This window comes from Lapillicoccus jejuensis (assembly GCF_006715055.1).
Taxonomy (GTDB): Bacteria; Actinomycetota; Actinomycetes; order Actinomycetales; family Dermatophilaceae; genus Lapillicoccus; species Lapillicoccus jejuensis.
Genome location: NZ_VFMN01000001.1, coordinates 2,097,248 through 2,324,227 on the forward strand (window position 1 = coordinate 2,097,248; position 226,980 = coordinate 2,324,227).

At 74.4% G+C, this 226,980-nt stretch carries 205 protein-coding genes, 2 tRNA genes, 3 pseudogenes and 1 riboswitch (2 of these 211 only partly in view); of the genes and pseudogenes, 113 read left to right on the top strand and 97 right to left on the bottom strand.

Translation table 11 applies throughout. The annotated features are described in order from the left end of the window. The 4 genes from FB458_RS10005 to FB458_RS10020 all read right to left on the bottom strand — a co-directional run. Positions 1-1,413, bottom strand: the 5' portion of a protein-coding gene (locus FB458_RS10005) for a right-handed parallel beta-helix repeat-containing protein (RefSeq protein ID WP_141848364.1). It extends 60 nt beyond the left edge of the window; the window shows 1,413 of its 1,473 coding nt (coding positions 1-1,413); its start codon is at positions 1,411-1,413; its stop codon lies beyond the left edge, outside the window. A gap of 334 nt (positions 1,414-1,747) precedes the next feature. Continuing rightward, positions 1,748-2,989, bottom strand: coding sequence for an ATP-grasp domain-containing protein (locus tag FB458_RS10010; protein ID WP_141848365.1), 1,242 nt, complete (start codon positions 2,987-2,989; stop codon positions 1,748-1,750). A gap of 48 nt (positions 2,990-3,037) precedes the next feature. Continuing rightward, entirely contained in the window at positions 3,038-4,426 is a 1,389-nt protein-coding gene (locus FB458_RS10015) for an alpha-L-fucosidase (protein WP_141848366.1), read from the bottom strand. Positions 4,427-4,484: 58 nt separating this feature from the next. Further along, positions 4,485-5,354 (bottom strand): MOSC domain-containing protein, encoded by an 870-nt coding sequence (locus FB458_RS10020; protein ID WP_141848367.1) that lies wholly within the window; start codon positions 5,352-5,354, stop codon positions 4,485-4,487. Positions 5,355-5,580: 226 nt separating this feature from the next. Here FB458_RS10020 and FB458_RS10025 point away from each other — a divergent pair, with 226 nt between their 5' ends. Further along, the gene (locus FB458_RS10025; protein WP_246061148.1) at positions 5,581-6,498 is read left to right on the top strand and encodes a dioxygenase family protein; all 918 of its coding nucleotides are present in this window, start codon (positions 5,581-5,583) and stop codon (positions 6,496-6,498) included. Positions 6,499-6,526: 28 nt separating this feature from the next. Here the strand turns inward: FB458_RS10025 and FB458_RS10030 are convergent, their stop codons facing one another. Beyond that, positions 6,527-7,999, bottom strand: a complete 1,473-nt coding sequence (locus FB458_RS10030) for an MFS transporter (protein ID WP_141848368.1) — start codon at positions 7,997-7,999, stop codon at positions 6,527-6,529. A gap of 85 nt (positions 8,000-8,084) precedes the next feature. On the opposite strand from FB458_RS10030, the gene FB458_RS10035 reads away from it, so the two are divergent. Both FB458_RS10035 and FB458_RS10040 read left to right on the top strand, forming a co-directional pair. After that, the gene (locus tag FB458_RS10035; RefSeq protein ID WP_141848369.1) at positions 8,085-9,050 is read left to right on the top strand and encodes a helix-turn-helix transcriptional regulator; all 966 of its coding nucleotides are present in this window, start codon (positions 8,085-8,087) and stop codon (positions 9,048-9,050) included. A gap of 157 nt (positions 9,051-9,207) precedes the next feature. Continuing rightward, positions 9,208-10,734 (top strand): ATP-dependent DNA ligase, encoded by a 1,527-nt coding sequence (locus tag FB458_RS10040; protein ID WP_141848370.1) that lies wholly within the window; start codon positions 9,208-9,210, stop codon positions 10,732-10,734. Positions 10,735-10,755: 21 nt separating this feature from the next. Here the strand turns inward: FB458_RS10040 and FB458_RS10045 are convergent, their stop codons facing one another. Next, positions 10,756-11,268, bottom strand: a complete 513-nt coding sequence (locus FB458_RS10045; RefSeq protein ID WP_246061149.1) for an antitoxin — start codon at positions 11,266-11,268, stop codon at positions 10,756-10,758. 285 nt (positions 11,269-11,553) lie between these two features. Between FB458_RS10045 and FB458_RS10050 the strand changes: the two genes are divergently transcribed. Continuing rightward, on the top strand, positions 11,554-12,819 hold the full coding sequence (locus tag FB458_RS10050; RefSeq protein ID WP_141848371.1) for an ankyrin repeat domain-containing protein: 1,266 nt from the start codon (positions 11,554-11,556) through the stop codon (positions 12,817-12,819). Positions 12,820-12,982: 163 nt separating this feature from the next. Here the strand turns inward: FB458_RS10050 and FB458_RS10055 are convergent, their stop codons facing one another. Next, a complete protein-coding gene (locus tag FB458_RS10055; protein ID WP_281286090.1) occupies positions 12,983-13,825 on the bottom strand; it encodes an SGNH/GDSL hydrolase family protein in 843 nt (280 codons plus the stop codon). After that, positions 13,822-14,499, bottom strand: coding sequence for a uracil-DNA glycosylase (locus FB458_RS10060; protein WP_141848372.1), 678 nt, complete (start codon positions 14,497-14,499; stop codon positions 13,822-13,824). The genes FB458_RS10055 and FB458_RS10060 overlap by 4 nt, the downstream gene beginning before the upstream one ends. A gap of 71 nt (positions 14,500-14,570) precedes the next feature. Here FB458_RS10060 and FB458_RS10065 point away from each other — a divergent pair, with 71 nt between their 5' ends. The 5 genes from FB458_RS10065 (at position 14,571) to FB458_RS10085 (ending at position 18,712) form a co-directional block, all read left to right on the top strand. Continuing rightward, positions 14,571-15,263: an HAD family hydrolase gene (locus FB458_RS10065; protein ID WP_141848373.1), complete on the top strand. Its 693-nt coding sequence runs from the start codon at positions 14,571-14,573 to the stop codon at positions 15,261-15,263. A gap of 9 nt (positions 15,264-15,272) precedes the next feature. Then, positions 15,273-16,634, top strand: coding sequence for a pyridoxal phosphate-dependent decarboxylase family protein (locus FB458_RS10070; RefSeq protein ID WP_141848374.1), 1,362 nt, complete (start codon positions 15,273-15,275; stop codon positions 16,632-16,634). Positions 16,635-16,809: 175 nt separating this feature from the next. Next, positions 16,810-17,103, top strand: coding sequence for a nucleoid-associated protein NapA (gene napA, locus FB458_RS10075; protein WP_211356002.1), 294 nt, complete (start codon positions 16,810-16,812; stop codon positions 17,101-17,103). 73 nt (positions 17,104-17,176) lie between these two features. Beyond that, positions 17,177-17,566, top strand: coding sequence for a hypothetical protein (locus tag FB458_RS10080; protein ID WP_141848376.1), 390 nt, complete (start codon positions 17,177-17,179; stop codon positions 17,564-17,566). 102 nt (positions 17,567-17,668) lie between these two features. Beyond that, the gene (locus tag FB458_RS10085) at positions 17,669-18,712 is read left to right on the top strand and encodes a P1 family peptidase (RefSeq protein ID WP_141850458.1); all 1,044 of its coding nucleotides are present in this window, start codon (positions 17,669-17,671) and stop codon (positions 18,710-18,712) included. 70 nt (positions 18,713-18,782) lie between these two features. Here the strand turns inward: FB458_RS10085 and FB458_RS10090 are convergent, their stop codons facing one another. Next, positions 18,783-19,376 (bottom strand): TIGR03086 family metal-binding protein, encoded by a 594-nt coding sequence (locus tag FB458_RS10090; RefSeq protein ID WP_141848377.1) that lies wholly within the window; start codon positions 19,374-19,376, stop codon positions 18,783-18,785. Between the two features lie 61 nt (positions 19,377-19,437). On the opposite strand from FB458_RS10090, the gene FB458_RS10095 reads away from it, so the two are divergent. Both FB458_RS10095 and FB458_RS10100 read left to right on the top strand, forming a co-directional pair. Then, positions 19,438-20,421: a helix-turn-helix transcriptional regulator gene (locus tag FB458_RS10095; protein ID WP_141848378.1), complete on the top strand. Its 984-nt coding sequence runs from the start codon at positions 19,438-19,440 to the stop codon at positions 20,419-20,421. A 43-nt stretch (positions 20,422-20,464) separates the two neighbouring features. Then, positions 20,465-21,277 (top strand): methyltransferase domain-containing protein, encoded by an 813-nt coding sequence (locus tag FB458_RS10100; protein ID WP_141848379.1) that lies wholly within the window; start codon positions 20,465-20,467, stop codon positions 21,275-21,277. 108 nt (positions 21,278-21,385) lie between these two features. On the opposite strand, the gene FB458_RS10105 is transcribed toward FB458_RS10100, so the two are convergent. The 5 genes from FB458_RS10105 to FB458_RS10125 are packed head-to-tail and all read right to left on the bottom strand — an operon-like array spanning position 21,386 to position 26,683. After that, positions 21,386-21,892, bottom strand: coding sequence for an OsmC family protein (locus FB458_RS10105; RefSeq protein ID WP_141848380.1), 507 nt, complete (start codon positions 21,890-21,892; stop codon positions 21,386-21,388). Between the two features lie 34 nt (positions 21,893-21,926). Next, positions 21,927-22,478: an ATP-dependent endonuclease gene (locus FB458_RS10110; RefSeq protein WP_246061151.1), complete on the bottom strand. Its 552-nt coding sequence runs from the start codon at positions 22,476-22,478 to the stop codon at positions 21,927-21,929. Positions 22,479-22,507: 29 nt separating this feature from the next. Then, on the bottom strand, positions 22,508-24,466 hold the full coding sequence (locus tag FB458_RS10115; RefSeq protein ID WP_141848381.1) for a prolyl oligopeptidase family serine peptidase: 1,959 nt from the start codon (positions 24,464-24,466) through the stop codon (positions 22,508-22,510). A gap of 60 nt (positions 24,467-24,526) precedes the next feature. Next, positions 24,527-25,294: an endonuclease/exonuclease/phosphatase family protein gene (locus FB458_RS10120; RefSeq protein WP_141848382.1), complete on the bottom strand. Its 768-nt coding sequence runs from the start codon at positions 25,292-25,294 to the stop codon at positions 24,527-24,529. A gap of 39 nt (positions 25,295-25,333) precedes the next feature. After that, positions 25,334-26,683, bottom strand: a complete 1,350-nt coding sequence (locus tag FB458_RS10125; RefSeq protein ID WP_141848383.1) for a M48 family metallopeptidase — start codon at positions 26,681-26,683, stop codon at positions 25,334-25,336. Between the two features lie 81 nt (positions 26,684-26,764). On the opposite strand from FB458_RS10125, the gene FB458_RS10130 reads away from it, so the two are divergent. The 3 genes from FB458_RS10130 to groL all read left to right on the top strand — a co-directional run bounded on the left by FB458_RS10130 (position 26,765) and on the right by groL (position 29,509). Beyond that, the gene (locus FB458_RS10130; RefSeq protein ID WP_141848384.1) at positions 26,765-27,214 is read left to right on the top strand and encodes a hypothetical protein; all 450 of its coding nucleotides are present in this window, start codon (positions 26,765-26,767) and stop codon (positions 27,212-27,214) included. Between the two features lie 4 nt (positions 27,215-27,218). Beyond that, positions 27,219-27,644: an HIT family protein gene (locus FB458_RS10135; protein WP_141848385.1), complete on the top strand. Its 426-nt coding sequence runs from the start codon at positions 27,219-27,221 to the stop codon at positions 27,642-27,644. A 239-nt stretch (positions 27,645-27,883) separates the two neighbouring features. Next, positions 27,884-29,509, top strand: a complete 1,626-nt coding sequence (gene groL, locus FB458_RS10140) for a chaperonin GroEL (protein WP_141850460.1) — start codon at positions 27,884-27,886, stop codon at positions 29,507-29,509. Between the two features lie 320 nt (positions 29,510-29,829). On the opposite strand, the gene FB458_RS10145 is transcribed toward groL, so the two are convergent. Continuing rightward, positions 29,830-30,201 (bottom strand): hypothetical protein, encoded by a 372-nt coding sequence (locus FB458_RS10145; RefSeq protein ID WP_141848386.1) that lies wholly within the window; start codon positions 30,199-30,201, stop codon positions 29,830-29,832. A gap of 142 nt (positions 30,202-30,343) precedes the next feature. Here FB458_RS10145 and FB458_RS10150 point away from each other — a divergent pair, with 142 nt between their 5' ends. Next, on the top strand, positions 30,344-31,117 hold the full coding sequence (locus tag FB458_RS10150; RefSeq protein ID WP_141848387.1) for a DUF4031 domain-containing protein: 774 nt from the start codon (positions 30,344-30,346) through the stop codon (positions 31,115-31,117). A 4-nt stretch (positions 31,118-31,121) separates the two neighbouring features. Here FB458_RS10150 and FB458_RS10155 read toward each other — a convergent pair whose 3' ends face one another. From FB458_RS10155 to FB458_RS10175, 5 genes are all read right to left on the bottom strand, one after another. Next, the gene (locus FB458_RS10155; protein ID WP_141848388.1) at positions 31,122-31,778 is read right to left on the bottom strand and encodes an HD domain-containing protein; all 657 of its coding nucleotides are present in this window, start codon (positions 31,776-31,778) and stop codon (positions 31,122-31,124) included. Between the two features lie 14 nt (positions 31,779-31,792). Next, a complete protein-coding gene (locus FB458_RS10160; protein ID WP_246061152.1) occupies positions 31,793-33,880 on the bottom strand; it encodes a HelD family protein in 2,088 nt (695 codons plus the stop codon). A 377-nt stretch (positions 33,881-34,257) separates the two neighbouring features. Next, a complete protein-coding gene (locus FB458_RS10165; RefSeq protein ID WP_141848389.1) occupies positions 34,258-35,871 on the bottom strand; it encodes a S1C family serine protease in 1,614 nt (537 codons plus the stop codon). A 60-nt stretch (positions 35,872-35,931) separates the two neighbouring features. Next, on the bottom strand, positions 35,932-37,428 hold the full coding sequence (locus FB458_RS10170) for a sensor histidine kinase (protein WP_246061153.1): 1,497 nt from the start codon (positions 37,426-37,428) through the stop codon (positions 35,932-35,934). Next, the gene (locus tag FB458_RS10175) at positions 37,425-38,153 is read right to left on the bottom strand and encodes a response regulator transcription factor (protein ID WP_141850463.1); all 729 of its coding nucleotides are present in this window, start codon (positions 38,151-38,153) and stop codon (positions 37,425-37,427) included. Before FB458_RS10175 ends, FB458_RS10170 begins: the two co-directional genes overlap by 4 nt. Before the next feature lie 194 nt (positions 38,154-38,347). Between FB458_RS10175 and FB458_RS10180 the strand changes: the two genes are divergently transcribed. After that, on the top strand, positions 38,348-38,923 hold the full coding sequence (locus FB458_RS10180) for a hypothetical protein (RefSeq protein WP_141848390.1): 576 nt from the start codon (positions 38,348-38,350) through the stop codon (positions 38,921-38,923). Here FB458_RS10180 and FB458_RS10185 read toward each other — a convergent pair. The 3 genes from FB458_RS10185 to FB458_RS10195 all read right to left on the bottom strand — a co-directional run bounded on the left by FB458_RS10185 (position 38,904) and on the right by FB458_RS10195 (position 40,767). Then, entirely contained in the window at positions 38,904-39,368 is a 465-nt protein-coding gene (locus FB458_RS10185) for a group II truncated hemoglobin (protein ID WP_141848391.1), read from the bottom strand. The two genes, FB458_RS10180 and FB458_RS10185, sit on opposite strands and share 20 nt — an antisense overlap. An 81-nt stretch (positions 39,369-39,449) precedes the next feature. Beyond that, positions 39,450-40,295 (bottom strand): alpha/beta fold hydrolase, encoded by an 846-nt coding sequence (locus FB458_RS10190; RefSeq protein ID WP_141848392.1) that lies wholly within the window; start codon positions 40,293-40,295, stop codon positions 39,450-39,452. 19 nt (positions 40,296-40,314) lie between these two features. Beyond that, positions 40,315-40,767 (bottom strand): MarR family winged helix-turn-helix transcriptional regulator, encoded by a 453-nt coding sequence (locus tag FB458_RS10195; protein WP_141848393.1) that lies wholly within the window; start codon positions 40,765-40,767, stop codon positions 40,315-40,317. Positions 40,768-40,823: 56 nt separating this feature from the next. Between FB458_RS10195 and FB458_RS10200 the strand changes: the two genes are divergently transcribed. Next, positions 40,824-41,420, top strand: coding sequence for a maleylpyruvate isomerase family mycothiol-dependent enzyme (locus FB458_RS10200; protein WP_141848394.1), 597 nt, complete (start codon positions 40,824-40,826; stop codon positions 41,418-41,420). Beyond that, the gene (locus tag FB458_RS10205) at positions 41,417-41,866 is read left to right on the top strand and encodes a cupin domain-containing protein (protein ID WP_141848395.1); all 450 of its coding nucleotides are present in this window, start codon (positions 41,417-41,419) and stop codon (positions 41,864-41,866) included. Before FB458_RS10200 ends, FB458_RS10205 begins: the two co-directional genes overlap by 4 nt. Before the next feature lie 45 nt (positions 41,867-41,911). On the opposite strand, the gene FB458_RS10210 is transcribed toward FB458_RS10205, so the two are convergent. From FB458_RS10210 to FB458_RS10225, 4 genes are all read right to left on the bottom strand, one after another. Then, the gene (locus FB458_RS10210) at positions 41,912-42,574 is read right to left on the bottom strand and encodes a class I SAM-dependent methyltransferase (RefSeq protein WP_141848396.1); all 663 of its coding nucleotides are present in this window, start codon (positions 42,572-42,574) and stop codon (positions 41,912-41,914) included. Beyond that, on the bottom strand, positions 42,571-44,211 hold the full coding sequence (locus FB458_RS10215; RefSeq protein WP_141848397.1) for a DNA repair helicase XPB: 1,641 nt from the start codon (positions 44,209-44,211) through the stop codon (positions 42,571-42,573). Before FB458_RS10215 ends, FB458_RS10210 begins: the two co-directional genes overlap by 4 nt. 56 nt (positions 44,212-44,267) lie before the next feature. Further along, positions 44,268-44,798 carry a hypothetical protein gene (locus tag FB458_RS22060; protein ID WP_141848398.1) on the bottom strand — a complete coding sequence of 177 codons (531 nt, stop codon included), beginning with the start codon at positions 44,796-44,798 and terminating at the stop codon, positions 44,268-44,270. A gap of 96 nt (positions 44,799-44,894) precedes the next feature. Next, positions 44,895-47,243 carry a helicase-associated domain-containing protein gene (locus tag FB458_RS10225; protein ID WP_141848399.1) on the bottom strand — a complete coding sequence of 783 codons (2,349 nt, stop codon included), beginning with the start codon at positions 47,241-47,243 and terminating at the stop codon, positions 44,895-44,897. A 96-nt stretch (positions 47,244-47,339) separates the two neighbouring features. Here FB458_RS10225 and FB458_RS10230 point away from each other — a divergent pair, with 96 nt between their 5' ends. The 4 genes from FB458_RS10230 to FB458_RS10245 all read left to right on the top strand — a co-directional run bounded on the left by FB458_RS10230 (position 47,340) and on the right by FB458_RS10245 (position 50,690). Further along, positions 47,340-48,290 (top strand): aldose 1-epimerase family protein, encoded by a 951-nt coding sequence (locus FB458_RS10230; RefSeq protein ID WP_141848400.1) that lies wholly within the window; start codon positions 47,340-47,342, stop codon positions 48,288-48,290. A gap of 152 nt (positions 48,291-48,442) precedes the next feature. Next, positions 48,443-48,838 (top strand): cold-shock protein, encoded by a 396-nt coding sequence (locus FB458_RS10235; RefSeq protein ID WP_141848401.1) that lies wholly within the window; start codon positions 48,443-48,445, stop codon positions 48,836-48,838. A gap of 1 nt (position 48,839) precedes the next feature. Further along, positions 48,840-49,580: a DUF3027 domain-containing protein gene (locus tag FB458_RS10240; protein ID WP_141848402.1), complete on the top strand. Its 741-nt coding sequence runs from the start codon at positions 48,840-48,842 to the stop codon at positions 49,578-49,580. A 12-nt stretch (positions 49,581-49,592) separates the two neighbouring features. Then, complete coding sequence (locus FB458_RS10245) at positions 49,593-50,690, top strand: hypothetical protein (RefSeq protein WP_141848403.1); 1,098 nt, start codon at positions 49,593-49,595, stop codon at positions 50,688-50,690. 16 nt (positions 50,691-50,706) lie between these two features. On the opposite strand, the gene FB458_RS10250 is transcribed toward FB458_RS10245, so the two are convergent. Next, positions 50,707-50,967: a DUF2530 domain-containing protein gene (locus FB458_RS10250; RefSeq protein ID WP_246061154.1), complete on the bottom strand. Its 261-nt coding sequence runs from the start codon at positions 50,965-50,967 to the stop codon at positions 50,707-50,709. Positions 50,968-51,028: 61 nt separating this feature from the next. Between FB458_RS10250 and FB458_RS10255 the strand changes: the two genes are divergently transcribed. Then, entirely contained in the window at positions 51,029-52,552 is a 1,524-nt protein-coding gene (locus FB458_RS10255; protein WP_141848404.1) for an NCS2 family permease, read from the top strand. Between the two features lie 216 nt (positions 52,553-52,768). Here FB458_RS10255 and FB458_RS10260 read toward each other — a convergent pair whose 3' ends face one another. From FB458_RS10260 to serC, 4 genes are all read right to left on the bottom strand, one after another. Further along, positions 52,769-54,073, bottom strand: coding sequence for an MFS transporter (locus FB458_RS10260; RefSeq protein ID WP_141848405.1), 1,305 nt, complete (start codon positions 54,071-54,073; stop codon positions 52,769-52,771). Continuing rightward, positions 54,070-54,516 (bottom strand): MarR family winged helix-turn-helix transcriptional regulator, encoded by a 447-nt coding sequence (locus FB458_RS10265; protein WP_141848406.1) that lies wholly within the window; start codon positions 54,514-54,516, stop codon positions 54,070-54,072. The genes FB458_RS10260 and FB458_RS10265 overlap by 4 nt, the downstream gene beginning before the upstream one ends. 110 nt (positions 54,517-54,626) lie before the next feature. Then, complete coding sequence (locus FB458_RS10270; protein ID WP_141848407.1) at positions 54,627-56,078, bottom strand: lytic transglycosylase domain-containing protein; 1,452 nt, start codon at positions 56,076-56,078, stop codon at positions 54,627-54,629. A gap of 92 nt (positions 56,079-56,170) precedes the next feature. After that, positions 56,171-57,316, bottom strand: coding sequence for a phosphoserine transaminase (gene serC / locus FB458_RS10275; RefSeq protein WP_141848408.1), 1,146 nt, complete (start codon positions 57,314-57,316; stop codon positions 56,171-56,173). A 127-nt stretch (positions 57,317-57,443) separates the two neighbouring features. On the opposite strand from serC, the gene FB458_RS10280 reads away from it, so the two are divergent. The 6 genes from FB458_RS10280 to FB458_RS21305 all read left to right on the top strand — a co-directional run bounded on the left by FB458_RS10280 (position 57,444) and on the right by FB458_RS21305 (position 63,408). Beyond that, positions 57,444-58,145, top strand: coding sequence for a hypothetical protein (locus tag FB458_RS10280; RefSeq protein ID WP_281286091.1), 702 nt, complete (start codon positions 57,444-57,446; stop codon positions 58,143-58,145). A gap of 123 nt (positions 58,146-58,268) precedes the next feature. Further along, positions 58,269-58,973 carry a pentapeptide repeat-containing protein gene (locus tag FB458_RS10285; protein ID WP_211356003.1) on the top strand — a complete coding sequence of 235 codons (705 nt, stop codon included), beginning with the start codon at positions 58,269-58,271 and terminating at the stop codon, positions 58,971-58,973. 31 nt (positions 58,974-59,004) lie between these two features. Then, positions 59,005-59,739, top strand: a complete 735-nt coding sequence (pdxH, locus tag FB458_RS10290) for a pyridoxamine 5'-phosphate oxidase (protein WP_246061155.1) — start codon at positions 59,005-59,007, stop codon at positions 59,737-59,739. Positions 59,740-60,076: 337 nt separating this feature from the next. Further along, positions 60,077-61,318: an MFS transporter gene (locus tag FB458_RS10295; protein WP_141848410.1), complete on the top strand. Its 1,242-nt coding sequence runs from the start codon at positions 60,077-60,079 to the stop codon at positions 61,316-61,318. Positions 61,319-61,322: 4 nt separating this feature from the next. Further along, positions 61,323-62,021 carry an iron-dependent transcriptional repressor DtxR gene (locus FB458_RS10300; RefSeq protein ID WP_141848411.1) on the top strand — a complete coding sequence of 233 codons (699 nt, stop codon included), beginning with the start codon at positions 61,323-61,325 and terminating at the stop codon, positions 62,019-62,021. Positions 62,022-62,367: 346 nt separating this feature from the next. Next, positions 62,368-62,547: riboswitch (cyclic di-AMP (ydaO/yuaA leader) on the top strand. Then, positions 62,548-63,408, top strand: a complete 861-nt coding sequence (locus FB458_RS21305) for a C40 family peptidase (protein WP_170185630.1) — start codon at positions 62,548-62,550, stop codon at positions 63,406-63,408. It abuts the riboswitch before it with no gap. A gap of 92 nt (positions 63,409-63,500) precedes the next feature. Here FB458_RS21305 and FB458_RS10310 read toward each other — a convergent pair whose 3' ends face one another. Together FB458_RS10310 and FB458_RS10315 are read right to left on the bottom strand one after the other, a co-directional pair. Beyond that, positions 63,501-63,782, bottom strand: coding sequence for a hypothetical protein (locus FB458_RS10310; protein WP_246061156.1), 282 nt, complete (start codon positions 63,780-63,782; stop codon positions 63,501-63,503). Between the two features lie 121 nt (positions 63,783-63,903). Next, positions 63,904-64,713: a DeoR/GlpR family DNA-binding transcription regulator gene (locus FB458_RS10315; RefSeq protein WP_141848412.1), complete on the bottom strand. Its 810-nt coding sequence runs from the start codon at positions 64,711-64,713 to the stop codon at positions 63,904-63,906. Positions 64,714-65,043: 330 nt separating this feature from the next. On the opposite strand from FB458_RS10315, the gene FB458_RS10320 reads away from it, so the two are divergent. From FB458_RS10320 to FB458_RS10330, 3 genes are read left to right on the top strand one after another with little or no spacing between them, the layout of a single operon-like run. Then, positions 65,044-66,411 (top strand): ABC transporter substrate-binding protein, encoded by a 1,368-nt coding sequence (locus tag FB458_RS10320; RefSeq protein WP_141848413.1) that lies wholly within the window; start codon positions 65,044-65,046, stop codon positions 66,409-66,411. After that, positions 66,411-67,352, top strand: coding sequence for a carbohydrate ABC transporter permease (locus FB458_RS10325; RefSeq protein ID WP_141848414.1), 942 nt, complete (start codon positions 66,411-66,413; stop codon positions 67,350-67,352). The genes FB458_RS10320 and FB458_RS10325 overlap by 1 nt, the downstream gene beginning before the upstream one ends. Next, the gene (locus FB458_RS10330) at positions 67,349-68,263 is read left to right on the top strand and encodes a carbohydrate ABC transporter permease (protein ID WP_141848415.1); all 915 of its coding nucleotides are present in this window, start codon (positions 67,349-67,351) and stop codon (positions 68,261-68,263) included. The genes FB458_RS10325 and FB458_RS10330 overlap by 4 nt, the downstream gene beginning before the upstream one ends. 158 nt (positions 68,264-68,421) lie before the next feature. Here FB458_RS10330 and FB458_RS10335 read toward each other — a convergent pair whose 3' ends face one another. From FB458_RS10335 to FB458_RS10345, 3 genes are read right to left on the bottom strand one after another with little or no spacing between them, the layout of a single operon-like run. Continuing rightward, positions 68,422-69,633 carry an MFS transporter gene (locus FB458_RS10335; RefSeq protein ID WP_246061157.1) on the bottom strand — a complete coding sequence of 404 codons (1,212 nt, stop codon included), beginning with the start codon at positions 69,631-69,633 and terminating at the stop codon, positions 68,422-68,424. 22 nt (positions 69,634-69,655) lie between these two features. Further along, a complete protein-coding gene (locus FB458_RS10340; RefSeq protein WP_141848416.1) occupies positions 69,656-70,555 on the bottom strand; it encodes a DMT family transporter in 900 nt (299 codons plus the stop codon). Then, entirely contained in the window at positions 70,552-71,766 is a 1,215-nt protein-coding gene (locus tag FB458_RS10345) for a glycosyltransferase family 4 protein (RefSeq protein ID WP_170185631.1), read from the bottom strand. The genes FB458_RS10340 and FB458_RS10345 overlap by 4 nt, the downstream gene beginning before the upstream one ends. 152 nt (positions 71,767-71,918) lie before the next feature. On the opposite strand from FB458_RS10345, the gene FB458_RS10350 reads away from it, so the two are divergent. Together FB458_RS10350 and FB458_RS10355 are read left to right on the top strand one after the other, a co-directional pair. Continuing rightward, complete coding sequence (locus tag FB458_RS10350; protein WP_211356004.1) at positions 71,919-72,761, top strand: alpha/beta fold hydrolase; 843 nt, start codon at positions 71,919-71,921, stop codon at positions 72,759-72,761. A gap of 23 nt (positions 72,762-72,784) precedes the next feature. Continuing rightward, the gene (locus FB458_RS10355; protein WP_141848418.1) at positions 72,785-73,189 is read left to right on the top strand and encodes a secondary thiamine-phosphate synthase enzyme YjbQ; all 405 of its coding nucleotides are present in this window, start codon (positions 72,785-72,787) and stop codon (positions 73,187-73,189) included. A gap of 13 nt (positions 73,190-73,202) precedes the next feature. Here FB458_RS10355 and FB458_RS10360 read toward each other — a convergent pair whose 3' ends face one another. Beyond that, on the bottom strand, positions 73,203-74,744 hold the full coding sequence (locus FB458_RS10360) for a sulfatase family protein (protein ID WP_170185632.1): 1,542 nt from the start codon (positions 74,742-74,744) through the stop codon (positions 73,203-73,205). A gap of 193 nt (positions 74,745-74,937) precedes the next feature. Between FB458_RS10360 and FB458_RS10365 the strand changes: the two genes are divergently transcribed. The 3 genes from FB458_RS10365 (at position 74,938) to FB458_RS10375 (ending at position 80,041) form a co-directional block, all read left to right on the top strand. Next, a complete protein-coding gene (locus FB458_RS10365; protein WP_170185633.1) occupies positions 74,938-76,155 on the top strand; it encodes a putative glycoside hydrolase in 1,218 nt (405 codons plus the stop codon). Between the two features lie 242 nt (positions 76,156-76,397). Further along, positions 76,398-78,398 carry a glycoside hydrolase family 3 protein gene (locus FB458_RS10370; protein ID WP_141848421.1) on the top strand — a complete coding sequence of 667 codons (2,001 nt, stop codon included), beginning with the start codon at positions 76,398-76,400 and terminating at the stop codon, positions 78,396-78,398. Between the two features lie 89 nt (positions 78,399-78,487). Then, positions 78,488-80,041: an Hsp70 family protein gene (locus tag FB458_RS10375; protein WP_141848422.1), complete on the top strand. Its 1,554-nt coding sequence runs from the start codon at positions 78,488-78,490 to the stop codon at positions 80,039-80,041. Between the two features lie 3 nt (positions 80,042-80,044). Here the strand turns inward: FB458_RS10375 and FB458_RS10380 are convergent, their stop codons facing one another. Together FB458_RS10380 and FB458_RS10385 are read right to left on the bottom strand one after the other, a co-directional pair. After that, positions 80,045-80,569: an SRPBCC domain-containing protein gene (locus FB458_RS10380; protein ID WP_141848423.1), complete on the bottom strand. Its 525-nt coding sequence runs from the start codon at positions 80,567-80,569 to the stop codon at positions 80,045-80,047. Further along, entirely contained in the window at positions 80,566-80,931 is a 366-nt protein-coding gene (locus tag FB458_RS10385) for an ArsR/SmtB family transcription factor (RefSeq protein WP_141848424.1), read from the bottom strand. Before FB458_RS10385 ends, FB458_RS10380 begins: the two co-directional genes overlap by 4 nt. A gap of 78 nt (positions 80,932-81,009) precedes the next feature. Between FB458_RS10385 and FB458_RS10390 the strand changes: the two genes are divergently transcribed. The 8 genes from FB458_RS10390 to FB458_RS10425 all read left to right on the top strand — a co-directional run bounded on the left by FB458_RS10390 (position 81,010) and on the right by FB458_RS10425 (position 92,197). Beyond that, on the top strand, positions 81,010-81,858 hold the full coding sequence (locus FB458_RS10390; protein ID WP_141848425.1) for an NAD-dependent epimerase/dehydratase family protein: 849 nt from the start codon (positions 81,010-81,012) through the stop codon (positions 81,856-81,858). Positions 81,859-81,913: 55 nt separating this feature from the next. Beyond that, positions 81,914-82,945 carry a LacI family DNA-binding transcriptional regulator gene (locus FB458_RS10395; RefSeq protein WP_246061158.1) on the top strand — a complete coding sequence of 344 codons (1,032 nt, stop codon included), beginning with the start codon at positions 81,914-81,916 and terminating at the stop codon, positions 82,943-82,945. Between the two features lie 87 nt (positions 82,946-83,032). Beyond that, positions 83,033-84,349, top strand: a complete 1,317-nt coding sequence (locus FB458_RS10400; RefSeq protein WP_170185634.1) for an ABC transporter substrate-binding protein — start codon at positions 83,033-83,035, stop codon at positions 84,347-84,349. A 7-nt stretch (positions 84,350-84,356) separates the two neighbouring features. Beyond that, on the top strand, positions 84,357-85,265 hold the full coding sequence (locus tag FB458_RS10405) for a carbohydrate ABC transporter permease (protein WP_141848428.1): 909 nt from the start codon (positions 84,357-84,359) through the stop codon (positions 85,263-85,265). Continuing rightward, positions 85,262-86,197 (top strand): carbohydrate ABC transporter permease, encoded by a 936-nt coding sequence (locus FB458_RS10410; RefSeq protein WP_246061159.1) that lies wholly within the window; start codon positions 85,262-85,264, stop codon positions 86,195-86,197. The genes FB458_RS10405 and FB458_RS10410 overlap by 4 nt, the downstream gene beginning before the upstream one ends. Positions 86,198-86,235: 38 nt before the next feature. Next, on the top strand, positions 86,236-87,210 hold the full coding sequence (locus tag FB458_RS10415) for a glycoside hydrolase family 130 protein (protein ID WP_141848429.1): 975 nt from the start codon (positions 86,236-86,238) through the stop codon (positions 87,208-87,210). Continuing rightward, positions 87,207-89,255: a hypothetical protein gene (locus tag FB458_RS10420; RefSeq protein WP_141848430.1), complete on the top strand. Its 2,049-nt coding sequence runs from the start codon at positions 87,207-87,209 to the stop codon at positions 89,253-89,255. The genes FB458_RS10415 and FB458_RS10420 overlap by 4 nt, the downstream gene beginning before the upstream one ends. Positions 89,256-89,308: 53 nt before the next feature. Further along, positions 89,309-92,197: a glycoside hydrolase family 2 TIM barrel-domain containing protein gene (locus FB458_RS10425; protein WP_170185635.1), complete on the top strand. Its 2,889-nt coding sequence runs from the start codon at positions 89,309-89,311 to the stop codon at positions 92,195-92,197. 87 nt (positions 92,198-92,284) lie between these two features. On the opposite strand, the gene FB458_RS21310 is transcribed toward FB458_RS10425, so the two are convergent. Further along, a complete protein-coding gene (locus FB458_RS21310; RefSeq protein WP_170185636.1) occupies positions 92,285-93,673 on the bottom strand; it encodes a hypothetical protein in 1,389 nt (462 codons plus the stop codon). Positions 93,674-94,066: 393 nt separating this feature from the next. Here FB458_RS21310 and FB458_RS10430 point away from each other — a divergent pair, with 393 nt between their 5' ends. Then, positions 94,067-95,287, top strand: a complete 1,221-nt coding sequence (locus FB458_RS10430) for a S1C family serine protease (protein ID WP_141848431.1) — start codon at positions 94,067-94,069, stop codon at positions 95,285-95,287. Between the two features lie 4 nt (positions 95,288-95,291). Here FB458_RS10430 and FB458_RS21315 read toward each other — a convergent pair whose 3' ends face one another. Next, positions 95,292-95,429, bottom strand: coding sequence for a hypothetical protein (locus FB458_RS21315; protein WP_170185637.1), 138 nt, complete (start codon positions 95,427-95,429; stop codon positions 95,292-95,294). A gap of 147 nt (positions 95,430-95,576) precedes the next feature. Between FB458_RS21315 and FB458_RS10435 the strand changes: the two genes are divergently transcribed. Further along, positions 95,577-96,365: a DinB family protein gene (locus FB458_RS10435; protein WP_141848432.1), complete on the top strand. Its 789-nt coding sequence runs from the start codon at positions 95,577-95,579 to the stop codon at positions 96,363-96,365. A gap of 5 nt (positions 96,366-96,370) precedes the next feature. On the opposite strand, the gene FB458_RS10440 is transcribed toward FB458_RS10435, so the two are convergent. From FB458_RS10440 to FB458_RS10455, 4 genes are read right to left on the bottom strand one after another with little or no spacing between them, the layout of a single operon-like run. Then, positions 96,371-97,198 (bottom strand): ABC transporter ATP-binding protein, encoded by an 828-nt coding sequence (locus FB458_RS10440; RefSeq protein ID WP_141848433.1) that lies wholly within the window; start codon positions 97,196-97,198, stop codon positions 96,371-96,373. After that, on the bottom strand, positions 97,195-98,277 hold the full coding sequence (locus FB458_RS10445; RefSeq protein ID WP_141848434.1) for a FecCD family ABC transporter permease: 1,083 nt from the start codon (positions 98,275-98,277) through the stop codon (positions 97,195-97,197). Before FB458_RS10445 ends, FB458_RS10440 begins: the two co-directional genes overlap by 4 nt. Then, positions 98,274-99,320, bottom strand: coding sequence for a FecCD family ABC transporter permease (locus FB458_RS10450; RefSeq protein ID WP_141848435.1), 1,047 nt, complete (start codon positions 99,318-99,320; stop codon positions 98,274-98,276). Before FB458_RS10450 ends, FB458_RS10445 begins: the two co-directional genes overlap by 4 nt. Further along, a complete protein-coding gene (locus tag FB458_RS10455) occupies positions 99,317-100,360 on the bottom strand; it encodes an iron-siderophore ABC transporter substrate-binding protein (RefSeq protein WP_141848436.1) in 1,044 nt (347 codons plus the stop codon). The genes FB458_RS10450 and FB458_RS10455 overlap by 4 nt, the downstream gene beginning before the upstream one ends. Before the next feature lie 108 nt (positions 100,361-100,468). Here FB458_RS10455 and FB458_RS10460 point away from each other — a divergent pair, with 108 nt between their 5' ends. From FB458_RS10460 to FB458_RS10480, 5 genes are all read left to right on the top strand, one after another. Beyond that, complete coding sequence (locus FB458_RS10460; RefSeq protein WP_141848437.1) at positions 100,469-101,128, top strand: DUF2470 domain-containing protein; 660 nt, start codon at positions 100,469-100,471, stop codon at positions 101,126-101,128. A gap of 185 nt (positions 101,129-101,313) precedes the next feature. After that, a complete protein-coding gene (locus tag FB458_RS10465) occupies positions 101,314-101,481 on the top strand; it encodes a zinc transporter permease (RefSeq protein ID WP_141848438.1) in 168 nt (55 codons plus the stop codon). A 117-nt stretch (positions 101,482-101,598) separates the two neighbouring features. Further along, on the top strand, positions 101,599-104,178 hold the full coding sequence (locus FB458_RS10470) for a heavy metal translocating P-type ATPase (RefSeq protein WP_141848439.1): 2,580 nt from the start codon (positions 101,599-101,601) through the stop codon (positions 104,176-104,178). A gap of 180 nt (positions 104,179-104,358) precedes the next feature. Beyond that, entirely contained in the window at positions 104,359-104,802 is a 444-nt protein-coding gene (locus FB458_RS10475; RefSeq protein WP_170185638.1) for a MarR family winged helix-turn-helix transcriptional regulator, read from the top strand. Positions 104,803-105,058: 256 nt separating this feature from the next. Next, positions 105,059-105,331, top strand: coding sequence for a hypothetical protein (locus tag FB458_RS10480; protein ID WP_141848441.1), 273 nt, complete (start codon positions 105,059-105,061; stop codon positions 105,329-105,331). A gap of 81 nt (positions 105,332-105,412) precedes the next feature. Here the strand turns inward: FB458_RS10480 and FB458_RS10485 are convergent, their stop codons facing one another. Next, positions 105,413-106,912, bottom strand: a complete 1,500-nt coding sequence (locus tag FB458_RS10485; RefSeq protein ID WP_141848442.1) for a sensor histidine kinase — start codon at positions 106,910-106,912, stop codon at positions 105,413-105,415. Between the two features lie 71 nt (positions 106,913-106,983). On the opposite strand from FB458_RS10485, the gene FB458_RS10490 reads away from it, so the two are divergent. Further along, entirely contained in the window at positions 106,984-107,670 is a 687-nt protein-coding gene (locus FB458_RS10490) for a response regulator transcription factor (RefSeq protein ID WP_141848443.1), read from the top strand. Positions 107,671-107,851: 181 nt separating this feature from the next. On the opposite strand, the gene FB458_RS10495 is transcribed toward FB458_RS10490, so the two are convergent. Next, positions 107,852-108,199 carry an ArsR/SmtB family transcription factor gene (locus FB458_RS10495; RefSeq protein ID WP_141848444.1) on the bottom strand — a complete coding sequence of 116 codons (348 nt, stop codon included), beginning with the start codon at positions 108,197-108,199 and terminating at the stop codon, positions 107,852-107,854. A 344-nt stretch (positions 108,200-108,543) separates the two neighbouring features. Here FB458_RS10495 and FB458_RS22065 point away from each other — a divergent pair. From FB458_RS22065 to FB458_RS21320, 7 genes and pseudogenes are all read left to right on the top strand, one after another. Next, positions 108,544-109,329: pseudogene (locus FB458_RS22065) on the top strand (HAD-IC family P-type ATPase); the annotation flags it as partial. Positions 109,330-109,430: 101 nt separating this feature from the next. After that, a pseudogene (locus FB458_RS22070) lies at positions 109,431-110,241 on the top strand (HAD-IC family P-type ATPase). Positions 110,242-110,319: 78 nt separating this feature from the next. Continuing rightward, entirely contained in the window at positions 110,320-110,655 is a 336-nt protein-coding gene (locus FB458_RS10505) for a hypothetical protein (protein ID WP_141848445.1), read from the top strand. A 130-nt stretch (positions 110,656-110,785) separates the two neighbouring features. Next, entirely contained in the window at positions 110,786-111,148 is a 363-nt protein-coding gene (locus FB458_RS10510; protein ID WP_281286123.1) for a beta-galactosidase, read from the top strand. 553 nt (positions 111,149-111,701) lie between these two features. Next, positions 111,702-115,889 carry a beta-galactosidase gene (locus tag FB458_RS10515; protein ID WP_141848446.1) on the top strand — a complete coding sequence of 1,396 codons (4,188 nt, stop codon included), beginning with the start codon at positions 111,702-111,704 and terminating at the stop codon, positions 115,887-115,889. Positions 115,890-115,972: 83 nt separating this feature from the next. Continuing rightward, a complete protein-coding gene (locus tag FB458_RS10520) occupies positions 115,973-116,629 on the top strand; it encodes a DsbA family oxidoreductase (RefSeq protein WP_141848447.1) in 657 nt (218 codons plus the stop codon). Beyond that, positions 116,626-116,778, top strand: coding sequence for a hypothetical protein (locus FB458_RS21320; RefSeq protein WP_170185639.1), 153 nt, complete (start codon positions 116,626-116,628; stop codon positions 116,776-116,778). Before FB458_RS10520 ends, FB458_RS21320 begins: the two co-directional genes overlap by 4 nt. Here FB458_RS21320 and FB458_RS10525 read toward each other — a convergent pair. From FB458_RS10525 to FB458_RS10555, 7 genes are all read right to left on the bottom strand, one after another. Next, complete coding sequence (locus FB458_RS10525; protein ID WP_141848448.1) at positions 116,775-117,584, bottom strand: ATP-binding cassette domain-containing protein; 810 nt, start codon at positions 117,582-117,584, stop codon at positions 116,775-116,777. The genes FB458_RS21320 and FB458_RS10525 overlap by 4 nt on opposite strands. Continuing rightward, positions 117,581-118,612 carry a PfkB family carbohydrate kinase gene (locus FB458_RS10530; protein WP_170185640.1) on the bottom strand — a complete coding sequence of 344 codons (1,032 nt, stop codon included), beginning with the start codon at positions 118,610-118,612 and terminating at the stop codon, positions 117,581-117,583. Before FB458_RS10530 ends, FB458_RS10525 begins: the two co-directional genes overlap by 4 nt. Further along, on the bottom strand, positions 118,609-119,577 hold the full coding sequence (locus FB458_RS10535) for a sugar phosphate isomerase/epimerase family protein (RefSeq protein ID WP_141848450.1): 969 nt from the start codon (positions 119,575-119,577) through the stop codon (positions 118,609-118,611). The genes FB458_RS10530 and FB458_RS10535 overlap by 4 nt, the downstream gene beginning before the upstream one ends. After that, positions 119,574-120,536, bottom strand: coding sequence for an ABC transporter permease (locus tag FB458_RS10540; protein ID WP_170185641.1), 963 nt, complete (start codon positions 120,534-120,536; stop codon positions 119,574-119,576). The genes FB458_RS10535 and FB458_RS10540 overlap by 4 nt, the downstream gene beginning before the upstream one ends. A 68-nt stretch (positions 120,537-120,604) precedes the next feature. Continuing rightward, positions 120,605-121,708, bottom strand: a complete 1,104-nt coding sequence (locus FB458_RS10545; protein WP_141848452.1) for a sugar ABC transporter substrate-binding protein — start codon at positions 121,706-121,708, stop codon at positions 120,605-120,607. Positions 121,709-121,914: 206 nt separating this feature from the next. After that, entirely contained in the window at positions 121,915-122,463 is a 549-nt protein-coding gene (locus FB458_RS10550; protein ID WP_141848453.1) for a TetR/AcrR family transcriptional regulator, read from the bottom strand. Continuing rightward, positions 122,463-123,005: a sugar O-acetyltransferase gene (locus FB458_RS10555; protein ID WP_211356179.1), complete on the bottom strand. Its 543-nt coding sequence runs from the start codon at positions 123,003-123,005 to the stop codon at positions 122,463-122,465. The genes FB458_RS10550 and FB458_RS10555 overlap by 1 nt, the downstream gene beginning before the upstream one ends. A 102-nt stretch (positions 123,006-123,107) precedes the next feature. On the opposite strand from FB458_RS10555, the gene FB458_RS10560 reads away from it, so the two are divergent. After that, positions 123,108-124,373, top strand: a complete 1,266-nt coding sequence (locus FB458_RS10560) for an MFS transporter (RefSeq protein WP_141848455.1) — start codon at positions 123,108-123,110, stop codon at positions 124,371-124,373. Here the strand turns inward: FB458_RS10560 and FB458_RS10565 are convergent. Next, positions 124,360-124,779 (bottom strand): DUF5684 domain-containing protein, encoded by a 420-nt coding sequence (locus FB458_RS10565; protein WP_211356005.1) that lies wholly within the window; start codon positions 124,777-124,779, stop codon positions 124,360-124,362. The genes FB458_RS10560 and FB458_RS10565 overlap by 14 nt on opposite strands. Before the next feature lie 109 nt (positions 124,780-124,888). Then, the gene (locus tag FB458_RS10570) at positions 124,889-125,770 is read right to left on the bottom strand and encodes an SDR family oxidoreductase (protein WP_141848456.1); all 882 of its coding nucleotides are present in this window, start codon (positions 125,768-125,770) and stop codon (positions 124,889-124,891) included. Positions 125,771-125,879: 109 nt separating this feature from the next. Here FB458_RS10570 and FB458_RS10575 point away from each other — a divergent pair, with 109 nt between their 5' ends. Continuing rightward, on the top strand, positions 125,880-126,476 hold the full coding sequence (locus tag FB458_RS10575) for a TetR/AcrR family transcriptional regulator (protein ID WP_141848457.1): 597 nt from the start codon (positions 125,880-125,882) through the stop codon (positions 126,474-126,476). 42 nt (positions 126,477-126,518) lie between these two features. Here the strand turns inward: FB458_RS10575 and FB458_RS10580 are convergent, their stop codons facing one another. After that, positions 126,519-126,785, bottom strand: a complete 267-nt coding sequence (locus tag FB458_RS10580) for a hypothetical protein (RefSeq protein WP_141848458.1) — start codon at positions 126,783-126,785, stop codon at positions 126,519-126,521. 279 nt (positions 126,786-127,064) lie between these two features. On the opposite strand from FB458_RS10580, the gene FB458_RS10585 reads away from it, so the two are divergent. After that, positions 127,065-127,646, top strand: coding sequence for a hypothetical protein (locus FB458_RS10585; RefSeq protein WP_141848459.1), 582 nt, complete (start codon positions 127,065-127,067; stop codon positions 127,644-127,646). Positions 127,647-127,648: 2 nt separating this feature from the next. Beyond that, entirely contained in the window at positions 127,649-130,234 is a 2,586-nt protein-coding gene (locus FB458_RS10590; protein ID WP_141848460.1) for a putative bifunctional diguanylate cyclase/phosphodiesterase, read from the top strand. 27 nt (positions 130,235-130,261) lie between these two features. On the opposite strand, the gene FB458_RS10595 is transcribed toward FB458_RS10590, so the two are convergent. Continuing rightward, complete coding sequence (locus tag FB458_RS10595; RefSeq protein ID WP_141848461.1) at positions 130,262-130,678, bottom strand: MarR family winged helix-turn-helix transcriptional regulator; 417 nt, start codon at positions 130,676-130,678, stop codon at positions 130,262-130,264. Between the two features lie 101 nt (positions 130,679-130,779). Here FB458_RS10595 and FB458_RS10600 point away from each other — a divergent pair, with 101 nt between their 5' ends. Further along, a complete protein-coding gene (locus tag FB458_RS10600) occupies positions 130,780-131,595 on the top strand; it encodes an alpha/beta fold hydrolase (RefSeq protein WP_141848462.1) in 816 nt (271 codons plus the stop codon). A 24-nt stretch (positions 131,596-131,619) separates the two neighbouring features. On the opposite strand, the gene FB458_RS21870 is transcribed toward FB458_RS10600, so the two are convergent. Continuing rightward, positions 131,620-132,651, bottom strand: coding sequence for an Acg family FMN-binding oxidoreductase (locus FB458_RS21870; RefSeq protein ID WP_246061160.1), 1,032 nt, complete (start codon positions 132,649-132,651; stop codon positions 131,620-131,622). 169 nt (positions 132,652-132,820) lie between these two features. Between FB458_RS21870 and FB458_RS21875 the strand changes: the two genes are divergently transcribed. From FB458_RS21875 to FB458_RS10635, 6 genes are all read left to right on the top strand, one after another. Continuing rightward, positions 132,821-133,522, top strand: a complete 702-nt coding sequence (locus tag FB458_RS21875) for a response regulator (RefSeq protein WP_281286093.1) — start codon at positions 132,821-132,823, stop codon at positions 133,520-133,522. A 72-nt stretch (positions 133,523-133,594) separates the two neighbouring features. After that, the gene (locus FB458_RS10615) at positions 133,595-135,349 is read left to right on the top strand and encodes a sensor histidine kinase (protein ID WP_141848465.1); all 1,755 of its coding nucleotides are present in this window, start codon (positions 133,595-133,597) and stop codon (positions 135,347-135,349) included. A 104-nt stretch (positions 135,350-135,453) separates the two neighbouring features. Beyond that, complete coding sequence (locus FB458_RS10620; protein ID WP_141848466.1) at positions 135,454-137,148, top strand: S8 family serine peptidase; 1,695 nt, start codon at positions 135,454-135,456, stop codon at positions 137,146-137,148. A gap of 34 nt (positions 137,149-137,182) precedes the next feature. Further along, positions 137,183-138,340 (top strand): ArsO family NAD(P)H-dependent flavin-containing monooxygenase, encoded by a 1,158-nt coding sequence (locus FB458_RS10625; protein ID WP_141848467.1) that lies wholly within the window; start codon positions 137,183-137,185, stop codon positions 138,338-138,340. Positions 138,341-138,425: 85 nt separating this feature from the next. Next, the gene (locus FB458_RS10630; protein WP_141848468.1) at positions 138,426-138,821 is read left to right on the top strand and encodes a MerR family transcriptional regulator; all 396 of its coding nucleotides are present in this window, start codon (positions 138,426-138,428) and stop codon (positions 138,819-138,821) included. A 101-nt stretch (positions 138,822-138,922) separates the two neighbouring features. Next, entirely contained in the window at positions 138,923-140,425 is a 1,503-nt protein-coding gene (locus tag FB458_RS10635) for a SulP family inorganic anion transporter (RefSeq protein WP_141848469.1), read from the top strand. Positions 140,426-140,478: 53 nt separating this feature from the next. Here the strand turns inward: FB458_RS10635 and FB458_RS10640 are convergent, their stop codons facing one another. Genes FB458_RS10640 through arsM form a run of 3 tightly spaced genes read right to left on the bottom strand, consistent with a single transcriptional unit; the run spans position 140,479 to position 142,762 of the window. After that, positions 140,479-140,889, bottom strand: a complete 411-nt coding sequence (locus FB458_RS10640; RefSeq protein ID WP_141848470.1) for an arsenate reductase ArsC — start codon at positions 140,887-140,889, stop codon at positions 140,479-140,481. Next, positions 140,886-141,974 (bottom strand): ACR3 family arsenite efflux transporter, encoded by a 1,089-nt coding sequence (gene arsB / locus FB458_RS10645; RefSeq protein WP_141848471.1) that lies wholly within the window; start codon positions 141,972-141,974, stop codon positions 140,886-140,888. Before arsB ends, FB458_RS10640 begins: the two co-directional genes overlap by 4 nt. Further along, entirely contained in the window at positions 141,974-142,762 is a 789-nt protein-coding gene (arsM, locus tag FB458_RS10650) for an arsenite methyltransferase (RefSeq protein ID WP_141848472.1), read from the bottom strand. The genes arsB and arsM overlap by 1 nt, the downstream gene beginning before the upstream one ends. A gap of 85 nt (positions 142,763-142,847) precedes the next feature. Between arsM and FB458_RS10655 the strand changes: the two genes are divergently transcribed. Further along, complete coding sequence (locus FB458_RS10655; protein WP_141848473.1) at positions 142,848-143,213, top strand: ArsR/SmtB family transcription factor; 366 nt, start codon at positions 142,848-142,850, stop codon at positions 143,211-143,213. A gap of 9 nt (positions 143,214-143,222) precedes the next feature. Here FB458_RS10655 and FB458_RS10660 read toward each other — a convergent pair whose 3' ends face one another. Next, positions 143,223-143,489, bottom strand: coding sequence for a metal-sensitive transcriptional regulator (locus FB458_RS10660; protein ID WP_170185642.1), 267 nt, complete (start codon positions 143,487-143,489; stop codon positions 143,223-143,225). Between the two features lie 37 nt (positions 143,490-143,526). Beyond that, positions 143,527-143,919, bottom strand: a complete 393-nt coding sequence (locus FB458_RS10665) for a DUF302 domain-containing protein (protein ID WP_141848474.1) — start codon at positions 143,917-143,919, stop codon at positions 143,527-143,529. 98 nt (positions 143,920-144,017) lie between these two features. Between FB458_RS10665 and FB458_RS10670 the strand changes: the two genes are divergently transcribed. From FB458_RS10670 to FB458_RS10675, 3 genes are read left to right on the top strand one after another with little or no spacing between them, the layout of a single operon-like run. After that, positions 144,018-145,739, top strand: coding sequence for a rhodanese-like domain-containing protein (locus FB458_RS10670; protein WP_141848475.1), 1,722 nt, complete (start codon positions 144,018-144,020; stop codon positions 145,737-145,739). A 36-nt stretch (positions 145,740-145,775) separates the two neighbouring features. Next, entirely contained in the window at positions 145,776-145,952 is a 177-nt protein-coding gene (locus FB458_RS21325; protein WP_170185643.1) for a hypothetical protein, read from the top strand. A 15-nt stretch (positions 145,953-145,967) separates the two neighbouring features. Beyond that, positions 145,968-146,780 (top strand): sulfite exporter TauE/SafE family protein, encoded by an 813-nt coding sequence (locus FB458_RS10675; RefSeq protein WP_141848476.1) that lies wholly within the window; start codon positions 145,968-145,970, stop codon positions 146,778-146,780. 17 nt (positions 146,781-146,797) lie between these two features. On the opposite strand, the gene FB458_RS10680 is transcribed toward FB458_RS10675, so the two are convergent. Beyond that, positions 146,798-147,088: a hypothetical protein gene (locus FB458_RS10680; protein WP_141848477.1), complete on the bottom strand. Its 291-nt coding sequence runs from the start codon at positions 147,086-147,088 to the stop codon at positions 146,798-146,800. Between the two features lie 322 nt (positions 147,089-147,410). Here FB458_RS10680 and FB458_RS10685 point away from each other — a divergent pair, with 322 nt between their 5' ends. The 4 genes from FB458_RS10685 (at position 147,411) to FB458_RS10700 (ending at position 153,189) form a co-directional block, all read left to right on the top strand. Beyond that, a complete protein-coding gene (locus FB458_RS10685; protein ID WP_170185644.1) occupies positions 147,411-149,021 on the top strand; it encodes a pilus assembly protein TadG-related protein in 1,611 nt (536 codons plus the stop codon). Continuing rightward, positions 148,993-151,383, top strand: a complete 2,391-nt coding sequence (locus FB458_RS10690; RefSeq protein WP_141848479.1) for a putative bifunctional diguanylate cyclase/phosphodiesterase — start codon at positions 148,993-148,995, stop codon at positions 151,381-151,383. The genes FB458_RS10685 and FB458_RS10690 overlap by 29 nt, the downstream gene beginning before the upstream one ends. Beyond that, the gene (locus FB458_RS10695) at positions 151,380-152,039 is read left to right on the top strand and encodes a Type 1 glutamine amidotransferase-like domain-containing protein (protein WP_141848480.1); all 660 of its coding nucleotides are present in this window, start codon (positions 151,380-151,382) and stop codon (positions 152,037-152,039) included. The genes FB458_RS10690 and FB458_RS10695 overlap by 4 nt, the downstream gene beginning before the upstream one ends. Positions 152,040-152,142: 103 nt before the next feature. Then, a complete protein-coding gene (locus tag FB458_RS10700; RefSeq protein WP_141848481.1) occupies positions 152,143-153,189 on the top strand; it encodes a hypothetical protein in 1,047 nt (348 codons plus the stop codon). 51 nt (positions 153,190-153,240) lie between these two features. Here the strand turns inward: FB458_RS10700 and FB458_RS10705 are convergent, their stop codons facing one another. The 5 genes from FB458_RS10705 to FB458_RS10730 form a co-directional block, all read right to left on the bottom strand. Beyond that, a complete protein-coding gene (locus FB458_RS10705) occupies positions 153,241-154,806 on the bottom strand; it encodes a catalase (RefSeq protein ID WP_141848482.1) in 1,566 nt (521 codons plus the stop codon). 133 nt (positions 154,807-154,939) lie between these two features. Further along, positions 154,940-156,919: an oxidoreductase gene (locus FB458_RS22130; protein WP_342778049.1), complete on the bottom strand. Its 1,980-nt coding sequence runs from the start codon at positions 156,917-156,919 to the stop codon at positions 154,940-154,942. Between the two features lie 114 nt (positions 156,920-157,033). Beyond that, positions 157,034-157,657, bottom strand: a complete 624-nt coding sequence (locus FB458_RS10720) for a VOC family protein (RefSeq protein ID WP_141848483.1) — start codon at positions 157,655-157,657, stop codon at positions 157,034-157,036. Positions 157,658-157,680: 23 nt separating this feature from the next. Then, a tRNA-Arg gene (locus FB458_RS10725) sits at positions 157,681-157,753 on the bottom strand. 71 nt (positions 157,754-157,824) lie between these two features. Then, the gene (locus tag FB458_RS10730; protein WP_246061161.1) at positions 157,825-158,838 is read right to left on the bottom strand and encodes a LacI family DNA-binding transcriptional regulator; all 1,014 of its coding nucleotides are present in this window, start codon (positions 158,836-158,838) and stop codon (positions 157,825-157,827) included. 210 nt (positions 158,839-159,048) lie between these two features. Between FB458_RS10730 and FB458_RS10735 the strand changes: the two genes are divergently transcribed. Genes FB458_RS10735 through FB458_RS10750 form a run of 4 tightly spaced genes read left to right on the top strand, consistent with a single transcriptional unit; the run spans position 159,049 to position 163,914 of the window. Further along, the gene (locus FB458_RS10735; protein ID WP_141848484.1) at positions 159,049-160,407 is read left to right on the top strand and encodes an ABC transporter substrate-binding protein; all 1,359 of its coding nucleotides are present in this window, start codon (positions 159,049-159,051) and stop codon (positions 160,405-160,407) included. Then, the gene (locus FB458_RS10740) at positions 160,404-161,381 is read left to right on the top strand and encodes a carbohydrate ABC transporter permease (RefSeq protein ID WP_141848485.1); all 978 of its coding nucleotides are present in this window, start codon (positions 160,404-160,406) and stop codon (positions 161,379-161,381) included. Before FB458_RS10735 ends, FB458_RS10740 begins: the two co-directional genes overlap by 4 nt. 2 nt (positions 161,382-161,383) lie before the next feature. Next, on the top strand, positions 161,384-162,214 hold the full coding sequence (locus FB458_RS10745; RefSeq protein WP_141848486.1) for a carbohydrate ABC transporter permease: 831 nt from the start codon (positions 161,384-161,386) through the stop codon (positions 162,212-162,214). After that, entirely contained in the window at positions 162,211-163,914 is a 1,704-nt protein-coding gene (locus FB458_RS10750; RefSeq protein WP_425460839.1) for a glycoside hydrolase family 13 protein, read from the top strand. Before FB458_RS10745 ends, FB458_RS10750 begins: the two co-directional genes overlap by 4 nt. A 3-nt stretch (positions 163,915-163,917) precedes the next feature. On the opposite strand, the gene FB458_RS10755 is transcribed toward FB458_RS10750, so the two are convergent. The 4 genes from FB458_RS10755 to FB458_RS10770 form a co-directional block, all read right to left on the bottom strand. Further along, positions 163,918-164,289 carry a VOC family protein gene (locus FB458_RS10755; RefSeq protein WP_141848487.1) on the bottom strand — a complete coding sequence of 124 codons (372 nt, stop codon included), beginning with the start codon at positions 164,287-164,289 and terminating at the stop codon, positions 163,918-163,920. Positions 164,290-164,362: 73 nt separating this feature from the next. Next, positions 164,363-164,806 carry a ferritin-like domain-containing protein gene (locus FB458_RS10760; protein ID WP_141848488.1) on the bottom strand — a complete coding sequence of 148 codons (444 nt, stop codon included), beginning with the start codon at positions 164,804-164,806 and terminating at the stop codon, positions 164,363-164,365. Between the two features lie 77 nt (positions 164,807-164,883). After that, positions 164,884-165,771, bottom strand: coding sequence for a hypothetical protein (locus tag FB458_RS10765; RefSeq protein WP_141848489.1), 888 nt, complete (start codon positions 165,769-165,771; stop codon positions 164,884-164,886). Positions 165,772-165,847: 76 nt separating this feature from the next. After that, the gene (locus tag FB458_RS10770; protein WP_141848490.1) at positions 165,848-166,732 is read right to left on the bottom strand and encodes an aldo/keto reductase; all 885 of its coding nucleotides are present in this window, start codon (positions 166,730-166,732) and stop codon (positions 165,848-165,850) included. Between the two features lie 169 nt (positions 166,733-166,901). Here FB458_RS10770 and FB458_RS10775 point away from each other — a divergent pair, with 169 nt between their 5' ends. From FB458_RS10775 to FB458_RS10795, 5 genes are read left to right on the top strand one after another with little or no spacing between them, the layout of a single operon-like run. Then, entirely contained in the window at positions 166,902-168,227 is a 1,326-nt protein-coding gene (locus tag FB458_RS10775) for an ABC transporter substrate-binding protein (RefSeq protein WP_170185645.1), read from the top strand. Positions 168,228-168,230: 3 nt separating this feature from the next. Beyond that, positions 168,231-169,148 (top strand): carbohydrate ABC transporter permease, encoded by a 918-nt coding sequence (locus tag FB458_RS10780; protein ID WP_246061162.1) that lies wholly within the window; start codon positions 168,231-168,233, stop codon positions 169,146-169,148. Continuing rightward, on the top strand, positions 169,145-170,065 hold the full coding sequence (locus tag FB458_RS10785) for a carbohydrate ABC transporter permease (protein ID WP_141848492.1): 921 nt from the start codon (positions 169,145-169,147) through the stop codon (positions 170,063-170,065). The genes FB458_RS10780 and FB458_RS10785 overlap by 4 nt, the downstream gene beginning before the upstream one ends. Then, positions 170,062-170,436, top strand: a complete 375-nt coding sequence (locus tag FB458_RS10790; protein WP_141848493.1) for a hypothetical protein — start codon at positions 170,062-170,064, stop codon at positions 170,434-170,436. The genes FB458_RS10785 and FB458_RS10790 overlap by 4 nt, the downstream gene beginning before the upstream one ends. Next, on the top strand, positions 170,429-171,127 hold the full coding sequence (locus FB458_RS10795; protein ID WP_141848494.1) for a polysaccharide deacetylase family protein: 699 nt from the start codon (positions 170,429-170,431) through the stop codon (positions 171,125-171,127). Before FB458_RS10790 ends, FB458_RS10795 begins: the two co-directional genes overlap by 8 nt. Positions 171,128-171,144: 17 nt before the next feature. On the opposite strand, the gene FB458_RS10800 is transcribed toward FB458_RS10795, so the two are convergent. Continuing rightward, entirely contained in the window at positions 171,145-172,668 is a 1,524-nt protein-coding gene (locus FB458_RS10800) for a YcaO-like family protein (RefSeq protein ID WP_141848495.1), read from the bottom strand. Between the two features lie 54 nt (positions 172,669-172,722). Next, positions 172,723-173,436 (bottom strand): DUF899 domain-containing protein, encoded by a 714-nt coding sequence (locus FB458_RS10805; protein WP_141848496.1) that lies wholly within the window; start codon positions 173,434-173,436, stop codon positions 172,723-172,725. Between the two features lie 114 nt (positions 173,437-173,550). Here FB458_RS10805 and FB458_RS10810 point away from each other — a divergent pair, with 114 nt between their 5' ends. Continuing rightward, positions 173,551-174,189 carry a TetR/AcrR family transcriptional regulator gene (locus FB458_RS10810; RefSeq protein WP_141848497.1) on the top strand — a complete coding sequence of 213 codons (639 nt, stop codon included), beginning with the start codon at positions 173,551-173,553 and terminating at the stop codon, positions 174,187-174,189. Positions 174,190-174,239: 50 nt separating this feature from the next. Then, complete coding sequence (locus tag FB458_RS10815; protein ID WP_141848498.1) at positions 174,240-174,500, top strand: DUF3072 domain-containing protein; 261 nt, start codon at positions 174,240-174,242, stop codon at positions 174,498-174,500. A 29-nt stretch (positions 174,501-174,529) separates the two neighbouring features. Here FB458_RS10815 and FB458_RS10820 read toward each other — a convergent pair whose 3' ends face one another. After that, complete coding sequence (locus tag FB458_RS10820; RefSeq protein ID WP_484177334.1) at positions 174,530-175,780, bottom strand: helix-turn-helix domain-containing protein; 1,251 nt, start codon at positions 175,778-175,780, stop codon at positions 174,530-174,532. A 54-nt stretch (positions 175,781-175,834) separates the two neighbouring features. On the opposite strand from FB458_RS10820, the gene FB458_RS10825 reads away from it, so the two are divergent. The 4 genes from FB458_RS10825 (at position 175,835) to FB458_RS10840 (ending at position 182,440) form a co-directional block, all read left to right on the top strand. After that, positions 175,835-176,893: a ferredoxin reductase gene (locus FB458_RS10825; protein ID WP_141850476.1), complete on the top strand. Its 1,059-nt coding sequence runs from the start codon at positions 175,835-175,837 to the stop codon at positions 176,891-176,893. A gap of 136 nt (positions 176,894-177,029) precedes the next feature. After that, positions 177,030-178,145, top strand: coding sequence for a fatty acid desaturase family protein (locus FB458_RS10830; protein ID WP_246061541.1), 1,116 nt, complete (start codon positions 177,030-177,032; stop codon positions 178,143-178,145). Positions 178,146-178,169: 24 nt separating this feature from the next. Further along, complete coding sequence (locus FB458_RS10835; protein ID WP_141848501.1) at positions 178,170-182,228, top strand: DNA helicase; 4,059 nt, start codon at positions 178,170-178,172, stop codon at positions 182,226-182,228. Continuing rightward, positions 182,225-182,440, top strand: a complete 216-nt coding sequence (locus FB458_RS10840; RefSeq protein ID WP_141848502.1) for a hypothetical protein — start codon at positions 182,225-182,227, stop codon at positions 182,438-182,440. The genes FB458_RS10835 and FB458_RS10840 overlap by 4 nt, the downstream gene beginning before the upstream one ends. Before the next feature lie 122 nt (positions 182,441-182,562). Here the strand turns inward: FB458_RS10840 and mscL are convergent, their stop codons facing one another. The 6 genes from mscL to FB458_RS10870 form a co-directional block, all read right to left on the bottom strand. Next, a complete protein-coding gene (mscL, locus tag FB458_RS10845; RefSeq protein WP_141848503.1) occupies positions 182,563-183,003 on the bottom strand; it encodes a large conductance mechanosensitive channel protein MscL in 441 nt (146 codons plus the stop codon). Positions 183,004-183,117: 114 nt separating this feature from the next. Then, positions 183,118-183,870, bottom strand: a complete 753-nt coding sequence (locus FB458_RS10850; protein ID WP_141848504.1) for an SAF domain-containing protein — start codon at positions 183,868-183,870, stop codon at positions 183,118-183,120. Positions 183,871-183,882: 12 nt separating this feature from the next. After that, complete coding sequence (locus FB458_RS10855) at positions 183,883-184,746, bottom strand: S-methyl-5'-thioadenosine phosphorylase (RefSeq protein WP_141848505.1); 864 nt, start codon at positions 184,744-184,746, stop codon at positions 183,883-183,885. A 95-nt stretch (positions 184,747-184,841) separates the two neighbouring features. Further along, positions 184,842-186,026: a GNAT family N-acetyltransferase gene (locus FB458_RS10860; RefSeq protein ID WP_170185646.1), complete on the bottom strand. Its 1,185-nt coding sequence runs from the start codon at positions 186,024-186,026 to the stop codon at positions 184,842-184,844. Positions 186,027-186,028: 2 nt separating this feature from the next. Then, positions 186,029-186,394, bottom strand: coding sequence for an FmdB family zinc ribbon protein (locus tag FB458_RS10865; RefSeq protein WP_141848507.1), 366 nt, complete (start codon positions 186,392-186,394; stop codon positions 186,029-186,031). 20 nt (positions 186,395-186,414) lie between these two features. Beyond that, positions 186,415-187,917, bottom strand: coding sequence for a potassium/proton antiporter (locus tag FB458_RS10870; RefSeq protein ID WP_246061163.1), 1,503 nt, complete (start codon positions 187,915-187,917; stop codon positions 186,415-186,417). Positions 187,918-187,963: 46 nt separating this feature from the next. Here FB458_RS10870 and FB458_RS10875 point away from each other — a divergent pair, with 46 nt between their 5' ends. Further along, positions 187,964-190,660 carry a penicillin acylase family protein gene (locus tag FB458_RS10875; RefSeq protein ID WP_141848509.1) on the top strand — a complete coding sequence of 899 codons (2,697 nt, stop codon included), beginning with the start codon at positions 187,964-187,966 and terminating at the stop codon, positions 190,658-190,660. Positions 190,661-190,767: 107 nt separating this feature from the next. On the opposite strand, the gene FB458_RS10880 is transcribed toward FB458_RS10875, so the two are convergent. Further along, a complete protein-coding gene (locus tag FB458_RS10880; protein WP_141848510.1) occupies positions 190,768-191,379 on the bottom strand; it encodes a 5-formyltetrahydrofolate cyclo-ligase in 612 nt (203 codons plus the stop codon). Positions 191,380-191,394: 15 nt separating this feature from the next. Here FB458_RS10880 and FB458_RS10885 point away from each other — a divergent pair, with 15 nt between their 5' ends. From FB458_RS10885 to FB458_RS10910, 6 genes are all read left to right on the top strand, one after another. Next, positions 191,395-192,798 carry a UTP--glucose-1-phosphate uridylyltransferase gene (locus FB458_RS10885; RefSeq protein WP_141848511.1) on the top strand — a complete coding sequence of 468 codons (1,404 nt, stop codon included), beginning with the start codon at positions 191,395-191,397 and terminating at the stop codon, positions 192,796-192,798. Between the two features lies 1 nt (position 192,799). Beyond that, complete coding sequence (gene glp, locus FB458_RS10890) at positions 192,800-194,029, top strand: molybdotransferase-like divisome protein Glp (RefSeq protein ID WP_141848512.1); 1,230 nt, start codon at positions 192,800-192,802, stop codon at positions 194,027-194,029. 53 nt (positions 194,030-194,082) lie between these two features. Next, positions 194,083-194,523, top strand: a complete 441-nt coding sequence (gene moaC / locus FB458_RS10895; protein WP_141850477.1) for a cyclic pyranopterin monophosphate synthase MoaC — start codon at positions 194,083-194,085, stop codon at positions 194,521-194,523. Further along, entirely contained in the window at positions 194,511-195,005 is a 495-nt protein-coding gene (locus FB458_RS10900; protein ID WP_141848513.1) for a MogA/MoaB family molybdenum cofactor biosynthesis protein, read from the top strand. The genes moaC and FB458_RS10900 overlap by 13 nt, the downstream gene beginning before the upstream one ends. Continuing rightward, positions 195,002-195,658, top strand: a complete 657-nt coding sequence (locus tag FB458_RS10905) for a GNAT family N-acetyltransferase (RefSeq protein WP_141848514.1) — start codon at positions 195,002-195,004, stop codon at positions 195,656-195,658. The genes FB458_RS10900 and FB458_RS10905 overlap by 4 nt, the downstream gene beginning before the upstream one ends. A 132-nt stretch (positions 195,659-195,790) precedes the next feature. Continuing rightward, a complete protein-coding gene (locus FB458_RS10910; protein WP_141848515.1) occupies positions 195,791-196,702 on the top strand; it encodes a hypothetical protein in 912 nt (303 codons plus the stop codon). Between the two features lie 198 nt (positions 196,703-196,900). Here the strand turns inward: FB458_RS10910 and FB458_RS10915 are convergent, their stop codons facing one another. Then, positions 196,901-198,031, bottom strand: a complete 1,131-nt coding sequence (locus tag FB458_RS10915) for an AI-2E family transporter (RefSeq protein WP_246061164.1) — start codon at positions 198,029-198,031, stop codon at positions 196,901-196,903. Positions 198,032-198,148: 117 nt separating this feature from the next. Between FB458_RS10915 and FB458_RS10920 the strand changes: the two genes are divergently transcribed. Next, a tRNA-Ala gene (locus FB458_RS10920) sits at positions 198,149-198,221 on the top strand. Positions 198,222-198,288: 67 nt separating this feature from the next. On the opposite strand, the gene FB458_RS10925 is transcribed toward FB458_RS10920, so the two are convergent. After that, positions 198,289-199,146 (bottom strand): hypothetical protein, encoded by an 858-nt coding sequence (locus FB458_RS10925; RefSeq protein WP_141848517.1) that lies wholly within the window; start codon positions 199,144-199,146, stop codon positions 198,289-198,291. A 147-nt stretch (positions 199,147-199,293) separates the two neighbouring features. Between FB458_RS10925 and FB458_RS10930 the strand changes: the two genes are divergently transcribed. Continuing rightward, entirely contained in the window at positions 199,294-199,950 is a 657-nt protein-coding gene (locus FB458_RS10930; protein ID WP_141848518.1) for a TMEM175 family protein, read from the top strand. Here FB458_RS10930 and FB458_RS10935 read toward each other — a convergent pair. Continuing rightward, complete coding sequence (locus FB458_RS10935) at positions 199,947-200,618, bottom strand: ABC transporter ATP-binding protein (RefSeq protein ID WP_211356006.1); 672 nt, start codon at positions 200,616-200,618, stop codon at positions 199,947-199,949. The two genes, FB458_RS10930 and FB458_RS10935, sit on opposite strands and share 4 nt — an antisense overlap. Before the next feature lie 100 nt (positions 200,619-200,718). On the opposite strand from FB458_RS10935, the gene FB458_RS10940 reads away from it, so the two are divergent. Together FB458_RS10940 and FB458_RS10945 are read left to right on the top strand one after the other, a co-directional pair. After that, positions 200,719-203,820 carry an FtsX-like permease family protein gene (locus tag FB458_RS10940; RefSeq protein ID WP_141848520.1) on the top strand — a complete coding sequence of 1,034 codons (3,102 nt, stop codon included), beginning with the start codon at positions 200,719-200,721 and terminating at the stop codon, positions 203,818-203,820. After that, the gene (locus tag FB458_RS10945; protein ID WP_141848521.1) at positions 203,817-204,668 is read left to right on the top strand and encodes an ABC transporter ATP-binding protein; all 852 of its coding nucleotides are present in this window, start codon (positions 203,817-203,819) and stop codon (positions 204,666-204,668) included. The genes FB458_RS10940 and FB458_RS10945 overlap by 4 nt, the downstream gene beginning before the upstream one ends. On the opposite strand, the gene FB458_RS10950 is transcribed toward FB458_RS10945, so the two are convergent. The 4 genes and pseudogenes from FB458_RS10950 to pstC all read right to left on the bottom strand — a co-directional run bounded on the left by FB458_RS10950 (position 204,640) and on the right by pstC (position 209,431). After that, a complete protein-coding gene (locus FB458_RS10950) occupies positions 204,640-206,343 on the bottom strand; it encodes a substrate-binding domain-containing protein (protein ID WP_170185647.1) in 1,704 nt (567 codons plus the stop codon). The genes FB458_RS10945 and FB458_RS10950 overlap by 29 nt on opposite strands. Before the next feature lie 32 nt (positions 206,344-206,375). Further along, complete coding sequence (locus FB458_RS21880) at positions 206,376-207,167, bottom strand: phosphate ABC transporter ATP-binding protein (protein ID WP_246061543.1); 792 nt, start codon at positions 207,165-207,167, stop codon at positions 206,376-206,378. 222 nt (positions 207,168-207,389) lie between these two features. Beyond that, a pseudogene (pstA, locus tag FB458_RS21885) lies at positions 207,390-208,211 on the bottom strand (phosphate ABC transporter permease PstA); the annotation flags it as partial. Between the two features lie 224 nt (positions 208,212-208,435). Continuing rightward, the gene (gene pstC / locus FB458_RS10965) at positions 208,436-209,431 is read right to left on the bottom strand and encodes a phosphate ABC transporter permease subunit PstC (RefSeq protein ID WP_246061165.1); all 996 of its coding nucleotides are present in this window, start codon (positions 209,429-209,431) and stop codon (positions 208,436-208,438) included. 227 nt (positions 209,432-209,658) lie between these two features. Between pstC and FB458_RS10970 the strand changes: the two genes are divergently transcribed. From FB458_RS10970 to FB458_RS10985, 4 genes are all read left to right on the top strand, one after another. After that, on the top strand, positions 209,659-212,097 hold the full coding sequence (locus FB458_RS10970; RefSeq protein WP_141848523.1) for a type 2 periplasmic-binding domain-containing protein: 2,439 nt from the start codon (positions 209,659-209,661) through the stop codon (positions 212,095-212,097). Beyond that, positions 212,094-213,095: a sortase gene (locus tag FB458_RS10975; protein WP_141848524.1), complete on the top strand. Its 1,002-nt coding sequence runs from the start codon at positions 212,094-212,096 to the stop codon at positions 213,093-213,095. Before FB458_RS10970 ends, FB458_RS10975 begins: the two co-directional genes overlap by 4 nt. Beyond that, a complete protein-coding gene (locus FB458_RS10980) occupies positions 213,092-213,595 on the top strand; it encodes a hypothetical protein (RefSeq protein ID WP_141848525.1) in 504 nt (167 codons plus the stop codon). Before FB458_RS10975 ends, FB458_RS10980 begins: the two co-directional genes overlap by 4 nt. 143 nt (positions 213,596-213,738) lie before the next feature. Next, on the top strand, positions 213,739-214,899 hold the full coding sequence (locus FB458_RS10985; RefSeq protein ID WP_141848526.1) for a substrate-binding domain-containing protein: 1,161 nt from the start codon (positions 213,739-213,741) through the stop codon (positions 214,897-214,899). A gap of 48 nt (positions 214,900-214,947) precedes the next feature. Here the strand turns inward: FB458_RS10985 and FB458_RS10990 are convergent, their stop codons facing one another. Next, a complete protein-coding gene (locus FB458_RS10990) occupies positions 214,948-216,420 on the bottom strand; it encodes a DNA polymerase IV (RefSeq protein ID WP_141848527.1) in 1,473 nt (490 codons plus the stop codon). A gap of 80 nt (positions 216,421-216,500) precedes the next feature. On the opposite strand from FB458_RS10990, the gene FB458_RS10995 reads away from it, so the two are divergent. After that, positions 216,501-217,301: a DUF4118 domain-containing protein gene (locus tag FB458_RS10995; protein WP_141848528.1), complete on the top strand. Its 801-nt coding sequence runs from the start codon at positions 216,501-216,503 to the stop codon at positions 217,299-217,301. An 83-nt stretch (positions 217,302-217,384) separates the two neighbouring features. Here the strand turns inward: FB458_RS10995 and FB458_RS11000 are convergent, their stop codons facing one another. Beyond that, on the bottom strand, positions 217,385-219,013 hold the full coding sequence (locus FB458_RS11000; RefSeq protein ID WP_246061166.1) for a dolichyl-phosphate-mannose--protein mannosyltransferase: 1,629 nt from the start codon (positions 219,011-219,013) through the stop codon (positions 217,385-217,387). Then, positions 219,001-219,840, bottom strand: a complete 840-nt coding sequence (locus FB458_RS11005; protein WP_211356008.1) for a CPBP family intramembrane glutamic endopeptidase — start codon at positions 219,838-219,840, stop codon at positions 219,001-219,003. The genes FB458_RS11000 and FB458_RS11005 overlap by 13 nt, the downstream gene beginning before the upstream one ends. A 134-nt stretch (positions 219,841-219,974) precedes the next feature. Here FB458_RS11005 and FB458_RS11010 point away from each other — a divergent pair, with 134 nt between their 5' ends. Both FB458_RS11010 and FB458_RS22075 read left to right on the top strand, forming a co-directional pair. Continuing rightward, positions 219,975-220,577 (top strand): hypothetical protein, encoded by a 603-nt coding sequence (locus tag FB458_RS11010; RefSeq protein ID WP_141848529.1) that lies wholly within the window; start codon positions 219,975-219,977, stop codon positions 220,575-220,577. Positions 220,578-220,616: 39 nt separating this feature from the next. Beyond that, positions 220,617-222,185 (top strand): GAF domain-containing protein, encoded by a 1,569-nt coding sequence (locus FB458_RS22075; RefSeq protein WP_141848530.1) that lies wholly within the window; start codon positions 220,617-220,619, stop codon positions 222,183-222,185. 74 nt (positions 222,186-222,259) lie between these two features. Here FB458_RS22075 and FB458_RS11020 read toward each other — a convergent pair whose 3' ends face one another. Further along, the gene (locus FB458_RS11020) at positions 222,260-223,888 is read right to left on the bottom strand and encodes a methyl-accepting chemotaxis protein (protein WP_141848531.1); all 1,629 of its coding nucleotides are present in this window, start codon (positions 223,886-223,888) and stop codon (positions 222,260-222,262) included. Between the two features lie 185 nt (positions 223,889-224,073). Beyond that, positions 224,074-225,708 (bottom strand): methyl-accepting chemotaxis protein, encoded by a 1,635-nt coding sequence (locus FB458_RS11025; RefSeq protein ID WP_141848532.1) that lies wholly within the window; start codon positions 225,706-225,708, stop codon positions 224,074-224,076. A 162-nt stretch (positions 225,709-225,870) separates the two neighbouring features. Here FB458_RS11025 and FB458_RS11030 point away from each other — a divergent pair, with 162 nt between their 5' ends. Continuing rightward, on the top strand, positions 225,871-226,980 hold the 5' end (the start) of the coding sequence (locus FB458_RS11030) for a chemotaxis protein CheW (RefSeq protein WP_141848533.1). 1,197 nt of this gene lie beyond the right edge of the window; 1,110 of the gene's 2,307 nt are visible here — the first part of the coding sequence; it begins with the start codon at positions 225,871-225,873; its stop codon lies beyond the right edge, outside the window.

A 226,980-nucleotide genomic window follows, 5' to 3' on the forward strand; every position in this document is an offset into this window, starting at 1 on the left:
GTCGTTCCACCGGTCGCCCTGCCCGCTCCAGTAGCCCGCGAGGGCCTGTCCGATCGCGATCCGCCCGAAGCTGTTGCCGCGGAAGGTCGCGCCCGCCATCGCCCCGGCCTGCAGGTCGACGGCGCTGTTCGTCGCGATGTTGCACGTCACGACGGTGTAGTAGGAGCTCGTGTCCTTCGACGGCGCGGCCAGGCGGACGTCCTCCATGCGGAAGCTGAAGGCGGCGGAGGACGCGCGGTTGGCGACGTTGAGGGTCCAGGTGTTGCCCCACCCGGACTGCTGCTCGTTGAAGCCGATGGTGACGTTGTCCGCGACGTTGCTCGTGAAGAGGTTGAAGGACGAGTCCTGGTCGGTGGTGAAGGCCCGGCCGTTGCGGTCGAGGTCGTGCACCTTGTTGCCGGCGACGACGTTGTAGTCGGAGCCGTTGCCCAGGCGGATGCCCTCCTGCATGTAGTGGCTGGCCGTCGAGGTCGCGACGTGCGAGACGTCGTTGTCGGCGATGAGGTTGCCGTGCGAGTAGTTGGCCAGCCACAGCGCCGGGCCGGTGCCGCAGGCGATGTCCGTGATCGTGTTGCCGGCGATGACGCCCCACTCGGAGAAGCGCCCGAAGACGCCCTTGCCGGTGAGGGTGTTGCCGAGCAGCTGGATGTCCTGGGTCGGCGCCAGGGGCTTGCCGGTGACGCCGGCGAAGTAGGAGCGCAGCGTCCGCGACGCGGCCGGGTTGGCCGGGTACGACGCCCCGGGCACCCCGCGGCGGGCGGCCCAGTTGTGCGTGTTGATCATGGCCTTCTGCCAGTTCTGCACCTCGTCCGCGCCGAGCGAGGAGATCTTCACGCCCCCGCGGATGGTCAGGCCGGTGAGGACCCAGTGGCTCGCGCCCTGCATGAAGGACAGCGTCTTGTCCTCGTCCGGGCCGGTGGCGCCGCAGGAGGGGTAGCGCTGGTTCGGGGTCGCGATGACCGGAGTCGCCCCGGCGGCCGCCGCGACGACGACCGGGTGGTCGGCGGTGCCCGAGCCCTTGAGGGTGACCGGGCCGGCGTACGTGCCCGTGGCCAGCTCGATGCGGTCACCGGGGCGGGGGGCGGCCAGGGCGGCGGTCAGCTGCGCGGTCGTGGCGACCCGGACGATGCGGACGGGCAGCGCGGTGAGGCCGGCGGCGGGCGGGGCCGCGGTGACCGGGACCCAGCCCGGGTCGGCCGCGGAGGGGTACGTCGTCCCGCCGACCGAGCCGAGGGTGCCGCCGTCGACGGTCGGGCCGGAGCCGGTGCCGGAGACGGGCGACTGACCGGAGACCGGGCGCGGGCCGATGGCCCCCGCGGTCGTGCCGGTGAGGGCGGTGAGGGCGAGCGCGGCGGCGCCGGCCGCGGCCAGGCGACGGGCGGGACGCCCGAGGGGGAGGGTCTGTGGGGTCACTGGGATCACTGCGGGAGGTCCTTCGCAGAGGCGTCCGGGCCCGTGGGGTGGGGCGGGACGGTGTGGGGAGGTGGGGAGGTGGGGAGGTGGGGAGGTGCGGGTCGTGCGGGTCGTGCGGGTCGTGCGGTCCGAGTACGGCAGGACGGTGCGGTCCGGTCCCGTCCGGCGGGCAGCGCGGGACGACGACGGATCGGGCGGTGGGGCCGCCCTCGGTCCGGGGTGGGGAGCCGGTCCGACCCCTGAAGATTACGGGCATAACGGACAGCCTGGCAATGCCCTGGACGTCAGCCGAACGGGTGAACCTTCGGCGGGTGGGGTCGCCGCCGCCGGTGGGTCAGGCCCGCGTCTGCTCCTGGGCCCACAGGCCGACCAGGCCGCGGAAGTGGGCCATGAAGCGCTCCTGCTCGTGCGCGGGGTACGTCGCCTCGACCGTGCGGCGCAGCATCGCGTCGAACGCGGGGCCGGTGACGTAGTCGTGCACCCGCTCGGGCAGGTGGGGCAGCATCTCGTCGCACCACTGCCGGTAGCGGTCGGTCTCGAAGTGCTCGTCGGCGAGGGCCGAGTAGGCGGTGAGCTTGGCGTCGTACGAGAGCGACTCGTCGTCGGCGATCTCGTAGTAGGCGCGCGTGCGCAGGTCGACCGACTGGGTGCGGCCGGTGACGAGGCAGTAGGTCGACCAGCGCACGAGCGCGGTGATCGCCCACGGGAAGTAGTAGTGCAGCGAGGTGACGGCGACGTCGGGGCAGGCGTTGGCGTAGTCGATCGGGTAGATCTCGTCGCCGGCGACGAGCATCTCGGCGGAGTTGAACTCCCAGCCGAAGAAGGCGTTGATGATGCGGCTGATCCGCGCGCACTCGGCCCCCGCCTTCGGGGAGAGGAAGTCGTGCGAGACGGCGTACCGGTTGTGCATCGGCTCGTCGGGGCGGAAGTCCATGACCATCGTCTCGGGGCCGATGGACAGGGCGCGGGCGAAGACGTCGTACTCGACCGTCGCCTGGAGGTGCATGAGCATCTCGTCCGAGGCGTCGTACGCACGGTGCAGCGCGGCGCGGTCGTCGACCCGCGAGACGCCGCGCCAGCCGCCGCCGTCGAACGGCTTCATGTAGAGCGGGTATCCGAGCTCGTCGGCGATGGCGTCGAGGTCGAAGGGGCGGTTGTACTTGGCCGACGTGTAGGCCCAGCGGACGTTGTCGACGGGGTTCTTGTAGGGCACGAGGACGGTGCGCGGGATCTTCAGCCCGAGCCGCAGCATCGCGCAGTAGGCGCTGTGCTTCTCCATCGACTGGAAGGTGAACGGGCTGTTGAGCAGGTAGGTCCCGTCCATCAGCGCGGCCTTCTTCAGCCACTCGCGCGGGTGGTAGTACCAGTACGCGAGCCGGTCGATGACCAGGCCCGGGCGGACCGGGTCGGTCAGCTCGAAGGGCTCGATGGTCAGCCGCTCCGCCTCGACCTCGTGCACCCGACCGCTCGCGTCGGTCAGGCGCCCCACGCGGCGCAGGATCTCCTCGAACGCGGTGGGCCAGTCCTCCTCGGCGCCGAGCAGGAGTCCGACGAGGTGGCGGGAGCGGTCGGCCATGGCGCCGAACCTAGTGCGCGGACCGGTCCTTCGCGAGGGGGGCGCGCGTCAGCGCACGGGCAGCGCGACGACCTGGGGGCCGGGGACGGCGGGGGCGGGGACGGTGACCCGGACGCCGTCGCCGTCGGCGACCGCCGGCACCGGCGTGCCGTCGGTGGTGCCGTCGAGCAGGCGGGCACCGGCGGGGTCGACCCGGTCGGGGTCGGCGGTGAGGCGCACGTCGCCGGGCCCCGCGTCGACGACGCCGTACGCCGTCCGGTGGTCGGCGCTCGCGGTCCAGCGCAGCCAGGGGCCCCCGGGGTCGTCGCCGTCGTGGGTCGGGCGGGCGACCGCCGCGGCGAGCGGACGGGTGCCGTGGACGGCGTCGCCGTGCCGCTCCATCCAGTCGCCGAGCTGCTCGAGGCAGGCGCGCTGCAGCGGGGGGATGCGGCCGGCGGCGTCGGGGCCAACGTCGAGCAGGAGGTTGCCGCCGCGGGAGACGACGTCGAGCAGGTGCCGGACGGCGGCCGGGCCGTCGAGGTGGTGCTCGGGGCCCTCGACCTGGTTGTAGCCGAAGGAGAAGCCGATGCCGCGGCAGTTCTCCCAGGCGTCGTCGGCCTCGGCCGAGCGGCCCTGCTGGTACTCGCTGGTGCGGAAGTCCCAGTGGGTCAGGCCGAAGCGGTCGTTGACGACGCCCTCGGGGTTGGCCGCGTAGAAGGCGTCGAGGACGTGGGTGAAGGACAGCGGGCCCTCGGGCTTGCCGGCGTCGGGCCAGTCGATGTCGCCCCACAGCAGGTCGGGTCGGTAGCGCTCGACCAGGTCGAGCAGATGGGCGTTCGCGTACGCCGTGTACTCCTCGTCCACCGGCTTCTGCGCGATGCCGTCGAGGCCGCGGGTGATCGGGCCGAGGTCGCGCACGTGCCAGTCGAGGCCGCCGGAGTAGTAGGTGCCGAACCGGAGCCCGTGGCGGCGGGCGGCGTCGGCGTAGGCGCCGACGAGGTCGCGTCGCGGGCCGCGGGCGACGGTGTCGCGGCCGTCGGTGCCGGGCGCGTCCCACAGCGTGATGCCGTCGTGGTGCTTCGTCGTCGGGACGACGTAGCGGGCGCCGGCCCGGGCGAAGAGGGCGGCCTGCTCGTCGGGGTCGAAGTCCTCGGCCCGCCAGAGGTCGAGGAAGTCGTCGTACGGGCGGCCGCCCCACACCTCGCGGTGGTGCTGCTGCGCCGGGCTGCCGTCGATGCGGATCGTGTTGGCGTACCACTCGGCGTAGGGGACGTGGGCGAACCAGTACTCGTCGTCGAGCGTGCCGAGCTCGCCGACCGGCTCGGCCCAGGCCGGCACCGAGTAGGCGCCCCAGTGCACGAAGATGCCGAGCTTGGCGTCGCGGAACCACGACGGCACCTCGTGGACGAAGCGCTCGTACGCCGCCGGTCGCTGCGGCTGGTCCTCGAACATCGCCATGGTGCGGTGGGTCTCCTTCGTCCAGGTGCTCGGGAAGTGGTATCGCGGGACGCGGGTGTCAGCGGCCGGGGACGACGGCGTCGCCGACGTGCAGGGTGCCGGTGGTCAGCGGGAGGAGGCGGGTGCCGAACCAGGTCCGGCCGTCCCAGCGGCGGTGCCGGGCCAGGGTGCGGATGGGCTCCTTGCCACCGGCGAGGGTGACCGGGTCGATGGTCGTCATGACGCACCGGTCGCACAGCTCGGTCGTGCGGAAGTCGACGTCCCCGATGCGCACGGTCGGCCAGCCGTCCTCGGCGAAGGGCTCGTCGCCGTCGACGACGACGTTGGGCCGGAAGCGCAGGATGTCGAGCGGCTCGAGGGTCGGCGCGGCGCTCGTGTCGCTGAGGTCCTCGGGGTCGAGGTCGGCCGGGTCGGGGACGTCCGCGCCCTCGGCGACCCACGCGTTGAGCCGGTCCATCGAGGTCTCGCTGGCGAGCAGCAGCGGGCCGGTGTCCGCGAGCGACACGACGTCGCCGGGGTGCCCCCCGTGCGCGCCGGAGACGGGGCGGCTCGAGGGGTCCTCCTGCCACACCAGCCGCAGCCGGCGGCCGACCCGCTCGGTCAGCCAGTCGCCCACGTCGGCGTCGGCGGGTGCGGCGAAGGGCATCCGCGAGACGGACACGGGGACCGGCGGGAGCCCGAGCGGGGTGTCGACGAGGATGCTCGCGCCGTCGGCCCGGTCGGTCACCCGGATCGTGTCCTCGTCAACGACCTCGGCGGTGAGGCGCAGCAGCCCGTGGCACTCGCGGGCGGTGACGACGGTGCCCGCCTCGTCGACGACGCACCACCGCCGGTCGCCGGCCAGGCCCTGCGGCTCCACGTCGGCGGCGTCGACCTCGAGGCCGCCGAAGGACTTCACGGGGTACACCCGCAGCGCGGTCACCTGCATGCGGGCGATCCTGCCACGCGGGCGTGCCGGCCCTGCGGCGGTCCGCGTCCCGGACGCTCACAGACACCGCCCAGGAGCGTCGAAGGGTCGCGACGGGCGGCCCCCGGACGGTGGGAGCACCCACCCACCTCGCGGCCGACGCGCCGTACGACGACCGGAGACCGCCATGGCGCAGCCCACCCCCCGACCCACCACCCCGTCGCCCGCTCCCCGCTAAGAGGGACGGGTGCTGCCGCGGCCCGACGAGGAGGTGCAGGACCAAGGGCTCGGGTTCGACCTGACGACGATGAGCCGACGTGGGCTGCTGCGGGCGCTCGGTCTCGGCGGGGTGACGCTGGGGCTGGCCGCGTGCGGGGCGGCGAGCAGCGCGTCGACCGCGACGACGTCCTCCTCGTCCTCCACGTCGTCCTCGTCGTCCTCGTCGTCCACCGGGACGACGGCGAGCGACGCGGCCGACGTGACGACCGAGATCCCGGACGAGACGGCCGGCCCCTACCCCGGGGACGGGTCGAACGGCCCCGACGTCCTCGAGAGCAGCGGGGTCGTGCGGTCCGACCTCCGCTCGAGCTTCGCCGGGATGAACGGCACCGCCAAAGGGGTGCCGATGACGCTCACCCTCATGCTGACCGACCTCGCGAACGGCGGGGCGCCGTACGCCGGCGCGGCCGTGTACGTGTGGCACGCCGACCGGGAGGGCCGCTACTCGCTCTACTCGGACGGGGTCACGGACCAGGACCACCTGCGCGGGGTGCAGGTCGCCGACAGCGCCGGGCGGGTGAGCTTCACGAGCATCTTCCCGGCCTGCTACGACGGGCGGTGGCCGCACATCCACGTCGAGGTGTACCCCGACGTCGCCGACGTCACGGACGCGGGCAACGCGGTCGCGACGTCGCAGGTGGCGCTGCCGCAGGCGACCTGCGAGCAGGTGTACGCGACCGCCGGGTACGAGGCGTCCGTGGCCAACCTCGCGAGGGTGTCGCTCGACAGCGACGGCGTCTTCGGCGACGACGGCGGGGTCCACGAGCTCGGCACGGTCACCGGGTCGGTCACCTCGGGCCTCGCCGTGTCGCTCGCCGTCCCGGTCGACACGCGGACCACCCCGAGCGGGGGCGGCATGGCCGGCGGTCCGCCGGCGAGCCGCTGACCCGCCCGGGGGCGGGCACGACGGCGCGTCAGGCCGTCGGCGCCGTCCTGGGCAGCCGACCGGCCGCGACGGCGACGACGACGAGCAGGCCGACGAGGACGAGGAGGACGACCTCGAAGGCGGGGGCGAGGGCGCCGTACGGCGTCGTGGCGCGCTGGGCGACGGCGACCGAGAAGAACAGCGTCCCGACGACGGCCGCGCCGACGGCGCTGCCGAGCTGGCCGGTCGTCCCGAGCAGACCCGACGCCGAGCCGGCGTCGGCGACGGGGACGTCGGCGATGGTGAACATCCCGACCGGTGCGACGAGCAGCCCGAAGCCGGCGCCGCTGAGGACGAAGGCGGGGACGAAGACCCACGTCGACGCGCCCGCCCCGGCGAGGTGCACCGTCGCGACCATCGCGAGGGTGCCGACGGCCCAGACGAGGGCACCGAGCTGGAGGACGCGCGGCCCGATCCGCGGGACGAGGACGGCCATCCCGAGGCCGGCGGCGAGCGACGTCGTCACGGCGTAGGGCAGCGCGGCGAGACCGGCGTGCAGGACCGACCAGCCGAGACCGGCCTGGAGGTAGACGGTCTGGCAGAGGAAGGTTGCGGACATCGCGACGAAGAGCATGGCGTGGACCAGCGAGCCGGCGGCGAAGCTGCGGACCCGGTAGAGGCCGAGGGCGACGAGCGGCTCGCGGCCGGTGGCGGCGAGGTGGAGCTGGCGGCGCACGAGCGCCGCGAGGGCGACGAGGCCGGCGGCCATGACGACGAACCCGCCGACGGGCCAGCCGTGCTCGCGGCCGACGGTGAGCGGCAGGAGGATCGCGAGCAGGGTGCCGGCGAGGGCGAGGACGGCGACCGGGGTGAGGCCGGGACGGCGCTCCGACCGCGACTCGGGGACCAGGCGCAGGGCCGCGAGGAGGGCGACGACGCCGACAGGGACGTTGACGAGGAAGATGCTTCGCCAGCCGAGACCGGCGACGTCGACGGTGGTGAGGACGGCGCCGACGACCGGGCCGAGGACCGAGGTCACACCGGCCAGCGCGGTGAAGACGCCCATGGCCGCCGCGCGCTCGGCCAGCGGGTAGAGGACCTGGATGCACGTGAGGACCTGGGGGATCATCGCGGCGGCGCCGAGACCCTGGAGGGCGCGGAAGACGACGAGCTCGCTCGCGCCGGGGGCGAGTCCGCACGCCGCGGACATGAGCGTGAAGGCGACGAGGCCGACGATGAAGAGGCGGCGGCGCCCGAAGCGGTCGCCGAGCCGGCTGCCGGTGACGAGCGCGACGGCGAAGGCCAACGGGTAGGCGGCGACCATCCACTGCAGCTGGACCGCCGACGCCCCGAGGCCGCGCTCGATGCTCGGCAGCGCGACGTTGACGATGGTGACGTCGAGCAGCTCCATCGCGGAGGCGAGCAGCAGGGCCACGAGGGCGAGCGTGCGGGCCCGGCCGGTGGGCAGGTCCGGTGCGGCGGCGGCCGGGGTGGGCGGGGCGTCGTACGCGAGGCTGGTCATGTCGGGCTCCTTCGTCGAGGTGGTACCTCGACGCTAGGAGCCCATCCGGTCAGTTCCTGGCCTGATGGTGGCAGAGTCTGGGGGCATGGCCACGACGAGCGCCCGCACCCTGCGACTGCTGTCGCTGCTGCAGACCCACCGCTTCTGGCCCGGGCCGGAGCTGGCCGAGCGGCTCGAGGTGAGCGAGCGGACGCTGCGCCGCGACGTCGAGCGGCTGCGCGAGCTGGGGTACCCGGTCGACGCGGCGCGCGGGTCGGCCGGTGGGTACCAGCTCGGGGCGGGCGCGGCGATGCCGCCGCTCACCGTGGAGGAGGACGAGGCGATCGCCATGGCCGTCGCGCTCAACGGCGCGGCGCAGCTGACGTCCGGTCCGCTGGCCGAGGCGTCGGTGAGCGCGCTGTCGAAGGTCGTGCAGGTGCTGCCGCCGCGCCTGCGTCGGCGGGCCGAGGCGCTGCGCGCGGTGACCGACGACTCGCCCTTCGCGCGGGCGCCCGAGGTGCGCGCCGACGTGCTCGCGACGGTCGCGCAGGCGACCCGCGACGAGGAGCGGCTGCGGTTCCGCTACACCGCGGCCGCCGGGTCGGCGCCGGGCGAGGACCGGGGCAGGCACGTCGAGCCGCACCGCCTCGTCACGGTCGGGCGGCGGTGGTACCTCGTCGCATACGACCTCGAGCGGCAGGACTGGCGCTCGTTCCGGCTCGACCGGCTGCGGGAGCCGGCGGGGACGCGGGCGCGGTTCCGGCCGAGGTCGGTCCCGGGCGGTGACCCGGCGGCCTTCGTGCGCCAGGGGCTCTCGCGGTGGGAGCGCGAGGACGAGCGGATGGTCGCCGTCGTCGACGCGCCGGCCGCCGACGTCGAGAAGCGGCTCGGGCGGTGGGCCAGCGTCGTTGCCGTCGACGAGACCCGCTGCCGGATCGAGATGGCCGCCCGCGACCCCGCGTGGCTCGTGTTCTCGCTCGGCACCTGCGGCGCCACGTTCCGCCTCGAGTCCGCGACCGACGGGGTGCGCGCCGCCGTCGCCGACTGGGCCGCCCGCCTCGCCTCCGCCTGACGGACGCGGCCCCGGACATTATCGGGTCGCCCGATATTGTCCGGCCCTGCCGGAGAACGGTTCTCCGGCGAAGGTCACGTTTATCGGGCGACCCGATAATGTCTGGGGCCGCTCCACGACGGGAGCGGGTGTCGGTGGGCGGTGCGAGGATCGGGCGGTGCTGCTGAAGGAGCTCGTCGACACCGCCGCGACGGTCGCCGCGACCCGGTCCCGGTTGACCAAGGTCGAGGCCCTCGCCGACCTGCTGCGCCGGCTTCCCGCGGACGAGATCGCGCCGGCGGTGGGGTTCCTCGTCGGCCGCGCCCGCCAGGGCCGTGTCGGCGTCGGCTGGCGCCAGCTGTCGTCGGTGATGGGGGAGCCGGCCGACGCCCCCACGCTCACCGTCGCCGACCTCGACGCGCTGCTCGACCGGCTGCTCACGACGGCCGGCTCCGGCTCGGCCGCCCTGCGCAGCACCGCGCTACGCGACCTCACCTCGCGGGCCACGGCCGACGAGCAGGACTTCGTCGGTCGCGTCCTCATCGGGGAGATGCGCACCGGCGCCCTCGAGGGCGTCCTGCTCGACGCCGTCGCCCGCGCGGCCGACGCCCCGGGCGACGCCGTACGGCGCGCCGCCATGCTCACCGGCGACCTCGGCGAGACCGCCAGGCTCGCCCTCGTCGACGGGCCCGACGCGGTCGCCGCCGTCGGCCTGCAGGTCGGCCGGCCCGTCCTGCCGATGCTCGCCTCCACCGCCGCCGACCCGGCCTCGGCGCTCGAGGTGACCGGCGAGGCGTCGGTCGAGTGGAAGCTCGACGGTGCGCGGATCCAGGTGCACCGCCGCGGCGACGACGTCCACGTCTACACACGCAGCCTCGCCGACATCACCCACCGCGTCCCCGAGGTCGTCGACGTCGTGCGCTCCCTCGCCGTCGACGACGTCATCCTCGACGGCGAGACGCTCTCGCTCGACGAGGACGGCGCGCCCCGGCCGTTCCAGGACACGATGTCCCGCTTCGGCGCCGACGCCCCCCGCGAGACGCTGCTGCGCCCGTGGTTCTTCGACGTCCTGCACGTCGACGGCCGCGACCTGCTCGACGAGCCGCTGTCGGCGCGGCTCGCCGAGCTCGAGCGGGTCGCCGCCGAGCACCGCATCCCCGGCGAGGTGACCGCGGATCCCGCTGTCGCCGAACGGGTCTCGCGTGAGGCTCTGGCCGCCGGGCACGAGGGGATCGTCGTCAAGGGGGTCGACGCGCCGTACGCCGCCGGCCGCCGCGGCAAGAGCTGGGTCAAGGTCAAGCCGGTGCACACCTACGACCTCGTCGTCCTCGCCTGCGAGTGGGGGTCGGGACGGCGGCAGGGGTGGCTGTCCAACCTCCACCTCGGCGCGCTCGACCCTCAGGGGGAGTACGGCGAGCCCGGCGGCTACGTCATGGTCGGCAAGACGTTCAAGGGCCTGACCGACGAGCTGCTGCGCTGGCAGACCGAGCACTTCCAGTCGATCGAGACGCGGCGCACGGCGCACGTCGTCCACGTCGAGCCGACCACCGTCGTCGAGATCGCGCTCGACGGGGTGCAGCGGTCGAGCCGCTACCCGGGCGGGATCGCGCTGCGGTTCGCCCGGGTCAAGGGGTACCGCGACGACAAGCGCCCGCAGGACGCCGACACGGTCGGCGCGCTGCGGGCGCTGTTGCCGGGGGCGTGACGCCCCGGGGGATCGGACCCGTCAGATGACGGGGTCGGCCGGACCGGGCGGCGGGGTGGCGCCGGCCGACGGGGTCGGCGTCGTCCCGGGCGTGCCGGTGGTCGGCGCGGTCGGGGTCGTCGCGGTCGGGGTCGTCGTGCCGTAGGCCGGCGGGTGCACGGCGTCCTGCGGGGTGGCGTCCTGCGGCGTCGGGTCCGAGACGCCGTACGCCGTCGTGCCCTCGGCCGCCCCCGCCGCTGCGGCACCGCCCTCGGCGACCCCGGGCCGCTGCTCGGCGACCTTGTCCACGCCCTTCGCGGCGAGGTCCTTGGCCTTCGCGACCTTGTCGGAGTACTTGCCCTGGGTGCGCTCGTCGAACGTCGCGCCGGCCTTGTCGATTCCGGTGGCGATCTTGTCGCGGTTCTCGTGGGCGAGCTCGCCGGCCTTCTCGACGGCCTGCTGGGTGCCCTTCTCGATCTGCTGGGCGAGCTTGTCGGCCTTGCCCTGCAGGTCGTACTCGTCGGCCTTCTGCTTCAGCTTGTCCATGAAGCCCATCGACGGCTCCTCCTGTGCTCGGCGGGCGACGGCCCGCTGCGGCCCGGTGTGGCCGATGGTCCGAGCGTAGGTGCGCGGGCCGGGCCCTCGCACTCGGGAACGACCCTGGGCCGCCCCCGACCGACCCTTGCCCGGCGCGCCGCCCCGCCCTAGCCTGGACGCGGCGTCCAGGTCGCCACCGGTCCGCGGGAAGGGGCTCAGCCCCCCCTGGAGCAGGACCCGACCGGACGCACCCCTCTTTCCGGCCCGGCGCAGCGGACCGCGGGCTCACGGAAGGAGGCCCCGGTGGCCGTCACCCTGCCCCACCGGCCGCACCTCGAGCGGTTCCGCCGCGACGCCCGGCGCCTGCAGCGCGCCGTCCGCGACGGGGACGCCGAGGCGCTCGCGCTCGTCGAGCGCGTCATCGGCCGGCCCGTCGACGCGGCGACCCTGCCGCTCGCCACCGCCCTGTACGCCGTCGCCCGTCGGCACGGCTTCTCCAGCTGGCCGCGGCTGCGCGACTACCTGCGCACCGCCGAGCGGCTCGGCCGCGACACGAGCACCGACCCCGGCGAGGATCCCGTCGCACGACTGCTCGCCCACGCCTGCCTGGTGTACGACGCCTCCGACGGCCCGGACCGCTGGGCCGTCGCCCGCGACCTGCTGGCCACGGATCCTGCTGCGCCGCAACGGGACCCGTACGTCGCCGCGACCGTCGCCGACCCCGACGCGGTCGCCGCCCACCTGGCCCGGGAGCCGGCGCTGGCGCGTGCGCAGGGCGGACCCTTCGGCTGGACGATGCTCTTCCACGTCGCGTACTCCCGTGTGCCGCAACGGGACCCGCTCACGACGGCGGCCCTGCTGCTCGACGCGGGCGCCGACCCCGAGGCGGGCTACCTGTGGCAGGGGGCGCCGACCCCGTTCACCGTCCTCACCGGCTGCTTCGGCGGCGGCGAGCAGGGGCCGGGACGGCAGCCGGCGCACCCGCAGGGCGCGGCCCTCGCACGGCTCCTCGTCGCCCACGGCGCCGACCCCAACGACGCGCAGACGCTCTACGACCGGATGTTCGCCCGCGACGACGAGCACCTGCGGGTGCTCCTGCCGCTCGGGTTGGGGCACGGCCCCGGCGGGGCGTGGCACCGGCGACTGGGGGAGGCCCTGGAGACCCCGGACGAGATGGTCCGCCGCCAGGTCGACTGGGCGCGGGACCACGGGTTCACCGACCGGCTCGCGCTGCTGGCCGAGCACGGCTTCTCCGACGGCACGACGGCCGACGCTCCCACGCCCTGGCGGGCCCGCCGCGGGCTGCCGCCGGTGGCCCGCGCGGGGACGCCGGACGCCGTACGGGCCCTCGCCGCGGCGGGCGGCGACCTCGACGCGCCGTACGAGGGCCGTACCGCGCTGCACCACGCCGCGTGGGTGGGCGACGTCGAGCTGGTCCGCGCGCTGCTCGAGGCGGGCGCGGACCCGACGGTCCGCGACGCGACGTACGGGACGACGCCGCTGGCGTGGGCCGAGCACGCCCGCGCCGACGCGACCGCCGCGCTGCTGCGGCCCGTCACCCCGGGCTGACCCGAATCGGATTCGTGGCGCTCGGCTCGGCTCACGACCCGAGCCGAGCGGACCGAGTCCGAGTCAGGAGACCCGGCCGAAGCGGGTTCGTGTCACTCGGCTCCCGTCACGACCCGAGCCGAGCGGACCGAATCCGATTCGCGGGGGTCGGCTCGGGTCCGGCTCAGTCGCGCGAGGGCGGGGTGAGCGGGACGACCGTCGGGTACTTCGCGCTCACCGTGTCGCCGGACGAGGTGCCGCGCAGCCGGCGCTGGACCCACGGGCCGACGTACTCCCGCGCCCACCGGACGTTGGCCTCGACGGCCTCGCGCCCGTGCGGGAGCGAGGCCGGCGGCAGCGGGCCGCGCCAGTCGGCCTCGTCGGTCTCCAGCCCGAGCGTCCACGCGGCCGCCTCGGCGATCCGTCGGTGCCCCTCGGGGCGCATGTGGATCCGGTCGTCGGCCCACACCTGCCAGTCGCGCAGGAACGGCTGGGTCCACTGGTCGAGGACGAACGCCCCCTGCCGCTGCGCGATGCCCCAGATGCAGGCGACGTACGTCGCCAGGCGGCCGCGGACCGCACGGATCACCGGCGCCTTGTACGGGTCGGCCGGCGTCGCCATGAGCACGTCCGCCCCGGTCGCACGGATCCGCGCCACCGCCGCCTCGAGCCGGACCGCGAGGTCGTCGACGTCGACCTTCGGGCGCAGCACGTCGTTCGCGCCACCGACGATGCTCACCAGGTCCGGCTCCAGCGCCAGCGCGGCGTCGAGCTGCGGGCCGACGACGTCGGCGAGCAGCCGGCCGCGGACGGCGAGGTTGGCGTAGCCGAGGTCCTGGTCGTGCGCGGCCGCCTCGACCGCCAGCCGCTGCGCGAGCCGGTCGGCCCAGCCGATGAAGCGGTCCTCGTGCTCCGGGTCCGGGTCGGACATGCCCTCGGTGAACGAGTCGCCGATCGCGACGTAGCGGGTCCACGGCCGCGGCTCGGTCAGCCGGGTGGTGCGGGGGTCGTGCGGGTGGGGGCTCACGTGAGGCTCCAGTCGACGGGCCGGCCGCCCTGCTCCTCCAGCAACGCGTTCGTGCGGCTGAAGGGCCGCGAGCCGAAGAAGCCCGAGCGGGCCGACAGGGGTGAGGGGTGAGCGCTCTCGACGAGGGGGACGTCCCCGAGCAGCGGGGCGAGGGTGCGGGCCTGGCGCCCCCAGAGGATCGCGACGAGCGGGCCGCCGCGGGCGGCGAGGGCGGTGATGGCCTGCTCGGTGACCTCCTCCCACCCCTTGGCCTGGTGGCTGGCCGGCTTCCCGGGGGTGACGGTGAGGACGCGGTTGAGCAGCAGGACGCCCTGGCGCGTCCACGGCGTGAGGTCGCCGGAGGACGGCGCGGCCAGCCCCAGGTCGGTCCCGAGCTCGGCGACGATGTTGCGCAGGCTCGCCGGCAGCGGTCGCACGTCGGGGGCGACGGAGAAGCTCAGCCCCACGGGGTGCCCCGGCGTCGGGTAGGGGTCCTGGCCGACGACGAGCACCCGGACCTCGTCGAAGGGCTGCTCGAACGCGCGCAGGACGTGCTCGCCGGCGGGCAGGTAGCCGCGGCCCGACGCGACCTCCTCGCGCAGGAACGCGCCCATCGCCGCGACGCGCTCGCGGACCGGCTCGAGGGCCGGCAGCCAGGTCGGGTGGACGAGCTCCTCGAGCGGGCGGGCGGGCACGGTCAGCAACCTACTCCCGCGTACGACGACCCCCCGCGCCGGTCGGCGGAGGCTGCGGCAGGATCGGTCCCGTGGACCCGCACGGACCGCGACCCGTCGTCGTGTTCGACCTCGACGGCACGATCGCCGACACCATCCCGCTCATCCTCGCCAGCTACCGGCACGCCTTCGAGCAGGTGGTCGGCGAGGTCCCGCCGGAGGCCGAGCTGCGCTCGTGGATCGGGCAGCCGCTCATCCGCACGTTCCGCGCCGGGTGGCCGGAGCGGGCCGACGAGCTCTTCACGACCTACGTCGCGTGGAACCGCGCGCACACCGCCGAGCTCATCCGCCGGTACGACGGCGTGACCGAGGTCCTCGCCGACCTCGCCGCCGCCGGCGCGCGGGTCGCCGTCGCGACGTCGAAGATGCGCGACATCGCGGCGACCTGCACCGAGCTGGTCGGGGCGGCGCCCTACCTCGGCGCGCTGGTCGGGCTCGAGGACACCACCGAGCACAAGCCCGACCCCGCGCCCCTGCTCGAGGCGGTGGCCCGGGTCGGCGGGACGCCGGGCGGGGCGACGTACGTCGGGGACGCCGTCGTCGACGTGCTCGCCGCGCAGGCGGCCGGGATGGCGTCGGTGGCGGTCAGCTGGGGCGCGGAGTCGCGCGAGGCGCTCGCGGCCGCCCGCCCCGACCACCTCGTCGACACCGCGGAGCAGCTGCGGGCGGTGCTCCTCGGCGACGGTCCCGTCGCCGCGGCACCGGGGAGCGCCGCGCGCTCCTAGACTCCGCGCGTGCACCGCTTCGACCAGACCAGCACCCGCGCGACGATCGACGCGGTGCTCGCCTACGCCGCCGACCGCCTCAGCCTCGACCCCGTCCCGCTCGACGCCCCGCGCTCCCCGGAGGAGCTCGCCGAGGCCGCCGGCCGGACCGTCACCCCCGAGGGGCTCGGCGCCGCGAAGGCGCTCGAGGTCTTCGCCGAGGTCCTCGCGCCCGCGTGCCTGTCGGTCGACCACCCGCGCTACCTGTCCTTCATCCCGTGCGCACCGACCAAGGAGGCAGCCGCCTTCGACGTCGTCGTCGGCGCGTCGTCGATCTACGGCGGCTCGTGGCTCGAGGGGGCCGGCGCGGTCCACGCCGAGAACGAGGCGCTGCGCTGGATCGCCGACCTCGCCGGGCTACCGCCGCAGGCGGGCGGCGTCTTCGTCCCCGGCGGGACGATCGGCAACCTCTCCGCGCTGGTCGCCGCGCGGCACTCGGCGCGGGCGCGCGCCGTCGCCGCCGGCTCCGACGTGCGGCCCTGGCGGGTCGCGACGACGTACGGGGCCCACTCGTCCATCCAGTCCGCGTGCGACGTCATGGACGCCGAGCTCGTCACCGTGCCCATGGACGAGCACTGGCGGCTGTCGGCGGCCGCGCTGCGGGCGACGCTGGAGGAGCACGGCGCGCAGACCTTCTTCGCCGTCGTCGCCACGTCGGGGACGACGAACTTCGGCGTCGTCGACGACCTGGCCGCGGTGGCGGAGGTCTGCGCGGAGTACGGCGTGTGGTTCCACGTCGACGGCGCGTACGGCGGCGCCGGGCTCGCCGCGCCGTCCGTGCGGCACCTCTACGACGGGATCGAGCAGGCCGACTCGTTCATCGTCGACCCGCACAAGTGGCTCTTCGCGCCCTTCGACTGCTGCGCGCTGCTCTACCGCGACCCGGCCCTCGCGCGGGCGGCGCACACCCAGAAGGCGTCGTACCTCGACATCCTCACCGAGGCCCCGGAGTGGAACCCGACGGACTACTCGGTCGGCCTGACGCGGCGGGCCCGCGGGCTGCCGCTGTGGTACTCGCTCGCGACGCACGGCACGCAGGCCTACACCGACGCGGTCGAGCGGACCCTGCAGGTGGCGGCCTACGCGGAGGAGGAGATCGGGCGGCGGCCCTACCTCGAGGTGCTGCGCGAGCGCGACCTGTCGGTGGTCGTCTTCCGGCGGGTGGGCTGGACCCCGGCCGACTACGCGGTGTGGTCGCAGCGGCTGCTCGACGAGCAGGTCGCCTTCGTCGTGCCCACCTCGCACGAGGGGGAGACCGTCACGCGCATCGCCGTCGTCAACCCGGAGACCAGCGAGGAGGACATCCGGGTCGTCCTCAACTCGATGACCTGAGCGGCTCGACGGGGCCTCTGGGGCCGGTGTGACCCGTGGGGTCGGCGCCGGCGCGGACACCGTCGGGACGCCCGTCCGGGCGAATGACACGCCTGTCATTTCGCCGTAGAGTGGCCCCGCCGACGGGCCCCGCGGGGTGCTCGGCGCAGCACACCCGACAGGAAGCGTGGACCCGGTGAACGCCCAGCAGCAGCACGAGCAGCCGAGCGCCCCCGTCCCGACGCTGGACGCCCGGGACCAGGAGATCCTCGCCTTCGAGCGGCAGTGGTGGAAGTACGCCGGCGCCAAGGAGCAGGCGATCAAGGAGCTCTTCGACATGAGCTCGACGCGGTACTACCAGGTGCTCAACGCGCTCATCGACAACCCGGCCGCGCTCGCCGCCGACCCGATGCTCGTCAAGCGGCTGCGCCGGCTGCGGTCCTCGCGCCAGCGGGCGCGCAGCGCGCGCCGGCTCGGCTTCGACGTCTGAGCCGGGCCCGCACGGCCGGTCCGGTGGGCCGGCGCTCCTGACCACGGGGGTGCCCGCGTGGTCTACTTCCGGCATGTCCGCTGCCCAGCCGGTGCGCGAGCCGCTGCGGGTCCGACGCGCGTCGGGTGACGACGCGCTCGTCGTCGGTGCCCTGCGGCTGCAGGCGGCCCGCGCCGCCGGGGCCCCGGCCGAGCCGGGCTTCCTCGACCGCTTCGCCCGGGTGTGGGACGCGCAGGCGCACCCGACCTGGGTGGCCGAGCACGCGGGGCGGCACGCCGGTGTCCTCATCGCCCGGGTCGTCGCCGACCTGCCGTGGCCGGGGGTCGTCGCCGCGGCGCGGCTGGAGACGGTGACGCTCTTCGTCGCGGCCGACGCGGCGCCGTACGACGCCGAGGTGCGGGCCGCGCTCACCGCCGCCCTGCGCGGCTGGGCCCGCGAGGTGGGTCACACCGTCGCGGCGTAGTCGGTGCGTCCGCGTCGTCGCGGCACCGGTGCCCCCCGGGGCGGACGCTGCGGGGCGTCGTACGGCGGCGCGGGCGGTGGCAGGCTGGGCCGCGTGACCGACCTGCGCCCCGGCCCGCACAACGCCCTCACCGACGTCGCCGGGCTGCGCGTCGGGCACGCGACCCGGCGCGAGCCCGGCTGGCTGACCGGCACGACCGTGGTCGTCGCCCCGGACGGCGGGGCCGTCTGCGGCGTCGACGTGCGCGGGGGCGGCCCCGGCACGCGGGAGACCGACCTGCTCGACCCGCGCAACCTCGTCGACCGCGTCGACGCCGTCGTCCTCGGTGGGGGGAGCGCGCTCGGGTTGGCCGCCGCCGACGGCGTCGCGCAGGGGCTGCTGGCCGACGGCCGGGGGTGGCCGATGGGGGCGCCGGGGGCGGTCGTGCCGATCGTGCCGGGCGCGATCCTCTTCGACCTCGGTCGCGGCGGCGTGTGGGGTCACCACCCGCGGGCGGAGGACGGCCGGGCGGCGTACGACGCCGCGACCGGCGGGCCCGTCCCGCAGGGCGTCGTCGGCGCCGGCACCGGGGCGAGCGCGGGCGGGCTCAAGGGCGGGATCGGGACGGCGAGCGTCGTCCTGCCCACCGGGGTCACCGTCGCGGCCCTCGTCGCGGTCAACGCGGTCGGGTCGGCGGTCGACCCGGCGACCGGCGAGCCGTACGGCGCCCGGCACGCCCTCGGCGACGAGCTCGCGGGGCTGCGGCGGCCGCTGGCGGCCGACGTCGAGGCGGCCCGGGCGCGGGCGGCGACGCTCGGTCCGCAGGGGCAGCGGCCGGCGATGGCGACGACCATCGGGGTGATCGCGACGGACGCGACGCTGACCAAGGCCCAGGCGCAGAAGACCTGCGGGCTCGGCCACGACGGGATGGCCCGGGCGATCTCGCCGGTGCACACCCTCTTCGACGGGGACACGCTGTTCTGCCTCGCGACGGGGGAGCGACCGGCCCCGGACCTGCCGGGCCTGTTCGCGCTCATGGCCGCCGCGGGCGACTGCGTGACCCGGGCGATCGTCCACGCGCTGCTCGCCGCCGAGTCGGTCGACGCGAGCGCGGACGGCGGCGTGGTGCTGCGGTCGTACCGAGACGCCTTCCCCTCCGCCTTCTGAACACAGGAAACCCCACGTCCGCGCGCGGCCGGAGCCGGCAGGACGTGGGGTTTCCTGTGTCCGGACGAGGTCAGGCCGTCCAGCGGGGGTCGCGACCGGTCCAGGCCACCAGGGCGTCGTACGGCGTCGCGTCGTCACCGACCGGGACGGGCTCGCCGAACGGCATCCCGTCGCGGCCGGACTCCGGCAGCGCGCGGCGGATCGGGCCGAGCACCGGCTCGGCGACGGCGTCGTCGAGCTCGTCGCGGCGGCCCAGCGCCATCGCGAGGTCCCAGCCGTGGGTCGCGACCTCGGAGACGTAGATCGAGATCGCGGCCGGCGCCGGCAGCACCCCGATGGGGTGGGTCACGGTGCCCTGAAGGCACGCGTCGTCGGCGAGGACGGCGTCGACCCGGTCGCGGGCGGCGTCCCAGGCCGCGGCCCAGTCGTCCTCCGGCCGCTCGACGACGCTCGGGACCTCGAACGGCCGCCCGCCGGTGAGGATGTGGGCGATCCGCCCCTCGACGGCGACGAGGTGGCCGAGCAGGCCGCGGACGTCGTACTCCTCGCACGGGGTCGGACGGGTGAGGTCGCCGGGGCCGACCTGGTGGACGAGGCGGCCGGCCTGGTCGAGCGCGGCGAGCAGGGCGGGTCGGGGGTCGGTGGTCTGCGTGGTCGTGGTCATGTCCCCACTCTGTCGGGTTAACCGGACACGGACTGTCAGGTTCACCTGACACCATCGGAGGATGCGCGCCGACCGGCTCCTCCAGCTGCTCTACCTGCTGCGCCGGCACGGCCGGCTGACCGCCGCCCGGCTGGCCGAGCTCCTCGAGGTGTCCGAGCGGACCGTCCTGCGCGACATGGAGGCGCTGTCCGCGGCGGGGGTGCCGGTCTACACCGAGCAGGGTCGCGGCGGGGGGTGCGTCCTGCTCGAGGGGTGGGAGACCGACGTCAGCGGCCTCAGCCCCGACGAGGCCCAGGCCCTCTTCGCGTGGACCGCGCAGGGCGCGGCCGCCGACCTCGGGCTCGGGCCGCAGCTCGCGACCGCGCTCACCAAGCTCTCGGCGACCGTGCCCCAGCCGGCGCTCGAGCGGGCCGACGCGCTCGCCGCGGTCGTCGTCGTCGACCGCCGCCGCTGGTTCGCGGCGAGCGAGGAGGTGCCGCTGCTGCCGCGGCTGCGCGAGGCCGCGGTCGCCCGGCGCCGGGTCCGGCTGCGGTACGGCGCCCCCTCCGACCCCGAGCCCTCCCGGCGCACCGTCGACCCCTACGGCCTCGTCGAGAACGCCGGCCGGTGGTACCTGCTGGCCGCGCACCGCGGGGTCGTCAAGAGCTTCCGGGCCTCGCGGATCCTCGAGGCGACGGTGCTCGACGAGCCGGCCCGGGTGCCGCCCGACCTCGACCTCGCCGCCGAGTGGGCGCGGGTGCGGGCGGCGTTCGAGGACCGGCAGCAGGGGGTGGCCCTCGTCGTGGCGGTGCGCCCGGAGGTGCTGGGCCGGTTCCGGCTCGTCGCCTCGTCGCAGGTGGCGACCGGGACGGCCGCCGAGGCCGCGGGCGAGCACGACGGGTGGCCGCTGCTGCGGCTCACCGTCCGGGCGCAGGAGGCGGGCGTCGCGCTCGTCCTGGGCTTCGGCGGCGACGTCCGGCTGGTGGAGCCGGTCGCCCTGCCCGACGCCGTACGACGTCGCGCCCGCGCCGCGCTCGCGCTGCACGGCGGGTCGGCCGAGATGTAGCGTCTCGTCATAGGAGATCGCCGTCTCACTGATCGGACACGCCATGCCGGACACGTACTCCCACGGTCACCACGAGTCGGTCCTGCGCTCGCACACCTGGCGCACCGCCGAGAACTCCGCCGGCTACCTCCTGCCGCACCTCGGCGCCGGGATGGACGTGCTCGACGTGGGCTGCGGGCCGGGGACGATCACCCTCGACCTCGCGCGGCACGTCGCGCCGGGTGGCCGCGTCGTCGGGCTCGAGCCGGTCGAGGCGCCGCTCGAGGTCGCGCGCGGCCACGCGGCCGACCGCGGCGACGACGTCTCGCTCGCCGTCGAGTGGGTGGTCGGCGACGTCTACGCGCTCGAGGTGCCCGACGCGACGTACGACGTCGTGCACGCCCACCAGGTGCTCCAGCACCTCACCGACCCCGTCGCGGCACTGCGCGAGATGCGCCGGGTCAGCAAGCCGGGCGGGCTCGTCGCCGTCCGGGACGCCGACTACGCGGCCATGGTCTGGCACCCGCGCGACCCGCGGCTGGACCGGTGGCTCGAGGTCTATGAGGCGGTCGCCCGTGGCAACGACGCCGAGCCCGACGCCGCCCGGCACCTGCTGTCGTGGGCGCACGCCGCGGGGTTCGAGGACGTGACCTGCACCGCGTCGACGTGGTGCTACGCCGGGGAGACCGACCGGACCTGGTGGGGCGGGCTGTGGGCCGACCGGATCCGGCACAGCAGCGTCGCCGAGCAGGCCGTCGCCCGCGGCATCGCGACGCCCGACGAGCTCGAGCAGATCGCCGGTGGCTGGCGGGCCTGGTCCGCCGACCCCGACGGTTGGTTCGCCGTCGTCAACGGCGAGCTCCTGGCCCGCGTCTGACCCTGCCGCTGGAACACCCCACATGTTGCTGCGGATGGACCGCGGTACCGCGGTCCGTCCGCAGCAACATGTGGGGTGTTGCCCACCGTCGGACGGGCGCGGTCCGGGTCAGGCGGCGGTGATGGTGACGCTGCCCTCGGGCGGGGTGCGCAGGGACTGCCAGACGACGCAGTAGCGCTCGGTGAGCTTCTCCAGCGTCGCGAGCTCGTCGGGGGTGGCGTCGGTCTCGACCTCGAAGGCGAGCCGGATGGCCCGGAACCCCACCGGCGCCTCCTTGTCGACGGCGAGGGTGCCGCGGAAGTCGAGGTCGCCCTCGGCGCGGACGGTGCCGCCGCGCAGCTCGAGGCCGAGCGACGTCGCCACCGCCTTCATCGTCACGCCGGCGCACGCGACGAGGGCCTCGAGGAGCAGGTCGCCGGAGCACAGCTGGGTGCCGTCGCCGCCTGCGGCCGGGTGCAACCCGGCCTCGGCCAGCGCCCGGCCGGTGTCGAGGGAGCACGAGACTCCCTCGCCGAGCCGGCCGCTGGCCCGCATCGTCACGACCGCGCTGCCCGCGTCGTCGCGGTAGCGCTGCTTGAGGGGGGCCTGCACGGCGGAGAGGGCGTCCTTGTCCATGCCCCGACGCTAACCCGCTGCGGCCCCCACCCGCTCACCCGCCGCCCCACCGGGCCACGTGCGCGACGAGCGCGGCGAGCGGGGCCGGCTCGGCGCCCGCGGGCAGCGCCTCGACGAGCAGCGGCGCGTAGCGGATCTTGCGCCCCGACCCGCTGCCGAGGAAGCGCCGCAGCCGTTGTCGCAGCGGCCGGTCCCGGTGCGGTGCCTGCTCGGGCATCGCGTGGAACGAGCGCAGGTCGCCCTGCCCCTCGACCACCTCCAGCGCGGCGCCGTCGCCGAGGGCCCGCAGCAGCTCGTCCTCGAGGTCGGCCTCGCAGACGAAGAACCCGAGCGCCGCGAGGTCCCACCGGTCCAGCGCCCGCCCGAACCCCGACCGGGTCAGCGCCCGCGCGACGACGTCGACCTCGCCGGCGTCGCACAGCCCGGCCACGAGCGCGTCGGGCCGCTCGTCGACCAGCTCGCGCAGGTGCCGACCGACGTTGGTCACCCCGCCCATCGCCACGACGACGTACGACGCCCCGTCGAGCCCGGCCCGGCGCGCCAGCGCCTCGACGGCCCGGGCGTCGCTCTCGCCCTCGACGAGCACGGTGCCGACCGGACCGGGACCCGTCGCGCTCAGCGCAGGAACCTCTCGAACCACGCGAGGACCCGCTCCTGCAGGTCGACCTGGTGCCGGCGCTCGCGCACCCCGTGCGGCTCGCGGGGGTAGAGCACGAGCGAGAGCGGCACCGCCCCCGCCGGGTCGGCCCGCTCCAGCGCCCGGTGGAAGGCGACCGCCTGCGAGGCCGGCACCCGGGCGTCCTCGGCGCCGTGCAGGATGAGCAGCGGCGTCGTGCGGCGGGCGGCGTACGAGATCGGCGACCCGGTCGCGGCCCGGTGCGGACCGGGCCCGTCCCACGGGGTGCTCCCGCCGAGCTCGGCCTCGAAGTCCGGCAGGTCCGACGTCGCCGCCATCATCGACCAGTCGCTCACCCCGGCCCCCATGACGGCAGCCCGGTACCGGTCCGTCGCCGTCACCGCCCACGCGGTGAGGAACCCGCCCTGGCTCCACCCGCCGATCCCGAGACGGTCGCCGTCCGCGATCCCGGCGGCCACCGCGGCGTCGACGCACGCCTCGACGTCGGCCCACTCCGGGCCGCCCATCCGCCCCCGGGCCTGCGCGGCGAAGTCGTGCCCGCGTCCGAGGCTGCCGCGGTAGTTCGGCAGGAGCACGGCGTACCCCCGCGCGGCGAGCAGCTGCCCCCACCCGCCGCCGAGCGGGTACGGCGCCGCGTCGAGGGTGTCGCGCCCGTAGGGTCCGCCGTGCGGCAGGACGACCGTCGGCCACGGTCCGGCCCCCGCGTCATCGGGCCGCAGGACGACCGCCTCCAGCTTCGTGCCGTCCGCGGAGGTCGCCGTGAGCACGCTCGCCCGGACGAGCGGGACGTCCGGGTCGGAGCCCGGCACGTCGGCCACCGGCACCGCCGTCACCGTCCCGTCCGGCTCGACGACGGCGACCCGGCCCACGGCCCGGCGCGGCTCGTCGAGCACGACGGCGAGCCGGCCGTCGTCGCCGAGGGCCGGGTCGCGCAGGTCACCGGTCACCTCGACCAGCACGCGGCGCCCGCCGCCGTCGCGCGCCAGCGTCTCCACCCGGGTCGCGACCCCGTCGGCGACGACGACCAGGGCGCCCGACCCGTTCGCCGCCAGCCCCGACGTGCACCGCGGCTCGTCGACCCTCGTCCCGACCACGCGCGGGGCCCGCGCCTCCCCGTCCGCGCCGACGTCGTCCGCGCCGGCGTCGACCGCCCAGGCCGTGCCCCCGCCCTGCGGGCGAAGGTCGTGGCTCGCGCGGAACACCACCGTGCCGTCGCCCCACCACGCCACGTCGGACGCGAACGGCGCTGCCGCCACCCGGCGCGCCCCGCCGCCGTCCGCGGCCGCCACCCACAGCTCGGACCCCTGCGCGTGCTCGAGGAGCGGGCTGCGCCGGGTGACCAGCGCCAGCCGACCGGACGGCGAGACCGCGACCGCGTCGACGTGCCGGTCCGGCGCCCAGACCCGCCGCGCCTCCCCACCCGAGACCGGAACCCGCCACAGCCGCTGGTGCTCCCACCGCTCGCCCCAGACGTCGGGGTCGTCGTGCTCGCGCTCGCGGCGCTCGTCCTCCTCGCCCGGCTCGTCGGGCGCGAGGAACCACAGCGCCGTCCCGTCCGGCGTCCAGGCGAACGCGCCGACCGCCCGCGCCCGCTCGACGAGAGCCCTCGCCTCACCCCCACCGACGTCGAGGACGTGCAGCCCGGGCCGTCCGCGCTCGACGCGGTCCGACCGGAAGGCGAGCCAGAGGCCGTCGGGCGACCAGGCCGGGTCCTGGTCGTCGTGGCCCCGGGTCCACCGGCGCGCCGGCTCCCCGGACGTCAGGTCGGCCACCCACAGGCTGCGCTCGTCGTGCTCGCCCTCGCGGCCGTGCGGGGCCATCGTCCACGCCAGCCGCCGCGCGTCCGACGACAGCACCGGCCGCGACGGCGCCCACAGGTCGCTGACCCACGCGGGGGTGAGGACCTCGGGGCCGGTCGCGCCGACGCTGCTGCTCATGACCGGACGCTATCCCCACCCTCCGACAGGCGCCCCGGCCGCGGCCGACCCGATCAGGCCCTACGAGGGCAGCCGCAGGTCGGCGACCACCGGCCGATGGTCCGAGCCGAACCCCTCGGTCGGCCCCTCGTCCACCCAGCCCCTCACCACCTCGATCCCCGGCGTGACGAGCAGCCAGTCGATCTGCCCCTCGTCCGCCCCGTCCCGGCCCGGCACCCCGACGAACGTCGCCCGCCGCTGCTCCTCGCGCTCGCGCGGGGCGAGCGCGTCGACCAGTCCCGCCCCCACCAGCCGCCCGTACGGCGCACTGCGGCCCGCCGCCGCGTTGAAGTCGCCGAGGACGACGGTGGGCCCGCCCCCGAGCTCCTCGGCGACGAGCGCCGCGCCGAGGTCGCGGGCCGCCTCGCCGACGTGGTCGAGGTGCGTGCCGACGACGACGAACCGGGCGCCGCTCCCCGCGTGGTGCAGGTGGACCGTCGTGAGCATCCGCGGCAGGTCGGCGCCGGGGGCGACGGAGCCCGGCACGAGCGGGGTGGGCGAGAGCCACCGGTGCCGCACGTCGAGGACGGTGAGGGCGGCGGCGTCGTACACCAGCGCGGTGCACTCGTCACGGCCCCTGCCGCGCCGGCCCTCACCGACCCAGCGGTGGCCCGGCAACCGCCCGACGAGGTCGTCGAGCATCGCCGCCGACCCCTCCTGGGTGGCGAGCACGGCCGGCGCGAGCGCGCCAACGTGACGCGCGAGCACCTCGACCCGCTCCGCCCACGGCGGCGCCCCGCCGTCGTGCTCGGTCAGCAGGTTCCACGTCGCCACCCGCAGCTCGGTCACGCCCCCAGCGTGTCAGGCCGGAGGGCCGCCGGAGACCGGTCAGACCCAGGACTCGAGCAGCCGGTCGGTCAGGGCGCGGCGGCGCGTGCGCAGCAGCCCCTCGACCTCCCGGTCCACCGCGGCCAGCCGCTCCGGGGTCATCGTCGCCGCCGGCCCCGTCCGCGGCAGCCGCTCGAGCAGGTCGATCCGCAGCGCGGTCGGCGGGTGGCTCGCGTCGACGCGCACCGTCTCGTCGCGGGCGATCCGGCGCAGCCGGGCGGTCTCGCGGGCCGGCCGTCGCCCGGCGACGGCCAGTGCCGTCCACACGTCCTCGTCCCGGCGCAGCGCGGAGGACACGGAGGTGAGCCAGCCGCGCGGGTCGACCAGACCGGACAGGAGCGCGACGGCGCCCGGCGTCCCGGCGACCCGGGCGGCCGCCACGTCGGCGGCGTACTCGGCCCGCTGCGACGCGGACGCCTCGAGCCGGTCGAGCAGGACGAGCGCGAGGAGGGCCGGCACGGCGGCGAGCCGCTGCAGCACGGTGGCGAGCCAGACGAGGACGGGGCCGCCGATGAGCCCACCGCTGCGGTCCCACCGCGACCGGTAGCGCATGACGGCGACGTCGTACCCCGAGGGCCACAGCACCCGCAGCCACCCCCGCAGGACGAGACCGGCGGCGTGGACCGCGCGGTGGCCCCCTCCGCGCGGCAGGCAGTGGCCCAGCTCGTGGCCCAGCAGGGCGAGGCGGGCGTCCCACGACAGCCGACCCCAGAGCACGAGGCCCAGGGTGAGGTCGACGTGCCGCCCGTACAGCTCGCGACTCACCCACGCGTTGTCCTGCGTGCTGAGGCGCAGCCGGCGCGGCGGCACCACCCCCACGAGGTCCGCGACGTCGCGGACCAGCGCGTGCAGCGCGGGGGCGTCGTCCGGCGAGAGCTCGTCGGGTCCCGCCCCTCGGCCACGCTCCAGGGACGGGGGGACGAGACCGCGCAGCACGGCGGCGAGCAGCAGGACGAGCAGCACGGCCAGCGGCCAGTGCCAGAAGCCGCTGCCGCGCACGACCCACAGCAGGACGAGGCCGACCTGCACCACGGTGAGGGCCAGGACGACGACGGCGACCGCGACGGCGGCCCGACGCGGCCAGGGCGAGCCCGTGCCGCCCCCGGCGAGCAGCTCGGCGTGTACGCGCCGCGCGGCGCGGACCCGGACCCGCGCGGTCCACCGGGAGGCCCACGACGGCCCCGAGGTCGCGGGCTCGGGTGCCCCGACGAGGGCGTTCCACCCGCAGCCCTCGCACCACGTCACCCACCGCGGCCCCGCCGGCACGTCGCGGCGACAGTGCGGGCACAGGACCAGGTCGGGGTAGTGACCCGCGTCAGGCTCCGGAGCAAAAGGGTCGAAAAGGTGCACGGCCGCACCGTACGGGGTCGTGGGCGCGCCCACCCGCCCTTCGCCCCGCCCTCGTCCGGACGGCTGTGCGAGGCTGTCGGCATGGCGCAGTGGAGCACCCAGGAGGACCTGACCGCGGCGTACGAGACCATCGCCGCCTCGATCGACGGCTGGCGGCCGCCGGCGGTGCACGCCGTCGGGCTGACCAGCGCGACGTCGACCGAGGACTACGAGTTCGGGCACGTCAACGGGCCCGGCGAGGGCCCGCTGCCCGGGGTCATCATGGCCAAGACCGTGGGCCACGTCAGCGGCTCGGGGACCTACCCGATCGGGCCGGCCGAGCTGCGGCACGCCCTCGCGGCCCTCGCGCCCGCCGAGGGCGTGACGAGCAAGCCCCACCCCAACCTCGCCGCCTGGCGCCGGATGGTCCTCGAGCTCGAGACCAACCCGGCCCGCGGGCTCGTCGCGGTCTTCGTCGGCGACCTCGACGACCCGCCGGTCTCCGAGGCCGAGGTCAGCCTGCGCACCCAGCTCGCCTCGTCCTCCCACTGACCCCGTGCCGCGGGCCTGCCTGTTCTGCGCGATCGTCGCCGGCGACGAGCCGGCGACCGTCGTCCTCGACGAGGAGCGGCTGCTCGGCTTCCTCGACGTGCGCCCCGTCTTCCACGGGCACGTCCTGCTCGTCCCGCGGGTGCACGTCGACACGCTGCTCGAGCTGCCCGCCGACCTGCACGCCCCGCTGCTCGACGGGGCGCGGCGCCTGGCCCGGGCCGCCGTCGACGGCCTCGGCGCGCAGGGCACCATCGTCGCGATGAACAACACGGTGAGCCAGTCGGTGCCGCACCTGCACGTCCACGTCGTGCCGCGCACCAAGGGCGACGGCCTGCGGGGCTTCTTCTGGCCGCGGACCCGGTACGACGACCTCCAGCAGGCGGCCGACGTCGCGGCCCGGCTCGCGGCCGCCCTGCCGCCGCCGGACTGACCCGCCGGACCGACCCGCCCTACGGGGCGTCGTACGGGCGCCAGGGGTTTGCACTCTCCCCCCGAGAGTGCCAATAATGGCGTTAGCACTCGACCGTCCAGAGTGACAGTCGAGTGACCTACCCCGACCACCGTCGGTGAGGCTGGGCGAGGCGCGCGACAGGAGCGCGGTGACCCCGGTCGTCCGTCGCGGGCACCCCGGTGGTCTCCGAAACGATTCGCGTGGGAGGAACCACCCGAATGGCCAAGATCATCGCCTTCGACGAGGAGGCACGCCGCGGTCTCGAGCGAGGGATGAACGTCCTCGCCGACGCCGTCAAGGTGACCCTCGGCCCTCGTGGCCGCAACGTCGTCCTCGAGAAGAAGTGGGGCGCCCCCACGATCACGAACGACGGCGTCTCGATCGCCAAGGAGATCGAGCTCGACGACCCCTACGAGAAGATCGGCGCCGAGCTGGTCAAGGAGGTCGCGAAGAAGACCGACGACGTCGCCGGTGACGGCACGACGACGGCCACCGTCATCGCCCAGGCCATGGTGCGCGAGGGTCTGCGCAACGTCGCGGCGGGCGCGAACCCGATGGCCCTCAAGCGCGGCATCGAGAAGGCCGTCGACGCCGTCTCCGCCGAGCTGCTGGGCTCCGCCATCGAGGTGGAGACCAAGGAGCAGATCGCCGCCACCGCGTCGATCTCCGCCGCCGACGACCAGATCGGCGAGCTCATCGCCGAGGCGATGGACAAGGTCGGCAAGGAAGGCGTCATCACCGTCGAGGACTCCAACACGATGGGGCTCGAGCTCGAGCTCACCGAGGGGATGCGCTTCGACAAGGGCTACATCAGCCACTACTTCGTCACCGACACCGAGCGCATGGAGACCGTCCTCGAGGACGCCTACGTGCTCGTCGTCAACAGCAAGATCAGCAACGTCAAGGACCTGCTGCCCCTGCTGGAGAAGGTCATGCAGTCGGGCAAGCCCCTGCTGATCATCGCCGAGGACGTCGACGGCGAGGCCCTGGCCACGCTGGTCGTCAACAAGATCCGCGGCACCTTCCGCTCGGTCGCCGTCAAGGCCCCGGGCTTCGGCGACCGTCGCAAGGCCATGCTCGGCGACATCGCGATCCTCACCGGTGGTCAGGTCATCTCCGAGGAGGTCGGCCTCAAGCTCGACTCCGCGGACCTCGACCTGCTCGGCAAGGCCCGCAAGGTCGTCGTCACCAAGGACGACACGACCATCGTCGAGGACAGCTCGGACCGCACCGCGATCGACGGCCGCATCAACCAGATCAAGGCCGAGATCGAGAAGTCGGACTCGGACTACGACCGCGAGAAGCTCCAGGAGCGCCTCGCCAAGCTCGCCGGCGGCGTCGCCGTCATCAAGGCGGGCGCGGCCACCGAGGTCGAGCTCAAGGAGCGCAAGCACCGCATCGAGGACGCCGTCCGCAACGCGAAGGCCGCCGTCGAGGAGGGCATCGTCGCCGGTGGTGGCGTCGCCCTCATCCAGGCGACCGCCCGCGTCTTCGAGAAGCTCGACCTGCAGGGTGACGAGGCCACCGGCGCGAACATCGTCCGCGTCGCCGCCGAGGCCCCGCTCAAGCAGATCGCGGTCAACGCCGGTCTCGAGGGTGGCGTCGTGGCGGAGAAGGTCCGCGGTCTCGGCCGCGGCGAGGGCCTCAACGCCGCCACGGGCGAGTACGGCGACATGATCAAGGCCGGCATCACCGACCCGGTCAAGGTCACCCGCTCGGCGCTGCAGAACGCCGCGTCGATCGCCGGTCTCTTCCTCACGACGGAGGCCGTCATCGCCGACAAGCCGGAGAAGGCCGCCCCGGCGGCCCCGGGCGGCGGCGACATGGGTGGCATGGACTTCTGAGTCCTGCCTGCTCGCGCAGCAGCTGCACGACGGAGGGCGGTCCCCGCAGGGGGGCCGCCCTTCGGCGTGCCCGGGCCCGTACGGGCGTCGTCCGGGGACCTCTTCTTGCTGCGGAAGCGCCCGTGCGGGCCTGTCCGGACCGCCGGACGGGCACATCGGAAGCAAGAGGTCGTCCCTGCGGGGGCGTCGTCCGGAGACACGTCGGAGGGCGGCTCCCTGGGGATGGGAGCCGTCCTCGGGCGGGGGGGTGGGGGGTCCCCGCGACGGGCGTCGGTCGTGGTGGGCGGTGGGGGTGGCCCGGACCGACGCCGTCTGCCTCGCTAGGAGGCGGCCGCGCTGCCGGAGGAGGGCAGCACGGTGAACGGGTTGCGCCCGGCGGCGCGCTGGGCGGCGAACTGCGCCGCGAGGGGGACGTAGAGCACACCCGGCAGGACCGGGTCGCCCGGCTCGCGCCAGACGGGGACCTGCGCCACGTCGTCCCGGGGCTCGAGGCCGGCGGTGGGGGGCGTACCGGCGATCAGCCTGAGGGCGACGAGGCGCAGGACCTCGACGGTCCAGGCGCGGGCCTGGCGGGGTGGGACGACCGCGGAGGGGGAGTCGGTCGCCCCGGTGGTGCGGAGCGGGGTGGGGAGGATGGTGGGGAGGGACGGCACGAGCCGGAGCGCGGGCCGGGGGGTGGGGAGGGCGTGCATGGTGTGGGGGATCCTTGCTGTCGGCGTGGGATTCCGACAAGAACGACTGTAAGCACGATCACCCGCCCACGAGGTGGATAAAGCGGACAAGTAGCGAGAGGAGGGAGCGGGGTTCGTCCGTTCGGACGACCCGTCACCCGACATGCCCCTGTGGATCGACGCGCCCCTGTGGCCGCGGCACGGCACCGTCTTCGCCCACCTCGTCAGCGACGTCTCGCTCGAGGAGCTGCACGCCGGGGCGGAGCGGGCCGGGCTGCACCCGCGCTCGTTCCACGGCGACCACTACGACGTCGCGCAGGAGCGGTACGACGACGCGGTGCGGGCCGGCGCGACGCCCACCACCGGCGCGCACGTCGTCCGGCTGCTGACCGCCTCGGGGCTGCGGCTGCGCAAGCGGCGCGGCGACCGGCCGGTGGCGCGGGTGCGCGACGTGGCCGCGCCCGGCGGCGGGCTGATGGACGTCGACCTGCTGCTCTCGCCGGTGCCGCTCGACCGCGGCCGGGTGGTCGCCGTCGCCGTCCTCGTCCGCGACGACGACGGGCGGGTCCTGCTCGTGCACACCCCCGGTCGGTCGGCCTGGGGACTGCCCGGCGGGGGCCTCGAGGACGGGGAGACCCCGGCCGACGGCGCCGTCCGCGAGCTGCGCGAGGAGACCGGCCTGTCCCTCGACCCCGCCTCGCTCGCGGCGGTCGGCTACGAGCGGCTCACGGGTCGGCCCGGTCCCGACGGCGCGGTCGGGCGGTTCGGCACCGGCGCGGTGCTGCTGCAGGTGCTCGCCGGGTCGGTCGCCGCCGGCGACCCCGCGCCGCAGGCCGGCGACGTCGACGAGGCGCGGTGGGTCACGCCGGCCGAGCTCGGGGACCTCTGCGGCGGCGAGTTCTGGTGGCCGCTCGTCGTCGCCCTGGTCGACGCGTGACGCCTCAGCCGCGCAGCCGCGCCACCTCGGCGGTCACCTGGGCCCGCGCCCGGGCCTCCCACGCACTGCGCCCGTACGACGTCGCGTAGAGCGGCTCCTGCGCGAGCAGGGCCCCGAGCACCGCGGCGCGGCCGGTGGCGAAGGCGTCGTCCGGGACGACGGCGTACTCCTGCCGCACCTGCGCGGCGTACTCGAGGTAGCGCTCCGCCGGCGCCGACAGCACCCACAGGTCGGCGTCGTGGAACGCCGCGGTCAGCGGGTCGGCGTCCGCGCCCGCGACGTGGTCGGCCGTCATCGTCACGAGCCCGGCGACCCGCTCCACCACCGCGCCGTCGACTCCGACCCGCGGCAGCACCTCCCGGGCCAGCGCCGCGCTCGCCGCCTCGTTCGCGCCCGCGGGCGCGGCGACGTCGTACACCGCGTCGTGCAGCCAGGCCGCGAGCCGGGCGACGGGCGCGTCGACCGCGGCCAGCTCGCCCGCCTCCTCCAGCTCCTCGAGCGCCCAGAAGCACTCCACGAGGTGCCGGGTGGAGTGGTAGCGCCGGTGCGGCTCGCGCCACCGCGAGAGCAGGTCGGCGCCGACCGCCTGGACGGCCACCGGGTCGGCGTCGGGGGCGAGCACGGCGAGGTCCTGGGTCCACCAGGTGATGAGCGCGGGCACGGGGTGGCAGTCCGTCAGCCGGCCGTCGCGAGCAGCTCGGGCAGGTCCTGGCTGTGCAGGACGGTGAGCCCGGAGACGGCGCGGGTGAGGACGACGTACAGCCGCCGCAGCCCGGTCCGCTCGTCCGGCTCGTCGGCGGCGATCCGCGCCGGCTCGACGACGACGACGCGGTCGAACTCGAGACCCTTGGCCACCGTCGCCGGCACGAGGTCGACCTGGTGGTCGACGTCGCCGTGGTCGCGCCCGAGGACCCCGTACGACGCCCCGCGCGCGTCGAGGGCGCGCTGCAGCGCCGGCAGCAGCGACTCGGGCGCGATGACCCCGACCGAGCCGGGCTCGGCGGCGAGGGCCTGCACCGTGTCGACGACCGCGTCCGGCAGCGCCTCGGTGGCGACCCGCTCGACGTCGAGCCGGCCGGGGTTGTCGCGCACCGACTGCGGCGCGCCGAGCCCGGGCGCGATGACCGGCAGCAGCCGGGCGGCGTAGTCGATGACCAGCGCCGGGACGCGGAAGCCGCGGTCGAGGACCTCGACGTGGCTGCCGGCCTTGCCGAGGTGGGCCAGCGACTCCTCCCACGACGCCGTCGCCCACGGCGTCGTGCCCTGCGCGATGTCGCCGAGGACGGTCGCCGACCCGGTCGAGCAGCGCCGGCCCACGGCGCGCAGCTGCATCGGGGAGAGGTCCTGCGCCTCGTCGAGGACGACGTGCCCGAGGCTCGGCGTGCGGTCGACGAGGTCGGCCAGCTCGTCGAGCAGGACGACGTCGGCGAGCGACCAACGGGCCGACGCCTTGCTGCGAGGGGGCTTGTGCCACAGCAGCATCCGCTGCTCCTCGTCGGTGAGGACGCCGTCGGCGTGGCGGGCGAGGACGTCGGCGTCGGAGAGGAGCCCGAGCAGGACCTGGCGTGGGTCGAGCGCGGGCCACACCGTCTCCACGTACTTCTTCACCGCGCTGGTCCGGGCGACGGCGTCCTGCACCTGGTCGTCGGGGGAGTCGCCGCTGCGTTCCATGGCGAGCAGCACGTGGTGGGCGAGCCGCTGGGGCAGGACGCCGCGCGCGGCGCCGTACCGGATGTCGCGCTCGCGCAGCTCGCGCAGCAGCTGCTCGACCTCGTACGCCGGCACCCGCCACCGGTGCGCGCCGCGCGGGACGACGAGCGGCTCGGTCGCCGGGCGCACCTGGGCGGCGACGGCGCGGGCGAGGACGGTGGCCATCCGCGCGTCGCCCTTGAGCACGGCGACGGCCGGCTCGTCGGCGCCGCGGACGGGCGCCCGCTCGGCGACGAGCTCCTCGACGGTCGTGTGCCCGACGCGGACCTCGCCGAGGGCCGGCAGGACGGCACCGACGTGCTCGAGGAAGGCGCGGTTCGGCCCGACGACGAGGACGCCCGAGCGGGAGAGCTTGTCGCGGAACGCGTAGAGCAGCCACGCCGCCCGGTGCAGGCCGACGGCCGTCTTGCCGGTGCCGGGGGCGCCCTGGACGCAGATCGTCGTGCCGGCGCCGGCGCGCACGATGGTGTCCTGCTCGGGCTGGATCGTCGCGACGATGTCGCGCATCGGGCCCACGCGGGGGCGCTCGATCTCGCTCGCGAGGATCGCCGAGCGGGTGTCCTGCTCGGTCGCGTCCTGGAGGTGCTCGTCCTCGTACGCTGTCAGCCGTCCGCGGTCGACGCCGAACCGGCGGCGCCGGGTGACGCCCATCGGCTCGGTGCGCGAGGCCCGGTAGAACGCCCCGGAGAGGTTCGCGCGCCAGTCGATGACGAGCGGGTCGCCGACCTCGTCCGAGACGTGGCGGCGACCGACGTACCAGGTCTCGTGGCCCTGCGCGTCGGGGTGGCTGCCGTCGAGGTCGAGCCGGCCGAAGAACAGCGTCGAGGTCGGGTCGTCCTGCAGCGACTCGGCCCGGCGGGCGAGCGCGCCCGCGAGGAACGCGTCGGAGACGGCGTCACCGGCGGCGCGGTCGGTGGCCAGGGTCTTGGCCCGCATCCGGGCCAGCTCGCGGCGGGCGTCGGCGAGGTGCGCCTGCTCGTGGGCGAGCTCGGGGTCGGTGGTGCGGTCGGGGGTGTGGTCGGGGCTGATGTCGGGGGGCGCGGAGGTGGACACGCGGAGGAGGCCTTCCCTGTCGTCGGCTGCGGTGGGTCCCGGAGGTGGCCACGGCCCCCGCGAGGGCGGGGTCGACGTACGGCGTGCGGGCGAGGCCGACCAACCTACTCCCCGTCGCTGACCCACCCCACCGGTTTTCGGGGCCGGGGGGTGGACCTGACGCAGCGTCATGCCGCTCGACGCCCTGTGCACAGGGCGTCAACCGGCTCGACGCTGCGTCAACCCCACCCGGCGCCAGGTGACGGACCGGGGGAACGAGAGAGCGGCCCCCCGCGGCCCGACCGCGTCACCCAGGGGGTGGTGACGCGGGGGCCGCGGGGGGCCGGTGAGGAGGGGGCCCGCCCTGAACCAGGGATAAGCGGGCGGGCCCGGCCTCCTCAGCCCTGGCCGGGACGGGCGGCCAGGGTGACCTGGATGTCCTGCTTCTGGCCACCGCGGATCACGGTGACGGTGACCTTGTCGCCGACGCTGAACTCGTTGACGGTGGCGACGAGGGACTCGGAGGACTCGATGGCGTCACCGTTGACGGAGACGACGGCGTCGCCCGCCTTGAGGCCGGCGCTCGCGGCGGGGGTCCCGCCGGCGACCGACCGGAGCAGGGCGGCGGCGCGCTTGCTGCTGCCGTCGGTGATCGAGGTGTCGGAGGCGGTGACGCCGAGGTAGGCGTGCTTGGCCGAGCCGGTGCTGATGAGCTGGTCGGCGATGGACTTGGCCTCCTTGACGGGGATGGCGAAGCCGATGCCGATGTTGCCGCTCTGGCTCCCGCCGCCGCTCGAGCCGAGCGACGCGATCGAGGAGTTGATCCCGATGAGCTGCCCGTCGGAGGTGACGAGCGCGCCACCGGAGTTGCCCGGGTTGATCGCCGCGGAGGTCTGGATCGCGTTGGTGTGCACCGACTGCGTCTGGTCCTGCGACTGGTCCTGCGACTGGCCCTGCCCCTGGCCGCCGAACGGGTCCTGCTGGCTGGGCTGCTGGCTCTCGGACGCCGCCGTCGTCACCGGGCGGTTGAGCGCCGAGACGATGCCGGTGGTGACGGTGCCGGCGAGGCCGAGCGGGTTACCGACGGCCATGACCGGCTGGCCGACGACGAGCTTGTCGCTGTCACCGAGGGAGATCGGCTTGAGGTCGCTCGGCGGGTTCTTGATCTGCAGCACGGCGAGGTCGGTCGTCGGGTCGGTGCCCTTGATCGAGGCGCCGTACGAGCGCCCGTCGCTGAGCGTCACGGAGATCTCCGCGCCGTCGCCGGCGCCGGTCGCGACGTGGTTGTTGGTGAGGACGTGGCCCTGGTTGTCGAGGATGACGCCCGAGCCCTCGCCCTCGGCCTGCTGGCTCTGGACGGTGATGGCGACGACGCTCGGGGTGACCGCCTTCGCGGTGACGGTCCAGTCCGGGTTGCTCGGGTCGGCCTGCTGCACCGGCGCCGGGCCCGACGACGTGGTCGTCGAGACCGCCTGCGTCCCGCTGCCGTTGTGCTCCGTGGCGACGTAGGTGCCCACGCTGGCCAGGACCGCCGCGAGGAGCGCGGTGACGCCGACCTCGGCGACCCGGCGACCGGCGCCCTTCTGCTTCGGCGTCGGCGCGGGGGTCGGGGTGGTCGACGGACCCTGCGGGCCGCCCCAGCCGCCGTCGCCCCACGACCCTCCGGCGTACGACGAGCCGTTGCCGCCGGCGCTCCCGGCGTAGGTGCCCGCGCCGGTGCTGCCGGCGTACGACGCCGTCGAGCCGGTGCCCGCGGAGCCGGACGACCCGCCCTGGGCCCCGGGGTACCCGCCCCAGGTCAGCGGGAGCTCGCCGGTGGCCGGGTGGCCGACGGCCTGGGTGTCGCTGCTCGTGTCACGCGCCTCGCCGCCGAGACCGAAGGCCGACGCGCGGCCCGTGTCACCCGAGCGGTCGTCCTGGCCGTGGGAGGAGGCCGGCCCGTGGTACCACTGCGGCTCGCGAGGGGTGTCGCCGTCGTGCTGGGTGCCGCCCGGGTGGGTCTGCTGCGTCATCACGTGGTCCTTCGTCGTCGGCTCGGCGGGATCGTGTCCCGTCCTCGGTGCTGTCTCCAACTACAGCGAGTCCTCGTCTGTACCCGCTTGCACGGCCCTGTGCGCACCCTGTGGGAGCTCGAGCACGAAGGTCGCCCCGCCCCCCGGGGTCTGCTCGACGCGCACGGACCCGCCGTGCGCCTCGACGATGGCGGCGACGATGGCCAGGCCGAGCCCGCTGCCGCCCTGGCTGCGGCTGCGGCTGGGGTCGGTCCGGTAGAACCGCTCGAACACCTTGCGGGCCAGGACCGGGTCGATGCCCGGGCCGTGGTCGCGCACCTCGATGACGGCCCGGCCGGCCTCGGTGTGGCCGACGGCCAGCTCGACCGGCGTCCCGGCCGGGGTGTGGTTGAGCGCGTTCGCGACGAGGTTGGTGACGACCTGGCGAAGCTGCGGCTCGTCGCCGACGACGACGACGGGGCCGAGCGGGCCGCCGATGCCGACGAGGCGCACCTGCCGGTCCGGGGCGAGCGCGCGGGCGTCCTGCTGGGCGTCGCCGGCGATGACGGCGAGGTCGACGTCGTCGCGGGCCAGCTTGCGCTTCTCGTCCAGCCGCGCGAGGACGAGCAGGTCCTCGACGAGGCTGCCCATCCGGCCCGCCTCCGCCTCGATCCGGCCGAAGGCGGAGTGGACGTCCTCGGGGCGTCGTACGGCGCCCTGGCGGTAGAGCTCGGCGTAGCCGCGCACCGTCGCCAGCGGGGTGCGCAGCTCGTGCGAGGCGTCGGCGACGAACTCCCGCATCCGCTCCTGCGACGCCTCGCGCACGGCGAACGACTGCTCGATCTGGCTGAGCATCGCGTTGAGCGAGCGGGTCAGCGAGGCGACCTCGGCCGCCGTCGGCCGCTCCGGCATCCGCCGGGTGAGGTCGCCGGCGGCGATGGCCGCGGCGGTGTCCTCGATCCGCGAGAGGGGACCGAAGCTGCGTCGGACGGCGACCCAGCCGATGAGGCCGGACGCGGTGAGCACACCGAGGCCGATGAGCGCGGCGTCGGTGATGACCCGGTCGAGGGTGGCGTCCATCGCCCGCAGCGACACGGCGACCTCGTAGACCGACCGGCCGTCGTCGGCGGAGCCGGCGATGACCCGCCAGTGCGGGCCGAACCCGTCGGTCGACTCGACCGTGAACGGGGTGCGGGAGCGGACCCGCGGGTCGCTCGAGGTGAGCGTCGGCAGGTCGGGGCGCGCGTCCGGTTCGGTGACGGCGTTCGCGACGGGCTTGGGGCCGCTGCCGTCCGGGCGGACGAGCAGGACGGCGAAGTTCGGCTGGATGAGCAACTGCGAGTCGGGGGCCTGGTCGTACTGCAGCCCCTGCGCGATCGAGGAGTAGATCCGCAGCTCGTCGTCGGTGCGCGCGAGCAGGTAGGTGCGCAGCAGCACGTTGACGATGAGCCCGGACGCGGCGAGCGCCGCGGCGAGCAGCAGGACGACGACCGCCACGAGCCGGACGCGCAGCGGGACCGCCGTGAGGCGGTCCCGCAGCTGCCGGACGGAGCCGGGATGGTGCACGCGGGCGGTCACGCGCCCTGGGCGCCCGGGGGCAGGCGCAGCACGTAGCCCACGCCGCGCTTGGTGTGGATCAGCGCCGGCTCGACGGTGTCGATCTTGCGGCGCAGGTAGGAGATGTACGACTCGACGATCCCGGACTCGCCGCGGAAGTCGTAGTCCCAGACGTGGTCGAGGATCTGCGCCTTCGACAGCACCCGGTTGGGGTTGAGCATGAGGTAGCGCAGCAGCTTGAACTCGGTCGGGGAGACCTCGATGACCCGTCCGCCGCGGCGCACCTCGTGGCTGTCGTCGTCGAGCTCGAGGTCGTGGAAGCGCAGCGACGCCGCGGTGTCGTCCTCCCCGCGGGTGCGGCGCAGGACGGCCCGGATGCGCGCGATGACCTCCTCGAGGCTGAACGGCTTCGTGACGTAGTCGTCGCCGCCGACGGTCAGGCCCTTGATCTTGTCGTCGACCGAGTCGCGGGCGGTGACGAAGACGATCGGCAGCTGCCGGCCGGACTCGCGCAGCCGGCGGGTCACCTCGAACCCGTCCATGTCGGGGAGCATCACGTCGAGGACGACGAGGTCCGGGTGGTGCTCGGAGGCGGTGGTCAGCGCGCTGTGCCCGTCCGCGGCCACGGCCACGTCGAAGCCGGCGAAGCGCAGCGAGGTCGCGAGCAGCTCGCGGATGTTGGGCTCGTCCTCGACGACGAGCAGGCTCGCCTCGGTGGTCTCGCCCCGGCCGGGGTCTCGGGTCATCGTGTCGGTCACGTCCTCATCGTGGGGCCGGAGTCTGGAAGTCTGCTGAACGTTCGCTATGACGCGATTATGGCTTCGGCAGGGGGTCGGCGCACCTGCTGGAGGGATGTCGGGCGGTTGTGGTCCAGCCGCGCGCCGGCCGGCCGATACAGCGAGTACGACGCCTCGACCGCGCGGCAGAGAGGAGCCCGACCGTGAGCGCGCGTGCCCTCGACAGCGTCCCACCGACCCCCCGGGCCCGGCCGTTCCTCGACGGGACCGCCTGCTGCTACTGCGACGCCCCGGTCTTCACCGACCACGGCCCGCAGAACCGCGGGCTCGGCGCCTGGTCGCACGCGGGCTGCCGACGCGGCCGGCCGCGGGTCCGCCTCGCGGTGCCGCCGGTCGCGGAGGTCCGCGCGTTCGTCCTGCGGTCCGGCGGTGACGACCTGGCCCCGGCCGACCTCGACAGCGAGGCGGAGGCGTGGCTGTACTCGTTCTGGCTGCGCGCCTGCCCGCACTGGCCGTCGGTCGTCGTCCGGTCGGGCTCGGCCGCGCAGGTCGGGGCGCTGCTCGACGAGATCGAGGACGCCTTCGACGCCTGCCTCTGGGGGGACGGCGCCCCCGTGAGCAGCTCCGGGGAGGAGCTCGAGCGGGCCTTCCTCGCCGCCGCCGACCGGTTCGCGTGCTTCGCCCCGGCCGCGCTCGCGGTGCCGGCCCTCGACCCGTCCGCCTTCGACGACTGGCTCCGCGAGGGGCACCGGCTCGACTTCATCGTGTGGGCGGACTGACCTGCCCGTCCCACGACCAGTGCGGCATCGTCAGGTCGTCGGGCACGTCGTCGGCGCTGCCGTGGTACGCCGTCATCGTCGTGTGCGTGGCCCAGCCGAAGTAGTCGAGCAGCACCTGCCGCACGGGCTGGTCGGGCGTGAACCCGGCGTCGGTCAGGGCCTGGTCGAAGCAGGCGACGGCGCGGCGGTCCATCTCCTCGTGCACGCCGTTGCCCGAGTGCATCCGCACGACCGACGACTCGTCGCCGTACTCCCGGGTGTAGGTCGGCGGCCCGCCCACCGCCTCGCCGAGGTACGCGGCCAGCCGCTGGGTGTGCTCGGGGTGGTAGCCGTGGCTGAAGGCGTGGCTGACGACCGGGTCGGCGAGCACCCGCTCGTGCCAGGCGTGCGCGAGGCGCAGCAGCCCTTCGTGCCCGCCGGCGGCGTCGTACACCGTGGTGGTCATGCGCCCAGCATGGCCCGGCGAGCGTCCTCGTGGGCGCTTCGCGCCGAGCCCGTACGACGCCCCCTGCGGGCGCCGTCCGCCTCAGCCGCGGCCGGCGACGAGGCGGTCCATGACCGCGAGCATGCAGCCGGGGGCCTCGTACCAGGGCAGGTGACCGGCGCCGGGGACGACCATCGTCCAGGCGCCGGGGATGCGGTCGGCGGTGTCGCTGCCCGCGGTCGTCGGCATCGGGCTCCGCTCGCCGACGAGGACGCCCACGGGGACGCGGATCGACGGCAGCGCGGCCTCGAGCTCGGGCAGCCGGTCGAGGATGTCGGGCCACAGGCCGTGGCTGGCCCGCGTCGACACGCGCAGGCCGGTGGGCATCGGGGGAGCGGTGGAGGGGTCGGCGAAGTACGAGGCCCAGTAGAGGGACAGCGACTCGAGGTTCTCCTCGTCGGTCGAGGTCCCGGCCTCGTCCTTCTCCTCGAGCTCGGCGACCCGGGCGCGGTGCTCCTCGGGGACGCGGGCGACCATCTCGGCGCCGAACGCCTCCATCCCGCCGTCACCGACCGCGCCCAGCGGGTCGGACAGGACCACCCCGTCGAGCCGGTCGGCGAGGCCCACCGCGCAGTGCGCCGCGAGGTGCCCGCCCCAGGAGTGGCCGAGCAGGTAGGCGCGGTCCCAGCCGAGCGCGTCGAGGACGGAGCCGACGTCCTGGACCGCCTCGCTGATGGAGTACTCGCCCTCGCTCGTCGACGGGGTCAGGCCGCGCTGCTGGAAGCACGCGACCTCGTACCGCTGCGCGAGCTCGTCGACCGCCGGGTCGACGCTGGCCATGTCGAGGCCCGGTCCACCGTGCAGGACGAGCACCCGCGGGCCGGAGCCGGTGACGTAGCCGCCCAGGTCGCCGACGTCGGTCGGCGCGGTGAAGGGGGTGCGCGTCATGCGGCGCAGCCTAGGTGGGTCACGACCAGGGGTCGACGAGGGGGCGGAGGTCGCGCAGCGTCGCGTGCACCGCGTCGAGCCGCTCCTCTCCGACGTGCTCGGCCCACTCGGCCAGGGCCTGCTCGACCTCGGCGTTCGCCGCCGCGACCACGCCGTCGGCCCGGGCGGTGAGGCGCACCAGCCGGGCTCGGCGGTCGGTGGGGTCGGCCACGCGCTCGACGTAGCCGGCCGACTCGAGCTGCTCGACGAGGAAGGCGGCGCTCTGCTTGGTCACCCGCGCCTGCTCCGCGAGGTCGGACACCCGGGTGCCCTCCGGTCCGATCCGCGCGGCGACCCGGGCCTGGGCCAGCGTGATGTCGGTGAACCCGGCGGCCGCCACCGCGTCGAGGGCCCGCTGCTCGAGGGCCCGGTTGGCGACGAACAGCAGGATGCCGAGCTCGCGTCGCTCCGGGCGTTGACGTCGTCTCGTCACGGTGCCACATTAGACAGAGAAACTGTCTATCTCGCTCACCGACCGGGAGACACGCCGTGGACACCGACCTCGTGTGGCAGCACATCGACACCGAGCGTGCGTTCGTCGCCGACCTGCTCGAGGGCCTGCCCGACGACGCGTGGCGCACCCCGAGCCTGTGCGACGGGTGGACCGTGCGCGACGTCGGTGCCCACCTCACGCTCTCGCAGACCCGGGTGCGGGACCTCGTCGGTCCGGCGCTGCGTGCCGGCCTGCGGTACGACGTCCTCGTGCGCGACACCGCGCTCCGCAGCCCGCTCACGCACGAGGAGGTCGTCGCGACCCTGCGCGGGTTCGTCGGCAGCCGCCGCCGGGTCGCCTTCATCACCGACCTCGAGCCGCTCGTCGACGTCCTGGTCCACACCCAGGACATCTGCGTCCCGCTCGGCCTCGACCACCCGATGCCGCCGGAGGCGGCGGCCGCGGCGGCCGACCGGGTGCTGACGACGCGCCCGCCGCTGCGCCGCTGGACCCCGCCGCGCGGGGTCAGGCTCGTCGCGACGGACACCGACTGGGCCTGGGGCGAGGGGCCGGAGCGCCCCGCCCCGGTGCAGACCCACCTGCTCGACCTGACCGGACGCCGCCGCTCGCCCCGACCCCAGGAGGTCCGATGACCACCACCGTCCACGTCGCGCCCGGCGAGGGCGCGCACCACGTCCTGCTCGACGGCGACCACGTCGCCAAGACCGCGGTCGCCGACGGCACCCGCGGCTTCGAGGTGTTCGAGGTCGTCAGCCGCCCGGGCCCGCCCGTGCCGCCGCACCGGGCGCCGTGGACGGCGGTCCTCTACCTCGTCGAGGGGCGGGTCACCGCCCACGTCGACGGGACGGCGTACGACGTCGCGCCGGGCGCGGTGCTGGTCCTGCCGGCCGGTCGCCCCGCGACGTTCGAGCCGGGCCCGGACGGGGCGCGCTTCGTCGCCGTCACCTGGGGGGACCGCGCCGGTGCGTTCTTCGCCGACATGGCCCGGTCGTTGCCGCTGGAGCGGGCCGCCTCGATCCGCGTCGAGGACGTGCTGGCCGTGACGGGTCGGCACGGGGTGGTCCTCGACGCGCCCTGACCGCGGTGGTCCTCCCGGCCGCGTCGGGTCCGGAGCGCCGCCCGGTCAGCCGGACGGAACGGACTCGACGCTGTCGGCCGGACCGGCGACCCGGGCCCAGGCGCCCCACAACGGGTCCGACCCCGACCGGGGCGGGGTCCGCAGGGCGGTCGTGACGTCGGCGAAGCCGGCACGCTCGAGGTACGCCTGCACGATGGCCACCCGGCCCTGCTCGTCGGTCTCCAGCCACCCGCGGACGGCCTTGGTGGGGAAGCAGCGGTTGCTGAACGTCAGGACGACGACCCCGCCGGGCCGCAGCACCCGGGCCGCCTCCCGGAGCACCTCGACCGGCCGGACGAGGTAGTCCACGGACACGCAGCAGGTCACCGCGTCGAACGCCTGGTCGTCGAAGGGCAGGCGCGGGTCGCGGTTGAGGTCCTGGACGACGACCTCGTCGGCGAGCGGGTTGCGCTCCAGCTCGACGGCGTTCATCCCGAGGACGGTGAGGCCCCCGGCGGGCCGGCGCGACAGGTGCGAGACCCACGACGACATGAGGTCGAGCACCCGGCCGCCGGGCACGTCGAGCTCGTCGTACAGGCCGGTCACGGCGGCGATCGCGCCGTCGTCGAGGTGGGTGACCAGCCGCGGCGGCCCGTAGAACACCGCGTCGTCGTCCTCGTCGTACCGGTCGAAGAACCCCGGCGGCCAGGCGTCGTGCCGGGGCGTCATACCGGCAGGTCGTCCGCGTCGACGATCCGGTAGGCGTAGCCCTGCTCGGCGAGGAAGCGCTGCCGGTGGGCCGCGAAGTCGGCGTCGACGGTGTCCCGCGACACGACCGTGTAGAAGTGCGCGGTGCGGCCGTCGCCCTTGGGGCGCAGGACGCGGCCGAGGCGCTGGGCCTCCTCCTGGCGGGAGCCGAAGGTGCCGGACACCTGGATGGCGACGCTCGCCTCGGGCAGGTCGATGGAGAAGTTCGCGACCTTGGACACGACGAGCAGCTGGATCTCGCCGACCCGGAAGGCCTGGAAGAGCTTCTGCCGCTCGGTCACCGAGGTCTCGCCGGTGATGACGTCGGCGTCGAGCCGGTTGGCCAGGCCCTCGAGCTGGTCGAGGTACTGCCCGATGACGAGCGTGGGCTCGCCGCGGTGCTTCTCGACGAGACGCTGCACGACGCCGTCCTTGGCGTCGGTGCACGACGCGAGCCGGTAGCGCTCCTCCGGCTCCGACATCGCGTAGGTCATCCGCTGGCCCTCGGGCAGGGACACCCGCACCTCGACGCAGTCGGCGGGGGCGATGTAGCCCTGCGCCTCGATGTCCTTCCACGGGGCGTCGTACCGCTTGGGGCCGATGAGCGAGAAGACGTCGCCCTCGCGGCCGTCCTCGCGCACGAGGGTCGCGGTGAGGCCGAGCCGGCGACGGGCCTGCAGGTCCGCGGTCATCCGGAAGATCGGGGCGGGGAGCAGGTGCACCTCGTCGTAGACGACCAGGCCCCAGTCGCGCGCGTCGAGCAGGTCCAGGTGCGGGTAGACGCCCTTCCGCTTCATCGTGAGGACCTGGTACGTCGCGATGGTGACGGGCCGGATCTCCTTGCGGCTGCCCGAGTACTCGCCGATCTCGTCCTCGGTGAGGCTGGTCCGCTTGACCAGCTCCTCCTTCCACTGCCGCGCGGAGACGGTGTTGGTGACGAGGATGAGCGTCGTCGCCCTGGCTGCGGCCATCGCGCCCGCACCGACGAGGGTCTTGCCCGCGCCGCAGGGCAGGACCACGACGCCGGAGCCGCCGTGCCAGAACCCGTCGACCGCCTGCTGCTGGTACGGCCGCAGCTCCCAGCCGTCGGTGACGAGGTCGATGGGGTGGGCCTCGCCGTCGACGTACCCCGCGAGGTCCTCGGCCGGCCAGCCGACCTTGAGCAGCTCCTGCTTGAGGTGTCCGCGCTCGCTCGGGTGCACCGCGACGGTGAGGTCGTCGATCCGGGCCCCCAGCAGCGGCGCGATCTTCTTGGCCCGCATGACCTCCTCGAGGACGGGGCGATCGGTCGTGCGAAGGGTCAGCCCGTGCGTCGGGTGCTTGTCGAGGGTGAGCCGGCCGTAGCGGTCCATCGTGTCGGCGACGTCGATGAGCAGGCTCTGCGGGACGGCGTACCGGCTGTGGGTGACGAGCGCGTCGACGACCGACTCGGCGTCGTGGCCGGCGGCGCGGGCGTTCCACAGCCCGAGGGGCGTGACGCGGTAGGTGTGCACGTGCTCGGGGGCGCGCTCGAGCTCGGCGAACGGGGCGATCGCGCGGCGCGCGGTCTCCGCGCCGGGGTGGTCGACCTCGAGGAGGAGGGTCTTGTCGCTCTGGACGATGAGGGGGCCGTCGGTCATGGTGCTCCGTCCAACCCCACGGGGCGGGGGTCTGTTCCGGCGGGGTCGGCGCCGATCTAGATGCTGGTCCCGTCGACCTGGGTGACCTCGCCGTGCGAGGAGAAGATCGCGACGAAGAGGACGACGACGGCGATGGCGAGGACCCCGAGGACGACCCACCCGATGCGCATGAGCCGCACCGACGAGGAGCTGTCGCTCGCGTCCTTGCTCAGCGCGACGATGGCCAGGACCAGGCTCGGCAGCCCGGCGCCGCACCCGACGAAGGTGAGCAGCGCGGACAGCACGAGCAGGACGATGGTCGACGCCCGCTGGCCCGAGGTCATCCGCGGGCCGGGGGCGCCGTACGGCGAGCCGTAGGGCATCGCGCCGTACGGCGTGCCGTAGGTCGGGTACGGGGTCCCCGGCTGGCCGTAGGGCGGCTGGCCGTAGGGCGGCTGCCCGTACGGCGGCTGCTGCCCGTACGGCGGCTGCTGCCCGTACGGCGGCTGCTGTCCGTACGGCGGCTGCTGGCCGCCCTCGGGCGGTCGGGCGTCCCCGGTGTAGCGGCGGTAGTCGTCCCCCGGGGGGCCGGGCCAGCTCGAGCTCATGGGTCCTCTTCGTGTGTCGACGGACGACCCCCTGACGGCGCCCGACGGTCTCGAACCTACCGTCCGGCGGTCGGGAGGACATCCCCCGCTCGGCCCTCAGAGCGGGGCGACCCCGGTGATCCGGTGGATGCCGAAGGCCCGCTCGTCGGCGCCGTCGGCGACCCGGCCGACGGCCCGGCCGCCCTCGACGCGCAGCGGGTAGAACAGGTGGACCTCGGTGCGCCCGGCGGCGTCGGCGTACCCGATCCACAGGCCGCGCCGGTCGGCGGCGGCGTCGCGCAGCGCCGCGACCGTGACCGCGGGCTCGGTCGGCTCGAGCCGCGGCCGGTCGGGGTCGGCGGCGGCCCGGGCCTCGCGCGCGGCCTCCTCGGCGACGCGCAGCCGCCCCACGAGGTCGGCGGCGGCGGCCGGGTCGAGCGGCGTCACCACCGGCCGCGGGGAGAGGCGGCGCTCCTTGGCCCGCCGCCTCGGCGGGGCGACGACGACCACGCGACCCTCGGGACCCTCCTGCACGGGCGCGAACCCGTTGTCCCGCAACGTCTCCAGCAGCACCCGCGGGTCGGCCGACGACACGAGGACGGTGGGCGCGATCCGGCGCAGCCGCAGCGATGCCAGCCGGCGCTCGGCGAGCATGGCCCCGAGCGCGGCCTCGTCGTCGCTGCGCAGGTACGCCGTCGCCGCCCCCACCCGCACCTGCCCGTGCCGGCGGGCGACGTCGCGCACGAGGTACTCCAGCGGCTGCGGCACCCCGGTCCGGCTGGCCTCGCGCAGCCGGTCGAGCAGCTCGTCGGCGGACCAGCCCTCGTCGAGCGCCCGGCGCACCGAGTCGGGGGAGAAGCGGTGGACGGTGGCGCCGCCGCGGGACTCGACGTCGGCGACGAGCCGCACGAGCCGGGCCAGCGCCCCCTCGAGCGGTCCGGGGGCGACGGCGGTGAGGTCGGCCTGGAGCAGGACGTGGTCGACGGGCGCCGGCAGCGCCGTCGCCATCGCGGCGGCGACGACGTCGCGCTCCTCGCGGGCCACGAGGCGGCGTCCGGCGCCGGACAGGGCGCCGCGCCCGGTCACCCCGAGCCACTCCGCCTCGCGCAGGACGGCGGTCGCCGTCTCCTGCAGGACGCGCGGGGAGCGCAGCGGGCGGCGCCAGCGCAGCCGGTCGAGCAGGTCGTCGGCGTCCGGGGCCTGCCCGGGGTCGAGGGTAGCGAGCTCGCCCAGGACCTCGGCGCGCAGCCCGCGCACGGCCGGCCACTGCACGTCGGGCCCGAGGGCGTTGGTGGTCCCCGACGACGACGCGGCGCGGCCCCCGCTGCCGGTCGGGCTCCCGACGAGGTGCGGGGCGCGGGTGGAGTCGCGCCAGCCCTGCGCGAGCACCGCCCAGCGCTCGCCGGCGGGGCGGTCCTCCCAGGCGTCGGCCAGGGGGGTGGGGGCCCACACCGGCTCCAGCTCGCCGTCGTCGGCGAGGAGTCCGGCGGCGAGCGCGACCTCGGCGACGAACGCGGTCCGGTCCGGGTCGAGGTCGAGCGCGGTCGCCGTCGCGCGCAGGTCCCGGACGGCCAGCCCGCCGGTGCGCAGCACCCGCGGCGGGGCCGCGCCCCAGCGCAGCAGGAGGTCGCCGACCGCCGTGAGCAGGTCGAGGACGACGGCCGCCGCGGTGCCGTCGACGACCTCGACCCCGAGGTCGCGGGTGGCGACCGGGGGCGGGTCGAGCTCGGCCCGCTCGTGCGTCCGGTCCCCGCGCAGGGCCAGCGCCACCTCGCGGGGCAGCACGACGCGGGTGTCGCCGGGCGCCGCCGGCGCCCCCCGCAGCAGGGTGAGGTCGCCGAGGTCGCGGGGCAGCCGGACGAGCACGCCGTGCTCGATGAGCCACCCGACGGCGCCGCCGACGTCGCCGGCGGGCGCGACACCGAGCGGCGGGCCCCAGGTCATCCGCTCGAGCAGGGCGGTGGCGGCGGGCGGGGCGTCGGCCACGAGTCGCCGTACGGCGTCGGCGTCGGGGGTCGGGCGCGAGCCGCCTCCGGGGAGGTCGGCGAGGGCCGGGCCGAGCCCGGCCGGGGTGGGTCCCAGCACCTCGGTGACGGTGCGCACGACGTGCAGCCCGTCGCCGCCGCGCCACAGCAGCGCCAGGCCCCACAGGTGCTCGAGCACGGGCCGGACCCGGGCGACCGGGGCGCCGAGCAGGCCGGCGACGCGAGCGGGGTCCGCGCCGTCGCCGGCGGCCACCGCCGCCTCGAGGACCTGGACCCGGCCGCGGTCCAGCGCCTCGAGGCAGCGCTGGACGCTGGCGCGGGTGGAGGCCCGGGCGGCGAGCGCGGTGAGGTCGGACGGGGTCGGACGGGCCAGGTCGGGCCGCCGGAGGACGAGGGCGCTCAGCTGCTCGTCGGTGCGTCCGCGCACGTCGTCGGCCAGGCTGCGCGCCGCCGCAGGGGCGGTGCGACGGCGGGAGGGCACCCGACCCACCGTAGTCGCGGGGCGTCGCGCTCGCGGGGGTGGCCACCCGTGGCCGGGGCCGACCGGGCGGGGGCGGTGAGGGCTAGGGTCGCCCGTGTGAGCGCCGCCCCGGACCCGACCGACCCGGCCCTGCCCAGCGGGCAGCAGTGGACCCTGCGGCACGGCGCCGACGAGGTGACCGTCGTCGAGGTCGGTGGCGGGCTGCGCACCTGGACCCGCGACGGCGTCGACGTGCTGGCCGGCTACCCCGCCGACGCGATGGCGCTCGCGGGCCGCGGCCAGCTGCTCGTGCCGTGGCCGAACCGCGTCGCCGACGGCCGCTGGTCGTGGGACGGGGTCGACCTCAAGCTCCCGCTCACCGAGCCCGACCTGCACAACGCCAGCCACGGCCTGGTCCGCTGGGCGTCGTGGCACCTCGTCGGGCAGGAGTCCGACCAGGACGGGGCGAACCTCACGGTGGGGCACCGCCTCCACCCCCAGCCCGGGTGGGGCTGGGTGCTCGACCTCGAGGTCCGCTACGCCCTCCACGACGACGGGCTCACCGTGACGACGAGCGTGACCAACCGGTCCGGGAGCGCGGCGCCGTACGGCTACGGGGCGCACCCCTACCTCTCGCTCGGGGACACGCCGCTGGCCGACGTCGTCCTCACCGTCCCGGCCCGCCGCTGGCTCGAGGTGACCCCCGACCGGCTGCTGCCGGTCGCCACCCACCCGGTGGACGGGACGCCGTACGACTTCCGCCGCTCGCGACCGGTCGGGGACACCGCGCTCGACAACGCCTTCACCGACGTCGAGCGCGACGGGGACGGCCGCTGGTCCGTCGTCGTCGAGGGCGTGCCGCACGGGCGGCTGACGCTGTGGGGCGACGAGCACCACCCGTGGCTGCAGGTCTTCACCGGGCGCGCGACGTCGGCCACCGAGGGCAGCAACGGCATCGCCGTCGAGCCGATGACCTGCCCGCCGGGGGCGCTGGTGTCCGGCACCGACCTCGTCGTCCTCGAGCCCGGGGTGACGCACACCGCGACCTGGGGGGTCCGGGTCGGCTGACCCGCTCCCGCACCCTCGCGGGGGCGGAACGGGCGGACCGGCCAAACCGGTTGCCCGTCTCGCATAGACTCCACGGGGTCCGTCGCGCCGGTGCGAGTCGCTGCGGTCCCTCAGCACGCACCCGAGCACGGCACGATCGAAGGTGGACTCCCATGCCGACCGGCAAGGTCAAGTGGTACGACGCGGAGAAGGGTTTCGGCTTCCTCGCGGACGACGAGGGCGGTGACGTCTTCCTGCACGCGAACTCCCTGCCCGAGGGCGTCACGACGCTCAAGGGCGGCGCCCGCGTCGAGTTCTCCGTCGCGGCGGGCCGCCGCGGGGCGCAGGCCATGCAGGTCACCCTGCTCGACCCGCCGCCGTCGGTCGCCGCGGGCAAGCGCGCGGCCTCGCGCAAGCCGGCCGAGGAGATGGTCGTCATCGTCGAGGACCTCATCAAGCTGCTCGACACCGTCGGCGAGGGGCTGCGCCACGGGCGCCACCCCGACAAGGAGTTCGCCGGCAAGGTGGCCCAGGTCATGCGGGCCGTCGCCACCGAGATCGAGGCCTGAGGTGCCGCCCGCCGTCAAGCGCGACGCCGTCCTCGTGGGGTCGGTCGACCTCGCCCGCGCGGTGCTCGAGGAGATCGCCGACCCCGGCGCGGTGGGCGAGCACCTCGAGACGACCATGCTCGAGGAGCGGCTGGCCATGCACTGGTTCGCGTGCGCCAACCCCGGTTACCGGGGGTGGCGCTGGGCGGTCAGCGTGGCCCGGGCGCCCCGACAGAAGGAGGCGACGGTCTGCGAGACCAACCTCCTGCCCGGCCCCGACTCCGTCCTCGCGCCCGAGTGGCTGCCGTGGGCGCAGCGCCTGGCCCCGGGCGACCTCGGCGCGGGCGACGTCCTGCCCTACCGCGGTGACGACCCCCTCCTGGAGGAGGGCTTCGAGGCCACCGGTGACGAGGACGTCGACCAGGTCGCGCTGTGGGAGCTCGGCCTCGGCCGCCCCCGCGTGCTGAGCGCGGAGGGCCGCGAGGTCGCCGCCCAGCGCTGGTACGACGGCGCGCACGGGCCGAGCACCGACGTCGCCGAGCGCTCGGAGGGCAAGTGCGCCTCCTGCGGGTTCTTCCTGCCCATGGCGGGCGCGCTGCGCCAGGTCTTCGGGGTCTGCGCCAACGAGTGGTCGTCCTCCGACGGCGCCGTCGTCAGCCTCGACCACGGGTGCGGGGCGCACAGCGAGACCCGGGCGCCCGAGCCCGAGCCGGAGCCGATGGGCACCCCGATCATGGACGAGCTCGCGCTCGACCTCGTCTGAGACCACGGACGCGTGCCCCCTCGGGTGGCGGGACGCCGGGTGACCCGGCTGCGGGCGCTGGGCGCGCTCCTGGTCGTGCTCGTCGTGCTCGGCGTCGGTGGTGCCGCGAGCACCGTGGCCTTCAACCAGCTCAACGGGCCCGAGCAGGCGGTCCTCGACTACGCGAGCCTCATCGCCGACGGTCGCGCCTCGGCCGCCGCGCGCCGGGTGGCCCCGGTGTCGTCGGAGAAGGGGCGGGTCGTCCCCCGGCTGCTGAGCGACGCGGCGCTCGCCCGCGCCACGCGCATCCGCCCGCTGAGCGCGGCCGTGGAGACCGGCCGTCCCGGTGGGGTGGACGTGCCGGTCGGTCAGTCCGTCACGGTCGATCTCACCTACGCCGTCGGCCAGCGCAGCGGCGTCGCGGCGCTGCGGGTCCGCCGCGACGCGGACGGCTTCCCCTTCACGCACAGGTGGACCGTCGTCGACCCGTTGCTCGTCCCGGTCGACCTGCGTCCCAACCTGCCCACGCTCGGGCCACCAACGATCGCGGGCGTGGCGATCCCCTTCCTCACGGGGACGAACCCGGCGGCCGCTGCCGATCAGGGGCCGGGGGGCACGAGGACCGGCTCGGCCCGGCCGGTGCTGATGTACCCGGGGGTCTACCCGTTGACGACGCCGGACGTCCCGCTGCTGACGGCGGGTGTGGGCGACGCGCCGCCGACCCTCGTCGTCGTGCACGCCGCGGACGCGGCGACGCGGGTGACGGTGCTGCGCCACGACTTCAGCTGGACCGCCTCACAGGACCTGCTGGACCTGATCGGGGCCGGGGTGGTGACCCAGCTGACGACCTGCGTGACCCAGGGTCCGGGGATGTCGCCCACCTGCCCGAGGCGGCTCTACGCGGTGCGGAACAAGCCCGGGCTGACCAGCGTGGTCGCCCCTGCGGAGCTGGTCGTGGGGAACGTGAGCCGGGATCCCGACGGCTACGTCCACGTCCCCTTCCGGTACTCCACCCCGCAGACCGTGGCCTGGACGGGGACCAGCCCCGGCAAGGTCGCCGTCCCCGTCTCCGGTGACATCGCCTTCCTACCGTCCGACGACCTGGCCGCACCGCTCCTGGACCGAGGCTAGCGACGTCGTACGGGCGTCAGGCGCTCGCGGCGTTGCCGCGGCCGCGGCGCAGGTAGAGCCAGCCGACCGCGCCGAGGACCAGCCCGGCGGCGCAGCACCACGGCCACCACGACCGGGACCCGGCGTGCAGGGCGGGGACGGCGAGGACGACGACGAGGGCCGCGGCCCACAGCGCCAGACCCCCCTCGACGATGCGCCGCATCGGGACCGCGAGCGGCTCGACCGGCGGGGTCGGGGGCGGGGCCGGGGCGGGGGTGCCCTCGCGGCTGTCGTCCACGTGGCGAGCCTAGCCGCGCGCCGTCACACGGCCGTCACACGGCGGCGCTACGGTCGGCGCCATGTCGACCACCGCCACGTCGTCCCCGCCCCGCCGCGGCGGCCTCGACGGCTACTTCCACATCACCGAGCGCGGCTCGACGGTCGGCCGCGAGGTCCGCGGCGGGATCGTCACCTTCTTCACGATGGCCTACATCGTCGTGCTCAACCCGCTCATCATCGGCACGCAGGCCGACAGCACGGGCGGGTTCCTCGGCGGCGGTGACGTCGGGCGGGCCATCACCCTCGTCGCGGCGGGCACCGCGCTCGTCGCCGGCGTGATGACCATCGTCATGGGCGTCTACGCGAACTTCCCCATCGCGCTCGCCACCGGTCTGGGGCTCAACGCGTTCGTCGCCTTCGGCATCGCCAAGCTGCCGCAGATGACCTGGGCCGACGCGATGGGGCTCGTCGTCCTCGAGGGCATCGTCATCACGGTGCTCGTCCTCACCGGGTTCCGGACCGCCGTCCTGCGCGCGGTGCCGGCGCAGCTCAAGACGGCGATCTCGGTCGGCATCGGCCTGTTCATCACCCTCATCGGCCTCGTCGACTCCGGCCTCGTCCGCCGGCCGACCGTGCCGAGCGGGCAGGGCGGCTTCACGCCGAACCCGTCCGGGCCGCCGCTGGAGTTCGCCGTCGGCGGCTTCCTCAGCGGGTGGCCGCTGCTCGTCTTCGTCGTCGGGCTCGCGGCGATCGTCGGGATGATCGCGCTCAAGGTCAAGGGCGCGATCCTGTGGGGCGTGCTCGGCGCGACCGTGCTCGCGGTGGTCGTCGAGGCCGTCTTCCACGTCGGGTCCTCGACCAACGCCAAGGGCGAGCTGGTCAACCCGGCCGGCTGGGGCCTGGGCGTGCCGAAGCTGCCGTCGACGTGGGTCGACACCCCCGACTTCGGGCTGCTGGGGCACTTCAACCTGCTGGGCTCGTTCTCGAAGATCGGCGTCGTCGCCGCGGTGCTGCTCGTCTTCACCCTCATGCTGGCCGACTTCTTCGACACGATGGGCACGATGGTCGCCATCGGCAGCGAGGCCGGCCTGCTCGACGAGGACGGCAACCCGCCGCAGTACCAGCGGATCCTGCTCGTCGACTCGCTCGCGGCCGTGGCCGGCGGCGCCGGCAGCGTCAGCAGCAACACGGCGTACATCGAGTCGGCCTCGGGCGTCGGCGAAGGCGCCCGGACGGGGCTGGCCTCGGTCGTCACCGGGGTGCTCTTCCTGCTCACGACGTTCCTCGCCCCCGTCGTCGGGGTCGTGCCCTACGAGGCGGCGACGCCGGCGCTCGTCGTCGTCGGGTTCCTCATGATGCAGCAGGTCAAGGAGATCGACTGGGACGACCTGGAGATCGCCGTGCCGGCGTTCCTCGCCATCGTCCTCATGCCGTTCTCGTACTCGATCACCGTCGGCATCGGCGCGGGCTTCCTCGCCTTCGTCTTCCTCAAGGTCGTCCGCGGCAAGGCCGCCCAGATCCACGCCCTCATGTGGGTCGTCGCGGGCCTCTTCGTCGTCTACTTCGCCATCGACCCGATCAAGACCGTCCTCGGCGTCGCCTGACGCTCCTCCCGCCAGGGACCCGAATCGGATTCGGCCCGCTCGACTCGTGTCACGCACCGAGCCGAGTGGGCCGAACCCGATTCGCAGGGGTCCTACCGTGGGTGCGGCCAGAGGGTCGCGACCAGCGCGACGAGCACGAGCACCGCGAGGGCGCCGACCGTCAGCCGGCGGCGGAAGCGAGGGGTCACCCGGTGATCCTCGCACCGCCGGTCGGCGTCAGCGGACCGCCTCGGGCTCGGGGATCACCGGCGCGGTGACGGGGCGTCGGACGAGCCGCAGGCGGGGCAGCCTGGCCGTGTCGGCGCGCTCGACCGCGATCCGGACACGGCCGCTGCGCAGGAAGACGACCGCGACCACGGCGAGCGAGAGGCCGACGGCGATGCTGCCGACGCCGATGGTCCAGCGCGGGCCGGCGTGGTCGCCGATCCACCCGATGAGCGGCGACCCGATGGGCGTGCCGCCCATGAGGATGGCCATGTAGAGCGACATGACCCGGCCCCGCACCTGCGGGTCGACGCTCAGCTGCACGGTCGAGTTGGCCGTGTTCATCGCCGTCAGGGCGAAGAGACCGACGGGCACCAGCGAGAGCGCGAACAGGTCGTACGTCGGCGCGATCGACGCCACCGCGGTGGCGACGGTGAACCCGGCGAGGGCGACGACGACGACCAGCAGCCGCGGGTTCTTGCGGCGGGCGGCGAGCAGGGCCGCGGCGAGCGAGCCGATGGCCATGATCGAGCCGAGCAGGCCGTACTCCGTCGGGCCCTTGTGGAACGCCTGCGTCGCCATGAGCGCGGTGGTGATCTGGAAGTTCATCCCGAAGGTGCCGAGGACGAAGACGAGCCCCATGAGCAGCATGAGGTCGGGCCGGCTGCGGACGTAGGCGAAGCCCTCGCGGACCTGGCCGCGGCCCCGTGAGGTCGGCACCGGGTTGAGCTCGTCCGTGTGCATCGAGGCCAGCGAGGCGAGGACGAAGAAGAACGACAACCCGTTGAGCAGCAGCGCGAGACCGGTGCCGACACCGGCGATGACGAGGCCGGCGATGCCGGGGCCGAGCAGCCGGCCGGCGTTGAACGAGGCGCTGTTGAGCCCGACCGCGTTGCTCAGCTGCTGGCGCGGCACCATCTCGGAGACGAAGGTCTGCCGGGCCGGGTTGTCGACCGCCGTCGCGACGCCCTGGAAGAGCGCCACCGCGTAGACGTGCCACAGCTGGACGACGCCGGTGAGGGTGAGCGTCGCCAGCACGAGCGCGGAGAGCGCGAGCGCGCTCTGCGAGCAGAAGAGGATGCGCCGCTTGGGGAAGCGGTCGGCGATCGCCCCGGTGAAGGGGGCGAGCAGCAGGAAGGGCAGGAACTGCAGGCCGGTGACGAAGCCGAGCGCCGTCGACGAGTGGTTCGTCAGGACGGTGAGGACGAGCCAGTCCTGGCCGACGCGGCCCATCCACGTCCCGACGTTGGACACGAGCGAGCCGGTGGCGTAGATCCGGTAGTTGCGGATCGACAGCGAGGCGAAGGTCGGGCTCACTCGCTCGCCACCCGCATGAGGATCGCGGTGGCCCGGGCGAGGACCTCCTGCTCGTCGGCCGGCAGCGCGGCGATCCGGCTCGACATCCACGCGTCGCGACGCCGGCGGATCTGCCGGACCAGGGCGCGGCCCTCGACGGTGAGCGAGAGGATCACCTGCCGCCCGTCGCTCGGGTCGTCCTGCCGGCTGACGAGGCCGCGCTCGACGAGGGCGGCGACGGTGCGGGTCATGCTCGGCTTGGCGACCCGCTCGATCTCGGCGAGCTCGCCGGGCGTGCGGGGCGCGTCCTCGAGCCGGATGAGCACCGAGAACTGGTGCGGGGCCACCTCGTGGGTGGACTCGAAGCGCACCCGGCGGCTGATCCGCTGGCAGGCGACGCGCAGGTCGGTCGCGAAACGCGCCACCTGGGCGGGGGTCGGGGGGGACGGTCGTGAGGCGGTCATCGATGATGAGCCTAACTCATTACTTTGGCTAACGACATCGAGCCCGTACGACGACGCCGCCGGACCCGGGTGGGTCCGGCGGCGTCGGGTGGGGAGCCGTGCGCGGAGGGCTACCGGGTGTTCGCGGGGCAGCGCACCTGCTGGTAGGTCGGCAGCGTCCCGACCAGTGGGACGGACACCTGCCCGACCTGCTGGAGGCACGCCCGGTCGAGCCCCGGCAGCGTCGTGCTGTCGGTGCGCAGCACCGAGGTGAGCGCCCCGACCGGGGCCGGCAGCTGCGACGAGGTGGGGGGCAGGACGCCGGACACGAGCGTCCCGACGAGCTGGAGCGGGTTGCCGACGGCCACGCGCCGCAGCGTCGTCACGACCTGCGTCGCGACGCTCGAGACCGCGCTGGTCACCGACCTCACCGGCGCCGGGACCGACGGCGGTGCCGGGGCGGCGACCACGGGCGGGGTGGAGGTCGACGAGGGGGTGCGGGTCGGGGGCGTCGTACCGGAGCCGGCGGAGCCGCCGGAGGGGGAGGTGGGGCGCCCACCGGCCTGCGCGGGCGGCGTCGTCCGCGACCCCGTCGGCCCGGACGCGCTCGTCGTGCCCCCGGGCGCGAACCCGGAGTCGGCGGACGAGCCGGCCGTCGCGGGGTGCGCGGCCGGCAGCTGCGAGAGCGGCAGCTCGGTGACGCCCGCGCGGTAGGCCCTGGCGAGGTTCATCACCGTGCGGACGTAGGCGTCCGACCGGTTGTAGCGGTAGACGGCGGAGTACAGGTCCGCGTCCTTCGCCAGGTCGCCGCCGCCGCTGCACAGGTAGACCCCCGCCGCCGTGGCGGCGTCGGCCATGTCCTGCGGGTCGGCCGTGCCGCGGCCGTCGGCGTCCTGGCCGACGCTGCGCCAGGTGCCGGGGATGAACTGCATCGGGCCGACGGCGCGGTCGTACGTCGTGTCGTGGTCCCACACGCCGTGGTCGGTGTCGGTGATCCGCGCCGTGCCGCCGCGGCCGTCGAGGGGGATGCCGAGGATCCCCGGCCGCGCGACACCCGCCGCGTCCAGCCGGTTGCCGCCGAAGCGCGCGTGGTTGCTCTCGACGCGGCCGATCGCGGCCGGGACCGACCAGTCGAGGTGGCAGGCCGGGTCGGCCTGCTGCAGGAGCGAGGCCGCCAGGTGGTACGCCGCGAGGGCCGCGGCGGGGATGCCGGACCGGTCGAGGACGACGGTGGGGCTCGGGGCCGCCGGGGCGCCCTGCACGGAGCCGAGCGCGGGCAGCGCGGTCATGCCGGTCGGCAGGGCCAGGGCCGGAAGGGGGTTGGTCAGCGCCGACTGCAGGGACGTGGCCTGCTCGCGCTGCGGCTGGGCGGGCACTTCGATGCGGTGCGGGAAGCGGGTGGTGCCCTGGGCGACGGTGGCGCCGTCGACGCCCGCGCCCGTCGCGGCGAGCGCGGTGCCGGTGACGACGAGGGCCAGCGCGGGGACCCCGGCGGCCAGCTGCCGCCACGTCGGCCGGCGCAGCCGCAGCTCGCGGACCCGCCGGGTGGTCTGCCGGTGCGCTCCTCGTGCCCCTCGTCCCACGGTGTTGCTCCTCCTCGTCGAGTCGGGCGCCGGGTCGCGCGGACGCGCGAGGACCGGCCCTCGGCGTGCTCAACGAGGGTGGGGCGACGGGGTTACGGGCCGGCCGGCGACCCCTCGGAGAGGGCCGCGACGACGTGGTCGACGCAGCGGGTGAGCGCGGTGACGTCGTCCGGGTCGACGGCCGGGAACATCGCCACCCGCAGCTGGTTGCGACCCAGCTTGCGGTAGGGCTCGACATCGACGACCCCGTGCGCGCGCAGGGTCGCCGCGACCGCGGCGGCGTCGACCTCGTCCACGAGGTCGACGGTGCCGACCACCTGGCTGCGCAGCGCCGGGTCGGTGACGAACGGGACGGCGTACGGCGCCGCCTCGGCCCACCCGTAGAGCCGGCCGGAGCTCTCGGCCGTGCGCGCGGTCGCCCAGGCGAGCCCGCCCTGCTCGTTCATCCAGGTCAGCTGCTCGGCCAGCAGGACGAGGGTGGCCAGGGCCGGCGTGTTGAGGGTCTGGTCCTGGCGGCTGTTGGCGACGGCGGTGCGCAGGCTGAGGAACTCCGGGATCCAGCGGCCGCTCGCGGCGACCTGATCGACCCGCTCGAGCGCGGCAGGGGACATCAGGGCCAGCCAGAGGCCGCCGTCGGACGCGAAGGACTTCTGCGGGGCGAAGTAGTAGACGTCGGTCTGCGCGACGTCGACCGGCAGCCCCCCGGCGCCGGAGGTGGCGTCGACGACGACGAGCGAGTCCTCGTCGGCGCCCTCGACGCGCCGGACCGGGGCCATGACGCCGGTCGAGGTCTCGTTGTGCGGCCACGCGTAGACGTCGACCCCCGGCTCGCCGTACGGCGTCGCGCACCCGCCGGGCTCCGCGGTGACCCGCGTCGGCTCGGCGAGGAACGGCGCGCCGGCGGTCACCGCCGCGAACTTCGCGGAGAACTCGCCGTGCACGCAGTGCTGGCTGCGCTCGCGGACCAGGCCGAGGGCGGCGGCGTCCCAGAAGGCGGTCGACCCGCCGTTGCCGAGGACGACCTCGTAGCCGTCGGGCAGGGAGAACAGCGTGCGCAGGCCCTCCCTGATGCCGCCGACGAGCGAGCGGACCGGGGCCTGGCGGTGCGAGGTCCCCAGCAGCGTCCGGCCGACCGCGGCCAGCCGGGCCATCTGCTCCGGGCGGACCTTGCTCGGCCCGGAGCCGAACCGGCCGTCGGCGGGCAGCAGGTCCGCCGGGATCGAGGGCAGCGCGCTCATGGGGTCATCCCACCACCTCCCCCGCGGCGGCGGTCCGAGGCGGTCACGGGACGGACGGGAACACGAGGGGCTGGACGGTGGTTCGTCGCCGTGTAATCCTGTAATCACCATTACCGAGGAGCATCACATGCACGAGCACCACCACCACCGTCACCCCGGCCGCCCCGGCGGCCCGTTCGGCTTCGGCCCCGGCTCCGGACCCGGTTTCGGGCCCGGCGGCGGACCCCGCGGACCCGAGGGCGAGGGCCCGGGCGGTCCCGGCGGACCGCGCGGTCGCCGTCGCGGCGGTCCCTTCGGCCGTCCGGGCGGCTGGCAGCAGGCCGACCTGCCGTCGGCCGACGACGCGGCCGCCTGGTTCGCCGGGCGCCTGCCCGACGGCTGGTTCACCGGGCGACCGACCGTCAGCGTCGACCGCGAGGAGATCATCGTCGTCGGCGAGCTCCCGCCCGTCGACGCCGCCGAGGGGGAGTCGGCGACCGCGACCGCGCAGGGCCGGATCAGCCGGTTCCGCGAGGACACCCGCGACGAGCGGGTCGCCATCGCGCGCGAGGCCGAGCAGCGCTACGGCCGCAAGGTCGGCTGGGGGGCCCGGATCGGCGACGTCACCGAGGTCTTCACGACCCAGTCGGTCCCCGTCATGACCCGGCTGCGCCAGCCGCAGCGCCAGGTCCTCGACACCCTCGTCGACGCCGGCGTCGCCCGGTCGCGCTCCGAGGCGCTCGCCTGGGCCGTCGCCCTCGTCGGCCAGCACACCGAGGAGTGGCTCTCCGGCCTGCGCGAGGCCATGGCCGAGGTCGACAAGCTGCGCGCCGAGGGCCCCCAGGTCTGACCCACTCAGGGACGCGTCTTCTTGCTCCGAATGTGCCCGTTCTGACCTGGTTCTCGGCCAGGACTGGCGCATCGGAAGCAAGAAGACGTCCCCCTGTCGGCGGGGGTGGGCAGGATGGGCGCCGTGCCGAGCCGCCGTACGTCGTCCTCCGCCTCCTCCCGCGGCCGGTGGCCCCGGCAGCCGCCCGAGCCGCCGCGGGACCCGGGTCGCGAGGCCGACCTGGCCGACCTCGAGCCGGCGACCGACCTCGCCGAGGACGAGACCTACGACCGGGCGCTGCTGGCCGGCGCCGACCTCACGGGCGGGCGGGGCACCGGGTCGCGGTTCCTCGAGTGCGTGCTGCTCGACTGCGACCTCACCGACGCCGACCTGTCGCACGCGCGGCTGGCCGACACCGTCCTGCACCAGGTGCGGGGCACCGGCCTCGACCTCAGCCGCGCCCAGCTCGCGGACGTCTGGGTGACCCAGCCGCGGCTCGGCGCCGCGGCGGCGTACGACGGCTCGTGGCGCGGTGTGCGGGTGACCGGCGGCAAGCTCGACTACCTCAACCTGCGCGGCGCCCGGCTGCAGGACGTGTGGTTCGAGGACGTCGTCCTCGTCGAGCCCGACCTCGCCGGCGCCACCCTCACCCGTGTCTCCTTCGACGGCTGCGTCCTGCAGCGGCCGGAGCTGTCCGGGGCCCGGATGACCGACGTCGACCTCACCGGCGCCCGCCTCGAGAGCCCGCAGGGGCTGACCAGCCTGCGCGGGGCCACCATCAGCCGCCCGCAGCTCATCGACCTGTCCGACGCCCTCGCCCAGCAGCTCGGCATCCGCATCCAGGAGTGAGGCGCGCGCGGGCCCGTCCTAGCCTGGGCGGGTGAGCACCCCCGACTCCCCGCAGTCCGTCCTGCGCCACGACTACGCGGGGGAGGGTCTCGGCGAGGACCGGCTGGCCGACACCCCGTGGCAGCAGCTCGAGCGCTGGGTCGCCGAGGCCGACGAGCGGGCCCGCACCGCCGACGACGTCTACGAGCCGCGCGCCATCAGCATCGCCACCGTCGACGCGAGCGGCGCGCCGAACGTGCGCACCGTCCTGCTGCGCTTCCTCGACCCGCGCGGCCCCGGCTTCGTCAGCTCGTCCGACTCGGCCAAGGGCCTCGAGCTCGGTGGCGACCCGCGCGTCGCGGCCAACCTCGTCTGGCCGGCGATGTTCCGCGCGGTCCGCCTCCGCGGCGTCGTCGAGCGCATCGAGGAGGACGAGGTCGCGGCGTACTGGTCGAGCCGCCCCTACGGGTCGCGGATCAGCGCGTGGGCCTCGCACCAGTCGGCCCCGGTCGGCAGCCGCGCCGAGCTCGAGGAGCGGGTGGCCGAGCTCGAGCGGCGCTACCCGGACCACGGACGCCCGGACGACGTCCCCGTGCCCGAGACGTGGTGGGGCTACCGGATCCGGCCCCACGAGGTCGAGTTCTGGGCGGGCCGGCCGAGCCGGCTGCACGACCGGCTCGTCTTCACGGCCGTCGGCGCGGGGGGCGGCGCCGCGGCGCAGGACGTCGACCTGCACCCGTCCCTCGACGACCCGGCCGCCTGGTTGGTGGGGCGCCGCCAGCCCTGACGCGCCGCGGGGGCGTCGTCCGGGCGCCCGGGCCCGGGCACGGACAGGCCCGCGGACTGCCGGCTCGTCACCCCACGAAGGGCGGGAGCGCGGCGCACACCGGGACGAAGGTGTGGCGGCCCGCGGGCTGCAGCGACTGCTGGATCTGCGATCGCACGTCCGGTCGCCGGCTCAGGTGGCCAGCGGGAACGGCTGCGCTATCGCGCAGTCACCTCACGCGTCCAATGGGAACTCACTACTGGACCACCTCCCTTCTCGTGTCCTCCGACACTAAATCCGCTCCGGCGCCGCGACAACCCCTTTCTCCGACGACGGACGGCGCGCCTAAGGTCGACGGGTGAGCGGGGGGAGCGGACGGCCGGCGTCGGTCCGCGACCTGCGCCCGATCGCCCTCTCGGCGTACGGGCCCAGCGCCCTGTCCGCCATCGGCACCGGCGCGATCACCCCGGTCGTCGCCCTGAGCGCACGGCACCTCGGCGCCGGCGTCGGGTTGGCCGCCTTCATGGTCGCGCTGCTCGGCATCGGGCAGCTGCTCGGCGACCTCCCGGCGGGCGCGGTCGCGGCCCGGTTCGGCGAGCGCACGGCGCTCATCGGGGCGTGCGGCCTCGAGGCCCTCGGGATGCTGGGCAGCGCGCTCGCCCCGAACGTCGCCGTCCTGGCCGCCTCGGTCCTCGTGCTCGGCGTGTCCGCGTCCGTCTTCGGGCTGGCCCGCCAGGCCTACCTCACCGAGGTGGTGCCGGTCGCGCTGCGGGCGCGCGCCCTGTCGGTGCTCGGCGGCGTCAGCCGCATCGGCCTGTTCGTCGGTCCCTTCCTCGGGGCCGCGGCGGTGTCGCGGTGGGGGGTGGGGGCGGCGTACGGCGTCGGCCTGGCCTCCTCCGTCTCGGCACTCCTGCTGCTCCTCGTCGTCCCCGACCTCACCTCGGGGGAGCGGGCCGAGCAGCTGCGCGAACCGGGGCGCCGGTCCGTGCTCGCCGTCCTCGGCGAGCACCGGCGCACGCTGGCCACCCTGGGGGTCGGCGTGCTCTTCGTCTCCGGCGCGCGGGCCTGCCGCACCGCGGTCGTGCCGCTGTGGGCCCAGGCGGTCGGGCTGGACGCGACCCACACCAGCCTCGTCTTCGGCATCTCCGGCGCCGTCGACATGCTGCTGTTCTACCCGGGCGGCACGGTGATGGACCGGTTCGGCCGGGTCTTCGTCGTCGTGCCCAGCCTCGTCGTCCTCGGGATCGGCATGGCGCTGCTCCCGCTGACCGGGACGTTCGCGTGGGTCACCGCCGTCGCCACGCTGCTCGGGCTCGGCAACGGCATCGGCTCGGGGGTCGTCATGACGCTCGGCGCCGACGCCTCGCCCGACCGCGACCGGGCCCAGTTCCTCGGCGGGTGGCGGCTGATGTCCGACGCCGGCAACGCGGCGGGGCCGGCCCTGCTCTCGGCCGTGACGGTGGTGGCGCCGCTGGCGGTCGGCTGCGTGGCCCTCGGCGGGCTGGCCCTCGTCGGGGCCGGCTGGATGCGGGTCTGGGTGCCCCGCTTCGACCCCGTCTCGCGGCGCACCCTGGCGCGTCGGCGCGGGATGGGAGGATGACGGCGTGACGGACCTCATCGACACCACGGAGATGTACCTCAAGACCATCTTCGAGCTCGAGGAGGAGGGCATCACGCCGCTGCGGGCCCGGATCGCCGAGCGGCTCGGGCACTCGGGGCCCACGGTCTCGCAGACGGTGGCCCGGATGGAGCGCGACGGGCTGCTCACCGTCGCCGGCGACCGGCACCTCGAGCTGACCGACGACGGCCGGACCCTGGCCACCCGGGTCATGCGCAAGCACCGCCTCGCCGAGCGGCTGCTCGTCGACGTCATCGGCCTGGAGTGGGAGTTCGTCCACGACGAGGCGTGCCGGTGGGAGCACGTCATGAGCGAGCGCGTGGAGCGCAAGATCCTCGCGATGATCGAGGACCACCTCGTGTCGCCGTACGGCAACCCGATCCCGGGGCTCGACGAGCTGGGGGAGGCTCCCGGCGAGCCGTTCCTGCACGGCGTGAAGCCGCTGGTCGACCTGGCCTCGGCCCGGCCGACCACCGTCCTCGTGCGGCGCATCGGCGAGCCGCTCCAGGTCGACCACGAGGCCCTGACGCTGCTGACGAGCGCCGGCCTGCTGCCCGGCGAGCGGGTCGAGGTGACCCTCGAGGACGGGCGGGTCGTCGCGGTCCGCGAGGGGGCCGAGAAGGCCGAGGGCGTCTCGCTGCCGGTCGACGTCGCCGGTCACGTGTTCGCGGCGCCGGTGGCCTGACCCGGGCCGGTCCGAGGTCCGTCTCCCGCTCCTCGGCGGTTGCGCGCGCCAACTTCCCCGCGCCCGGGCGCAAGCGTGGGGCCGCACGTGGCCCGTGGCCACTTGGGGACACTCAGGGTCGTCCCGGAGAGCCGACAGGGGATCGGCAGCCACCCAGCCGGCCGGCGAGCGTCGTTATGGCCCCAGGGGACACGTCCCTGACCTGCGGCGATGCCAGGTGGAAGCGTTTACTTGGCCCTTCCGTGACCAGGGTGTGACATTTCCGAGACCTGTGCTGTAGCGTGTGCGCCACCTGGCCGAGACACGGTCAGGGTCCTCCCTGAGACGCCGAGTCCTGCCACTCGGGGACGGAATGGCACTGCAGCCATGGCAGGAGCGGGGGACCCACCGTTCTTCGGCCGTCTCGGACGGTCTTGGGGTGAAGTCCTCCAGCGGACCCGCGTGCGGGCCCCGTTGTAGGGCCGGGTGACTCTCAACCTCCACCCGAATCCGACAGCTCACCTCGTAGGCGCGAGAGGTCTGACACGTGGCTCGCAAGCACGCTGGGCGCCATCGCGCCCCCGGGTTCAACCCCCTGACTGAGATCGTCGACATCGCCGCGCACACCGCGCAGCCCGCCGTCAAGGCGTCGGCGGTCGTCGTCGCCTCCGGTGGCCTGCTGGCCACCTTCGCCCTGCCGGCCTCGGCCGCCCCGGCCGACACCGCCAGCGGTGCCGCCCTGGCCGCCGTGCAGCAGGCCCCGGCGCAGGCCCCGGCCGCCGCCGACGCCTCGGTGGGCTCGGTCGCGGCCGTCGCCGTCGCCGTCGCCGCCCCGGCGACCGCGACGAACGCGCCGACCTTCGGGGTCGTCGGGTTCACCGGCACCCCGGCCGCGGCGCCGGCACCGGCCATGACGATCAAGAAGATCGTCAAGCCCGCCCCGGCCCCCGCGCCGACGCGCACCGTCCGCGTCGCCCGCACGACGGTCGCGGCGACCGGCACGGGCACGACGAAGACCGCGACCCCCGCGCCGGCCCCCGCCGCCGCGCCGGCCGCTCCCGTCGCCGCTCCCCGCGGTGGCGTCCTCGGCGCGGCCGCCGCCCTCAGCGGCATCCCGTACGTGTACGGCGGCATCTCGACCTCCGGCGCCGACTGCTCGGGCTACACGAGCCTCGTCTTCCGCAGCCTCGGCATCACCCTGCCGCGCACGGCGGAGGCCCAGCGCCAGTTCGCCACCCCGGTCAGCTCCCCCCAGCCGGGCGACCTGATCTTCTTCGGCTTCCCGGCCTACCACGTCGGCATCTACGCCGGCGGCGGGATGATGTACGACAACCAGCGCCCGGGCACGACCAGCGGTCTGCACTCGATCTGGACGTACAACAACGTCAGCTACGGCCGCGTCGGCTGACCGACGCCCCAGCGCGCCGAGCACCACGTACGACGACGCCCGCACGGTTCCCACCGTGCGGGCGTCGCCGCGTCCGCGATCGACCGCCCGGCTCATCCCGACGGGGTGAGCCCGGTGAGCCAGGTCGCGGCGTCGAGCTCCTGGAGCAGCCCGTGGGCCGCGAGCTCGACGTCCTCGTGCCGCCACTCGGCGGCCCGGTAGAGGCAGGCGATGAGCCCCGAGCGGTGCACCCGGCGCAGGTCGCCGACGACGAAGGCGTACCGGGCCACGGTGTCGTCGGTGGCGCCGCGGGTCAGGGTGAGGTGCCGGGCGGCGTACCCCTGCCTGGAGTGCCGCTCGGGGTAGGCGTTGCGCGCGGCCGCATCGGGCTGCACCTCGCCCCCAGTCGCCGTCCAGCACGTCCTGGCGGGAGGCGACGAGGGCGCGCACGCGCTCCACCGCCGCGGGGTCGACGTCGTACGTCGCCCTGACCGTCCCCTACCCGGCGGGGCCCGTTCAGGCGCCGCGGGCGCGCCGGCGCGCGGCGGTCGAGCGCGCCGAGACGGTGACGACGCTGGTCACCCGGTCGGCCAGCTCGGCCCGCGCGTGCGGGACCAGGCCGTCGTCGGTGACGAGCAGGTCGATGCCCTCGAGCTCGAGGAAGCTGGACAGGCCGACCACGCCCCACTTGGTGTGGTCGGCCAGGACGCACACCTGGCGCGCCGAGGCCACGAGGGCGCGGTTGGTCTCGGCCTCGACGAGGTTGGGGGTGGTCAGCCCCGCGCCGGCGTCCAGGCCGTGGGTGCCGAGGAAGAGCCGGTCGACGTGCAGCCCGCGCAGCGCGCCGACGGCCACCGGGCCGACGAGGGCGTCGGACTTCGTGCGGATCCCCCCGGTGAGGATGACCGTCTGGCCGGGGGTCTGGGTCTCGTAGAGCAGCTGCGCCACCGGCGGGGAGTTGGTGACGACGGTGATGTCGGCGACGCCGCGCAGGCAGCGGGCGAGCTCGTACGTCGTCGTCCCGGCCGAGACCGCGACGGCCGCCCCGGGCTCGACGAGGGTCGCGGCGTGCGCGGCGATGGAGCGCTTCTGCAGGGTCATCAGCGAGGACTTGGCCACGAACCCGGGCTCGTGCGAGCTGAGCCGGCCGGCGGCCACCGCCCCGCCGTGGACCCGCTCGAGCAGACCGTCGCGGGCGAGGGCCTCGATGTCGCGGCGGACGGTCATGTCCGAGACGCCGAGGTCCTCGACGAGGTCGGAGACGCGCACGGCCCCGTGCTCCTCGAGCAGGACCTGGATGCGGTCGCGGCGCTGGCTGGCGAGCACGGGTCATCGTCCTCCGGGAAGGTGCTGCCGCGGGACCGGCACTGGTCGCATGGCCGCCAGTGTCGTGGCCGCCTCCCGAAAAAGTCAACACATTCCAACAGGACCGGTCAGCGGGCCACGGGCGGCCGGCGACGGGTGTGAACCGCTCCCGATGCGTCTGTCACGCAACGGTAACGACGCTCGACACGCACGATGTGAATCTGGCGCAGCATGTTGACAGGCGATCGATCGAGCGTCATTGTTCAGTCCGACCCTGATCGATCGTGTTCGTTTATGTGGCACGACGGGGTCCGACAGCCACCACGCTGCTTCACCGTCGAAGGAGTCCAGATGCCCCGCCCGTCCACCGAGGCCGAGTACCTCGCGAGCCTCGTCCCGCCGTCCGCCCGGGGCTTCTCCCGCCGGGCCCTCCTGCGCGGCGCCGTCGGCGCCGGCTCGCTGCTCGCCGTCCCGAGCCTCCTCGCCGCCTGCGGCAGCGGCGACGCCACGAGCTCGAGCGGCGCCTCCGGTGCGGCCACCAGCGGCGCGACGGGCACGGTGAGCCTCGGCTCCAACGGCTCCGACGCCGCCCCCAAGGCGGCGCTGCAGAGCGTCATCGACTCCTTCCAGAAGGCCAACAGCGGCCTGAGCGTGAAGATCAACACGATCGACCACAACACGTTCCAGGAGAACATCAACAACTACCTGCAGGGCTCGCCCGACGACGTCTTCACCTGGTTCTCGGGCTACCGGATGCGCTTCTTCGCCGCCCAGGGCCTGGCCGGCGACATCAGCGACGTCTGGCAGGGCAAGAGCAACATGAGCGACGCCCTCAAGGCGGCCTCGACGGGCGACGACGGCAAGCAGTACTTCATGCCCTCGACCAACTACCCCTGGGCGGTCTTCTACCGCAAGAGCCTCTGGTCCTCCAAGGGCTACGAGGTCCCCAAGACCCTCGACGACCTCAAGACCCTCGGCGCCCAGATGAAGAAGGACGGCCTCGACCCGATCGCCTTCGGCGACAAGGACGGCTGGCCGGCGATGGGCACCTTCGACCAGCTGAACATGCGGATCAACAGCTACGACTACCACGTCAGCCTCATGGCCGGGAAGGAGGACTGGAGCGGCGACAAGGTCAAGGCGGTCTTCAACACCTGGCGTGACATCCTCCCGCTGCACCAGAGCGACTCGCTCGGGCGCACCTGGCAGGAGGCGGCCCAGTCGCTGCAGCAGAAGAAGTCGGGGATGTACGTCCTCGGTGCCTTCGTCGCGCAGCAGTTCAGCAAGGGCGCCGAGCAGGACGACCTCGACTTCTTCACCTTCCCGGAAGTCGACTCGAACATCGGCACCGACGCCATCGAGGCGCCGATCGACGGCTTCATGATGGCCGCCTCCCCGAAGAACGAGGCCGGCGCCAAGAAGCTGCTGTCCTACTTCGGCTCGGCCGACGCCCAGAACATCTCGGTCAAGGCCGACCCGAGCGTCATCGCGACCGCGAGCGACGCCGACCAGAGCGGCTACACCGCGCTGCAGAAGAAGTCGGTCGAGTTCGTCAAGTCGGCCAAGCACATCTCGCAGTTCATGGACCGCGACACCCGCCCCGACTTCGCCTCGACGGTGATGATCCCGGCGATCCAGTCCTTCCTCAAGACGCCGACCGACGTCGACAACCTGGTCAAGAGCATCCAGCAGCAGAAGCTGAGCATCTTCACCAGCTGATGGCGACCGAGACCCCCACCATCGTCACGCCCCCGGCAGCGGGGTCGCGCAAGCGACCCCGCTACCGCGGCATCAACCAGCTGAGCGCGGTCGACCGCGTCGTCGTGGGGATCATGGTGGCCGTCCCCACGGCGCTCGTGGTGCTGCTCGTCTGGTTCCCGGCGGTCGGCTCCGTGCTGCTGTCCTTCACCAACTGGAACGGCATCGGCGACGTCAGCCGGGCCAAGTGGGTGGGTCTGAAGAACTACACCGACGTCGTCACGATCTACCCGCCGTTCGTCCCGGCCGTCGAGCACAACCTCATCTGGCTGCTCGTGATGTTCGCGCTCGCCACGCCGCTCGGCATGCTCATGGCCGTGCTGCTCGACCGCGAGCTCAAGGGCGGACGGATCTACCAGACCGCGTTCTACCTGCCGGTCGTGCTCTCGCTCGCGCTGGTCGGCTTCATCTGGCAGCTGATCTACAGCAAGGACCAGGGCCTAATCAACACCGTGACCGGCAGCCAGATCGACTGGTACGGCGACCAGAGCTACAACCTCTGGGCGGCCCTCGTCGCCGCGAGCTGGCGGCACATGGGCTACATCATGCTGCTCTACCTGGCCGGCCTGAAGGGCGTCGACCCCTCGCTGCGCGAGGCGGCCAAGGTCGACGGGGCGAGCGAGCGGGCGACGTTCTTCCGCATCGTCTTCCCGGTCATGCGCCCGATCAACATCATCGTCCTCGTCGTCACGGTCATCGAGTCGCTGCGCGCCTTCGACCTCGTGTGGGTCATCAACAAGGGCCGCAACGGGCTCGAGCTCATCGCGACCCTGGTCACCCAGAACATCGTCGGCGAGGCGAGCCGCATCGGCTTCGGCTCGGCCCTGGCGACGTTCATGCTGCTCATCTCGTCGGTCTTCATCGTCATCTACCTGCGCATCGTCATGAGGGAGGACCAGTGACCGCCGCCACCGCGACCACCGTGCGGACGGGGTCGGCGTCGGCCCGCCGTCCCAAGCCGGCGGCGAGGACGTCCCGGGTCGTGCTGTACGTCTTCCTCACCGTCCTGGCCGTGCTCTGGCTCTTCCCGGTGTTCTTCGCGGTCATCAGCTCGTTCCGCGACTACTCCTACACGGCCGAGCACGGGTACGTGTCCTTCGGCGGGTTCACGTTCCAGAACTACGTCCAGGCCTGGCAGCAGGCCGACTTCGGTCACAAGCTGCTCAACTCGGCGTACATCACCATCCCCGCCGTGATCCTCACCCTGTTCCTCTCGTGCTGCATCGCCTTCGTCGTCTCGCGGTTCGCCTTCAAGTGGAACCTCGCGCTGCTGGGGCTGTTCACGGCGGCGAACCTCCTTCCGCCGCAGGCGCTGCTCATCCCGGTCTACCGGATGTTCCGCGCCGTGCACGTGCCGCTCTGGGTGAGCGACTCGGGGACGCTGCTCAACAGCTACGTCGGCCTCATCGCGGTCAACGTCGCCTTCCAGACCGGCTTCTGCGCCTTCGTGCTGAGCAACTACATGAAGACGCTGCCGCGCGAGCTCTACGAGTCCGCGGTGGTCGACGGGGCGGGCGTCCTGCGCCAGTTCTTCCAGCTGACGCTGCCGCTGTGCCGGCCCCCGCTCGCGGCCCTGGCCACCCTCGAGGTGACCTGGATCTACAACGAGTTCTTCTGGGCGACGGTCCTGCTGCAGAGCGGCGACAAGTACCCCATCACGAGCGCGCTGAACAACCTGCGCGGTCAGTTCTTCACCGACAACAACCTCGTCGCCGCCGGCTCGGTGATCGTCGCCCTGCCGACGCTCGTCGTGTTCTTCGTGCTGCAGAAGCAGTTCGTCGCCGGCCTGACCCTCGGCGCCACCAAGGGCTGAGCCCTCCCGCTCCCTCCCCGCAGGACGCCGTACGACGCGCCCGCCGCCCACCCGGGCGGCGGGCGCGCTCGCGTCCCTGGGGTGGCGGCCGTGGGGCTCCGTACGGCGTCGTGCCGAGACCCTCGCCCGTCCCCCTGGGCGGCGGCGGGGGCGTGCCCTCAGTGGGGGGCGGGGCGGGTGCCGGCGGGTTCGCGCAGGGCGGGGACGAGCAGGAGGGCGGGCAGGACCAGGGCGCCGACGGCGGTGAGGGCCTTGAGGACGGTGACGTGGTCGCCGAGGTAGCCCAGGAACGGCGGGCCGAGGACGAAGGCGGTGTAGCCGATCGTCGCGACGACCGACACCCGGCCGGCGGCGCGCCGCGGGTCGTCGGCGGCGGCCGACATCCCGACCGGGAAGCCCAGCGACACCCCGAGCCCCCAGACCGCGGCGCCGACGTACGCCAGCGGGGCGGGGCCGAGCACGACCAGGACCGACCCGACGGCGGCGAGCCCCAGCGTCACCCGCAGGACGGGCACCCGGCCCCAGCGCTCGAGCCACGACGTGCCGACCCACCGACCGACGGTCATCGAGCCGAGGAACACGGCGAACGCGAGCACGCCGGCCCAGGTCGGGACGCCGTACCCCTCGTGGAAGGCGACCGAGACCCAGTCGTTGGCCGTGCCCTCGGTGAAGGCGGCGACGAGGACGACGAGGCCGATGACGAGCGTGCGCGGCTCGCTCCACGCGGCGAAGACCCCGCCGCGCGGGGTCTGCGCGTCCTGCGGCTGCGAGCCCGGGGCGACGTGCGGCAGGAACGTGCGCACCGACACGAGGCAGACGGCCAGCAGCACGACGGCGGCCAGCACGAAGTGCACGAGCAGCGGCACGTGCAGACCGGCCATCAGCGCCCCGAGCAGCGCGGCGAGCACCGTGCCGCCCGAGAACGCCGCGTGGAAGCGCGGCATGACGGCCACCTTCAGCAGCTGCTCGACGCGGGCGCCCTCGAGGTTCATCCCGACGTCCCAGATCCCGACGCACAGCCCGAGCGGCACGAGCCCGAGCCCGAGCAGCAGCCGCGAGTGGGCGAGCGTGACCCCCGCCCCCATGACGACCAGGCCCACGGTCACCCCGAGGACGCCGAGCACGACCGACGCGCGCGGCCCCAGCCGGTGCGAGATCCACCCGGACGCGAGCAGCCCGAGGACCGACCCGGCCGACCCCGCGACCAGGGTGGTCCCCAGCGCGCCGGGGGTCAGGCCCAGGGCGGCCTTGGCGTCGGGGATCCGCGACGCCCAGGTGGCGAAGGCCATCCCGTTGACGGCGAAGACGAGGAACACGGCACGACGGGCGGCGAGGACGCGGGTCCGCTCGACGGTGGGGGCGTCGGTCACCGGCCCAGGGTAGGCAGCCGGGTCAGTGCGCGGCGGACACGTCCTCAAGGTGGGCGCGCTCGAGACTGAGCCGGGCCACCGTGTAGGCCATGACGGCCAGGGCCACCACGCTGAGCGTGATGTCGAGCGGGTGGTCGCGCAGCCGCTCGTGGAAGACGGCCAGGGCGAGCGCGACGCTGGCGAGCGGGTCGATGCTCGCGGTGACCGGCAGGCTCGCGGCGAGCGGCCCGGCCTGGAAGGCCAGCTGCGCCGACAGCAGCCCGAGGGAGCCGGCGACGACGAGGACCCACAGCTGCCACGACCCGAGCAGCGCGAGCAGCCCGTGCTCGGTCGCCACGTGGGTCGCGGCCTTGATGAGCGCGGCCGTGCACGCGTAGATCACGCCGGCGGCGGCGCCGTACAGGGCGGCGCTCCAGCGGCCGCCCTGGTGGCGACGCAGCAGCCGGGCCGCCACCCAGCAGCCGACGACGAGGACGACGACGACGACCGCGCTGACGACGGTCGAGGTGGCGTACGGGCGCCCCTCGCGCACCTCGAGCGCGCCGGAGACGAGGAGGAACCCGGCGACCGCGAGCACGAGGACCACGGCGTGCCCCAGCTCGGACCGGCTCATCCGGGTGCCGGCGAGGCGGTGCGCCACGGCCAGCGAGAAGAGGACGGCGACGACGAGCAGCGGTTGCACGAGGGACAGGGCGCCGAAGTGCAGCGCGACGACCTGCAGGCCCAGCCCGAAGACGTCGGCCCCGATCCCGGCCAGCCACAGCGGGTGCCGCAGGGTCGCGAGGACGAACGCACCGAGCGCGCGAGGGGTGAAGTGCTCGATCGGCGGGATGCTGCCCGCGCTGCGGTGCTTGAGCGCCGTCGCCAGGGCGAAGATCCCCGCGGAGCCGAGGCACGCGAGGACGACGAGGAGGTCCCTCACCGACCGGCGGCGAGCGGAGGGGCCGGCTCCGTCCGTGCCCGCCCCGCGCGTCCGGCCCCGCCGGTCCCGGTCCCCCCGTGGCGCCCGGGCCCACCGGCGGCGCCCGCCTGCTCGGCCGCGAGCCCGTACGCCGCCGCGGTGGCGTCGAGCAGGCTGTCCCAGGCGACCCGGCACGTGGCGGTGCGGTTGTGCTCGGCGATCCGCGCCCGCAGCCCCGGCTCGCGCACGAGCCGCACGACCGCGGACGCCATGTCCGCGTCGGTGTCGCACAGCAGGCCCTCGGCCTCGTGGTGGACGAACTCGCCGACCCCGCTGTGCGACTTGGCGACGACGGGGATGCCGGCGCAGCGCGCCTCGAGGGCGGCGATGCCGAACGACTCGAGGTCCGCCGGGGCGAGGAAGGCGTGCGCCCGGCCGAGCACCTCGTCGTGGACGATGCCGCGGTCGACGCGCCCCAGCAGCTCGACCTGGTCGGTGAGCCCGTGCCGGCGCAGGTAGGTCTGCATGGCCTTCTGCCGGGGGCCGTCGCCGGCCACGAGCAGGCGCAGGCGGGTGGGGTCGCCGAGCCGGTCCAGCTCGTCCTGCGCGGACCGGACGACCTTGAGCAGCGCCATCGGCCGCTTGCGCCGGGCCAGGCGCATGACGGCGGCGAGGACGAGCTCGCCGTCGGGCTCGGCCGGCGGCGTCGCGAGGCGCCACGGCTCCTGGTCGATGCCGTTGGGCAGCACGTGGATGGTCGTCGTGGGCGGGAGAACCCCCGCCACCGGCCCGGCGGCCGCCCGGCTGACGGCGGTCCACACGATCGGCAGGTCGGACCAGCCGCCCAGCAGGTCCATCGTCCTCATGATCGGGTGCACCCCGGCCCACATCGAGTGGACGGTGACGATGGTCGGGATGCCGCGGCGCGCGGCGGCGCGGGCCAGGAAGAAGGACAGCGGGGAGGCCACGCCGAGGTGGCCGTGGACGACGTCGGGGCGCAGCCGCTCGAGCAGCCGGATGCCCTCGCGCACGGCCAGCGGGTGCAGCGCGTGCGGGTGGGCCAGGCCCTCGGTGACCCGGTGCACCGGCACGGAGGTGCCGCGGATGCACGGGCCGCTGCCGGGGGAGCTCGTGACGACGTGCGCGTCCTCCCCGCGGGCCAGCTGGCGCTGGGCGAGGTCCGACACCTGCATCTCGATCCCGCCGAGGCGGGGCAGGTAGAAGTCGGTCACGTGGGCGATCCTCATGCCCGTCCTCCCGGGGAGGCGCTCGTGCCCGGCGTTGGCTTGCACATGGTCACGCAGGGTAGTTCGTCCGGGTGGGCGTCGCGTCCGCCTGTGGACGGAGAGTCGGCGCGTCGCGCGTCGGTGGCAGGGTGGGGACCGTGCCCGACGTCACCGACGCCTCGCCCGCTCCCGAGCCGGACGGCCTGCGGCGTACGACGGCGGTGGCGTCCGACGGCACCCGCCTCGCCGTGCAGGTCAGCGGTCCGCCGCCGTCGGCCTCGCCACGCACGCCGGTGCTGCTCCTCGCGGGCCAGGCCAACTCCCACCGGTGGTGGGACGGGCTGCGCGAGGACCTCGACGTCGACCGGACCACGGTGACGCTGGACTGGCGCGGGACGGGCGCGAGCGACGCGCCCGACGCGCCGTACGGGACGCCGGTGCTGGCCGGCGACGCCGTCGCCGTCCTCGACGCCCTCGGTCTTGGGCGGGTCGACGTCCACGGCACCTCGATGGGCGGCCGGGTCGCGCAGTGGCTCGCCGCCGACCACCCCGAGCGGGTACGACGCCTCGTCCTCGGCTGCACCTCGCCCGGCGGCCCGCACGCGGCCGAGCGCGGCCCGCAGGTGCGGCGGGCGCTGGCCGACCCGGACCCGGAACGCGCCCGGGCGGCCCTGGTCGACCTCATGGTGCCGCCGTCGTGGGTCGCCCAGCACGGCGAGCCGACCACGGTCCTCGGCGACCCGGGGATGACGCCGGCCTCGCGCGGCCGGCACCTGGTGTGCAGCAACCGGCACGACGCCTGGGACGCCCTGCCGCGCATCGTCGCCCCCACCCTCGTGCTGCACGGGGACGAGGACGCCATGGCCCCGGTCGCGAACGCGGCGCTGCTCGTCGAGCGAGTCCCCGACGCCCGGGTGCACGTGCTGGCCGGCGCCCGGCACGCCTACTTCCTGCACCGACGGGCCGAGGCCGCGGCGCTCGTGCGCGACTTCCTCGACTGACCCGGCGTGCCAGGCTGGGAGCCATGCTCAGCACGACGATCGACGTCCGCACCGGCCGCCGCGAGGTGGTCCTCGACCTGACCCGCGAGTGGTCGGACTTCGTGGCCGGGCAGGGCGACGGGCTGCTGCACGTCTTCGTCCCCCACGCGACGGCCGGGATCGCGATCCTCGAGACCGGGGCCGGCAGCGACGACGACCTGCTCTCCGCCCTCGCCGACCTGCTGCCCGCCGACGACCGGTGGCGGCACCGGCACGGCTCGCCGGGGCACGGGCGCAGCCACGTGATGCCGGCCCTCGTGCCGCCGTACGCCACCGTGCCCGTCCTCGGCGGACGCCTCGCCCTCGGCACCTGGCAGAGCATCTGCCTCGTCGACCTCAACGTCGACAACCCCGACCGGCAGGTGCGCCTCAGCCTCCTCGCCGGGTGAGGCGGGCGGGCCGCTACTGCTCGAGGACGTGCAACCGGGCCCGCAGCGTCTTCGTCACCGCCGCGGTGCCCTGCCGGCCGTAGACGTTGACCAGCTCGTCGGGGTCGGTGCGCCGGTCGTAGAGCTCGCGCTCCCCGCTCGTGTACTCCACGTAGGTCCAGCGGTCGGTGCGCAGCGCGTAGTACGGCGTGACGGGGAAGCCCGAGCTGGTCGCCCCCAGACCGTTGCCGCCGCCGCCGTCGCCCCCACCCCCGGCGCCCGACCCGCGCGGCTTCTGGATGAGCGCCTCGTCGGTCCAGGCCGCCGCCGGGTCGGTGAGCAGCGGGACGAGCGACCGCCCGTCCTGCGGGCGACCGGGGGTCGTCCTGCCGATCGTCGCGAGGGTCGTGCCGAGGTCGACGTTGGTGACGACGTGGGGGTCGCGCCGGCTCGTCGTCCCGGGGTAGCGGACCATGAGCGGCACGTGCACGCACGGCCCGTACGCGCACTGCTTGACCTCCTTCCAGCGGTGCTCGCCGAAGGAGAGGGCATGGTCGGACGTGACGACCACGACGCTGCGGTCGAGGACCCCGCGGGCGCTCAGCGTCTCGACGACCGACCTGACCAGGTCGTCGGCGGCGCGCACCGACTCCCACGACTTGCGCTGGTCGCTGTCCATCCGCTGCTCCTGGCGCGACGTCAGCAGCGGCAGGGCCTGCACCCACGCGGGTTTGTCGCTCACGTCGGCCTCGTTGAACGACGGCGGATGGGGCACGGTCGCGCCGTCGTACGCGCCGACGTACCGGCTCGGACGGTCGAAGGGCCGGTGCGGGACGAGCGTCGCGGTGTAGAGGAAGAACGGCTCGGGGGCGGTCGACACCCACTGGGACGCCTTCTGCGAGAACAGGTCCGTCGAGTGGTGCCGGTTGTCGGCGGGGTAGGTCGTCGAGGTGCCCTGGTCGTTGACGACGATCTGCTTGGTGAGGACGTTGGAGGCGGTGGGGTTCTCGGCGAACCAGCGGTCCCAGCCCGGCGGGACGTAGGCGGCGCCGCGGTCCCACGGGTAGCTGTTGAGGTACTTGCCGAAGAGGCCGGTGGTGTAGCCCGACGCGTGCAGCCACGGCGCGAGCAGGTTCGTGTCGTCGAGGTCGCGCGCGCACTGGGCGTTGTCGACGACCCCCGTGTGGTGGGCGAGCTGGCCGGTGAACACCGACGAGCGCGACGGGCAGCAGTTGGCGACGTTGACGACGGCGTCGTCGAAGCGCACCCACGAGCCGTGCGGGTCCGAGGTGAGGTACGGCATCGCCTCGTCGAGCGACTGGTAGGTCTGGTCGTCGGTGACGATGTAGACGAGGTTGGGTCGCTCCGGCAGCACCGCCGCGGCGGGGATGCCGGGGGAGCCGCCGGGCCCGACGGCGCCGAAGACGCCGTCGCGCCCCACCGCCACGGCGCCCGGCGGGGCGGCGTACGGCGTCGGGCCGGGCGCGGTGGCGCTCGCGGCGGCACCGGGCGCGAGCGCGGTGACGGCGAGCGCGGCGACGGCGCCGGCGAGGGTGATGGTCCCCGAGGTCCTCACCGGGTGATCGTGGCACGCCGGGACCCTCCTGGGCAGGGGTGGATGCAGGTTCTCCTCGGCCGGCGCCCGGCCGGCTCCCAGGCTGCCCGCTTTGTCCCTTGCCGACCGGGGCCGCGCCTGCGAGCGTGGCGGGATGCGACGGGGGTCGGGGCGAGGGCGCCCGAAGTGGTCGGGACGGCGGACGCCGACGGTGGTGGGCGCGCTCGTCGCGCTGCTGCTGGCGGGCCTCACGGGCCTCACGGTGGGACCGCCGGGGGCGGCCGCCGCACCGACGGCGCCGACGGCGACCGGGTCGGTGTTCGCGACGTGGGCGCCGCAGTACATGACCCGGGAGAGCTCGGTGACGCTCGACCAGGCGCTCGCGGACGCCCGCACGGACCTGCTCGTCGCCAAGCCGGGGATCTACACGCCGTACCTCCCGCAGATGCGGGCGCTCAACCCCGCGCTGCGGATCCTCACCTACCTCAACGCCACCGAGGCCAACCACGCGCTGGGTACCGCCTACCCCGCCGACTGGTACGTCCGCGGGGCGGACGGCACCAAGGTCCGCAGCAAGTACGGCGCCTGGATGATGGACCCGCGCAAGGCCGGGTGGGTGCGCACCCGCGCGACCGAGTGCCGCGACCGCACCGCCGAGAGCGGGTACGACGGCTGCCTCTTCGACATCATGGGTCCGGGGCCGGTCATCGGTCCGTTCGGGCCCGGGATGGCCTCCGACCGCGAGCCGATCGACGCCCGCACCGGGCTGCCGTGGACGCCGACCGACTGGATCGCCGCGACCACCGCGCTCGGCGCGACCGTCCGCGCCAAGGTCGCCCCGCTGCCGGTCTACGGCAACAGCGTCGGCGACGGCGACCGGTACTTCGGGGTCGACGGCACCGGCGCGACGGCCACGCTGCTCGACGGCACGGACGGGATGATCTCCGAGACCTTCCTGCGCGCCGGGCGGGCGCCGCTCGACCCGCCGCCGACCCTCGACCAGTGGCGGCTCAGCGTCGCGATGGTCGCCGACGCGGAGGCGAAGGGCCACGTGCTCCTGCTGTGCACGAAGGTGTGGACCGACGCGCCGGTCGCGGCCAAGGACCAGTGGCACGAGTTCTCCATGGGGACCTACCTGCTCGCCGCGCAGGGGCTGACGCGGTGGACCTTCCTCTACGACATCACCGAGCGGTCGACGACGGTGCGACCGCAGTGGGCGGCCGCCGCGCAGCTCGGGACGCCGACGGGTGCCTACACGGTCAACGGCAAGGGGGTCTACCAGCGGGTCTTCACCGGCGGGAAGGTCCTGGTCAACCCCGGGACTCGGACGCTCACGGTCTCGCTGGGCCGGCCCTTCGTCGACCTCTCCGGCGCGAGCGTGACGAGCGTGACGCTGCCGCCGCACTCGGCCAAGGTCCTGCGCCGCGCCTGACCGGGGTCCTCGCGAATCGGATTCGCGGCGCTCGGCTCCGGTCACGACCCGAGCCGAGTGGGCCAAATCCGATTCGCGGGGGCGACACCGGGCAGGAGGGGGGTCGGCGCTCCTTGGGGGAACGCTGACCGTCCGCAGGGCGAGCGCTGAACCGCAGCGGCCTAGCGTGGCGGTGCTTAACCGCTTCAGGCGCTCCTGCGCCGAGGCGCGGCAACGACGCCGACGACCGTGGAGGTCCATCCATGCCCCTGACCCGCACCGGCACCCCACCGGGTGCCCGCCCCGCCCGACGGCGCCTGCGCGCCGCCCTCGTCGCGAGCCCGCTCGCGCTCGCCCTCGCCGGTGGGCTCGCCGCCGGCCCCGCCCTCGGCGCCGGCAGCGCCACCGCGACCACGTCCACCGCGCAGGCGGTCCCCGCCGACGCGCCGTACCGGAACGCCTCGCTGCCCACCGGGCAGCGGGTGGCCGACCTGCTGTCGCGGATGACCCTGGCCGAGAAGATCGGGCAGATGACCCAGGCCGAGCGCGCCGACATCGACGCGGATCCGAGCCAGATCGCGTCGTACGGCCTCGGCAGCGTGCTCTCCGGCGGGGGCTCGGTGCCCGCCGACAACACGCCGACCGGCTGGGCCGACATGGTCGACCGCTACCAGCGGGCCGCGATGAGCACCCGGCTCGGGATCCCGCTGCTCTACGGGATTGACAGCGTCCACGGCAACAACAACCTGTACGGCGCGACGGTCTTCCCGCACGACATCGGCCTCGGCGCGACGCGCGACCCCGCCCTCGTCGAGCGGATCGAGCACATCACCGCGACCGAGACGCGCGCCGTCGGCCCCAACTGGGCCTTCGCGCCGTGCCTGTGCGTCGCCCGCGACGACCGCTGGGGCCGCACCTACGAGTCGTTCGGCGAGGACCCCGCGCTCGTCTCCACGATGAGCGTCGCCGTCCGCGGCCTGCAGGGTCCGCCCGGGCAGCTCGACCACGCCGACCGCGTGCTCGCGACCGCCAAGCACTTCGCCGGCGACGGCCTGACCGCCTACGGCACCGGCTCGGGCGACTACACCATCGACCAGGGCATCGACGTCGTCACCCGCCAGCAGTGGGAGCAGCTCGCGCTCGCGCCGTTCGTCCCGGCGGTCAAGAAGTACGACGTCGGCTCGGTCATGCCCTCGTTCTCCAGCGTCGACTGGATCGAGGACGGCGTGGGCAACCCCACGAAGATGACCGGGAACGAGCAGCTGCTCACCGGGGTCCTCAAGGGTCGGCTCGGCTTCGACGGCTTCGTCATCTCCGACTGGCGCGCCATCCACCAGCTGCCCGGCGACTACCGGCACCAGGTGAAGACGGCCGTCGACGCCGGTCTCGACATGGCCATGGAGCCCTACAGCGGCGACACCGTCGGCTGGCGCGAGTTCGAGTCGACCCTCACCGACCTCGTCCGCTCCGGTGACGTGACGATGTCGCGCATCGACGACGCGGTCACGCGCATCCTCACCAAGAAGGTCGAGCTCGGCCTCTTCGAGCACCCCTACACCGACCGGAGCAACATCGGCACGGTCGGCAGCGCCGCCCACCGCGCCGTCGCCCGCAAGGCCGTGCAGGAGTCGCAGGTCCTGCTGAAGAACGCGAACGCGACGCTCCCGCTCACCGCGGGCGCCCCCGTCTACGTCGCCGGCAGCAACGCCGACGACCTCGGCAACCAGGCGGGCGGTTGGACGCTCTCCTGGCAGGGGCAGTCGGGCCAGCACGTCATCCCGGGGACGACGATCCTCGACGGGATCCGCGAGCACGCGACCGGGACGGTGACGACGAGCACCGACGCGTCGGCCCCGGTCCCCGCCGGGGCGAACGGCGTCGTCGTCGTCGGCGAGACGCCGTACGCCGAGGGCTTCGGTGACGTCGGTGGCCCGACCCTCAACGGCCCGAACACGATGAAGCTCAGCGACGCCGACACGAAGGCGGTCCGCACGGTCTGCGCGAAGGCCGCGACCTGCACCGTCGTCGTCGTCTCGGGCCGCCCGGTCGTCATGCCGGCCGACCTGCTGGACAAGGTCGACGCGCTCGTCGCCGCGTGGCTGCCGGGCAGCGAGGGCGCCGGCGTGGCCGACGACCTGTACGGCGCCGCCCGCTACACCGGGCGGCTGCCGGTCAGCTGGCCCCGCTCCATCGCCCAGGAGCCGATCAACGTCGGCGACGGGAAGGACCCGCTCTACCCCTACGGGTTCGGCCTGAACGGCTGACCCACCGAGGGCTCACGACGGCCCCCGTCCCGGCGACTGCTCGTCGGGACGGGGGCCGCGGCCCGCGCCCGCACGCCTAGGCTGGAGCCATGGACCTCGGGCTCGACTTCGGCACCACCCGCACGGTCGTGGCCCAGGCGGACCGGGGCAACTACCCGGTGCTGTCCTTCCCCGACGAGCACGAGGACGCCCACGACCACGTGCCGACGGTCGTGGCCGACGACGGCGGGGGCCTGGTCTTCGGGTTCGACGCCCTCGCCGCAGCCCGGCGCGGCGCGCCCCTGCTGCGCTCGGTCAAGCGCTCGCTCGCCGACCCCGGCGTGACGGCCGAGTCGACCGTGTGGGTGGGCGAGCGCGAGCTGCCGCTGCTCGACGTGCTCACCGGGTTCTTCGCCCACCTGCGCGAGGCCGTCGACGGGGCCCTGGACCGCTCCTCGGGCGACGACGCCCCGCGCACCGTGGTCGGCGTCCCGGCGCGCGCGCACAGCGCGCAGCGCTTCCTCACCCTCGAGGCCGTCCGCCGCGGCGGCTTCGACGTCGTCGGGATGGTCAACGAGCCGTCGGCCGGCAGCCTCGAGTTCGCGCACCGGCAGTCGCGGTCGGTGACCTCGCGGCGCGACCACGTCCTCGTCTACGACCTCGGCGGCGGCACCTTCGACGCGTCGCTGCTGCGTCTCGACGGGACGCGGCACGAGGTCGTCGAGTCGTACGGGGTCGAGCGGCTCGGGGGCGACGACTTCGACGCGCTGCTGGCCCGGCTCGCCCTCGAGCGGGCCGGGACGACGCGCGCCGCGCTGGGGACGGCCGGCTGGGCCGACCTGCTCGACGAGGCCCGCCGGGCCAAGGAGGGGCTCACCCCGCAGACCCGCCGGGTCGGGCTCGAGGTCGCCGACGGCGACGGCGGCACCCGCCTGGTCACCGTCGACGTCGCGGACTTCTACGACGCCGCCACCCCGCTGGTCGAGCGGTCCGCCGACGCCATGGCGCCGCTCGTGGCGCTGCTGCCCGCGGCCACCGACGGCGAGGAGCTGCCCGGGGTCGCCGGGGTGTACGTCGTCGGCGGCGCGACGTCGCTGCCCCTCGTGCCGCGGGTGCTGCGCGCCCGCTTCGGGAGGCGGGTGCACCGCTCCCCGCTGCCGAGCGCCTCGACCGCGATCGGGCTGGCGATCGCCGCGGACCCGGACCGGCCGTTCTCGTTGCGGGACAGGCTCTCCCGCGGCTTCGGCGTCTTCCGCGAGCGCGAGGCGGGCGGGCAGGTCTCGTTCGACCCGATCCTCGACCGGGGTCTGCTGACGCCGGACCCGGTCGCCCCCGGCGACGCGTCGGAGCGGCTCACCGTGACCCGTCGCTACCGCGCCGCGCACAGCGTCGGCTGGTTCCGCTTCGTCGAGTACGCCGGCCTCGACGCCGCCGGCCAGCCCCGGGGCGACCTCGCCCCGGCGGGGGAGGTGCTCTTCCCCTTCGACCCGGCGCTGCAGGGTGAGGGCGTGGCGCTGCGCGACGCCCCGGTCGTGCGCCGCGAGCACGGGCCGCTGGTCGAGGAGCGCTACACCGTCGACCCGGCCGGCGTCGTCAGCGTCGAGGTCGTCGACCTCGACACGGGCTACCGCACCGTGCAGGAGGTCGGCGCCGGCGTGCGCTGAGCGTCAGGACCCGGTCGGCGCGTGCCGGTCGGAGAGCTCGCGCCAGCGGGCGTGCCAGCTCGCGCAGGGCTGCTCGGCCGACCACGGCTCGTCGTACACCGGCGCGTCGGTCGCCACGGCGCGACCGAGGTCCTCGAGGTGGACGCTCCACCCGGCGACGTAGTGGTGCAGCCCGGTCAGCGGGAGCCCGCGCTCCTCGACGACGAGCCGGGTGCGGTCCCCTTCCGCGGTCAGCCACACCTCGACGACGGTCTCCTCGTCCGTGCCGACGTCCGAGAGCAGGCGCAGGTGGGTCGGGGCCTCGCACGTCTCGACGAGCACCGCCCCGCTCCACGAGCTGGTGAACACCGCCTGCACGGTGCCGCCCTCGTGCAGGTCGTCGCCCTCGACCCGGGCGATCCAGCGGGCCAGCCGCTCGGGCCGGGTGCAGGCGTCCCAGAGGTCGGCCAGGTCGGTGTCGTAGACGTCCTCGACGCGGACGACGCCGCGGGTGTCGTCGAGCGGACGGGTGCTGGTGGTGACGGTCATGACGGGTCCTTCGCGGTGGTGTGGGTGGTGTGGGTCGTGTGGGTGGTGGCGCGCGTACGGCGCCCCCGGGCGACCTCGGTGTGCAGGGCGTCCAGTCGCTGCCGCCACAGGACGCGGTAGCCCTCGAGCCACTCGTCGACCTCGACGAGCGCCTCGGGCCGCAGCGTGTAGATCCGGCGCTGCGCGTCGGCCTGCACGTCGACCAGCCCGGCCTCGCGCAGCACCCGCAGGTGCCGCGAGACGCCCGGTCGGGCGATCGGCAGCGCGTCGGCGAGCTCGCCGGCCGTGGCGGGGTGGTCCCGGAGGATCTCCAGCACGGTGCGGCGGCTCGGGTCGGCGAGCGCTTGGAGGACGGCGTCCATGCCGTCAACTTACCGATACGGTTACGTAACCGCAAGGGTACGCAGGCACGTCGCGCCGGCCCGGGTAGCGTGCGCCAGGTGACCACGACCACCGTCCTCGTCACCGGTGCCTCGGGGCGCATCGGCGGGTTCCTGCGCACCCGGCTGGCCCGGCCCGGGCGGGTGCTGCGGCTGCTCACCCCCGACCCGCTGCCCACCCTCGCGGGCACGGGGGAGGAGGAGCTGGTCACCGGGTCCGTCCTCGACGAGGACCTGCTGACCCGGGCCACCGCCGGCGTCGACGCGGTCGTCCACCTCGGGGGGATCCCCACCGAGGCGGCCTTCGACGCCGTCCTGGAGACCAACGTCCTGGGCAGCCGCCGGGTCCTCGAGGCGGCCCACCAGGGCGCCGTACGGCGCGTCGTGATCGCCTCGAGCAGCCACGCGCTCGGCTTCCGCCGCCGCGAGGAGGTGGTGGGCGGGGTGCTGCCCGACGGCCTGCCGCCGCGGCCGGACACCTACTACGGCTGGAGCAAGGCGGCCGTCGAGCACCTCGCCCAGCTGTACGCCGACCGCTTCGGCCAGGAGGTCGTCTCGCTGCGCATCGGGGCCTGTGTGGAGCGGCCGCACACCGAGCGCGACCTCGCGATCTGGCTCTCGCCGGACGACGTCGGTCGGCTCGTCGAGGCGGCGCTGACCGGGCCGGTCGACGGCCACGTCGTGGTCTGGGGCGTCTCGCGCAACACCCGCGCCTGGTGGTCGCAGGAGGCGGCGCGGGCCCTCGGCTACGAGGCGACCGACGACTCCGAGGTGTTCGCGGCCGACCTCCTGCGCGAGCGTGCCGAGGCGGGCCGCACCACCAGCGACGCGGAGGACCTGCGCACCGTCGGGGGCGAGATGCTGCGGGTGCCGCTCGGGCGCCGCGACGAGCCGGACGGCGTGCGGTAGCGTTCCCGTCCTGCCGGGACCGCCCGGCAGGGAGGTCGTTCCAGTGCGCTCGAGAGTGACCATCCTCGACGTCGCCGCCGAGGCGCAGGTCTCCATCGCCTCCGTCTCGGCCGCCCTCAACGACCGCCCCGGGGTCTCGACCGAGACGCGGGCCCGCATCCTCGCGGTGGCCGACCGTCTCGGCTGGGTGCCCTCGCTGCGCGGGCGCAGCCTCTCGGGCAAGCGGGCGTACGCCGTCGGGCTCGTCCTCGAGCGCGCGACGACCGTGCTGGAGTCGGACCCGTTCTTCGCCGCCTTCATCGCCGGCGTGGAGTCTGTCCTCGAGCGACGCGGCTACGCGCTCGTCCTGCAGATGGCGGGCACCCACAAGGCGGCGACCGAGCGCTACCGCCGGATGGCGCTCGACCACCGGGTCGACGGGGTCTTCCTCACCGACATGGCGGCGACCGACCCGCGGGTCCCGCTGCTGCGCGACCTCGGCCTGCCCGCCGTGGCGGTCAACAGCGACCCCGGCTGCGAGCTGCCGTCGGTGCGCCAGGACCACCTGCCCGGGCTGCGGTCGCTCGTCGAGCAGGTCGTCGCGCTCGGCCACAGCGACGTCGCGCACCTCGCCGGCCGGCGCGGCCTGATCCACACCCGGCAGCGGCTCGCCGTCTGGCGCAGCGTCCTCGTCGACGCCGGGCTGCGCCCCGGACCGGTGGTGTACGGCGACTTCTCGACCGAGAGCGGCAGCCGCGCCGCCCCACGGCTGCTCGCGGGTCCCACGCCTCCCAGCGCGGTGGTCTGCGCGAGCGACCTCATGGCGGTCGGGCTGGTCTCGGGCGCGGGGGCGCTCGGCCTCGACGTCCCCTCGGACCTCTCGGTGACCGGCTTCGACGGCATCGAGATCGGGGGGTTCCTCAGGCCCTCCCTCACCACGGTCGCGACGGCCCCGCGCCGGCTGGGGGCGGCCGCGGCGGAGACGCTGCTGCGGCTGCTCGACGGCGACCGGGTCGAGGACGTCGAGATCGAGGCGACGACCCCGGTGCTGCGCGGCTCGCTGGTCGCGCCCCGGCCGACGCGCAGCGTTCCCCCCCGAAACGTTTAGGTCGGGCTCCTTCCGCCCGGCGCGAGCCGGTGCTACGTTGCCAGGAACCTAAACGTTTCGGTTCTTGGAGGACAGATGGCGACGACGATGTCGAACAGGTCCCGCTCGGCCGCCCTCGTGGCGACCGCCGGCGCACTGGCCCTGGCGGCCTGCAGCGGCGGGAGCGGCGCAGCCGGTGGTGCCGCCCCCACGGTGGGAGGCCAGGTCAAGGGCACCCTCAACATCCTCGTGTCGAGCTCGGCCGGCTCCGACGCGGGCTTCCAGGCGGTCAACAAGGCCTTCCAGGCCGCGAACCCCGGTGTGCAGGTGAGCTTCTCGGCCATCCCGAACGAGGACTACAACCAGGCGCGAGCCTCCCGGCTCACCGCCGGCAGCGCCGACATCGTCGTCGCCTTCCCCCGCGAGGTGCCGAGCTACGTCCCGGCGAGCAACGCCGGCGACGACGCCCGCCTCGCCGACTCCGGGGGCTTCCTCGACCTGTCGGGGCAGTCGTTCCTCTCCGCCTTCAACCCGACCGTGCTCAAGGCGACGACGTACAAGGGCAAGAACTACACGGTGCCGACCGGCCTCAGCTACTACACGGGCATGTTCTACAACAAGAAGATCTTCCAGCAGAACGGGATCAGCGTCCCGACGACGTGGGACGAGCTGGTCACGGCCTGCGAGGCCCTCAAGGCCAAGGGCGTCACGCCGCTGGGCATCGCCGGCAAGGACTCCGCCGGGGTCATGACCCTCGGCGTCGTCCAGGGCCTCTACCCCTCCGCCGACGCCAAGACCGCGCTGGCGAAGGGTCTCTACGACGGGCAGACCAAGCTCGACGACGGCACGCAGGAGGAGGTCCTGCAGCGCGTCCAGACCCTCTACGGCTTCGCCGAGCCCAACTTCGCCGGCGTCAACTACGCGACGATGACGGCCGACTTCGTGGCCGGCAAGTTCGCGATGATGCCCGACGGCACGTGGAACACGACGACGCTGCAGAAGGCCGGCGGCAGCAACCTCGACTTCGGCTACGTCCCGCTGCCCTCGAGCGACACCGCGGGCGACAACGCCTCGCTCGGCGGCAAGGTCGAACTGTCCCTCGCCATCCCGGCCAACGCGAAGAACCCCGACGCGGCCGTCGCGTGGATGGACTTCTTCACCAAGCACTACGACCTCTTCGACGACCAGGCCGGCTTCGCACCGGCGGTGCAGGGCGCGAAGAGCAACGCGTTCTACAGCGGGGTCGAGAAGTACACCCAGCAGTTCCAGGCCGCCTGGGACACGATCTGGATCGCCAACACCAAGGCCGGGCCGAACGCCACGGTGCCGTTCAACTGGGCCGGCATCTCGCCGATGGGCGGGGCCGACGCGGCCGGCGCGGCGCAGGCGGCGCAGAAGGACTGGTCCGCCGGTCTGGCCAAGTGAGCCGGGCGTGAACCGCTCCTTCCTCTTCGGACGGAGGTCGAGCGCGCAGCTGGTCTTCGCGCTCGGCCTGGCCCTCGTCGTCGTCTTCTCGCTCGTGCCGGCGGTCGGGGTGCTCGCCATCTCGTTCACCGACATCCGGTCGCTGCCGTTCCTGCCCGTGCACTTCGTGGGGCTGGACAACTACACGACGTTCTTCTCCTCGGCCCAGCTCGGCTACAACGTCCACGCGCTGCGCAACACGCTCGTCTTCGCCGTCGCGGTCACGCTGTTCCAGAACGTCATCGCCCTGTTCATCGCCGTCCTGCTCAACCAGCGGCTGCGCGGGCGGACCGCCGCCCGCGCCATCGTCTTCCTCCCGACGATCCTCGGCGTCACGGTCATCGGCCTCGTCTTCAGCCTGCTCTTCAACCCCTCGGGCGGGCCGGCGGCGAGCGTGTGGAGCTGGTTCGGGTCGTCGTCGGCGTTCTTCGGCTCGCCGTCGCTGGCCATGCCGCTCGTCATCGCCGTCCAGGTCTGGTCGGGCATCGGCGTCGCGGTCGTCATCTACCTCGCGGGGCTGCAGGCCATCCCGCAGGAGCTCTACGAGGTCGCCGCCATCGACGGCGCCGGCGGGTGGCAGCGGCTGCGCCACGTCACCTACCCCCTCCTGGCCCCGTCGGTCACCGCGAACACCCTGCTGTGCGTCATCGGCGCGCTGCAGAGCTACCAGCTGATCTACGTCCTCACCGGGCCGATCAACCCGGCCACCCAGGTGCTCTCGCTGGCGATCTTCACCCAGGGCTTCGGCGGGGCCCAGGGCGGGGTCGCCCAGTCGCAGGGCTACGCGGCCGCCATCTCGGTCGTCCAGTTCCTCATCGTCATGGTCGTGTCACTGGCGACGCTGGCCTACCTGCGTCGGAGGGAGACCCAGCTGTGAGCGTCATCGGCCCCACCGCGGTCACCACCGGCGACCCCTCCGGCGCCCCGACCGGCGACCCCCACGCTCCCGCCGGTACCCCCGCCCGCGACCCGGGACGTCGTACGGGGGCCGCGGCACCCCGGTCCCGCGCGCGGATCGCGCTCTACGTCGTCATGGCGCTCGTCGTGGTCGTCTACGCCTACCCGCTGCTCTTCCTGCTCAACACGGCGCTGAAGTCGGACGCGGAGTTCTTCCGCAACCCGACCGGGCTGGTCACGCTGCCGCAGCTCGGCAACTTCGTCACCGCCTGGGAGAAGGGCAACTTCGCCGCCTACCTGCTCAACAGCGTCCTCTACACCTTCGTGGCCGCGGCGATCGGGACGCTCATCTCGCTCATGGTCGGCTTCCCGGTCGCGCGCGGCTACCTGCGCCACACCCGGCTGTGGAGCTCGCTCTTCGCGGCGATGCTCTTCCTGCCCAACACCCTCGTCACCGTCTTCCAGCTGGCGCTGCGGCTCAACCTCTACGACACCCGGCTGGGCTACATCCTCATCATGGCCTCGGGCGTCGGCGTCGGTCCGCTGCTCATCGCCGGCTACGTGAAGTCCGTCCCGAAGGAGATCGACGAGGCCGCCGCCCTCGACGGCGTCGGGTACGTCCGCTACCTCTTCACGTTCCTGCCGTCGCTCATCAAGCCGGTGCTCGCGACGGTCTTCATCCTGCAGGCCATCGGCGTGTGGAACGACATCATCCTCGCGACCATCCTGCTGCCCGACCAGAGCAAGTTCCCGGTCACCCTCGGGCTGTTCGCCTTCAAGGGCACCTACGTCAGCCAGTGGAGCCTGCTCTCCGCCGCGACGATCATCGTCGCCGCGCCGTTGCTGGTGGTCTACCTCTTCCTCCAGCGCTACCTCGTCGCCAGCGTCGTCGGCGGCGCCGTCAAGGGCTGACCCGCACCTCCCACCCCTCGTCCCTGATCGGAGCCCCCATGCCCACCGTCAGCACCGGACCCGTCGCCTTCCCCCTCGGGCCGTTCACGCCCTACGAGCACAACCCGATCCTCGCGCCGCAGGGCGACACGTGGGAGTCGGGCAGCGTCTACAACCCCGCGGCGATCGTCGTCGACGACCGCGTCGCCCTGCTCTACCGCGCCCACGCCGACGACGTCGTCTCGCACGTCGGCCTCGCCTGGAGCGACGACGGCACCACCTTCAAGCGCGAGGCCGACCCGGTCCTGTCGCCCAGCGAGGACTACGACCGGTACGGCGTCGAGGACCCCCGGGTCACCGAGGTCGACGGCACCTACTACCTCACCTACTCGGGGTGGGACCGGTCGCGCGCCGTGCTCTGCCTGGCCACCTCGACCGACCTGCGCTCGTGGACCAAGCACGGGCCGATGTTCCCCGGCTTCGACACCTTCCAGCCGCAGGGCCGCGAGGACGGCGGCACCGGCGACTGGTCGAAGGCGGGCGGGATCCTGCCGCACAAGGTCGGTGACCACTGGCTGATGTTCTTCGGCGAGGGGTCGATCTGGGCGGCGACCTCGCCCGACCTGCTGCACTGGACGCCGGTCGTGCGCGACACCGAGGCGCCGCTGATGGCGCCGCGACCGGGGACGTTCAGCGACTTCCTCGTCGAGGTGGGGCCACCACCGCTGCTCACCGACGACGGGCTCGTCCTGCTGGTCCACAACGCCGCGGTGAAGAACCCCGACGGCACGGTGCGCTACACCGCCGGGCAGGCGCTCGTCGACCCGGAGCGGCCCACCGAGCTGCTCGCCGAGCTCACCCGCCCCTGGCTCGAGCCGACGACGTACGAGGACACCCACGGGCTGGTCTCCAACGTCACCTTCGTCGAGGGGCTGGTCTGGTTCCGCGACCGGTGGTTCGCCTACTACGGCCAGTCCGACTCGACGCTCGGCGTCGCGACCTCCCGCCCCGGCGACCGGTGGTCGTCGCTGTGAGCGCGCTCCCCACCCGCCGCAGCGTCCTCGCCGGCGCCGCCGGGACGCTCACGGCCGCCGGCCTGGTCACCGCCCCGTCCTCGGCCTCCGCGTCGCCGACGGCCGCCGCCCCCGCGGGCGGTCGCCGGCTGACCAACCTCGCCCACCTGCGCTGGCTGCTCGACGACGTCCCGCTCGCCGTGAGCAGCACCCACACGACGATCGACATCGCGCAGCGCCCGACCGGCCGCGCCCCGTGGACCTACGCGAACGCGACGTCCGACGGCGGGTTCGACCGGGTCGGCGGTGGCAGCCTCGACCCCGCGACGGGCCACTGGTCGCAGGGCGCCTACAACGCCGACGACATCGCGCGCGCCGCCGTCGTCTTCGCCCGCGCCGCCCGTGCCGGTGTCGACGGGCAGAGCGCCGACGACGCGCTCGAGCTGCTGCGCACCCTCACCTGGCTCCAGGACGTCGACGGCCCCCACGCCGGCGACGTCGTGCTCTGGCTCCAGCCCGACGGCGAGCTCAACCTCACGCCCACCCCGCCGGACTCGCCGAACCCGTCCGACAGCGCCGAGTCCTACTGGCTGGCGCGCACCGTGTGGGCCATCGGCGAGGGCTACGCGCTCTTCGTCGGCCGCGACGTCCGCGTCGCCCGCTTCCTCAAGAGACGGATGTCGCTGTGCCTCGACGCGCTGGAGCGGGCGAGCCTCTCGCGCTACGGCACCTGGCTCGTCGCCGACGACGTCCGGGTCCCGGGCTGGCTCGTCACCGGTGGTGCCGACGCGACCGCCGAGGCGTGCCTCGGCCTGGCCGCCTACCTCGAGGCCGACCCCTACGCGACCCGCGTCCGGCGCGCCCTCACCCGCTACACCAAGGGCGTCGCCGCCATGCGCTCCGGGGCCACCGGAACCTGGCCGTACGGCGCCGTCCTGCCCACCGTCACCTCGCAGAGCTTCTGGCACGCCTGGGGCGGCGAGGCCCCCGCGGCCCTCGGTGCGGCGGCCCGCGTCCTCGGCGACGCCACCGCAAGGGCGGCGCTGCTCTCCGACGCCGGCACCTTCACCCCGCAGGTGCTCACCTCCGGCGGCCCGCACAACGCGTGGGCGCCGTTGCCCGCCGAGGCGCAGATCGCGTACGGCGCCGAGGGGCGCGTCGCGGGCCTGCTCGCCGCCGCGGACCTCACCGGCTCGCGCGGGTTCCTCACCCTGGCCGGGCTGGCCGGTGGCTGGTTCTTCGGGGCGAACACCTCGGGCCGCCCGGTCTACGACCCCGCCACCGGCGTGACCAACGACGGCGTCGAGACCGACGGGCGCGTCAACGTCAACAGCGGCGCCGAGTCGACGATCCACGGCCAGCTGGCGATGCTCGCGCTCGACGCCCACCCGGTCGCGGCGGCGCTCGCCGCCTCGGTCACCGGCTACGCCTTCCACGGCCTCACCGTCGTCGAGGCCGAGAGCGGCACCCTCGCCGGCGGCGCCGCCGTCGTGACCCCGCCGTCGGCCTGGACCGGCGCCGCCAACTGGTCCGGCGGCGCGTACGTCGACGTCCCGGCCGGCGGCACGGTGGGCGTCACCCTCCCCGGACCGGTCGGTGACGACCAGTGGCTGCTCCAGCCGGTCGTCGACCGGCGTCCGGGCGACCTCGGGCGCAGCCGGTACTGGGCGGTGGACGCGGCGGGGCGTCGTACCCTCGTCGGCACCCTGCCGAACGGCGGTCTGCGCCGTACGGGTGTCGTGCCGGCGGACGGGCTGCTGAGGCCGTTCCCGCTGCCCCGACCGCTGCCGGCCGGCACCGTGTCGGTGCTCGTCGACACGACCGGCGACCTGCGCCTCGACGCGCTCGTCCTGCTGCCGGTCGTCTCGACGGTGACCTACGCACGCGGCTCGGGCACCCCCGCGGTGCTCTACGCCAACGCCACCACGGACCCGGCGTCGTGCGGCGCGGTGGCCCCGGGGTCGGGCTGGACGTGGACCGCGGGCGGCGTGCGACGGGGGGCCGTGGCCGGCGTCCCGGGTGGCACGGTGACGGTGACCGCGGGGGGCTTCGCCGTCACCACCTGACGCCCCTCGGACCGCGCTGACCGCGGGGAGCGCGGGCGGGTAGCGTCCTGCCCGTGCTCCCCGACATCGGCGTCCTGCGCCCCTGGACCGACCCCACCTGCGTCGCCATCGGCCGCCTGCCGCTGCACGCCGACGCGACCCGCCCCGACACCGCCCGGCTCGTCCTCGACGGCGACTGGGACTTCCGCCTGGCGGAGACCCCGGACGACGTCGAGGCGACCTGGGTCGCCGCGCAGCCGCCGGCCGACGGGTGGCGCACCCTCGCCGTCCCCGGCAACTGGACGATGCAGATCGCCGAGGACCTGCCGCACTACACGAACGTCCAGATGCCCTTCCCCGGCCCGCCGCCGCGGCTGCCCGAGCGCAACCCCACCGGCGTCTACCGCCGCACCGTCGACGTGCCGGCCGACTGGGACGGGCGCCGGCTCGTGCTGCGGCTCGACGGCGTCGAGACCGCCCACGCCGTCTGGCTCGACGGCACGTTCGTCGGCTACGGGACCGACAGCCGCCTCCCGAGCGAGTACGACGTCACCGCGCTGCTGACTCCCGGCCGACCGGCGCAGCTGGCGCTCGCGGTCGTGCGCTACGCCGCCGCCAGCTACGTCGAGGACCAGGACAACTGGTGGATGGCCGGTCCGCACCGCGGCATCGTCCTCGAGGCGCTGCCGACGACCGCGCTCGACGACGTCGTCGTCGTGCCCGACTGGGACCCGGAGACCGGTCTCGGCCGGGCCGACATCGCCGCGACCGTGCGCTTCGCCGGCGAGCCGCAGGAGGGGTGGACCGTCCGGGTCGTCCTCGGCGGCGTCGACGGCGGGCCGGGCCACCCCGGCGCCGACGACCTCGACGCGCCCGTCCCGACGTCGCTGCGCCCCTACGAGTACCGCGGCCACACCGCGCACGTCGTGTGGGAGGACCTCGACGTCGAGCCGTGGAGCGCGGAGCGCCCCGAGCTGCACGAGGTGCGCGTCGAGCTGCTCGACCCTCAGGGCGACGTCGTGGACGTCGTCACGACGCGCACCGGCTTCCGGCGCACCGAGGTCCGGGGAAGCGACTTCCTCGTCAACGGACAGCGGGTCTGGGTGCACGGTGTCAACCGGCACGACATCCACCCCGACCGCGGCAGCGCCGTCACCCGGGAGGACATCCGCGACGACCTGCTGCAGATGCGGCGGCACAACATCACCGCCGTCCGCACCTCGCACTACCCGAACGACTCGGCCTTCTACGAGCTGTGCGACGAGCTCGGGTTCTACGTCGTCTGCGAGGCGGACATCGAGTCGCACGCGTGGAACTGGTCGCTGTGCGACGACCCCGACTACCGGGCCACCTGGGTCGACCGGGGCGCGCGGATGGTCAGCCGGCTGCGTAACCACCCGAGCATCGTCCAGTGGAGCCTCGGCAACGAGAGCGGCTACGGCGCCAACCACGACGCGCTCGCGGGGTGGATCCGCCGGGTCGACCCGTCGCGGCCGCTGCACTACGAGGACGCGATCCGCACCCTCGGCTGGCTGCACGGCCACCACGCGACCGACGTCGTCTGCCCGATGTACGCGACGATCGACGCCATCGCGGCCTACGGCGCGCAGGTCGCCTCGGGCGAGGCCGACCGGCCCCTGGTGCTGTGCGAGTACTCGCACGCGATGGGCAACAGCAACGGCTCGCTGGCCGACTACTGGGAGACGATCTGGTCCACCCCCGGTCTGCAGGGCGGGTTCGTCTGGGAGTGGAAGGACCACGGGCTGCGCCAGACGCTGCCCGACGGCCGCACCCGCCTCGCCTACGGCGGCCAGTTCGGTGACGAGCCCAACGACGCGAACTTCGTCGCCGACGGGCTCGTCTCGGCCGATCTCGGGCCGCACCCGGCGATGCGGGAGCTGGCCTGGGTGCACCGTCCGGTCGCCGTCGAGGTCGCACCCGGGGGCGACGGGCTGCTGGTGCGCAACCGGCAGGCCTTCCTCGGCCTGGACGGGCTGGTCGGGCGCTGGCGCCTCACCGTCGACGGCGAGCCCGCTGGGGAGGGCGAGCTCGCGGTGGAGGTGGCCCCGCTCGGGGAGGCGACGACGCCGTACCCCCGCGACGTGCCGGAGGGCGCCTCGGTGCTGCTCGACGTCGAGTGGACCACCCGCGAGGACGCGTGGTGGGCGCCGGCCGGTCACCTCGTGGCCTGGGACCAGGTCGTCCTGCGCGGGGGCGCCGTGCCCGCGCCGGCCGCGGACGGCGGCCGCGTCCCCACCGCCGACGAGGCGGGCGCCCCGGCGCTGCACGTGTGGCGGGCGGCGACCGACAACGACGGCTTCAAGGTCTTCCACGCCGACGAGGACGACGAGCTGCAGGGCGGCAAGGCCCTCGCGAGCTGGAAGCGCTGGGGCCTGCTCGACGACGGCTTCACGCTGCCGCACGAGCTGTCCAGCGAGGAGGCGGCCGGCGGGGTGCTGCACCGGCTCGTCGTCGACGTGCCGCAGGAGTACGACGACCTCCCGCGCGTCGGGATGGTCCTCGAGGTCGACCCCCGCTTCTCGCAGGTCTCGTGGTTCGGCCGCGGCCCGCACGAGTGCTACCCGGACCGGCAGTCGTCCGCGGTCCTCGGCCGGCACGAGGGGCCGGTCGACGACCTGCCGTACCTCATGCCGCAGGAGTACGGGCTGCGCACCGACACGACCTGGGTCGAGCTGGTCGACCCCGCCACCGGGGACGCGCTGCGGTTCACGACGCGGGGTGAGCCGTTCCACTTCTCGGCGACCCGGCACACGTCGCGGCAGCTGTGGGCGGCCCGGTCGGCCGACGAGCTGGAGCCCCACGACCGGCTCGTCGTCTGCCTCGACGCCGCGCACCGCGGGCTGGGGACGGCCAGCTGCGGTCCCGACGTCCTGGACCGCTACAAGGTCCCCACCGGGCGCCACGAGGTCGCCGTCCTCGTGCAGGTCGTCCGCCCGGTCTAGCCGGACGCGAGGACGGGCCGGCGCTGGTGCGCCGGCCCGTCCCCGTCGTGCTGATGCGGAGCGGTGGTCGTGCGGTGGTCGTGCGGGTCAGCCGACCCGGTGGCCGGCCGTGGCGCCGGACCAGGCGGCGCCGGTCGCGCCCCGGCGCTGCGCGGAGACCGTCGGGCCGGCCGACGGGTCCTCGAAGGTGCCCGACACGTCGACGACGAGCGGCGTGGTGCCGGACAGGTTGAACGCCCGGAACGAGGCCGCGGCGCCCGCCTCCAGCGCGACGACCGCCCCGTTGGAGCGGGTCGTCCCGGGGGTGATGTTGAGGCTGCTCACCGTCGGGGCGTAGCCGCCGCCGACCGTGAGGTAGGTCGACAGCGTCGGGTTCACCGAGGTGAGGTTGGCGGCCAGGGCGACCGTCGAGCCCGTCGTCACGCTCGAGGCCGAGAACGTACGCGTCTGCTGCGGGCCGAGGTTCGGCGCCTGCGCCGAGCGGGTGTCGACGATGCGCACCGGGGAGGACAGCGGGCGGAAGCGGGCGTCGGTCTGGCCCGTGTCGGTGCCCGGCGTCGTGTAGACGCCGACGACGTCGACGACGAGACCGGTCGTCCCGCCGAAGAGCGTCGTCTGCAGGCGGAAGCTCGGCAGCTCCAGGCCGCCCGCGGTGACGGTCCCGGCGCCGACCTCGACGAGGTTGGCCGTCGTGACGCCCTTGCGGAAGTTCAGCGAGCTGGTCGCCGGCTTCGGGCCGACGCCGTCCCACGCCGTGACGTAGCCGTCGCTCGTCGAGCCGACCGAGGTGACGTTGAGGACCCAACCGGTGATCGAGGAGTTGCGGTCGACTCCGTCGACGTCGAAGTCCTGGAAGATGTCGACGAAGTCGCCGTTCGAGTACACCTCCTTGAACTTGCGGCTGTCGTAGACGCGCGTCGGGGGCAGCGGCTGCAGGCCGCCGTACGTCGTGTCTTCGGTTGCCGCGTAGTAGCCCACGACGTCGGCGACGACGTCGGTCGTCCCGGCGCTGTTGGTGATCGAGACGCCGCCGTCGGCCCCGAGCGGGACGGTGACGAGGTTGGCGTTCGGGACGCCCGCGACGAAGGGCACCGAGGAGGTGCTGGGCAGGACGGTCCCGGACGGGTAGGCGGTGAGGAAGCCCCCCGTCGTGCCGTTGGTGGCCGTGAGGTTGAGGACGACGGCGGTCGCGCCGCCGAGGGCGGGCAGACCGGCGCGGCCGACCAGCGAGGTGGTGACCGACGCGCCCGGACCCACCTTGGCCCTGGCGGCGCCGACGCCCGAGCGGGTGTCGAGGACCCGGCTGGGCGACAGCGGCACGAAGGCGCCGCCCGTCGTCGGGGCGGAGGTGACGGTCGCGGTGGCCGGTGCGGCCGAGGCGAGCGGGGCGACGCCGAGGACGGCGCCGGAGGCGGCGACGGTGACGGCCGCGAAGGCGAGCAGGCGGGCGCCGCGCGGGCGCAGGAGACGGGACATGTGTGGACCCCCCAGGTCGGGTCGAGCCGTGGCTCGAGGAACGGCGGGTGACCTCCCGCCGTGGCCCCCGGTCGGGGGCCACGCGGATCGTATTCACGCCCCCCGCGCCTCCGCCCCCCTCGTCGGCGCCGTGGGCGCGGTCGGGCCGGACGGACGAGGGGGGCATCGGCCGAACGGACGATGGCCCGGTCCTCACGGCTGCGACCTCCCGCCGTCACACGTGCCGCACAGGGACGCGGACGAGGTTGGGGGACAACGAGATCCGCGACGGTCGCGGAGGGCGTTCAGGAGACCACCATGACCCGTGCAGCAGACGACCAGACTTCCCCCGAGTCGCTTCCCCGGTCCCTTCCCGGGACGCCTTCCGGGGCTCTCCCCGGGGCCGAGCAGCCGGTGACCCCGGCGCACCGCCCCGCCGGGTCGAGCGGTCGGCGGCGGGCCGCCGCCCTGCTCGTCGCCGCCCTCGCGGTCGGCGGGGTCGCCGGCGGCGGCTCGGTGCTCGCCCTGCGCACGACCGCGGCGACCACGTCGGCCGCCTCCTCGGCGACCGCGGGCACCGGGACCGGCGGCGCGTCCGGGACGACGGGATCGCCGGTCTGGTGGGGCGGCCGCGGGGGCTGGACCGAGGGCGGCCTCGGCGGGGTGTCGGGGACGAGCGGGTCGACGGACGGGACGACGAGCGGGACGACGAGCGGGGCGAGCGGCGGGACGACGAGCGGGACGACGACGAGCCCGACGTCGACCCAGCTGACCGGCCTGGTCCGGATCGACTCGACCCTCACCGACGGGGAGGCCGCGGGGACCGGCATGGTCCTCACGGCCGACGGGCGCGTCGTCACCAACCACCACGTCGTCGAGGGGGCGACCTCGATCCGGGTGACGGTGATGAGCACGGGCCGCACCTACACGGCGACGTACGTCGGCGGGGACGCGACGGCCGACGTCGCGGTCCTGCAGCTGCAGGGGGCGAGCGGTCTCACGCCGGTCACCTTCGCGGCGTCCGCCGCGACCACGGGCCAGTCCGTCACCGCCGTCGGCGACGCGCAGGGGGAGTCGACGCTCACCGCGGCGCCGGGGACGGTCACCGCGCTGGCCCAGGAGATCGACGTCCAGGGCGACGACGGCACGACGCACCACCTCTCCGGCCTCGTGGAGCTCGCGGCCGACATCGTCCCCGGCGACTCCGGGGGTGCGGTCTACGACGCCGCCGGGCAGGTCGTCGCGATGAACGTCGCCGCCTCGAGCGGCACCCGCGACGTCACCGGCTACGCCATCCCCGCGGCGACGGTGCGCCAGGTGGTCGACGAGGTCGTCGCCGGGCGGGCGAGCGACACCGTGGCCCTCGGGTACGACGGCTATCTCGGGGTCGGCCTCGCGTCCGACGGCTCCACGACGGTGTACGGCGTCGTCGCCGGCGGACCGGTCGACGGCTCCGGCCTGGCGGCCGGTGACACGGTGACGTCCGTGGACGGGACGAGCGTCTCGAGCGGGGACCAGCTGCGCGCGGCCGTCACCGCGCACCGCCCGGGGGACCGGGTGGCGCTGACCTGGACCGCTCCGGACGGGACCACGGGGTCGGCGACGGTCGTCCTCGGGACGGCCCCGATCGCCTGACCCGTCAGTCCGGGTCGCCCGGGCCCTCGGCGGGCGCCGGACCGGCGAGGAGCCGCTCGACGCGCTCCATCGCGAACGGCAGCAGGGCTCCGGCGGCGAGCACCGGCAGGAGGACGAGCAGGGCGTGGTCGATGGTGTCCATCGGGTCGTGCCTTTCGCGGGGAGGACCGCGGCCGAGGGATGTCCTCGGATGGGGGTCGGAGGCTGATGTCCGAATTGTGCACCACCGGGACGGATGTGACCAGTGTGACGCGCGGGGCGTGTCGGGGGTGGGTGCCACCCTGGGCCGATGGACCTCCGCGACACCGACCTGCGCGCCTCGACCCTCACCCGGGTGGACCTCACCGGCGCCCGCTTCGAGCAGGTCGACCTGCAGGACGCCTTCCTGCGCAACGTCGACCTCACCGGTGCCCGGCTGCGCGGGGCGTGGCTCGAGCGGGTCGACGTCGACGGGGAGCTGCTCGGCCTCACGGTCAACGGGGTCGACGTCGGCCCCTACGTCGAGGCCGAGCTCGACCGGCGCCACCCGGAGCGGGTGCTGGTCCGCGCGGCCGGCGACGGGGGAGCGGACGCGGTGCGGACCGCCTGGGTCGCCGTCCGCGACGCCTGGGGCCCGGTGCTCGAGCGCGCCCGGGCGCTGCCCGAGCCGCTGCTGCACGAACGGGTCGACCACGAGTACTCGTTCCTCGAGACGCTGCGGCACCTGGTCTTCTGCACCGACGCCTGGCTGCGGCGGGCGGTGCTCGGGGAGGAGTCGCCGTTCTGGGGCGCCGGGGTGCCGCACGACGAGATGGAGGAGGACGACACCCCGGTGCCGGTCGACCGTGCCGCCGACCCGGATCTGCCGCAGGTGCTGGCGGCGCGCGCCGAGCGGGTGGCCGCCGTCGACACGGCGCTCGCCGGGCTCACCGACGAGCGGCTCGGCGGGACGACGACGGTGACGGGGGAGGGCTACCCGGCCGCGGGCGAGTACGCCGTACGACGCTGCGTCATGGCCGTCGTGCGCGAGGAGCAGGCGCACCGGCTCTTCGCGGAGCGCGACCTCGCGGTGCTCGAGGCCCGGGCCGCACGCGCCTGAGGGACTCAGGCGACGTGCCGACCGACCCGGTGCCGGCCGATGGGCAGCACGAGGGGGGTCCCCGAGATGGGGTCGGGGACGACGCGGCACGGCAGACCGAAGACGGCCTCGACGACCTCCGGCGTGATGACCTCGTCGGGGCGGCCCTCGGCGTGCACCCGCCCGTCGCGCACGGCGACGAGGCGGTCGGCGTAGCGCGCGGCGAGGTTGAGGTCGTGCAGGACCATGACGACGGTCGTCCCGCGCTCGTCGCGCAGGTCGAGCAGCAGGTCGAGCACGTCGACCTGGTGGGCGACGTCGAGGAAGGTCGTCGGCTCGTCGAGCAGGAGGAGGTCGGTCTGCTGCGCGAGGGCCATGGCGATCCAGACCCGCTGGCGCTGGCCGCCGCTCAGCTCGTCGACCCCCCGGTCGGCGAGGTCGGCGACGCCGGTGGCGGCCATCGCCTCGGCGACGGCCGCGTCGTCCTCGCGGCTCCACCGGGCCAGCAGCCCCTGGTGCGGGTGCCGGCCCCGGGCGACGAGGTCGGCGACGACGATGCCCTCGGGCGCGGTGGGGCTCTGCGGCAGCAGGCCGAGGGTGCGGGCGACGTCGCGCGAGCGCATCCGGTGCACGTCGCGCCCGTCGAGGACGACCCGTCCGCCCGTGGGGGCGAGGAGGCGGCCGAGGGCGCGGAGCACCGTCGACTTGCCGCAGCCGTTGGCCCCGACGACGGCCGTCACCTCACCGGGCGCGACGGCGAGGTCGAGGTCCTCGACGACCCGCAGGTCGCCGTACGCGAGGCTGACGCGCTCGGCGCGCAGCCGGTGGGCGGTGGTCGCGGGCGTGAAGGTCACAGCGAGGCTCCCGAGCGGTTGGTGCGGACGAGCAGGTGGACGAGGTACGGCGCCCCGAGGACGCCGGTGACGACGCCGACGGGGAAGCGGGTGCCGAGGGCGTACTGCCCGACGAGGTCGGCGACGACGACGAGCAGCCCGCCGACCAGCGCGCTCGGCACCAGCAGGGACCGGCCGGCCGGCACGAGGCGGGCCGCGATCGGCCCGGCCATGAAGGCGACGAAGGCGATCGGGCCGGCCGCCGACGTCGCGACGGCGAGCAGGCCGACCGCGGCCAGCAGCAACAGCATCCGCGTGCGGCCGACCCGCACGCCGAGCGAGGCGGCGGCGTCGTCGCCGAGGCGCAGCACCTCCAGCGCCCGGCCGCGCGAGGCGAGCAGCGGCAGCAGGACGGCGCAGGCGACGGCCAGCGGGACGACCCGCGACCACGTCGCGCCGTTGACGTTGCCGGTGAGCCACCGCATCGCCGTCTGCAGGTCCCACTCACTGGCCCGCGACAGGACGTAGGTGACGACGCTGTCGAGCATCGCGCCGACGCCGATGCCGACGAGGATGAGCCGCGTGCCGGCGAAGCCCGGCCCACCCGCGGAGACCAGGTGGATGACGGCGGCGGTGACCAGCGCACCGACCAGCGCGACGACGGCGACCCAGGTGTCGTCGAGCGACAGCACGACGATGGCGACGACGCCGGCTGCGCTCGCGCCGGAGCTGATCCCGATGACGTCGGGGGCGGCGAGCGCGTTGCGCAGCAGCGTCTGGAAGGTCACGCCCGCGGCGCCGAACGCGAGCCCGGCGAGGGCCGCGAGGCACGTGCGCGGCAGCCGCAGCCCGCCCACGGTGAACGACGCGCCGGGCACCCGCTCACCGAGGACGACCCGCAGCACCTCGCCCGGCCCGTAGAAGGTGTGGCCGACCATGAGGGCGACGAGGCAGGCACCGAGCAGGAGCAGGGCGAGGACGGCGACGACGAGGTGGTGCCGGCGGGCGCGGGCCCGGCGGCCGGCGCGCAGCCCCGTGACGCCGGGGGTGGTGGCGACCGGCGCGGTCGGGCCCGTACGGGGCGCCGTACGGACGCTCACAGCTCGCGCACCGTGCGGCGCCGCACGATCCAGACGAAGAACGGGGCCCCGACGAGGGCGGTGACGATGCCGACGTCGACCTCGGACGGCCGGGCGACGACCCGGCCGACGACGTCGGCGAGGACGAGCAGGGCCGAGCCGCCGACGGCGCTGAGCGGGAGCAGCCAGCGGTGGTCGGAGCCCACGACGGTGCGCACCACGTGCGGGACGACGAGCCCGACGAAGCCGATGGGGCCGGCGATCGCGGTGGCCGCGCCGGCGAGCACGACGGCCCCGGCGGCGGCGAGCAGCCGGGTGCGGCGCACGTGGACGCCGAGGCCGGCGGCGAGGTCGTCGCCGAGGGCGAGGGAGTTCAGGCCGCGGGCCATGGCGAGGCAGAGCAGCGCCCCGGCCGCGAGGACGGGGAGGGCGACGGCGATGCGGTCCCAGGACGCGCCGCCGACGCCGCCGATCTGCCAGAAGCGGAAGCGGGTCATGACGTCGACCCGCGGCAGCAGGATCGCGCTGACCAGCGAGCTGAGCGCGGCGCTCGTCGCGGCGCCGGAGAGGGCCAGCTTGAGCGGGGTGGCGCCGCCGCGGCCGAGCGCGCCGACGGCGTACACGAAGGTGGCCGCGACCGCCGAGCCCGCGACCGCGACGACGAGGTAGCCGGTCGCCGACGACAGGCCGAAGGCGGTGATGCCGACGACGACGAAGAGGGCCGCGCCGGAGCTGACGCCGAGCAGGCCGGGGTCGGCGAGCGGGTTGCGGGTCACGCCCTGCATGACCGCGCCGGCGAGGGCGAGGGCCGCGCCGACGAGGACGGCGAGGACGGTCCGCGGGACGCGCTGGGTGACGACCGCGGCGTCGAGGCCGCTGCCGCCGCCGGTCAGCGCGGTGACGACGTCCCCGAGCGGCACGGTGCGCGCGCCGACGGCGACGGACAGGGCGACGAGGAGGGCGAGCAGCACGACCGACCCGACCGCCCAGGTGACGCGCAGCCCGACCGGCCGCCGCTGCGCCGGCGCGGCGGCCGGTCGGGCGGGCGCGAGGGTCCGGCTCACGCCGCCGGCTGCAGGGCGTCCGCGAGCAGGTCGAGGTACCGCTCGACGCCCCACCGGATGTTGAGCGGCGAGGGGTTGGCCGCGGCGGCGAGCGGGGTCGAGTCCGGGAGGACGGCGACGTGGCCGGCCTTGATGGCGGGGACCGTGGACAGGACCGGATCGGCCTGGAGGGTCTTCAGCGTCGAGGCGTTGCCGTAGGTGACGACGAGGTCGACGTCGTCGAGACGGTCGGCCTGCTCGGTGCTCACCGTCGTGTAGAACGCCTGCGTCCGGGCGGTCTCCTCGGCGACGAGCGCCGGGGCGGGCAGGCCGAGGTCGGCGAGGAAGCCGGGTCGGGTGTCGTGGCCGGTGTAGAAGCCGATCTTGCTCTTGTCGGCGGGGTCGAAGGTCGCGAAGAGGACCTTCTTGCCGGCGAGCGTCGGGTGCTCCGCGAAGTCGTCCCGCACCGTCTTCTCGACGTCGGCGACGAGCTGCTCGCCCTCGGCCTTCTCGCCCATCGCGGTGGCGCTCACCGTCACCATCTCCTGCCACGGGGTGCCCCAGGCGACCTTCGGGTAGGCGATGGTCGGCGCGATCTGGGAGAGCTTGTCGTAGTCCTCCTTCGTCAGGCCGGAGTAGGTGGCGAGGATGAGGTCGGGCCGGGTGTCGGCGACCTTCTCGAAGTCCAGGCCCTGGGTCTCGTCGAACAGGACCGGCGTCTGCGCCCCGAGCTCGGCGAGCCGCTGCGCGTCCCACGGCAGGACGCCGTCGCCGTCGTCGTCGCCCCAGGTCGCCTTGCTCATCCCGACCGGGACGACGCCGAGGGCGAGGGGCACCTCGTGGTTGGCCCAGGAGACGGTGGCGATGCGGGTGGGCTTCCTCTCGACCGTCGTGCTGCCGAAGGCGTGCGGGACGGTGACCGGGAAGGCGGCGGCGGACCCGGTGGAGCCCGCCGTGGCGGCGGGGTCGTCGCCGGTGGCGCCGGTGGCGGCCGACGAGCAACCCGCGAGGGCCAGGGCGAGGGCGGCGACGGCGAGCGCGACCGGACGGGGGAGACGCATGAGGGTCCTCTCGGAGAAGGCTGGGCACGACCTGATGAGGTTAGCCTAACCTCAGTTAGGTGGACCTTGGTCACCAGGCGTCCGGGGCGACAGGAAGAGGTGGGCGGGATGACGAGCCGGGTGCGGACCGAGCCGAGCGCGGCCGAGGCGGCACGGACCGCGCTGGCCACCTGGTCGGCGGGGAGCCTGCTGCTGCGCCGCTGCCCGGCCGGGGGGCGGTCGTGGGGCGTGGACCTCGAGGGCGGCGTGGAGGGTCGCCCGGTCCTCGTGGTCGAGCCCGGGTCGCCGGTGGTCGCCGCGCTGCGGGCCTGCCCGGTGGGGGTCCTCGTCCTCCCGCCGGCCGGACCGCCCGACCGGTCGGTGCTGCGCCTGACGGCGCGCTTCACGCCGTTGCGCGGCGCGTCGACCGACGGACGGCGCCGCTACCGGTCCGAGCTGCTCGCGGTGTGCCTCGTGGGCCCCGGCCGACGACCCGTCGAGCCGGCCGCCTTCGCTGCGGCCGAGCCGGACCCGTTGCGGCAGAGTGCCGCTCGCGTCGTCGACCACCTCGCGTCCCGTCACCGGGGCGAGCTGCTCGCCTGCCTGCGGGCGCAGGGGTACGACGCCCTCGACGTCGTCCCGCGCGCGGTCGACGGCTACGGGCTCAGCCTCGCCGTCCTCGACGCGGACGGCGTGCGTGCGGTTCGGCTCCCGTTCCCCGGGGGCCCGGTTCGCGACGCCGACCTCGACGCCGGGTGGGCGCTCCCCCTGCGCTGCGCCTGCCCCTGACGTCCGCACCGCCGGGGCACCGGTGCCCGCGGGGTGCGGACGCTGCGGGGCGGCGCCCTACAGCGTCCGAGGTCTCGGCCGTCCCCGCCGCCACGATCTCGGACGCAGCGGGGGTAGGTGGCGGTGGTGGGGGCGGCGACGGGGTACGACGACCTCGACCGAGCCACCCCTGCCGAGGAGCCACCGTGACCACCACCCCTGCGACCCCCGAGACCCACGACACCCACGCCGACCACGAGCACGTGCACGGCGCCGACTGCGGGCACGAGGCCGTCGAGCACGGCGACCACGTCGACTACGTGCACGACGGGCACCGTCACGCGGTCCACGACGACCACGTCGACGAGCACTGAGCCGACCGCGACACCACCGACCCGGCACGCACCACCCCGAGGGGTCGACCGCGACCGGTCGGCTCGTCGCGTGCCCCGACCCCCGGCTCGGATACCCCTTGGGGGTATCGTGGAGGAATGCCCGAGCACCATCACGACCACGCCTCCCTCGCCACGCAGCCGACCACCGCCGACCCCGTGTGCGGGATGACGGTCGCGGCGGACGCGCCGCTCGCGGCGGAGCACGACGGGACGACGTACCGCTTCTGCTCCGAGCACTGCCGGGCTCGCTTCGTCGCCGACCCCGAGGCGGTCCTCGGCCGCGACGACGCCGGGCACCACCACCATGGTCACCACCACGGCGACGACCACGGCCACGACCGCGACCACCGCGACGCGGCCGACACCGTGGTCGACCCCGTGTGCGGGATGACCGTCGCGGCGGACGCGCCGCTCGCGGCGGAGCACGACGGGACGACGTACCGCTTCTGCTCGGAGCACTGCCGGGCCCGCTTCGTCGCCGACCCCGAGGCCGTGCTGCACCCGGCCCCGGCGGCGCCGGCCGACGCGGCCGCTGAGTACACCTGCCCGATGCACCCGGAGGTGCGCCAGCACGGCCCCGGCAGCTGCCCGATCTGCGGGATGGCCCTCGAGCCGGTGCTCGTCACCGCGGACTCCGGACCCCACCCCGAGCTGGCCGACATGACCCGCCGCTTCCGGATCGGGCTCGCGCTCGCGGTCCCCGTCGTCCTGCTCGAGATGGGCCGCCACCTCGTCCCCGCGCTCGAGTCGGCGGTGCCCGGCGACGTCTCGGCCTGGGCCCAGCTCGTCCTCACCACCCCCGTGGTGTGGTGGGCCGGCTGGCCCTTCCTCGTGCGCGGCTGGGCCTCGGTGCGGACGCGCAACCTCAACATGTTCACGCTCGTCGCGCTGGGCACGGTCGTGTCGTGGGCCTTCAGCGTCGTCGCCACCCTCGCGCCGGGGCTGCTGCCGGCGGCGTTCCGCTCCGGCATGGGCGAGGTCGACACCTACTTCGAGCCGGCGGCCGTCATCACCGTCCTCGTCCTGCTCGGGCAGGTCCTCGAGCTGCGGGCCCGGGACCGGACCTCGGGCGCCATCAAGGCCCTGCTCGACCTCACCCCTCCGACGGCGCGGCGCCTGGCCGACGACGGGGAGGAGCACGACGTCGCGATCGAGGAGGTCCGCGTCGGCGACCGGCTGCGGATCCGTCCCGGGGAGAAGGTGCCCGTCGACGCGACCGTCGAGCAGGGCCGGTCGGCCGTGGACGAGTCGCTCGTCACCGGTGAGTCACGGCCCGTGAACAAGCAGGAGGGGGACTCCGTCGTCGGCGGCACCGTCAACGGGGCCGGGGCGCTCGTCGTCGTCGCCGACAAGGTCGGCACCGACACGGTCGTCGCCCGCATCGTCGCGATGGTCGCGCAGGCGCAGCGCTCGCGCGCGCCGATCCAGCGGTTGGCCGACCGGGTCTCGGCGTGGTTCGTCCCCGCCGTGCTCGCGGCCGCGGTCGCCGCGTTCGTCGTGTGGGCCCTCGTCGGCCCCGACCCGCGGCTCGCGCACGCGCTCGTCGTCGCGGTCAGCGTCGTCGTCATCGCCTGCCCCTGCGCGCTCGGCCTGGCGACCCCGATGTCGGTGATGGTCGGCATCGGACGGGGGGCGCGCACCGGGGTGCTCGTCCGCGACGCCGAGGCCCTCGAGCGGCTCGAGAAGGTCGACACCCTCGTCGTCGACAAGACCGGCACCCTCACCGAGGGCCGGCCGTCCGTCACCGGGTTCGAGCTGCTCCCCGGCGCCGAGCGGGTCGACGGCGGGCCCCTCGACCACGACGCGGTGCTGGGCCTGCTCGCCTCGCTGGAGCGGGCGTCGGAGCACCCGCTCGGCCGCGCCGTCGTCCGCGCCGCCGAGGAGGCCGGCGTCGCGACCGCCGACGTCACCGACGTCGAGGCCCCGTCGGGCCAGGGGGTCCGCGGCACGGTGCGCGGGCGCACCGTCCTCGCCGGGACGGCGTCGTACCTGCGGGGGAGCGGGGTCGACGGCGCCGAGCTGGACGCCGTACGGCGCCGTGCGGACGAGTGGCGCGCGCAGGCCGCCACCGTCGTGCACGCCGCGGTCGACGGCCACCTCGTCGCCCTCGTCGCGGTCGCCGACCCGGTCCGCGCGTCCGCGTCCTCCGCCCTCGCCGCGCTGCGCGCCGAGGGGGTCGAGGTCGTCATGCTGACCGGCGACGACGAGGTCACGGCGCGCGCCGTCGCCGGCCGGCTCGGCGTCGAGCGGGTCGAGGCCGGGGTCCTGCCCGAGGGCAAGGGGGAGGTCGTCGAGCGGCTGCGCGCGCAGGGCCGCGTCGTCGCGATGGCCGGCGACGGCGTCAACGACGCCCCCGCGCTGGCGGCCGCCGACGTCGGCGTCGCCATGGGCGGCGGCACCGATGTGGCCGTCGAGAGCGCCGGGCTGACCCTGCTCAACGGCGACCTCGAGGGGCTCGTCCGGGCGCGGGCCCTGTCGCGCGCGACGATGCGCAACATCCGGCAGAACCTCGTCTTCGCCTTCGTCTACAACGCGGCCGGCGTCCCGCTCGCGGCGGGGGTGCTCTACCCGGCGCTCGGGTGGCTGCTGTCGCCGGTGGTCGCCGCGGCGGCCATGTCGCTGTCGTCGGTCAGCGTCATCGCCAACGCGCTGCGGCTGCGCTCGACGCACCTGTGAGACCAAGGCGCCGGCGACCCGTTCATCTCGGTGGGTCGCGCAACCGTCCGAGAAGCCAACCGTCATGTGATCTGACTGCTCGGTTGCCGAACTATCACCCTGGCGTCTACAATTCGGGCATTCGGTCGGAAAACGGCTGAGTCTCTCGAAGGGACAGCTGTGACCGGTGGAGGACCGTCCGTGCTCGAGGAGAGCGACCCGCTCGCCGGGGCGGACCTCCTCCGCTCGGTCCAGCTCCTCGTGATCGCCGTCGGCCACTACCGCTCGGTGGTCGCCGACGACCTCGGGCTGCCGGCGAACGACAGCCAGGCCCTGCAGGTCCTCGACGTCCTCGGGCCCATGCCGCAGATGGACCTCGGTCGACGGCTGCGCCTGACGAGCAGCTCGATGACGGCGCTGGTCGACCGGCTGGAGACCGCGGGGTACGCCGAGCGACGGCCCGACCCGGGCGACCGGCGTCGCTCGATCGTCGTCCTGACCCCCCGCGCCGACCGCGCGCTGGAGGCCGCCCGCACCACGATGGAGCAGCACCTGGCCGCGGACCTCGTGGCCGACGAGGACCTGGCCCGGGACCTGCGGCGGCTCGCCGCGGACGTCGGCGGCATCGAGTCCATCGACGCCTGAGCCGGCCCGCGGAGGGAACTTCCCCATTCTCGCCCCGGACAGGAGGCGGAGCGCTACCGTGAGCCCTGGCTCTCGTGGGGAGGGCCGGGGGAGATGCGTTCCGTGGGGGAGCGTCCAGATCCCGGGAGGCCGGCGGTCGCTGGGGAGCGGCTGGCCGGCCTCCGTTCTCCCCGGCCGTCCATGCCGCCGCCCTGTCCCACCCTCCTCCCGCACCGCTCCCAGGTCGCGGTCACGTCGACGTGGTCGACTGCCGGGCGTGAGCAGCATCGGGCACGACACCCTGCGCGTCGTCGTCGTCCTGGCCGTCCTCGCGGTCGGCGTGCTCACCGTCGTCCTCGTCGACCGCGACGCCGCCCGCTGCGCCCGGCGCCCGGCGTTCGCCGCCGTCGCCCTGGTCCTGCTCGTCGGGTCCGTGACGGGTGTCGTGCAGACGGTGCGGCTGGGCGACGGCTTCGCCACGGCCCTGTACGGCGCCCTGCTCGCCGCCGTCGCGCTCGCGACCGCCCGGGTGGTCGCCGCCCGCCGCTGACGGGGGCGGTGTACTCCCGCGCCCGGCGCCCTCACCGCGTTCCGGACTCACGTTGTGCCGCTTCCGGCGACCTCGGCGGGCTCAGGACGCGGCAGAACGCGAGTCCGGAACGCGACCGAGGGGGCCGGCGGGCAGCTGGACGACCACCCGGGCCCCGCCGAGCGGGGAGTCCTCCACCCGCACCGTCCCGCCGTGCCGGGCCACGAGGTCGGCGACGATGGCCAGCCCGAGGCCCGACCCGCCGGTGTGCCGGCCGCGGCTCGCGTCGAGCCGGACGAACCGCTCGAGCACCCGCTCGCGGTCAGCCGGCGGCACCCCGGGTCCGTCGTCGTCGACGACGAGCCGGACGCCCGTTCCCGTGCGCTCGAGGCCCACCCGGACCTCGCCCCGCGCGTGCTGGAGCGCGTTGTCGACGAGGTTGCGGCACACCTGCGCGAGCCGCAGCCGGTCGCCGACGACCTCGACCTCGCCCGCGTCGTCGCGGACGGCGACCGCCCCGGCCACCGCCCGCGCCCGGGCCGCCTCGGAGCGGACCACCCCGGCGAGGTCGACGGGCTCGCGGGCGAGGACCAGCCGGCCGTCGTCGGCCCGGGAGAGCAGGAGCAGGTCGTCGACGAGCCGCGCGAGGCGGGTGGTCTCGCCGCGCAGGATGGGACGCAGCTCGGCGACCGCGGCCGGGTCGGCGGGGTCGAGGAGCTCGCCGAGCCCGTGCAGCGTCGCGACGGGCGAACGCAGCTCGTGGCTCGCGTCGGCGACGAAGCGCCGCTGGGTCGCCCGGGCCCCCTCGAGCCGGGCAAGCATGGCGTTCATCGTCGTCGCGAGCGCGGCCACCTCGTCACCGGTGTCCGGCACCGGCACCGACGCCGCGACCGACGTGGCCCCGAGCTCCTCGACGCGGGCCCGGATGAGCTCGACGGACCGCAGGGTCCGGCCCACCCGCCACCAGACGGTGGCCGCGCCCAGGGCGACGACGAACGGCCACACGAGGACGAGCAGGACGGCCGTCGTGCTCACCGCGTCGGTCTGCTGGTCCTGCCCGGCGGCCACGAGGACGACGTACGTCGTCCCGTCCGGCGCGGCCACACCGCGGGCCACGACGAGCGGCGAGCGGAACCGGTGCGAGAGCGGGACGACGGAGCGGCCGGTGACCACCGTCCGCCCCGGGTCGGCGCGCAGGGCCGCGAGCTCGGTGCTCGGCAGCAGCCCGGTGGCGTCGACCGCCTCGACCCCCTCACCCACGTCGAGCGGCCCGCCCGCGGCGGCCGCGAGCCCACCGTCGGGGCCCACGACGGCGACGAGGGTGTCGGCGGGTCGGCCGACCTGCTCCGCCGCGCGCACCGCGGGCACCCCCGAGCGGGCGAGCAGGGCGGCGTCCTCGTCCAGGCGGGCCGTGAGCGAGTCGACGAGGGTCGAGACGAGCAGGGCGTGCAGGACGAGCAGGACGATCGCGCCGCCGACCGCGAGGCCCACGCCGAGGACGACCGCGGCCGCGGTCGCCGCCTGCCCCCGGACCGAGCGCAGCGCGGTGCCCGACCGCCGGGCGAGCGGCAGCAGGCGGCGGGGGACGGCCGGGGGGCGCACCGGGACAGGCTGGCACAGGCCGGCTCAGCGGCGTCTCAGGTCGCCGTCCGGCCCGGTGCGAGACTGACCCCGTGCGGATCCTGCTCGTCGAGGACGAACGCCCCCTGGCGGAGGTGGTGCGCCGGGGCCTGGTCAAGGAGGGCTTCGAGGTCGACGTCCTGCACGACGGCGAGGAGGCGCTCTGGCGGGCGGGCGAGCAGCCGTACGACGTCCTCGTCCTCGACATCATGCTGCCCGGCCTCGACGGCTACCAGCTCGTCGAGCGGTTGCGCGAGCGACAGGTCACCACGCCCGTGCTCATGCTCACCGCGCTCGACGACGAGTACGACCAGGCCCAGGCCTTCGACCTCGGCGCCGACGACTACCTCACCAAGCCGTTCAGCTTCGTCGTCCTCGCCGCCCGGCTGCGGGCGCTGCACCGGCGCTCGGGGAGCGGCGCGGCGGCGTCCGGGCTCCTCGAGGTCGGCGACCTGCGGCTGGACCCGCGCACCCGGCGCGTGCACCGCGGCGACCACGAGATCCGGCTCACCGCGAGGGAGTTCGCGCTCCTGCGCTACCTCATGGAGCGGCCCGACGAGGTGGTCGGGAAGCGCGAGCTGCTCGACGAGGTGTGGGACCCCGGCTTCGACGGACCGGCCAACGTCGTCGAGGTCTACGTCGGCTACCTGCGCCGCAAGCTCGACGTCCCGTTCGGGGTCGCGTCGCTGGAGACGGTGCGTGGCGCGGGCTACCGGCTCGTCGCCTCGCCGACGCCCTGAGCCGGCGCCGTCTCAGCCCCCTCTCAGGCGCACCGGGGCAGGATCGGGGACGACCCGAGCGGTTCGCGTCGGCCGGGTCGAGGTCCGTCCCCACCCCTGGTACGGCGGACCGGCGGGCCCCGCGCCTCTCACCCCCTGGCTGGTGCGGGGCCCGCCCCTCCCCACCCGGGCCCACCGCCGGTCAGGCGAGGTCGCGCGCCCCGAGGCGCAGGTGCTCCACGTGGTAAACGGCCTGGTCGAGCAGGGCGGCGACGTGGTCGTCGTACAGGCGGTAGCTGATCGAGCGGCCGCTGCGCGTGCCCTCGACGAGCCCGAGGTGACGCAGCAGGCGCAGCTGGTGCGAGACGGCCGACTGCTCCATGCCGACCTCGTCGGCGAGCACGCCGACGGTGGCCGGGCCCTGCCGCAGCCGGGCGAGGATGAGCAGCCGGCTGGGGGTGGTGAGGGCCTGGAGGGTGTCGGCGACGGTGCGCGCGGTCGTGGCGTCGAGCTCGGCGGGACCGACCCGTCCGTCCACCCCGTGACCCATGCCGGCAGCGTAGCAACGGCGGGACCCGAACCACACGGATGAACAGATGTTCATGCGTTGGTTATCGTAGGCGCGTGAGCCTCCTCGCCGAGCCCCGTCCCGACGCCCGACCGGCCGGTCTGCTTCCCCCCGTCACCCGCACCGCGCTGCGACGCGTGCCCGAGGTGCGCTGGGCGGCCCTCTCGCTCGTGCTGTTCCTCGCCGGGCTCGTCGTCGACCTCGCCGGTGGCCCGGCCTGGGCCTGGGGGCCGCTCCTCGCCGGCTGCTACGTCGCCGGGGGCTGGGAGCCGCTGCTCGCCGGGCTGTCGGCGCTGCGCGAGCGCACCCTCGACGTCGACCTGCTCATGGTCGTCGCCGCCCTCGGCGCCGCCGCCATCGGGCAGGTGCTCGACGGCGCGCTGCTCATCGTCATCTTCGCGACGTCCGGGGCGCTCGAGGCGGTCGCGACCGCCCGCACCGAGGACAGCGTGCGCTCGCTGCTCGACCTCGCGCCCGAGACCGCGACCCGGGTGGGACCCGACGGCGAGGAGAGCGTCGCCGTCGAGGACCTCGTCGTCGGCGACCTCGTCCTCGTCCGTCCGGGGGAGCGCGTCGGCGCCGACGGCGAGGTGGTCGGGGGCGCGAGCGACGTCGACCAGGCGACGATCACCGGCGAGCCGCTGCCGGTGCCCAAGCACCCGGGTGACGAGGTGTTCGCCGGCACGATGAACGGCACCGGCGCCCTGCGCGTGCGGGTCGGGCGGCCCGCCGCCGACTCCGTGGTCGCGCGGATCGCCGCGCTCGTGCAGGAGGCCTCGCGGACCAAGGCGCGCACCCAGCTGTTCGTCGAGAAGGTCGAGCAGCGCTACTCCGTGGGCATGGTCGCGGCCACCGTCGTCCTCTTCGCCGTGCCCCTCCTGCTCGGGCAGGCGCTGGACGAGGCGCTGCTGCGGGCGATGACCTTCATGATCGTCGCGTCGCCCTGCGCGGTGGTCCTCGCGACGATGCCCCCGCTGCTCGCCGCCATCGCGAGCGCCGGGCGCCGTGGGGTGCTCGTCAAGTCCGCCGTCGTCATGGAGCGCCTCGGCACGACGACCCGGGTCGCCTTCGACAAGACGGGCACGCTCACCCGCGGCACCCCGCGCGTGGAGGACGTCGAGGTGCTCCCCGGGGCGGCCTGGAGCCGGACGCGCTGCTCGCCCTGGCCGCCGCGGCGGAGCAGCCGAGCGAGCACCCGCTCGGCGCGGCGGTCGTGCGCGCCGCGCGCGGGCGCGGACTGGTCCTCGCCGAGGCCACCGGCTTCCGGGCCGCGCCCGGCCGCGGCGTCGTCGCCGCGGTGGACGGGGTCGAGGTCGCCGTCGGCGCGCCCTCGTCGCTGCTCGGCGGGCGTCCCGACACCGACGGGACGCCGTACGGCGACGCGCGACGCACCGCCGCCGCCCTCGAGGCCGGCGGCCGCACCGCGGTCGTCGTCCTGCGCGACGGCACCCCGGCCGGGGTGCTCGGGCTCGTGGACGACCTGCGCCCCGAGGCCGCCGACGCCGTCGCCGCCCTGCGCGCCCTGACGGTCGCCGAGCCGGTGCTCCTCACCGGCGACAACCTCCCCGCCGCGCCGGCTGGCCGGCGAGGTCGGGATCGAGGACGTGCGCGCCGGGCTGCTGCCCGACGACAAGGTCGTCGCCGTGCGCGGGCTGACCGCCGCCGGTGACCGGGTGACCGTCGTCGGCGACGGCCTCAACGACGCGCCCGCGCTGGCCGCCGCGCACGCCGGCATCGCCATGGGCGGGGCGGGCAGCGACCTGACCCTGCAGACCGCCGACGCCGTCGTCGTGCGCGACGACCTGTCCACCGTGCCGGGCCTGGTCGAGCTGTCGCGCCGCGCTCGCCGCGTGGTCACGGCCAACCTCGTGGTCGCCGGGTGCTTCATCGTCGTCCTCGTCGCGTGGGACGTCCTCGGGACGCTCCCCCTGCCGCTCGGTGTGCTCGGGCACGAGGGGTCGACGGTCGTCGTCGGGCTCAACGGGCTGCGGCTGCTGCGGCACCGGTGGCCGACGCCCCGCTGACCCGGTTCCCCGGGTCGTCCGCTCCGGCGGAGCCGTTCCGGCGAGACGCGGGGCGGCGCCGGTGCGAGACTCGAGGGCATGGTCCCCCCGCCCGCCCGTCGTCGGCGCGGTCGCGACGCCGCCCCGACGCCGCCGACGGCGCTGCCGGACCGCACCCGTGAGGTCGCGCCCGCCCCCGAGGTCGACGCCGCGGTGGCCGGGATGCTCGACCTGGCCCGCTGGGCCAAGGCGCGCCGGCACCGGGGTCGCCTCACCGCGCAGGAGTCCCAGACGGTCGAGCTGGCCCTGCGGCGTCGGACCGGCGCCTTCGCCGGCGCGGTGAGGCGGATGCTCCAGAGCCCCGTCCGCAGCCGGCCGGGCGCGGTCGCGGCGCCGGCCCCCGTCGAGGACGACACCGCGCAGCGCCGGTCCTGATGGCCGGTGCGCCACTGCTACCGCTATGACGCGGTGTTGCTGTCGATGACGACCGGTACCACCCTCACGTCGTGACGTCGGCCCGCTCTCCACGGTGACGGGATAGGCGCTCCACGTCGCCGACGGGCGACTGTGGCGCTCGGGCGCCGCCTCCTCGCTGCGGGCGGGCTCGATGCACTACGTCCGGGTCCACCCGGGTCACTGGCGCGACCGGCCGCTGCGGCTCGCCGACCTCGGCGTCGACGCCGTCGACACCCACGTCGCCTGGAACGTGCACCGACCGCGCGAGGACGTGCCGCCCGACTTCACCGGCTGGGCCGACCTCGAGAGGTTCCTGCGGCTCGCGGCCGACGTGGGCCTCGACGCAGTCGTCCGTCCCGGGCCCTACATCTGCGCCGAGTGGCCCAACGACGGTCTGCCGGTGTGGCTGACGCGGCGACGGATCCCGTTACGCGGCAGCGACCCCCGGTTCCTGGACCCGGTGCCCACCTAGATCGACGAGCTCGTGCCCCGCGTCGCCGCCCTGCAGGCCTCGCGCGGCGGGCCCGTTGTCGCCGTCCAGGTCGAGAACGAGTTCAGCGATCTCCTCGAGGAGGGATCGGCGGTGATCGCAGCGGTCTTGGTAAGGATTGGCATGGACGACAACAGGGAGGCGGGTCCGGGCTTCACGGAGTCGGGCTCGGTCGGCCACGGACCTCGCGACGGTAAATTCTTGGTCAGGAGGAGGGCGGAGGCGCGGCCGACAGAAAGGCACAAGGCCGTCCACCGGGGTGGTTGTCGAGCGCAACGTGTCCGGTTTTCCCACACCAGAGGGTGCTGGATGGCCGATTCCACCATCGAGCGTGTTCGGTTGGGCGGTTCCCGGGTCGACGTCGAACACCCGGTCGGCCTCGACCTCGCCTTGACCGCTGGAGGACCCGGTGCCAGCGTGACGCCGCGAGCCCGGCCGAGACGGCCTTCCCCGAGGCGGCGTGCCGCCGCGCACGGGGTCCGGCTCGGCCCTACCGGAGGCCCAGCAGGGCCGAGCACAGCGAACGGGGACACCGATGTCTCGACCCACCGCACCCGGGCGACCGCGCCGCCGCGCGCTCCTGTCCGGGCTCGCCGCCCTCACCACCGTGGCCGCCACGGCTCTCGCCTCGACGGCGACCGCCGGCGCGGCGCCGGCGACCCCGGCCCTGCCCGCCGCGGCCCACGCCGCCGTACCGGCGGCGCCGTCGGCGGGCGCGCGCACCGTCACCTACGACGGGTACTCGTTCCTCGTCGAGGGGCAGCGCACCTACCTGTGGTCGGGGGAGGTGCACTACTTCAGGCTGCCGAGCCCCTCGCTGTGGCTCGACATCTTCCAGAAGATGAAGGCCGCCGGGTTCAACGCGACCTCGCTCTACGTCGACTGGGGCTACCACTCGGCGAAGCAGGGCCAGTACGACTTCACCGGCATCCGCGACGTGGACGCCGTCCTCGACGCGGCCCAGCAGGCGGGCCTCTACGTCATCGCCCGTCCGGCGCCCTACATCAACGCCGAGGTCGACGGCGGCGGCTACCCCGGCTGGATGTCGACGACGCCCGGCCAGAACCGCTCACCCGACCCGACCTACCTCGCCTACGCAGACGAGTGGCAGTCGCAGATCGACGCCATCCTCGCCAGGCGGCAGCTGACGAACGGCGGCGGCCCGGTCATCGCCTACCAGGTCGAGAACGAGTACTACAACGGCAGCGCCGCCGGCCGCGCCTACCTGCAGCACATGGAGGACAAGGCCCGCGCGGACGGCATCACCGTGCCCCTCACCGGCAACAACAACGGCACCTTCAACTCCGGTGCGGGTGCGCTCGACGTCGACGGTCCCGACTCCTACCCGCAGGGCTTCGACTGCTCGAACCCCACGCGGTGGAACGGCGTCCCCGACATCTCCTACGACCACCCGGCGGGCAAGCCGCTCTACACGCCGGAGTTCCAGGGCGGCGCCTTCGACCCGTGGGGTGGCCCGGGCTACGACAAGTGCGCCCAGCTGATCGACGACCAGTTCGCGAACGTGTTCTACAAGAACAACATCGCGGTCGGCGCCACCGCGCAGAGCTTCTACATGCTCTTCGGCGGCACCAACTGGGGCTGGCTCGGGATGCCGGAGAACTACACGTCGTACGACTACGGAGCAGCCATCCGCGAGACCCGGCAGCTGGACCCGAAGTACGACGAGGACAAGCTCATCGGCTACCTCACCCAGTCGGTCGCGCCGTTGACCAAGACCGACCCGCTCGCCGTCACGGCCCCGGACGACACCGCCGTCGTCGACACCGCCCGGATCAACCCCGACACGCGGACGCAGTTCCACGTGCTGCGCCACGCGGACTCGACCTCCACGGCGGTCGACCGGACGCACGTCAGCCTCGACCTGGCGGCGACCGGCTCGACGTCGTACAGCTACGACGACGCGGACACGACGCACCTGCAGTACACCGGCAGCGCCTGGCAGCACGTGGCGGACCAGAGCTACACCGGCGGCGACTACCAGCGCACGGAGTCCTTCTCCGACCACGCCGGTGACTCGGTGTCGGTCCCGTTCTCCGGGACGGCGATCCGGTGGATCGCCCCGACCGCGGCCAACCACGGGCTGGCTGACGTCTACCTCGACGGCGTCAAGCAGACGACCGTCGACGGCTACAGCCCCGGCACCGACTTCCAGAAGGTGCTGTTCCAGAAGTCCGGTCTCAGCGACGGACCGCACACCCTGAAGATCGTCGTCGACGGCACGCACAGCGACGGCTCGGGGGGCAGCTACGTCTCCGTCGACGCCGTCGACCTGTCCGTCCCGCCGCCGGCCCTCGTCGTGCCCCAGCAGCCGGGCACCGCCATCACGCTGAACGGGCGCGACTCGCACATCCTCGTCGCCAACGACGCGTTCGGTGCGCAGCAGCTGCGCTACTCCACGTCGGAGATCATGACGACGGCGACGATCGGCGACCGCGACGTCGCGCTCCTCTACGGCGACCAGGGCACCGACGGCGAGACCGTCCTGCACTACGCGAGCCAGCCGACGGTCACCGTCCAGGCGAACGGGACCGCGGGCTCGGTGACGTCGACGTGGGACGCCGCGACCGGCGACCTGCGGCTGAACTACCGGCACGGCGGCCTCGCCCGGGTGACCGTCTCCGGCGGCGGTGCGGCCCGACCGGTCCTGCTGCTGCTCGCCGACAAGCCGACGGCCGAGACGTTCTGGCGCCAGGACACCGCGGCCGGGCCGGTGCTCGTGCGCGGCACCCACCTGCTCCGCACGGCGACCACGCTCGGCACGACGCTCGCCCTCACCGGCGACAACGGCGACGACAACGGGATCGAGGTCTTCGCGTCCGCCGCCTCCGGGTCGTCGGTGACCTGGAACGGCGCCCGGGTGCAGACCAGGGCGACGACCTCCGGCTCACGGGTCGGCGTCATCTCCGTCCGGCAGCCGGTCACGCTGCCGGCGCTCACCGACTGGAAGCACGCCGAGGAGTCGCCGGAGTCGGCCCCCGGCTTCGACGACTCGCGCTGGGTCACGGCCGACAAGACGACGTCCAACAGCGTCGACGGCGACCCGACGACCCCGGTGCTCTACGCCGACGACTACGGCTTCCACACCGGGAACGTCTGGTACCGCGGTCGGTTCACGGGATCCGCCGGCGCGACCGGGATCACGCTGACGTCGCCCTCCGGTGGGGCCGCCCAGTCCTTCAGCGTCTGGCTCAACGGGACCTTCCTCGGCAGCTCGAGGACCGGCGCGGGGACCTTCTCCTTCCCCGCCGGCACGCAGAAGGTCGGGGCGGACAACGTCCTGTCGGTCCTCACGATCGACATGGGCCACGAGGAGGACTACAACTCGACCAACGGCAACAAGTCGGCCCGCGGCCTCACCTCGGCCGCCCTCGTCGGCTCGCCGCTGTCGAGCATCACCTGGCGGCTGCAGGGCGACCAGGGCGGGGAGGACGTCCCCGACCCGGTCCGCGGGCCGCTGTCGACCGGCGGCCTGTACGGCGAGCGCGCCGGCTGGCACCTGCCCGGCTTCCCCGACGCCGGCTGGGCGAGCACCACACTGCCGACGAGCGACACCCGGGCCGGGGTCTCCTGGTATCGCACGACGACCACCCTGGCCCTGCCCAAGGGCCAGGACACGTCGGTCGGCCTCACCATCGCCGACGACCCCTCGCGGCACTACCGGGCCGAGCTCTTCGTCAACGGCTGGATGGTCGGCAACTACGTCAACGACCTCGGGCCGCAGCACTCGTTCCCGGTGCCCAACGGCATCCTCGACACCCGCGGCAGGAACACCATCGCCATCGCCGTGTGGAACCTCGACGGGAGCACCGGCGGTCTCGGGGCGGTGTCGCTGACCAGCTACGGCACCTGGACCTCGCCGTTGCAGGTGTCGATGAACGACAGCCCCGGCTACGACCGGGCCCGCTACGCGCAGCCCTCGGCCCCCAAGGCGTCCGTCGCGCTGGCGGTGCCCGACGGGGTGACGGCGGGCTCCACCTTCACGGCGAAGGCCACCGTCTCGGTGCCGACCGGGGCGCCGGCCGCCACCTCGCTGACGCCGCGGCTCGTCGTACCGGCGGGGTGGAGCGCGAGCGCCCCGAGTCCCGTGGTGGTGGGGCGCGTGGCGCCCGGAGGGTCGGCGACCGTCTCGTGGACGGTGACCGCCCCGGCCACGCTCCCGTCCTCGTCGGCCCTCTCGGTGACGGTCGGCTACCAGCAGGGCCGCACGGGCGGCATCCTGCGCGACGAGCGCATCGTGCGAGCGCTGCCGGCCCCGCCGGCCGCGGGGCAGGACGCGGTGTCGTCGCTGCCGTTCCTCTCGACCACCAACGGGTGGGGCCCGGTCGAGCGCGACACGAGCAACGGGGAGAAGGCGGCCGGGGACGGTCACCCGCTCACCGTCGCCGGAGCCGTCTACGCCAAGGGCCTGGGCACCAACGCCGTGAGCGACGTCACGCTCTACACGGCCGGCCGGTGCACCCGGTTCACCGGCTCGGTCGGGGTCGACGACGAGACGGGGGGCGCCGGGACGGTGACCTTCTCCGTGCTCGCCGACGGCAAGGCGGTCTACACGAGCCCGGTGCTCAGGGGTCACCAGGCCGCGGTGCCCGTCGACGTCGACGTCAGCGGCGCGCAGAGCGTCGACCTCGTCGTCGGCGACGGCGGTGACGGCAACGGCAACGACCACGGCGACTGGCTCACCCCCGTCCTCACCTGCGGCTGACGCCGCCTTCCCGCGACCCGCCCACGCTCCTCCCGTGGGCGGGTCGTCGGGAATGACGACGCCGTCGCGGCCGTTCCGTCGCCGTGGTGACTCCCGTGAAGGTCGACGTCTGGTCCGACATCGCGTGCCCCTGGTGCTTCATCGGCAAGCGCCGGTTCGAGCAGGCGGTCGCGCGGTTCGAGGGGGAGGTCGAGGTCGAGTTCCACTCCTTCGAGCTCTCGCCCGACACCCCGGTCGGGTACGCCGGCTCCACCACCGAGTTCCTCGCGCGGCACAAGGGGATGGCCCCCGCGCAGGTGGAGCAGATGCTGGCGCAGGTCACGGGTATCGCCGAGGGCGAGGGCCTGCACTACGACTTCGACGCCGTGCGGCACACCAACACCGTGCTCGCGCACCAGGCGCTGCACCACGCCAAGGCTCACGGTCGCCAGGCCGAGCTGAAGGAGCGCCTGCTCGCGGCGTACTTCGAGCAGGGCCGTGACCTCGGGCAGGTCGACGTCGTCGTCGAGCTCGGCGCCGAGGTCGGCCTCGACGCGGACGCGCTGCGTCGCGACCTCGAGGCGGGGACGTACGTCGACGCGGTCCGCGCGGACGAGGCGCAGGCGGCGTCGTACGGGATCAACGGGGTGCCGTTCTACGTCCTCGACGGCCGGTACGGCGTCTCGGGTGCGCAGTCGCCCGAGACCTTCCTGTCCGCGCTGCAGCAGGTCGAGACCGATCGCGCGGCGGCCCGCGCGTGAGCACCCCGTTCGCCATGGTGGGCGACCCGGACGCCGGCGTCTGCGTCGACGGGGTCTGCGCCGTGCCGGTCGACGACGGCGCGAGCGACGAGGTCGGGACCGCCGCGTCCCCCGAGGACGAGCGGTCCCGACCCCACGCCGAGGTCTAGGCCGACACCGGGGGCGCGGCGACCGAGCCCCGGTCGTCGACCGTCGCCCCGGTGAGCAGGCCGACCAGCTCGGGACCGGTGGTGTCGGCGATCCGGCGGTGGGCGACAGCCTTACCGCGTCGCATGACCCACACCTGGTCGGCCAGCGACATGATCTCCTCGAAGTTGTGGCTGATGAGGATGACGGTGATGCCCTGCTCCCGCAGCCGGCGCACGAGCTGGTGCACCTCGGCGCTCTCGTTGACGCCGAGGGCGGCCGTGGGTTCGTCGAGGATCACCACCGAGGCTCCCCACGCGACGGCGCGGCAGATGGCGACGGCCTGGCGCTGGCCGCCCGACATCCAGCGGACGATGCCGTCGACGGGGATGCGGTGGCCGGCGCCCATCTCGTCGAGCATCTCCCGGGCCCGCACCCGCATGCGCCCCTTGTCGAGCAGGCGTCCCAGCAGGGGACTGCGGATCGGTTCCCGGGACAGGAACAGGTTCTCGGCCACGGTGAGGTCGTCGACGAGCCCGAGGTCCTGGTAGACCGTCTCGATCCCCAGCTCCCGGGCGACCCGTGGGCTGGTGACCTGGACCACGGTGCCGTCCACCTCGATCACCCCCTCGTCAGCGACGTGCAGCCCGGCGAGGGTCTTGATGAGGGTGCTCTTGCCGGCGCCGTTGTCGCCGATGAGGGCGGTGATCTCGCCCCGGGGGAACGTCACGCTGACGTCCTGCAGCGCGTGCACCCCGCCGAATCGCTTGACCAGGCCACGGGTCTCGATGGCCGGTGGGGTCGTGGTGCTGGTGGTCGCCGTGCTCATCTCGCCATCCTCCGGGTGCGGGCGGGGACCAGGACCGAGCGGTCCTGGACCATCTCGTTCAGGTGCGGCGCGTCGCCGCGGTTGAGCCACGACTGGCGACGGCTGCAGGCGAGGGCGCCGGCGGCGCCGGCCGGAGCCAGGCAGTCGAGGAAGGGGATCCCCTGCGCGAGCCGGGAGACGAGCATCGCCAGGAAGGAGTCGCCCGCGCCGACGGCGTTGACCACCGGCACCTCGAAGGCGCGGTACTGGCGGACCTCGCCCATCCTCGACATCCCCCACAGACCCCGGTCGCCCAGGGTGATGACGACGTCTCGGGGGCCGCCGTCGCACTTGCGCAGCAGGTCGGCCATCGCCCACAGACGACCGGTGAGGGGCTCGTCCGGTCCGGCCACCTGCAGCCAGAGAGCGGTGGCCTCGGCCTCGTTGACCACGAGGACGTCGGTGTGCGGCAGGACCTCCCGGGAGCCGGCCGTGACGGGCGAGAAGTTGACCACGACCTGCGCGCCGGAGGCTCGGAAGCGTCGGGCCGCCTCGGTCGCCGTGGCCAGGGGGACCTCGAACTGCAGGACGGCGTGGGAGAACGTCGGTCCCTCCTCGAGGGCGGCTGCGACGTCGACCGCGTCCACCTTGTCGTTCGCGCCGGGGACGACGCAGGTGTCGTAGTCGCGGTGCGTGTTGACCCGCACGTGCCCCACCCCGGTGCCCGCCGCGGGGTCCGTGCGGACGAAGTCCTGGTTGACCCGTCCGGAGGTGAGGGCCCGCAGGATGAAGTGGCCGAACATGTCGTTGCCGACCCGACCGACGAGGTACGACGGCAGCCCGGTCGCCGCGATGCTCATGGCGACGTTGAGGCCCTTGCCCCCGGCGCCCAGCTCGAACCGGTCGCCGACGTTGTAGGCGCCGGGGATCGCGGCCCCCGACTCGTAGGCGATGAGGTCGGCGTTGAGGCTGCCGACGACGCAGACCGCCGGGGCGTCGCGCGGGGTGAAGTCGATGAGGGGGACGACGGTGTCGGCGCGGGTCGTCACGACCGCACCAGCGCTTCCCACCACACGGCACCCCCGGACAGGGCGTCGGGGTCGGGGAGCCGGCCGCCCTCGACGAGCGAACCGGCGATCTGGAGCAGCTGCTTGGTCCGCGCGATGTTCGTGGCGCACTCGCGCACCGGGTCCTCCCGGATCGGGTCGGTGTCGAAGTAGAAGGTGCCGGTGTACCCGTCCCGCAGCAGGTAGAAGAACGTCTCGAGGGTCTGCACCAGGTCGACCGATCCCGTCACGAGACCGTCGTCCGCCGCTCCCCAGCCGTCGTTGAGCTGGAGGCCGCGCAGCCGGCCCTGGGCCAGGCACAGGGCGACCGACTGGGCCGGGTTCTCCCGCGCCATGAAGAGGTGCGCGAGGTCCAGCGTCACCGCGAGGTTGTCGCGCCCGGCCTCGGCGACGAGGGCCAGGACGCTGCCCGTCCCGGCCAGCAGGGTGCGCGCCCGGGGCTCGGCGGGCTTGAACTCGATGCTCACCGTGACGTCGGGGCAGTGGTCGGCCACCGCGCGGTAGCCCTCGACCGCCTGCTGCCAGGCGCTGCGGTAGTCCATCTGGAACGGGTACTCGTACCCGTCATGGGCCGGCCACAGGACGACGTGGTCGCAGCCCATCTCGCGGGCCACGTCGACGGCCTCCGTCGCGGTCCGTACGGCGTCCTCGCGGACCGACTTCGCCGGGTGGGTGAAGCCGCCGTCGGCGAAGTGCGGGGCGGGCCAGCGGACCTGGATGCCGGTGTTGGTCAGACCGGCCTCCTCGATGGCCCCGCCGAGCTCGGACGGGGTGGTGTCGACGAAGTGCTCCGGGTAGTTGACCTCGAGCGCCGTCAGGCCCTCGACGGTGCCGGCGGTGGCCACCAGGTCCAGCGTCGACGGGCGTTCACGCGGGTGGGCGAGACCTCCGCCCAGAGCGAAGGAGTTGAGCCGGGTCGCGAAGTGCGGCTGGGCGGTGGATGTCATCGGGTGTGCCTCCGGGAGACGAAGCGGTCGATCAGGACGGCCACGAGGATGATCGCGCCGGTGACGACGTACTGGATGTAAGGGTTGACGTTGAGCAGGGTGAGACCGGTGCGGATGGAGCCCAGCAGGAGGGCGCCGAGGATCGTGCCGACGATGGAGGCCCGCCCGCCGGCGAGGCTGGTGCCCCCGACGACGACGGCGGCGATCGCGGTGAGCTCGAAGCCGGTGCCGGTGATCGGCTCCGCGGCCCCGACCCGCCCCATGAGCAGGAGCGCGGCGAGCGCGCACAGCACGCCGGACAGGACGAAGGCGAGGACGGTCGTGCGCTGGACCAGGACACCGCTCTGGCGGGCCGCGGTGGGGTTGCTGCCGATCGCCCTCAGGTAGGTGCCGAGGCGGGTCCTGGTGAGGAGCAGGAAGCAGACCACCGTCGTCACCAGCAGGATGAGGATCGGGTTCTGCACGCCGAGGATCGAGCCGGCGAAGATGTTGCGGAACTGCAGGTCGAGGCCGAAGATCGGCGTCCCGTTGGTGTAGAGGAACGCGACGCCGCGGTAGAGGTTGAGCGTGGCCAGGGTGACGATGAAGCTGGCCAGGCCGAGGTAAGCGGTGAAGACGCCGTTGAGCAGGCCGAGCAGACCACCGAGGACGAGTCCGGCGACGATGGTGCCGAACGGGGTCCAGCTACCGAGGTTGGTGGCGCAGACGACGCTGACGACCCCGACGATCGACCCCACGCTGAGGTCGATCCCGCCGGTGACGATGACGAGGGTCATCCCCAAGGCGACGACGCCGATGATCGAGGACTGCACGACGATCTCGCTGACGTTGTCGACGCTGATGAACGCCGGCTCGAGGACGGTGAAGACGACGAAGACGGCGGCGAGGGCCGCGAGGACCCCGAGGACGCGTCCGCTCGAGGTGGACAGCCGCTGACGCAGGCTCGTCGCGAGAGGCACCGCGGGGGTCCCCGGGCCCGTCGGGGTCGACGAGGGGGAGGGCGCGGACGGGACGGAGGCGGGCGCGCTCACTGGAGCACCGGGGCCGCGGCGTCGACGTTGTCCTTGGTGATGAGCGCCTGCGGGGTGTACACCGCGCGCGGGACCGTCTGCCCGCCCAGCAGGCGCAGCCCCACGTCGACGGCTACCGCGCCGGTCAGCTCGGGGTAGGAATCGACCGTCGCGGTGAGGTCGCCGGAGCGGATCGCCTTGTACGCGTCGGGGATGCCGTCGGTGCCGATGACCTCGACCTTCCCGGTCTTCCCAGCGGCCTTGACCGCCTCGGCCACCCCGAGCGCCATGGTGTCGTTGTTGGCGTAGAAGCCGCCGAGGTCGGGGTGCTCCTGCAGGATCGTCGTCGCGGCGTCGCGTGCCTTCTGCACGTCCCAGTCCGCCGCCACGCTCGAGACGACCTTGAGGCCCTTCGTGCCCGCCTCGTCCGTGAAGCCCTTGGTGCGCTGCTTGGCCGCGTAGACACCGGCCTGCCCCTGGATGATGGCGACCGAGGCGCCGGCGGGGAGGGTCTTGGCCATGTAGTCGGCCGCGCTGATGCCGTTCTGGATCTGGTTAGGTCCGACCCAGTGGCGCGCGGAGGGGAAGACGGCGTCGTTGACGTTGACGACGACCAGGCCCTTGGCCTCGGCCTTCTCCACGGCCGGGCACATGTTGGTGTCGGACTGCGGCGAGGCGAGGATGAGCTTGTAGCCCTTGGTCACCATCGTCTCGGCGGCGTTGAGCTGCCCAACCTGGTCCGACTCGCTGGCGGCCGCCTGGACGTCGACCTGCGAGCCGTACTTCTGGGCTCGCTCGGTCTGTCCCTTCGACAGCGTCGACCAATACTGGTTTCCCAGGAACTTCATGATCGAGCCGATGCGGACGTCACCGGCCGGCTTCGGGACGGCGCCCAGCTTGGTCGCCAGGTCGGCGTACTGGGCCGAGTCCGAGGCGTCGTCGGTGCTGAACGTCTGGTCGGTCGCGCAGCTCGAGGGGGAGCCGGAGCCGCCCGACGAGCCGGCTCCGGCGGCGTCCTGGACGCCTTGGACGCCCTGGCAGGCGGAGAGGCTGATCGCCAGCACGGCCAGGCCGGCGGTGGTTCGACCTGCGGTGGACAGGGTCGAGATCTTTCGGTTCACGGGGTCCTCCTGGAGCCGCGTCGTCGGGGCTGCCCTCTGTCCGGTCGAGGTCGATCCGGCGGGGCGGGGAGGACACTAAGGAGACGTCCGACGGCGCAGGACGCCTGAGGCGGATGTGACCGAACCGTGACTGCTGCGCGCTCAGCAGCCCCTGATGGCCTGTCGAAGTCGTCCCATAACGGACATTGATGGATGGGTCCGGCGCGCTACCGGCCGGGGACGCCGATGAGGCGCCGTACGGCGTCGCGGGTGACGTCCGGCGTCTGCGGCTCGGGGTCGAGCGCGATGTGCATCGCGGCGCCCTCGACGTAGGCGTCGACGATGCGCGCGGTGACCGGGTCGAGGTGCCGGCCGAGGGCGACGCGGCTGGCCCGCATCCAGTCGTGGGTGATGGCGCGGAACTCGGGACGGCGGGCGGCGAGGGTGTAGAGCTCGTAGCTGAGCACCTGCTCGCTGACCGACCGCTGCAGATCCCCGTGGATGAGGTCGACCAGCGCGTCGACGAGGTCGTCGCGGCCCGATCCCGTTGTCGCCAGGCGCTTTTCGAAGGCGTCGGCGATCGTCGCGGCGAACCGCGTGAAGGCCTCGACGAGCAGCTCGTCCATGCCGGCGAAGTGGTAGGTCATCGAGCCCAACGGCACCCCTGCGCGCGCCGCGACCTTGCGGTGCGAGGTGCCGGCGACGCCGTCGACCGCGACGCACTCGAGCGCGGCGTCGATGATCCGGTCGCGGCGCTCCGGGTCGGCGCGCGGCATCAGCGGCCCCGCAGCTCGCGCACGACCCGGGCCGGGTTGCCGACGACGACCACCCCGGCGGAGACGTCCTTGGTGACCACGGCGCCGGCTCCGACGACGCTGTCGTCGCCGATCGTCACACCCGGCAGGACGATCACCCCGCCACCCAGCCAGACGTTGTCCCCCAGCGTGATCGGCTGCGCCGCCTCGATCCCGGCCCGCCGCTGGTCGGGGTCGAGCGGGTGCGTGGGCGTGAGCAGCTGCACGTGCGGCCCGATCTGGCAGTGCGCGCCGATCGTGATGGGCGCGACGTCGAGGGCGGTGAGGCCCGTGTTGACGAAGGTGTGGTCGCCGATGCTCAGGTGGTCGCCGTAGTCGAGGTGCAGCGGCGGTCGGACCACGGCGCCGTCGCCGAGGTGGCCGACGAGGTCGGCGAGCAGCGCGCGGGCGCCGGGGTCGTCGGCGTCGTACGCCTCGTGCCACCGACGGGCCAGCCGCACCGCCCGGCGGTACCGCTCGGCGTTCTCGGGGTCGTCGGCGACGTAGGGGTCGCCGGCGAGCATGCGCTCCCGGTTCGTGCGCGGGTCACCAGGGAAGAGGTCGGTCACGGGGGCAGTGTAGCCATGGAGTGTACGTTCGTACGTTGAGTGGGCTATCGTCGTCGCGTGCCCTCGGTCCGCCCCCTCGCCCGCCCCGCCCCGACCGTCCCGGACGACATCCGCCGCGCGCGGCTCGCGGTCGCCGGCGTCTTCTTCGCCGCCGGGTTCGCCCTCGCCGCCTGGGTGGTCAACATCCCCGCGGTGCAGGAGGCGACCGGCATCTCGCACGCCACGCTCGGCGGACTCCTCCTCGTGCTCGGGGCCGGCTCGGTCGTCGGGCTGCAGAGCGGTGGTCTGCTCATCGACCGCGTCGGGAGTCGCACCCTCACCGTCGTCGCCGGCCTCCTGCTCGCCGCCGCGGTCAACCTGCCGGGGCTGGCCGGGTCACCGTGGGCCCTCGCCGCCGCCCTCGCCGCCTTCGGGCTGGCCAACGGTCTCACCGACGTGGCGATGAACGACCAGGCCGTCCTCGTGGAACGGCGCTACCCGCGACCGGTCATGTCGAGCTTCCACGCGTGCTGGTCGGTCGGGGGAGCGGTCGGGGCCGGCGTCGGCGCCCTGGTGCAGCGCGCCGACCTGCCGACCCAGGTCGCGCTGGGGGTCGGTGCCGTGGTCACCGCACTGCTCGTGGCCCTCTCGGGTCGCTTCCTGGTCACCGATCGTGGGGCGGTCGTCCCGGAGGCCGAGCGGGGCTCCGTCACCGGGGCGCCGGAGCTGGTGCCGGGGACCCGGAGCCGGCTGCTCACCCTCGCCGTCCTCGCCTTCCTGCTCATGCTCGCCGAGGGCGCCGCCAACGACTGGAGCGCGTTGCAGGCCGTCGAGGACCTCGGCCAGCGCGAGGCCGCGGGGTCGCTCGCGTACGGCGCCTTCGCCGTCGCCATGACGGTCGGGCGCTTCGCCTCCGACCCCGTCGTGCACCGGGTGGGTCGCCCCGCCCTGGTCCGGTGGGGCTCGCTGCTCGCCGCCGTCGGCGTGCTCGTCGTCGTCCTGTCGCGCGCGTACCCCCTCACCCTCGTCGGGTGGGTCGCCTTCGGTCTCGGGCTCTCGGGGATCGTGCCCCAGATCTTCACGACCGCCGGCAACCTCGATGTGCCGAACCGTGGCGTCGTGATCTCCCGGGTCATGGGCGCGGGCTACGTGGGCATCCTCGCCGGCCCCGCGGTGGTCGGCTGGCTCGCCGGTCTCGTCGGTCTCACCCACGCCCTGCTCGTGCCCGTCGGGTGCTGCGTCGTGGCGCTGCTCGTCGCGCACCGCGCCGTCGCGCCGGCCCCGCGCCGCGTGGACGGCGCGGCGCAGGACCGCCGCGTGACGGCGGAGCTCAGGCGGCCGTAGGCGCCCCGGTCGTCGGGTGGCGGTACGTCGAGTCGTCGTAGCTGCACCAGAAGTAGCCGATGATCGACAGCAGCCACATGAGGAAGAAGCTGAAGACCCCGCCCTTGCCGAACGCCCGGCCCAGGCGCAGGGCGATCATGATCGAGAAGACCAGGTTGACGACCGGGATGAGCAGCAGCAGGAAGAGCCAGCCGTTCCAGCCGGCCATCTTGACGAGCAGGTAGGCGTTGTAGAACGGCACGAAGCCGCCCCACCTCGGCAGGCCCGCCTTGCCGAGCATCCCCATGACGGCGACGGCACCCAGGACGTAGCCGACGAGGCCGCCGAAGACGCCGCTGGCGGCGGACGTCGTCGAGGTGGCGGTGGACGAGGTGTCGGCCGCGATCGCGGCCAGGGTGAGGAACATCGGCAAGCCCCCTGCTCGGTGTGGACCGGACGGAATGAGCCCGGGCGCGTCGAGTGTGGCGGACGACGAGCCGGACGGTCCGCTGAATCGCCGAGCTCACAGCGGTCCCTCAGTCGGTGTAGTGGCCGGCCTCCAGGTCCTCCAGCAGCGTGGGGCCACCCGGGAGCCAGTCGAGCAGGCGGCGCGTCAGGGCGCTCGAGGCGGGTTGGTCGCCGCCGAGCAGCGCACCGAAGACGCCGAGCCCGGCCGGGTCGACCGACGCCGACGGCAGGCCCGTCCGTCGCGCGACGGCCTCGGCGACGTCGCGCAGGGCGACCCCCTCCTCGGCGACGGCGTGCAGCACCGACCCGGCGGGGGCCTGCTCGAGCGCGAGCCGGAACAGATGGGCCGCGTCGTCGACGTGCACGGCCGGCCACCGGTTCGACCCGTCGCCGACGTAGGCCGCGACCCCCCGTCGGCGGTCGAGCGCGACGAGCATCGCGATCAGCCCGTTCCGGTCGCCGCGCCCGTGCACGGTGCGGGGCATCCGCACCAGCCCGGAGCGCAGCCCGAGGTCGGACAGGGCGAGGACGGCGTCGGCGGTGCGCGCGCGTCCGCCGGCCGGTCCGTCGGGGTCCAGCCGATCGCGTTCCGTGGCCACCGTGGCGTGGCTCGTCGGCGTCCCCGAGGCCGCGAAGAACGCCGTACCGGATCCGCGCAGCGCCTGCCCGAGGCGGGCGAGCAGGCGCACCTCGTTGTCGACCGCCTCGCCGAACTCGTTGAAGTCGAGCGTGAAGGCGAGGTGGGCGACGGCGTCGGCCTCGCGGGCCGCGGCGACGAGCAGGTCGTGGTCGGTCATCTCGCCGCGCAGCGCGGTGGCGCCGAGGTCGCGGACCCGTTCCGCGGAGGCGTCGGAGCGGGCGAGCCCGACGACGTCGTGGCCGGCGCCGACCAGCTCGCGGGTGAGGCGGCTGCCGATCCAGCCCGAGGCTCCGGTGACGAGCACGCGCATGACGGTTCTCCTTCGATCGGGGTGCGCCGCCCTGGAGGCGGTGCTGATGTGACTCGGTCACATGACGGTAGCACTGATGTGACCGAGACACATCACCTAGAATCGCGTCATGGCACGCTGGGAGCCGGATGCACGCGGTCGGCTGCTGCGCGCCGCCCTCGAGCTCTTCGCCGAGCGGGGGTACGACGCCACGACCGCGGCGGCCATCGCCGAGCGCGCCGGGTTGACCAAGACGACGCTGTTCCGTCAGTTCGCCGACAAGCGCGAGATCCTGTTCCAGGGGCAGGCGGACTCGGTGCGGGTCGCGGACTCCGCCGTGCGCGCCGCCCCCGCCGGGGCCTCCGCGCTCGAGGCGCTGCGGGAGGCGCTCGCCGCGCTCTGCGACGGGCACACCCCCGACCATCGCGACACCGGACGCCGGATCGCGCCGATCGTCGCCACGAGCCCCGAGCTGCAGGAGCGGGCGGGAGCCAAGCGGGCGAGCATCGCCGCGGCCCTGCAGGGCGCCCTGGCCGACCGCACCGGTGACGTCGACGTCGCGGGTGCGCTGGCCGACCTGGGGGTCCGTGCCTACTACGGCGGGTTCGACGAGTGGGTCGTCGGGGACGAGGACGTCCCGCTGCGCGAGGTCGTCCTGACCCGCCTCGACCGCCTGGTGGCGGGAGTGGGCGGCGCGCTCGCGCCGTCCGCGGGAAGACGGCGGTGACCCCTCGGCCCGGCGGGGGCCGACCCGCTCGGCCGGACCCGCTCAGCGGCTGGTGAGGGCCTCGCCGTCGTCCGACTCCTCGTAGTCCGCGCCCTTCCCGGGGACGACGACGGCGAGGTCGAGGTTCGGGTGGACGCGGATGAGCACGTACGAGCCGGACTCCAGGGGCAGGAAGAGGAACTCCGTGTGGCCACGGGCGCGCATGGCCGCGGCGATGGCGTCCAGCGCCTGCGACTCGGTCAGCGTGGTCTCGTGCCGGACCCCGGCGTGGATCACGTCCACGCTGTACGTCGTCCGTTCCCCGCTCATGCGGCACCGCCCTCCCCGTGCGGCCCCGGGCCCCCAGGGTGCCGGCCGCGCTGCGTGCCGCACGCTACGCCACCGGCCGGGGGAAGCGCGCCCCCCGTCGCCCGTGGAACCGACGGCCGCGCGCCGTACCAGTGAGGGGAGGTGCTCCGACGCCCGACACAGCGCCTATCTACCCAAAACGTGCAAAAATGACTAAACGGTCGATGGGCTCACCCGCGGCCGCCCACCAGACTCGTCCTCGCCTGGACCTGTCCGCACCCAGTCCTCCAAGGGGTCTCCATGAACGTCACGCCGTCCTCCACGCGCCTGCGCCGCCTGTCGCTCGCCGCGGCCGCCCTCGCCGTCGTGGCCGTGCCCGCCGCCGCGGTGGCGCTCAACGCCGCCGCCCCGGCGACCTCGCGCTGGTCGGTCGTCGAGGCGTCGGTGCCCGGGACGTCGCGCTGGTCGGTCGTCGAGGCGTCGGTGCCCGGGACGTCGCGCTGGTCGGTCGTCGAGGCGTCGGTGCCCGGGACGTCGCGCTGGTCGGTCGTCGAGGCGTCGGTGCCCGGGACGTCGCGCTGGTCGGTCGTCGAGGCCGCGGTGCCGGCGACCTCCCGCTGGTCCGTCGCCGACCCGGGTGCCACCCCGGCGACCTCGCGCTGGTCCGTCGTCGAGGCGACCTCGCGCTGGTCCACCGCCGACCAGGCTGCCACCCCGGCGACCTCGCGCTGGTCCGTGGTCGAGGCGACCTCGCGCTGGTCCACCGCCGACCAGGCTGCCACCCCGGCGACCTCGCGCTGGTCGGTCGTCGAGGCGGGCGCCGTGGTGCCCGGCACGTCGCGCTGGTCCGTGGTGACCGGCGCGGACGCCGTCGTCGTGTAGTGATGTTCCGCATCACGCGCCTCGCACTGGTCACGGGGGCACTGAGCGCTGCCCTCGCGACCGGGGCGGTGGCCATGGTGCGACTCTCCGGCGACCAGCCGGTCTCCCCGCTGCCGCTGCCCTCGACCGCCCTCCTGCTGACCTTCGGCGTGGCGTTCTTCCTCGCCGAGCGGTTCCAGGTCAACGTCGAGTTCCGTCGCCAGGCCCACACCTTCACGCCCGCCGGGGTGGTGCTGGTCGTGGGCGCCCTCGTCCTCGCGCCCGTCGCGTTCGTGGCCTCCCGGCTCGCGGCCGCGGTCCTCTCCTTCGCGCACGAGCGCATGTCGGTCGCGAAGACGACGTACAACGTGGCGGCGTACGCCTTCGAGGCCGCCGCCGACGCCTACCTCATCCACGTGCTGCTCACGCCGGGTCAGTCCCTGGACCTGCGCAGCGCCGCGGTGCTCGTGGTGGCGATGGCGACCGTCGACCAGGTCATGTCCGCGCTCGTGCTCGTCATGATCCGGCTGCACAACGGCCCGCTCAGCCGCCAGGACGTCCTCGACGTCCTCCTGCCCGCGCTCGTCCTCAGCGTCTTCTCCACGATCTTCGCCGTCGCGATCGTCATCCTCGTGGCGGAGGGTCTGCTGGGGGCCGTCGTCGTCACCTTCCTCGTGGGGATCTCGGCGGTCGGCTACCGCGCCTACACGGCAGCCCGTCGCCAGCACCAGTCGCTCTCGCTGGTCCACGAGTTCGTCACCGGGGGCGTCGGGGCGCAGTCCGTCGACAGCCTCGCCCAGGAGCTGCTCGCGCGGATCCGGCGACTCCTGCGGGCCACCGCGGTCGAGCTCGCCCTGCACGAGAGCGACGCGGTGCCGTCGCCGGACGCCCGGACCGGTGACGTCCTCACCCTGACCCTGGGCGAGCACGACGTCCTCGAGGTCGGCCACCAGCGCTTCGACCACGAGGACTGGGTGCTCGTCCGCGCGCTCACCGAGCGCGAGCCCTTCCTCGCACCGCGGACGAGCAAGGAGCCGTCGGAGCAGCAGTGGCTCAAGCGCCACGCCTTCCGCGACGCGATGATGGTCGCCCTGCCGGCCTCGAGCGGCCTGCGCGGGACCCTCCTCGTCGTCGACCGGCTCGGGGAGACCGCGACGTTCGAGGACGAGGACCTCACCCTGCTGCAGACGCTGACCGGTCACCTCGCCGTCGCGCTGCGCAGCGCCCGTCTCGTGCAGCGCCTGGCCCACGAGGCGACGCACGACTCGCTGACCGGGCTGGCCAACCGACGGGGTCTGTCCACCGAAGGGCAGGCACGGCTCGACGCCCACCCGCGCCGTCGCGGAGCGCTCCTGCTGCTCGACCTCGACAAGTTCAAGGAGGTCAACGACAGCCTCGGCCACCAGGCCGGCGACCAGCTGCTCGTCGAGATCGGCGCACGGCTGCGCGCGGAGCTGCCCGACACCGACGTCCTCGCCCGGCTGGGTGGGGACGAGTTCGCCGTCCTGCTCGAGGACGCGGACCCCGAGCAGGCCGCCGCGGTGGCCGAGCGCCTCCGCACGACCCTCGCGCACCCGTTCACCCCCGTCGTGGGGTCGTCGGCGCTCGCCAGCCTGACGCTGCACACGACCGTGAGCATCGGCATCGCCCGCTTCCCGGACGACGGCCCGGAGCTGTCGGGGTTGCTGCGCAAGGCCGACATCGCGATGTACAAGGCCAAGGTCTCCGGCACCGGCTACCACGTGTACGACGACGTCGACCACGACGACGGCGCCGCCCGCCTGCGCACGATGGACGAGCTGCAGTCCGCGATCGCCGAGGGGCAGTTCGTCCTGCACTACCAGCCGAAGGTCGACCTCGACACGGGCGCCGTGCACTCGGTCGAGGCCCTGACCCGGTGGGAGCACCCCACCCGCGGGCTGCTGCACCCCGGCGACTTCATCGACCTCGTCGAGGACGCCGGCCTCATGCGCGCCATGACCCGCGTCGTCCTCGCCATCGCCCTCGACCAGGCCGCCCGGTGGCGCGCCGACGGCCACCCGGTGTCCATCGCCGTCAACCTCTCCGCCAGCTCGCTCGTCGACGAGGGGCTGCCGGACGAGGTCTTCACGATGCTGTCGGTGCGCGGCGTGCCCGCGACCGACCTGCAGCTGGAGATCACCGAGGACTTCCTCATGGCCGACCGCGACCGCGCCCGCAAGATCCTCTCGCGCCTGCGGACCGGCGGCATCCGGATCTCGATCGACGACTACGGCACCGGATACAGCTCGCTCAGCTACCTACGCGACCTCCCCGTCGACGAGCTGAAGCTCGACCGCTCCTTCGTCCAGACGATGACCGACGACGACCACGCCGCCGCGCTCGTCGCGTCGACGATCTCGCTCGCCCACAGCCTGGGGCTGCGGATGGTGGCCGAGGGGGTCGAGACCCTCGGCGCCTACACCGAGCTGACTCGGCTCGGGTGCGACGAGGCCCAGGGCTACTTCATCTCCAAGCCGCTGCCCGCGGCGCGCTTCGAGAGCTGGCTGCGCCGTCAGCCCGTCCTCGAGCAGCCCGTCCAGTCGACCGGTTACCGCCGCTTCGTCGCCAAGGCCGTCCGCGCCGTCTGAGCCACCGCGCCCGTACGACGCCCCGGCTCACGTGGACGTCGCCAGCCGGGTGAGCAGGACCCCCAGCTGCTGGAGCTGACGCTCGGACAGCGGGCCCAGCGTGTCGGTGAGGACCTCGTCGACGACCCGGTGCCCCTCGGCGAGCAGCTCACGGCCGCGGTCGGTCATCACGAGGTGGACGGCACGGCCCTGGCCGGCCGTCCGGGTCACCAGGCCGCGGTCGACCATCCGCGCGGCGAGCGTCCCGAAGCCCTGGTCGCTCTGGAACGTCGAGACCGCCAGGTCGTGCAAGGTGGCGTCGGGCTGGCGGTCGAGGGCGCGCAACGCGTCCCACTGCACGAGGCTGAGCCCCCGCTGCGCGAGGGCGGCGTCGAGCAGGCGGTGGTGGCGGCTCTGCACCCGCTTGACCAGCTGCGCCACGTCCTGCCGGGTGTGCGTCGTCATGGCGGCAGCGTACGCAGCCGACCCAACGTCTTGATATCCACTTGCTGATATCAACATGTTGATTTAACGTGGTGCTCCCGACCGACGACGCAGGAGCGCACATGACCGACACCACCGCGACCACCCTCACCCTCGACGTGCCCACCTCGACGAGCCTCGTGCCGCTGCGGGTGGCCGACCGGGGCAGCGGCCGGCCCGTCCTCCTCCTGCACGGCGGTGCGGGCCCCACGTCGGTGGCCCCGCTCGCCGAGGCGCTGACGGCGTCGTACCCCGTGCGGGTCGTGACGCCGGTCCACCCCGGCTTCGACGGGACCCCGCGACCGGAGGGGGTCGGCTCGGTCGGCGACCTTGCGGACGCCTACGTCGCCCTGCTCGACGTGCTGGGGCTCGAGGGCGTGACCGTCGTGGGCAGCTCGCTCGGCGGGTGGGTCGCCGCCGAGGTGGCGCTGCGACACAGCCCCCGGGTCGCCGCCGTCGTCCTCGTCGGCTCGGTCGGTCTCGCGGACGACGCCGACCCGATCGCCGACTTCTTCGCGCTCGACCTCGACGAGGTCGTCGAGCGCAGCTACCACCCCGCCCACCGCGACGCGGCGCGGGCCGCCCTCGCCGCGATGCCCGAGGCGGCGCGGGCGCTCGTCCCCGGCAACCGGGCCGCCCTGCTCGCGTACGGCGGCGCGACGATGGCCGACCCGACGTTGCGGGCCCGGCTGACCGGCGTCACCGTCCCCGTCCGCGTGCTGTGGGGGGCGCACGACCGCATCGTCCCGCCGAGCCACGGCCGGGGCTACGCCGAGGCCGTGCCCGGGGCCACGCTGCGCGTCCTCGACGAGGCCGGTCACCTGCCCCCGGTCGAGGTCCCCGAGGTCGTCGCCGCGGACGTGTGGGCGTTCGCCGGCGTGCACCCGCCCGCTCGCTGACGACGGCCGCGGGGGAGGGCCGGCTCAGGCGGAGCGGTCCTCGAGGACCTCGTCGACGGGCCGTCGCGGCGTGCGCACGAGGCCGTCCCGACCGATGGCGCTCCACCCGACCCGCAGCAGGACCAGCGGGTGCGTGCGTCCGTCGAGGACGTCGTACCGCAGGCGGTCGCGGGTCTCCTCGACCTCGACGACCGAGCTGAGCGGGACGACGGCGAGCCCACCGACGGTGGCCGAGAGCCAGAGGGCGCTCAGTCCCTCGCCCGCCCGCAGCCACCCGGCCGGGTCGTCGGTGGGGGAGGAGAGGACGACGAGCCCGTCGCGGTGGCGGACGAGTTGACCGCCGTCGTCGCCCGAGGGCGAGAACCGGTGGCGGGGACCGGCGGTCGGGTCACCCGGTCCCGGGATCGCGCCGGCGGGGACCCCGTCGACGGGGCCGTGGTCGACCCACGCGTCCTGCTCGAGCGCCAGGGCCCGGTCGCCGGACTGGCGGTCGAGGGCCCGACCGACGAGCAGCTCGACGCGCAGCCGCTCGGTCACGTCGAGCAGGGCCGTCGCCGTGGCGCCCTCGATGGCGGCGACGGAGGCGAGCTCCAGCAGCCGCCCCGCCGGGACCGGCCACGAGGTGAACCGGCGGCGGTCGGTGCTGCGCCGCAGGATGGCGTCGACGGCGGCCGCGGGGGACACGGTCTCGCGGGGGGTCGTCCCGCGCACCGACCTCAGCGCCGGCCCGTCGGGCTCCGGGTGCAGCTCCAGACGGGCCAGCGGGCCCGCGTCCGGGCCCTCGGGGAAGCGCTCGACGCTCACGCCGCGCCCGAGCGCGTGCAGCGCCGTCCGCGCGTGGTGCAGGGCCGCGCCGCAGCTGAGGACGAGGTTGCGGCCCTCGGGGTCCGTGAGGGGGAGCGCGCGCGAGGGGTCGGCGTACAGCTCGAGGGCCCGTCCGTCCCACCGCCAGGTCCACGGCTGGGTGTTGTGGACGCTCGGGGCCCGGCGTGCCAGGTCGACGACGTCGTGGGCGAGCTGCGACGTCACCCGCACTGCGCTCGACGTGCCCGGCACGGTCGTGCCCCTTCCTCTCCTCGGTGTCCTCCCACCACGGTGCCCCCGGGGACCGCCGGCTCCCAGGGGCGTTGGTCCCGGCTCCTCGTGGGCGTCTCGGGACGAAGGTCCCGCCATCCCGGGTCGCTCGGACCGGTCGCGGGCGGCGGGTCGGCCCTACCGTGGAGGGGTGAGCGAGCCCAGCGGACCCGACGCGACCCCGCCGACCAGCGAGCCGACCAGCGAGCCGACCGGACCCATCCGGGTCTTCCTCCTCGACGACCACGAGCTGGTCCGGCGCGGCATCCGCGAGCTGCTCGAGGAGAGCGGGGACATCGTCGTGGTCGGCGAGTCGGGTCTGGCGCAGGAGGCGCTGCGCCGGATCCCGGCGCTGCGCCCCGACGTCGCCATCCTCGACGGCCGCCTCCCCGACGGCTCCGGCGTCGACGTGTGCCGTTCGGTGCGCTCGCTGGACCCGACGATCAAGGCGCTCATCCTCACGTCGTACGACGACGACGACGCGCTCTTCGCCGCGATCATGGCCGGCGCCGCCGGCTACCTGCTCAAGCAGGTGCGCGGGACGGACTTCGTCGACACCGTACGACGCGTCGCGGCCGGGCAGTCGACCCTCGACCCGTCCGTCACGGCGCAGGTGCTCGACCGGCTGCGCCACGGCGCACCGCAGGACCGGCACCTGGCCTCGCTCACCCCGCAGGAGCAGCGCATCCTCGAGCTGATCGGCGAGGGGCTGACCAACCGGCAGATCGGCGAGCGGCTGCACCTGGCCGAGAAGACCGTGAAGAACTACGTCTCGTCGCTGCTGGCCAAGCTCCAGCTGACCAGCCGCACGCAGGCGGCCATCTTCTCCACGCGCCACCGGATCTCGTCCTGAGCGGTCGTCGCGGCGCTCGCCGCGGCCGTTGCTAGCGTGGGGCGTGCGGGGGGCCGCGCCCCGAGGAGAGCCGTGCCCGCCAGCGAGCAGGAGCCCACCCCGCCGTCCGCCCTCGCCGACGTCGCCGTCGACGACCTCCTGCGGGCCCTCCTGACGCGGGTGCACGGCGTGCTCGACGAGCGGACCCGGCTGCGGCTGCTGCTCGACGCCGTCGTGACGATGGCGGCCGACCTCACCCTCGACGGCGTGCTGTCGCGGATCGTCGCCATCGCCGGTGAGCTCGTCGACGCCCGGTACGCCGCCCTGGGCGTCCTCGACACCGGGTCGGAGCGACGGCTTCGCACCTTCGTCCACCACGGCATCGACACCGACGTCGTCGAGCGGATCGGCGAGCTCCCCTCGGGGCACGGGCTGCTGGGTCTGCTCATCGACCGGCCGACCCCGTTGCGGCTGCACGACATCGCCGAGCACCCCGAGTCGGTGGGCTTTCCGGCCCACCACCCGCCGATGAGCTCCTTCCTCGGGGTGCCGGTGCGGATCCGCGGGCAGGTCTTCGGCAACCTCTACCTCACCCAGAAGGCGGGTGGCGGGGACTTCACGGCCCAGGACGAGGAGATCGTCGTCGCGCTGGCCGCGGCGGCCGGTGTGGCCGTCGAGAACGCGCGCCTCTACGAGGAGGCGGCGCGGCGCGAGGAGTGGCTGTCGGCCACCGTCGAGGTGACCGCGCAGCTCGCCGACGCGTCCGACCGCACCGACGCGCTCCAGGTGGTCGCCGACCAGGCCCGGGCGGCCGCGGGGGCGGACCTGGCGTGGGTGGTGGTCGGCGACGACCCGGGCCGGCTCGGGCTGCGGGTGGTCTCGGGGGCGGCGGCCGACCTGGCGGCGATGCGCGCCCTGTCGATGGAGCACTCGCTGTCCGCGCTCGTCGTGCGCACCGGCGAGGCCGTGTCCGTCGACGACCTCGGCAGCGACCCGCGGGCCGTCGACCCGTCCGCGGTGGTGGGCTGGGCCCCGCTCGGCCCGGCCATCGTCGTCCCCCTCGGCTCGGGACCCCGGGTCGACGGCGCCCTCGCCCTGGCCTGGGTGCGGGGTCGCTCGGAGCACTTCCGTCGCGTCGACCCGCGGCTGCCGACCTCGTTCGCCGAGCAGGCCGCCCTCGCGCTGCAGGTGGCCCGGGCCCGCGAGGACCGGGAGCGCCTCGTCCTCTTCGAGGACCGGGACCGCATCGGTCGCGACCTGCACGACCTGGTCATCCAGCGGCTCTTCGCCGTCGAGCTGGGGCTGCAGCGCAGCGGGCGGATGTCCGAGGACCCGGTGGTCCGCGAGCGGCTCGAGCAGGCCGTCGACGACCTGGACGGGACGATCCGCGACATCCGCCGGACCATCTTCGCGCTGGGGACGCTCGACGTGTCGACCGACCTGCAGGCCGAGGTCGAGCGGATCGTCGAGCGGGCCGGGGCGACGATGAAGCTGCGGCCCGCGCTGCGGGTCGAGGGGCCGGTGCGCTCCCTCGTCCCCGACCAGGTCGCGCCGGACCTGCTGGCCGTGCTGGGCGAGGCGCTGTCCAACGCGAGCCGGCACGCCGAGGCCACCTCGGTCGAGGTGGTCCTCAGCGCGACGGACGCCGTGACCCTCGTCGTCTCCGACGACGGCCGCGGCTTCGCCGCCGACGTGGCGGAGAGCGGCCTGCGCAACATCCGCGCCCGCGCGGAGCAGCACGGCGGCACGCTGACCGTCCGCAGCGCCCCCGGCGCGGGCACCCGCCTGGAGTGGCGGGTGCCGCTCGGCGGTCGCGAATCGGCAACGGGCGACCACACCCGGGTATGAAAACGGTAAAAAGGAACTAAACGGACTATGGCCGTCGTGCTCGCCGAGCGCGAGGATCTGGGTGCTCGGGGCAACCACACAGGATCACCAGGGGGCACCTCACCATGCACGTCGCACCGCCACGCCCGCGCCGCCGGCGCCGGGCCCTCGCGGTCACCGCCGTCTCGTCCGCCGCCGCGTTCGCGCTCGGCCCGTCGTCCCTCCCCGGGCCCGCGGCCGCGCCGCCGCCGGCCTCCCGCCCCGTCGACGGCACCGACCTGGCCGGCGGCAAGTGGGGTGACGCGTCCGCGGACGGCGTCGCCAAGGACGCCTACGGGCGCAACCGCGCCGAACGCGACCCGGGGTCGTTGTTCACCATCGGCCGGGCGATCGGCGCCCGTGGCCTCTGGGCGAAGAAGGACCGCGCCGGTCGCCCGCTGACCGGTCAGGGGGTGGCCGTCGCCCTGCTCGACTCGGGGATCTCGGCGGTGCCCGGTCTCGACGCCCCCGGCAAGGTGACCTACGGACCCGACCTGTCGATCGAGGGCAACGGGGTCCTGGCGCAGCAGGACACCTTCGGCCACGGGACCTTCATGGCCGGGATCATCGCCGGTCGCGGGGCCGGCAACCCCGCGGCGGACCTGCCCTCGGCGCCGGGCGACGTCCAGCTCGGCATCGCGCCGGACGCGAGGCTGCTGTCGCTCAAGCTGGCCACCGCCGACGGCAGCACCGACGTCTCGCAGGTCGTCGCAGCGCTCGACTGGGTCGTCCAGCACCCCGTCCTCCCGGACGGGACCCGGGTGCGCGTCGTCAACCTGTCCTACGGCACCGCGTCGGCGCAGGACTACCGGCTCGACCCGCTGGCCGCGGCGGCCGAGAACGCCTGGCACCACGGCATCGTCGTCGTCGCCTCCGGCGGCAACGACGGCGACGTCGGTCGCCTCAGCGACCCGGCCGTCGACCCGTACGTCGTCGCGGTCGGGGCGAGCGACAGCGGCGACCGCACCGACGGCTGGACCGGCGACCACGCGGTCGCCGCCTCCTTCTCGCAGGTCGGCTCGCCGGACCGGCACGTCGACCTCGTCGCCCCCGGCACCTCCGTGGTCTCGACCCGCGACCCGGGCTCGCTCATCGACACCGCCCACCCGTCCGGGCTCGTCGACGGCGACACCAGCGGCCGCCTCTTCCGTGGCAGCGGCACCAGCCAGGCGGCGGCCGTCGTGTCCGGCGCCGTCGCGCTGCTGCTGCAGGCCTACCCCGACCTCACGCCGGACCAGGTCAAGCTGGCGCTCACCGCGTCGGCGGACCCGGTGAAGAAGGCGTCCGACCTCACCACCGGCGCCGGCGCGCTGGACCTCAAGGGCGCGATGGACGTCGCCGCCCACCTGCTCGGCACCGACAGGAACGCGGCGACGCTGCGGGCGGCCGCCGTGCAGGACTTCCCCCGCTCGACCGGGCAGGGCTCGCTCGACGCCGCCCGCGGCGGGTCGACCCTCGTCGACGCCTCCGGGGCGGACCTCGCCGGCGAGGTCGACGTCCAGGGTCGCCCCTGGGACCCGGCCGCGTGGTGGGCGGCCAGCTCGGGCCTCACGTCGTGGTCCGACGGGCAGTGGCTCGGGACGACCTGGACCGGGGACGGCTGGCAGACGGGCCCGGACGGTCTCGCGACGTCGCGGTGGTCGACCTCGCGGTGGTCCACCTCCCGGTGGTCCGACGCGGACTGGGACACCTCGCAGTGGTCGACCTCGCGCTGGTCGACCTCGCGGTGGTCCACGTCGCGGTGGTCCTCCTCCCGGTGGTCCTCCTCGGGCTGGTCCTGACCGACGGCGCTGCGCCACCTGACAGCATGACCGGATGACGACGGCCCGCCCCACCCTGTGGGACGGGCCGTCGCCCGTCGGGGCGGTGGACGAGGGGAGCTGGCCGGTCGTCGTCGTCGGGGCGGGCCAGGCGGGGCTCGCGACGGCGTACCACCTGCGTCGCGCCGGTCTCGAGCTCGGCCGCGACGTCGTGCTCCTCGACGCGGACGACCGGCCCGGCGGGTCGTGGCGGCGCATGTGGCCGAGCCTGCGGCTGTTCTCCCCGCCGGCGTTCTCGTCCCTGCCCGGTCGCCCGATGCCGCCCGCCGACGACCCGTACCCCGGAGCGGCCCACGTGGCGGCGTACCTGCAGGACCACGAGCAGCGGTACGGCGTCGTCGTCCGCCGCGGCGTCCGCGTCACCGGCGTCGCCCGTGACGGGGACGCGCTCGCGGTGACGGGTCTCGACGCCGGTGCCGGGGTCGAGCGGCGGTGGCGCGCCCGCCACGTCGTCAGCGCCACCGGGACCTGGACCCGCCCGTTCGTCCCCGCGGTGCCCGGACGCGACGTCTTCGCCGGGCGGCAGCTGCACAGCGCGTCGTACCGCGGCGTCGAGGACGTCGCCGGGGCGCGGGTCCTCGTCGTCGGGGGCGGGAACAGCGGCGCGCAGCTGATGGCCGAGGTGTCGGCCGTCGCGCGGGCGACCTGGGTCACGCTCCGACCGCCGCGCTTCCTGCCCGACGACGTCGACGGTCGACGGCTCTTCGAGGTCGCCACCGCCCGACGCCGGGCGCTGCTCGCGGGCGAGGCGGATCCCGGCGGCGTCGGGGGTCTCGGCGACGTGGTCGCGGTGGCGAGCGTGCGCGAGGCCCGCGACGCCGGGCGGCTGCGGACGGCGCCGATGGTCGCGGCGCTCACCCCCACCGGGGCGGTGTGGCCGGACGGGACCACCGACGAGCTCGACGTCGTCCTCTGGTGCACCGGGTTCCGGCCCGAGCTGCGCCACCTGCGACCGCTTCGGCTGCCGACGGTGGACGGGCACCCGCGTACCGACGGCACGACCTGCGTCGACGAGCCGCGGCTGCACCTCGTCGGGTACGGCGACTGGACCGGCCCCGCCTCGGCCACCCTGGTCGGTGTCGGCCCGACGGCGAAGGAGACCGCCGCCCGCGTCGTCGCGGACCTGCGCCGGCTCGACTCTCCTCTCACGTGAGGGTAGAGTCTGCGCTGCGCTCCGGCGCACGGTGGGCAGGGTGGCCGACCAGCCGCCCCCGTCCCGTCGTCCGAGAGGTCCTCCCGTGTCCTTCTCCGCCCGCGGCCTGCTCCAGATCGGCGAGGTCGCCGAGGCGACGGGTCTGAGCCTGCGGACCATCCGCCACTACGACGAGGTGGGCCTGCTGCCGCCCGTGGAGCGCTCACCCGGCGGCTTCCGGCTCTACTCGCAGGAGAGCGTCGACCGGCTGCTGCTCGTCAAGCAGATGAAGCCGCTCGACTTCACCCTCGAGCAGATGCGCGAGCTCATCGACGCGCTCGACGAGGTCGACGACCCGGCCACGACACCGGACGAGCGCGCGGCGCGACAGGCCCTGCTCGCGTCGTACGCCGAGCTCGTCGAGGAGAAGGTGACGATGCTGCGCGCCCGCGCGCGAGCCGCCGCCGGCTTCGCCGCCCAGCTGCGCCGCGTGCTGCCCTAGCCCGGCGCCACGCCCCACCGCCCGTACGGCGCCGCGCCCCACCCGGCGCCGCCCCTGACGCCCTGACGCCCCCGTCGTCCCCGATCCCCTGGAGTCCTGCCGTGTCCGTCCTCACCCTGCCGTCGCCGCCCGACGTCACCTCGGTGCGCGCCGCGCTGCGGTCGCCCCGCCGTCTGCGCACCGAGGTCCTCGGCGGCCTCGTCGTCGCGCTGGCCCTCATCCCCGAGGCGATCTCGTTCTCCGTCATCGCCGGGGTGGACCCGCGGGTCGGGCTCTTCGCCTCGTTCACGATGGCCGTGACGATCGCCTTCGTCGGCGGACGCCCGGCGATGATCTCCGCCGCGACCGGCGCCGTGGCGCTCGTCGTCGCGCCCCTGGTGCGCCAGCACGGCCTGGACTACCTGCTCGCCACCGTCGTGCTCGCCGGCATCCTCCAGATCGGGCTGGGCCTGCTCGGGGTGGCCCGGCTGATGCGCTTCGTCCCGCGGTCGGTGATGGTGGGCTTCGTCAACGCGCTGGCCGTCCTCATCTTCCTGGCGCAGCTGCCGCACCTGCTCGGCGTGCCGTGGCTCGTCTACCCGCTCGTCGCCGTCGGGCTGGTCCTGATCTTCGGGCTGCCCCGGCTGACCTCGGTCGTCCCCGCACCGCTGGTCGCCATCGTCCTGCTCACGCTCGTCACGGTCGTGGCCGGCGTCGCCGTCCCGACCGTCGGTGACGAGGGCCGGCTGCCCGACAGCCTGCCCACCCTCGCCCTGCCGCACGTCCCCCTGACCCTGCACACCCTGTCGGTCATCGCGCCCTACGCGCTGGCCATGGCGCTCGTCGGGCTCATGGAGTCGCTCATGACGGCGCAGCTCGTCGACGACGTCACCGACACCCCGTCGCGCACGTCCCGCGAGGCCTGGGGACAGGGCGTCGCCAACGTCGTCACCGGGTTCTTCGGCGGCATGGGCGGGTGCGCGATGATCGGCCAGACGATGATCAACGTCAAGGGATCTGGCGCCCGCACCCGGATCTCGACCTTCCTCGCCGGCGTCTTCCTGCTCGTCCTCGTCGTCGGGCTCGGCGACGTCGTCAGCCTCATCCCCATGGCCGCCCTCGTCGCCGTCATGGTCATGGTCTCGGTCGGCACGATGGACTGGCACAGCCTCAAGCCCGGGACCCTGCGCCGGATGCCGCGCAGCGAGACCGCGGTCATGGTGGTCACCGTCGTCGTCGTCGTGGCCACGAGCAACCTGGCCATCGGGGTCGTCGTCGGCTCGGTCCTGGCGATGGTGCTCTTCGCGCGCCGCGTCGCCCACTTCACGACCGTCGTCGACGTCGCCCACCCGGACGAGGACACGCGGGTGTACGCCGTCGTCGGCGAGCTCTTCTTCGCCTCGAGCAACGACCTGGTCACCCAGTTCGACTACGCCGGTGACCCGCGCAACGTCGTCATCGACCTGTCCCGGTCACACATCTGGGACGCGTCCACCGTCGCCACCCTCGATGCCGTGCGGACGAAGTACGCCGCCCGCGGCAAGTCCGTCACGGTGATCGGGCTGAACGAGGCCAGCCGGGAGCGCCACGACCGGCTGGCCGGTCACCTCACCGGGGCGCACTGACGCCCGCCGGAGGCGACGCACCGGCGGGCCTCGCCGAGCGCGGCCGACCCCGCTCAGACCAGCTCGGCGAGGAGGTCCCGCACGCGTCGGTCGATCTCGTCCCGGATGGGGCGGACCCGGTCGACGGGGAGCCCGGCGGGGTCGTCCAGGGCCCAGTCCAGGTAGCGCTTGCCCGGGTAGATCGGGCAGGCGTCACCGCACCCCATGGTGATGACGACGTCGGCTCCGTGGACGGCGCCGTCGGTGAGGCGCTTCGGGACCTCGGTGGTGAGGTCGATGCCGAGCTCGCCCATGACCTCGACGACGGCGGGGTTGACCTCGTCGGCCGGGGTCGAACCGGCCGAGCGGACCTGCACCCTCCCCTCTGCGTGGTGCTCGAGGAGGGCGGCGGCCATCTGCGAGCGGCCGGCGTTGTGGACGCAGACGAAGAGGACGGTCGGGGTCGCGGTGGGGCTGGTCGTCATGACAGGGCCTCCGGGGAGTAGCGGCGGCGCAGCCGGAGCGCCACGTGGACGAGGGCGACGAGGACGGGGACCTCGATGAGGGGCCCGACGACGCCGGCGAGGGCCTGGCCGCTGGTGACGCCGAAGACGCCGATGGCGACGGCGATGGCGAGCTCGAAGTTGTTGCCCGCGGCGGTGAAGGCGAGGGTGGCCGTCTTGGCGTATCCGAGGTCGAGGCGGTGCCCGAGCGCGAAACCGCCACCGAACATCACGGCGAAGTAGACGAGCAGCGGCAGGGCGATCCGCGCGACGTCCCACGGCTTCGAGGTGATGGTGTGGCCCTGCAGCGCGAAGAGCACGACGATCGTGAAGAGCAGCCCGTAGAGGGCGATTGGGCCGACCCGGGGGAGGAAGCGCTCGTCGTACCAGGTGGTGCCCCTGGTCCGCTCGCCGATGGTGCGGGTGAGGAAACCGGCCGTCAGCGGGATGCCGAGGAAGACGAGCACGGACCCGACGATGGTGGCGAGGGAGAAGCTCGCGTCGGTGGTGGCGAGGCCGAGCCAGCCGGGGAGCACCTGGAGGTAGAACCAGCCGAGGGCCCCGAAGGCGACGATCTGGAAGACCGAGTTGATGGCCACGAGGACCGCGCCGGCCTCCCGGTCGCCGCAGGCCAGGTCGTTCCAGATGAGCACCATGGCGATGCAGCGCGCGAGGCCGACGATGATCAGACCGGTGCGGTACGTCGGCAGGTCCGGCAGGAGCAGCCAGGCGAGGGCGAACATCAGGGCCGGGCCGACGACCCAGTTGAGGACGAGCGACGAGACGAGCAGGCGCCGGTCGCCCGTGACCCGGTCGAGCTGGCGGTAGCGGACCTTGGCCAGCACCGGGTACATCATCAGCAGCAGGCCCACGGCGATGGGCAGGCTGACCGAGCCGACCCTGACGGCGTCGAGGTGCGCGGAGAGCGACGGGACGGCCCGGCCGAGGCCGAGACCGACGGCCATCGCGACGATGATCCAGACGGGCAGGAAGCGGTCGAGCGTCGAGAGCCGGCCGACGACGGCGGCTTCGGCGGCTGGGTGGGTCGTCGTGAGCTGGTCGGTCATCAGGCCGGCTTGACCGCTCGCACGATCGCCGAGTGCATCCCGGGGGCGGCCTGGTGGGTGAAGGTGACCTCGGCGTCGACGAAGCCGGCGGCGGTCAGACCCTCGAGGTACTCGGCTCGCGACAGGGCGCCGGCGATGCACCCCACGTAGGAGCCGCGCTCGGCCCGGTCGGCGGGGCCGAGGTGGTCCTCGGCGACGACGTCGGAGACGCCGATCCGCCCGCCTGGCCTGAGGACCCGGAACATCTCGGCGAGGACGGCCGCCTTGTCGGTCGAGAGGTTGATGACGCAGTTGGAGATGACGACGTCGACCGAGGCGGCGTCGAGGGGGACCTCCTCGATCGTGCCCTTGAGGAACTCGACGTTGGTCGCGCCGGCCTCGGCTCGGTTGGCCTCGGCGAGCGCGAGCATCTCGTCGGTCATGTCGACGCCGTAGGCGTAGCCGGTGGGCCCGACCCGGCGGGCGGAGAGCAGGACGTCGATGCCGCCGCCGGAGCCGAGGTCCAGGACCGTCTCGCCCTCCCGCAGGTCCGCCACCGCGGTGGGGTTGCCGCAGCCGAGGCTCGCGAGGACGGCCGCGGCGGGGAGCTCGCCCTGCTCGTCGGCGCCGTAGAGCGCGGCCCCGAAGGCCTCGTCGACGACGACGGAGCCGCTGCAGCACGAGTCGGGGGAGCACGACGCCGGCGCGGCGTCGACGACGGCCAGGGGGTTGATGGACGTGGTCGTCACGGCGGTGGCCGCCGCGGCGTAGCGCCGGCGGACCTGCTCACGGACGTCGGACTCAGTCATGGCTCTCACTCCGATCGACGGTTCTCGATGGATGGAGGATCGTCGATCTATCGACGATTGTCAATGCGTGTGAGATGCTCGGCCCATGGCCCGGTCGACCCCGCCCCTCGTCACGGTCGCCGAGGCGTGCTGCTCGACGGTCACCGGCGGCGCCATGACGGCCGAGGCGGCCGAGCGCCTGGCCATGTCGTTCAAGGCGCTGGGCGACCCCACCCGGGTGCGGCTGCTGTCGTTGATCGCCGCGGCCGACGGCGGCGAGGCGTGCGTCTGCGACCTGACCGAGGTGGTGTCGCTGTCCCAGCCGACGGTGTCGCACCACATGCGGGTCCTGGTCGAGGCGGGTCTGGTCACCCGGGACCAGCGCGGTCGGTGGGCCTACTACGCCGTCGTCGACGGCGCCCTCGACGCCCTGGCCGACGCCCTCAGCCCTCGAGCTCGAGCCGGGGCCTGACGGGCCCGATCAGGCGAGGGTGAGGAAGAGCTTCTCCATCGCGGCCTGGTCCTCGGCGGCGATGCCGTCGGGGGAGGAGAGGCACTGCCGCATGCCGGAGGAGACGATGGCGAAGCCGGCCCGGTCGAGGGCGCGGTTGACCGCGGCCAGCTGGGTGACGACGTCCTTGCAATCGCGCCCTTCCTCGATGAGGCGGATGACGCCGCCGATCTGCCCCTGAGCGCGGCGGAGCCGGTTGATGACGGGGGTCATGTCGTCCTGGTTGAGGATGACCATGGGTGTGCTCCTGGTGCTCGTGCGGGTGGTGGCGGGGTCAGGCGGAGAGGGCGTCGAGCGCGGCGGTGAGCCGGGTCCGGGCGTCGGCGGCGACGGCCTCGAGGGTCGGGTTGCCGGTCAGGGTGACCATGATCGCCGGGTCCATCGCCTCCACGAGGGTCGACCCCTCGTCGACGGCGCGGACGACGACGTTGCACGGCAGCAGGAGGCCGATCGACGGTTCGGCCTGCACCGCCGCGTGCGCGAGCGGCGGCCGGCACGCCCCGAGGATGACCTGCGGCGCGATGTGAGCGTCGATCTTCGCCTTGAGCGTGGCCGCCAGGTCGATCTCGGTGAGGACGCCGAACCCCTGGTCGGCGAGGGCCGAGCGGGTGGCCTCGACGACGTCGGCGTAGGGGCGGGACACGGTGGTGGACAGGGCGTAGGGCACGGGGCTTCTCCTGAAGATTTGACGTCGATACCCCCCAGGGTACTACAGTCGAAGCGTCAGATACCCCCAGGGGTACGTCGAGCGAGGAGGGAGTGACCATGTCGTCCGAGGTCTCCATCGAGGAGCTCGCCGCCGCGCAGCGCGGCGATGGCACCGTCATCGACGTCCGCGAGCCGCGGGAGTACGCGGCCGGCCACGTCCCCGGCGCGCGGTCGATCCCCATGGGGCAGCTGGCGTCGCGCCGGGCCGAGCTCGACCCGACCAGGTCGCTGCACGTCATCTGCGCGAGCGGCAACCGCAGCGCCGCCATGACCGACTTCCTGCGCGGGGTCGGGTTCGACGCGGCGTCGGTCGTGGGCGGCACCGACGCGTGGGTCCGCTCCGGGCGACCGCTCGTCACCGGCTCCCACCCGACGGCCACCGCGCAGCCCTCGACGCGCCGGCCGGTCGTCGTGACGATCGAGACGCCGACGCTGGGCAACCGCTCCTACCTCGCGCACGACGGCCGGGTCGCCGTCCTCGTCGACCCGCAGCGGGACCTCGACCGGGTGCTCGCGGCGGCGCAGGAGGCCGGGGTGCGCATCACGCACGTCGTCGAGACCCACGTGCACAACGACTACGTGACGGGCGGCCTCGCGCTGGCCCGGGCGACCGGGGCGTCGTACCACCTCAACGCTGCCGACGAGGTGCGCTTCGCGCGCACCCCCGTCCACGACGGAGACGTCATCGACGTGTCGCCGTCGATGCGGCTGCGGGCGATCGCCACCCCCGGTCACACCTTCACCCATCTGTCGTACGCGCTCGAGGCGGTCACGTCCGTCGGCGGGTCGGCGGACACCGTGGCCGTCTTCACCGGTGGCTCCCTGCTGTACGGCGCCACCGGCCGGCCCGACCTGCTCGGCCCCGACCACACCGACGCGCTGGTCCACCACCAGTACGCCTCGGCCCACCGCCTGGCCCGCCAGCTGCCGGACCACGCGCAGGTCCTCCCGACGCACGGCTTCGGCTCGTTCTGCTCCGCCGGCTCGAGCGGGGGGACGAGCGAGTCGACCATCGGCGCCGAGAAGGCGGTCAACCCCGCCCTCACCACCGACGAGGAGCAGTGGGTGGCCGACACCCTCGCCGGCCTCGACGCCTACCCGGCCTACTACGTGCACATGGCGCCGGCCAACGTCGCCGGCCCCGACGGTGTCCACCTCGACGCCCCGGCCGTCGCCGACAGGACGGTCCTCGCGGGCCGCCTCGCCGCGGGGGAGTGGGTCGTCGACCTGCGCACCCGGACCGCGTTCGCCGCGGGACACGTCGTGGGCACGCTCAACATCGGTCTGGACGGCCAGTTCGCCACCTACCTCGGCTGGCTCGTCCCCCACGGCGCCTCGCTGACCCTCCTCGGCGAGAGCACCGCGCAGGTGGCCGAGGCTCAGCGCGAGCTGGCCCGCATCGGCGTCGACGTGCTCGCGGGCGCGGCCACCGGGGGTCCCGGGGACTGGACCGACGACGGGCTCGGTCACTTCCCGCGCGCCGTGTTCGCCGACCTGGTTGAGGTGCGCCACCACCGGACGGTGACCGTCCTCGACGTACGGCGGCAGCGCGAGCACGACGCGGGTCACCTCGTCGGCGCCCTGCACATCCCGCTGCACGACCTGGTCGCTCGACTCGACGAGGTCCCCGGCGACGCGGAGGTCTGGGTGCACTGCGCCGGTGGCTACCGCGCCTCGATCGCAGCCTCGATCCTCGCCGCCCAAGGCCGGCGCGTCGTCGCCGTCGACGACGAGTTCGACCACGCCGCGCGCGCCGGTCTGCCGCTCGCCACCACCTGAGTCGTCCGAATCCCCACCACGAGAAGGAGCTCCACCATGTGTCGTCCCGCCCACTGCACGGTCTGCGGCAAGACCACCTGGGCCGGCTGCGGCCGGCACGTCGACCAGGTCATGGCGACCGTGCCCCGTGCCGACCGCTGCCCTGGCCACTCCGACGCCGAGCGATCCGCCGCCTCGAGGGGTGGCTTCCTCTCCCGCCTGTTCGGTCGCTGACCGGCCGCCCCCACCGTGCCCCTGCTCGTGCTGCCCGTCGGCCTCGTCATCGGGCTGTCGCTGGGTGCGCTCGGCGGCGGCGGCTCCATCCTCACCGTCCCCGCCCTGGTCTACCTGCTGGGTCAGGACCCTCGCCAGGCGACCACCGGGTCCCTCGTCATCGTCGGGCTGACCTCGCTGGTCGCGCTCGTCCCGCACGCGCGGCGCGGCCGGGTCCGCGCCGGGCAGGGGCTCGCCTTCGGCGCGCTCGGCACCGCGGGCTCGTTCGCCGGGAGCGCGCTGGCCGCGCACGTCGCACCAGCGGTCCTGCTCACCGGGTTCGCCGCGCTGATGCTGCTCGTCGCGACGCTGATGATCCGCCGCTCCCGCGCAGCGGCGGCCTCGCCCGCCGCCCCCGACCTCGGCCGGGCCGACCTCGAGCCCATGCTCACCCTGCGACCGCTGTCGTGCGCCTGTCCGCGGGTGGTTCGGCTGCTCGTCACCGCCACCGTGGTCGGCTTGGTGACCGGGTTCTTCGGCGTCGGGGGCGGGTTCGTCCTCGTCCCCGCCCTCGTGCTCGCGCTGTCCTTCGACATGCCGACGGCCGTCGGCACCTCCCTGCTCGTCATCGCCGTCAACAGCGCGACCGCACTGCTGGCCCGCGCGAGCAGCGGGACGTCGCCGTCCTGGGCGGTGGTCGTCGCCGTCACCACGGTCGCCGTCGTCGGCAGCCTGGTCGGGGGCCGGCTCGCCTCGCGGGTCCCCCCGCGGCTGCTGACGCGGGCCTTCTCGGTCCTGCTCGTCGGCGTCGCGCTCTACACCGCGGCCCGCAGCCTGCCGCGGCTCTGACCCGCGGCGCCCGGCCGCTACCAGGGTGCGGGTGCCGCGGCGGTGGCGGGGACCGGGCCGGCCGGACCCGGGCAGGCCTGGCGGTGCCGCAGGCCGTCACGCAGGGCGGTGTCGCGTGCGCGACGCGCGGAGCCCGTCCACTCGCACCGGGTGCAGGTCGCCAGGAAGAAGCTGCCGTGGACGAGCAGCGAGGTCCACGCCCCCGGGACGCCGCCGGCGCCGTACGGCGGGGAGGACGAGCCCGAGCCGGGTGCGCCGAGAAGCGACGGCGCGGGTGCGGGGGGCAGGTGGAGGCGTGGGTGGTCCACCCGAGCGAGTATGCCGGTCACCGCGGCCCGGCGAAGAACGTTCTCGCACGGTGTTTCCCGCCGCTCCGAAGCTCCACCCGGTGGGTTGTTGCCGACCGGCGCCCGACCGTTCCAGGTCGAGGCGAATGTCCGGCTCGAGCGCTTTATCCGTTCGGCGGATGTTCCGTCCACCGCCCTTCCTTCACGATGAACGGGGTCTCCGACCGTGGTCCGCCTCCCCCACCACCCGCCAGGAAGCCAGGTCATGCCTCCCCGCGCCCTCCTCAGCCGTCCCCCGCGCCGACCCCTGCGCCGACCCCTGCGTCGACCCCTGCGTCGACCCTTGCGTCGACTGCTCGCGTCGACCCGACGCCGGGACCGTGGTGTCGTCGCGGTCGCGACCGCGCTCCTGCTGACGCTGCTCGTGGGGTGCTGCGGGATGGTCGTCGACGTCGGTCGCTGGTACCTCACGCAGCAGCAGGCCCAGCGGGCGGCCGACGCCGCCGCGATGGCGGGGGTGACGTCGCTGCCGGGGGACCCGACGACGGCGTACAGCAAGGCCGCGACGTACGCGGGCTACAACGGCTTCACCACCGGCGGCGGCACGACGGTGACGAGCGCGGCCACGGGGGCGGGCGGGAACCGGCTCGCCGTCACCGTGCGGACGTCGGTCAACAACTTCTTCCTCCCGCTCTTCGGGATCAACAAGACCAACATCGCCACCACCGCGACGGCCGACTACGTCGCCCCGGTGCAGATGGGCAGCCCCTGCAACCGGATCGGGCTCGACCCCGAGTCCCCGCCGAGCGTGGCCTACCCCAGCTGCAGCACGAGCACCGGCCGGCTGTGGGTCAACGTCAACAGCCCGAGCACCGAGAAGCTGCAGGGCGACCCGTACTCGGTCACCAACTGCGGTGACACCTCCAGCGGCACCAACCGCGTCGCCGACAACTGCGCGAGCCTGTCCGGCCCCAACAACGAGTACACCGCCAACGGCTTCTTCTACGAGCTCATCGTCAGCAAGCCGGGCACCCTCAACGTGCAGCTGTACGACGCCCCGTGGGTGGACACCGCCGTCTTCTGCAACAGCTCGGCCATGAACGGCCTGGCCTCGGCGCTCGGGTCGAGCGACCCGCGCTACAGCGCGGGCGCGACGAACTACTGCGACGGCGACGCCTACACCTACCCCTACCTGTCGAACTACTACACCGCGCAAGAGGCCACGACGTACACCCTGCGGTCCAACGACGGCAGCACCGACCCGCTCAGCCACTCCGTCGTCGGCGGGTCGTGCACCAAGACCTACGCGGGCTACGAGCCGGCCAGCGCCAGCCAGTTCGCCTCCGACATCACCAACAACGTGAACGGCCTCGGCGACACCTTCCACAAGTGGTCGACGCTGTGCAGCATCACCGCGACGCCCGGGACCTACATGCTCCAGGTCCAGTCGGCGCAGAACGTCGCGGGTCAGGGCATGACCAACCACTTCAGCATCCGGGCGACGTCGAGCGCCGGCAACGACGCGGTCGCCGTCTCCGGGCACCAGGCCATGGGCCTGTTCGCGCAGGACGGCGCCGGGTCGCAGTTCTACCTCGCGCGGGTCCCCACCGCCGCCGCGGGCCAGACCCTGCAGGTCGGGTTCTTCGACATCGGCGACTGCCAGGGCACGCTGTGCCACATCCAGATCGTCCAGCCCGACGGCACCCCCGCCGGCACGTGCATCGGCTCCGGCCCGGTGTCCGGGTCGCTCGGCAGCTGCGACTTCGACATCCCCTCGTCCACCTTCAACGGACGATGGCAGAAGCTCTTCATCTCGATCCCGACGACCTACTCCTGCAACGACGCCGACCAGACGGCGTGCTGGTACAGCGTCAGGTACACCGCGGGCACCCCGACCGACGTGACGGCCTGGCAGGCCAGCATCAATGGCACCCCGGTCCGGCTCGTCAACTGACACCGTCCCCACCGCGGCGTGGCGTGCTTACGCCGCGGTGGGGACGGCGCTCGTGGGGACCTACGCGCTGCTCCCGCTCGGGCTGGTCCGCGACGTCCTCTACCTGGTCCTCGGCCTCGGCTGCGTCACCGGGATCGTCGTGGGCGTGCTGCGGCACCGGCCGCAGGGCCGCTCGCCGTGGTGGTGGTTCGCCGCCGGGCAGCTGGTCTGGACCGCCGGCGACAGCACCTTCAACTGGCTGAACGACGTCCTCGGGGTCTCGCCCTACCCGTCCGTCGCCGACGCGTTCTACCTCGCCGCCTACCCGCTCCTCGCGGTCGGGGTGGTCAGGCTCGTGCGCGTACGACGCCCCCGCGCCGCGCTCGAGAGCGCGCTCGACGCCGCGGTGGTCACCGTCGCGCTCGGGTTGCTCGCGTGGGTGCTCCTCGCCGCTCCCACCGCCGGGTCCGACGCGCCGCTGTTCGAGCAGGCCGTCGGCGTCGCCTACCCCGCCGGCGACATCCTCGTCCTCGCCGGGATCGCCTGGCTCGTGACCTCGATGCCGCGCCCGCTGCCGTCGTACCGCCTGCTCGTGGCCGCCGTCCTCGTCCTCGTCGTCGGCGACGTGGCCTTCACCCTCGGGTCGTACGGGTTGTTCGACGACCCCCGCCGCCTCCTGGACCTCACCTGGCTGTCGTCGTACGTGCTGTGGGGGACCGCGACCCTGCACCCGTCGATGGCCCGGCTGTCGAGCCGCTCCGACGCGCCGGCCCCGTCGATGAGCGCCCGCCGGATCGTCGTGCTGGGCGCGTCGGTGCTCGTGCCACCGGCCCTGCTCGCGTTCGAGGCCGTCCGGGACGGCGACTTCGACATCTGGGCCTTCGTCGCGTCCTCCACCGCCATGTTCGTCCTCGTCGTCCTGCGCCTGACGCTGGCCATCCGTGCCGCGTCACGCGCGATCCGGGTGGGGGAGGACCTCAGCGACCACCTGGCCCACCAGGCCGCCCACGACAGCCTCACCCGGCTCACCAGCCGCGCGCGGGCCCTCGAGCTGCTCGACACCGCCCTGCAGCGCTCGGCCGGCCAGGGCACCGGCGTGGCCGTCCTCTTCGTCGACCTCGACCACTTCAAGCGGGTCAACGACCTGCACGGGCACGCGGTCGGCGACCACGTGCTGCAGGTCGTCGCCGAGCGGATGCGCGCCGCGGTGCGCCCCCACGACGTGGTCGGCAGACTGGGCGGCGACGAGTTCATCGTCGTCGTCGAGACCGTCGCCGGCCCGGACCTCGGACTCTCCACGGCGGCGCACCTGCTGGCCGCGATCGGCGAGGACGTCGTCCTCCCCGGCAGTGGCCAGGTCCTCTCGGTCGGGGCGAGCGTGGGGCTGGCGCTCAGCCGCGCCGGCGACGGCGAGCCGTCGGGGGCCGGGGTGGTCGGAGCGGCGCGCCTCCTGCACGAGGCCGACACCGCCGCCTACCGGGCCAAGGCGGCCGGCCGGGGGACCGTCGAGGTGTTCGACGAGGTCCTGCGTCGTCACCTGGCCGAGCGGCAGGAGCTGGAGGCCGCCCTCGACCACGCGCTCGCCGCCGGTGAGCTCGTCCTGCACTACCAGCCGGTGCTCGCCGCGGTGTCCGGGTCGCTGAGCGGGTACGAGGCGCTGGTGCGCTGGCAGCGCCCCGGCCACGGACTGGTCGGCCCGGACGCCTTCGTCCCCTTCGCCGAGCAGTCGGGCGCCATCACCCGGATCGGGGCGTGGGTGCTGCGCGAGGCCTGCCACCAGCTGGTGGAGTGGACCCGGGCGCAGCCGACGACGTACGGCGCCCTGCGGGTGGCGGTCAACGTCTCCGGTCGGCACCTGCAGGACGCCGTGCTGCTGGACGACGTGCGCACCGCGCTGGAGTCGTCCGGGCTCGAGCCCGACCGGCTGGTCGTCGAGGTGACCGAGACGGTGCTCGTCGACGTGCACGAGGTGGGCGAGCGCCTCGCGGCCGTCCGGGCCCTCGGGGTCCGGCTCAGCATCGACGACTTCGGCACCGGCTACACCTCGTTCGGGCAGCTCGCGACGCTGCCCGCCGACGAGCTGAAGATCGACCGCAGCCTGGTCACGGCGGCCACGCCGGGACGCACGGACCTGCTGCGCCTCATGGTGCACGCCGCGCACGCCTTCGGGCTCGTCGTCGTGGCCGAGGGCATCGAGGACGCGGACCAGCTCGACCTCGTGCGCGGCGTCGGCTGCGACCTCGTCCAGGGCTACCTGCTCGGCCGGCCCGCCCCCGCCGACCCGCTCCCGTGGGCGCCCCCGCGAGTGGTGGCGGGTCTGGGTGTCGAGGAGGTCGAGAAGGAGCGGGGTGACGTCGTCCTACGCGTAGGGTCCCTACCGTGAAGCTGCTGCTGACCTCCGGCGGGGTGCGGAACCCGAGCATCCGGCAGGCCCTCGACGAGCTGCTGGGTCGACCGATCGAGGACTGCTCGGCCCTGTGCATCCCCACGGCGCAGTGGGGTCACCCGATGTGCGGGCCGGTCTCGGCCCGCGGGTTCGTCGCCGGTACGCCGCCCTGGGGCGGCCTCACCTCGCTGCCCTGGCGGTCACTGGGTCTGCTCGAGCTCACCGCGCTGCCGAGCATCGGCGAGGAGCGCTGGCTGCCGTGGGTGCGCGAGGCCGACGTGCTGCTCGTCGACGGCGGCGACGCGACCTACCTGGCCCACTGGCTGCGCGAGTCCGGGCTGGCGGACGTCCTGCCGACCCTCACCGACACGGTCTGGGTGGGGGTCAGCGCCGGGAGCATGGTCCTGACGCCGCGGATCGGCTCCGACTTCGTCGAGTGGGCGGGGGCCCCGGACGACCGGGCGCTGGGGCTCGTCGACTTCTCGATCTTCCCCCACCTGGACGTGTTCCCGACCAACACGATGGCGCAGGCGCAGGCCTGGGCCGTGGAGGTCGGCGGCCCGGCGTACGTCCTCGACGACCAGTCGGCCGTCACCGTGGTCGACGGCCGCACCGAGGTGGTGTCGGAAGGGGTCTGGCACCGGCTCGGGTAACGGGGCCCGGTCGAACCCGATGCGCACCGCAACGATCGGGAGTAGCGTCGCGCCCGCCCGAGCCGGCTCCGCTCGGGGGACGACTCTGGCACGGGGGACCACGATGCACAGGACGACGACGGGCCAGGACGAGGGCACGACCGGCCGGGGCGCGCCCCCGCAGGCATCACGGCGTCGACGGTCGGTGCTGGCCGCGGTCGTGCTGGTCGCCGCCGCGGTGGTCGGGCCGCTGCTCGCCGGCGTGGCGGCCGCCCACGCCGCCCCCGACGACCGCGCGACGCTGTTCTTCATCCGCACCGCGGGCACGCCCAGCGGTCGGGTGGAGATCCACACGGCGACCGCGGCGTCGCACTACCAGCAGGCCGACCTGCACACGACGACGTACTTCCGCACCACCGAGGCCCGGCAGGGCTACTTCCAGATGATCGGCCGGACCCTGTGGTTCCTCAAGGTCTGCGAGACCGGGTCCGGCTCCTGGGAGCTGCACTCCGCCACCCCGCAGAGCGGCTACACCTCCGGGGCGCACGTCGCGCTCACCGGGACGGGAGATGCGCCGCAGGCGAACCTGCCCTGCGACCAGGCCAAGGCCCGGCTGGCCTCGTCCCGGGTGCACCTCGCCTTCCAGCCCTCGACGCCGACGACGTACCCCGTCGCCTTCATCGTGGCCTCCGGGTCGCGGCTGACGGCGTTCCTCGTCAGCTGCTCCGGTTTCGCGTACTGCCTGACGGGGGCCGACGTCACCAGCGCGGGCGCCGGGGCGACGTACGGACCGAGCGCCGGGACGGCGACGGCTCGGCCGACCCCGGTCGCTCTGGTCCCGTCGAGCGCGACGGGACGGCTCCAGGTCGTCGGGTACACCGGTGCGTGGGGCGCGGGCCAGGTGTACGGCGGCTTCGACCCGGCCAGCAACCGCTCCACCGTGTTCACCACGGGGGACGCGGCGGCGGGGTTCACCGACGTGCGGGACGTCACCGGTGACGGGGTCGCCGACGTCACCTACGTCAAGCTCGTCGCCCCGGGCACGGGGCACGTCGAGGTCTTCGCCGCGAACGGGACGTCGCCCGGGTCGCTCCTGCTCGCCTCCTCCACCTGGTTCTCGCCCTCGCTGGCGAGCGCCGGGACCTGGCAGCTGGGCAGCGCCGCGAACTGACCCGCGACCGGCCTCCCCGCGGCGCGGGGAGGCCGGTCGCGTCGTGCCGCGTCAGCGCGAGGCGTTCGCCTCGTCCTCGACATACGGGGTCAGGCCCTCCTTGGCCTCGTCCGGCATGCCCTCGGGGTTCGCCCCCGCCTGGCCGGCCCGGACGAGCTCCTCGATCTTCTTGCCGGTGTCGGCGTCGACGTTCTGCCAGTACTCGAACGCCTTCTCCAGCACGGGGGACTTCACCCCGCCGAGCAGGTGGGTGGCGACGGTGTGGACGAACTCGTCGCGCTGCTCGTCGGTCCACACCTCGCGCACCATCGCGCCCGCCTGGCTCCAGTCGTCGTCGTCCTCGCGCAGGGTGTAGGCCTGGCGGACCATCGCCCCGTCCGACTCCCACCCGTCCGGCACCTCACCGACCTGGTCGGCGTACCCGCGGCCCTGGGTGTTCGGTGCGTAGACGGCCTGGTCCCCGGTGTGGTCGTAGGCCATCGGCCCGTCGAAGCTGTAGGTGTTGGTCTCCACCACGGCCTTCGGCCGGTTGACCGGCAGCTGGTGGTAGTTGGGGCCGATCCGGTACCGGTGCGTGTCGGCGTACGCGAACGCGCGGCCGAGCAGCATCTTGTCGGGGGAGAAGCCGATGCCGGGGACGAGCGCGGACGGCTCGAACGCGGCCTGCTCGATCTCGGCGAAGAAGTTCTCCACGTTGCGGTTCAACGTCATCGTCCCGACCTCGATCAGCGGGTAATCGCTGTGCGGCCACACCTTGGTGAGGTCGAACGGGTTGAGGTGGTACGACGCCGCGTCGGCGTACGGCATGACCTGCACCGACAGGGTCCAGCTCGGGTGGTCGCCCTTCTCGATCGACTCGTAGAGGTCGCGCCGGTGGAAGTCGGCGTCCTGGCCGGCGATGAGCGTGGCGTCGTCGCCGCTGAGGCCCTGCACGCCCTGGTCGCTGTGGAAGTGGTACTTGACCCAGAACTTCTCCCCGGAGGCGTTGTACCAGAGGTAGGTGTGCGACCCGTAGCCGTTCATGTGGCGCCACGTGCGGGGGATGCCGCGGTCGCCCATGAGGTAGGTGACCTGGTGCGCCGACTCGGGGTTGAGCGTCCAGAAGTCCCACTGCATGTGGTTGTCGCGCAGGCCCGACCCGCCGCGCCGCTTCTGGCTGCGGATGAAGTGCGGGAACTTCATCGTGTCGCGGATGAAGAAGACCGGGGTGTTGTTGCCGACGAGGTCGTAGTTGCCCTCGGTCGTGTAGAACTTCAGCGAGAAGCCCCGCGGGTCGCGCCAGGTGTCGGGGCTGCCCTGCTCCCCGGCGACCGTGGAGAAGCGAGCGAGCATCTCGGTCTCGACGCCCGGCTGGAAGAGCGCCGCCCGGGTGTAGCGCGAGACGTCCTGGGTCGTGACGAAGGTGCCGTAGGCGCCGCCGCCCTTGGCGTGCACGTTGCGCTCCGGGATGCGCTCGCGGTTGAAGTGCGCCATCTGGTTCACCAGGTGCACGTCGTGCAGCACGATCGGCCCGTCAGGGCTGACGGTGAGCGAGTTGCGGTCGCTGGGGGCCGGGGCCCCGGTGTCGGTCGTCGAGCCGGTCGTCGAGCCGGTCGTGGGTCGGGCGTCGAGCGTCATGGTGAGCTCCGTTGCGGTGGGTCCGAGGGGTGTGGTCGTGGCTGCGCGGACGCAGGCGCCCGCGGGCTACCCACTGCGCGCCGGTTCATGCCCCCCGTCCCCTTCGTGGGGAGGCGGATCGGTCTCGGCTCGATCAGGGACGGGGGGCGACGGCGTCGAGCTCGGCGACCTGGTCAGGGGTGAGCTGGAGGTCGGCGACGGCGAGGTTCTCCTCGAGGTGGGCCAGTGACGACGTCCCGGGGATGAGCAGGACGACCGGGCTGTGGGCGAGCAGCCAGGCGAGGCCGACCTGCGCGGGCGTGGCGTCGAGGTCGCCGGCGATGCGCCGGACGACGGGGGCGTCGACGACCTTCGGCATCTGCGGGAACGCCGAGCCGAGCGGGAAGTACGGGGCGTAGGTGATGCCGTGCCGGGCGCAGAGCTCGAGCACGTCCTCGTCGTCGCGGGCCACGAGGCTGTAGGCGTTCTGGACCGTGACGATGCCCGCCTGCTCGACGGCCTGCTGGACCTGGGCCAGTGTGGCGGTGGAGATGCCGATGCCGGCGATGAGGCCCTCGTCGCGCAGGGCGACCATCTCGGCGAGCTGGTCGGCGAGGTCGACGTGCTGGTCGGGCATCCGCTCGTCCCCGCCGTGCAGGCGCAGGTTGACCGCGGCGAGCCGGTCGGTGCCGAGGGCGCGCAGGTTGGCCTCGACGTCCTCACGCAGCTGCTCGGGCCGCTGGGCAGGGGTCCAGGCGCCGTCGGCGTCGCGGCGGGCGCCGACCTTGGACACGAGGGCGAGGTCGTCGGGGTAGGGGTGCAGCGCCTCGCGGATGAGGGCGTTGGCGACGTCGGGTCCGTAGAACTGGGCGGTGTCGATGTGGTTGACCCCGGCGTCGACGGCGCGGCGCAGGACGGCGATCGCCTGGTCGTGGTCCTTCGGCGGACCCATGACGCCGGGGCCGGGCAGCTGCATGGCGCCGTACCCGATGCGGCGGACCCGGTAGCCGGCGAGGTCGACGGAGTCGGTCGCGGTGTGCGGCGCGGAGGTGCGGGGCGTGGGCGCGTCGGTCATGCTCCCCACCCTCCACCCGGGTCCGATGGACCGCACCCGGGGCGCCGGGAAGGACCCGTCCTCCTCCAGCAGGTCGGCGTGATGGCGCCGCGCCACGTCCGGGTGCGCCCGCAGCCGCGCCTTGAGCAGGTTGTCCCCGAAGCGGCCGGAGATGACGTTCGCCGGGTCCTGGGTGACCTCGCTGCCGGCGCTCCCCGGTGGCGTGATCGTCGGCATGACGGAGTCGAGGGCGGGGTTGAAGAAGAACGGGACCGACATCCGGGTCTGCCCGACGGGGGGCGCCACCACCCGGTGCGTGGTGGCCGTGAGGTAACCGCCGGTGGCGAACTCGAGGAGCTCGCCGATGTTGACGACGAAGGCGTCCGGGTGGGCCGGGACGTCGAGCCACCGGTCCTGGTGCCGCACCTGCAGCCCGGCCTTGCCGCGCTCGACCATGAGGAGGGTGAGGACGCCAGGGTCCTTGTGCGCGCCGACCCCCTGGCCGTCGTGCTCCGCCGTGCCGGGGTACGTGACGAGCTTGATGAGCGTCGAGGGTCGCGCGGCGAACGCGGTGTCGAACAGGTTGGCCGGTCCGCCCAGGGCGAGAGCCGACTGACGCAGCAGCCTCATGGCGACCGCGGTGCACCGGGCCTCCCAGTCCGCGACGACCGTCCGCAGCTCCGGGAGCGAGGCCGGCCACTGGTTGGGGCCCTCCAGCCTCATGAAGGCCGGGGCGCCGTCGTCGCGCACGGCCGGTCGCTCGGCCGCGATGTCGATCTGCTCGCGCCAATCCACCCGGCCTTCGGTCAGCTCGCCGCCGGTGCGGGTGTAGCCGCGGAAGTGCGGGCTGTGGGTCATGGCGATGGCGTCCTTCTCCTCCTGGGGGAGGTCGAAGAACCGCCGGGCGGTCGTGAAGAGGCCGTCGACGACGTCGGTGGGCACGCCGTGACCGACGAGGTGGAAGAACCCGACCTCGTGCGTCGCCGTCAGCAGGTCCCGGCGGAAGAGCTCGGCCGAGTGCGGGCCAGCGTCGACTCGCGCCAGGTCGAGCACCGGCAGGGCGGGAGGAGGGGTCGACATCGGGTCTCCGTTCTCGAGCGGTGGTGCCGCCTCGGAGCCTGACACACCGGGCACCTCTGGCGGCCGCGGATCAGACGTCGAGTCCGCCCAGCGCGGCGCGGGCGGTGGCGACCTTCATGTACAGCCGAAGGGGGTCGGCGCCCGTGGGGAGGAAGCGGTGGCGCCGATAGAAGGGGAGCAGCCCCTCGTTGTCGGCGTCGACGACGATGACCCGGCCCCCGCCGCGGTCGGCGGCGCAAGGAGCTCGAGGTGTCCTCCGCCCGTGCCGTCGAGGTAGATGATGCGCGTGCCGGACCGTGGCCCGGAGGTCATGAGGTGCGGCGCTCCCACGGGCCGCCAGCCGGGCCGCCCGCAGACGTCGATCACGGCATCGAGGTCACGGACGGTCAGCGCGATGTGGACCACACCGGCCTGTCCGGGGCTGGTGGGCTCGTGACCGTAAGCCAACGGGTCGTACTGCAGCAGCTCGACGCGGTGCGGGCCCAGCGTCACGGTCGCCGCGCGGATCGTCGCTCCCCGCACGCCGGTGGTGCCCCACGTGACGGCGTCGTCGAGGGTGAACGTGCGCTCGAGCGTGAAGCCGAGGCCGTCGCACCACATGCTGAGGGCGTCGTCGAGATCGGGGACGGTCAGACCCGCATGGGCGACGTCCGCGACGAGGGAAGCGGAGCTCACCCGGTCAGTATCGGCCGCCCGGACGGCGACGAACCGGGAGCCGCGCGGGCGTTCGGCGAGCATCGTGCGAGGTCACAAGCGTGGGGTGCCCCCGGGCAGATTCGAACTGCCGACACCCGCTTTAGGAGAGCGGTGCTCTATCCCCTGAGCTACGAGGGCGGGGGCGCCGGAGCGCGGCCACAGGTTATCCCAGCCGCGTGACCGGACCGCGGGGCGCCGTACGGGCGGGGTCAGGCGCGCGGGGGAGCAGTGCTGCCGCGGACGACGAGGTGCGTGGGGGCGGTGAGCGACGACGGCTCCCGGCCGTCGAGCAGGCCGAGCAGGAGCCGGCCGGCGAGCACGCCCTGCTCGCGCGGGTCCTGGCGCACGGTGGTCAGGTCGGTCAGCTCGGCCATCGGGTGGTCGTCGATGCCGACGACGGACACGTCGGCGCCCGGGCGCAGCCCGGCCCGGCGCAGCGTCCGCATCGCGCCGAGGGCGACCTCGTCGGAGTGGGCGAAGACCGCTGTCGGCGGCTCGCGGTGGCCGAGCAGCCGGCTCATCGACGCGGCGCCGTGCTCGCCGCCCCAGGGGGCGGAGACGACGAGGGTCGGGTCGACCTCGAGCCCCGCGGCCTCGAGCACCTCGTAGTACGCGGGGGAGCGGGTCGAGGTCAGGCCCGGCTGGTCGGGATCGACCGCCTCGAGCATGCCGATCCGCCGGTGCCCCAGGTGGACCAGGTGCGCCACCGCCTGGCGGCTCGCCTCGTGGTCGTCGATGTGCACGCTGGGGTACGACGCGCTCTGCCCGCCGGCCGCGACGATCTGCACCCCCATCGTCGCCAGCCGGTCCCGCTCGCCGTCCTCGACCTGGAAGCCGACGACGACGACGGCGTCGACCTTGCGCCGCGCCGGCAACCGGTCGAAGAAGTCGTGCCGGTCGCGCGAGTCGCCCACCTCGTAGAGCAGCAGGTCGAGGTCGGCGCCGCGCAGCGCGTCACCGAGCCCCTCGACGACGCTGCCGAAGAACCAGCGCGACAGGTGCGGCACGACCAGCGCCACCCGGCCGGTGTTGCCGCGGGCCAGGCGCGAGGCCTCGGGGGACACGACGTACTGGTGCTCCTCGGCGATCCGCAGGACGCGCTCGCGCGTGGCGGGGGCGACGTTCTTGGCGTTGCTCAGCGCGCGCGACGCCGTCCCCACGCCGACCCCGGCCAGCCGGGCGATGTCGACGAGGGTCACCTTCGCGGCGCTGGTCTCGGTCACGGAGGGAGCGTACCTCGACTGGAAGCGTTTTCCTTCGAACCGGACAGCCCGTGCTGCATCACGTGAGGCCCGGTCCAGATTTCTCGTGCGAAAACGTTGACGCATCACCGGCGCATGCTCCACTATCGTTACTGGAAACGCTTCCATTCGCTTCCAGACAATGTCCGGCTCGGCCCCGAGCGGGCTCCTTCACCGTCGCAGGAGGACTCCATGCACACCCCCGTCACCCGCCGCACCGCCGCCCGCACCGGCGCCCTGCTGGCCCTCGCCCTCGCCGCCGGCACCACCGCCGCCTGCTCGGCCCCAGGCCCGGCCGCGAACGCCCCCGCCGCCGACTCGACCCCGACCGCGGTGAGCACCTCGCTCCCGACGACGCCGGTCACCCTCAAGCTCTACGACGGCCAGGGCCTGAAGTCCGTCGACGACGCCCTCATCGCCGCCTTCACCAAGCAGCACCCGAACGTGACGATCACCGCGACCTACGACCCGGACAACGTCACGACGCAGAACCAGCCGCGCCAGCTCGCGTCGAGCACCCCGCCCGACCTCGTGCGCGTCATCTCCGTGACCGCCGGCACGAAGAACAACTTGCTGACCAACCTCGACGCCTACGCCACGGCGTACGGCTGGGACGAGCTGCCCGCCTCGCAGCTCGCGCAGTTCCGCGCGAAGGACGGCGTCGCCGGCGCGGGCTCGCTCTACGCCAAGGCCAGCGGCTTCACGATGACCGGCCTCTACTACGACAAGAAGGTTGCCGCCTCGCTCGGCATGACGACCCCGCCGGCCAGCCTCGACGAGCTCTCCTCGTGGATGACCAGGGCCAAGGCCGCCGGCGTGACGCCGATGGTCGTGGCCAACAAGGAGGGCGGCGGCGTCTTCCCCTTCCAGCTCATCATCAACTCCGCGATGGGCCCGAAGAAGGTCTCCGAGTGGGTGTTCAACGCCCCCGGCGCCACCATCGACACCCCCGAGGCGGTCGCCGCCGCGACGACCGTCGCCGGCTGGAACAAGGCCGGCCTCTTCCCCGGGTCGGTCAATGCCCTCGACGCGACCGCCGCCGACGCGCTCTTCGCGAGCGGCAAGGCGCTCTTCTTCCCGTGGGGCAACTGGGACGCCGCCAACCTCGACAAGACGATGCCCGGGCAGGTCGGGTTCTTCGCGATGCCGCCCGCGAGCGCCGGTGGCCAGGTCGCGGCGATGTCCGACGCCGCCACCGCCTTCGGGATCCCGGCCCGCTCGCAGCACAAGGACGCGGCGGCCGCGTTCCTGAACTTCCTCTCCAGCGACGAGGCCCGGCAGATCGCCGTCGACCACGGCTTCATGCCGAGCGGCGGCGCCGACCAGGCCCAGCCGTCGATCCCCTCCGGCTCGGTCCTCGGCGACGTCACCTCCGCGTTCGCCAAGGTCTCCGCCGCGGGTGGCCAGGTGCCCTTCGTCCAGAACGCGACCGCCGGCATCTCCAACCGCGCGTGGACCCCGGAGAGCCAGCTGCTGCTCGGCGGCAGCTCGACCCCGCAGACCTTCGTCGCCAACGTCCAGAAGTCCTACGAGGACGAGCTGAAGCGATGAGCGTCGCTCCCGGACTGCGCCGCGGGGACACCGTCACGGCCCCGACCTCCCGCCCCGCCACGGCCCGGCCGGCCGAGCGGGCCACCACCCGCCGCTGGGCCCGGCCGCAACGGTCACGCGCCCAGTGGGCCGGCTGGCTCTTCGCCCTCCCCGCGCTGCTCATGTACGCCGTCTTCGAGCTCCGGCCGATCCTCACGGCGGTCCAGTGCTCGTTCTACGACTGGGACGGCATCAGCGCGGCGACGCCGGTCGGGGTGGCCAACTACACCCGGGTCTTCACCGAGCCGCAGCTGCTCGCCTCGATCGTCCACTCGCTGGTGCTCATCGTCTTCTTCACGGTGCTGCCGGTGATCCTCGGCCTCGCCGTCGCCTCGGTCGTGCGCGAGATCCGCAGCACGTGGGCCGGCGCCGCCGCCCGCACCCTGATGTTCCTGCCTCAGATCATCCCCGGCGCCGCGTCGGCCATCGCCTGGACGTGGATGTACTCGCCCGACGGCGCGGTCAACCAGCTGCTGCGTGCGCTCGGCCTCGGCTCGCTCACCCGGGCCTGGCTCGGCGACTTCACCTGGGCCCTGCCCGCGGTCGGCATCATCGGCACCTGGCTCGCCACGGGTCTGTGCACCCTGCTGCTCATGGCCGGGATCGGCAAGATCGACACCAGCCTGTACGAGGCCGCCTCGCTCGACGGCGCGAGCCGGCTCCAGCAGTTCCGCGCCATCACGCTGCCCGGGCTGCGCGCCGAGATCGGCGTCTGCGTGACGATCACCGTCATCGCCGCCCTCGCCAGCTTCGACGTCGTCTTCATGTCGACCCAGGGCGGCCCCGGCTACTCCACCCAGGTCCCCGGCGTTCAGGTCTACCAGCTCGCCTTCACCGAGAACCGGATCGGCCAGTCGTCGGCCCTCGCCGTCGTCCTCAGCCTCCTCGTCCTCGCCGTCGTCCTGCCGCTCCAGCGCGTCTTCAAGGAGAAGTGACCATGACCGCGATCGCCCGCCTGCGCGACACCGCGCCGCGCACCGTCCTGCTCACCGCCGCCGCGCTGTTCTCGGTGTTCCCGCTGCTGTCGATGTTCTCCGCGGCGCTCCAGCCGCAGGGCACCGCCCCCGCCGGGATCTCCTTCCCGCTGCACCCGCAGTGGCACAACTTCGTCGACGCCTGGAACGTCGCCAACATCACGACGCTCGTGCAGTCCAGCGCGATCCTCGTCCTCGGCGTCGTCCCCGCCGCGATGCTCATCAGCTCGATGGCCGCCTACGCCATCGCGCAGCTGCGCATCCCCCTCGGCAACGTCTTTTTCCTGCTGCTCCTGCTCGGGCTGACGCTGCCCTACGAGATCGTCGTCGTGCCGCTCTACTACCAGATGCAGTCGATGGGCCTGCTCAACAGCCGCCTCGGTCTCATCCTCCCGCTCATCGGGCTCAACATGCCCTTCGCGGTCTTCTGGATGCGCACCCACTTCCAGTCCGTCCCCGCCGAGCTGTCCGAGTCCAGCTCGATCGACGGCGCCGGTCCGTGGCAGGCCTTCCGGCACATCCAGATGCCGCTCGCCGTGCCGGCGCTCGCCTCGCTCGGAGTGCTGATGTTCCTCAGCACCTGGAACCAGTTCCTGCTCGCCATCGTGCTCATCGACGACCCGACCAAGCGCACCATGGCCGGGGCGCTGCAGGGCTTCGTCGGCGCGCACTCCACCGACGTCGTCCTGCTCAACGCCGGCGCGCTGCTGATCATGGCGCCGACCATCCTCGTCTTCCTGCTCTTCCAGAAGTTCTTCATCCGCGCCATGCTCGCCGGGGCGGTGAAGGGATGACCGCCCTCCTGCCGTCCGCCGTCGCCGCACCGGCGACCACGGGGCGTCGTACGGTCTCGGGAATGGACCCCGACCCCGGCTGGTGGCGCGACGCCGTCGTCTACCAGATCTACCCGCGCAGCTTCGCCGACGGCGACGGGGACGGCATCGGTGACCTCCTCGGCATCCGCAGTCGGCTGCCGTACCTCGCCGACCTCGGTGTCGACGCGGTGTGGCTCAGCCCCTTCTACCCGAGCCCCCTCGCCGACGGCGGGTACGACGTCGTCGACCACCGCGACGTCGACCCCCGCCTCGGGACGCTCGACGAGTTCGACGACCTCGTCGCCGACGCCCACGCGCTCGGGGTGCGGGTCATCGTCGACGTCGTGCCGAACCACACCTCCGACCGGCACCCGTGGTTCCTCGAGGCGCTCGCCTCGCCGCGCGGCTCGCGCGCCCGCGGGCGCTACGTCTTCCGCGACGGCACCGGCCCGGACGGCGCGCAGCCGCCCTCGGACTGGCGCTCGCACTTCGGCGGCTCCGCGTGGCAGCCCGTCGGCGACGGGCAGTGGTACCTGCACCTCTTCGCCCGCGAGCAGCCGGACCTCAACTGGGACCAGGACGAGGTGCGTGAGGACTTCCTCACGACGCTGCGCTTCTGGGCCGACCGCGGCGTCGACGGCTTCCGCGTCGACGTCGCGCACGCCCTGGCCAAGGACCTGCGCCACCCGCTGCGCTCGCAGCCGCACCTCGACACCCGGCTGCCGCTCGACGGGAGCGACCCGCTCTACGACCGCGAGGAGGTCCACGAGATCTACCGGTCCTGGCGCCAAGTGCTCGACGAGTACGACCCGCCGCGGATGGCCGTCGGCGAGACGTGGACCCCGACGAACCCGCGGACCTACCTCTACTCGCGACCCGACGAGCTCGGGCAGGTCTTCGACTTCTCGCTGCTCAAGGCGCAGTGGGGAGCCGCCTCGTTCCGCGACGTCGTCACCCGGTCGCTCGCCGAGCAGCTGGCCGTGGGTGGCGCGCCGACCTGGGTGCTCTCGAGCCACGACGTCCCACGGCACGCCACCCGCTACGGGCTGCCGCCCGGCACCGACCTCGACGCCTGGTTGGCCGGCGACGGGCGGGCGGTCCCCCTCGACGCGGAGGTGGCGGCCCGCCGGGCCCGGGCGGCGACGCTGCTCATGCTCGCCCTGCCGGGGTCGGCCTACCTCTACCAGGGGGAGGAGCTGGGGCTGCTCGAGGTTGCGGACCTCCCGGCAGACCGGCTCCAGGACCCCGTCTACGAGCGCACCGGGCACGCCCTCAAGGGCCGGGACGGGTGCCGGGTCCCGATCCCGTGGACGGCGCACGAGCGCGCTTTCGGCTTCGGCGACGGCGAGCCGTGGCTGCCGCAGCCGGAGTGGTTCGCCGACTTCGCGGCGTCGACCCAGGAAGGTCGTGCGGACAGCTCGCTCGAGCTCTACCGGCGGGCCATCGCACAGCGCCGGACGCTGCGACGCCCCGACCCGGTGCGGTGGCTCGACCAGGTCGACCCCGAGGTCCTGCACCTGGCCCGCGGCGACTGGCACTGCGTGGTGAGCTTCGCGGACCGCGACCACGAGGTCGACGGCGAGCTGCTCCTCACGAGCGACCGCGCCGGCGAGCAGGACGTGCGGACCGCAGACGGTTTCGTGCTGCGGCCGGAGACGGCCGCCTGGTTCCGGCGCTGACGATCACGCGCTGCGACGGCAGACCATGAGGGCGTTGCCGTCGGGGTCCTCGAACTGGACGAGGGACACGCTGCCGATGTCCAGCACGTCCGAGGTCACCCGGGTGCCCATCCGCTGCAGGTGGTCGACGACGGCCTCGAGGTCGTCGGCCCAGAAGAAGAAGCGCGGGGGACCGTCGGCGGTGAACTCCGGTCGGGTGGCGTCGAGAGCGAGTCCCGGCCCGTCCTGCACCGGCAGGTCGAGGATCGTGTCGTCGTGCGAGGCGGGCCCGGGATCGATGCTGAGCAGGTCGCCGTACCACTGGGCGGCGCGGTGCAGGTCCCGCACCGGGATGAAGACCTGGCCGACGTGACGGTGGATGGGGGAGCCGAGCACGCGCGCCACCCTAGGACGCCGTACGGCGCCCTGCCCCCTGGGGAGGGGCAGGGCGCCGTAAGGGCGATGCGTCTCAGGCCGCGGTCTGCAGCGCCTTGATCTCGTCGCGCGCCTTGACGATCTCGGCGTGCTGGCGCTCGACGACGGTGCGGAACCCGTCGCTGAGGTCCTCCTTGAGGCCCTTCTCGTACTCGTTGACCGCGTGGTCCTCGCCGCTGACCGCGGCACCGAGGACACCCGACGGGTCGTCACCGGTGACGGCGTCCTTGAGCGAGAGCCATCCGCGGTGCAGCGCGGCCAGGGCCGAGCCGCTCTCGTCGACGTCGTCGCCGTACTGGTGGCCGAGGTCGACGATCTCCTGGGCGAACTGGGCCCGCTGCTGCGCCAGACGGTTCAGCGTCGCGGCCCACTCGGGCTTGTTGCTGTCCGTGAGCTTCTCGGCGGCGGCCTGGAAGCCCTTGTTGCCGTCCTTGAGCGTCTCGACGAGCTCCTTGGCGACCTTGGCGTCGTCCGACATGCGTGTCCTCCTCCGTCGTGGTCGCCGTGCGCGACCTTTGCCCGTGCCACTACCCGCCCGGGCCGGAGCGGAACCGGTCAGGCCGATCCGGTGCCCAGGGCCGAGGAGGGCGTCACCTGCGACGCGGGTGGCACGGACACGGCCGGCGCCGAGCCCCACTGGCTGAAGGTCATCGTCATCGTCTGCCCCGCGACCTGCATGACCACCCGCTCCGGTCGGCCCTGGGCGTCGAGCGTGTAGTCGTAGGCCAGCGGGGACTTGAGCAGCATCTCCAGCGCCTTGGGGTTCGCCGTCGTCAGCTGCGACAGCATCGGGTTGGTCGACAGCCCGGACTTGACCTGCGCGGGCGTGAGGACCAGGTGGTACGTCGTCGCCCCGGCCTCGACCTTCGTCACGGTCGCCTCGGCGCCGGGGATGGAGGGGACCGACCCGGCCCCGGCCTTGAGGGCCGACTGCAGGGCCTGGGTGGCGGGCTGGAGCGCCTTGGCCAGCCGGTCGGTGCCCTGCGGGTCGACCGACACCCAGGGCGTCGGCGCCTTCAGCTGCTGGGCGAGGGCACCCCCGACGAAGAAGCGGCCGTCGACGAACAGCACCTGCATCTGCGTCGAGCCCGCCCCGAACGTCTCGCTCACGGCGGAGTGGGCGACGTCCAGGTCGGCGCTCACGCTGGCCACCGACCCGACCGTCATCTCCTCGTGCACCGAGGAGGCGCCCTTGAGGGCGGCGGACACCCGACCGGACAACGTCGAGAGGGGGACCTTCGTGCCGACCTGTGCCGCGGTGCCGGCGCTCGTGGTGGCGCTGGTGGTCGTGCTGCTCGGCGACGGCGTCGAGGCGCTCGTCGTCGACGCCGACGGCGTCCCGCCGGCGGCGGCGGTAGAGGAGCCGCCGGAGCCGCACCCGGCGAGGAGTGCGGCGGCGGTGAGGACGGCTGCGGCACCGGCCGCGGGACGTGCGTAGGACATGTGGTTCCCCCTGGTCGTGGAGCGGGCCGCCGCGGTGCTCCGCGGCGGCCCGGCTCGGCTGCAGGCAGCGTATGGCTCAGTGACGAGCTGCGCTGTCGAGTCGTGACTTCTCGTCGTCGGTGAGCTCGACGTCGGCCGCCTCGGCGGAGGCCTTCGCGGTCTCGGGGCGCGACGACCCCGGGATCGGGACGACGACCGGCGACGTGGCGAGCATCCAGGCCAGCGTCACCTGCTGCGGCGAGACGCCCTTGGCGTCGGCGACCTGCTGGAAGACGTCGTACGTCGACCCGAGGTCGCTCGCCTTCGAGATGCCGCCGAGCGGCGACCACGGCAGGAACGCGATGCCCATCTCGGTGCACAGGTCGAGCTCGGGGCGCGAGGAGAGGAAGGCGGGGGAGTACTGGTTCTGCACGGAGACGAGGCGGCCGCCGAGGACGTCGTTCGCCTGGCGGATCTGGTCCGGGTCGGCGTTGGAGATGCCGGCCATCGCGATGACGCCCTCGTCGAGCAGGTCGCGGATCGCGCCGATCGACTCCTCGTAGGGCACGTCGGGGTCCGGGCGGTGGAACTGGTAGAGCCCGATGGCGTCGACGCCGAGCCGCTGCGCGGACGCCTTGGCCGCCTCCTTGAGGTGCTCGGGGCGGCCGTCCTTCTCCCAGCTGTCCTTGTTCGAGCGGGTGTGCCCGCCCTTGGTCGCGACGAGGACGGCGTCGCGGTCGCCGCCCCAGGAGCGCAGCGCCTCGGCGATGAGCTTCTCGTTGTGACCCACCTCGTCGTCGTCCTTGTGCCCGGAGAGGTGGTAGGCGTCGGCGGTGTCGATGAACGTCACGCCGGCGTCCAGCGAGGCGTGGATGGCGGCGATGCTCTGGCTGCGGTCCTCGGGGCGCCCCTCGATGGACATCGGCATGCCGCCGAGGCCGATCGCGGAGACGGTGCGGGACCCGATCTGTCGTGTCTTCACGGCTTGTCCCCTACCCCCGGAGGCGGCCTCGCACGCCGCCGTACGGCGTCGAGCGGTGCGACTGTCGGTGGCGTCGCCCATGATGAGGAACGGCGACCTGCCTCGCGGCCGGCGCCTCGCCGCCGACAGCCCCGGCGGGCCCCGTGCTCCCCCTGCCCAGGAGACCGAGATGACCTCGCTGACCCGCCGATCCTTCCTCGCCGGCGCCGGACTCGCAGGTGCCGGCCTCGCCGTCGCCGCCTGCTCCTCCTCCGGGAGCGAGGGCGACACCGCCGCCGCCGTCCCCTCCACCGGCAAGCTGACCGGGTCGGTCACGCTGACCACCTGGGGCAGCGACCAGGAGGTGGCCGCCTTCAAGCAGCTGGCCTCCTCGTTCCAGCAGGAGCGCGGGGCGACCGTCAACATCGAGGTCCTGCCCTACGACCAGATCCGCACCGTCGTCGACCGCCGCCTCCAGGCGAACCAGGCCCCGGACCTGTTCCGCGTGTCCTACACCGACGTGGCCGGCTACGCGCAGAACGGCGCGCTCGCCGACCTCACCGACGCGTTCGGGGAGGGGTTCGGCGACGCCTTCTTCCCCGGGTTGTGGAGCTCGGTGACCCTCGACGGCGCCCCGGTCGGCGTGCCGCACCACACCGACACGTCGGCGCTGGTCTACAACAAGGCCCACTTCGCCAAGGCCGGCATCACCTCGGTGCCGACGACGCTCGAGACGGCGTGGACGTGGGACGAGCTCGTCGAGGTGCTGAAGCGGCTCAAGTCCGCCGACCTCGGCGCCGCGCCCTTCGCCTTCAACTACCAGCTGTACGGCGCCTACCGCTGGTTCAACACCCTCTTCCAGGCCGGCGGCACCGTGCTCGACGGGTCGCAGAAGACCCCGACGCTCGACACCGACCAGGCCAAGAAGGCGCTGACCTGGACGCAGAGCCTCTACACCGACAAGCTCCACGCGGAGAGCGTCCTGGTCAAGCGCCCGACCTACCCCGACGAGATCTTCCCGACCCAGAAGATCTCGATGATCCAGGCCGGCGACTTCCTCGTGCCGTCCCTGGAGGCGGCGATCGGCTCGAAGTTCGAGTGGGGCGTGACCTACCTGCCGCGCGACACCGCCGCCGCGACCGACCTGGGCGGCAACGCCGTCGTCGTCACCGACGGGTCGAAGAACAAGACCGTCGCCGCGGAGTTCGCCAAGTACCTCGTCACCAAGGACAACATGCAGCTGTTCTGCGAGAAGACGACCGTGCTGCCGGTGCGCAAGGACCTGGTCGACGCGAAGCTGTCCTACGCCACCCGCCCCGACCTGCTGCCGGTCTTCCAGAAGCAGGCGACGACGATGCCCGACGCGCTGGTGAAGACGACGACGCTGCCCGCCTTCCCGGGCATCAACCAGGCGCTGGTCGACTCGATGGACCAGTTCCTCTCCTCGCCCTCGGCGAGCGTCGACTCGGTCGTGGGGTCGCTGACCTCCGGGATCGAGAAGGCGCTGAAGGGCTAGCCGGTGACCGCCACAACCACCGGGCGCCGGCCGACGTCCCGGGTGGTGCTCAGCGCGCGGCGGGCCGAGCAGTGGGCCGGCGTGGTCCTCGCCTCACCGGCGCTGCTCGTCTTCACCGTCTTCATGTTCGTTCCGCTGGCGATGACCGTCTGGTACTCGCTCAACCGCTACTCCGGCTTCGGGCGGATGCGCTTCCTGGGGCTGGACAACTACCGGCACATCGCGGGTGACCCGACGTTCTGGCAGTCGCTGCTCAACACCGTCGTGCTGACCGTCATCACCGTCCCGCTCGGCATCGTGCTCGGGCTCGGCGCAGCGCTCCTGCTCAACCGCGCCCTGCCGGCCCGGGGGCTGTTCCGCGCCCTGGTCTACGTGCCCGTCGTCATCTCCGGCGTGGCCGCCGGCATCATCTGGCTGCGGCTCTTCGACCCGCTCATCGGGCTGCTCAACCAGCTCCTGTCGTCGCTGTCGCTGCCCACCGTCGACTGGCAGGGCAACGGCCTGGCCGCGATGGTCTCGGTCATCGTCGTGACGACCTGGCAGGGCGTCGGCTTCGGGATGGTCGTCTACCTCGCCGGGCTGCAGGCGATCCCGGGCGAGCTGTACGAGGCCGGGGCCGTCGACGGTGCGGTGGGGTGGCGCCGGTTCCGGCACATCACCTGGCCGCTGCTGCGCCCGACGACGTTCTTCCTCGTCGTCTACTCGATCATCGGCAGCTTCCAGGTCTTCGACGTCGTCTACGTCCTCACCCGCGGCGGACCGGGCACGTCGACGACCTTCCTCGTGCAGTACGCCTACGACCAGGGCTTCAACCAGCGACGCCAGGGGTACGCCGCCGCGATCGGCGTCATCCTCTACGTCATCGTCCTCGCCTTCACCGTCCTGCAGTGGAGGCTCGACCGCCGGAGGGACGAGGCATGAGCCAGGTCGTCACCGCCGCCGCCGCGACCGGAGCCCCCGGATCCGAGCCCGGATCCGGACCCGACGAGGAGGGCGTGCGCCCGATCCGGCACGAGCCGCCGCAGCCGCCCCGGGTCGTGCGGACCCGGCTCGTCCTCGCGGTCGTCGTCGTCGTGCTCATGATGTTCCCGGTCTACTGGATGCTGCGGACCTCGTTCGCCAGCACCGACGAGCTGAGCCGGCTCCCGGTCGCGCTGTGGCCGCAGGAGTGGCTGTGGCGCAACTACGTCGACCCGTGGTCGCAGTACCCCTTCGCGCGCTGGCTGCTGAACTCGGTCGTCATCGCCGTGCTCTCGGTGACCCTCACGCTGGCCATCAACCTCAGCGCGGGCTACGCCTTCGCCAAGCTGCGGTTCCCGCTGCGCAACCTGTTCTTCCTCGCCATCATCAGCACGCTCATGGTGCCGGTGCAGGTCATCATGGTCCCGCAGTTCCAGATCGTCATCGACCTCGGGCTGCTCAACAGCACGTGGGGCGTCGTGCTGCCGCGGCTCGCGGAGGCGTTCGGGTTGTTCATGGCCCGGCAGTTCTTCCTCGGCGTCCCCGACGAGCTCATCGAGGCCGCGCGCATCGACGGGGCGAGCCACCTGCGGATCTTCCGGTCGATCGTCCTGCCGCTGTCCAAGCCGCTCATCGCGGCGCTGGTGATCTTCACCTTCATGTGGCGCTGGAACGAGTTCGTCTGGCCGCTCATCGTGCTCACCGACCCCAACGCCTACACGCTGCCGGTCGGGCTGCAGTTCCTCATCAGCCAGTTCAGCACCAACTTCGGGCCGCTGCTGGCCATGTCGTTCCTGTCCATCCTGCCGATGCTCGTCGTCTTCGCGATCTTCCAGAAGTACTTCGTGCAGGGCGTGGCGCGGACGGGGCTGAAGTGAGCGGGGACGACCTGGGAGCCGACCTCGCGCGGCCCGCGGCGGCGGACCCGCTCGCGGCGCTGCAGGAGGTGCGCGGCCTCGAGCTGGAGCGGGAGGGGATCGCCATGGTCCTCGCCGTCGCCGACCTGCGCCCCGGGCGCCGGCTCGTCGTCGAGGACGACGCGGCGCGGGCCGAGGGCGCTCGGCTCGCAGAGCTCTTCGACGGCTACTGGGCCGGGCTCGAGGCGGCCGGCTTCCCCCCGGCCGACGAGTGGCCGGACGAGACCGGCGCCCCGCACGTCATCGACGCGCTCGTCGTGCTGTCCGACCGGCACCTCAGCCGCCGACGCGTGCCCGGTGACGAGACGACGGGGGAGCGGGCCGATGGCTGACCCCGACCGCCTCGGCGTCCTCGGGCGCGACTTCCACCGCGACGCCCTCGCGGCGGGCGCGTTCGTGCGGGTCGTCAACTGGCACAACACCCCCGAGGCCCGGCGGGACGACCTGCGCGCCCAGCTCGCGGCCTACCTCGATCACTACGACCCGCTGCTGCCGGAGGACCTCGACCGGTTCGTCGAGACCGGCCGGTGGCACCGCGACCGCCCGGGGTTCGTGCCGGCGTTCTACGACTCCTACCGCAACAACGTCACCGTCGCCGCGCCGGTCTGCGAGGAGCTCGGGATCAGCGCCTGGTTCTACCCGCCGACCGCGCTGCTCGAGGTCGAGCCCGAGCAGCAGCGCGCCTTCGCGCTCGAGCACGACGTGACCATCCTCGACGAGGAGCCGGAGGGACCCTGGTTCATGACCTGGGACGACCTCGCCCGGCTCGCCGAGCGGCACGTCGTCGCCGCCCACACGGCCTCGCACGCGGCCGCGCGGATGATCACCACGCCGGAGGACGTCGAGCGCGAGATCCACGCTCCCGTACGACGCCTCACCGAGGTCACCGGTCGGGTGCCACCCGCGTTCGCCTTCCTCTACGGGACGCCGCCGGTGCCCGGCACGCCCGCCGGCGACGCGGTGCTGGGCAGCGGGGTGCGGTGGGCGACGACGAACACCTCGATGCTGCGGATCGCCGACTGACCGTCCTCCCCTCGCGCCTACCGATCGCGCTCGGCCAGCCGCTGCTGCGCGGTGTGCCGGCTGGGCTCGCGGTAGAGCGGCAACAGCGGCGCGCTGAGGTGGTCCAGGCCGTCGACGTCGAGCCACGCCCGGCCGCCGAGCCGCTCGACCGCCTCGTCGGTGAGGTGGACCGGGGCCCACCCGTCGGGGCCGCGGTCGCCGACGACGACGAGGTCGTGCCGCGGGTCGTCGAGCAGACGTCGCACGTTGCGCTCGCCGATCCGGTGGTAGGCGACCGTCTCGACCTCGAGCCCGGGGACGAGGACCTTGACCGCGTGCACCCCGGCCGCGTCGTCGCCGGCGGGCGAGAGGTCGCGGTACAGGACGTCGTACCCCTGGGCTGTGAGGCGACCGGTGACGTCGGCGAGGTGGGCGGCGGCGTCGCCGTCGGCGGTCGTCGTCGGGAGGCCGGTGAAGGGGACGACGGCGTCGGTGCGCAGCACGCTCGCGTCGACCAGCGGGCGCCACTGCTCGCGCGCGAGGCTCAGCCACCCGACCATGGCGTCGAGGACCCGCTGCTCCTCGCCCGCCGGGTCCATCGCGGTGATGACGCCCTCGTAGTGCGCCGGGGCGATGGCCCGGACGGCGTCGAGCGGACCGTGCATCAGCTGCTTGCGAGGGCGGGCGTTGGCGAACTCGAGGACGGCCTTGCGCAGCGCCACCTCGCGGTCGGGGTGGACGGCTTCGCCGCACGCGGTCGCGGACAGGACGTCGTCGTCCGGGGCGGCGCCGACGACGTCGATGTTGGCCATGCCGAAGTCGGTCGAGGCGATCTTGGCCAGCACCTGCACCCCGGCGGCCCGAAGCCGGTCCAGGGCCCAGCGGGTGACCGGGTCGGTGACGCCGTCGAGGTCGAGCACCTGCCCGGTGTCGAACGCGCGGAAGGACAGGCCGTTGCCGTCGCGCTGGACGATCTCGAGGACGGCGTGGGCGAGGGCCTGCTCGAGGCTCGACCCGGCGCCCAGGCCGTTCGAGACCGGCGTGGTGAGCCACCCGCCCGGCGGGCGCGTCGCCGGCAGCTCCGACCCCGCGCTCGCGACGAGCTCGGCCGGGGCGAGCACCGTCGCGCCGTCGGCGAGCCGGGTCATCGGCCACCAGACGAGCGGGGTGTCGTCGTCGAAGGCGACACCGGCCGGCAGGCCCAGCAGCCGCGGGTCGACCACACCCTCCCGCCCGTGGCGGCGGCGCAGCTCGGCGAGCGAGCCCTCCTCGGTCGGGGCGCCGTCGAGGGCGCGACCGGCGCAGACGTGCTCGACGCACTCGCCGAGCGCGCCGACGCGGGCGCGCTGCTCGCTGGGGCCGTAGCCGATCCCCCCGGTCCCGCTCCGACCGTCGCTCCACCAGGAGGACCACACCGGGACCCCCACCGTGTCGAGCGGGGTGAGCGCGAACTCGAGGAGCGACTCGCGCCCGAGGGTGGCCTCGAACCGCGCGGCCGCGGTGGCCAGCGCGGGGTCGTCGGCGGGCACGGCGGGGGCGGTGGGCACGGCGTCGGCGCTCATGGTCCCAGCCGAGCAGACCGCGGCGGCGCCGTCCACCGACAGCGCCGCCCCAGTTCAGTCCCGGTGGCCGCTGCCCGGTCCGTAGAGCCGGGCGATGTCCTTCGAGCCCTCCCAGCCCTCGTACGCCGGCGTGCGCGGCCAGCCCTCGGGGGAGTCCTGCCACTCCTCCATCCGGCCCCACGGCAGGATGTCCAGGAGGGGGAAGAAGTGGCTCAGCTGCTCCGTTCCGCGGCCGTCGGTGTGCCACGTCCGGTAGACGGTGTCCCCGTCGCGGAGGAAGACGTTGACGGCGAAGCCCTCACCGGGACCCGCGCCCATGTCCTGGCCGAACGGGCTGTCGGCGGTCGAGTACCAGGTCATCCGGTTGCCCACCTTCTCGCGGTAGGCGAGGGCCTCGTCGATCGGGCCCTGGGTCACGACGACGAAACGGGCGTCGTACGGCTGGAGGAAGTCGAGCCGGGTGAACTGCGAGGTGAAGCCGGTGCAGCCGCCGCACTGCCACTCCTCGCCGGGGAACCACATGTGGTGGTAGGTGACGAGCTGGTGCTTGCCGTCGAAGAGGTCGACGAGACGCACCGGTCCGTCGGCCCCGACCAGCGTGTAGTCGGGCAGCTGCACCATCGGCAGCCGCCGGCGTTGGGCGGCGATGGCGTCCAGCTCGCGGGTCGCGGCCTTCTCGCGGACCCGGAGGTCGGCGAGGGCCTGCCGCCACTGCGCCTCGTCGGTGACCGGGGGCAGGGCGGTGGGCTGGGGAGCGGTGCTGGTCACGGGGTCTCCTCGTCGAGTGGCGTGCCGTGGGCGGTGAGTGTGGACGCCGTCCACATCAGCTATGTTCACACCGTACACACGAGCGGCCCCAGGTCAACCCCGGAGGTGAGTGGCATGTCGGCTCCGGCCCGGGCGACGTACCACCACGGGAACCTGCGCGAGGCCCTCGTCGAGGCGGGGCTGGAGCTCACGCGCGCCGGGGGTCCGTCCGCGCTCGTGCTGCGCGACGTGACCCGGCGCGTCGGGGTGTCGCCGAACGCGGCCTACCGGCACTTCGCCGACCGGGACGCGCTGCTCGCCGCCGTCGCCGCGGCGATCCAGGAGGGCATGGTCGCGCGGATGCAGTCGGCGCGCGGCGGCCGTCGCGCGCCGCCCGACCCGGTGCGTGCCCTGCGCGCCGTCGGGCTCGGGTACGTCGACTTCGCCCTCGCCGAGCCGGGGTGGTTCGAGACGGCGTTCGGGATGAGCAGCGCCCTGCCGGGCGGTCCCGCGCCGCAGGACGTCGACGCCCTGCCGCCCGCCGACCGGCTGCCGGCGCCGCTGGCCCGGCTCGTCGAGGCCCTCGACGGCCTCGTCGAGGCGGGCCTGCTCAGCCCCCGCCGGCGGCGGGGCGCCGAGTGGCCGTGCTGGTCCGCCGTGCACGGCTACGCCCTGCTCGCCCTCGGCGGCCCGCTGCGCGGCCAGCCGCCGCGGGTGCTGCGCCGCGAGGCCGAGCGGACCGTCGACGCGATCATCGCCGGGCTGCTGGCCTGAGGCCGACCGGTCGGAGGTTGCCTGTCGGTGGTGGGGGGCATGGTGGCGGCATGACCGACGAGCACACCCCCGACACCACCGACCGCCGTGAGGGCGAGACCCTCGGCGCGACCGCCGACGCCCAGACGCCCGACCCGGCCCTCGAGCGCGACCCCAGCGAGTGGGTGAGCGGCGACGACCCGATCACGGAGGCGCAGAAGAGCTACCTGGACAACCTCGCCCGGCAGGCCGGCGAGGAGCTGCCCGCCGACATGAGCAAGGCCGAGGCCTCGCAGCACATCGACCGGCTGAAGAAGCAGCTCGACCTCTGAGACGTGGCGGCGACGTCCCGCCCCGGGCCTCAGCCCGGGTCGGCGGGGGCCGGACGGGCCCGCAGCACGAGCTCGAGCTCGAAGCGCACCTGCGGGTCCTCGAGGTCGTCGCCGAAGAGCTCGCGCAGCTGGGCGACGCGGTAGCCGACGGTCTGGGGGTGGATCCCCAGCTCGTCGGCCACCGGCGCCCGCTGGCCCCAGTGCCGCAGCCAGGCCAGCAGCGTCTGCTCGAGCTTGGCCCGGGCGCCGGGGCGCAGCGTCGAGAAGGGGGCCAGCCGACGCGCGCCGAGGTCGGCCAGGGCGCCGGCCTCGGCGCCGAGGACGATGTCGGTGAGGTGGTCCTGCACCCACAGGGGGTCGCCGGGGCGTCGTACGGGCGCTCCCTCGGGGAGCAGCACGGCGCTCGCGGAGACCGCCAGCCGCAGCGACTCCGGCACCCGGGACCAGTCGCGCGGCGGCCCGACCACCGCGCCGCGGTCGTGCAGCGCGATCTCGAGCGCCCGACGGTCCCGCCCCGAGCCGGGCGCCGGCGCGAGGGCCACGGCGTCCGCCTCGCGGGCGGCGACGATCGCGCGCGGTCCGAGCGCGAGCCGCCCGCCCGCCGCCTCCTCCGGCGGCAGCAGGACCGCGACCATGGTCGCCGGCACCGCCCAGCCCGCCGCGGCCGCGGCCTGCTGCACCGCGACCTCGTCGGCCTGGCCGCGCAGGATGAGCTCGAGCACCTCGACCCGTCGCCGGTCGGTCTCCCCGGCCCGCTCGGACTGCTCGAAGGCGAAGCCCTGCGCGCTCGCCGAGGACACCTCCTCGATGTAGGCGAGGACGCTCTCCGAGAGGGCGACGATGACCGTGGCGTCGTACCCGGCGCGCATGGCCGCTTCGGAGAAGCGCCGCAGCGTCACCCGGGTCCCGACCCGGTAGGCCGCCAGGAGGGAGTCGAGCGTGCGGCCCTGGCGCACCTCCCCCCGACCGAGTGTCGTGTAGACGTCGCGGGCCTCGTCCGTGAGCGGCGGCCGCGAGGTGCCGACGAGGCCGAGGAAGCTGCTCAGGGCGACCTCCGTGCCCCGCCGCACGGCCTGCCCGAAGCGCCCCTCGAAGGGCCGGGCGTAGGCGGGCACCCCCTCGCGGATCGCCCGGATGATCTCCTCCACGAGGTCCGGGAGAGTGGGGCGGATCACAGGCACGATTTCAGCCGGGAGGGACAGCCATGGTTGGTCGATGGAACCTGTGGCCACGCTGGAACCTCCGGAAACTATCGCGTGGAGACAATTGAGGGTGCGCACACTGTATGCCCGGGCACGAGAGCCGCGGGGCCCTCGGATGGGACCATGGACTGTATGACCCGCCTCAACCCTCTCGCGCGCCTCGCGTCCGTCTTCACGACGCCGCACGCGCCCGAGGACTTCCTGCGGCTGGTCAACCCGCTGTCGTCCGCGCGCCAGCTGCGCGGCATCGTCACCCGCGTCGACCGCGAGACGCCGGACTCGGCGACGATCCACTTCCGGCCCGGCCGCGGCTGGCACGCGCACGAGGCCGGCCAGTGGGCCCGGATCGGCGTCGACATCGACGGCGTCCGCCAGTGGCGCTCGTACTCGCTGACCACCGCGGGCGGCGAGGACCCGGCCATCACCGTGACGGCGATCGGCGCGATCTCCGAGGCTCTGGTGCACCGCACCGAGCCGGGCGACGTGCTCTTCCTCAGCCCGCCGCAGGGCGACTTCGTGCTCCCCGAGCACCCGCGCCCGCTGCTCATGCTCACCGCCGGCAGCGGCCTCACCCCGGTGATGTCGATGGTGCGCACGCTCGTCCGGCGGCGCAGCGACGCCGACGTCGAGCTGGTCCACTCGGCCCGCACCCGGGAGACCGCGCTGTTCCGCGACGAGCTCGAGGAGCTCGCCGGCCTCGACCACGGCCTCACCGTCCACCACTGGATCACCGGTGAGCGCGGCCGCCGCTTCGACCTCACCTCCACCGACGACCTCGACGCCACCGTGCCCGACTGGCGCGAGCGGGCGACGTACGTCTGCGGTCCGACCGAGATGATCGACGACGCCGAGGCGCTGTGGAGGGCCGCCGAGGTCGAGTCGCGGCTGGTCATCGAGCGCTTCGCCCCCATCACGCTGCCGGGGTCCGGCGGCGACGGCGGGCGCGTCGTCTTCGAGAAGTCCGACAAGGAGGTCGACGCCGACGGCGCGACCACCCTGCTCGACGCCGGCGAGGACGCCGGCGTCATCATGCCCAGCGGCTGCCGCATGGGCATCTGCCAGAGCTGCCTCGTCCCGCTGCAGGCCGGCCGGGTGCGCGACCTGCGCACCGGTGAGGTCCACGGCGACGAGGGCCAGCTCATCCAGACCTGCGTGTCCACCGCCGCCGGCGACGTCTACCTCGACGTCTAGGCCCCGCGCCGCCGTACGGCGCCCCCATCCCGCACTTCCCTCGTCCAGCAGGACACCCGAAGGAGAACCCATGACCGCCACCGCAGAGCGGGTCGAGACGACCGCCACCACCGCCCCGGCGCGCCCGCGCCGCTTCATGTTCGAGACCGAGGGCCACCCCCTCGTGCGTCCCGAGGCGGCCCGGCACCTGACCGACGAGCAGGTGGCCGAGCTCGGCCGCGAGCTCGACGCGATCAAGGACTCCGTGCTCGCCGACCGCGGGGCCAAGGACGCGGCGTACATCCACCGCGTCATCCGCGCCCAGCGCACCCTCGAGCTCGCCGGCCGCGCGAGCCTCGTCTTCGCCAAGCACCCCGTCATGTGGGTCGCCGGCGTCGGCATGCTCTCGGTCGCGAAGATCATCGAGAACATGGAGATCGGGCACAACGTCCTGCACGGCCAGTGGGACTGGATGCGCGACCCCGACATCCACTCGACCACCTGGGAGTGGGACTTCGTCACCCCGGCCGCGTCGTGGAAGCACACCCACAACGACCTGCACCACGTGTGGACCAACGTCGTCGGCAAGGACCGCGACGTGGGCTACAACATCCTGCGGATGAGCGAGGACCAGGAGTGGCAGCCGTGGAACCTCGGCAACCCGCTCTACAACGCGATGCTCGCGCCGATCTTCGAGTGGGGCATCGCCGTCTACGACCTCGAGCTCGACGAGGTCCAGGCCGGCAACAAGTCCAAGACCGAGCTGCGGCGCGACCTGCGCGCCATGGGCAAGAAGGTCGCCCGGCAGTTCGGCAAGGACTACCTCGCCACCCCGGCCGTCGCCGCGCTCACCGGCTCGTTCGGCCCGGCGCTCGCCGGCACCCTCACGGCCAACGCGATCCGCAACGTCTGGGCGCACGCGGTGATCTTCTGCGGGCACTTCCCCGACGGGGCCGACACCTTCACCGAGGAGATGATCGAGGGCGAGACCCGCGGTGACTGGTACGTCCGGCAGATGATCGGCTCGGCCAACATCTCCGGCAGCCGGGCCATGCACTTCATGACCGGCAACCTCAGCCACCAGATCGAGCACCACCTCTTCCCCGACCTGCCGTCCAACCGGTACATCGAGGTCGCTCCGAAGGTGCGCGAGATCTGCGAGCGCTACGGCCTGCCCTACAACACGGGTCCGCTCTACAAGCAGCTCGGCTCCACCTGGGGCAAGATCTTCCGGCTCGCCCTGCCGCCCAAGGGTCGCCTGCGTCGTCGCTGACGCCGCGTTGGTTAGCCTGCGGGGGTGAGTGAGGCGGCAGGTCGGACCGGTCCGGACGAGCAGGCCGGTCCGGTCGAGCAGCCGCCGGCCGGGCCGCCGCCGTCGCCGACGTCCGCCCCGGACGGGGGGCAGGTCGCGCCGGAGCCACGGGACGCCGTACGGCGGTGGCAGCAGGCGCTCGCCGACGTCGCCGGCCGGAACACGCTGCTGTGGTTCGACCCCGCGCACGTCCACGCGGGCAGCTTCCTCGACCTGACGATGGCCCACCCGGGCGGGATCTCGAAGCTCGTCACGGGTCGGGCCACGGCCATCGGCGACCTCGTGCGCGAGCCGGCCGCCCTCGTCGTCGCCCGCCGCCGGGCGCAGGCCATCGCCGAGCACTGCGACCTCGTCCTGCAGCAGCGCGGGCTGCTCGTCGGGTTCGCGGCGATGGGCCTGGCCACGTGGGGCGTCGGCACCGGGCGCCGGCCGATCGCGCCGGTGCTGTTGCGCCCGGTCCGGCTGCGGCCCACCTCGCACGATCTCGAGCTCCAGCTCGGTCCCGAGGTCGAGGTCAACCCGGTCCTGGTCCGGGCGCTGGCCGAGCAGGCCGGCATCCGCCTCGACGAGCAGGCGCTCACGGCCAGCGCCGCCGTCGCCGGCGGCTTCGACCCGACCCCGGCCTATCGCGTCCTCGAGCGGGCCTGCGCCGGGCTCACCGGGTTCGCCGTCAGCTCGCGGCTGCTCGTCGGCACCTTCCCGCACAGCAAGCTCGACCTCGTCGCCGACCTCGCGGACCACGCGGACGCCCTCCTCGTGCACCCGGTCGTCGCCGGGCTCGCCGGCGACGAGGCCGCCCGAACGGCGCTGCGTCGACTGCCGGACCCGGCGCCCGTCGCCGACCGCGACCCCGCCGACGAGCAGCACGTCCTGCCGCTCGACGCCGGGCAGGCCGACGTCGTCGCCGCCGTCGTCGCCGGTGCCAGCCTCGCCGTCACCGCGCCGGACGGCAGCGGGGCGACGCAGACCGTCGCCGCCCTCGGGGCGGCGCTCGCCGCCCGCGGCCGCTCGGTGCTCGTCGTCTCGCCCCGCCGGCGCGACGTCACCGACCTGCTCGTGCGTCTCGACGGCGTCGGGCTGCGCGACCTCGTCCTCGACGGCGTCGTCGCCGCGACCGACCGGCGGGTCACGCTCCAGCAGGTCGTCGACACCTTCCAGGCCGTCGTCGACCGCGGGGAGCAGCAGCGGCCCGAGGACGACGTCCGACCGCTGGCCCGGGCCCGCGAGCTCCTGCGCGGTCACGTCGCCGCGCTGCACGACCCGAGGGCGCCCTGGGGCGTCAGCGCCGACGAGGCCCAGGCCGCCGTCGCCGAGCTGGCGCAGCGCCACGACGCCCCCGCCTCGCGGGTCCGGCTCGTCGGACCCGCCCTGCGCGGCCTCACCCGCGACCGGCTCGACGCCGTCGCGGCGCGGCTCACCGAGGCGGCGCGGGTCGGGGCGTGGGGGTACGACGGCGACGGCGCCCCGGTGGTGACCGAGGTCGCCGTACCTGCGGTCGAGGAACCGGTCGAGGAGGAGCCGGTCGAGCTGCTCGAGACCGACGAGGCCGACGAGGTCACGGAGGACACGGAGGACACGGAGGACGCTCACGGTGGCGACGACCTCGACGACGACCTCGACGACGACCTCGACGACGTCGTCGTGGCGACCGCGGAGGACGACGCGGTCCCGGGCGGGGCGGTCGACGCGACGGACCCCTGGTACGGCGCCCACGTGCTCACCGACGCCGAGGTCGAGCGGGCCCGCGAGATCGTCACCCGGCTCGGCGGCGGCGGGCTGGACCGCGCGACGGCGCTCCTCGACGTCATCCTCGAGGAGTCGTCGCTGCCGCGGGCCGCGACCGTGGATGACTGGGGCCACGCGCTGACGACGATGGCCGGCGTCCGCCAGACCCTCGAGGTCTTCCGGCCCGAGGTCTTCGACACCCCGCTCGACGAGCACGTCGCCGCGACGGCCTCCGCGGCCGAGCGCCGCGCCGAGGGCTCGGACCTCGGGACCGTCACGCGGATGCGGGTGCGCCAGCAGGCGCGACGGCTGCTGCGCCCCGGGCGTCCGCCGGCCGACCTGCACGCCGAGCTCGTCGCCGCGCGCCGGCACCGCCGCGCCTGGCAGGACCTCGTCGGTGCCGGTGGACGGCCGGAGATCTCGCCCCGGCTCGAGGAGGCCGTCGCTGCCCACGACACGCTGCGTCGCGACCTCGACTGGCTGGGGGCCCGGCTGGCGACGACCGCGGCCGGCGGGGGGCTGAGCGCCGTCCCGCTCGCCGACCTCGGGGACCGGTTGGCCGCGCTGGCCGCCCGGACCGACCGGCTCGCCGTCCTCCCGCAGGTCGTGCCCGTGCTCGAGGAGCTGCGGGCCGGCGGTCTCGGCGACCTCGTCGACGACCTCGCCGCCCGCCGCGTCCCGCCGCAGCACGTGGACGCCGAGCTCCAGCTCGTCTGGTGGACGTCGGTCCTGCGCCACGTGCGCGCCGACGACCCCCGCTACTCCGGCCACGACGGCGAGCAGCTGCGGGCCGCGGCGTCGTCGTACCGGGCCGCCGACCGCGCCCGGGAGACGACGACCGCCGCCGTGGTCCGGGCCGGGGTCGACCGCGCCGTCCGCGCGGCCGTCTCGGCCGACCGGGCCGCCGCGGCGTCGCTGCTGGCCGAGGTCGACGGCGCGAGGCGCCCGCAGGCGCTCTCCACCCTCCTCGGTCGGTGCGGACCGCTCCTGCACGCGACGAAGCCGATCTGGGCGCTCAGCCCGTACGCCGTCGCCGAGACCCTCCCGCCCGGGGTGGGCTTCGACGTGGTCGTCGTCCAGTCGGCCGGGGCGCTCACGGTCCCCGAGGCGGTCGCGGCGCTCAGCCGCGGTCGCCAGGTGGTCGTCGTCGGCGACCCCGACGGCGCACCGCCCACCCCCTTCACCGTCACGCCGGAGGGCGCGGCCCGCGACGAGCAGGCCGCCCCGCGCACCGTCCCCGCTCCGGGGTCGGTGCTCGAGGCGCTGACCGGTCTGCTGCCCGCCCGCCGGCTGCACTGGGACCACCTGCGTCGCGACGAGCGGCTGACCGGGCTGGTCCGGGGCCGGGACGGCCTGGCCGACCTCGTCACCGTGCCCGGCGCCGACCAGGCCTCACCGGTCCGGGTCGAGCGGGTCGAGGGTGCCGGGCGGGTGACCGCCGGCGCCAAGTCGGCCATCGAGTCCACCGAGGTCGAGGCCTCCCGCGTCGTCGAGCTCGTCGTCGAGCACCTGCGCGACCGCCCCCACGAGCGACTGGGCGTCGTCGGGGTCACCCGGGCGCACGCCGACCGCCTGCGCGAGGTCCTCGACCACGAGCTGCGCGAGCTGCCCCGCGAGCTCGCCGACACGCTGGCCCGCCTGGGGCCGGACGGCGTCCCCGTGCACCACCTCGACAGCCTCGGCGGTCGCCGCTGCGACGCGCTGCTGCTGTCGGTCGGGTACGGCAAGACCCCGCACGGCCGGGTGCTGCACCGCTTCCCGGACCTCGCCGGGCCGGGGGCCGGGCGGCTGCTGCGGGCGGCCGTCGCCTCGGCCCGCCGCCGCGTCACGGTCGTCACCGCCCTGGCGCCCGAGGACCTGGACGCGACGCGGCTCACCGAACCGGGGCCGCTGGCGCTGCGGGCGCTGCTCGTCGACGCCGAACGGGTCGCCGGGCTCGGGTGGGCCACCGACGGCCGCGACGTCGGCCCGCTCCTCGGGCACCTCGCCACGCGACTGCGCTGGGAGGGCCTGGAGGTCCGCGAGGGCGTCGGCACCGGCCGCCGCGTCGACCTCGCCGTCGTCGACCCCGCCGCGCCCGAGCACCCGCTCGCCATCGGCGGCGACGGGGCGCCGTACGTCGGCCTCACCGGCACCCGCGAGCGGGACCGGCTCTGGGAGGAGCACCTCGTCGCCGCCGGCTGGCGGGTGACGCGGGTGTGGTCGACCGACCTCTACCGCGACCCGGCCCGCGAGGTGGCCCGCGTCGTCAGCGCCGTCCGGGCCGGGTCGGCCCCGGGTCGCCCGACCGCGTCGCTGGACGAGGACACGTGGCGGTGAGCGACGGGTCGTCCGGCCCCGACGGCGCCGGGCGACGGCGTCGGCACCGCCGGGTGACCCGCCCCGCGACCGGGGGCACGCCTCCGCGTCCGGACGACGGCGGGCTGGACCAGACCCGCGACGACACGGACGCCGGCTGGGGTGAGGCGCCGGAGCCCGGCGACGCCCGCGACCGCTGGTACGTCGAGCAGCGCCCCCCGCACTGGGGCTGACCGCCGCTCGGAGTGCACGCGCCAAGGGACCTCTCCTTGCTGCGGATGTGCCCTTCCTGGACCGGGATCCGGTGCGGACGGGCACGTCCGGAGCAAGAAGACGTCCCTCGGGCCCGGGGGGCTCAGTACTGGGACGGCGGGGCGGGCGGGGCCGGCGGCAGGTCCTGGCGGTGCTCGAGGCTCTGGCCGCGCAGGAGGTCGCGGATCTCCTGAAGGAGCAAGACGTCCTCGGAGGGAGCGGCGGGCTCGGGCTCGTCGCCCGTCTTGCGCAGAGCCATCAGGCGGTTCATGGGGGTGACGATGACGAAGTACACCGCGGCGGCCACGAAGAGGAAGTTGAGGATCGCCTGCAGGACGGCCCCGATGGAGAAGGCGGCGCCGTTGATGGCGAACGTCCCCACTCCGCTGATGTCGGGCTTCCCGAAGATCGCGGCGATGAGTGGGTTGATGATGTTGTCGACGAGCGCCTTGACGATGGCCCCGAACGCGGCGCCGATGACCACCGCGACGGCGAGGTCGATGACGTTCCCTCGCATGAGGAAGTCCTTGAAGCCCTTGATCACGATGGTCCTGCCTTCCTCGGGTCGTCCCGCGCCCGAGCCGGGGGATGGTGGCTCAGCACCCTAGCCCCCGCCTGTGTCGCCGCGGTGAACGCGCGGGTCCTGACGGCGCGGCCGTCAGGGACCGTGGACGACGAGCAGGGGAGGGCCGCCGGACGTGGCCCCGAGCGCACCGGCGACGGCGCCGGCCTGCGCGGGCGTGACGGCCAGGACGACGCTCCACGTCGGGCCACCGCCCAGGGCGTCGTCGCCTCCGGTGCGCGGGAGGGAGAGGACGAGGGCGTGGTCGGCGAGCACCGCGCCGGTGCCGGTCGCGAGCAGGTCGACGGTGCCGCCCGCGACGACCCCGACCGTGCCGGGATCGGTGGGCAGCGGGACGGCGACCGCGACGCGACCGGTGGTCCCGGCCAGCAGGCCCGGCCCGGCCAGCCGCCCGGGCGTCCAGACCTCGCCGGCGTCGACCGTGCCGGCGGCGACCCGGCCGACGACGTCGGCCGTGGTGGTGAGGGCGGTGACCGGGTGCTGGCCCACCGGGCGCCGCTCGAGCCGGACGTCGCCGTCGGCGAGGCGCGTCCCGGCGGTCACGTCGCGCGCCGCGACGACGACGAGGTCGCCGACCGGCGCCGGGTGCGGGCGGATCTGCTCGACGACGACCCCCGCGGCCACCGCGACGAGCAGGGCGGCGAGGACCCGACGGGCCCGGTCGCGCCGCCACCGACCCTCGCGCCCGCGCGCGGTCAGGACCGGCGGCAGCCGTCGACGCAGCATGGCGGACCGCGAGGGGGGCGGGGGAGGGCGGTCGAGGTCGTCCAGCCCCGAGAGCAGCTCGGCCGTGAGGTCGGGCGCGCCGGGCGACACCTCGGGGCTCACGTCGGGCCCACGTCAGGGCAGGTCGACGGGCAGGGTGAGGCCGTCGAGCACCCGGCGGCAGCCGCAGGTCGCGGCCGCGTCGTCCTCGGCCTCCGGCAGGCGCGGCACCGTCGCCCGCAGCACGGCCTTGAGCCGCTCGATGTTGGCCGCGAAGACCTCCATGACCTCGGCGTGGGTGACCCCCGCGTCGCCCTCCACCCCGGCGTCGAGGTCGGTGACGAGCGCGACGGTGGTGAAGCACAGCGCCAGCTCGCGGGCCACCGACGCCTCCGGCATCCCGGTCATGCCGACGACGCTCCAGCCCGCGGCCTGGTGCCAGCGGCTCTCCGCGCGGGAGGAGAAGCGGGGGCCGTTGACCACGACGAGCGTGCCGTCGGCGGCGTGCGGCAGACCCGCCTCCTCGGCCGCGCCGACGACCGCCGCCCGGCCCCGGGGGCAGTAGGGGTCGGCGAACGGGACGTGCACGACGGGGCCGGGCTCGTCGTACACCGTGTGGGCGCGGCCCCAGGTGCGGTCGACCACCTGGTCGGGGACGACGAGGGTGCCGGGCCCGAGCTCGGGGCGCAGCGACCCGACGGCGCACGGGGCGAGGACCTGCCGGACGCCGAGCGCCCGCAGCGCCCAGAGGTTGGCCCGGTAGTTGACCCGGTGCGGCGGGAAGCGGTGGCCCTGCCCGTGCCGGGCGAGGAAGGCGACCCGACGGCCGTCGACCTCGCCGACGACGACGTCGTCGCTCGGCTCCCCGAACGGCGTCGCCACCGACACCCGCTCGGCGTCGGTGAAGAACTCGTAGAAACCCGAGCCGCCGATGAGGCCGATCTCGGCCAGTGGCTCGGACCCGGTGACCCGGCGGGCGGTGGGCGTCGTCGTCGTCATGGTCCCGACCCTAGGCCGACCCGTCCCGCGACCCGGCCCTCCGGCCGCCGGGCTGTGGACGGCCCGGCCCCGCGGAGGGGGTTGTGGACGACGGCTCAGAAGTAGTCGCGCACGTGGACCGGTGCCCGACCGGCCAGCCCGTCGACGAACGCGTCGACGGCGTCGTCGCCGGGTCCGGACACCAGCCCGTCCTCGCGCAGCGTCCGCGCCGCGGCCACCCCGGCGAAGGCCAGGGCCAGCCCGCGCGGGTGGACGACCACGTCCGCCGGGCCGTCGGTGCGCTCGGCGCCCCCGGCGGTGACGACGTACGTCCCGTCCTGCCCGGCCGGGTCGCCCGTCACGGCCAGCCGGGCCCGACCCGACCACCCGGACGCGCGCGCGGCGAGCGTGAGTGCCGCGGCCACGTCGCTCACCCGCAGCATGTAGGGCCGGCTGTCCACGAGCCGCCCGGGGCTGCCGGGCAGCACGCGCCGCACGGGGTCGCTCGCGAGCGACCCCGACGTGCGCAGCCGCACCGCCCCGGAGACCGAGGCGAACGAGCCCGCGACCCGCCAGAGCGCGGCCGCGGCCTCGGGGGTCAGCGCCACGAGGTCGCGCACGGTGAGACCGACGGCGGCGGCGTCGTACCCCGCGCCGCGCTGCCAGAGCGCGAACCCGACCGGCTCGTCGCCGTCGAGCGCCAGCGAGAGGCCGGTGGCGGAGGCGAGCAGCTCCTCGTCGGTGGCGGGGAAGGACGGCCCGGAGCGCCGCAGCGGTCCGTGCTGACAGGCGGCCCAGGCGTCGTACAGGCGACGCACCGTGGGCACGTCGGCGAGGGTCGCGCGCCGTACGGCGACCCCGGCGGGAGCCGGCACCCGCGCGAGCGACGCGACCGACAGCTCGACCTCGTCGAGGCTGGTCACGGTCTCGTAGCCGAAGCGCCGGTAGATGCCCGGTGCGGTGGGGTAGAGCGTCGAGAGCACCTCGCCGTGCTCGGCCGCCTCGGCGAGCACCGCCGCGAAGAGCGCGTCGAGCAGCCCGCCGCCGCGGGCCTCGGCGGCCACGGCGACACCGGCGATGCCCGTCGTCGCGACCGGGGTGCCGTGCCACCACGACTCGTACGGCCGGGCGGTGGCCTTGGCCAGCAGGACGTCGCCGTCGAAGGCGCCCCACGGACGCCGGCCGTCGGCGTCGACGACGGGGGTGGCGGTGCCGGCCGGCCACGGGCCGAAGGCCTCCTGCCCGAGCGCGCCGGCCCGGTCCGCGTCGTCGGCGGTGAGCCGGCGGACGACGGGGGTCACGTTCAGGAGGCGGTGCTCGAGGAGGAGCTCGACGACGAGCCGGAGGACGCGCTCGACGAGGACGAGGTGCTCGAGGACCCGGTGGACCCGGAGGACGAGCCCGTGGACGACGTGCCCGAGGAGTCCTTCTTGCCGGCGTCGGACGAGCCGGAGGACGGCTTGTCGCCGCCGGGCTTCCCGTTCGAGCCCGAGCTGCGCGAGTCGGTCCGGTAGAACCCGGACCCCTTGAAGGTGACCCCGATCGAGCCGTAGACCTTGCGCAGCCGGCCGCCGCACTCCGGGCACGTCGTGAGGGCGTCGTCGGTGAAGGACTGCACGGCGTCGAAGGCGTGGCCGCACTCGGTGCAGGAGTAGGCGTAGGTGGGCACGGCCGGAGTCTACGGCCCGCTCAGGCCCACCCCGCGAGCCGGCCTCCGCGGTCGACGGCCCGCACCCGCGCCTCGGTCGCGGCACGGGCCGCCGCGGTGGTGACGATGAGCAGCTGGTCGCCGCGCCGCAGCGTGGTGCGCGGCGTCGGCGCCAGCGCCTCACCGTCGCGGACGACGAGGGTCACCGTCGCCCCGCGCGGCAGCCGCAGCTCGAAGACCTCGACCCCGTGCATCCGCGAGGCCTCGCCCACCGTCACCTGGACGACGTCGGCGTGCATCCGCTCCAGCGGTGTCGTCTCCACCTGGAGCGCGACCTGCTGGACCGACTCGGCGACGTCGAGCCGCCGGGCCAGCCACGGCAGGGTCGGCGCCTGCAGCAGGGTGAAGATGACGACGAGGACGAAGACGAGGTCGAAGACCCACCCCGTCCCGGGGGTGCCGACCGTCGTCGGGACGGTCGCGAGCACGACCGGTACGGCGCCCCGCAGCCCCGCCCACGAGAGGAACACCTGGTCGCGCCACGGCACCCGGAACGGCGTGAGCGAGACGAGCACCGACAGCGGCCGGGCGACGAGCAGCAGGACGAGGCCGATGACGATCGCCGTCGGCACCCGCTCGAGCAGGGCGGACGGCGAGGCGAGCAGCCCGAGCAGCACGAAGAGCCCGATCTGGGCGATGGTGCCGAGCGCGGAGGCGAAGCCGTGCACGGCCGCGCGGTGCGGCAGGTCGACGTTGCCGAGGACGAGGGCGCACAGGTAGGCCGCGATGAACCCGCTCGTGTGGACGGAGTCGGCGACGGCGTACGCGAGCACCGCGGTGGCGAGCACCCCGATCGCGAACAGGCCGCTGGAGGCCCCCGCCGCCCGCCGCAGGAATGACGCGCCGCCCCAGCCGAGCAGCAGCCCCACGGCGGCCCCGCCGACCAGCTCGCCCACGGCCTCGAGCAGGAGGAACCACCACGGGTGGTGCGCCGCGGTCGGGACGGTGAGCCCGGCGAGCGAGACGACGAGGATGACGACCGGGGCGTCGTTGAACCCGGACTCGGCCTCGAGCAGCCCCGAGAGCCGCCGCGGCAGCGGCACCGTGCGCAGCACCGAGAAGACGGCGGCGGCGTCGGTCGAGGACAGGATGGCGCCGACGAGGAACGCGACCGACCAGTCCAGGTGCAGGACGTAGTGCGCGGCGACGCCCACCACGCCGACCGAGACGACCACCCCCACGGTGGAGAGGACCGCGGCGGGCGCGACGGAGCGTCGTACCCCCGACCAGCGGGTCGTCACCCCGCCCTCGGCGAGGATGAGGACGAGCGCGGCGTACCCGAGGACCTGGGTGAGGGCGTCGTCGTCGAAGCGGATGCCGAGGCCGCTCTCGCCGATGCCGAGACCGATGGCGAGGAAGAGCAGGAGGGCGGGCACGCCGGAGCGCACCGACAGCCGGACGGCGACGACGGCGACGAGCAGGACGACCGATCCGATGAGCAGCGAGCGGGTGAGGTCGTCGAGGGAGAAGACGGTCGTGGTCACGGCAGGCCTCCTCACCGGGTCGTCGTGCCGCGGTTAGTCTCGCAGGGTGCAGCGCTCGCAAGTCCTCCGGAGGGTCGGGGTCGGTGTCGCGGTGCTGCTCGTCCTGCTCCTCGGGCTGGTCGCGGTCGTCGGCACGGCGCTGCTGCGCCAGTCGCTCCCGCAGACCTCCGGGCGGATCCAGCTCGACGGCCTGGGCGGCGACGTCACCGTCTACCGCGACGGGCGCGGCGTCCCGCAGATCTACGCCGACTCCGCCGACGACCTCTTCCGCGCGCAGGGGTACGTCGCCGCGCAGGACCGGTTCTTCGAGATGGACTTCCGCCGGCACGTGACCGCCGGGCGGCTCGCGGAGCTCGTGGGGTCCGCCGGCGTGGCGACCGACCGGGTCGTGCGCACCCTCGGCTGGCGGCGGGTGGCCGAGCAGGAGCTGCCCAAGCTCGCGCCGTCGACCCGTGCCTACCTCTCCGCCTACGCCGACGGCGTCAACGACTACCTGGCCCGGTCCGGCGGCGACAACGCCAACGTCTCGCTCGAGTACCCCGTGCTCGCGCAGAGGCTGCCCGGCTACACCATCGAGCGCTGGTCGGCGCTCGACTCGCTCACCTGGCTCAAGGCGATGGCGTGGGACCTGCGGGCCAACTACGACGACGAGCTCGCCCGGGCGCGGCTCGGGACGTCGTACAGCCAGGCGCAGCTGAAGCTCATCTACCCCGACTACGCCTCGACGGGGCACCCGTCGATCCTCTCGCCCCAGGACTGGTCGCCGCGCACGACGTCGGCCGGGTCCGCGCTGCCGTCGGCGCTGCTCGCCGCGCCCGCCGCGGTCACCACCGGCGACCCCGCGGTGGCCGCCGGGGCGTCGGACCTGTACGCCGGCGTGCAGCAGGCCCTCGACGCGCTGCCCACCCTCGTCGGCCACGGCGAGGGCATCGGCTCGAACTCGTGGGTCGTCGGCGGCGCGCACACGACCACGGGGAAGCCGTTGCTGGCCAACGACCCGCACCTGGCCGTGACGATGCCGGGGATCTGGTACCAGACCGGGCTGCACTGCCGGACCGTCTCGGCGACCTGCCCGTTCGACGTCTCCGGCTTCACCTTCGCGGGGCTGCCGGGCGTCGTCATCGGGCACAACCAGAAGATCTCCTGGGGCTTCACCAACCTCGGCGCCGACGTCTCCGACTTCTACCTCGAGAAGGTCACCGACGGCTCGTACCTGCGCGACGGCAAGCAGGTGCCGCTGACCACGCGCACGGAGACGATCAAGGTCGCGGGCGGGCAGGACGTGCCGATCACCGTCCGCAGCACCGTGCACGGTCCGGTGGTCAGCGACGTCGTCGACTCGGCCGCCGCGGTGGGGCGCAAGGCGCTGGTGCGGCTCACGCCGCAGCAGGACACGTACGCCGTCTCGCTGGCCTGGACCGGGCTGGTCCCGTCGACGACGGCCGACGCGATCTTCGCCCTCGACCGCGCCACCGACTTCCCGTCGTTCCAGGCCGCGGCCAAGCTCTTCGCCGTCCCGGCGCAGAACCTCGTCTACGCCGACACCGCCGGCCACATCGGCTACCAGACACCGGGACTCATCCCGGTCCGCGCGACGTCGGTGCCCAACACGGTGCCGGGCTACTGGCCGGCGCCGGGCTGGGACAGCGCCTACGACTGGAAGGGGTACGTCGCCTTCGACCGGCTGCCGTACGCGTACGACCCGCCGGCGGGGTACGTCGTCACGGCCAACAACCAGGTGACGACCGCCCGCGGCGGGCCGTTCCTCACCACCGACTGGGACCTGGGCTACCGCGCCGACCGGATCACGACGATGGTCACGGCCAGGATCGCCGGCGGCGGCAAGGTCTCGCCCGACGACATGCGCTCGATGCAGCTCGACACGACGAACGAGTTCGCGCCGGTCCTGGTCAAGGCCCTGCTCTCCGTCGACCTCAGCAGCACGGTCGAGGAGGATCCGACGACCGACGTCGCGCTCGCGCAGTTCACCGAGCAGGGCCGCCAGCTGCTCGCCGACTGGGACTGGACGCAGCCGGCGGACAAGTCCAAGGCGGGCATCCGGGCGGCGTACTTCAACGCGGTGTGGGTGCGGCTGCTGCAGTACACCTTCAACGACGAGCTCCCGACCGACCTGCAGGCCAACGGGAGCTCGCGGTGGATGGCCGCGGTGACGGCGCTGCTGCAGCAGCCGAACAACCCGTGGTGGGACGACAAGCAGACCCCCGGCGTCGTCGAGAGCCGTGACGAGATCCTCAAGAAGGCGCTCGTCGGGGCGCGCCTCGACCTGACCCGGCACCTCGGCAAGGACCCCGTGACGTGGTCGTGGGGCGAGCTGCACCAGGTGACCTTCCGCTCGCAGGTCCTCGGCGGCGACGCGGTGCCGTGGTACGTCCGGGCGATCTTCAACCGCGGCCCCATCGGCCTGCCCGGCGGCTCGTCGATCGTCGACGCGAACGGCTACAACGCGGCCGGGAAGTCCGGCACCCGCGCGGGCGCCTTCGACTCCTCGACCTTCGACGTCACCAGCGCCCCGTCGATGCGGATGGTCGTCGACCTGGGCGACCTCGACGCCTCGACGTGGGTCAACCAGAGCGGCAACAGCGGTCACGCCGGCAGCCCGCACTACGTCGACCAGGCCGACGCGTGGGCCGAGGGCCGCCAGTACCCCTGGCCGTCCTCCGAGGCCGCCGTCAAGGCCGCGGCGGACCAGACCCTGACCCTCAGCTCCTCCCGCACCCCCTGAAGCGGCTCCGGACATTATCGGGTCGCCCGATAACGTCAGCCTCTGCCGGACAACCGTTCTCCTGCGGGGCCCGACATTCTCGGGCGACCCGATAATGTCCAGGGCCCTCAGCGGGAGCGGCGCCAGCGCAGGAGCTGCTCCGGCGTGAGACCCGGCGGCGGGCGCAGGTCGAGGAACCCCGCGGCGGGGGTGACCACCCCGTCGACCGGCTCGTCGTGCTCCTCGGCGGGGAGGGTGCCGACGGGGCGGACCTCACCGTCGTGCAGGAGCGTGAGCACGAGCGCGTCCCGCCGCCGCCGGCGCAGCGCCCGGTCGTACGACCCGCCGCCCTGCCCCAGCCGCACCCCGGCCCGGTCGACCGCCAGCCCCGGCGTCAGCACCACCGACGCGAGCGAGATCCCGTCCGCGCCGAGCTCCTCGCCGCCCACGGTCACCCACTCCAGCGACCGGTCGGCCAGCATCCGCGGCAGCACGACCTCGTGCCCGGCCGCGCCCAGCGCCGCGACGAGCGCGCTGGTGGGCGGCTCGACGCCGTACGCCTCGTAGAGCGCCACCCGCGCCCGACCGCCCGCGTGCAGCGCGACGAGCGGCACGACCCAGCGGGCCAGCGCCTCCCCGTCCGCGGCCAGGTCGCGGACCGCGACGAGCTCGCGTCGGCGCTCCCGCGCAGCGCGTCGCGCGTCGCGCTTGGCCGTCGCGGCGTCCTCCACGTCGGTCATCGTAGGGTGAGGGTCATGAGTGCGGAGGGTCTGGCGCAGGCCGAGAAGCGCATGGCGGAGCACGGCGAGGACGACCTGTCGGTGCGGGCGTTCGCGTCGTCGTACGGGCAGCTGGAGCAGATCCTGCAGACCGGCTCCGGCGGCGTCGTCCCCGAGGACACGATCGAGCCGCTGACCGACGTGCCGACCCCCGACGACGTCGACCTCGACGAGGCCGCGCTCGCCGAGGCGCTCGGGCAGGTCGCCGTCGTCAAGCTCAACGGCGGCCTCGGCACCTCGATGGGCATCACCGGCCCCAAGAGCGCCCTGCCGGTCAAGGACGGCCTGAGCTTCCTCGACGTCATCTGCCGCCAGGTCCTCGCGCTCCGCGAGCGGTACGGCGTCGCGCTGCCGCTCGTCCTCATGGACTCCTTCCGCACCCGCGAGGAGTCCCTGGAGATCCTGCACCGCTACCCCGACCTCGAGGTCGAGGGCCTGCCGCTGGACTTCCTGCAGTCCGCCGAGCCCAAGCTGCGCGCCGACGACCTCACCCCCGTCGACCACCCGGCCGACCCGGCGCTCGAGTGGTGCCCGCCCGGCCACGGCGACGTCTACGTCTCGCTGCAGCGCACCGGCATCCTCGACACCCTGCTCGAGCGCGGCATCCGCTACGTCTTCCTCTCCAACGCCGACAACCTCGGTGCGACCTGCGACCCGAGGATCGCCGCCTGGATCGTCGCGAACGACGTCCCCTACGTCGCCGAGGTGTGCGAGCGGACCGTCAACGACCGCAAGGGCGGCCACCTCGCCGTCCGGAAGGCCGACGGCCGGCTCGTGCTGCGCGACAGCGCGATGGTCGCTCCGGGCGAGGACCACTTCTTCCAGGACACCTCGCGCCACACGACGTTCCACGCCAACAACCTCTGGGTCGACCTGCGCGTGGTCAAGGCGCTGCTCGACGACGCGCAGGAGCGCGGCGAGGTCGGGCTCGGCCTGCCGGTCATCGTCAACCGCAAGACCGTCGACCCGTCCGACGCGTCCTCGACCGAGGTCATCCAGATCGAGACGGCGATGGGCGCCGCCATCGAGAAGATCGAGGGCGCCCGCGCGCTGTTCGTCCCGCGCGACCGCTTCCGCCCGGTCAAGACCACCAACGAGCTGCTGCTCGTCCGCTCCGACATCTTCGAGCTCGACGAGCACTCCAGCGTGGTCAGCACCATCGACCACCCGGACCCGTACGTCGACCTCGACAAGCCGTTCAAGCTCGTCCCCGCCTTCGAGGAGCGCTTCGCGCACGGGGTGCCGAGCCTGAAGCAGGCGACCCGCTTCGTCGTCGAGGGCGACGTGCACTTCGGCGCCGACGTCGTCGTCGTCGGGGACGTCACCGTCGACGGCGCGGACACCCCGCGGGTCGCCGACGGCACCCGTCTGCAGGGCTGACGTGCGCAGCGTCGCCGAGCACCTCCGGGCCGTCCTCGACACCGTCCGTACGGCGCCCCCGGTGCGGCTCCCGCTGCCCGAGGCCCTCGGCCTCGTCCTCGCCGAGGACCTCGTGGCCCGCGTCGACCTGCCCGGCTTCGACAACTCGGCCATGGACGGCTACGCCGTGCGCGCGGCCGACGTCGTCGCGGCGGCCGCCGGGTCCCCGGTGACGCTGCCCGTCGTCGGCGAGGTCGCGGCGGGCGCGACGGCCGACCGCGAGGTCGGCCCCGGTGAGGCCGTCCGGATCATGACCGGCGCGATGATGCCGCCCGGCGCCGACACGGTCGTCAAGGTCGAGGACACCGACGGCGGCACCGAGCAGGTCCGCATCGACGCCTCCGCCCCCGCCGGGCTGTCGGTCCGCCCGGCCGGTGAGGACGTGCGCGCCGGCACGGTCGTGCTCGCCGCCGGCACGGTGCTCGACGCCCGCCGCCTCGCGCTCGCCGCCGCGACGGGGTACGGCGTCGTCCCCGTCCACCCCCGCCCCCGGGTCGCCGTCGTGTCGACCGGCGCCGAGCTCGTCCCGCCGGGGGAGCCGCTCTCGCCCGGGCAGATCCACGACTCCAACTCGCACATGCTCGCCGCCGCCGTCGTCGAGACCGGCTGCACCGTCGCCCGCCGGGTCACCGTCGGCGACACCGTCGAGGAGGTCCTCGCCGTCGTCGAGGAGCTCGCCGGTGACGTCGACGCGATCGTCACCAGCGGCGGCGTGAGCATGGGCGCGTACGACGTCGTCAAGGAGGCCTTGCGGGACCGCGGTGTCGAGTTCGTCCAGGTCGCCATGCAGCCGGGCAAGCCGCAGGGCTTCGGCCCGGTGGGGGAGCGCGGGGTGCCGCTCTTCGGGCTCCCGGGCAACCCGGTGTCGTCGTACGTGAGCTTCGAGGTGTTCGTGCGGCCGGCGCTGCGCACGATGATGGGGTTGCAGCCCGCGACCCGGCCGGTGCTCACCGCCCGGCTGACCCAGGCGCTGCGCTCGCCCGCCGGACGGACCCAGATCGCGCGGGCCGTCGCGACCCGCACGGCGACCGGGTGGGAGGCCGACCCGGTGTGGGGGCAGGCGTCGCACTTCGTCGCCGACCTCTCGCGGGCCAACGCGTTCGTCGTCGTGCCCCCCGACGTCACGCAGGTCGACGCCGGCGCCGACGTCGAGCTGTGGCTGCTGGGCGGCGACGAGAGCCGGGTCGGGTGAGCGACCAGTCGCCCTCGGGCCTGACCCACGTCCGCGCCGACGGCACCGCGCACATGGTCGACGTGTCGGCCAAGCCCGTGACCGCGCGCGAGGCGTCCGCCGCCGGTCGGGTGCTGCTCTCCCCGGCTGCCGTCGCCGCGCTGCGCGACGGCACCGTCCCCAAGGGCGACGCGCTGGCGGTCGCGCGCATCGCCGGGATCCAGGCCGTCAAACGGACCCCCGAGCTGGTCCCGCTCGCCCACCCGGTCGCGGTCCACGCGGTCACTGTCGACCTCACGGTCACCGACGACGGGGTGGACCTCGTGGCGACGGTGCGCACCGCCGACCGCACCGGCATCGAGATGGAGGCGCTGACGGCGGTCGCCGTCGGGGCGCTCGCGCTGGTCGACATGGTCAAGGCCGTCGACAAGCACGCCCGGATCACCGACGTGCGGGTCACGGCGAAGTCCGGGGGTCGCAGCGGCGACTGGCGCGAGGCAGGATGGGCCGGGTGAGCTCACCCCGGGAGGCCGCCGTCGTCGTCGCGTCCAACCGCGCGTCCGCCGGCGTCTACGAGGACCGCACCGGCCCGCTCATCGTCGAGGCGCTGCGCGCCTGGGGGTACGCCGTCGCCGAGCCCACCGTCGTCCCCGACGGCGACCCCGTCGAGCAGGCGCTGCGGGAGGCCGTCGCCTCCGGCGCGGCCGTCGTCGTGACGACCGGTGGCACCGGGATCTCCCCGACCGACGCCACCCCCGAGATGACGCGCCGCGTCGTCGAGCGCGAGGTCCCCGGCCTGGCCGAGGCGATCCGCGCGGCCGGCGTCGCCAAGGGTGTGCCGACAGCGGTGCTGTCGCGCGGGATCGCCGGCACCGTCGGCACCACCCTCGTCGTCAACCTCCCGGGGTCCACCGGCGGGGTCAAGGACGCCCTCACCGTGCTCGAGCCCGTGCTCGACCACGCCGTCGACCAGCTCCGCGGCGGCGACCACCGGTGAGCAACTGGCCGGTCACCCTCGTCAGCCAGGACGGGCTGCGACCGGTCGTCGTCCTCCGACCGCTGACCCGGCGCGACCGCCGCTCCTGGGAGGAGGTGCGGGGGCGCAACCTCGACCACGTCGGTCAGTGGGAGCCGACGATGCCCGACGGGCGAGCCCAGCGGATGACGTTCCGGCAGTATGTGCGCAACCTCGACCACGAGGGCCGCGCCGGCCGGATGCTGCCCTTCGCCATCGACGTCGAGGGACGCCTGGCCGGCCAGATGCACCTGTTCGGGATCGTCGACGGCTCCCTGCTGTCCGGGGCCGCGGGCTACTGGGTGGCGCGCGAGGTCGGCGGGCAGGGCGTCGCGACCCGCGCGCTCGCGATGCTGTGCGACCACGCCTTCGGCCTCGGCGGTCTGCACCGGGTCGAGGTCAACATCCGTCCCGAGAACCGGCCCTCGCTCAAGGTCGTCGAGCACCTGCGCTTCCGCGACGAGGGGCTGCGCGAGCGCTACCTGCACATCAACGGCGAGTGGCGCGACCACCGGACCTTCGCGCTGACCCGCGAGGAGGTGGGCACCTCGCTCGTCGCCCAGCGCTGGATGGAGCGGTTCCCGCCGTCGGCCCCGCCGTGGGACGGCGTGGAGCGCCGGGCGCCCCGGTCCTGACGGCCTCGTCGCCGTCCCAGGAAGGCACTTCCTGGTCCGGGGGCATGATCTCCGACGATTTCCCAGGTATCGACAGCGACACACCGACGCGCGTCCACGGAGCGTCCGCCGCGACGTCATACCGTCGAGTCCGTGCAGCCGGGCAGCCTGATCTTCCTCGTCATCGTGGCGGTGTGGGCGGTCTATCTGGTCCAGCACTGGATCCGCCGCCGCGAGCACGTCGCCACCGCCCGGTCGGTCGACCGCTTCAGCGAGGCGATGCGGATCCTCGAGCGCCGCGAGCCCGTGGGCGTCCTGCACCAGCAGGCCTCGCCCCGCCCGTCGCTCACCCGCCCGTCCCGGTCCGCGGGCCGGCCCCAGGTCACGGTGTCGGCGACCTCCGCGGCGGGGGCCCGCATCGTCGACGGTGCCCGTACGGCGCTCCGTACCGGCCCCAGCCGCCCGGCCTCCCGCCGTCCGGGGCTGCTCGCCCGCCGGGTCCGCGGCATCGCCTTCCTCGCGACCCTCGTCGCGATCCCGGTCACCGCGCTCCTGTCGCTCGTCGGCGTCCTGCTGTGGGTGTCGGTGGCCGTGGCCGTCGGCTGCTTCGTCGTGACCCTGGCCTGGCTGCGGGCCTCGGTCCGCCGCGAGCAGGCCGTGCGCCGCGCCGCCCGGCTGGCCCGGCGCCCGCGGACCCGCGCTGCGCGCCCCGCCGCGACGCCCCAGGACGCTCCCGTCGCGGCGCCCGCCGCCGAGTCGGTCGTCGAGGCCGTCGTCGTCGCCCAGGCCACGACCGAGGCGACCACCGAGGCCGTCGACCAGCCCGAGATCTACGACATCACCGCGGTCGTCGCCGCCGAGCGCGCCGACGAGGTCGCGCGCGAGATGGCCCGGGAGTGGAGCCCCGTCCCGGTGCCGCGGCCGACGTACATGCTCAAGGACTGCGCCGGTCCGCGCCCCGCCCCGGAGCCGGTCGTCGAGGACGACTCGGTCCCCGTGCCGATCGAGGTCGAGGACGACGACCTCGAGCGCCTCATGGCCGCCCGCACCCGCCGCATCGGCTGACCCCACCCCCGGACTGCTGCGGGACCGGGACGTCGACGTCCCTTTTGAGATCCGAACTGCTGCGGGAACGGGACCTCGACGTCCCTCCTGAGACCCGGACTGCTGCGGGAGGGAGATGTCGACGTCTCGCCCTCCGACGAGCTCGTGGCCGTCCCGGACGTCCCTCGTCCGCAGCAGTGAGGATCGGGGGGTGGCGGGTCAGTCGGCGAGGGGCGCGCCGGGGGCCCCCGCGGCCACCGCGTCGCCGTCCACCGGGTCGCCCTCGGCGCCCGCCGGGTCGTCGTCGTCTCCCGACAGCAGGTGTTGTCCGACCGCGTTGAGGACGGCGGCGACCGGCACGGCCAGCAGCGTCCCGACGATGCCGCCGAGGATCGAGCCGGTCGCGATGGCGAGGATGACGGCCAACGGGTGCACCCGCACCGACCGGCCGAGGATGAACGGCTGGAGCACGTGCGACTCGAGCTGCTGCACGGCGACGACGACACCGAGCATGATGAGCGCGATCACCGGCCCGTGCTCGACGAGCGCGAGCAGGACGGCGACCGCCCCGCTCAGCAGCGCCCCGACGATGGGGATGAAGGACAGCAGGAAGACGAGCACCCCGATGGCGAAGGGGAACGGCACCCGCAGGATGAGCGCGCCGATGGTGATGCCGACCGCGTCGGTGGCGGCCACGAGCACGACGCCGTGCGTGTACGCCGTCAGCTGCCCCCAGGCGACCTGCCCCGAGGAGTCGACTCGCGAGCGTGCCGTCCGGGGGAAGAGGCCGACGAGCCACGACCAGATGCGCGGGCCGTCGTACAGGAAGAAGAAGAGCGAGAAGAGCGCGATGAACAGGCCGGCGACCGCGTGCGTCGCGGTGACGCCGAACCTCGTCGCGTACTGCCGCACGTCGCTGCTGCTCTCCAGCCACGTGCGCAGCTGCCCGACGTACTGCGAGACCTGGTCGTCCGAGAGCCCGAAGCTGGTCCGGGCCCAGCCGCGGATCTGGTCCAGCCCGGCGCCGGCCTGGGTCGCCATGTCGGAGAAGCCGTTGCTGATCTGGGTGCCGACGAGGGTCATCAGCCCGACGATGACGAGGATCGTGCCGAGCAGCGTCAGCCCGGCGGCCGGTCCGCGCCCCATGAAGCGGCACAGCCAGCCGTGCACCCCGCCGAGCAACGCGCTGAGCAGCGTCGCGACGGCGATCGGGATGGCCACCTCGGACAGGTGCCCGACCGCGAGGGCCAGCACGACGACGCCCGCCGCGATGATGAGCAGCCGCCACGCCCACTCGCTGGCGGCGCGCACCCCACGCGGTACGGCGCTGGTCGTCCCCTGCTCGTCCATACCTCCACCGTAGGCCGTACGACGCCGCCGGGCGGGGACCCCGCGGACGGCCCCCGGGGCCGCCGCCGCCGGTTTCATCGCCTCGCGGGCCCGATGCTAGAGTTTCCGACGCACCACGGGGCTGTAGCGCAGTTGGTAGCGCACTTCGTTCGCAATGAAGGGGTCAGGGGTTCGAATCCCCTCAGCTCCACCGGGTGAGAAGGCTCCCGACCTGATCCGTCAGGTCGGGAGCCTTGGTCGTGCGGGCTCGAGCCGGCTCAGGCCGGGACCGTCGCGCAGACGACCGACGGGTGCAGGGACGACGCGCCGTCGCTCGAGCTCGCCACCTCGACCCGCCAACGGTCGTCCTGCGGGAAGGTGCCGCTCACGGTGACGTCGGGCGAGGCCGGCCAGACCCGGACGCCCCCGGCGAGGTAGCCCAGGCCCGCGGGGCAGCGGATGGCCCCGAGGGTCGACGACCCGGCGGGGGCGACCTGCCGTGGTCCCTGCACGACGACGTACCCGCTCGGTGCCTCGCCGCAGACGGCGACGGCCCGCGCCTGCGGGTGCGGCACGGCGCGGTTGGTCACCACCGCGCGCCAGCCGCCGTCGACGGGGAAGATGCCGCCCAACGACGCGCCCGCCTCGCTCGACCGCGTCTCGCCACCCCCGCCGAGCGGGACCGTGCCGGCCGGGCAGGTCGCGGTGAGCACCGTCCGCGTGCCCGCCCGGTTGAGGACGGAGTTCGAGGAGAGCCGGTAGCCGCGGATCCCGCTCGCGCAGATCGCGAAGACGGCGAACTCCCAGCCGCCGCCGGTGCGGTTGGACACCCGGGCCTGCCAGCCCGCACCCCCGGGCAGCGGGACCGACCCGGCGAGGTCGAGCGAGAGGTCGGAGAGGCTGAGCACCGCGCCGCCGCCGAGGACGTGGGTGCCGGCGGGGCAGGCGACGGACCCGGTCGTCTGCGCGAAGGGCGCGGCGACCAGCGGGACCGACGCCACGGAGGCGTACCGCGTGATCGGCGCGCCCCCCGACGGCGTGGCGGGGGCCGCGACGGCCGGCCCGGCGGACACGGCGAGCGGGACGACCGCGAGCAGGACTGCGGACACCCGGGCCGCACGACGGAAACGGGTCATGGCAGGGCTCCCGATCAAGGACGACGGCGTGCGCGGAGACCTGGCATCCTGTCGTGCCACGGCAGACCCGGCAACGGTGCGGCACCGGGACGGGCACCGCGCAACACGGGTCTTGAGCCGCGCCACCTCGCGGGCCGACGATGGGCCATGACCGAGGCACCCCCTGCCGCCCCTACTGCCCCCGCCGAGCCGGTGATGGGCACCAGCCGGCTGGAGGCGTTCAGCGACGGCATCATCGCCATCGCCGCCACCCTGCTCGTCATCGAGCTCGCCGCGCCCGAGCCCGGCGCCGACGTGTGGGAGCACCTGCACCACGAGCTCCCGTCGATCGCCGCCTACGCGGTGAGCTTCGTGACCATCCTCATCTACTGGGTCAACCACCACGCGCTGCTCGCCGACGTCGCGACCGTCGACCGGGCGCTGCTGTTCCTCAACGGGTTCCTGCTGCTGTGCATCTCGTCCATCAGCTTCCCCACCGCCGTGCTGGGCCGCGCCCTCCAGGCCGGCGGCCGGCCGGCCATCGAGGCCGCCGTGTTCTACACCGCCGTGCTCACCCTCGCCGCGGTCTCGTTCCTCGCGCTGTGGGTCTACCTCGGACGGCACCCCCACCTGCTGCACCCGCACGCCCGCGGCATCACCCTCGCCGCCAGCCGGCGCGGCGCGTTCGGCGCCTGCTGCTACGCCGTCTCGGTCGGCGTCGCCTTCCTCAACGGGACGGCGGCGCTCGTCGTCGTCGCGCTCCTCGCCCTCTTCTTCGCGCTGCCTCCCCGCCGACGCCGTACGACGCCCCGCCCTACGGATTAGCGGACCCGGACCAACCGCCCCTCGTCGAGGTGCAGCTCGGCCCCCGCGGCCTCGGCGCACGCGGCGTCGTGCGTCGCGAGCAGCACGGTCGCGCCGGCCGCCGCCTCGGCGGCCAGCAGCGCCACGACGACGTCGCGGGTCCCGGCGTCGAGCTCGCTCGTCGGCTCGTCGGCGAGCAGCACCGCGGGCCGCAGGGCGAGGGTCCGCGCGAGCGTGACCCGTTGCTGCTGTCCGCCGGACAGCTCCTCGACGAGGTGGTCGGACTGCTCCTCCAGCCGCACCGCGTGCAGCGCCGCGTCGGCGCGCGGACCAGCCTCCCCCGCGGGCACCCGGTGCACGAGCTGCGGGACGACGACGTTCTCCCGCGCGGTGAGCGGCGCCGCGAGCGTCGCCCCCTGCGGCACGAGGAGCACCCCGCGCGCCGCCGCGGCGACCTCGTCACCGACCGGCTCGTCGCCGACGGACACCGACCCCGACGTCGGTCGCAGCGCCCCGCCGAGCACCCACAGCAGCGTCGACTTGCCCGCCCCCGACGGCCCGGTCAGCGCGGAGAACGACCCCGGCTCGAGCGCGAGGGACACCGCGTCGAGCACCCGCCGACCGCCGAGCTCGACGACGACGTCGTCGGCGCGCACCGCGAGACCCCGCCGCACCGGCTCCACGGTCACCGACACCTCCTCAGGACGCCCGCGACCGCACGCTAGCAGCGCGCCGTACGGCGGTATCGTGCGCGGGAGGGCGCCGGGGCCACCCGCCCCGGGAGGTCTCATGCTGGCAGCGCTGCGGTACCGACGGGCCCAGGCCGTCGTCGTCACCGTGCTCTCCGCGCTCGTCTGCACCGGGCTCGTCCTCGCCCCGCTCTACGCCCGCGCGCTCGAGCAGGCCACCGCCCGCACCCTGCTGCAGGGCGCCGGCCCGGCCACCGCGGGCCTGCGGCTCGCCGCGACCAGCGCGACGCAGCCGGCCCTCGCGCCGACGTCCGACCAGCTCGTCGGGCTCGTCGCGCCCGACCTGCGGCGCTGGTACGGCGCCCCCGTCACCAGCACCGCCGTCGGGGTCCGCCGGATGCCGCTCGCCGGCCAGCCGGCCGGCCGGTTGCTGTCCCGGGACGGCATGTGCGACCACGTGACCTTCGCGACCGGGCGCTGCCCGACCGCCGCCGGCGAGGTCGCCGTCTCGACCGACCAGGCGACGGCGTACGGGCAGCCCGTCGGGACCAGCATCCTGCTCGGCGAGTACGACGGGTTCGTCAGCCTGCCCGACTCCGCGCCGCGCACCACGGTGCGGGTCGTCGGCACCTACCGGCAGGTCGACTCTCCGTACTGGTTCGGCGACCGGCTCACCGGCTCCGCCGCCACCAAGACCGGGTACGACGACCTGCTCACCCCGCTCGCGACGCTCACCGGACCGGTCACCGCGCCCGACGGCGGTCGCGGCCAGTGGTTCCAGCCGCAGTACGGCGCCGATCTGCCGCTGTCGACGCAGGCGCTCGGTGTCGACGAGGTCCTCGACCTCGGGCCACGGGTCGCCGCGCTCGTCGCGGCGCCGTACGGCGTCGAGCGCACCGGCAGCCAGCAGGCCGCCACCGTCTCGGCGAGCAGCGGCCTGCCCGCCCTCTCCGACCAGGTCCGCACCGGCGCCACGCAGGCGGCCGTCACCGTGCCGCTGCTCACCGCGCAGCTCGAGCTCATCCTCGGCTGCGTGCTGTGGCTCGTGCTCGTCGCCGCCGCCAACCAGCGCCGGGGCGAGGTCGCGATCGCGCGGCTGCGTGGCCGCGGGACCCGTGGCGCGCAGAGGCTCCTGCTCGCCGAGACCCTGCCGCAGGTCGCCGTCGGCGTGCCGCTCGGGGGGCTGCTCGGGGTCGGGGCGACCACCCTGGCGCGCCGCACCGTCCTCACCGGCGACCCGCCGTTCGAGGTGCCGGCCGCCGCGGTCGCCGTCCTGGTCATCGGTGTCCTGGGAATGCTCGGCCTCGTCGTGCTCTCGGTCCGCCGGGTCTGCCGCGAGCCGGTCGCGGACCTCGTGCGCAGCGTGCCGCCGCGGCGGCGCACCTTCCGCCTCGGGGTCCTCGAGGCGATGCTCGTCGCCGCGGCGGCCGCCGCCTTCGTCGCCCTCGTCACGGGGTCGGTCAGCGGGCCGGTCGGGCAGGTCGCCCCGACGCTGCTCGCGCTCGCCGTCGGCGTCGTCGCCGCGCGCCTGCTCGCCCTCGGGCTGCCCGCGGCCGGGCGGCTGCTGCTGCGCCGCGGACGCGCCGCCGCCGGGACCGCGCTCCTCACCGCCGGCCGGCGACCGACCACCCGGTGGCTCGTGCCCGTCATCACCGTGGCCCTGAGCATCGTCGTCGTCGGGGTCGACCTGCTCGCCGTCGGGCAGCGCAACTGGGCCGGCCGGGCCGACGCCGAGGTCGGCGCGTCGAGCGTGCTGACCCTCGGCAGCCGCGACCTGCAGGCGGTCGCGGCGGCCGTGCACCGGCTCGACCCGCAGGCCCGGCACGCCACCCCCGTCGTCCTCGTCGGCCCGTCGAGCGACCAGGGGGGTGACGGCGTGACGACGATGGGCGTCGTACCGGAGGAGTTCGCCCGGCTGGCGCGGTTCCCCGGCGTCCCCGCGGGGTCGCTCGCGTGGGACCGGCTCACCGCGCCGACCGTCGCGCCGCTCGTGCTCACCGGCACCCGCGCGACGTACCACGTCAGCGCCCCCGCCTTCCGCCCCGTGCCGCCGGTCATCCGGCAGGCACCGACCACCCTCGTCCTCGCCCTGCGCGTCGTCCGAGCGGACGGCGTCACCGACACCGTCGCCCTCGGTCCCGTCCCCGCCGCCGGCCTCGACACCGACGTGTCGGTCGCCGTCGACTGCGGATCCGGTTGCCGCGTCACGGGAATCGGCCTGCTCACCCCGCGTGGGGCCGCACCCGTCGCCGGCACGGTCATGGTCACCGACCTCGCCCTCGACGGCCGCGGCGTCGACCTCGGCGGGCAGGGGGACTGGCGCCCCACCGACGCGGGCGACACCGTCGTCACGGGCGCCTTCCCCGGTCCCGCGTCTGTGGCGCTCACCTACTCCGACAACGGTTACGACCCCGCGTTCCTCTCGCACGCCTCGCTCCCCGGCGTCGTCCCCGCCCTCACCACCGCCGCGGCGACGGCCACCTCGAGCGGGGTGACCGTCGCCGGGTCGCAGGTCGACGGCACGCCGCTGCTGCTGCGGTCCGCGGGCACCCTGCCCTTCGCGCCGGGCGGGCCACGGGCCACCGCCGTCGTCGCCGTCGGCAACCTGCTCGCGCAGGGCTGGACCGGCCGCGGCTCGGCGACCCTGGCCGCGTACGTCGACACCGACGACCCGACCGTCGTCGCCGGCCTGCGCGACGGGCTCGAACGGGCCGGGGTCCCGGTGCTGCGCACGACGCGCGCCGCCGACGTCAGGGCGTCGTACGGCGCCTCGGCCGCCGCCTGGAGCCTGCAGCTCGCCCTCGCCGTCGCGGCCCTCAGCCTGCTCGTCGCGGCGGCGGCGGTCGTCGTCCTCGTCACGACGTCCGCGCGGTCGCGCACCCGCGACTGGGCCGGGCTGCGGCTGCTCGGCCTGTCCCCGCGCGGGGTGGCGGCGCTCGCCCAGCTCGAGACGACGCCGGTCGTCCTCGCCTGCGCCGTCCTCGGGGCCGCCGTCGGCCTGTGGGCCGCGCCGGCCGCGGTCACCCTCGTTCCGCTGTTCACGACCCCGCCCGGCACCTACCCGCTCGACCTCGCGCCGGCCTGGGGGCCGTCGCTGCTCGCCGCCGGGGTGGGGCTGCTCGTCGTCGTCGCCGTCACCGCGCTCACCGTCCAGCGCGTCGCCCGACGCGCGGTCCCCAGCCGGCTCCGGGAGCCCGGATGAGCACGGGTCGCGCGATCCGCACCCTGGGGCTGGTCCACCTCTACCGCACGGAGGGGTACGACGTCGCCGCCCTCTCCGGGGTCGACCTCGTCGTCGGGGCGGGCGAGGTCGTCGGGCTGCTCGGGCCGTCGGGGTCGGGCAAGTCGACCCTGCTCGCCCTGCTCGGCGGGCTCTTCCGGCCCAGCGCGGGCAAGATCTTCGTCGGCGACCACGAGCTGTCGGCGCTCGGCCCGGCCGCCCTCGACGCCTTCCTGGCCCGCGAGACCTCGCTCATGCTCCAGGGTGCGCAGCGCAACCTCGTGCCCTACCTGTCGGTGCGCGAGAACGTCGTCTTCGCCCAGGAGGCGGCGCGCCGGCTCGGTGCCGACGTCGTGGGGGTGGGGGACACCCTGGCCCTGGTGGGGGCGACCGGGTTCGCCGACGAGCGGCCCGCGCACCTGTCCCAGGGGCAGCTGCAGCGGGCGGCGCTGGCCGTCGCCATGGCGCCGCGGCCGGGCGTGCTCCTCGCGGACGAACCGACCAGCGCGCTGGACCGCAGCGCCCGGGACCAGGTCCTCGACGCAGTGCTGCGGGTCAACGCCGAGCTGGGGACGACCGTCGTCCTCGTCACCCACGACCCCGACGTCGCCCGGCGGCTGCCGAGGACGGTGACCATCCGCGACGGCCGGATCGGCGGCGAGGGTCGCAGCGGCGAGGAGTACGCCGTCGTCACGGCCGACGGGTTCGTCCCGCTGCCGGCGGCGGTGCGCGAGTCGCTGCCCCCCGGCACCCTCCTGCACTTCGAGCAGGACGGCGGCCGGTGGGTCGTCGTCCCCGAGGTCAGGGGCGAGGAGCCGGGTCCGGGCTGAGGTCGGCCCCGCTCTTCGCCCGGCGCCGGTTCACGACGAACGCGGGGGCGAGGAGCGCGACGAGGACGATGACGGCGGGCAGCCAGCCGAACGGGTCCTCGGGGACGGCGGCGTCGAACTTCACCGGAGCAGGGTTCTGCCAGGTGGAGGCGTCGCTGCCGCCGAGCGCGACGACGGGGGCCCCGCCGCCCTGACCTGCGACCGCCGCGACCTTGCCCCCGGACGTCGCTGCAGCGCCTCCGGCGGAGGTGGCCCCGGGGGCCCCGGTGGCGCCCTTGGCCGCGGACGCCGCCCCGCCGGTGGTGTTGCCGCCGGCCGTCGTCCCCCCGGCCGTCCTCCCGCCGCTCGTGCCCCCGGTCGTGCCGCCCTGGGTCGTCGAACCCGCACCGGAGGTGCCGGTGCCGCGGGTCCCGCCCCCGCCCCCCGTCGAGGACCCGGCCCCCGCGCCGCAGACGAACGGGTCGCACGGGCTCGTGGACCCGGCGCCGAGCGAGCCCCGGAACCGCGGGTTGGTGCAGTTGGCCGCCGACAGCGTGGTCGGGGCCGTGCCGGTGAGGCGCGCCACCGAGTTGGCCATCTCCTGGCTGAGGTTGGGCGGCAGCGGCGAGTACCCGAGCTGCGCCATGCTCACCTGTCCGTCGCAGGCGATGTAGCTCATCCACTTCGCGAGGGTCTGGCTCTTGCCGGCGTCGGAGTAGGCGCCCTTGCAGGTCGGTCGGCTGCTCGCCGGGGCGCACTGCGTGACGATGTACGAGTAGGCCGAGATGGGGTAGGCCTGCGGGTTGGTGCTGCCGTAGACGCCCGACAGGTCCTGGCTGAGGTCGGGCCGCAGCCGCGCCGACTCCAGTGCCGCCGAGATGTTCTGCGCGTAGGGCAGGACGTACGTGCCGCCGGCGTTCTGGACCCACGCGGTCGACGTGCCGTAGACCTTGGCGTAGCCGAACTCGTCGAAGCCGATCGACCACTTGCCGCTGTCGGTCGCGAGGTAGTTGGCGATCTGGTCCGAGTCGTTGAACTGCACGACGTTGGAGATGAAGCCGGTGTTGCACTGGATGAGCACGGGTCGTCCCTGCACGCCCTGGCAGCCGTACTGCGCCCAGCGCGCGGCGTACTCGGCGCCGAGGGTCGTGGAGATGAAGTCGTAGAACAGCGCCGTCGTCCCCGAGGGGTTGCCGCGCAGGACGACGCGGATCGGCTGCGAGGGGAAGTGGATGTTGCGGTTCGTCGCGACGATCGCCGGGTCGTCCCACTTCGTGATCTCGCCGATGAAGATCCGCGCCACGGTGCGTCGGTCGAGGTGCAGGTAGTCGACCTTGCGCCCCGAGCTCTCGTTGATGTTGTACATGATCGCCACCGCCCCGGCGACGTCCGGCACGTACTGGTAGCCGCGGGTCGGGGCCGCCATCCCGATCGACGCGAACTCGGCCTCGGTGCCGGCGAAGTCGACCGACGACTGGTTGAAGAGGCTGAGCCCGGTGGGGGACCCGGACGGGGTGTAGTTGACCGACATGCCGAGGGTCTGGCCGTCGGCCACCCACTTGCGCATGGCCACGCCGACGTACGTCGACCCGGAGCCGGAGACGGGGGAGAGGGCCTGGGCGCCGGTGCTCCCGACGAGGACGGCGAGGGCCGCGGCCAGCGCGGCGAGCAGGGCACGACGCAGTCGCGTGGTCACGGGAAGAGGTCTCCTGGGAAGCGTTGAATGGCTCAGCCGAAGCGGCCGTTGACGTAGTCCTCGGTCCGCCGGTCGACCGGCCGCTCGAAGACGTCGGACGTCCAGCCGTGCTCGATGACCCGGCCGGGCTCGTTCTCGGCGGCCAGGAAGAAGGCGCAGAAGTCCGAGACGCGCTGGGCCTGCTGCATGTTGTGGGTGACGATGATGACGGTGACGTCCTGGGACAGCTGCTGGATGGTGTCCTCGATCCGGCGGGTGGAGGTCGGGTCGAGCGCCGAGCAGGGTTCGTCCATGAGCAGCACGTTGGGACGCACGGCCAGCGACCGGGCGATGCACAGACGCTGCTGCTGACCGCCGGAGAGCGCGCCACCCGGTGCGTCGAGCCGGTCACGCACCTCGCGCCACAGCCCCGCCCGCTCGAGGCTCTGCTCGACCAGCGCGTCCTTGTCCGAGCAGCCCAGGCCGCCGAGCTTGAGACCGGACAGCACGTTGTCGCGGATGCTCATGGCGGGGAACGGGTTCGGCTTCTGGAAGACCATGCCGACCCGGGCGCGCACCTGTTGCGCCCGCATCGTCCGGGCGTAGATGTCCTCGCCGTCGAGCAGCACCTCGCCCGAGAGCGTGGCGCTCGGTACGAGCTCGTGCATCCGGTTGAGGATGCGCAGGAAGGTCGACTTGCCGCAGCCGGACGGGCCGATGAGGGCGGTGACCCTGTTCTCCGGCATGACGAGGTCGACGCCCTCGAGGACGAGCCGGTCGCCGAACCAGGCGCAGACGTCGACCGCCTCGACGGCGGCGGCGCCGGGGGGCGGACCCCCGGTCACGCGGATGGCGTCGAAGCGGGTCGCCGGCAGGACGGCGGTGTCGGGCTCGGTCGCGGTGGCGCTCACGGGCGTCCTTTCGGTGCTGTCGGTGGAGGAGGCGCCCCGGCCCGGCAGCGCGAGGGCCGGCCGCGGCAGCCGCGGCCGGCTCGGGAGCCGCAGGACCCCGCGGCCCAGGGCTCGGGCGAGGACGAAGAGGGCGAGGACGACGACGATGAGGACGAGCGCGCCGACGTACCCGCGGTCGGCCTCGTTCTGCGACGGGGACTTGACCAGGCGGAAGACGAACAGCGGCAGGCTCTCCTGCTGCCCCGAGAAGGGGTTGGTGTTGAGGATGGTCGTCCCGAACGCGGTGAAGAGCAGCGGCGCGGTCTCGCCGACGATGCGGGCCAGGCCGAGCACGACCGCGGTCGTCACGCCGGTGCGCGCGGTCGGCAGGACGACCGAGAACACGGTCCGGCCACGGCTGGCGCCGAGGGCGAGCGAGGCCTCGCGCAGCCCGTCGGGCACGAGGCGCAGGACGACCTCGACGGTGCGGGTGACCGTCGGCAGCATGACGAGCGAGAGGGCGAGTGAGGCCATGAAGCCGTCGAACCCGAAGACGCTCCACCCGAAGGGGCGGGTGACGATGAGGGCCGAGTAGATGAACAGGCCGGCGACGATGGAGGGCAGTCCGCTCATCGCGTCGACGATGATCCGCACCCAGCGGCGCATCCGGCTGCGGGTCTCGTTGAGGAAGACCGCGGTGACGACACCGAGCGGCAGCACCATGAGCAGCGCCACCCCGGCCTGCTCCAGGGTGCCGACGATGGCGTGCAGACCGCCGCCCTGCTCGGCCGGCTGGTCGGGGCCGACCTTGGTCAGGTCGTGGGTGAAGAAGCCGGGGGTCAGGTGCGGCAGGCCGCGGCCCACGACGTACAGCAGCAGGCTGACGAGCGGGACGAGCAGCAGGACGGCCGCGGTCGTCAGCGCCATGGTCGCCATCCGGTCGCGGGCGGCGAGCACGCCCTGCTGGTCGCGGGTGACGGCGTACGTCATCCCCATCATCAGCAGGTACCAGACCACGAGGTCGGCCAGCCAGCCCGGCGAGCTGACGAGGACGTGCAGGAGGAGCACGGTCAGGAGCAGGGCGGAGGCGGCGCAGCCGGCCACGAGAGCGATGTCGGCGCCGGTCCAGCGCGCCGGCCGGACCCGCTCGCGCGGCGGCGCGGTGCGGGAGGGGGCGCTGAGGATGGGGGTGCCGGGCTGCTCGGGCGGGGCGCTGAGGGTGGTCACGCGTCCACCCCCGCACCCGAGCGGCTGCGCGAGATGATGAGGCTCGCGACGAAGTTCGTCGTCAGGGTGAACGCGAAGAGCACGAGGCCCGCCGCCAGCAGACCGGACAGGGCGAGCCCGCTGGCGCCGGTGTTGACGGCGATGAACCCGGCGATGGTCGAGCCGCCGTACTGGAAGACGTGGACCACCGAGATCGGCGACTGCGGCAGCAGGAGCGAGACGGCGATCGTCTCCCCGAGCGCGCGGCCCAGGCCCAGCATCGAGCCGCCGATGATCCCGCCGCGGCCGAACGGCACGACGACCGTGCGCAGCATGTCCCACCGGGTCGAGCCGAGCGCGAGGGCCGCCTCCTTCTCGCCCGGCGGCACCTGCATGAAGACCTCGCGGACGACCGAGGTGATGATCGGCAGGACCATGAGCGAGACGACCAGCCCGGCGAAGAAGTAGGACGAGATCAACGGCTTGTCGGCCTCGACCCGGAAGAGCGGGATGAAGCCCAGGTGCGTCGAGAGGAAGCGCGCGACGGGCTCGAGGTACGGCGTGAGGAACGCGAAGCCCCACAGGCCGTAGAGGAGCGAGGGCAGCGCGGCCAGCAGGTCGAGCAGGCCCATCATCGTCGAGCGGACCCGGCCCTGCGCGACGTCGGTGATGAACAGGGCGGTGCACACGCTGACCGGCACCGCGATGAGGACGGCGATGAGGGCGACGACGACGGTGCCGACGAGCAGCCCGAGGACGCCGAGGACCGGGGGGTTCCCCACGACGCTGAACTCGACCGTCGTGAAGAAGCTCCAGCCGCGCGCCTCGAGCGCCGGCCACGCCTCACGGACGAGGAAGACCGCGATGAGGGTGAGCAGGAGCAGGACGACGAGCCCCGACGTCGTCGTCGCGCCCGTGAAGGCGCGGTCGACCGCGGACGGGGTGTCGGTCGGGCGCCGGCCCCGCAGGGGTCGGCGTTCGGGCGCGCTGGAGCGCAGCGGAGTGGCGGCCACGGGCAGCGAGTGTCTGGACGTCCCGTGTACGTCCGGTCGGGCGGGAGGTGAACGCCAGACGACGCGGATCCGTCCGCGCGGCAACGACGTTCGGCATTGTCCGTTCTGTGACGATGACCGGCCGTGGATCGGCTTGACCCCGCCTGAGAGCGGGCCGCACGATGTCCGCGGTCACCCGGTCCGTGGGGACGTCACCGGCCCTGACCCTGACTCCTGGAAGGGATCCCATGTCGTCTCGCGGTGCCCTCCGTCGCGCGCGCCCGCGCACGCCCCGCACCATCGCCGGTGTCCTCGTCACCCTCCTGCTCGGGGCGGTCGTCGCCGCGACCGGCGCGCCGGTCGCCGCGGCGCCGGCTGCCGCCGCACCGGCCGCGACCTCCGCCACGACGCTCACGCTGAAGGACCCGAACAGCGCGGTCACCCTCGAGGTCACCCCCGGTGACCCGACGGCCTACCGCCAGGGCGACGTCGTCCACCTGCGGTTCGCCGGCATCCCGGCGGGCGGCTACGTCAACGCGCTCGGGACCTGCCCGGCCTCCGGGCTCCCGGGGGTCAGCGTCAAGGAGCTCGACCGCAAGGGCAAGACCCTGCTCAACCCCGGTCGGCTGTTCAACCTGTGCAACAAGCACCTGCCGACCAACCTGCCGGGGAGCACGGACCCGACCGGGGGCGAGAGCCCCGGGCTGTCGACCGCGCTGGCCAACGTGTACCCGCGCACCGACGGCACCCTCGACGTCGACTTCCGGGTCGGGTCCGGCGACCAGGTGGAGGCCGACGCCCCGATCGGTTACCTCAACAACTACCTGCAGGTGGAGCCGGCGCTGCCCAAGCTGGTCTGCGACGCGACCCACGGGTGCGTCATCGGCTTCTCCGTCAACGTCTCGGGCGCGACCACCCACTGGTCGGACCTGACCAGCCTGACCATCGCGCCCGGCAAGCCCGCGGGCACGGACACTGGTGCCTGCACCGGGCTGGACCCGAAGCGCACCCTGTCCGCGTCGGGCCCGGAGCGGCTGCAGGACCCCCTCGCCGCGCTCGACCGCGGCTACTGCGCGGCCGGGGCCTCGCCGATCCCGGTGTCCTACGTCGCCTCCGCCGTCGGCGAGGGGCCGACCGGCCCGGTCGGCAACGGCGCGGACCTCGCCTTCGCCGGCTCGCCCGCCCTGAGCGCGACGCCGCTCAAGGCCGGGCAGGTCGCCGTCCCCATCGCCCTCAACGGCGTGAGCGTCGCGCAGGTGGGTGGCATCTCGACGCCGTCGACGACGCCGGGCAAGTTCGCCTACAACCCGCAGGTCGTGGGGTCCCTGGCCCTCACCCCGGCCGACGTCGCGGGGATCGTCCTGCACGCGCAGCCCACGTCGGCCCCCGACTGGCAGTCCGGTGACCTCACCGGCTACAACCCGCTCGGCCGGGCCATCGCCTCGCGGCCGGGCAACGCGGCCCAGCTCGGTGGGTTCGACGCCTCGTACTACGGGCTGCCGTTCGTCATCGCCCCCACACCGGTCTACGGGGTCGGGACCAGCTCGCTGGCCACCGCCCTGTCCGACTACGTCGCCGGGGCGGCGAAGGACTCCTGGGTCTACCCGAGCAACGCCATCAACACCACGCTCGGCCGGTCGGGCAAGCCGGTCGGGCCGCTCACCTCGTTCGACCCGCTCGTCGACCACGGCGCCGACGGCACCTTCCTCACCTACGAGCTGTCGTCGATCAACGGGATCTTCTCCGTGCTGCTGTCCAAGGACAACCCGTCGTACCGTGTCCCCGACGGGCAGCTGACGGTCTGCCCGCCGACCAGCGCCGACGTCACCCCGGAGATCAAGGCCCTGACCAAGGGGTGTCAGCGGTTCGCCGTGCTCGACACGGCGAGCACCGTGGCGCAGGAGCTGACCAGCGCCTCACTCGGGTCCGGGTCCTCGGCCGCCGACTTCGTCGCGCCGTCGACGGCCACCCTGCAGAAGGCGGCGGCCGGCGCGCTCAACGCCAAGGGCTACTTCCCCTCGTCCGCCGGTGCCTACCCGCTCACCTACGTCGAGTACGCCGTCGTCCCGACCGCCCCACTGCTCGACGAGGCGTGCCACCCGCGCACCGCGCAGCAGGCGATGCTCAAGGACTTCCTCACCTGGGCCACCGGCGAGGGCCAGCAGGCCCTGCCCGCCGGCCTGGCCCCGCTGACCCCGGCGCTCGCCGCGCAGGCCAGGGCCGCCCTGGCCAGGATCGGCTCCACCGCGCCCACCGGGGCCTGCGCACCGAAGACCCCGACGCCCACCCCGACCCCCACCCCGACGGCACCCGCCCCGACCGCCGACCCCGGCGTCACCGGCGGCGGCAGCACGACGGGCGGCTCCTCCGTCGGGGTCGGCACGACCGGCGGCACCATCTCGGGCGGCACCTCCGGGGGCGGCGTCCCGTCGGGCACGGGCGCGGCCGCCGCCGGCTCCAGCCCGCCCGGCGCCGTCGCCGAGGCGAAGGAGCGGCAGGCCGCGGGAGTGACCCCGGTGGCCTACGAGCCACCGACGTTCTCCGGCGCGTTGCGCACCTCGCCGGTGTCGTCCGTGGTCGGGCTGCTGCTCCTCCTGCTCCTGGTCGGGGTCGGTGCGGCCTGGGGGGCGGGAGCGCTCGCCCTGCCGGGCCTCGGCCGCCGCGGCGCGGGTGGGCGGGCGGCATGACCACGTCCACGCCGCCGCGTCCCGTCGTGCGCACCGGCCCGAGCCCCACGTCCGGGCGCGGTGAGCGCCGTGCGGCCGAGGGGTCGTTCCACCTGCCGCCCGACCAGGCCGCCCACGTGCCGCCCTCGGGTCCGGAACACGCCGTCCCTGTCGACCCGCGGGCCTGGGCCGTCCGCATCGGTGGTCTGGTCCTCTTCGCGGTGCTGGCCATGCTCATGGTCGCCTACCCGATGGGACCGGTCTTCTCGGCCAAGGCCCAGGTCGACCTCACCCGGCAGCTGCAGTCCGACGTGAGCGAGGCGTACGGCGCCGCGAACGACAGCCTCGACGGCGCGAGCGCCCCCACGCGGGCGCTTCCGGTCGGGTCACCGGTCGCGCTGCTGCAGGTCTCGCGGCTCGGTGAGCAGCAGGCCGTCGTCGAGGGTGCCGGCCCCGCGCAGACCCGCGACGGCGTGGCGCACGTGGCGGGCACCCCCGCCCCCGGCCAGCCCGGCAACGCCGTCCTCGTGGGACGCCGTACGGCGTTCGGCGGCCCGTTCGGCGACCTGACCAGCCTGCGCCCGGGTGACCCGGTCCTCGTCCTCACCGCCCAAGGGCGCAGCGTCTACCAGGTCACGACCGTGACCCACGGACGCGTCGACGACACCGTCTACGACCCGTCCGACGACGACCGCCTCACGCTGCTCTCCTCCGACAGCGCGCTACCGTGGAGCGGCACCCAGGGCGTCACCGTCGTGGCGACCCTCAAGGGCAAGCCCTTCGTCCCGACCCCGCAGAACGGCTTCTCCCCGGAGCTCGACGGGCGGCACGCGGACCCGACCGCGTGGCCGCTGCTGCTGCTCGAGGTGCTGGCCCTCGCCGGCGGAGTCGTGGGGGCCGTCGTGGCCTACCGGCGCTGGTCCCGGCCGATGGCCTACCTCGTGACGACCCCGCCGCTCGTCGCCCTCGTCGTGTTCACCGCCCTCACCGCGACGCGTCTGCTCCCCGGGTGGGCATGAGCGTCGTGGCGGAGCCGGGCTGTGTCACGACCGGGAGCGCGCTGCCGACGCCGCCCCCGCTGGTCACCGAGCCGGTCGTCCCGAGGGCTCGCTTCCAGGTCTACGTCAGCTCGAGCCGCTGCTTCTGGCGGCTGCTCGGGCGCAACAACCGCGCGTACGCACGGTCCCCGCAGGTGACCGTCACGGTGGAGGAGTCGCGCGAGCTCGCCGCGCTCGCCGCGCGCGGGGCGCTGCTCGGCACGGTCGACCTCACGAGCACCAACGGGCGCGAGTGGTCCTGGGTCCTCACCTTCGAGGGCCTGGCCGTGGCCCGTTCCGACGGCTCCTACGGCCGCCGCGTCGAGTGCCTGGCCAGCGTCGAGCGGTTCCGCTCGGTCGCGCCGACGGCGACGACGACGTACGTGCGGCTCATCCCGCGCGACCTCGGGCGGCCGGCGCCCGTCGGGCCGATCGCCGGGATCGTCCGGTCTCGTCCGCGATCGTCCGGGGCCACCGGTTGAGCAGCGCACCGAAGCGGTGCCTGGGAAACCTGTCGGTCGTCGTGCGTTCACCTGAGAACTTGCTTCGCGTTCACCGGACGCTGGCGGACTACTCCGGGCGGCCGACGGGGTCGCTCAACCCGCTCTCACGCAGAGGACACCACATGCGTTCCCTCCGGATGACGCTGCTCACGGTCGCGGTCGCCGCGACCGCCTTGGGCACCGTGGGCGTCGCGCCCGCCCTCGCCCTGCCGAAGTCGGACAAGACCGCCGACACGCTCACCTTCGTCGGGTCCGACACGATCCAGTACGTCGACGACGCGCTCTGCGCGGCCATCAACAACAACACCTTCCTCGACAACCCCAAGCCGAGCACCGGCGCCAAGGACGTCTGCGTCAACGTGCACGCGTTCGCCGGCCCCGGCGAGGCCCAGACCATCACCGCCCCGGCCGACGCCTACGCGGGCGCCTGCACCTGGTCGATCACCCCGAGCGCGGCCCCCGCCGGCTCGACCTGCTCGGGGGCCGGCAAGGAGACCGCCCCCGTCGGCTCCGGCGCGGGCGCCGGCCGCCTCGAGGCCAACCCGGGTGGTGACGCCTCCGTCGACGTGAGCCGCGCGTCGTCGTACCAGTGCAACTCGTCCACGCGCCCGAACCTCGAGTGCTACGACTTCGCCCGCGACGCCGTCGGCTTCGCCACCAACAAGCCCGGCCTGACCCTGACCGTGGCCCAGATCCAGGGCATCTACAACTGCTCCATCACCAGCTGGAGCCAGATCAAGTCCTCGCTGAGCGGCACCATCGAGCGCTTCTTCCCGCAGACGGGCTCGGGCACCGGCTCGTTCTTCGTCTCGAACTTCCTCGGTGGCGTCGACCCGCGCCTGTCCACCACCTGCCCGGCCACCCAGGTCGCGGAGAACGACGGCCGCCCCGTCACCGCCAACGGCATCGTCCCCTTCTCGGCCGGCTCGTGGATCGCCCAGGGCAACGGGGTCACCCCCGACGTCCGCAGCACGGTGACCATCGGCAAGGTCCAGGTCGGCACGACCGCCTTCGCCCCCGTCTCCGGCACCGCCGGCGCGTTCAAGCCCAACACCGCGGCCTTCAACGAGGGCTCGGCCTACCCGGGCGCGCGCTACGTCTTCCACAACATCGACACCCGCTCGCCCTCCTACGCCGCCGCCCTGCGCTTCGTCGGGTTCGACGCCGCCGGCAAGAGCGCGCTGTGCTCCGGCAAGCTGTCCACGACCTTGAAGAAGTACGGCTTCCTGCCGCTCGCCAAGGTCGGCACCGGCGGCGCCTGCCGCCTCAACGTCGCCGCCTGAGCGACACCACGCACGGCCCGTACGACGCCCGTACGACGCCCCCCGCCCTCAGCCGAGGGCGGGGGGCGCCTCGTCGTGCGGCACGTCGTCGGGGTCGCGCCAGTCGGGGGTGTCGGCGGCGCTCAGCGCCGGGTCGTCGGCGCGGAACGTGCGCACCGGTCCCGGCCCCGTGCGCGGTCCCTCGAAGCGGACGGTGACCAGCCCGCGGCCCGACCCCCAGACCCACCCGACGCCCTGCTCGTCGTGGTGGACGTCCTGGCCCGCACGCCAGCGCCGGTCGGCCACGGGACCGAAGAGCGTGACGGCCTCGGTCGGCTCCGTCGGCTCGGTCGGCTCGGTCGGCTCGGTCGGCTCCGTCGGCTCGGTGGGCTCGGTGGGCTCGGTGGGCTCGGTCGGCTCGGCCTCCTCGATGTCCAGAGCGGGCTGGTCGTCGGCCGATGCCTCGTCGAGGGCCAGCTCGGTCTGGACGAAGTCGCTGAGCCCGGACACCCCGACGCCGAGCAGCCGCACCCCGCCGTCGGTCGGGGCGAGCGCGAGCAGGCGGCGCGCGGTGGCGGCGATGACGGCGTCGTCGTCCACCGGCTGGGGGAGGGTGGCCGAGCGGGTCGCGGTCGAGAAGTCGTGACGGCGCACCTTGAGCGTGACGGTCCGTCCGGCGGTCGCGCCGGACCGCAGCCGCTCGCCCACCCGGGCGGCGAGCCGGTCGATCTCGGCGTGCAGCGCCGGCACCGACGTCAGGTCGGTCGGGAAGGTGTCCTCGGCGGAGACCGACTTCGCGTCCCGGGACGAGACGACCGGCCGGTCGTCGAGGGCGCGCGCGAGCCGGTGCAGCCCGCTGCCGTGGGCGGAGCCGAACATCCGCACCAGCGTGGCCTCCTCGACGGCGTACAGGTCGCCGACGGTGTGCACGCCGAGGGTCCGCAGCTTCTGCTCGGTCGCGGGGCCGACGCCGCCGAGCTTGGTCACCGCCAGCGGGTGCAGCAGGTCGAGCTCCTCCCCGGCGGGGACGACGACGACCGCGTCGGGCTTGCGCAGGTCGGAGGCGATCTTGGCCACGAGCTTGCTCGTCCCGATGCCGACCGACGCGGTGAGACCGCCGGTGCCGGTGACGACGTCGGCGCGCAGCGCCTGCGCGAGCTCCTCCACCGCGGCGGGCGAGGTGTCGTGCCCGCCGGCGGCGAGGTCGACGTACGCCTCGTCGATGCTCACCCGCTCCACGAGGGGGGACAGCCGCGCGAGCAGGCCCATGACGACGTCCGAGCTGCGGCGGTAGGCCTCGAAGCGGGGGACGAGGTACGCGGTCCCGGCGGGCAGCAGGCGGCGCGCGTACGCCGTCGCCATGGCCGAGTGCACGCCGAACCGGCGGGCCTCGTACGACGCCGTCGCGACGACCCCGCGGCCGTCGATCCCGCCGACGACGACGGGCCGGCCGCGCAGCGACGGCTTGTCGCGCTGCTCGACCGCGGCGAAGAACGCGTCGAGGTCGAGGTGGAGCACGCACGGGGACGGTCGCGCGCTCACCCGGCCATCATCCCCGCCGGCGCCGTCAAGATCGCGTCAGGGGCCCGGCCACGGCTCGCGGGAGGCGGTGTGATGGCGGTATGGAGAACCTCGCCGCCCGGCTGCGCGTCCTCGGCGCTCCCGGTCCCGCCCTGCGCACCGTCGCCGTGCTCGCGCCGGTGCTCGTCACCGCCCTGCTCGCGCTCGTGCGCGACCAGGTCAGCGCCGCCCCGGCGGCGCTCGTGCTCGTCCTCGTCGTCACCGCCGTCGCCAGCACGGGCGACCGGGTGGCAGCCGTCCTGTCCGCCGTGGTCGGCGGGCTGTCCTTCGACTTCTTCCTCACGGCGCCGTACGAGACCCTCGCGATCAGCAACCGCGACGACGTCGAGGCGTTCGTCCTGGTCGTCCTCGTCGGGCTCGCGGTGACCGAGCTCGCGCTGTGGGGCCGGCGCCGGCAGGCCGAGGCGAGCCGGACGAGCGGGTACCTCGACGGGGCGCTCGCCGCCGCCGAGGTCGTGGCGTCCGCCCCCAGCCGCCCCGGCGAGGGGCCGGCCGACGGCTCGGCCGACCCGCTGGTGCGGGTCGTGACCTGCGAGCTCACCGCGCTGCTGCGGCTCGACGCGTGCCGCTGGGAGCCGGGGCGCACGGCGTCCGGGCGCACGGTCGTCCAGCCCGACGGCAGCCTGCTGCGCGGCGGCCGCACCCTCGACCCCGGCCGCGCGGGCCTGCCCACCGACGACGAGACCTCGCTCCCGGTCCGCCACGGCGGCCAGACCGTCGGCACCCTCGTCCTCACCACCGCCACCGCCGTCCGGCGCCCCTCGCGCGAGCAGCTGCGCGTCGCCGTCCTGCTGGCCGACCAGCTCGGCCGTCGCGTGACGGCACCGGACATTATCGGGTGACCCGATAAACGGGACCTTCGCCGGACGACCGTTCTCCGGCAGAGCCCGACATTATCGGGCGACCCGATAATGTCCGGTGCCGCTCAGACCCAGGAGGGGAACCACATGTGGGCGCGCCAGAAGTCCTGGGGGACGACCTCGGCGACGTAGATCGGGTAGAAGAAGGCGAAGAGGCCGACGGTCAGGGCGCAGAAGAGACCGGTGACGAGCAGGCCGACCTGGCGGCGGCTCCGGGTCGCGGACGGGCCGCCGAGGCACAGGCCGAGGACGTAGGTGCAGGCCAGCACGACGTACGGCACGAAGGCCACGGCGTAGAACGTGAAAATGGTCCGGTCCTGGTAGAGGAACCACGGCAACCACCCGCCGGCGAGGCCGGCGAGGATCGCCCCGGCGCGCCAGTCGCGGCGCAGCGCCCACATGAACAGCAGGACGACGATCGCGATCAGCCCGCCCCACCAGACCGACACGGTCCCGATGGACGTGATCGCCTTCGAGCAGACGGCGACGGTGCAGCCGTCCTGCCCCTTGGTCGGCCCCTCGTAGAAGAACGACGTCGGCCGCCCCTGCAGCATCCAGCTCCACGGGTTGCTCATGTAGGGGTGCGGCGAGTGCAGGTTGATCGAGAAGTCGTACATCTGCCGGTGGTAGTCGGCCAGCGACCGCAGCGGCCCCGGCACCCAGCCGAAGTGCGCCGACGGGTGGGTGTCGGCCCACTGCCGGTTGTAGCCCTGGGTGCTGCGGAACCAGCCCGTCCAGCTCGCGACGTAGACGACCACGGTCGTCACGACGAGCTGCACGAAGGCGTACGGCGCGTCGCGCACCAGCCACGCCCAGCGCCACCCCGGCACCCCCGCGGCCCGCCGGGCGCCCAGGTCCCACAGCACGGTCATCAGCCCGAAGGCGACGACGAAGTACAGACCGGACCACTTGGTCGCGGTCGACAACCCGAGCATCAGCCCGGCCGCCCAGCGCCACGGCCGCCAGCCGAGCGACGGCCCCGTCCGGGTCATCCCCCCACGAGGCAGCGCGGCCACCCGGCGCGCCAGCACCTCCCGGCCGTGGTCGCGGTCGATGAGCAGGAAGCAGAATCCCGCGAAGGCGAAGAACATGACGACGAGGTCGAGCAGCCCGGTGCGCGAGTGCACGAAGTGGTGCCCGTCGAAGGCGAGCAGGATCGCGGCGACCGTCCCCAGCAGCGACGAGCCGAACATCCGCCGCGCCGCGCGACCGACCATGAGGATCGACAGCGTCCCGAGCAGCGCGACCGAGAAGCGCCAGCCGAAGCTGTTGGTGATGCCGAAGAGCCACTCGCCGAGACCGATGACCCACTTCCCGACGGGCGGGTGGACGACGAGGTCGCCGTTGGTGGCGTCGTACACCGTGCGCCAGTGGCCGGCGGTGAAGTTCTGGTCGATCTGCTTGGCGGCGTCCAGGGTGGGGTCGTTGCGCACCTCCACCCCGTACTGGATCATCGACCAGCCCTCCTTGACGTAGTACGTCTCGTCGAAGACCAGCTGGTGGGGGTTGCCGAGGTTCCAGAACCGCAGGAAGCCGCCGATGGCGGCGACGACGAGGGGGCCGAGCCAGCCGAAGAGCCGGTCGCTCGGCCGGACCCCGACCAGCCGGGTCCGCAGCCGTACGTAGCGCTCGCTCGCCAGGTCGCGCAGGTCGCCCGCGGCCTCCCCGGCGCGCTCGAGGGTCACCGCAGCCACGCGAGGTGGTCCTTGAGCAGGGTGTAGCCGACGAAGGCGACGACGTCGAGGATCGTGTGGGCGACGACGAGCGGCCCGACGCGCCGCCACCGCAGGTAGACCAGCGAGAAGACGACGCCCATGACGGCGTTGCCGACGAACGCGCCGAAGCCCTGGTAGAGGTGGTAGCTGCCGCGCAGCAGCGACGACGCCGCGACGGCCAGCGGCAGCCGCCAGTCGAGCTGACGCAACCGGGTCAGCAGGTAGCCGACGACGACGACCTCCTCGAGGACGGCGTTCTGCACGGCGGACAGGACGAGCACCGGCACGGTCCACCACTGGCCCGTGAGGTTGGCCGCCTGCACCTGGGTGTTGACGCCGAGGGCGCGCGCGACGACGTACAGGCCGAGACCCGGGATGCCGATGACGGCGGCGAGCAGGGCGCCCGTGCCGAGGTCGAAGCCCGGCCGCCGGCGGTCGAGCCCGAGGAACCGGCTCGGCGACCACCGCCCGTCGGCGACCGCGGCTGTGGGCGGCTCGACCCGCCGCAGCAGGTAGATCGCCGCCGCCACCGGCACCAGCGCGACGGCGTACCCGGTCAGCTGGTAGGCCAGGTCGAGCCAGGGGCGGTCCGGCGTGACCGAGTTGTTGAGCGAGCTGCTCTGCTGCGAGAGCGCGACCTTCTGGGTGAGCCGGTCGATGATCGCGAGGACCGCGTAGACCGCCGAGGAGCCGAGCGAGAGGCCGAGGACGACGAGCACCTCGCGGCGCAGCAGTCGGCGCCGCTCGGGCGGCACGACCGTCACGTCGCCCCGGTCGCCCATGGAGGGCTCGACGGCGACGGACATGGCGTGCACTCTAAGGGGCGGCTCTGGGTGGCGAGCGGAGCGTCGGTAGGACGCCGCTCCTCGCTCCTTCCCGCCGCGACATTGTCGTACGGCGGGAAGGTCAGATCACGTTCTTCCTCGCCGATAGAGCGGGCATGCCCACGTCCCCACCCGTCCACCGCGACCGCGACGCCGTCGTCGTCTCGCCGTTCGAGGTGGCGGTGCACGGCCAGCGAGCTCCGCTCTTGCGCACGATGGCGGACCTGCTGCGCTCGGCCCGGAGGGCCGAGGCCAAGGCGCGGCTCGCTACCCCGGGGGACGTCGTGCTGGTGTCGGTGGAGCACCGCCGCTTCTGGACGAGGTCGACCCGCGAGGTCTACGAGTCGGTCGCCGCCCGCGGGACGACGGTCGTCGTCTTCGGCGTGGGACTGCCGACCGACCTGTCCGGCGCGCTCGTCCGTCGTCCGGCGCTCGTCGGGATCGGCGAGGACGACCTCCTCGCCGACGAGTGGCTCGTAATCATCTGCCAGCCCCACCGTCGGTGGGGCTTCGTCTCACGTCTCGAGGCGGCCGGTCTGCCGGGAGCCCGCAGCGCACCCCGTGTCCCGCCGGACGACTCGGGCGGCGACGACCTGGCCCGGACCTTCCTGTACGCCGAGCTCAGCGACCCCGTCGGCCTGGAGCGGGCCGCCGCCGTCCTGCTGACCCGGGTCCCGCAGCTGGCGGTCGCCGTGCCGTGGCTGTCCGTCTCCGCCTGACCTGATGACCATGGACCCCGCTCCACCCAGGAGGACCCGATGAAGAGCTGGTTCACCCACCGCGCCGCCGACGACGTGGAGACCGCCACCGGTGTCGGGGAGCTCGACGCCCTGACCCGGGTGATGAGCGTCGTCCGGGGAGCGGCAGCGGCCGACGACGTGGTGCCGGCCGCGCTGCACGCCGTGCGTGAGGCCTTCGGCTGGGACTACGGATCCTCCTGGACCCTCGACGAGGCGGGTGCCCGGATGTGCTTCGCCGCGTCGAGCGGCACCGTGTCGCCGCAGTTCGAGGAGGTCACCCGACGGGCCACCTTCACCCGCGGGGTGGGCCTGGTCGGCCGTGCGTGGTCCACCGGCCGTCCGGTGGTCGTCGCCGATCTGGGTGAGGTCGCCGACTGCGTCCGCGCGCCCGCGGCCCGCGAGCACGGCATCACCTCCGGGGTGTGCCTGCCGATCCGGGTCGACGGGGTGGTGGTGGGGGTCGTCGACTTCCTCAGCTCGACGCGGATGCGGCTCACGCAGGCCCGCCACGACGCTCTGGCCGCTGTCGCCGAGCTGCTGTCCACCGCCCTCAGCGAGCGGCGCGCCACCGAGGTGCAGCGTCTGGCCACCCAGGAGCGGGACGCCGTCATCGGCGTCCTCCTGGCGCTGACCGGCGCGAGCAACGCCGAAGCAGCCGCCCTCGGGGCGTTGGACGCGGTCCGGTCCGAGTTCGGCTGGGCCTACGGCTCCTACTGGAAGGTCGACCCCCGGGACTGCGCCCTGCACTTCGCCGTCGAGAGCGGCACCGTCAGCGACGAGTTCCGTGCCGTCACCCTCTCCGCCTCCTTCCGGGAGGGGGTCGGGCTGTCGGGCCGGGCCTGGCGCACGAAGGACCTCGTCTTCGTCACCGACATCGCGGACGTGCACGACTGCGTCCGTGCGCCGGTGGCCGCTCGGGTAGGCGTCCGCTCGGGGATCTGCTTCCCGATCCTGGTCCGGGGGCACGTGGTCGGCACGATGGACTTCTTCGCCACCGAGGTCCTCACCCCCAGCGCGGAGCGCCTGGCCGTGCTGCGCCGGGTGGGACGCTACGTCTCCGAGGCCCTCGAGAGGATCACCGACCGCGACCTGGGGATCAAGGTGGCCAACCAGCTCACGGCGAGCGTCGCCGAGATCAGCCTGGCCGCGACCGAGGTGGGGGTGTACTCCACCCGGGCCGTCGACCGGGCGGGCCAGGTCACCGGGGTCGTGCGCAACCTCGACACGGCGACCGTGGAGGTGGGCGACGTCGCCTCGCTCATCAGGAACATCGCCGAGCAGACCAACCTGCTCGCTCTCAACGCCACCATCGAGGCCGCCCGGGCCGGCGACGCCGGCAAGGGGTTCGCGGTCGTGGCGTCGGAGGTCAAACAGCTCGCCCAGGCCACCGCCAAGGCCACCGCCGACGCCGCGCAGAAGATCGAGGCCATCCAGAACGGTGCGCGGGACGCAGCGGCTGCGGTGGGCGAGATCACGTCGGTCATCGACGCCCTGTCGGTCGCGCAGCAGAAGATCGAGCGGGTGATCGACGAGGTCGTCGAGCGCCAGGCCGCGCTCACCGAGGAGTTCCAGCGCCAGAACCCCTGACCGGCCGTACGACGAGAGGCGACCGCGGGCTCGGCCCGTGGTCGCCTCTCGTGCGTGGCGGTGGTGCTGATGGGTCAGTGGAAGCGGAAGCCGGCGACCTGGGTCTCGAGGTCGGTGGCGAGGCGGGCGAGCTCGTCGACGGCTTGGGTGGACTGGGTGACGGCGGTGGAGGTGGAGCCGGCGGCGTCGGCGACCCCCCCGATGTTCGCCGCGATCTCGCTCGTGCCGGTCGCGGCCTCCGAGACCGAGCGGCTCATCTCGCTCGTCGTCGCCGTCTGCTCCTCCACGGCGGACGCGATGGTGGTCTGGTAGTCGTCGATGGTGCCGATCACCGTCGAGATCGAGCTGATGGCGACGACGGCCTCCGTCGTCATCTGCTGGATGCTGGAGACACGGGTCGCGATGTCCTCCGTCGCTCGGGCGGTCTCGCGGGCGAGCTCCTTGACCTCACCGGCGACGACGGCGAAGCCCTTGCCGGCGTCGCCGGCGCGGGCGGCCTCGATGGTGGCGTTGAGGGCGAGGAGGTTGGTCTGCTCGGCGATGGAGGTGATGAGCTTGACCACGGCGCCGATCTCGGCCGACGCCGTTCCCAGCGCCGCGACCGTCTCGGTCGTCCGGGCGGCTTCGGCGACCGCCCGCTGCGCGACGGCTGCGGCCTCCGCCGCGTTCGCGGCGATCTCCTGGATCGACGCACCCATCTCCTCGGCGCCGGCGGCGACCGTGGAGACCGAGCGGGAGACCTGCTCGGCCGCCGTCGACACCACCCCGGAGCGGCTGCTGGTCTCCTGCGCCGCCGACGAGATCTGGGTGGTGGAGGCGGCGAGCTGCACCGAGGCGGCGGCGACCGCGGACGCGGACTGGGAGACCCCGGAGAGCAGGTCACGCAGACCGGACTGGGCGTTGGCCAGGGCCTGGGCCATCCGGCCGAGCTCGTCACGGCTCGTCACCCCGGACTCGACGGTGAGGTCGCCCCGGGCCAGGGCGTCCAGACTGCCCTGCACCTTGCGGGCGGTGCCGCGGATGCCGCGCACGACGACGACCGCGACGACGAGTCCGAGCAGCAGACCGACGGCGATCGTCGACAGCATCAACCGCACCGCCGTGTCCGCCGCGGTCGCTGCGGCGGCCTGGGTGCTCCGCGCCCGCTCCTCCTGTACCTTGCCGTCCTGCGCGAACCCGTTACGGGCCGCCGACCCGGCGGGGTTGAGACGGGCCGCGACGATCTTCTCCCCCTCGTCCGGCCTCCCGGCGTCGTACGCCGGGAAGAGCTCCGTCGACGCGATCTGGGCGTACTGCCGGGTGGCGGCGAGGGCGGCGTTGAAGGCCGCGGGGTCGGCCGCGTGGGGGCGGTAGCCCTTGACCCCGGTCTCGATGTCGTCCAGGGCCGCGGTCAGCTTCGTGCGCACCGCGGGGCGGGCGGCGGGGGCGGAGTCGCCGTACTTGAGTGCCGCGATGCGGATGTCGGCGAGGTCGAGCTCGATCTGCTGCAGCTGGCGCAGCGGCACGACCGTCGCCTCGGACAGCTGACGCGTCGCCTCCGTCGCCGAGCGGAGCTCCACGACGCCGACCACGCCGAGCGCGGCGACGACGGCGACGAGCACGCCGACGACGATGCCGATCTGGACGGCGACCGGTCGGTCCGCGAGGAACGTCCCGGGACCCCGCCGGAGGGTCGACGACGGTGAGGTGACGGGAGCGGACATGGGTACCTCCGTAGGCGACGTGGTGACGAGTAGGTCATCGACCGGTCAGCCTCGATATACGAGTAGTTCTCCCGACGTGCGATATGAGGCCGGTCAGGACCGCCGCGTCAGCGGCGGTGACACGACGCCGCCGGGCCCGAGCCGTGGCCCGGACCCGGCGGGTCCTGTTCGGTGGTGGCGGTGGGTCAGTGGAAGCGGAAGCCGGCGACCTGGGTCTCGAGGTCGGTGGCGAGGCGGGCGAGCTCGTCGACGGCTTGGGTGGACTGGGTGACGGCGGTGGAGGTGGAGCCGGCGGCGTCGGCGACGCCGCCGATGGTGGTGGCGATCTCGCTGGTGCCGGTGGCGGCCTCGGAGACGGAGCGGGACATCTCGGAGGTGGTGGCGGTCTGCTCCTCGACGGCGGAGGCGATGGTGGTCTGGTAGTCGTCGATGGTGCCGATGACGGACGAGATGGAGCTGATCGCGGTGACGGCGTCGGTCGTCATGGCCTGGATGCTCGTCACCCGCTGCGCGATGTCCTCGGTGGCGCGGGCGGTCTCGCGGGCGAGCTCCTTGACCTCGCCGGCGACGACGGCGAAGCCCTTGCCGGCGTCGCCGGCGCGGGCGGCCTCGATGGTGGCGTTGAGGGCGAGGAGGTTGGTCTGCTCGGCGATGGAGGTGATGAGCTTGACGACGGTGCCGATCTCGGCGGAGGCGGTGCCGAGGGCGGTGACGGTCTCGGTGGTCTGGGCGGCTTCGGCGACGGCGCGTTGGGCGACGGCGGCGGCTTCGGCGGCGTTGGCGGCGATCTCCTGGATGGAGGCGCCCATCTCCTCGGCGCCGGCGGCGACGGTGGAGACGGAGCGGGAGACCTGCTCGGCGGCGGCGGAGACGACGCCGGAGCGGTTGGAGGTCTCCTCGGCGGCCGAGGAGATCTGGGTGGTGGAGGCGGACAGCTGCACGGAGGCGGCGGCGACGGCGGACGCGGACTGCGAGACCCGTGAGAGCAGGCCGCTGAGGGCGCCCTGGGCGCGGCGCAGCGACTGCGCGAGCTGACCCAGCTCGTCCTTGCTGTCGATGCCGGCGTCCTGGGTCAGGTCGCCCTCGGCGAGGGCACCGAGGCTGTCCTGCAGACGCCGTACGGCGCCCCGGACCCGCGTGACGACGGCCACGGCCAGGCCGAGACCGGCCAACAGGGCCAGCAACAGAGTGGTGAGGATGATGGTTCGGGCGCTGGTGTACTGCGAGGACCCGCTCTGGGTGGTCGCCCTGGCCTGATCGGCTTCAGCCTGGTTCTCTTTGGCGAAACCAGCCTTCAGCTTGGTCATCAGGGGGTCGAGCTGGGTCCTGATCACCGTGATCGCCTGGTCGGTCTTACCGGCCTCGTTGAGAGGGATCACCTGGGTGGTGGCGATGTCGTGGTAGCTGGTGATCGCCTGGACCGCCGAGTCGAAGGCGGCGACGTCGGTGGCGTGCTGTCGGTAGTCGCCGGCCTTGGCCTGGATGTCAGCGAAACGCGCATCGATGGTCTGCTTGGCGGTGGCCTTCTGCTCGTCGTTGAGGTTGTCGAAGCGCAGGGTCGACGCCCGGATGTCGGAGACGTCGGCCTCCAGCTGCGAGAGCATGACGAGCGGGACGACGTTGTTGTTGTACATGGCGTCCTGTGTCGCGTTGATCTTCGCCAGCTGGACGATGCCCAAGCCGCCGACGACGAGGCCGGCAACGGCGAGCGCGGTCACCGCAGACCCGATCTGGACGGCCAGGGGACGGTCGGCGACGAAGGTGGAGAGGGAACGTCGTCGGGCGGGGTTGGCCGACGGAGAGGGGGACTGCACGGACATGGAAGTGCCTCCGGGGGAGGGGTGGTGGGGAACGTCTCTACAGTCGGACGAACCACTCGCAGTCTGAGCCGTTTCGTGGCCACCGAAAACCTTCAGGTGCGAGCGCACCGACCGATGTGTGGGGGGAAGCCCTATCCCCGTCCCGCGTCGTAGGAGGCCCCGATGGACGAGACCGACGAGATCGTCCAGGAGTTCGTCGTCGAGAGCCACGAGAACCTCGACCAGCTCGACCGCGACTTCGTCGAGCTGGAGCGTCAGCCCGGCTCCCGCGAGCTCCTGAGCAGTGTCTTCCGCACCATCCACACCATCAAGGGCACGAGCGGGTTCCTCGCGTTCGGCCGCCTGGAGTCGCTCACCCACGTGGGGGAGAACCTCCTGGCCCGGCTGCGCGACGGCAAGATGTCGATGACGCCGGCCATCGCCGACGGCATGCTCGCCATGGTCGACGGCGTCCGCGAGCTGCTCGCCGCCATCGAGACCGACGGCACCGAGGGGTCCGTCGACGTCACGGACGTCGTGGCCCGCCTCCAGGACCTGCTCGACGGGCGCGAGCCGGTCGCCGAGCCGGTCGCCGAGCCGGTCGCCGAGCCGGTGGCCGAGGCGCCGGCTCCTCCCGCGCCCGTCGTCGTCCCGGAGCCGGCGGCTGCCTCCGTCCCCGCTCCGACTCCCGCCCCCGCACCCGCCCCCGCACCCGCCCCCGCCACGCCCGCCGTCCCGAAGGTGGCCGCCGCGGTCACGGCGACCGAGGACCACCACGCGGACGGCCCCGGCCGCCGCGGGGCGGCCGACTCCTCGATCCGGGTCGACGTCGACCTGCTCGACTCGCTCATGCGCCAGGTCGGCGAGCTGGTCCTCAGCCGCAACCAGATCGTGCGCCAGGCCGGCCTGCTCGACGACGCCGACCTGCTGCGCGCGTCGCAGCGCCTCGGCCTCATCGCCTCCGAGCTGCAGGAGAGCGTCATGAAGACGCGCATGCAGCCCATCGACCACCTGTGGGCCAAGCTGCCGCGTGTCGTGCGCGACCTCGGCTCGCTGTGCCACAAGCAGGTCCGGCTGGAGATGGTCGGTCGCGAGACCGAGGTCGACCGCACCCTGCTCGAGGCGGTCAAGGACCCGCTCACGCACCTCGTGCGCAACGCCGTCGACCACGGCCTGGAGACCCCCGAGGTCCGCCGGGCGGCGGGCAAGTCGCCCGAGGGCGTCCTCACCCTCAAGGCGTTCCACGCCGGCGGCCAGGTCGTCGTCGAGGTCAGCGACGACGGCGCCGGCATC

What these genes read in the sequence shown, in the direction of transcription:
- FB458_RS10010 (WP_141848365.1), bottom strand. Translation starts at nt 2,989, where the DNA reads ATGGCCGACCGCTCCCGCCACCTCGTCGGACTCCTGCTCGGCGCCGAG.
- FB458_RS10015 (WP_141848366.1), bottom strand. Translation starts at nt 4,426, where the DNA reads ATGGCGATGTTCGAGGACCAGCCGCAGCGACCGGCGGCGTACGAGCGC.
- FB458_RS10020 (WP_141848367.1), bottom strand. Translation starts at nt 5,354, where the DNA reads ATGCAGGTGACCGCGCTGCGGGTGTACCCCGTGAAGTCCTTCGGCGGC.
- FB458_RS10030 (WP_141848368.1), bottom strand. Translation starts at nt 7,999, where the DNA reads ATGACCAGCCTCGCGTACGACGCCCCGCCCACCCCGGCCGCCGCCGCA.
- FB458_RS10035 (WP_141848369.1), top strand. Translation starts at nt 8,085, where the DNA reads ATGGCCACGACGAGCGCCCGCACCCTGCGACTGCTGTCGCTGCTGCAG.
- FB458_RS10045 (WP_246061149.1), bottom strand. Translation starts at nt 11,268, where the DNA reads ATGGGCTTCATGGACAAGCTGAAGCAGAAGGCCGACGAGTACGACCTG.
- FB458_RS10080 (WP_141848376.1), top strand. Translation starts at nt 17,177, where the DNA reads ATGTCCGCTGCCCAGCCGGTGCGCGAGCCGCTGCGGGTCCGACGCGCG.
- FB458_RS10090 (WP_141848377.1), bottom strand. Translation starts at nt 19,376, where the DNA reads ATGACCACGACCACGCAGACCACCGACCCCCGACCCGCCCTGCTCGCC.
- FB458_RS10095 (WP_141848378.1), top strand. Translation starts at nt 19,438, where the DNA reads ATGCGCGCCGACCGGCTCCTCCAGCTGCTCTACCTGCTGCGCCGGCAC.
- FB458_RS10100 (WP_141848379.1), top strand. Translation starts at nt 20,465, where the DNA reads ATGCCGGACACGTACTCCCACGGTCACCACGAGTCGGTCCTGCGCTCG.
- FB458_RS10105 (WP_141848380.1), bottom strand. Translation starts at nt 21,892, where the DNA reads ATGGACAAGGACGCCCTCTCCGCCGTGCAGGCCCCCCTCAAGCAGCGC.
- FB458_RS10115 (WP_141848381.1), bottom strand. Translation starts at nt 24,466, where the DNA reads ATGAGCAGCAGCGTCGGCGCGACCGGCCCCGAGGTCCTCACCCCCGCG.
- FB458_RS10130 (WP_141848384.1), top strand. Translation starts at nt 26,765, where the DNA reads ATGGCGCAGTGGAGCACCCAGGAGGACCTGACCGCGGCGTACGAGACC.
- groL (WP_141850460.1), top strand. Translation starts at nt 27,884, where the DNA reads ATGGCCAAGATCATCGCCTTCGACGAGGAGGCACGCCGCGGTCTCGAG.
- FB458_RS10145 (WP_141848386.1), bottom strand. Translation starts at nt 30,201, where the DNA reads ATGCACGCCCTCCCCACCCCCCGGCCCGCGCTCCGGCTCGTGCCGTCC.
- FB458_RS10150 (WP_141848387.1), top strand. Translation starts at nt 30,344, where the DNA reads ATGCCCCTGTGGATCGACGCGCCCCTGTGGCCGCGGCACGGCACCGTC.
- FB458_RS10165 (WP_141848389.1), bottom strand. Translation starts at nt 35,871, where the DNA reads ATGACGCAGCAGACCCACCCGGGCGGCACCCAGCACGACGGCGACACC.
- FB458_RS10175 (WP_141850463.1), bottom strand. Translation starts at nt 38,153, where the DNA reads ATGACCCGAGACCCCGGCCGGGGCGAGACCACCGAGGCGAGCCTGCTC.
- FB458_RS10185 (WP_141848391.1), bottom strand. Translation starts at nt 39,368, where the DNA reads ATGACCACCACGGTGTACGACGCCGCCGGCGGGCACGAAGGGCTGCTG.
- FB458_RS10190 (WP_141848392.1), bottom strand. Translation starts at nt 40,295, where the DNA reads ATGACGCGCACCCCCTTCACCGCGCCGACCGACGTCGGCGACCTGGGC.
- FB458_RS10205 (WP_141848395.1), top strand. Translation starts at nt 41,417, where the DNA reads ATGACCACCACCGTCCACGTCGCGCCCGGCGAGGGCGCGCACCACGTC.
- FB458_RS10210 (WP_141848396.1), bottom strand. Translation starts at nt 42,574, where the DNA reads ATGACGCCCCGGCACGACGCCTGGCCGCCGGGGTTCTTCGACCGGTAC.
- FB458_RS10215 (WP_141848397.1), bottom strand. Translation starts at nt 44,211, where the DNA reads ATGACCGACGGCCCCCTCATCGTCCAGAGCGACAAGACCCTCCTCCTC.
- FB458_RS22060 (WP_141848398.1), bottom strand. Translation starts at nt 44,798, where the DNA reads ATGAGCTCGAGCTGGCCCGGCCCCCCGGGGGACGACTACCGCCGCTAC.
- FB458_RS10235 (WP_141848401.1), top strand. Translation starts at nt 48,443, where the DNA reads ATGCCGACCGGCAAGGTCAAGTGGTACGACGCGGAGAAGGGTTTCGGC.
- FB458_RS10255 (WP_141848404.1), top strand. Translation starts at nt 51,029, where the DNA reads ATGTCGACCACCGCCACGTCGTCCCCGCCCCGCCGCGGCGGCCTCGAC.
- FB458_RS10265 (WP_141848406.1), bottom strand. Translation starts at nt 54,516, where the DNA reads ATGACCGCCTCACGACCGTCCCCCCCGACCCCCGCCCAGGTGGCGCGT.
- serC (WP_141848408.1), bottom strand. Translation starts at nt 57,316, where the DNA reads ATGAGCGCGCTGCCCTCGATCCCGGCGGACCTGCTGCCCGCCGACGGC.
- FB458_RS10280 (WP_281286091.1), top strand. Translation starts at nt 57,444, where the DNA reads ATGCACGAGCACCACCACCACCGTCACCCCGGCCGCCCCGGCGGCCCG.
- FB458_RS10320 (WP_141848413.1), top strand. Translation starts at nt 65,044, where the DNA reads ATGCCCCGCCCGTCCACCGAGGCCGAGTACCTCGCGAGCCTCGTCCCG.
- FB458_RS10325 (WP_141848414.1), top strand. Translation starts at nt 66,411, where the DNA reads ATGGCGACCGAGACCCCCACCATCGTCACGCCCCCGGCAGCGGGGTCG.
- FB458_RS10355 (WP_141848418.1), top strand. Translation starts at nt 72,785, where the DNA reads ATGCTCAGCACGACGATCGACGTCCGCACCGGCCGCCGCGAGGTGGTC.
- FB458_RS10370 (WP_141848421.1), top strand. Translation starts at nt 76,398, where the DNA reads ATGCCCCTGACCCGCACCGGCACCCCACCGGGTGCCCGCCCCGCCCGA.
- FB458_RS10375 (WP_141848422.1), top strand. Translation starts at nt 78,488, where the DNA reads ATGGACCTCGGGCTCGACTTCGGCACCACCCGCACGGTCGTGGCCCAG.
- FB458_RS10380 (WP_141848423.1), bottom strand. Translation starts at nt 80,569, where the DNA reads ATGACCGTCACCACCAGCACCCGTCCGCTCGACGACACCCGCGGCGTC.
- FB458_RS10385 (WP_141848424.1), bottom strand. Translation starts at nt 80,931, where the DNA reads ATGGACGCCGTCCTCCAAGCGCTCGCCGACCCGAGCCGCCGCACCGTG.
- FB458_RS10400 (WP_170185634.1), top strand. Translation starts at nt 83,033, where the DNA reads ATGTCGAACAGGTCCCGCTCGGCCGCCCTCGTGGCGACCGCCGGCGCA.
- FB458_RS10415 (WP_141848429.1), top strand. Translation starts at nt 86,236, where the DNA reads ATGCCCACCGTCAGCACCGGACCCGTCGCCTTCCCCCTCGGGCCGTTC.
- FB458_RS21310 (WP_170185636.1), bottom strand. Translation starts at nt 93,673, where the DNA reads ATGTCCCGTCTCCTGCGCCCGCGCGGCGCCCGCCTGCTCGCCTTCGCG.
- FB458_RS21315 (WP_170185637.1), bottom strand. Translation starts at nt 95,429, where the DNA reads ATGGACACCATCGACCACGCCCTGCTCGTCCTCCTGCCGGTGCTCGCC.
- FB458_RS10435 (WP_141848432.1), top strand. Translation starts at nt 95,577, where the DNA reads ATGGACCTCCGCGACACCGACCTGCGCGCCTCGACCCTCACCCGGGTG.
- FB458_RS10455 (WP_141848436.1), bottom strand. Translation starts at nt 100,360, where the DNA reads ATGCGTCTCCCCCGTCCGGTCGCGCTCGCCGTCGCCGCCCTCGCCCTG.
- FB458_RS10460 (WP_141848437.1), top strand. Translation starts at nt 100,469, where the DNA reads ATGACGAGCCGGGTGCGGACCGAGCCGAGCGCGGCCGAGGCGGCACGG.
- FB458_RS10470 (WP_141848439.1), top strand. Translation starts at nt 101,599, where the DNA reads ATGCCCGAGCACCATCACGACCACGCCTCCCTCGCCACGCAGCCGACC.
- FB458_RS10495 (WP_141848444.1), bottom strand. Translation starts at nt 108,199, where the DNA reads ATGGGTCACGGGGTGGACGGACGGGTCGGTCCCGCCGAGCTCGACGCC.
- FB458_RS10505 (WP_141848445.1), top strand. Translation starts at nt 110,320, where the DNA reads ATGGTCCCCCCGCCCGCCCGTCGTCGGCGCGGTCGCGACGCCGCCCCG.
- FB458_RS10515 (WP_141848446.1), top strand. Translation starts at nt 111,702, where the DNA reads ATGTCTCGACCCACCGCACCCGGGCGACCGCGCCGCCGCGCGCTCCTG.
- FB458_RS10525 (WP_141848448.1), bottom strand. Translation starts at nt 117,584, where the DNA reads ATGAGCACGGCGACCACCAGCACCACGACCCCACCGGCCATCGAGACC.
- FB458_RS10535 (WP_141848450.1), bottom strand. Translation starts at nt 119,577, where the DNA reads ATGACATCCACCGCCCAGCCGCACTTCGCGACCCGGCTCAACTCCTTC.
- FB458_RS10550 (WP_141848453.1), bottom strand. Translation starts at nt 122,463, where the DNA reads ATGCCGCGCGCCGACCCGGAGCGCCGCGACCGGATCATCGACGCCGCG.
- FB458_RS10555 (WP_211356179.1), bottom strand. Translation starts at nt 123,005, where the DNA reads ATGCTCGCCGGCGACCCCTACGTCGCCGACGACCCCGAGAACGCCGAG.
- FB458_RS10565 (WP_211356005.1), bottom strand. Translation starts at nt 124,779, where the DNA reads ATGTTCCTCACCCTGGCCGCGATCGCGGCCGACACCTCGTCCACCGCC.
- FB458_RS10570 (WP_141848456.1), bottom strand. Translation starts at nt 125,770, where the DNA reads ATGCGCGTGCTCGTCACCGGAGCCTCGGGCTGGATCGGCAGCCGCCTC.
- FB458_RS10575 (WP_141848457.1), top strand. Translation starts at nt 125,880, where the DNA reads ATGGCACGCTGGGAGCCGGATGCACGCGGTCGGCTGCTGCGCGCCGCC.
- FB458_RS10580 (WP_141848458.1), bottom strand. Translation starts at nt 126,785, where the DNA reads ATGAGCGGGGAACGGACGACGTACAGCGTGGACGTGATCCACGCCGGG.
- FB458_RS10585 (WP_141848459.1), top strand. Translation starts at nt 127,065, where the DNA reads ATGAACGTCACGCCGTCCTCCACGCGCCTGCGCCGCCTGTCGCTCGCC.
- FB458_RS10590 (WP_141848460.1), top strand. Translation starts at nt 127,649, where the DNA reads ATGTTCCGCATCACGCGCCTCGCACTGGTCACGGGGGCACTGAGCGCT.
- FB458_RS10595 (WP_141848461.1), bottom strand. Translation starts at nt 130,678, where the DNA reads ATGACGACGCACACCCGGCAGGACGTGGCGCAGCTGGTCAAGCGGGTG.
- FB458_RS10600 (WP_141848462.1), top strand. Translation starts at nt 130,780, where the DNA reads ATGACCGACACCACCGCGACCACCCTCACCCTCGACGTGCCCACCTCG.
- FB458_RS10620 (WP_141848466.1), top strand. Translation starts at nt 135,454, where the DNA reads ATGCACGTCGCACCGCCACGCCCGCGCCGCCGGCGCCGGGCCCTCGCG.
- FB458_RS10625 (WP_141848467.1), top strand. Translation starts at nt 137,183, where the DNA reads ATGACGACGGCCCGCCCCACCCTGTGGGACGGGCCGTCGCCCGTCGGG.
- FB458_RS10640 (WP_141848470.1), bottom strand. Translation starts at nt 140,889, where the DNA reads ATGACGACCAGCCCCACCGCGACCCCGACCGTCCTCTTCGTCTGCGTC.
- arsB (WP_141848471.1), bottom strand. Translation starts at nt 141,974, where the DNA reads ATGACCGACCAGCTCACGACGACCCACCCAGCCGCCGAAGCCGCCGTC.
- arsM (WP_141848472.1), bottom strand. Translation starts at nt 142,762, where the DNA reads ATGACTGAGTCCGACGTCCGTGAGCAGGTCCGCCGGCGCTACGCCGCG.
- FB458_RS10655 (WP_141848473.1), top strand. Translation starts at nt 142,848, where the DNA reads ATGGCCCGGTCGACCCCGCCCCTCGTCACGGTCGCCGAGGCGTGCTGC.
- FB458_RS10660 (WP_170185642.1), bottom strand. Translation starts at nt 143,489, where the DNA reads ATGGTCATCCTCAACCAGGACGACATGACCCCCGTCATCAACCGGCTC.
- FB458_RS10670 (WP_141848475.1), top strand. Translation starts at nt 144,018, where the DNA reads ATGTCGTCCGAGGTCTCCATCGAGGAGCTCGCCGCCGCGCAGCGCGGC.
- FB458_RS21325 (WP_170185643.1), top strand. Translation starts at nt 145,776, where the DNA reads ATGTGTCGTCCCGCCCACTGCACGGTCTGCGGCAAGACCACCTGGGCC.
- FB458_RS10690 (WP_141848479.1), top strand. Translation starts at nt 148,993, where the DNA reads ATGGCACCCCGGTCCGGCTCGTCAACTGACACCGTCCCCACCGCGGCG.
- FB458_RS10700 (WP_141848481.1), top strand. Translation starts at nt 152,143, where the DNA reads ATGCACAGGACGACGACGGGCCAGGACGAGGGCACGACCGGCCGGGGC.
- FB458_RS10705 (WP_141848482.1), bottom strand. Translation starts at nt 154,806, where the DNA reads ATGACGCTCGACGCCCGACCCACGACCGGCTCGACGACCGGCTCGACG.
- FB458_RS22130 (WP_342778049.1), bottom strand. Translation starts at nt 156,919, where the DNA reads ATGTCGACCCCTCCTCCCGCCCTGCCGGTGCTCGACCTGGCGCGAGTC.
- FB458_RS10720 (WP_141848483.1), bottom strand. Translation starts at nt 157,657, where the DNA reads ATGCTCGCCGAACGCCCGCGCGGCTCCCGGTTCGTCGCCGTCCGGGCG.
- FB458_RS10735 (WP_141848484.1), top strand. Translation starts at nt 159,049, where the DNA reads ATGCACACCCCCGTCACCCGCCGCACCGCCGCCCGCACCGGCGCCCTG.
- FB458_RS10740 (WP_141848485.1), top strand. Translation starts at nt 160,404, where the DNA reads ATGAGCGTCGCTCCCGGACTGCGCCGCGGGGACACCGTCACGGCCCCG.
- FB458_RS10745 (WP_141848486.1), top strand. Translation starts at nt 161,384, where the DNA reads ATGACCGCGATCGCCCGCCTGCGCGACACCGCGCCGCGCACCGTCCTG.
- FB458_RS10750 (WP_425460839.1), top strand. Translation starts at nt 162,211, where the DNA reads ATGACCGCCCTCCTGCCGTCCGCCGTCGCCGCACCGGCGACCACGGGG.
- FB458_RS10760 (WP_141848488.1), bottom strand. Translation starts at nt 164,806, where the DNA reads ATGTCGGACGACGCCAAGGTCGCCAAGGAGCTCGTCGAGACGCTCAAG.
- FB458_RS10765 (WP_141848489.1), bottom strand. Translation starts at nt 165,771, where the DNA reads ATGTCCTACGCACGTCCCGCGGCCGGTGCCGCAGCCGTCCTCACCGCC.
- FB458_RS10775 (WP_170185645.1), top strand. Translation starts at nt 166,902, where the DNA reads ATGACCTCGCTGACCCGCCGATCCTTCCTCGCCGGCGCCGGACTCGCA.
- FB458_RS10785 (WP_141848492.1), top strand. Translation starts at nt 169,145, where the DNA reads ATGAGCCAGGTCGTCACCGCCGCCGCCGCGACCGGAGCCCCCGGATCC.
- FB458_RS10795 (WP_141848494.1), top strand. Translation starts at nt 170,429, where the DNA reads ATGGCTGACCCCGACCGCCTCGGCGTCCTCGGGCGCGACTTCCACCGC.
- FB458_RS10800 (WP_141848495.1), bottom strand. Translation starts at nt 172,668, where the DNA reads ATGAGCGCCGACGCCGTGCCCACCGCCCCCGCCGTGCCCGCCGACGAC.
- FB458_RS10810 (WP_141848497.1), top strand. Translation starts at nt 173,551, where the DNA reads ATGTCGGCTCCGGCCCGGGCGACGTACCACCACGGGAACCTGCGCGAG.
- FB458_RS10815 (WP_141848498.1), top strand. Translation starts at nt 174,240, where the DNA reads ATGACCGACGAGCACACCCCCGACACCACCGACCGCCGTGAGGGCGAG.
- FB458_RS10825 (WP_141850476.1), top strand. Translation starts at nt 175,835, where the DNA reads ATGACCCGCCTCAACCCTCTCGCGCGCCTCGCGTCCGTCTTCACGACG.
- FB458_RS10830 (WP_246061541.1), top strand. Translation starts at nt 177,030, where the DNA reads ATGTTCGAGACCGAGGGCCACCCCCTCGTGCGTCCCGAGGCGGCCCGG.
- FB458_RS10855 (WP_141848505.1), bottom strand. Translation starts at nt 184,746, where the DNA reads ATGACGACGACGACGCCCACCGCCCGCCGGGTCACCGGGTCCGAGCCA.
- FB458_RS10880 (WP_141848510.1), bottom strand. Translation starts at nt 191,379, where the DNA reads ATGACCGACGTGGAGGACGCCGCGACGGCCAAGCGCGACGCGCGACGC.
- FB458_RS10885 (WP_141848511.1), top strand. Translation starts at nt 191,395, where the DNA reads ATGAGTGCGGAGGGTCTGGCGCAGGCCGAGAAGCGCATGGCGGAGCAC.
- moaC (WP_141850477.1), top strand. Translation starts at nt 194,083, where the DNA reads ATGGTCGACGTGTCGGCCAAGCCCGTGACCGCGCGCGAGGCGTCCGCC.
- FB458_RS10900 (WP_141848513.1), top strand. Translation starts at nt 194,511, where the DNA reads ATGGGCCGGGTGAGCTCACCCCGGGAGGCCGCCGTCGTCGTCGCGTCC.
- FB458_RS10915 (WP_246061164.1), bottom strand. Translation starts at nt 198,031, where the DNA reads ATGGACGAGCAGGGGACGACCAGCGCCGTACCGCGTGGGGTGCGCGCC.
- FB458_RS10925 (WP_141848517.1), bottom strand. Translation starts at nt 199,146, where the DNA reads ATGACCCGTTTCCGTCGTGCGGCCCGGGTGTCCGCAGTCCTGCTCGCG.
- FB458_RS10930 (WP_141848518.1), top strand. Translation starts at nt 199,294, where the DNA reads ATGACCGAGGCACCCCCTGCCGCCCCTACTGCCCCCGCCGAGCCGGTG.
- FB458_RS10940 (WP_141848520.1), top strand. Translation starts at nt 200,719, where the DNA reads ATGCTGGCAGCGCTGCGGTACCGACGGGCCCAGGCCGTCGTCGTCACC.
- FB458_RS10945 (WP_141848521.1), top strand. Translation starts at nt 203,817, where the DNA reads ATGAGCACGGGTCGCGCGATCCGCACCCTGGGGCTGGTCCACCTCTAC.
- FB458_RS10970 (WP_141848523.1), top strand. Translation starts at nt 209,659, where the DNA reads ATGTCGTCTCGCGGTGCCCTCCGTCGCGCGCGCCCGCGCACGCCCCGC.
- FB458_RS10975 (WP_141848524.1), top strand. Translation starts at nt 212,094, where the DNA reads ATGACCACGTCCACGCCGCCGCGTCCCGTCGTGCGCACCGGCCCGAGC.
- FB458_RS10980 (WP_141848525.1), top strand. Translation starts at nt 213,092, where the DNA reads ATGAGCGTCGTGGCGGAGCCGGGCTGTGTCACGACCGGGAGCGCGCTG.
- FB458_RS10985 (WP_141848526.1), top strand. Translation starts at nt 213,739, where the DNA reads ATGCGTTCCCTCCGGATGACGCTGCTCACGGTCGCGGTCGCCGCGACC.
- FB458_RS10995 (WP_141848528.1), top strand. Translation starts at nt 216,501, where the DNA reads ATGGAGAACCTCGCCGCCCGGCTGCGCGTCCTCGGCGCTCCCGGTCCC.
- FB458_RS11005 (WP_211356008.1), bottom strand. Translation starts at nt 219,840, where the DNA reads ATGTCCGTCGCCGTCGAGCCCTCCATGGGCGACCGGGGCGACGTGACG.
- FB458_RS11010 (WP_141848529.1), top strand. Translation starts at nt 219,975, where the DNA reads ATGCCCACGTCCCCACCCGTCCACCGCGACCGCGACGCCGTCGTCGTC.
- FB458_RS22075 (WP_141848530.1), top strand. Translation starts at nt 220,617, where the DNA reads ATGAAGAGCTGGTTCACCCACCGCGCCGCCGACGACGTGGAGACCGCC.
- FB458_RS11020 (WP_141848531.1), bottom strand. Translation starts at nt 223,888, where the DNA reads ATGTCCGCTCCCGTCACCTCACCGTCGTCGACCCTCCGGCGGGGTCCC.
- FB458_RS11025 (WP_141848532.1), bottom strand. Translation starts at nt 225,708, where the DNA reads ATGTCCGTGCAGTCCCCCTCTCCGTCGGCCAACCCCGCCCGACGACGT.